Annotated in this window: 219 protein-coding genes, 21 tRNA genes, 1 pseudogene and 1 riboswitch (2 of these 242 cut by a window edge); of the genes and pseudogenes, 95 read left to right on the top strand and 146 right to left on the bottom strand. The window is 44.4% G+C overall.

Annotation, left to right across the window (positions count from 1 at the left end; genetic code table 11):
- Positions 1–226, bottom strand: the start of a protein-coding gene (locus tag MICH65_RS03585) for a hypothetical protein (RefSeq protein ID WP_161932042.1). The gene continues 422 nt to the left of window position 1, outside the view; the window shows 226 of its 648 coding nt (coding positions 1–226); the start codon lies at positions 224–226; its stop codon lies off the left edge, out of view.
- An 82-nt stretch (positions 227–308) separates the two neighbouring features.
- Between MICH65_RS03585 and MICH65_RS03580 the strand changes: the two genes are divergently transcribed.
- The 17 genes from MICH65_RS03580 (at position 309) to MICH65_RS03500 (ending at position 13,220) form a co-directional block, all read left to right on the top strand.
- The gene (locus tag MICH65_RS03580; protein ID WP_161932041.1) at positions 309–2,117 is read left to right on the top strand and encodes a GspE/PulE family protein; all 1,809 of its coding nucleotides are present in this window, start codon (positions 309–311) and stop codon (positions 2,115–2,117) included.
- 49 nt (positions 2,118–2,166) lie between these two features.
- On the top strand, positions 2,167–3,210 hold the full coding sequence (locus MICH65_RS03575; protein WP_276568128.1) for a type IV pilus twitching motility protein PilT: 1,044 nt from the start codon (positions 2,167–2,169) through the stop codon (positions 3,208–3,210).
- A gap of 6 nt (positions 3,211–3,216) precedes the next feature.
- Positions 3,217–4,425: a type II secretion system F family protein gene (locus MICH65_RS03570; RefSeq protein WP_161932039.1), complete on the top strand. Its 1,209-nt coding sequence runs from the start codon at positions 3,217–3,219 to the stop codon at positions 4,423–4,425.
- Between the two features lie 119 nt (positions 4,426–4,544).
- Complete coding sequence (locus MICH65_RS03565) at positions 4,545–5,102, top strand: type II secretion system protein (RefSeq protein ID WP_161932038.1); 558 nt, start codon at positions 4,545–4,547, stop codon at positions 5,100–5,102.
- A 130-nt stretch (positions 5,103–5,232) separates the two neighbouring features.
- Positions 5,233–6,039, top strand: a complete 807-nt coding sequence (locus tag MICH65_RS03560) for a prepilin peptidase (protein ID WP_161932037.1) — start codon at positions 5,233–5,235, stop codon at positions 6,037–6,039.
- A 57-nt stretch (positions 6,040–6,096) separates the two neighbouring features.
- Complete coding sequence (locus tag MICH65_RS03555) at positions 6,097–6,687, top strand: hypothetical protein (RefSeq protein WP_161932036.1); 591 nt, start codon at positions 6,097–6,099, stop codon at positions 6,685–6,687.
- Positions 6,688–6,700: 13 nt separating this feature from the next.
- Complete coding sequence (locus MICH65_RS03550) at positions 6,701–7,213, top strand: type II secretion system protein (RefSeq protein ID WP_161932035.1); 513 nt, start codon at positions 6,701–6,703, stop codon at positions 7,211–7,213.
- Positions 7,207–7,671, top strand: coding sequence for a type II secretion system protein (locus MICH65_RS03545; protein WP_161932034.1), 465 nt, complete (start codon positions 7,207–7,209; stop codon positions 7,669–7,671). Before MICH65_RS03550 ends, MICH65_RS03545 begins: the two co-directional genes overlap by 7 nt.
- A gap of 2 nt (positions 7,672–7,673) precedes the next feature.
- Positions 7,674–8,138, top strand: coding sequence for a type II secretion system protein (locus tag MICH65_RS03540; protein ID WP_161932033.1), 465 nt, complete (start codon positions 7,674–7,676; stop codon positions 8,136–8,138).
- The gene (locus tag MICH65_RS03535) at positions 8,135–8,518 is read left to right on the top strand and encodes a type II secretion system protein (protein WP_161932032.1); all 384 of its coding nucleotides are present in this window, start codon (positions 8,135–8,137) and stop codon (positions 8,516–8,518) included. Before MICH65_RS03540 ends, MICH65_RS03535 begins: the two co-directional genes overlap by 4 nt.
- Complete coding sequence (locus MICH65_RS03530) at positions 8,515–9,003, top strand: pilus assembly FimT family protein (RefSeq protein ID WP_161932031.1); 489 nt, start codon at positions 8,515–8,517, stop codon at positions 9,001–9,003. Before MICH65_RS03535 ends, MICH65_RS03530 begins: the two co-directional genes overlap by 4 nt.
- Before the next feature lies 1 nt (position 9,004).
- Positions 9,005–9,418, top strand: a complete 414-nt coding sequence (locus MICH65_RS03525) for a type II secretion system protein (protein WP_161932030.1) — start codon at positions 9,005–9,007, stop codon at positions 9,416–9,418.
- Positions 9,415–9,915 (top strand): PilW family protein, encoded by a 501-nt coding sequence (locus tag MICH65_RS03520; RefSeq protein ID WP_161932029.1) that lies wholly within the window; start codon positions 9,415–9,417, stop codon positions 9,913–9,915. Before MICH65_RS03525 ends, MICH65_RS03520 begins: the two co-directional genes overlap by 4 nt.
- Entirely contained in the window at positions 9,915–10,760 is an 846-nt protein-coding gene (locus MICH65_RS03515; protein ID WP_161932028.1) for a hypothetical protein, read from the top strand. Before MICH65_RS03520 ends, MICH65_RS03515 begins: the two co-directional genes overlap by 1 nt.
- 44 nt (positions 10,761–10,804) lie before the next feature.
- Complete coding sequence (gene pilM, locus MICH65_RS03510) at positions 10,805–11,809, top strand: type IV pilus assembly protein PilM (RefSeq protein WP_161932027.1); 1,005 nt, start codon at positions 10,805–10,807, stop codon at positions 11,807–11,809.
- 5 nt (positions 11,810–11,814) lie between these two features.
- Positions 11,815–12,363 carry a hypothetical protein gene (locus MICH65_RS03505; RefSeq protein WP_161932026.1) on the top strand — a complete coding sequence of 183 codons (549 nt, stop codon included), beginning with the start codon at positions 11,815–11,817 and terminating at the stop codon, positions 12,361–12,363.
- On the top strand, positions 12,360–13,220 hold the full coding sequence (locus MICH65_RS03500; RefSeq protein WP_161932025.1) for a hypothetical protein: 861 nt from the start codon (positions 12,360–12,362) through the stop codon (positions 13,218–13,220). Before MICH65_RS03505 ends, MICH65_RS03500 begins: the two co-directional genes overlap by 4 nt.
- Positions 13,221–13,294: 74 nt before the next feature.
- Here the strand turns inward: MICH65_RS03500 and MICH65_RS03495 are convergent, their stop codons facing one another.
- The 6 genes from MICH65_RS03495 to recG form a co-directional block, all read right to left on the bottom strand.
- Positions 13,295–13,681 (bottom strand): KH domain-containing protein, encoded by a 387-nt coding sequence (locus MICH65_RS03495; RefSeq protein WP_161932024.1) that lies wholly within the window; start codon positions 13,679–13,681, stop codon positions 13,295–13,297.
- The gene (rpsP, locus tag MICH65_RS03490; protein WP_161932023.1) at positions 13,678–13,911 is read right to left on the bottom strand and encodes a 30S ribosomal protein S16; all 234 of its coding nucleotides are present in this window, start codon (positions 13,909–13,911) and stop codon (positions 13,678–13,680) included. The genes MICH65_RS03495 and rpsP overlap by 4 nt, the downstream gene beginning before the upstream one ends.
- Before the next feature lie 73 nt (positions 13,912–13,984).
- Positions 13,985–14,707, bottom strand: coding sequence for a ribonuclease III (rnc, locus tag MICH65_RS03485; protein WP_161932022.1), 723 nt, complete (start codon positions 14,705–14,707; stop codon positions 13,985–13,987).
- Entirely contained in the window at positions 14,670–15,110 is a 441-nt protein-coding gene (nusB, locus tag MICH65_RS03480; RefSeq protein WP_161932021.1) for a transcription antitermination factor NusB, read from the bottom strand. The genes rnc and nusB overlap by 38 nt, the downstream gene beginning before the upstream one ends.
- A 15-nt stretch (positions 15,111–15,125) precedes the next feature.
- A complete protein-coding gene (locus MICH65_RS03475) occupies positions 15,126–15,275 on the bottom strand; it encodes a hypothetical protein (protein WP_161932020.1) in 150 nt (49 codons plus the stop codon).
- Positions 15,276–15,311: 36 nt separating this feature from the next.
- Positions 15,312–17,321 (bottom strand): ATP-dependent DNA helicase RecG, encoded by a 2,010-nt coding sequence (gene recG / locus MICH65_RS03470; protein WP_161932019.1) that lies wholly within the window; start codon positions 17,319–17,321, stop codon positions 15,312–15,314.
- 166 nt (positions 17,322–17,487) lie between these two features.
- Between recG and MICH65_RS03465 the strand changes: the two genes are divergently transcribed.
- A complete protein-coding gene (locus MICH65_RS03465; RefSeq protein WP_161932018.1) occupies positions 17,488–20,106 on the top strand; it encodes a penicillin-binding protein in 2,619 nt (872 codons plus the stop codon).
- A gap of 2 nt (positions 20,107–20,108) precedes the next feature.
- Here the strand turns inward: MICH65_RS03465 and pheT are convergent, their stop codons facing one another.
- Together pheT and pheS are read right to left on the bottom strand one after the other, a co-directional pair.
- A complete protein-coding gene (gene pheT / locus MICH65_RS03460) occupies positions 20,109–22,091 on the bottom strand; it encodes a phenylalanine--tRNA ligase subunit beta (protein WP_161932017.1) in 1,983 nt (660 codons plus the stop codon).
- Between the two features lie 7 nt (positions 22,092–22,098).
- On the bottom strand, positions 22,099–23,103 hold the full coding sequence (gene pheS, locus MICH65_RS03455; protein WP_161932016.1) for a phenylalanine--tRNA ligase subunit alpha: 1,005 nt from the start codon (positions 23,101–23,103) through the stop codon (positions 22,099–22,101).
- 520 nt (positions 23,104–23,623) lie between these two features.
- Here pheS and MICH65_RS03450 point away from each other — a divergent pair.
- Together MICH65_RS03450 and MICH65_RS03445 are read left to right on the top strand one after the other, a co-directional pair.
- Positions 23,624–24,976: an ABC-F family ATP-binding cassette domain-containing protein gene (locus tag MICH65_RS03450; RefSeq protein ID WP_161932015.1), complete on the top strand. Its 1,353-nt coding sequence runs from the start codon at positions 23,624–23,626 to the stop codon at positions 24,974–24,976.
- 73 nt (positions 24,977–25,049) lie between these two features.
- Entirely contained in the window at positions 25,050–25,667 is a 618-nt protein-coding gene (locus tag MICH65_RS03445; protein WP_161932014.1) for a hypothetical protein, read from the top strand.
- Positions 25,668–25,741: 74 nt separating this feature from the next.
- On the opposite strand, the gene MICH65_RS03440 is transcribed toward MICH65_RS03445, so the two are convergent.
- The 7 genes from MICH65_RS03440 to truB form a co-directional block, all read right to left on the bottom strand.
- Complete coding sequence (locus MICH65_RS03440) at positions 25,742–25,960, bottom strand: hypothetical protein (RefSeq protein WP_161932013.1); 219 nt, start codon at positions 25,958–25,960, stop codon at positions 25,742–25,744.
- A 76-nt stretch (positions 25,961–26,036) separates the two neighbouring features.
- Positions 26,037–26,387: a 50S ribosomal protein L20 gene (gene rplT, locus MICH65_RS03435; RefSeq protein WP_161932012.1), complete on the bottom strand. Its 351-nt coding sequence runs from the start codon at positions 26,385–26,387 to the stop codon at positions 26,037–26,039.
- Between the two features lies 1 nt (position 26,388).
- Positions 26,389–26,589, bottom strand: coding sequence for a 50S ribosomal protein L35 (gene rpmI, locus MICH65_RS03430; protein ID WP_161932011.1), 201 nt, complete (start codon positions 26,587–26,589; stop codon positions 26,389–26,391).
- Positions 26,570–27,091, bottom strand: a complete 522-nt coding sequence (gene infC / locus MICH65_RS03425; RefSeq protein ID WP_256375688.1) for a translation initiation factor IF-3 — start codon at positions 27,089–27,091, stop codon at positions 26,570–26,572. Before infC ends, rpmI begins: the two co-directional genes overlap by 20 nt.
- Before the next feature lie 57 nt (positions 27,092–27,148).
- The gene (gene thrS / locus MICH65_RS03420; protein ID WP_161932009.1) at positions 27,149–28,954 is read right to left on the bottom strand and encodes a threonine--tRNA ligase; all 1,806 of its coding nucleotides are present in this window, start codon (positions 28,952–28,954) and stop codon (positions 27,149–27,151) included.
- Between the two features lie 179 nt (positions 28,955–29,133).
- Positions 29,134–29,421: a DUF5665 domain-containing protein gene (locus MICH65_RS03415; protein WP_161932008.1), complete on the bottom strand. Its 288-nt coding sequence runs from the start codon at positions 29,419–29,421 to the stop codon at positions 29,134–29,136.
- A gap of 77 nt (positions 29,422–29,498) precedes the next feature.
- Positions 29,499–30,197 (bottom strand): tRNA pseudouridine(55) synthase TruB, encoded by a 699-nt coding sequence (truB, locus tag MICH65_RS03410; RefSeq protein ID WP_161932007.1) that lies wholly within the window; start codon positions 30,195–30,197, stop codon positions 29,499–29,501.
- A 40-nt stretch (positions 30,198–30,237) separates the two neighbouring features.
- Here truB and MICH65_RS03405 point away from each other — a divergent pair.
- Positions 30,238–30,311, top strand: a tRNA-Val gene (locus MICH65_RS03405).
- Between the two features lie 5 nt (positions 30,312–30,316).
- Here the strand turns inward: MICH65_RS03405 and MICH65_RS03400 are convergent.
- Entirely contained in the window at positions 30,317–30,853 is a 537-nt protein-coding gene (locus MICH65_RS03400; RefSeq protein ID WP_161932006.1) for a DUF5660 family protein, read from the bottom strand.
- 62 nt (positions 30,854–30,915) lie between these two features.
- On the bottom strand, positions 30,916–31,812 hold the full coding sequence (locus MICH65_RS03395) for a trigger factor (RefSeq protein WP_161932005.1): 897 nt from the start codon (positions 31,810–31,812) through the stop codon (positions 30,916–30,918).
- Between the two features lie 71 nt (positions 31,813–31,883).
- Here MICH65_RS03395 and MICH65_RS03390 point away from each other — a divergent pair, with 71 nt between their 5' ends.
- Positions 31,884–32,330, top strand: a complete 447-nt coding sequence (locus tag MICH65_RS03390; protein ID WP_161932004.1) for an RNHCP domain-containing protein — start codon at positions 31,884–31,886, stop codon at positions 32,328–32,330.
- On the opposite strand, the gene MICH65_RS03385 is transcribed toward MICH65_RS03390, so the two are convergent.
- The 3 genes from MICH65_RS03385 to MICH65_RS03375 form a co-directional block, all read right to left on the bottom strand.
- A tRNA-Thr gene (locus MICH65_RS03385) sits at positions 32,330–32,400 on the bottom strand. The two genes, MICH65_RS03390 and MICH65_RS03385, sit on opposite strands and share 1 nt — an antisense overlap.
- 56 nt (positions 32,401–32,456) lie before the next feature.
- Entirely contained in the window at positions 32,457–33,074 is a 618-nt protein-coding gene (locus MICH65_RS04395; protein ID WP_236870847.1) for a LysM peptidoglycan-binding domain-containing protein, read from the bottom strand.
- A gap of 103 nt (positions 33,075–33,177) precedes the next feature.
- Positions 33,178–33,429 carry a hypothetical protein gene (locus MICH65_RS03375; RefSeq protein ID WP_161932003.1) on the bottom strand — a complete coding sequence of 84 codons (252 nt, stop codon included), beginning with the start codon at positions 33,427–33,429 and terminating at the stop codon, positions 33,178–33,180.
- A gap of 142 nt (positions 33,430–33,571) precedes the next feature.
- Between MICH65_RS03375 and MICH65_RS03370 the strand changes: the two genes are divergently transcribed.
- The 13 genes from MICH65_RS03370 to MICH65_RS03310 all read left to right on the top strand — a co-directional run bounded on the left by MICH65_RS03370 (position 33,572) and on the right by MICH65_RS03310 (position 47,873).
- A tRNA-Asp gene (locus MICH65_RS03370) sits at positions 33,572–33,646 on the top strand.
- A gap of 52 nt (positions 33,647–33,698) precedes the next feature.
- Positions 33,699–35,465 (top strand): DNA polymerase/3'-5' exonuclease PolX, encoded by a 1,767-nt coding sequence (polX, locus tag MICH65_RS03365; protein WP_161932002.1) that lies wholly within the window; start codon positions 33,699–33,701, stop codon positions 35,463–35,465.
- A 45-nt stretch (positions 35,466–35,510) separates the two neighbouring features.
- Positions 35,511–36,098, top strand: a complete 588-nt coding sequence (locus tag MICH65_RS03360) for a LemA family protein (RefSeq protein ID WP_161932001.1) — start codon at positions 35,511–35,513, stop codon at positions 36,096–36,098.
- A 34-nt stretch (positions 36,099–36,132) separates the two neighbouring features.
- The gene (locus tag MICH65_RS03355; protein WP_161932000.1) at positions 36,133–37,038 is read left to right on the top strand and encodes a M48 family metallopeptidase; all 906 of its coding nucleotides are present in this window, start codon (positions 36,133–36,135) and stop codon (positions 37,036–37,038) included.
- Positions 37,035–37,610 (top strand): pentapeptide repeat-containing protein, encoded by a 576-nt coding sequence (locus MICH65_RS03350; protein WP_161931999.1) that lies wholly within the window; start codon positions 37,035–37,037, stop codon positions 37,608–37,610. Before MICH65_RS03355 ends, MICH65_RS03350 begins: the two co-directional genes overlap by 4 nt.
- 55 nt (positions 37,611–37,665) lie before the next feature.
- Positions 37,666–39,822, top strand: coding sequence for an ATP-dependent Clp protease ATP-binding subunit (locus MICH65_RS03345; protein ID WP_161931998.1), 2,157 nt, complete (start codon positions 37,666–37,668; stop codon positions 39,820–39,822).
- Positions 39,823–39,832: 10 nt separating this feature from the next.
- Complete coding sequence (gatC, locus tag MICH65_RS03340) at positions 39,833–40,141, top strand: Asp-tRNA(Asn)/Glu-tRNA(Gln) amidotransferase subunit GatC (protein WP_161931997.1); 309 nt, start codon at positions 39,833–39,835, stop codon at positions 40,139–40,141.
- A complete protein-coding gene (gene gatA, locus MICH65_RS03335; protein WP_161931996.1) occupies positions 40,134–41,504 on the top strand; it encodes an Asp-tRNA(Asn)/Glu-tRNA(Gln) amidotransferase subunit GatA in 1,371 nt (456 codons plus the stop codon). Before gatC ends, gatA begins: the two co-directional genes overlap by 8 nt.
- Entirely contained in the window at positions 41,501–42,814 is a 1,314-nt protein-coding gene (gatB, locus tag MICH65_RS03330; protein ID WP_161931995.1) for an Asp-tRNA(Asn)/Glu-tRNA(Gln) amidotransferase subunit GatB, read from the top strand. The genes gatA and gatB overlap by 4 nt, the downstream gene beginning before the upstream one ends.
- A gap of 47 nt (positions 42,815–42,861) precedes the next feature.
- A complete protein-coding gene (gene dnaE / locus MICH65_RS03325; protein ID WP_161931994.1) occupies positions 42,862–47,034 on the top strand; it encodes a DNA polymerase III subunit alpha in 4,173 nt (1,390 codons plus the stop codon).
- Between the two features lie 87 nt (positions 47,035–47,121).
- Positions 47,122–47,652, top strand: coding sequence for a 50S ribosomal protein L19 (gene rplS, locus MICH65_RS03320; RefSeq protein WP_161931993.1), 531 nt, complete (start codon positions 47,122–47,124; stop codon positions 47,650–47,652).
- Positions 47,653–47,710: 58 nt separating this feature from the next.
- Positions 47,711–47,785 (top strand) — tRNA-Lys (locus tag MICH65_RS03315).
- A 16-nt stretch (positions 47,786–47,801) separates the two neighbouring features.
- Positions 47,802–47,873, top strand: a tRNA-Glu gene (locus MICH65_RS03310).
- 60 nt (positions 47,874–47,933) lie between these two features.
- Here MICH65_RS03310 and MICH65_RS03305 read toward each other — a convergent pair.
- From MICH65_RS03305 to MICH65_RS03295, 3 genes are all read right to left on the bottom strand, one after another.
- Positions 47,934–49,142 (bottom strand): DEAD/DEAH box helicase, encoded by a 1,209-nt coding sequence (locus tag MICH65_RS03305; RefSeq protein WP_161931992.1) that lies wholly within the window; start codon positions 49,140–49,142, stop codon positions 47,934–47,936.
- Positions 49,143–49,314: 172 nt separating this feature from the next.
- Positions 49,315–49,701 (bottom strand): cupin domain-containing protein, encoded by a 387-nt coding sequence (locus tag MICH65_RS03300; protein WP_161931991.1) that lies wholly within the window; start codon positions 49,699–49,701, stop codon positions 49,315–49,317.
- A gap of 40 nt (positions 49,702–49,741) precedes the next feature.
- On the bottom strand, positions 49,742–50,521 hold the full coding sequence (locus MICH65_RS03295) for an alpha/beta fold hydrolase (RefSeq protein ID WP_161931990.1): 780 nt from the start codon (positions 50,519–50,521) through the stop codon (positions 49,742–49,744).
- Positions 50,522–50,606: 85 nt separating this feature from the next.
- Between MICH65_RS03295 and ruvC the strand changes: the two genes are divergently transcribed.
- The 13 genes from ruvC to MICH65_RS03230 all read left to right on the top strand — a co-directional run bounded on the left by ruvC (position 50,607) and on the right by MICH65_RS03230 (position 65,441).
- Entirely contained in the window at positions 50,607–51,089 is a 483-nt protein-coding gene (gene ruvC / locus MICH65_RS03290; RefSeq protein WP_161931989.1) for a crossover junction endodeoxyribonuclease RuvC, read from the top strand.
- 50 nt (positions 51,090–51,139) lie between these two features.
- Positions 51,140–51,706: a Holliday junction branch migration protein RuvA gene (gene ruvA / locus MICH65_RS03285; protein WP_161931988.1), complete on the top strand. Its 567-nt coding sequence runs from the start codon at positions 51,140–51,142 to the stop codon at positions 51,704–51,706.
- Complete coding sequence (gene ruvB, locus MICH65_RS03280; protein ID WP_161931987.1) at positions 51,693–52,691, top strand: Holliday junction branch migration DNA helicase RuvB; 999 nt, start codon at positions 51,693–51,695, stop codon at positions 52,689–52,691. The genes ruvA and ruvB overlap by 14 nt, the downstream gene beginning before the upstream one ends.
- Before the next feature lie 168 nt (positions 52,692–52,859).
- Positions 52,860–54,389, top strand: a complete 1,530-nt coding sequence (locus tag MICH65_RS03275; protein WP_161931986.1) for a DUF192 domain-containing protein — start codon at positions 52,860–52,862, stop codon at positions 54,387–54,389.
- A 9-nt stretch (positions 54,390–54,398) separates the two neighbouring features.
- Positions 54,399–54,776, top strand: coding sequence for a putative metallopeptidase (locus MICH65_RS03270; RefSeq protein WP_161931985.1), 378 nt, complete (start codon positions 54,399–54,401; stop codon positions 54,774–54,776).
- Complete coding sequence (locus MICH65_RS03265) at positions 54,773–55,450, top strand: hypothetical protein (RefSeq protein WP_161931984.1); 678 nt, start codon at positions 54,773–54,775, stop codon at positions 55,448–55,450. Before MICH65_RS03270 ends, MICH65_RS03265 begins: the two co-directional genes overlap by 4 nt.
- 14 nt (positions 55,451–55,464) lie before the next feature.
- Positions 55,465–56,853, top strand: a complete 1,389-nt coding sequence (locus tag MICH65_RS03260) for a phosphomannomutase/phosphoglucomutase (RefSeq protein WP_161931983.1) — start codon at positions 55,465–55,467, stop codon at positions 56,851–56,853.
- A complete protein-coding gene (locus tag MICH65_RS03255) occupies positions 56,846–57,916 on the top strand; it encodes an SIS domain-containing protein (RefSeq protein WP_161931982.1) in 1,071 nt (356 codons plus the stop codon). Before MICH65_RS03260 ends, MICH65_RS03255 begins: the two co-directional genes overlap by 8 nt.
- Positions 57,917–57,958: 42 nt before the next feature.
- Positions 57,959–60,229 (top strand): phosphoenolpyruvate synthase, encoded by a 2,271-nt coding sequence (gene ppsA, locus MICH65_RS03250; protein ID WP_161931981.1) that lies wholly within the window; start codon positions 57,959–57,961, stop codon positions 60,227–60,229.
- A gap of 23 nt (positions 60,230–60,252) precedes the next feature.
- On the top strand, positions 60,253–61,554 hold the full coding sequence (gene eno, locus MICH65_RS03245) for a phosphopyruvate hydratase (RefSeq protein ID WP_161931980.1): 1,302 nt from the start codon (positions 60,253–60,255) through the stop codon (positions 61,552–61,554).
- Positions 61,541–63,166 carry a 2,3-bisphosphoglycerate-independent phosphoglycerate mutase gene (gpmI, locus tag MICH65_RS03240; RefSeq protein WP_161931979.1) on the top strand — a complete coding sequence of 542 codons (1,626 nt, stop codon included), beginning with the start codon at positions 61,541–61,543 and terminating at the stop codon, positions 63,164–63,166. The genes eno and gpmI overlap by 14 nt, the downstream gene beginning before the upstream one ends.
- Positions 63,167–63,207: 41 nt before the next feature.
- Complete coding sequence (gene acsA, locus MICH65_RS03235) at positions 63,208–64,914, top strand: acetate--CoA ligase (protein ID WP_161931978.1); 1,707 nt, start codon at positions 63,208–63,210, stop codon at positions 64,912–64,914.
- A 2-nt stretch (positions 64,915–64,916) separates the two neighbouring features.
- The gene (locus MICH65_RS03230; RefSeq protein WP_161931977.1) at positions 64,917–65,441 is read left to right on the top strand and encodes an NUDIX domain-containing protein; all 525 of its coding nucleotides are present in this window, start codon (positions 64,917–64,919) and stop codon (positions 65,439–65,441) included.
- Here the strand turns inward: MICH65_RS03230 and rsmI are convergent.
- Positions 65,431–66,117, bottom strand: a complete 687-nt coding sequence (rsmI, locus tag MICH65_RS03225; protein WP_161931976.1) for a 16S rRNA (cytidine(1402)-2'-O)-methyltransferase — start codon at positions 66,115–66,117, stop codon at positions 65,431–65,433. The genes MICH65_RS03230 and rsmI overlap by 11 nt on opposite strands.
- Positions 66,118–66,223: 106 nt before the next feature.
- Here rsmI and MICH65_RS03220 point away from each other — a divergent pair, with 106 nt between their 5' ends.
- The 3 genes from MICH65_RS03220 (at position 66,224) to MICH65_RS03210 (ending at position 69,058) form a co-directional block, all read left to right on the top strand.
- A complete protein-coding gene (locus MICH65_RS03220; protein WP_161931975.1) occupies positions 66,224–66,394 on the top strand; it encodes a hypothetical protein in 171 nt (56 codons plus the stop codon).
- A gap of 136 nt (positions 66,395–66,530) precedes the next feature.
- Entirely contained in the window at positions 66,531–68,219 is a 1,689-nt protein-coding gene (locus tag MICH65_RS03215) for a 2-oxoacid:acceptor oxidoreductase subunit alpha (protein ID WP_161931974.1), read from the top strand.
- Positions 68,216–69,058, top strand: coding sequence for a thiamine pyrophosphate-dependent enzyme (locus MICH65_RS03210; protein WP_161931973.1), 843 nt, complete (start codon positions 68,216–68,218; stop codon positions 69,056–69,058). Before MICH65_RS03215 ends, MICH65_RS03210 begins: the two co-directional genes overlap by 4 nt.
- Here the strand turns inward: MICH65_RS03210 and MICH65_RS03205 are convergent.
- Both MICH65_RS03205 and lexA read right to left on the bottom strand, forming a co-directional pair.
- Entirely contained in the window at positions 69,038–69,307 is a 270-nt protein-coding gene (locus tag MICH65_RS03205; RefSeq protein WP_161931972.1) for a hypothetical protein, read from the bottom strand. The two genes, MICH65_RS03210 and MICH65_RS03205, sit on opposite strands and share 21 nt — an antisense overlap.
- Positions 69,308–69,312: 5 nt before the next feature.
- Entirely contained in the window at positions 69,313–69,927 is a 615-nt protein-coding gene (lexA, locus tag MICH65_RS03200; protein ID WP_161931971.1) for a transcriptional repressor LexA, read from the bottom strand.
- A gap of 76 nt (positions 69,928–70,003) precedes the next feature.
- Between lexA and uvrB the strand changes: the two genes are divergently transcribed.
- Positions 70,004–72,085, top strand: a complete 2,082-nt coding sequence (uvrB, locus tag MICH65_RS03195) for an excinuclease ABC subunit UvrB (RefSeq protein WP_174774489.1) — start codon at positions 70,004–70,006, stop codon at positions 72,083–72,085.
- A 4-nt stretch (positions 72,086–72,089) separates the two neighbouring features.
- Here the strand turns inward: uvrB and MICH65_RS03190 are convergent, their stop codons facing one another.
- Positions 72,090–72,722, bottom strand: coding sequence for a hypothetical protein (locus MICH65_RS03190; protein ID WP_161931969.1), 633 nt, complete (start codon positions 72,720–72,722; stop codon positions 72,090–72,092).
- A 75-nt stretch (positions 72,723–72,797) separates the two neighbouring features.
- Between MICH65_RS03190 and MICH65_RS03185 the strand changes: the two genes are divergently transcribed.
- From MICH65_RS03185 to MICH65_RS03150, 8 genes are all read left to right on the top strand, one after another.
- Positions 72,798–73,292 (top strand): hypothetical protein, encoded by a 495-nt coding sequence (locus MICH65_RS03185; RefSeq protein ID WP_161931968.1) that lies wholly within the window; start codon positions 72,798–72,800, stop codon positions 73,290–73,292.
- A 73-nt stretch (positions 73,293–73,365) separates the two neighbouring features.
- Positions 73,366–76,275, top strand: a complete 2,910-nt coding sequence (gene uvrA / locus MICH65_RS03180) for an excinuclease ABC subunit UvrA (protein ID WP_161932188.1) — start codon at positions 73,366–73,368, stop codon at positions 76,273–76,275.
- 39 nt (positions 76,276–76,314) lie between these two features.
- Entirely contained in the window at positions 76,315–78,138 is a 1,824-nt protein-coding gene (locus MICH65_RS03175; RefSeq protein WP_161931967.1) for a transglutaminase-like domain-containing protein, read from the top strand.
- Positions 78,092–79,318 (top strand): GIY-YIG nuclease family protein, encoded by a 1,227-nt coding sequence (locus MICH65_RS03170; RefSeq protein WP_161931966.1) that lies wholly within the window; start codon positions 78,092–78,094, stop codon positions 79,316–79,318. Before MICH65_RS03175 ends, MICH65_RS03170 begins: the two co-directional genes overlap by 47 nt.
- Positions 79,319–79,356: 38 nt before the next feature.
- On the top strand, positions 79,357–79,761 hold the full coding sequence (locus MICH65_RS03165; protein ID WP_161931965.1) for a phage holin family protein: 405 nt from the start codon (positions 79,357–79,359) through the stop codon (positions 79,759–79,761).
- A gap of 32 nt (positions 79,762–79,793) precedes the next feature.
- On the top strand, positions 79,794–80,006 hold the full coding sequence (gene secG / locus MICH65_RS03160; protein ID WP_161931964.1) for a preprotein translocase subunit SecG: 213 nt from the start codon (positions 79,794–79,796) through the stop codon (positions 80,004–80,006).
- On the top strand, positions 80,006–81,337 hold the full coding sequence (locus tag MICH65_RS03155) for an ABC transporter substrate-binding protein (protein ID WP_161931963.1): 1,332 nt from the start codon (positions 80,006–80,008) through the stop codon (positions 81,335–81,337). Before secG ends, MICH65_RS03155 begins: the two co-directional genes overlap by 1 nt.
- Positions 81,338–81,394: 57 nt before the next feature.
- Complete coding sequence (locus tag MICH65_RS03150) at positions 81,395–82,153, top strand: SDR family NAD(P)-dependent oxidoreductase (protein ID WP_161931962.1); 759 nt, start codon at positions 81,395–81,397, stop codon at positions 82,151–82,153.
- A 6-nt stretch (positions 82,154–82,159) separates the two neighbouring features.
- Here the strand turns inward: MICH65_RS03150 and MICH65_RS03145 are convergent, their stop codons facing one another.
- Positions 82,160–82,597 (bottom strand): hypothetical protein, encoded by a 438-nt coding sequence (locus tag MICH65_RS03145; protein ID WP_161931961.1) that lies wholly within the window; start codon positions 82,595–82,597, stop codon positions 82,160–82,162.
- A 50-nt stretch (positions 82,598–82,647) separates the two neighbouring features.
- Entirely contained in the window at positions 82,648–82,950 is a 303-nt protein-coding gene (locus MICH65_RS03140; RefSeq protein WP_236870846.1) for a hypothetical protein, read from the bottom strand.
- A 79-nt stretch (positions 82,951–83,029) separates the two neighbouring features.
- Here MICH65_RS03140 and MICH65_RS03135 point away from each other — a divergent pair, with 79 nt between their 5' ends.
- Positions 83,030–83,659: a hypothetical protein gene (locus tag MICH65_RS03135; protein ID WP_161931960.1), complete on the top strand. Its 630-nt coding sequence runs from the start codon at positions 83,030–83,032 to the stop codon at positions 83,657–83,659.
- A 73-nt stretch (positions 83,660–83,732) separates the two neighbouring features.
- Here the strand turns inward: MICH65_RS03135 and MICH65_RS03130 are convergent.
- From MICH65_RS03130 to MICH65_RS03100, 7 genes are all read right to left on the bottom strand, one after another.
- Positions 83,733–83,806, bottom strand: a tRNA-Gln gene (locus tag MICH65_RS03130).
- A gap of 30 nt (positions 83,807–83,836) precedes the next feature.
- Positions 83,837–84,709: a hypothetical protein gene (locus tag MICH65_RS03125; protein ID WP_161931959.1), complete on the bottom strand. Its 873-nt coding sequence runs from the start codon at positions 84,707–84,709 to the stop codon at positions 83,837–83,839.
- Between the two features lie 6 nt (positions 84,710–84,715).
- Positions 84,716–84,791, bottom strand: a tRNA-Gly gene (locus MICH65_RS03120).
- A gap of 511 nt (positions 84,792–85,302) precedes the next feature.
- Positions 85,303–85,375 (bottom strand) — tRNA-Phe (locus MICH65_RS03115).
- Between the two features lie 33 nt (positions 85,376–85,408).
- Positions 85,409–85,482: transfer RNA gene (locus tag MICH65_RS03110), tRNA-Val, on the bottom strand.
- 8 nt (positions 85,483–85,490) lie between these two features.
- A tRNA-Leu gene (locus MICH65_RS03105) sits at positions 85,491–85,576 on the bottom strand.
- 43 nt (positions 85,577–85,619) lie between these two features.
- Positions 85,620–85,703, bottom strand: a tRNA-Leu gene (locus MICH65_RS03100).
- A gap of 72 nt (positions 85,704–85,775) precedes the next feature.
- On the opposite strand from MICH65_RS03100, the gene MICH65_RS03095 reads away from it, so the two are divergent.
- The 7 genes from MICH65_RS03095 to MICH65_RS03065 all read left to right on the top strand — a co-directional run bounded on the left by MICH65_RS03095 (position 85,776) and on the right by MICH65_RS03065 (position 86,597).
- Positions 85,776–86,006: a hypothetical protein gene (locus tag MICH65_RS03095; RefSeq protein ID WP_161931958.1), complete on the top strand. Its 231-nt coding sequence runs from the start codon at positions 85,776–85,778 to the stop codon at positions 86,004–86,006.
- Between the two features lie 38 nt (positions 86,007–86,044).
- Positions 86,045–86,130, top strand: a tRNA-Leu gene (locus MICH65_RS03090).
- 11 nt (positions 86,131–86,141) lie between these two features.
- Positions 86,142–86,214 (top strand) — tRNA-Pro (locus MICH65_RS03085).
- A gap of 14 nt (positions 86,215–86,228) precedes the next feature.
- Positions 86,229–86,302 (top strand) — tRNA-Gly (locus MICH65_RS03080).
- 1 nt (position 86,303) lies between these two features.
- Positions 86,304–86,377 (top strand) — tRNA-Arg (locus tag MICH65_RS03075).
- A gap of 35 nt (positions 86,378–86,412) precedes the next feature.
- Positions 86,413–86,486 (top strand) — tRNA-His (locus tag MICH65_RS03070).
- 39 nt (positions 86,487–86,525) lie between these two features.
- A tRNA-Lys gene (locus MICH65_RS03065) sits at positions 86,526–86,597 on the top strand.
- Positions 86,598–86,643: 46 nt separating this feature from the next.
- Here MICH65_RS03065 and tnpA read toward each other — a convergent pair.
- Positions 86,644–87,105, bottom strand: a complete 462-nt coding sequence (tnpA, locus tag MICH65_RS03060) for an IS200/IS605 family transposase (RefSeq protein WP_161931957.1) — start codon at positions 87,103–87,105, stop codon at positions 86,644–86,646.
- A 475-nt stretch (positions 87,106–87,580) separates the two neighbouring features.
- On the opposite strand from tnpA, the gene MICH65_RS03055 reads away from it, so the two are divergent.
- The 3 genes from MICH65_RS03055 to MICH65_RS03045 all read left to right on the top strand — a co-directional run bounded on the left by MICH65_RS03055 (position 87,581) and on the right by MICH65_RS03045 (position 88,455).
- Positions 87,581–87,655, top strand: a tRNA-Arg gene (locus tag MICH65_RS03055).
- A 50-nt stretch (positions 87,656–87,705) separates the two neighbouring features.
- A complete protein-coding gene (locus MICH65_RS03050; protein WP_161931956.1) occupies positions 87,706–88,335 on the top strand; it encodes a hypothetical protein in 630 nt (209 codons plus the stop codon).
- A 37-nt stretch (positions 88,336–88,372) separates the two neighbouring features.
- Positions 88,373–88,455: transfer RNA gene (locus MICH65_RS03045), tRNA-Leu, on the top strand.
- Between the two features lie 13 nt (positions 88,456–88,468).
- On the opposite strand, the gene MICH65_RS03040 is transcribed toward MICH65_RS03045, so the two are convergent.
- From MICH65_RS03040 to MICH65_RS03030, 3 genes are read right to left on the bottom strand one after another with little or no spacing between them, the layout of a single operon-like run.
- Positions 88,469–89,437 (bottom strand): ABC transporter ATP-binding protein, encoded by a 969-nt coding sequence (locus MICH65_RS03040; protein WP_161931955.1) that lies wholly within the window; start codon positions 89,435–89,437, stop codon positions 88,469–88,471.
- A 1-nt stretch (position 89,438) separates the two neighbouring features.
- Complete coding sequence (locus MICH65_RS03035; RefSeq protein WP_161931954.1) at positions 89,439–90,266, bottom strand: ABC-2 family transporter protein; 828 nt, start codon at positions 90,264–90,266, stop codon at positions 89,439–89,441.
- On the bottom strand, positions 90,247–91,029 hold the full coding sequence (locus MICH65_RS03030) for an ABC transporter permease (protein ID WP_161931953.1): 783 nt from the start codon (positions 91,027–91,029) through the stop codon (positions 90,247–90,249). The genes MICH65_RS03035 and MICH65_RS03030 overlap by 20 nt, the downstream gene beginning before the upstream one ends.
- Before the next feature lie 158 nt (positions 91,030–91,187).
- Here MICH65_RS03030 and MICH65_RS03025 point away from each other — a divergent pair, with 158 nt between their 5' ends.
- Entirely contained in the window at positions 91,188–91,658 is a 471-nt protein-coding gene (locus tag MICH65_RS03025; protein WP_161931952.1) for an HIT family protein, read from the top strand.
- A gap of 39 nt (positions 91,659–91,697) precedes the next feature.
- Here the strand turns inward: MICH65_RS03025 and MICH65_RS03020 are convergent, their stop codons facing one another.
- The 4 genes from MICH65_RS03020 to MICH65_RS03005 are packed head-to-tail and all read right to left on the bottom strand — an operon-like array spanning position 91,698 to position 94,931.
- Entirely contained in the window at positions 91,698–92,408 is a 711-nt protein-coding gene (locus MICH65_RS03020) for a class I SAM-dependent methyltransferase (protein WP_161931951.1), read from the bottom strand.
- The gene (locus MICH65_RS03015) at positions 92,395–92,970 is read right to left on the bottom strand and encodes a DUF6580 family putative transport protein (protein WP_161931950.1); all 576 of its coding nucleotides are present in this window, start codon (positions 92,968–92,970) and stop codon (positions 92,395–92,397) included. The genes MICH65_RS03020 and MICH65_RS03015 overlap by 14 nt, the downstream gene beginning before the upstream one ends.
- The gene (locus tag MICH65_RS03010; RefSeq protein ID WP_161931949.1) at positions 92,967–94,277 is read right to left on the bottom strand and encodes a prenyltransferase/squalene oxidase repeat-containing protein; all 1,311 of its coding nucleotides are present in this window, start codon (positions 94,275–94,277) and stop codon (positions 92,967–92,969) included. The genes MICH65_RS03015 and MICH65_RS03010 overlap by 4 nt, the downstream gene beginning before the upstream one ends.
- 6 nt (positions 94,278–94,283) lie before the next feature.
- A complete protein-coding gene (locus MICH65_RS03005) occupies positions 94,284–94,931 on the bottom strand; it encodes a DUF4430 domain-containing protein (RefSeq protein ID WP_161931948.1) in 648 nt (215 codons plus the stop codon).
- Between the two features lie 127 nt (positions 94,932–95,058).
- Positions 95,059–95,132, bottom strand: a riboswitch (adenosylcobalamin-variant (AdoCbl-variant) riboswitch).
- Positions 95,133–95,261: 129 nt separating this feature from the next.
- Here MICH65_RS03005 and MICH65_RS03000 point away from each other — a divergent pair.
- Entirely contained in the window at positions 95,262–96,341 is a 1,080-nt protein-coding gene (locus MICH65_RS03000) for a hypothetical protein (RefSeq protein WP_161931947.1), read from the top strand.
- 417 nt (positions 96,342–96,758) lie between these two features.
- Here the strand turns inward: MICH65_RS03000 and MICH65_RS02995 are convergent.
- Positions 96,759–96,829, bottom strand: a tRNA-Gly gene (locus tag MICH65_RS02995).
- A 51-nt stretch (positions 96,830–96,880) separates the two neighbouring features.
- Here MICH65_RS02995 and MICH65_RS02990 point away from each other — a divergent pair.
- On the top strand, positions 96,881–97,597 hold the full coding sequence (locus MICH65_RS02990; RefSeq protein ID WP_161931946.1) for a hypothetical protein: 717 nt from the start codon (positions 96,881–96,883) through the stop codon (positions 97,595–97,597).
- Here the strand turns inward: MICH65_RS02990 and MICH65_RS02985 are convergent.
- Genes MICH65_RS02985 through MICH65_RS02975 form a run of 3 tightly spaced genes read right to left on the bottom strand, consistent with a single transcriptional unit; the run spans position 97,575 to position 99,819 of the window.
- Positions 97,575–98,705 carry an O-antigen ligase family protein gene (locus MICH65_RS02985; RefSeq protein ID WP_161931945.1) on the bottom strand — a complete coding sequence of 377 codons (1,131 nt, stop codon included), beginning with the start codon at positions 98,703–98,705 and terminating at the stop codon, positions 97,575–97,577. The genes MICH65_RS02990 and MICH65_RS02985 overlap by 23 nt on opposite strands.
- Positions 98,686–99,423: a glycosyltransferase family 2 protein gene (locus tag MICH65_RS02980; RefSeq protein WP_161931944.1), complete on the bottom strand. Its 738-nt coding sequence runs from the start codon at positions 99,421–99,423 to the stop codon at positions 98,686–98,688. The genes MICH65_RS02985 and MICH65_RS02980 overlap by 20 nt, the downstream gene beginning before the upstream one ends.
- A gap of 18 nt (positions 99,424–99,441) precedes the next feature.
- Positions 99,442–99,819: a hypothetical protein gene (locus MICH65_RS02975; protein WP_161931943.1), complete on the bottom strand. Its 378-nt coding sequence runs from the start codon at positions 99,817–99,819 to the stop codon at positions 99,442–99,444.
- Between the two features lie 32 nt (positions 99,820–99,851).
- Here MICH65_RS02975 and MICH65_RS02970 point away from each other — a divergent pair, with 32 nt between their 5' ends.
- On the top strand, positions 99,852–101,324 hold the full coding sequence (locus MICH65_RS02970; protein ID WP_161931942.1) for a DUF4012 domain-containing protein: 1,473 nt from the start codon (positions 99,852–99,854) through the stop codon (positions 101,322–101,324).
- Here the strand turns inward: MICH65_RS02970 and MICH65_RS02965 are convergent.
- Genes MICH65_RS02965 through MICH65_RS02945 form a run of 5 tightly spaced genes read right to left on the bottom strand, consistent with a single transcriptional unit; the run spans position 101,300 to position 106,231 of the window.
- A complete protein-coding gene (locus MICH65_RS02965; RefSeq protein WP_161931941.1) occupies positions 101,300–102,127 on the bottom strand; it encodes a glycosyltransferase in 828 nt (275 codons plus the stop codon). The two genes, MICH65_RS02970 and MICH65_RS02965, sit on opposite strands and share 25 nt — an antisense overlap.
- Positions 102,124–103,056: a glycosyltransferase gene (locus tag MICH65_RS02960; protein ID WP_161931940.1), complete on the bottom strand. Its 933-nt coding sequence runs from the start codon at positions 103,054–103,056 to the stop codon at positions 102,124–102,126. The genes MICH65_RS02965 and MICH65_RS02960 overlap by 4 nt, the downstream gene beginning before the upstream one ends.
- Complete coding sequence (locus MICH65_RS02955; RefSeq protein WP_161931939.1) at positions 103,049–103,762, bottom strand: sugar phosphate nucleotidyltransferase; 714 nt, start codon at positions 103,760–103,762, stop codon at positions 103,049–103,051. The genes MICH65_RS02960 and MICH65_RS02955 overlap by 8 nt, the downstream gene beginning before the upstream one ends.
- A complete protein-coding gene (locus MICH65_RS02950) occupies positions 103,759–105,099 on the bottom strand; it encodes an oligosaccharide flippase family protein (RefSeq protein WP_161931938.1) in 1,341 nt (446 codons plus the stop codon). Before MICH65_RS02950 ends, MICH65_RS02955 begins: the two co-directional genes overlap by 4 nt.
- Positions 105,089–106,231 carry a glycosyltransferase family 4 protein gene (locus MICH65_RS02945; RefSeq protein WP_161931937.1) on the bottom strand — a complete coding sequence of 381 codons (1,143 nt, stop codon included), beginning with the start codon at positions 106,229–106,231 and terminating at the stop codon, positions 105,089–105,091. The genes MICH65_RS02950 and MICH65_RS02945 overlap by 11 nt, the downstream gene beginning before the upstream one ends.
- 32 nt (positions 106,232–106,263) lie before the next feature.
- Here MICH65_RS02945 and MICH65_RS02940 point away from each other — a divergent pair, with 32 nt between their 5' ends.
- The 3 genes from MICH65_RS02940 to MICH65_RS02930 are packed head-to-tail and all read left to right on the top strand — an operon-like array spanning position 106,264 to position 110,316.
- Positions 106,264–108,684: a lipase family alpha/beta hydrolase gene (locus MICH65_RS02940; RefSeq protein ID WP_161931936.1), complete on the top strand. Its 2,421-nt coding sequence runs from the start codon at positions 106,264–106,266 to the stop codon at positions 108,682–108,684.
- Positions 108,685–108,743: 59 nt separating this feature from the next.
- Complete coding sequence (locus MICH65_RS02935) at positions 108,744–109,574, top strand: class I SAM-dependent methyltransferase (RefSeq protein ID WP_161931935.1); 831 nt, start codon at positions 108,744–108,746, stop codon at positions 109,572–109,574.
- Between the two features lie 25 nt (positions 109,575–109,599).
- Complete coding sequence (locus tag MICH65_RS02930) at positions 109,600–110,316, top strand: TIGR00341 family protein (RefSeq protein ID WP_161931934.1); 717 nt, start codon at positions 109,600–109,602, stop codon at positions 110,314–110,316.
- Between the two features lie 47 nt (positions 110,317–110,363).
- Here the strand turns inward: MICH65_RS02930 and MICH65_RS02925 are convergent, their stop codons facing one another.
- Together MICH65_RS02925 and MICH65_RS02920 are read right to left on the bottom strand one after the other, a co-directional pair.
- Entirely contained in the window at positions 110,364–110,750 is a 387-nt protein-coding gene (locus MICH65_RS02925; protein WP_161931933.1) for a hypothetical protein, read from the bottom strand.
- Positions 110,751–110,828: 78 nt separating this feature from the next.
- Positions 110,829–110,902: transfer RNA gene (locus MICH65_RS02920), tRNA-Val, on the bottom strand.
- A 61-nt stretch (positions 110,903–110,963) separates the two neighbouring features.
- Here MICH65_RS02920 and lepB point away from each other — a divergent pair.
- Positions 110,964–111,548 (top strand): signal peptidase I, encoded by a 585-nt coding sequence (gene lepB / locus MICH65_RS02915; RefSeq protein WP_161931932.1) that lies wholly within the window; start codon positions 110,964–110,966, stop codon positions 111,546–111,548.
- A gap of 2 nt (positions 111,549–111,550) precedes the next feature.
- Here the strand turns inward: lepB and MICH65_RS02910 are convergent, their stop codons facing one another.
- The 7 genes from MICH65_RS02910 to ileS form a co-directional block, all read right to left on the bottom strand.
- Entirely contained in the window at positions 111,551–112,417 is an 867-nt protein-coding gene (locus MICH65_RS02910; RefSeq protein WP_161931931.1) for a ParB/RepB/Spo0J family partition protein, read from the bottom strand.
- Complete coding sequence (locus MICH65_RS02905) at positions 112,417–112,665, bottom strand: 50S ribosomal protein L27 (RefSeq protein ID WP_161931930.1); 249 nt, start codon at positions 112,663–112,665, stop codon at positions 112,417–112,419. The genes MICH65_RS02910 and MICH65_RS02905 overlap by 1 nt, the downstream gene beginning before the upstream one ends.
- Positions 112,666–112,685: 20 nt before the next feature.
- Positions 112,686–113,804, bottom strand: coding sequence for a TRM11 family SAM-dependent methyltransferase (locus tag MICH65_RS02900; protein WP_161931929.1), 1,119 nt, complete (start codon positions 113,802–113,804; stop codon positions 112,686–112,688).
- A complete protein-coding gene (gene rplU, locus MICH65_RS02895) occupies positions 113,801–114,127 on the bottom strand; it encodes a 50S ribosomal protein L21 (protein WP_161931928.1) in 327 nt (108 codons plus the stop codon). Before rplU ends, MICH65_RS02900 begins: the two co-directional genes overlap by 4 nt.
- A gap of 58 nt (positions 114,128–114,185) precedes the next feature.
- The gene (locus MICH65_RS02890; RefSeq protein WP_161931927.1) at positions 114,186–114,638 is read right to left on the bottom strand and encodes a hypothetical protein; all 453 of its coding nucleotides are present in this window, start codon (positions 114,636–114,638) and stop codon (positions 114,186–114,188) included.
- A 609-nt stretch (positions 114,639–115,247) separates the two neighbouring features.
- Positions 115,248–116,282 carry an FtsW/RodA/SpoVE family cell cycle protein gene (locus MICH65_RS02885; RefSeq protein ID WP_161931926.1) on the bottom strand — a complete coding sequence of 345 codons (1,035 nt, stop codon included), beginning with the start codon at positions 116,280–116,282 and terminating at the stop codon, positions 115,248–115,250.
- The gene (gene ileS, locus MICH65_RS02880; RefSeq protein ID WP_161931925.1) at positions 116,282–119,206 is read right to left on the bottom strand and encodes an isoleucine--tRNA ligase; all 2,925 of its coding nucleotides are present in this window, start codon (positions 119,204–119,206) and stop codon (positions 116,282–116,284) included. The genes MICH65_RS02885 and ileS overlap by 1 nt, the downstream gene beginning before the upstream one ends.
- Positions 119,207–119,364: 158 nt before the next feature.
- Here ileS and MICH65_RS02875 point away from each other — a divergent pair, with 158 nt between their 5' ends.
- On the top strand, positions 119,365–119,730 hold the full coding sequence (locus MICH65_RS02875) for a hypothetical protein (RefSeq protein ID WP_161931924.1): 366 nt from the start codon (positions 119,365–119,367) through the stop codon (positions 119,728–119,730).
- A 59-nt stretch (positions 119,731–119,789) separates the two neighbouring features.
- Here MICH65_RS02875 and ftsZ read toward each other — a convergent pair whose 3' ends face one another.
- From ftsZ to MICH65_RS02680, 39 genes are all read right to left on the bottom strand, one after another.
- Positions 119,790–120,965: a cell division protein FtsZ gene (gene ftsZ / locus MICH65_RS02870; protein WP_161931923.1), complete on the bottom strand. Its 1,176-nt coding sequence runs from the start codon at positions 120,963–120,965 to the stop codon at positions 119,790–119,792.
- 83 nt (positions 120,966–121,048) lie between these two features.
- Positions 121,049–122,344, bottom strand: coding sequence for a cell division protein FtsA (gene ftsA / locus MICH65_RS02865; protein WP_161931922.1), 1,296 nt, complete (start codon positions 122,342–122,344; stop codon positions 121,049–121,051).
- Between the two features lie 24 nt (positions 122,345–122,368).
- A complete protein-coding gene (locus tag MICH65_RS02860) occupies positions 122,369–123,244 on the bottom strand; it encodes a hypothetical protein (protein ID WP_161931921.1) in 876 nt (291 codons plus the stop codon).
- Positions 123,213–124,316 carry a UDP-N-acetylglucosamine--N-acetylmuramyl-(pentapeptide) pyrophosphoryl-undecaprenol N-acetylglucosamine transferase gene (locus MICH65_RS02855; protein ID WP_161931920.1) on the bottom strand — a complete coding sequence of 368 codons (1,104 nt, stop codon included), beginning with the start codon at positions 124,314–124,316 and terminating at the stop codon, positions 123,213–123,215. The genes MICH65_RS02860 and MICH65_RS02855 overlap by 32 nt, the downstream gene beginning before the upstream one ends.
- A 17-nt stretch (positions 124,317–124,333) precedes the next feature.
- Positions 124,334–125,416 carry a putative lipid II flippase FtsW gene (gene ftsW, locus MICH65_RS02850; RefSeq protein WP_161931919.1) on the bottom strand — a complete coding sequence of 361 codons (1,083 nt, stop codon included), beginning with the start codon at positions 125,414–125,416 and terminating at the stop codon, positions 124,334–124,336.
- A 1-nt stretch (position 125,417) separates the two neighbouring features.
- Entirely contained in the window at positions 125,418–126,443 is a 1,026-nt protein-coding gene (locus tag MICH65_RS02845) for a hypothetical protein (RefSeq protein ID WP_161931918.1), read from the bottom strand.
- A 1-nt stretch (position 126,444) separates the two neighbouring features.
- Positions 126,445–126,792, bottom strand: coding sequence for a diacylglycerol kinase family protein (locus tag MICH65_RS02840; protein ID WP_161931917.1), 348 nt, complete (start codon positions 126,790–126,792; stop codon positions 126,445–126,447).
- A 26-nt stretch (positions 126,793–126,818) separates the two neighbouring features.
- Positions 126,819–128,552, bottom strand: a complete 1,734-nt coding sequence (locus MICH65_RS02835; RefSeq protein ID WP_161931916.1) for a peptidoglycan D,D-transpeptidase FtsI family protein — start codon at positions 128,550–128,552, stop codon at positions 126,819–126,821.
- A gap of 25 nt (positions 128,553–128,577) precedes the next feature.
- The gene (locus tag MICH65_RS02830; RefSeq protein ID WP_161931915.1) at positions 128,578–128,871 is read right to left on the bottom strand and encodes a hypothetical protein; all 294 of its coding nucleotides are present in this window, start codon (positions 128,869–128,871) and stop codon (positions 128,578–128,580) included.
- Positions 128,868–129,782 (bottom strand): 16S rRNA (cytosine(1402)-N(4))-methyltransferase RsmH, encoded by a 915-nt coding sequence (gene rsmH / locus MICH65_RS02825; RefSeq protein ID WP_161931914.1) that lies wholly within the window; start codon positions 129,780–129,782, stop codon positions 128,868–128,870. The genes MICH65_RS02830 and rsmH overlap by 4 nt, the downstream gene beginning before the upstream one ends.
- Positions 129,779–130,210: a division/cell wall cluster transcriptional repressor MraZ gene (gene mraZ, locus MICH65_RS02820; RefSeq protein ID WP_161931913.1), complete on the bottom strand. Its 432-nt coding sequence runs from the start codon at positions 130,208–130,210 to the stop codon at positions 129,779–129,781. Before mraZ ends, rsmH begins: the two co-directional genes overlap by 4 nt.
- Before the next feature lie 174 nt (positions 130,211–130,384).
- A complete protein-coding gene (locus MICH65_RS02815; RefSeq protein ID WP_161931912.1) occupies positions 130,385–131,224 on the bottom strand; it encodes a hypothetical protein in 840 nt (279 codons plus the stop codon).
- A gap of 17 nt (positions 131,225–131,241) precedes the next feature.
- On the bottom strand, positions 131,242–132,615 hold the full coding sequence (locus MICH65_RS02810) for a glycine--tRNA ligase (protein WP_161931911.1): 1,374 nt from the start codon (positions 132,613–132,615) through the stop codon (positions 131,242–131,244).
- Positions 132,616–132,645: 30 nt separating this feature from the next.
- Positions 132,646–133,248: a hypothetical protein gene (locus MICH65_RS02805; RefSeq protein WP_161931910.1), complete on the bottom strand. Its 603-nt coding sequence runs from the start codon at positions 133,246–133,248 to the stop codon at positions 132,646–132,648.
- A gap of 108 nt (positions 133,249–133,356) precedes the next feature.
- Positions 133,357–133,911 (bottom strand): DNA repair protein RecO, encoded by a 555-nt coding sequence (gene recO / locus MICH65_RS02800; RefSeq protein WP_161931909.1) that lies wholly within the window; start codon positions 133,909–133,911, stop codon positions 133,357–133,359.
- Entirely contained in the window at positions 133,908–135,911 is a 2,004-nt protein-coding gene (locus MICH65_RS02795) for a DUF4012 domain-containing protein (RefSeq protein WP_161931908.1), read from the bottom strand. The genes recO and MICH65_RS02795 overlap by 4 nt, the downstream gene beginning before the upstream one ends.
- Positions 135,912–135,946: 35 nt before the next feature.
- The gene (locus MICH65_RS02790) at positions 135,947–136,573 is read right to left on the bottom strand and encodes a sugar transferase (RefSeq protein ID WP_161931907.1); all 627 of its coding nucleotides are present in this window, start codon (positions 136,571–136,573) and stop codon (positions 135,947–135,949) included.
- 10 nt (positions 136,574–136,583) lie between these two features.
- Positions 136,584–137,684 (bottom strand): mannose-1-phosphate guanylyltransferase, encoded by a 1,101-nt coding sequence (locus tag MICH65_RS02785; RefSeq protein WP_161931906.1) that lies wholly within the window; start codon positions 137,682–137,684, stop codon positions 136,584–136,586.
- Entirely contained in the window at positions 137,654–138,802 is a 1,149-nt protein-coding gene (locus MICH65_RS02780) for a glycosyltransferase (RefSeq protein ID WP_161931905.1), read from the bottom strand. Before MICH65_RS02780 ends, MICH65_RS02785 begins: the two co-directional genes overlap by 31 nt.
- The gene (locus tag MICH65_RS02775; RefSeq protein WP_161931904.1) at positions 138,789–139,895 is read right to left on the bottom strand and encodes a glycosyltransferase family 4 protein; all 1,107 of its coding nucleotides are present in this window, start codon (positions 139,893–139,895) and stop codon (positions 138,789–138,791) included. The genes MICH65_RS02780 and MICH65_RS02775 overlap by 14 nt, the downstream gene beginning before the upstream one ends.
- Before the next feature lie 7 nt (positions 139,896–139,902).
- Positions 139,903–140,802 (bottom strand): glycosyltransferase family 2 protein, encoded by a 900-nt coding sequence (locus MICH65_RS02770; protein ID WP_161931903.1) that lies wholly within the window; start codon positions 140,800–140,802, stop codon positions 139,903–139,905.
- Entirely contained in the window at positions 140,799–142,010 is a 1,212-nt protein-coding gene (locus MICH65_RS02765) for a glycosyltransferase family 4 protein (RefSeq protein WP_161931902.1), read from the bottom strand. Before MICH65_RS02765 ends, MICH65_RS02770 begins: the two co-directional genes overlap by 4 nt.
- Positions 142,007–143,434, bottom strand: a complete 1,428-nt coding sequence (locus MICH65_RS02760) for an ArnT family glycosyltransferase (protein WP_161931901.1) — start codon at positions 143,432–143,434, stop codon at positions 142,007–142,009. Before MICH65_RS02760 ends, MICH65_RS02765 begins: the two co-directional genes overlap by 4 nt.
- Positions 143,431–144,843: an O-antigen ligase family protein gene (locus MICH65_RS02755; RefSeq protein ID WP_161931900.1), complete on the bottom strand. Its 1,413-nt coding sequence runs from the start codon at positions 144,841–144,843 to the stop codon at positions 143,431–143,433. Before MICH65_RS02755 ends, MICH65_RS02760 begins: the two co-directional genes overlap by 4 nt.
- On the bottom strand, positions 144,800–145,690 hold the full coding sequence (locus tag MICH65_RS02750; protein ID WP_161931899.1) for a glycosyltransferase family 2 protein: 891 nt from the start codon (positions 145,688–145,690) through the stop codon (positions 144,800–144,802). The genes MICH65_RS02755 and MICH65_RS02750 overlap by 44 nt, the downstream gene beginning before the upstream one ends.
- Positions 145,691–145,695: 5 nt before the next feature.
- Positions 145,696–146,271, bottom strand: coding sequence for a hypothetical protein (locus MICH65_RS02745; RefSeq protein WP_161931898.1), 576 nt, complete (start codon positions 146,269–146,271; stop codon positions 145,696–145,698).
- Between the two features lie 25 nt (positions 146,272–146,296).
- Entirely contained in the window at positions 146,297–146,530 is a 234-nt protein-coding gene (locus tag MICH65_RS04450; protein ID WP_425305012.1) for an acyltransferase, read from the bottom strand.
- A 422-nt stretch (positions 146,531–146,952) separates the two neighbouring features.
- Entirely contained in the window at positions 146,953–148,059 is a 1,107-nt protein-coding gene (locus MICH65_RS02735; protein ID WP_161931897.1) for a glycosyltransferase family 4 protein, read from the bottom strand.
- A gap of 10 nt (positions 148,060–148,069) precedes the next feature.
- On the bottom strand, positions 148,070–149,164 hold the full coding sequence (locus MICH65_RS02730; protein WP_161931896.1) for a glycosyltransferase family 4 protein: 1,095 nt from the start codon (positions 149,162–149,164) through the stop codon (positions 148,070–148,072).
- A gap of 12 nt (positions 149,165–149,176) precedes the next feature.
- Complete coding sequence (locus MICH65_RS02725; RefSeq protein ID WP_161931895.1) at positions 149,177–150,613, bottom strand: glycosyltransferase family 39 protein; 1,437 nt, start codon at positions 150,611–150,613, stop codon at positions 149,177–149,179.
- An 80-nt stretch (positions 150,614–150,693) separates the two neighbouring features.
- Positions 150,694–151,428, bottom strand: coding sequence for a glycosyltransferase family 2 protein (locus MICH65_RS02720; RefSeq protein WP_161931894.1), 735 nt, complete (start codon positions 151,426–151,428; stop codon positions 150,694–150,696).
- A 9-nt stretch (positions 151,429–151,437) separates the two neighbouring features.
- Positions 151,438–151,641, bottom strand: coding sequence for a hypothetical protein (locus MICH65_RS02715; protein WP_161931893.1), 204 nt, complete (start codon positions 151,639–151,641; stop codon positions 151,438–151,440).
- Positions 151,642–151,712: 71 nt separating this feature from the next.
- Positions 151,713–152,804, bottom strand: coding sequence for a glycosyltransferase family 4 protein (locus MICH65_RS02710; RefSeq protein ID WP_161931892.1), 1,092 nt, complete (start codon positions 152,802–152,804; stop codon positions 151,713–151,715).
- Positions 152,801–153,544 carry a class I SAM-dependent methyltransferase gene (locus MICH65_RS02705; protein ID WP_161931891.1) on the bottom strand — a complete coding sequence of 248 codons (744 nt, stop codon included), beginning with the start codon at positions 153,542–153,544 and terminating at the stop codon, positions 152,801–152,803. Before MICH65_RS02705 ends, MICH65_RS02710 begins: the two co-directional genes overlap by 4 nt.
- A gap of 8 nt (positions 153,545–153,552) precedes the next feature.
- Positions 153,553–154,320, bottom strand: coding sequence for a class I SAM-dependent methyltransferase (locus MICH65_RS02700; protein WP_161931890.1), 768 nt, complete (start codon positions 154,318–154,320; stop codon positions 153,553–153,555).
- Position 154,321: 1 nt separating this feature from the next.
- Complete coding sequence (locus tag MICH65_RS02695) at positions 154,322–155,170, bottom strand: glycosyltransferase (protein WP_161931889.1); 849 nt, start codon at positions 155,168–155,170, stop codon at positions 154,322–154,324.
- Complete coding sequence (locus tag MICH65_RS02690; RefSeq protein WP_161931888.1) at positions 155,145–155,465, bottom strand: hypothetical protein; 321 nt, start codon at positions 155,463–155,465, stop codon at positions 155,145–155,147. Before MICH65_RS02690 ends, MICH65_RS02695 begins: the two co-directional genes overlap by 26 nt.
- Positions 155,466–155,484: 19 nt before the next feature.
- Positions 155,485–156,726: an oligosaccharide flippase family protein gene (locus tag MICH65_RS02685; RefSeq protein WP_161931887.1), complete on the bottom strand. Its 1,242-nt coding sequence runs from the start codon at positions 156,724–156,726 to the stop codon at positions 155,485–155,487.
- A 24-nt stretch (positions 156,727–156,750) separates the two neighbouring features.
- Positions 156,751–157,776, bottom strand: coding sequence for a GDP-mannose 4,6-dehydratase (locus MICH65_RS02680; protein WP_161931886.1), 1,026 nt, complete (start codon positions 157,774–157,776; stop codon positions 156,751–156,753).
- 57 nt (positions 157,777–157,833) lie between these two features.
- On the opposite strand from MICH65_RS02680, the gene MICH65_RS02675 reads away from it, so the two are divergent.
- The 3 genes from MICH65_RS02675 to MICH65_RS02665 all read left to right on the top strand — a co-directional run bounded on the left by MICH65_RS02675 (position 157,834) and on the right by MICH65_RS02665 (position 161,019).
- The gene (locus tag MICH65_RS02675; protein WP_161931885.1) at positions 157,834–159,627 is read left to right on the top strand and encodes a hypothetical protein; all 1,794 of its coding nucleotides are present in this window, start codon (positions 157,834–157,836) and stop codon (positions 159,625–159,627) included.
- Between the two features lie 103 nt (positions 159,628–159,730).
- Positions 159,731–160,321 (top strand): type IV toxin-antitoxin system AbiEi family antitoxin domain-containing protein, encoded by a 591-nt coding sequence (locus tag MICH65_RS02670; protein ID WP_161931884.1) that lies wholly within the window; start codon positions 159,731–159,733, stop codon positions 160,319–160,321.
- Complete coding sequence (locus tag MICH65_RS02665) at positions 160,318–161,019, top strand: nucleotidyl transferase AbiEii/AbiGii toxin family protein (protein WP_161931883.1); 702 nt, start codon at positions 160,318–160,320, stop codon at positions 161,017–161,019. The genes MICH65_RS02670 and MICH65_RS02665 overlap by 4 nt, the downstream gene beginning before the upstream one ends.
- A 30-nt stretch (positions 161,020–161,049) precedes the next feature.
- Here MICH65_RS02665 and MICH65_RS02660 read toward each other — a convergent pair whose 3' ends face one another.
- From MICH65_RS02660 to MICH65_RS02630, 7 genes are all read right to left on the bottom strand, one after another.
- Positions 161,050–162,675, bottom strand: coding sequence for a hypothetical protein (locus MICH65_RS02660; protein WP_161931882.1), 1,626 nt, complete (start codon positions 162,673–162,675; stop codon positions 161,050–161,052).
- Positions 162,672–164,051 carry a hypothetical protein gene (locus tag MICH65_RS02655; RefSeq protein ID WP_161931881.1) on the bottom strand — a complete coding sequence of 460 codons (1,380 nt, stop codon included), beginning with the start codon at positions 164,049–164,051 and terminating at the stop codon, positions 162,672–162,674. Before MICH65_RS02655 ends, MICH65_RS02660 begins: the two co-directional genes overlap by 4 nt.
- The gene (locus MICH65_RS02650) at positions 164,048–165,127 is read right to left on the bottom strand and encodes an IPT/TIG domain-containing protein (protein WP_161931880.1); all 1,080 of its coding nucleotides are present in this window, start codon (positions 165,125–165,127) and stop codon (positions 164,048–164,050) included. The genes MICH65_RS02655 and MICH65_RS02650 overlap by 4 nt, the downstream gene beginning before the upstream one ends.
- Before the next feature lie 12 nt (positions 165,128–165,139).
- Complete coding sequence (locus MICH65_RS02645) at positions 165,140–168,382, bottom strand: YfhO family protein (RefSeq protein ID WP_161931879.1); 3,243 nt, start codon at positions 168,380–168,382, stop codon at positions 165,140–165,142.
- Between the two features lie 345 nt (positions 168,383–168,727).
- Positions 168,728–169,399: a class I SAM-dependent methyltransferase gene (locus MICH65_RS02640; RefSeq protein ID WP_161931878.1), complete on the bottom strand. Its 672-nt coding sequence runs from the start codon at positions 169,397–169,399 to the stop codon at positions 168,728–168,730.
- Positions 169,392–170,546 carry a glycosyltransferase gene (locus MICH65_RS02635; protein ID WP_161931877.1) on the bottom strand — a complete coding sequence of 385 codons (1,155 nt, stop codon included), beginning with the start codon at positions 170,544–170,546 and terminating at the stop codon, positions 169,392–169,394. The genes MICH65_RS02640 and MICH65_RS02635 overlap by 8 nt, the downstream gene beginning before the upstream one ends.
- Before the next feature lie 9 nt (positions 170,547–170,555).
- Positions 170,556–171,395 (bottom strand): glycosyltransferase, encoded by an 840-nt coding sequence (locus MICH65_RS02630; RefSeq protein ID WP_161931876.1) that lies wholly within the window; start codon positions 171,393–171,395, stop codon positions 170,556–170,558.
- A gap of 71 nt (positions 171,396–171,466) precedes the next feature.
- On the opposite strand from MICH65_RS02630, the gene MICH65_RS02625 reads away from it, so the two are divergent.
- The 3 genes from MICH65_RS02625 to MICH65_RS02615 all read left to right on the top strand — a co-directional run bounded on the left by MICH65_RS02625 (position 171,467) and on the right by MICH65_RS02615 (position 175,470).
- The gene (locus tag MICH65_RS02625; protein ID WP_161931875.1) at positions 171,467–172,135 is read left to right on the top strand and encodes an FAD-binding oxidoreductase; all 669 of its coding nucleotides are present in this window, start codon (positions 171,467–171,469) and stop codon (positions 172,133–172,135) included.
- A 4-nt stretch (positions 172,136–172,139) separates the two neighbouring features.
- On the top strand, positions 172,140–173,672 hold the full coding sequence (locus MICH65_RS02620; RefSeq protein WP_161931874.1) for a B12-binding domain-containing radical SAM protein: 1,533 nt from the start codon (positions 172,140–172,142) through the stop codon (positions 173,670–173,672).
- A 70-nt stretch (positions 173,673–173,742) separates the two neighbouring features.
- Positions 173,743–175,470 carry an ArnT family glycosyltransferase gene (locus tag MICH65_RS02615; RefSeq protein WP_161931873.1) on the top strand — a complete coding sequence of 576 codons (1,728 nt, stop codon included), beginning with the start codon at positions 173,743–173,745 and terminating at the stop codon, positions 175,468–175,470.
- A gap of 1 nt (position 175,471) precedes the next feature.
- Here MICH65_RS02615 and MICH65_RS02610 read toward each other — a convergent pair whose 3' ends face one another.
- From MICH65_RS02610 to MICH65_RS02600, 3 genes are read right to left on the bottom strand one after another with little or no spacing between them, the layout of a single operon-like run.
- On the bottom strand, positions 175,472–176,470 hold the full coding sequence (locus MICH65_RS02610) for a glycosyltransferase (RefSeq protein WP_161931872.1): 999 nt from the start codon (positions 176,468–176,470) through the stop codon (positions 175,472–175,474).
- Positions 176,467–177,267 carry a glycosyltransferase family 2 protein gene (locus MICH65_RS02605; protein ID WP_161931871.1) on the bottom strand — a complete coding sequence of 267 codons (801 nt, stop codon included), beginning with the start codon at positions 177,265–177,267 and terminating at the stop codon, positions 176,467–176,469. Before MICH65_RS02605 ends, MICH65_RS02610 begins: the two co-directional genes overlap by 4 nt.
- A complete protein-coding gene (locus MICH65_RS02600; RefSeq protein WP_161931870.1) occupies positions 177,264–178,502 on the bottom strand; it encodes a hypothetical protein in 1,239 nt (412 codons plus the stop codon). Before MICH65_RS02600 ends, MICH65_RS02605 begins: the two co-directional genes overlap by 4 nt.
- 87 nt (positions 178,503–178,589) lie before the next feature.
- Between MICH65_RS02600 and MICH65_RS02595 the strand changes: the two genes are divergently transcribed.
- A complete protein-coding gene (locus MICH65_RS02595; protein ID WP_161931869.1) occupies positions 178,590–180,035 on the top strand; it encodes an ArnT family glycosyltransferase in 1,446 nt (481 codons plus the stop codon).
- Between the two features lie 15 nt (positions 180,036–180,050).
- Here MICH65_RS02595 and MICH65_RS02590 read toward each other — a convergent pair whose 3' ends face one another.
- The 11 genes from MICH65_RS02590 to MICH65_RS02540 all read right to left on the bottom strand — a co-directional run bounded on the left by MICH65_RS02590 (position 180,051) and on the right by MICH65_RS02540 (position 193,203).
- The gene (locus MICH65_RS02590) at positions 180,051–181,109 is read right to left on the bottom strand and encodes a glycosyltransferase family 4 protein (protein ID WP_161931868.1); all 1,059 of its coding nucleotides are present in this window, start codon (positions 181,107–181,109) and stop codon (positions 180,051–180,053) included.
- Positions 181,109–181,963 carry a glycosyltransferase family 2 protein gene (locus MICH65_RS02585; RefSeq protein ID WP_161931867.1) on the bottom strand — a complete coding sequence of 285 codons (855 nt, stop codon included), beginning with the start codon at positions 181,961–181,963 and terminating at the stop codon, positions 181,109–181,111. Before MICH65_RS02585 ends, MICH65_RS02590 begins: the two co-directional genes overlap by 1 nt.
- A 4-nt stretch (positions 181,964–181,967) precedes the next feature.
- Positions 181,968–183,644: an ArnT family glycosyltransferase gene (locus MICH65_RS02580; protein WP_161931866.1), complete on the bottom strand. Its 1,677-nt coding sequence runs from the start codon at positions 183,642–183,644 to the stop codon at positions 181,968–181,970.
- 7 nt (positions 183,645–183,651) lie between these two features.
- On the bottom strand, positions 183,652–184,332 hold the full coding sequence (locus MICH65_RS02575) for a hypothetical protein (RefSeq protein ID WP_161931865.1): 681 nt from the start codon (positions 184,330–184,332) through the stop codon (positions 183,652–183,654).
- Positions 184,333–184,337: 5 nt separating this feature from the next.
- Entirely contained in the window at positions 184,338–186,011 is a 1,674-nt protein-coding gene (locus tag MICH65_RS02570) for a hypothetical protein (RefSeq protein ID WP_161931864.1), read from the bottom strand.
- Positions 186,012–186,796: 785 nt separating this feature from the next.
- The gene (locus MICH65_RS02565; protein ID WP_161931863.1) at positions 186,797–188,527 is read right to left on the bottom strand and encodes an ArnT family glycosyltransferase; all 1,731 of its coding nucleotides are present in this window, start codon (positions 188,525–188,527) and stop codon (positions 186,797–186,799) included.
- On the bottom strand, positions 188,517–189,743 hold the full coding sequence (locus MICH65_RS02560) for a hypothetical protein (protein ID WP_161931862.1): 1,227 nt from the start codon (positions 189,741–189,743) through the stop codon (positions 188,517–188,519). Before MICH65_RS02560 ends, MICH65_RS02565 begins: the two co-directional genes overlap by 11 nt.
- A 347-nt stretch (positions 189,744–190,090) precedes the next feature.
- Positions 190,091–190,903: a glycosyltransferase family 2 protein gene (locus MICH65_RS02555; RefSeq protein ID WP_161931861.1), complete on the bottom strand. Its 813-nt coding sequence runs from the start codon at positions 190,901–190,903 to the stop codon at positions 190,091–190,093.
- A gap of 36 nt (positions 190,904–190,939) precedes the next feature.
- Positions 190,940–191,620, bottom strand: a complete 681-nt coding sequence (locus MICH65_RS02550) for a thermonuclease family protein (protein ID WP_161931860.1) — start codon at positions 191,618–191,620, stop codon at positions 190,940–190,942.
- Entirely contained in the window at positions 191,604–192,257 is a 654-nt protein-coding gene (locus MICH65_RS02545) for an efflux RND transporter periplasmic adaptor subunit (protein WP_236870845.1), read from the bottom strand. The genes MICH65_RS02550 and MICH65_RS02545 overlap by 17 nt, the downstream gene beginning before the upstream one ends.
- Positions 192,258–192,309: 52 nt before the next feature.
- Positions 192,310–193,203, bottom strand: a complete 894-nt coding sequence (locus MICH65_RS02540) for a glycosyltransferase family 2 protein (protein WP_161931858.1) — start codon at positions 193,201–193,203, stop codon at positions 192,310–192,312.
- Between the two features lie 43 nt (positions 193,204–193,246).
- Between MICH65_RS02540 and MICH65_RS02535 the strand changes: the two genes are divergently transcribed.
- A complete protein-coding gene (locus MICH65_RS02535; RefSeq protein WP_161931857.1) occupies positions 193,247–194,920 on the top strand; it encodes a glycosyltransferase family 39 protein in 1,674 nt (557 codons plus the stop codon).
- The gene (locus MICH65_RS02530; protein ID WP_161931856.1) at positions 194,904–195,422 is read left to right on the top strand and encodes a transglutaminase-like domain-containing protein; all 519 of its coding nucleotides are present in this window, start codon (positions 194,904–194,906) and stop codon (positions 195,420–195,422) included. Before MICH65_RS02535 ends, MICH65_RS02530 begins: the two co-directional genes overlap by 17 nt.
- 3 nt (positions 195,423–195,425) lie before the next feature.
- On the opposite strand, the gene MICH65_RS02525 is transcribed toward MICH65_RS02530, so the two are convergent.
- Both MICH65_RS02525 and MICH65_RS02520 read right to left on the bottom strand, forming a co-directional pair.
- Positions 195,426–196,094, bottom strand: coding sequence for a hypothetical protein (locus MICH65_RS02525; protein ID WP_161931855.1), 669 nt, complete (start codon positions 196,092–196,094; stop codon positions 195,426–195,428).
- A gap of 16 nt (positions 196,095–196,110) precedes the next feature.
- On the bottom strand, positions 196,111–197,496 hold the full coding sequence (locus tag MICH65_RS02520) for a hypothetical protein (RefSeq protein ID WP_161931854.1): 1,386 nt from the start codon (positions 197,494–197,496) through the stop codon (positions 196,111–196,113).
- Positions 197,497–197,552: 56 nt separating this feature from the next.
- Here MICH65_RS02520 and MICH65_RS02515 point away from each other — a divergent pair, with 56 nt between their 5' ends.
- Positions 197,553–198,836 carry a YfhO family protein gene (locus MICH65_RS02515; RefSeq protein ID WP_161931853.1) on the top strand — a complete coding sequence of 428 codons (1,284 nt, stop codon included), beginning with the start codon at positions 197,553–197,555 and terminating at the stop codon, positions 198,834–198,836.
- A 111-nt stretch (positions 198,837–198,947) separates the two neighbouring features.
- Here the strand turns inward: MICH65_RS02515 and MICH65_RS02510 are convergent, their stop codons facing one another.
- Genes MICH65_RS02510 through MICH65_RS02485 form a run of 6 tightly spaced genes read right to left on the bottom strand, consistent with a single transcriptional unit; the run spans position 198,948 to position 207,240 of the window.
- Positions 198,948–200,030 (bottom strand): glycosyltransferase family 4 protein, encoded by a 1,083-nt coding sequence (locus MICH65_RS02510; RefSeq protein WP_161931852.1) that lies wholly within the window; start codon positions 200,028–200,030, stop codon positions 198,948–198,950.
- A gap of 9 nt (positions 200,031–200,039) precedes the next feature.
- Positions 200,040–200,843 carry a glycosyltransferase family 2 protein gene (locus MICH65_RS02505; RefSeq protein WP_161931851.1) on the bottom strand — a complete coding sequence of 268 codons (804 nt, stop codon included), beginning with the start codon at positions 200,841–200,843 and terminating at the stop codon, positions 200,040–200,042.
- A gap of 14 nt (positions 200,844–200,857) precedes the next feature.
- Positions 200,858–201,775, bottom strand: a complete 918-nt coding sequence (locus MICH65_RS02500; protein ID WP_161931850.1) for a glycosyltransferase family 2 protein — start codon at positions 201,773–201,775, stop codon at positions 200,858–200,860.
- Position 201,776: 1 nt separating this feature from the next.
- Positions 201,777–202,691, bottom strand: a complete 915-nt coding sequence (locus MICH65_RS02495) for a glycosyltransferase family 2 protein (protein ID WP_161931849.1) — start codon at positions 202,689–202,691, stop codon at positions 201,777–201,779.
- Positions 202,688–205,759, bottom strand: coding sequence for a hypothetical protein (locus tag MICH65_RS02490; protein ID WP_161931848.1), 3,072 nt, complete (start codon positions 205,757–205,759; stop codon positions 202,688–202,690). The genes MICH65_RS02495 and MICH65_RS02490 overlap by 4 nt, the downstream gene beginning before the upstream one ends.
- Positions 205,756–207,240 carry an oligosaccharide flippase family protein gene (locus tag MICH65_RS02485; protein WP_161931847.1) on the bottom strand — a complete coding sequence of 495 codons (1,485 nt, stop codon included), beginning with the start codon at positions 207,238–207,240 and terminating at the stop codon, positions 205,756–205,758. Before MICH65_RS02485 ends, MICH65_RS02490 begins: the two co-directional genes overlap by 4 nt.
- A gap of 62 nt (positions 207,241–207,302) precedes the next feature.
- On the opposite strand from MICH65_RS02485, the gene MICH65_RS02480 reads away from it, so the two are divergent.
- Both MICH65_RS02480 and MICH65_RS02475 read left to right on the top strand, forming a co-directional pair.
- Positions 207,303–207,863 (top strand): disulfide oxidoreductase, encoded by a 561-nt coding sequence (locus MICH65_RS02480; RefSeq protein WP_161931846.1) that lies wholly within the window; start codon positions 207,303–207,305, stop codon positions 207,861–207,863.
- A gap of 424 nt (positions 207,864–208,287) precedes the next feature.
- Positions 208,288–209,523, top strand: a complete 1,236-nt coding sequence (locus MICH65_RS02475; RefSeq protein ID WP_161931845.1) for a hypothetical protein — start codon at positions 208,288–208,290, stop codon at positions 209,521–209,523.
- Positions 209,524–209,537: 14 nt separating this feature from the next.
- Here the strand turns inward: MICH65_RS02475 and MICH65_RS02470 are convergent, their stop codons facing one another.
- The 10 genes and pseudogenes from MICH65_RS02470 to MICH65_RS02425 form a co-directional block, all read right to left on the bottom strand.
- A complete protein-coding gene (locus MICH65_RS02470; protein WP_161931844.1) occupies positions 209,538–211,238 on the bottom strand; it encodes a 6-pyruvoyl-tetrahydropterin synthase-related protein in 1,701 nt (566 codons plus the stop codon).
- Complete coding sequence (locus MICH65_RS02465; RefSeq protein ID WP_161931843.1) at positions 211,222–212,931, bottom strand: hypothetical protein; 1,710 nt, start codon at positions 212,929–212,931, stop codon at positions 211,222–211,224. Before MICH65_RS02465 ends, MICH65_RS02470 begins: the two co-directional genes overlap by 17 nt.
- Positions 212,906–214,591 carry a 6-pyruvoyl-tetrahydropterin synthase-related protein gene (locus tag MICH65_RS02460; RefSeq protein ID WP_161931842.1) on the bottom strand — a complete coding sequence of 562 codons (1,686 nt, stop codon included), beginning with the start codon at positions 214,589–214,591 and terminating at the stop codon, positions 212,906–212,908. The genes MICH65_RS02465 and MICH65_RS02460 overlap by 26 nt, the downstream gene beginning before the upstream one ends.
- Before the next feature lie 16 nt (positions 214,592–214,607).
- Positions 214,608–216,146 carry an ArnT family glycosyltransferase gene (locus MICH65_RS02455; RefSeq protein ID WP_161931841.1) on the bottom strand — a complete coding sequence of 513 codons (1,539 nt, stop codon included), beginning with the start codon at positions 216,144–216,146 and terminating at the stop codon, positions 214,608–214,610.
- A gap of 1 nt (position 216,147) precedes the next feature.
- A complete protein-coding gene (locus tag MICH65_RS02450; protein WP_161931840.1) occupies positions 216,148–216,906 on the bottom strand; it encodes a glycosyltransferase in 759 nt (252 codons plus the stop codon).
- Positions 216,907–216,909: 3 nt separating this feature from the next.
- Positions 216,910–217,920 (bottom strand): DHH family phosphoesterase, encoded by a 1,011-nt coding sequence (locus tag MICH65_RS02445; RefSeq protein WP_161931839.1) that lies wholly within the window; start codon positions 217,918–217,920, stop codon positions 216,910–216,912.
- Between the two features lie 97 nt (positions 217,921–218,017).
- On the bottom strand, positions 218,018–218,557 hold the full coding sequence (locus MICH65_RS02440; protein WP_161931838.1) for a DUF84 family protein: 540 nt from the start codon (positions 218,555–218,557) through the stop codon (positions 218,018–218,020).
- Positions 218,558–218,562: 5 nt separating this feature from the next.
- Positions 218,563–218,838 (bottom strand): annotated as a pseudogene (locus MICH65_RS02435) (bifunctional 3,4-dihydroxy-2-butanone-4-phosphate synthase/GTP cyclohydrolase II); the annotation flags it as partial.
- A 162-nt stretch (positions 218,839–219,000) separates the two neighbouring features.
- Complete coding sequence (locus tag MICH65_RS02430; protein ID WP_256375686.1) at positions 219,001–219,411, bottom strand: glycosyltransferase; 411 nt, start codon at positions 219,409–219,411, stop codon at positions 219,001–219,003.
- Positions 219,412–219,481: 70 nt separating this feature from the next.
- Positions 219,482–221,002: a hypothetical protein gene (locus MICH65_RS02425; protein ID WP_161931835.1), complete on the bottom strand. Its 1,521-nt coding sequence runs from the start codon at positions 221,000–221,002 to the stop codon at positions 219,482–219,484.
- A gap of 379 nt (positions 221,003–221,381) precedes the next feature.
- Between MICH65_RS02425 and MICH65_RS02420 the strand changes: the two genes are divergently transcribed.
- Both MICH65_RS02420 and MICH65_RS02415 read left to right on the top strand, forming a co-directional pair.
- Positions 221,382–221,627: a hypothetical protein gene (locus MICH65_RS02420; protein WP_161931834.1), complete on the top strand. Its 246-nt coding sequence runs from the start codon at positions 221,382–221,384 to the stop codon at positions 221,625–221,627.
- 262 nt (positions 221,628–221,889) lie between these two features.
- A complete protein-coding gene (locus tag MICH65_RS02415) occupies positions 221,890–223,020 on the top strand; it encodes an ATP-binding cassette domain-containing protein (protein ID WP_161931833.1) in 1,131 nt (376 codons plus the stop codon).
- A 1-nt stretch (position 223,021) separates the two neighbouring features.
- Here the strand turns inward: MICH65_RS02415 and MICH65_RS02410 are convergent, their stop codons facing one another.
- From MICH65_RS02410 to MICH65_RS02400, 3 genes are all read right to left on the bottom strand, one after another.
- Positions 223,022–223,303 (bottom strand): hypothetical protein, encoded by a 282-nt coding sequence (locus MICH65_RS02410; RefSeq protein ID WP_161931832.1) that lies wholly within the window; start codon positions 223,301–223,303, stop codon positions 223,022–223,024.
- Positions 223,304–223,478: 175 nt separating this feature from the next.
- On the bottom strand, positions 223,479–224,966 hold the full coding sequence (locus MICH65_RS02405) for an ArnT family glycosyltransferase (RefSeq protein ID WP_161931831.1): 1,488 nt from the start codon (positions 224,964–224,966) through the stop codon (positions 223,479–223,481).
- A 10-nt stretch (positions 224,967–224,976) separates the two neighbouring features.
- A complete protein-coding gene (locus tag MICH65_RS02400; RefSeq protein WP_161931830.1) occupies positions 224,977–225,687 on the bottom strand; it encodes a glycosyltransferase family 2 protein in 711 nt (236 codons plus the stop codon).
- Positions 225,688–225,725: 38 nt separating this feature from the next.
- Here MICH65_RS02400 and MICH65_RS02395 point away from each other — a divergent pair, with 38 nt between their 5' ends.
- Positions 225,726–226,877: a hypothetical protein gene (locus tag MICH65_RS02395; RefSeq protein ID WP_161931829.1), complete on the top strand. Its 1,152-nt coding sequence runs from the start codon at positions 225,726–225,728 to the stop codon at positions 226,875–226,877.
- Between the two features lie 14 nt (positions 226,878–226,891).
- Here the strand turns inward: MICH65_RS02395 and MICH65_RS02390 are convergent, their stop codons facing one another.
- Positions 226,892–227,323 (bottom strand): hypothetical protein, encoded by a 432-nt coding sequence (locus MICH65_RS02390; RefSeq protein ID WP_161931828.1) that lies wholly within the window; start codon positions 227,321–227,323, stop codon positions 226,892–226,894.
- A 443-nt stretch (positions 227,324–227,766) separates the two neighbouring features.
- A protein-coding gene (locus MICH65_RS02385) for a TspO/MBR family protein (RefSeq protein WP_161931827.1) crosses the window boundary here: on the bottom strand, positions 227,767–228,153 show its 3' portion. 81 nt of this gene lie beyond the right edge of the window; 387 of the gene's 468 nt are visible here — the last part of the coding sequence; its start codon lies off the right edge, out of view — the gene reads right to left on this strand; the stop codon is at positions 227,767–227,769.

The raw sequence follows: 228,153 nt of genomic DNA, 5'->3' as shown, positions 1-228,153 counted from the left end.
GTAAGGTGAGATTTTGAGCTTCCAAAATAAAATGGCGTTGAAGTTGATTTAATTCTGTCGATAAATTGATGTCTTTTTGGAACTGGCGAATGGTTTTGATGGTGATGGGCTGTTGGTGACCATCAATGACTTGTGGTGGTAAGGGTAAGTTTTGCTGAAAAGACTCAATCTTGTTTAATCTTTTTTTGTGATTACCGCCGGTGATTAAGGTACTAAGAGTACTCATGGAGTCATTATAACCAGATAACCAGAGATGGAGAGTGTCAAACTATACTTTGATTGGTAAGGTTGTTAAACTAAAGTAAATTATGAATATGCCTGCCCCGGGTACTAATAACACGTTGAGTGGTGCGCCAGTAACTGCTGGTTTGTCGAGTGTGGAGGAAATTTTACTGGCTAGAGGTGAGATTACTCAGGAACAGTTTGATAAGGTAAGGTTGGAGGTGGTCAACAAGGGTAAGAAGGCGGATCAGTTGATTTTGGAGCATAACTATGCGACTGAGAAGGCAGTGGTCAAGGCCCGTGCTGAGGTGATGGGTGTTGGTTTTGTGGATGTATCAAACTTAGGCGCTTCTCCTGAGGCGTTGGGGTTGATTCCAGAGTCGGTGGCAAAACGGTATCAGGTGTTGCCTTTTGCGCTTGATAAAGCAGAAGGAATATTGTCGGTGGCGATGGCTAATCCAGCTGATTTGACTGTAACTGATTTTGTGCAGGCTAAGTCTGGGATGAAGATACAGCCGTTTATGGCTGTGGCAGCGGATTTGAAGGCGGCGATTGAACAGCGATACACAGAGAGTTTGTCGGGAGAAGTGACCCAGGCTCTCGAAGAGGGTGGAGTGACACAGACTGGAGTAACGACGGTTGATGCTAAGAATTTAGGTGAGTTGATCAAGGAAGCACCGATCGCCAAGATTGTAAGTACAGTGTTGGAGTTTGCTATCAAAGCTAGAGCCAGCGACGTGCACATTGAACCACAGGTGAATCGGACGAGGATCAGATACAGAATTGATGGAATTTTACAAGAAAAGTTGGTGTTGCCGAAGTCAGTTCATGACGCGGTGATCTCAAGAATCAAGATCTTGGCGGGTATGAAGATTGATGAGAAAAGATTGCCCCAGGATGGTCGGTTTAATTATGTGATGGGTGAGGAAGAGGTGGACTTGCGTGTGTCTTCCTTGCCTACAGTAAATGGTGAAAAAATCGTGATGAGGTTGCTTAAAAAAACTGGTCAGGCTTTGACTTTGCCGGAACTGGGATTAAGAGGTAAGGCCCTGGCTAATTTGCAGGATGCGGTGCGGATGCCTCACGGTATTATCTTGATTACTGGTCCGACAGGTTCAGGTAAAACGACCACTTTGTATTCAATTTTGTCGATAGTAAGTACAACTAAAGTGAACGTGGTGACGCTTGAGGATCCGGTAGAGTATCAGATTGAAGGGGTCAATCAAGTTCAGGTGAATCCTGGGGCAGGTTTAACTTTTGCCTCTGGGCTGCGAAGCTTTTTGAGGCAAGATCCTAACATTATCATGGTGGGTGAGATTCGTGATGAGGAAACAGCAGATCTGGCTATTCAGGCTTCGTTGACGGGACATATGGTTTATGCGACCTTGCACACTAATGATGCAGCTGGTGCTTTGCCTAGGTTATTGGATATGAAAGCGGAGCCATATCTATTGGCTAGCTCAATTACGGCAGTGGTGGCTCAGAGGGTGGTAAGGCAGAACTGCAGTGCTTGTCGGGTGGATTATGTGCCAGAGCCTGAGGTGGTTGAGGATATCAAGAGAGTGTTGGGTCCTTTGTACGAAGCATGGCGGCAGTCGCACCCTGAGATGGTGGCGAAAGCGGCTGAGAAGAATGTTGAGTTGTTGTTAAGCCGTGGACAGGGTGATAGTTGTAAGGTTTGTGGCGGGAGTGGGTACAAAGGAAGAATTGGTATTTTTGAGGTAATGCCAATCACTACAAAGATTGGACAATTAATCATGCAGAGAGCAACCTCTTCGGATATCGAGAAACAAGCAGTGGTCGAAGGGATGATTTTAATGACTCAGGATGGTTATATGAAAGCATTGGATGGATCGACTACTATTGATGAAGTATTAAGGGTTTCAAGAACTTAAACATATGGAAAATAACAGCGCGACATATAAAACGATAATGCATAACTTGATGACGACCACATTTAAGATGGGGGCGTCTGATTTGCATTTGATTGTTGGATCTCCACCAACGATTAGGGTTCACGGGACCTTGAGGTCAATAGAGAACATGGAGGTATTGAATTCAAAACAGGTTGAACAGCTGGTTTTTTCAATTTTGAGTGAGGAGCAACAGCATAAATTGGTTAAGTTTCGCGAGCTTGATTTTTCGGTGGCTTTGGAGGGAGTGGGAAGGTTTCGAGCCAATGCTTATTGGCAGAAACAAAGTTTGGCTTTGGCGCTTCGAGCTATAGCTGAGAGGATACCTAGTATTGATGAACTGAAGTTGCCAGCTGTTTGTCACCAGTTTGCCAGATTGCGCCAGGGGTTTGTGTTGGTGACTGGTCCGACCGGCCATGGAAAAAGTACAACCTTGGCGGCTGTAATTGAGGAGATAAATCAAAACCGGACGGAACATATTGTGACAATTGAGGATCCGGTTGAGTATGTGTATAGCAATAGAGGTTCACTGATTTCTCAGAGAGAGATGGGTGATGATACTCTAACCTGGTCGGGGGCGTTGCGGAGTGTGTTGCGAGAAGACCCGGATGTGGTTTTGGTGGGAGAGATGCGTGACCCAGAGACGATTGCGGCGGCGATGACAGTGGCCGAGACGGGTCATTTGGTGTTTGCTACTTTGCATACTAACAGTGCGGCCCAAACGATAGATCGAATTGTAGACAGTTTCCCAGAGGATCAGCAGAACCAGGTAATGATGCAGCTGTCTAACTCACTTGAGGCTGTTTTTTCGCAGCGATTAGTACCAACGGCTGATGGTACGGGTCGGGTGCCAGCAGCTGAAGTGCTAGTAGCAACACCAGCAGTTAGAAACAATATTAGAGAGGGTAAGAGTCACCAGTTGGATAGTATTATCCAGACTTCCTCGGAACTCGGGATGATGACTTTGGAGAGTTCACTGGCTAACTGGGTAAATCAGGGTGTGGTCAGTTTTGAGAAAGCTAGAGAATTTAGTTTACGACCAGCTGATTTATCAAGACTGATTAGAGGAAGGTAGAGATATATGGCTAAGCAGTTTGGTTATAGAGTAAAGAATGAAGAAGGTAAGACATTGGATGGAGTACTTGAGGCGTCGAGTTTGGACCATGCTTCTAAACTGCTTAGGGGTAGAGGTTATTTAATTATCAAGGTAGAGGAAGAAAAAGAGAGTGAGATTAAGGAGATTATGCGTCGCTTTGAGCGGGTGAAGGTGGATGATGTGGTTAACTTTACTCGCCAGTTGTCGACGATGGTGTCGGCTGGTTTGCCGCTAACTGAGTCATTGTCTATCTTGCGAGTACAGAGTCCCCCAGCGATGAGTCGGGTGGTGTCAAAAGTTTTAGAGGAAGTAGAGGGCGGTAAAACTTTGGCAATAGCTATGGAGGAGTCTGGCGATGGAGTGTTTGATGATATATACATCGCTTTGGTAAAGGCAGGTGAGGCGGCTGGTGTTCTTGATGAAGTGTTGAAGCGATTGGCTGAGACAATGGAGAAGCAAAGAGATTTTAGAAGCAAGACTAAAGGGGCCATGGTTTATCCGATGATCATTATTATTGGTATGGTGATTGTGGCGGTAATTATGATGATCTTTGTGGTGCCGAGGATGACTGAGATGTATAAGGATTTTGGGGCAGAACTACCTCTACCTACTCAGATATTGATTGGGGCGAGTGATTTTGCGGTTAAGTTCTGGTATTTGTTGTTGTTAATTTTTGGTGCGATTGGGTATGTGTTTCTTAAGTGGTCGAGAACTGACGTGGGGAGTGTGATGATTGAGGAGACTTTAATGAAGATGCCGGTGGTAGGAGAGCTTAGATTGAAGATGGTAATGACAGAGTTTGCCAGAACAATGAGCTTGTTGATTAGTGCAGGTATTTCTATTTTGGATGCTTTGAGGATTACTTCAGCTGCAGTGGGAAGTAAGATAATTGGAGCGAAGATGATGATGGCGGCCTCAAAAGTCGAGAAAGGTCAGTCATTGGGTCTGGTTTTGGCAGAGCTGGGTGAGTTTCCGCCGATTGTCCCTCAAATGATTGCGGTGGGTGAGCAAACGGGAAAGATGGATGAGATTCTTGATAAGTTGGCAGATTATTTTGAGGGTGAGTCAGAACAGGCAGTGAAGAACTTAACTACAGCCATAGAACCGATGATTATGGCGGTGATGGGTGTGGGAGTAGGATTTTTGGTGATGGCAGTAATTATGCCAATTTATAATTTGACTAGTCAGTTTTAGCGTGTTAATTAGTAAATTAGTAATCACAGGCTTGAAACTATCAGGAAAAAGCTTGTGTTGCATTTGTTTTTAGGGATTGGTAGAGTGGTACTTGACAAGGGATAATTATTTATTTGAAAATGAAAATCATGATAAGACACAACCAACCCCAAGGTTTTACATTAATTGAGCTACTTATTGTTATCGGAGTTTTGGGAATCTTGGCAGCTGGTTTGTTGGCGGCAGTAGACCCATTTGAACAGCTTAAGAAAGGTCGAGACAGCAATACTCGTAACCAAGTAGTTGAGTTGCACAACGGATTTATCAGGTACTACGCTACTCATGGTGACTTGCCCTGGAATGATGATGCTTGTGTGGCTGATTTCTCTGGTGGGCCTCTGGCTTTGAGTGCTTTAAACACAGCTGGGTGTATTGATCCGCTGATTACTGATGGAGAGCTTAAGCCTGACTTTATGTCTGCAGTGGGAAGTGGCACGGCTGGTAACATATATATAAACTCGCCTTCCGCAGTGTCTCTGTCGATCTGTTTTGAGCCAACTAGCAAGTCCGTGTTTGCTGATGCAGGTACTCGATACAGTCAGGATGGTCAGACTGATTTATCTGCTACGACCTGCACCACTGAGAACAAGGCAACTATTGGTCCAGGAACTGCCGCTTGTTACTGGTGTGCTAAGTAATACCAAAAGTTTTTAAATTGAATTGGGAATACCCACCTTCCGGTGGGTATTTTAGTTAAAGGTATCCATTATTTGGTTGGTGTTTGATTAGGGGTTTAATGTTTGATGGAGAGATTGTATAGTTGAGGGCATGTTTTGGTACTGGGTGTTTTGGCTTTTTATATTTGGTTTGGTGATTGGAAGTTTTCTTAATGTGGTGGTATATCGAACTATCTATGGTGAGTCGCCTTTGAAGGGTAGATCAGTTTGCCCTCACTGTAAAAAGCAGATTTCGTGGAAGCACAACATTCCCCTACTCTCTTTTTTATTTCTTCGGGGTAAATGTGCGCATTGTAAGAAAAGAATATCTTGGCAGTATCCCGTGGTTGAGGGATTGACTGCGTTGTTGTTTGTTTGGTGGTATGTGATGGGTAAAGGATTTTTCCTACTCGTTAACACTCCACTAGAACTCGTCCAGCCATATTTTTGGCTAATGGTAGGAGTATTACTTCTGTTAGTTTTAGTCTTTGATCTATGGTATGGAGTGATTCCTAATGCGGTGAATATGTTGTTATTGGTCTTAGTTTTAGGTTATAGGGTGGCATTGGTAGTGATGGGTATTATGAGACCGCAGGATTTTTGGATGGCGGTGGTCGCAGGAATTGGCTTGGCGTTATTTTTCTATGGGTTATATTTATTGACGAAGAGAAAGGGGTTTGGTTTAGGTGATGTGAAGCTGGCACCAAGCTTGGGATTGTTATTGGGATTGAGGGGGACTATTGTGGCGACAATGTTGTCGTTTATGAGCGGAGCTGTAGTGGCTGTGGTGTTGCTGGCTTTGGGGAGAAAGAGATTTGGTCAAACTATACCTTTTGGCCCCTTCTTGGTATTAGGGACGGTGATGGCCTTGTTGTGGCATGAGTTAATCTGGGAGTGGTACTTTGGCTTGTTGCGATAAAGAAAAATGTCTTTGATCAGAGTCTGTTGATAGTAATGTTTGTGATACGCTTAAGGTATGAGGAAGGGAGTGAAGGGTTTAACGACGGTTGAGCTGTTGGTAGTAGTAGCATTGCTGGCAATGTTTGCCATTTTGTCATACGCGGCTTGGGACCATCAGTTAAAGAAATCTAGAGATGCTCAGAGGAAGGCAGATATGAATGAGTGGATGAGAGGTTTGTATGGTTATTACGATGATACGTTGTGTTTTCCTGAGGAGGATGTAATGCAGTGTGGCAGTGAGTCTTTAAGGCCATATCTTGACCGAGTACCCTGTGATCCTTTAGATAACAGTGTTCATTATTACGTTTACGAAAAATTGGGGTGTAATTTGATTTACATTTATGCGCGGCTTGAGGCGACAAATGATCCGATTATTCAGCGAGTCGGTTGCAGTGATGGTTGTGGTCCCGGGGGGGACATGAGTTTTAATTATTATGTAACCAATGGCGATGCCGAGGTAGTGATCGATACCGGAGCTGATCCGACTTGCGGAACATTGACTAAATATTGTTTCCCGATGCAGTGTAGTGCGTGTTGTCCGGGAGCCGGTTATCGATGTAATGCGGCTGGGGATAGATGTATAGTTGATCCAAGCTGTATAAACTAATATAGTTGAAGATATGAGGTTTAAGGATGTGAAGGGTTTTACGTTAATGGAGATTTTGGTAGCAATGGCGATTATGGGTATTTTGGCGAGTGTTGGTTATGCTGCCTATGCAGTTAGTCTTGAGAAATCAAGAGATGCCGGTAGAAAATCTGATTTGTCGCAGATTGCCAGGGCTTTGGAGGCGTATAACAATGATTATGGAGTGTATCCAAGAGCATGTACCGGTGGTGTGGTGGGGGGATGTAATGATGGCGATGATGCTTGTGCGTGGGGTGAAGCGTTTGAGACGACTGACAAGATATACATGAAGCAGTTGCCGGTAGATCCAAAGAATGATTGGACATATATATACTTGACCAGCACTGATCAGAGAAGCTATCAGTTGTATACTCGGCTTGAGAATGAGCGAGATCCAAACTGGGTTGAGTATACGCAAAGCTGTACCGCTATTGGTGAGGCGTGTACTTATGGTATGAGTAGTGCTAATGTTGATTTAGAACCACCATTAAGTACAGAGCCATGCTAAACAAGAATAACGAAAAAGGTTTTACGTTGATTGAGTTGTTGGTGGTGGTGGGGATAATCGGCATTTTAACGGCTTTGGTGACGGTAAACTTGCAAGGGGCCAGGGAGAGGGCAAGAGATGCTCAGAGAAAGGGTGATTTGGATCAAGTGCAGAAAGCCTTGGAGTTGTATAAGAATGATCAAAATCCTCAGACGTATCCATCAAGAATTGATTATCAAACTGTCATTGTAAGCGGAGGGTACATGAAGGAGTTTCCAATTGACCCAACACATAGACAGGTTGATGAGTGGCCAGATTATTGGTATTACGCCGACTTAGCAGTTGATCCATTGGAATATTTTTTGATTGCCTGTCTTGAAAACGCAGCTGATCCTGATGCTGACAAGAATAAGCCAGGTGGATCAAATAACTCTTCGGTGTGTACTAATGGATATAGTTATACTTTAACTGAGCCATAAATATGAAAGATAGAAAAGGTTTTACATTGCTTGAGCTGTTGGTTGTGATTGGTATTATTGGAATCTTGGTGGCTATTGGAACGGTTTCTTATAGTTCGGCACAGAATCGGAGTCGCGATTCGAGGCGAAGACAAGATCTGGAGGCGATTGCTAATGCTTTGGAAGCCTATTACGCAGACAATGCGGTAGCGAAGTATTCATACCCGAGCGCGGCGGATTGTACTGGTTATGAGGATTATTTATCAGCCGGGATACCAACTGATCCCAAGTGGGGTTTTGAGTACACTGATCCGACTGGTAACACGAGGAGTGGTGGATCAGGGGCATTCTGTGCGGCAACTGAGTACTGTATTTGTGTGGAGATGGAGGCAGCTGGGGGTGGTAATGCATATGGTCGATCAGGAACTGATTGTACCTGGACTGGAACGGGAGATAAGAATTATTTCTGTGTACAAAACAAACAATGAGAATAAAGGAAGCAGGTTTTACTTTTGTTGAGTTGTTGGTGGTTATTACGATTATTGCAGTTATCTCAGGCATTGCGATGGCTAGTTTCTCATCAACAAATGCAAATGCCAGAGACAGTAAACGTAAAGGTGACTTGGAACAGATAAGGGCAGCTTTGGAGATATGTCGAGCTGAAAGTGGGGCGTATCCAGCTTCTTTGGGTACCGCAATTGTTTGTGATGGACAAACTTATCTTGACCCGGTGCCAACTGATCCAAAGGATGGTCAGACGGGTTTTGGATATAGTTATACATACGTGTCCCCTACCCAGTACACCTTGTGTGCTACAACTATGGAGGGAAGTGGTGAGACCAGTCCATATTGCTTGAATAATCCATGATAGGTCGAAGAGTTGGTATAGCTGGTTTTACAATGGTGGAGTTGGTTGTGGCGGTGGGGATAATTGCTTTGTTGTCGGGTATGGGGATGGCGGTTTTTTTAGATTTTAGAGATAAGCGAGTGGGAATTGCGGATATGAAGGTAGTTGAGCAGACATTACGTGAGGCACAAAGAAAGGCGTTGGCGGGTGAGAGGCCGGTTGAGTGCGGTAGTTTTCCATTAAGTGGTTATCAGGTAGTTGTTGAGAGTGATGCGGTGGTGATGTCGGCTGTTTGTTTGGGGGCAGTTCCTCCAGAAACCAGGGTTGAGATGAATGATGTGACGTTAAGTAGTACTTTAGGGACGATTGTTTTTGGTTCGGTAAAAGGTGGAGCAACGGCGGCGACAATTACGGTATGTGTGCCTGAGATAAACTATCATTATCAAGTTGAGGTTGGGAGTGCTGGCTCGATTGAGGTGAGCGACGAGTTACCCGGAGGTTGTTGATATGAAAAGTATGATTAATCACAACAAGAAACAAGGGCAGTCATTGGTTGAGATTGTGGTAGCGATTGGAGTGATGGGTTTAGTGTTAACTAGTATGGTGATGGCAGTAACAATCGGAATCAAGACAACCAGAGTAGCCAAGGAAAGGGTGGAAGCAAGGCACTTGATTGAAAATAGGTTGGAAGAGGCAAGAAGAGAGCGCGACACTGATCCTGACGGTTTTTTTGGATTGGGAAACCGGACTGATCCGACCGAACAGGTCGGAACTAATCCGGTGTACAGCTTGACAACCTCGTATACCGAGATTGTTCCTGGGGAGCAGATTGAGATTGAGGTTGAGGTAACATGGGTAGATGGAGCAAATGATTATGCGGTGTCGGGGAGTACTTATTTAAGTAAGTGGGAGGTAAGATGATGAAAAGAAATGGTCATAAGATAAAAGGATTTACGTTAATGGAGTTAATGGTGACAGTAGGGATTTTGGGGATGATTATTGTGACGATTATGGGGATGTTTTTTAGGTCATTTAGGGGTGGAACTAAGGCGGATACGATTATGACTCTAGATCAGAATGCTCAGATGAGTTTGTCTATCTTAGAAAGATTTGTTAGGAATGCACAATCGGTTAGTGTTGGTGGTGGAGATTGTCCGGCTACAAGCGATAGTTTGACGGTGGAGAGTTGGGATGGCAGGTCCACTGTTTTTTCATTGGATAACGGCCAATTGGCATCTAATGGGGCGGTTATAAGTGGAGAGGCGGTGGTGATCTCTGACTTGGTTTTTGAGTGTGTCAGGTCGCAGGGAATTCCGGATCAGGTGACGGTTAGGTTTAATGCAGTAAGAACAGATGCCGGTGGAGGAGCTGAAACGGAGGCTAGTTATGAATCAGTGATTAATTTGAGGAACTATTGATGTTTGACTCTAAAAGAAGAATTGGTCAGAATGGGTTTATGAAGAATGGTGTGCGAGATCAGCAAGGTCAGGTGGCGTTGATAGTGGTATTGGTATTGGTGGTGATGGGGGTGATTGTGTTGTCAGTAGTAAGTCGATCAGTTTCTGATTTGAGATTGGCAGGAGTTGAACAGAGTTCATCTCAGGCCTTGAAGGCTGCAGAGGCGGGTATTGAGGAAGCATTGAGGAATATTAGTATCGGTGGATCTTTTGAGGGGACGGTGAATGAGGCAAGTTTTGAAACTGATGCCCAAAGTGAGGGAGCGGATGGTCAGGTGACAAATGTAGCAATCGAAACTGGAGAGGTGGTTGAGGTTAATGTGACAGGTTCGGCAAGTCCACCTACAAGTTTGGATATATATTGGGCAGACCGGGGTGAGTCGAATGAGTCCCCTACTGGAGCAGTGGAGGTAATTAAATATCAGCAGTTTTCTGATAGTGATTATCGAACAGTGCATTATGCTTTCGATCCAGATGCAACCAGGAGAGCTTCGAACAATTTTGATACAGCAACGGTGAATCCAGGAAGTTTTATGGGTGTTAGTTTTGGAGCTAGAGCTAATGTACCAATTGTGGCTGAGGATGTGATTGTTAGAGTGAGAATGTTGTATAACCGAGGAAAAATTGGAGTGTCTCCCTTGCCTGTTGGGTCGCTGTTACCTGATCAGGCATATAGGATTGTCTCTACGGGGTCAACGGCGGATGGTGTGGTTCGAAAAGTTGAGGCGATAAGAACGTTACCGGTGTTACCAGTTGTGTTTGATGCAGCCTTGTATTCGGGTGGTCAGTTAACTCAGACTGATTAAGATTTCTAGTGTGTTGTAGATGCTGATGATGTTATGATAAGGGTATGCCTGCTCGTTTGGGAATTGATCTAGGGAGTTCTAGTATTAAGTTAGCTAAGGTTAACGGGAAAAAAGTTGAGGTTCTGGGAATGATTAGCAACCCGGTGGGTAAGGTAATGGTGGAGACAGAGAAGGAGAGAGATGCTTTGGCTGAGGTAATTAAACGGATGGTGGTTGAGTATAAGATTAGTGAGAGGCGTTTTAGGATTGTAGTACCAGAAAGTGTGGTTTATTCGAGAGTAATAAATTTACCAGTGTTGTCGGACGCAGAGTTGTCGAGTGCGATCAGGTGGGAGGCAGAACAGTATATTCCAGTACCTCTTGATGAGGTTGAGCTGTCTTGGGAAGTGGTTGATCGGCCAGTTAAGAGGACGGGGGGAGAAAAAATGAGGGTTTATTTAGCGGCCGCAGATAAAAAGTTAGTCAATGGTTTAATGGAGGTGTTTGCAGAGATTGGTTTGGAGCCGGAGCGGATTGAACCGGAACTAGTGACGACCTCACGGGCGATAGCATTGGAGAGAAAGCTAACAGGGGCGACCATGGTAGCTATTATGGGAGCGACTGGAATGGGAATTGGAGTTTTTGAAAACGATCAACTTTTGTTTGTATATAAGTTTGGTTCGGGAGGAGTAGCTTTGACCAGGTCGATCACAGCAAGTTTGCAGTTAACACTGCAGCAGGCTGAGGAGTACAAGAGAACGTATGGAGTACAGAGTAATGTTTTGGAGGGTAAGTTACTCTTGGCGATGAAGCCAGTGCTTGATGGTGTAATTGGTGAGATGAAGCGAGCGGTAAGTTATTATACTCAGAGTTTTCCAGGTGGGCAGATGGCTAGGGTTATTATTGCTGGAGGTGTGGCATTGACTCCCGGATTGGTTCAGTGGATGACGGCCCAGTTGGGTGTTGAGGTAGCTATTGGTAACCCATTTGAGGGTTTAGAGGTAACAGGTGATCAATCAAAATTAGGGGCAGTATATGCGCCGGTAATTGGGGCAACGGCTCGAGGATAGTCAAGATGATTAGTGTTAACTTAGCATCAAAAGAGGTATTAAAGATTGCTAAGGCTAATCAGTTAATTGATCGGCTTAAGTTAGCGTCGGTATTAGCTGTAGTAGTTTTTGTGATCATTGTTGGAGCAGATTATGGATACTTCTTCCTAACTAATAGACAGGTGGCTTCGGTTAGTAGCGATATTGAGGTGGTAAGTGGGCAGATTACTCAAATGGCAGAGACTGAGTTGTGGTATAGGAGATTATTGTCTGTAGCGGAGGAGGCAGATCGATTAGTGGGTTTGCGTAAGGATTTTGCGGGGGTGCTGCTTGATGTTTATGATTTGTTACCTGATGAGGTGATGATTGAGGCGGTTAGATTTGAGGGAGATGTGGTGGTAGTTGAGGTAATGACAAATGGAGTGCAGGCGATGAGTAGGGCTTTGGCGGTATTGTCTACCGTAACGGTTCAAGATAGCGCTAGGTTTGATGAAGTGGCGTTAAGTTCGGTTAGGAGAAATGACCAGGGCTTGTATATATTAAGAATTGAGTTAGGTTTGAGGGAGGCAATATGAGAGAGTCAAAGGTAAGCAGTAAGGACGGGAAGCAGCAGTCAACGATTTTGGGGATGGAGCTGGGTATTGATGTTGATAAAAGGGTGCTTAAGTCGGTTATGGTATTGGTGTTGGAATTGGGGGTAATGGTGGCTATTGGGTTAATGTTCTTGGTTCCAAAGTGGAATGAAGTGGTTAAGATGAGAAATAATTTAAGTAAACAACAAGAGCAGCTTAGAGGTTTGCGTAATAAACTAGCAATTCTTGAACAGTTTGAGGTGGAACGAACTGGCTATGAGACAGTTTTAGGTATGGCTTTTCCACTTAATAAGGATGTGGGAACTGCTTTAAGATCGCTTAGAACATTGGCTAATGATGCGCGTATTGAGATAGTTGGATATAGGGTTGATCCAGTAATGATTGAAGAAGATGAAAATGACAAGCCTTCAAGTCAAGGTTTAACGGCAGCACCAACACCAGCAGTGGCATTACCTAGTAGTGGAATGCCAGCTAAAAGTGAAGCAAAGGCAGAAGGGTTTATGATGGAGGTGACGATTTCAGGAAGTGCTTTAGCAATTCAGGATTTCTTGGACAGAGTCGGGCGATCACTGCCGCTTAAGGTGGTGGAGAATGTGGTTATTGCACGAGGTGAGGAGGTTAAGCAAGAATCGGGAGAAATACTTGAGATGAGGCTGGAGATAAGAAACTATTATTTGCCGATGACGTCTAAGGCTAATCCTACTGGGATTTTAAGGGCATTAAAGGATGAGGAAATAGAAACAATTGAGACAATACGTGGTTATAGAGGGGTAGATACAGGAGTTTCCGGAGATGGAGAGACTGTGCCACTGGGTAACCAGAATTTATTTGGAGAATAGAACCTAAGGTACTTTTTAGCGAGATACCTTTTAACCTAAACCGCTGGTTGGTTTGAGCCTTAGGACTTCGTTGCTTATTCAGTTTGAAGGTCGATACCCTCTTCAGGAGTAGATTCTTGAGTAGATGTGGTTTCTTCTGGTTGAGTTTCAGGGATATCTGGGGTAGTAAACTCGTCTTCCTGATTTAAATCTGAAGCGGTTTCTTCTGAGGTGTTGACTGGTTTGTCACCACTATCGAGGACATCGATGTTGACTCTGACACCTTGCTTAATAGCAATGATTCGGGCAATCTGACGAATTGATTTGATGACTTTACCGCTTTTACCAATAACGCGTCCGACATCTTCTGGATGGGTCTGGATGGTGACATTGACGAGACCGTCTTGATTGGTCTCTTCGATTTTGACTTCTTCGGGATGATTAACAATATTTGGGATGATGTACTCAAGGAGTTGTTTCATTTTTGTTTGGCTACTAATTGACGGACAGTGTCGGTGGGTTTGGCACCTTTGGTGATCCAGTCGGCGTAGCGTTTTTTATCAATTGTTAATTTATTTTTAGGGTCATTGGGATCATAGTTACCAAGAAGGTCAATGTATTGACCAGTTAGCTTGGATCGTTTTTCGGCCACAACTACTCGGTAGTAAGGTTGATTGCGTTTGCCGGTACGGGAAAGTTTTATTTTTAGCACGGATAAAAGGATGAGTAGTGGTTTGTAAGTGTATTCAAGTGATTGGTGTTTAGTGGATTGAATTATATCAAATTTACGTTTTTGGAGCAAGACGTTGAGTATTGTTGAGAGCTTGACGGGCGGCGTCTTGTTGGGCGGCTTGCTTGTTTTTACCCTTGCCGGTAGCAAGAGGCTGATGGTTAACACTGACAGTGACAGTAAAGGTCTTATTATGATCTGGACCAGTTTCACTATCAGTGGTGTAGACTGGTGAGGTGAAGCCTAACTCCTGAACCTTTTCTTGAAGTAAGCTCTTGGGATCTTTGAGGTTATCGCTGTCAAGAATATTTTCAGCTAAAGGTAGAATGTGGCGGTGGATGAAGTCTTGGGCTGACTGTAATCCCCCATCAAGGTAGATAGAGCCGATGATGGCTTCGGTGGTATTGGCAAGTAAGGAGATGTTGTGGCGGCCACCAGACTTCTCTTCGCCTTTGCTCATAAAAAGATACTCACCTAAATTTAGTTGAGTGGCCACCTTGGCTAGAGATTCAGTACGAACGATGGCAGAGCGAGCAGCAGTAAGAGTGCCTTCCGGTTCGTCAGGTTTTTGAAGGTATAGGTACTCTGAGATAACAAGTTCTAGAACAGCGTCGCCGAGAAACTCTAGCCTTTCGTTAGAAACTGACTGGTTGGATTCGTTTAGGTACGAACGGTGACTAAGTGCGGTTTTAAGAAGTTGTATATCTTGGTAGTGATGACCAAGTGAGCTTTGGAGTTGGTTAAGATTGGGGTTCGTCATGGTCTTGAGTTGATTCATCGGATAATTTTTCCGAGTTGGAAGATTGATCGATATCTTGATCTCTGTTGGTGGCTTTAAGAGCACTGGCCAGAACTCCGTTGATAAAGCTGCCAGATGATTGACTGCCATAGCGTTTACCGATTTCAATGGCTTCGTCAATGATAACTTTGGGTGGAGTGTCTTTCTTGTTTAACATTTCGTAAATAGCGAGGCGAAGAACAGACAGGTCGATACGGTTGATTTGGGAAAGAGGCCATTCAGGGGCACACTGGGTGATGATTTGATCAATGTTGTCTTGTTGGGAAGCGACCTTTTGAGCAAGTTTGGATGAGGTTTCTTGTTCTGGGTGGAAGGTATAAGAGAATAAAGCCTTGACAGCTTTGATGCGGCGTAGGTGGCGAGGATCGTGAGCAGTCTTCAATTTAGTAAAGTGGAACTAATTTTCTTTTGAAGTGCTTAGGGAACGAAGGTGTTTGTTCTTGACCGGATTTAGATTTTTAAGTTTGGTGACGTGTTCTGCTTTGCGTACGGCGCGGCGAATGCCCTTGCGACGAGTTGAGTGTTTGCGTTTAGGTGTAGGAGCCATATTTTGGATATATAAGATTGATAGACTGGTTGTATTTTAGTTGGGTGAGGTTGTTTTTGCAAGATTCGGGTTTAGAGAGACAAGAAGTTGTTGAGGTTGTGGTTTGGGTAATAAAACTAGTTGCTGGGCAATTTGCTTAGCTTGCTTGTTAAGATCTGCGTTCCAAAACTGAGGGAATTGAGTGTCTAGGTGTCCGCTTTGGGCGGTACCAAAGATCTCCCCTGCCCCCCTTAATTGGAGGTCAAGTTTGGCTAGAGTTAGACCACGTTGGTACTTTTCCATAAGTTTTAGACGGTGAAGCGAGGTGGTTGATATTTCAGAGCTAAAGAGAAGGCAAAAAGATTGGTGCTCTCCCCTACCGACTCGACCTCTGAGTTGGTGGAGTTGAGATAATCCGAAGCGTTGAGCCCCTTCGATCACCATAATATTGGCGTTGGGTATGTCTATGCCAACCTCGATGACAGGGGTGCTGACTAGAATGTCGTACTTTTTAGATTTAAACTCTTTAAGGATCGTGTTTTTCTGTTCGGGCTTCATTTTTCCATGTAGAAGGGCAATTTTGAGATCGGGAAAGACCTGTTGGAGGCGTTGATACTCACTGGTGGCTGCCTTAACCGTTTTAAGACTTTCGCTGGATGAGTCCTCAATTAGGGGACAAATGAAGAAGGCTTGGGTTTTCCTGGTAGTAATTTGCTGCTTGATCCATTGATATGCTTGTGGCCGTTTGATCTCTGAGACAACCTTGGTTTTGATGGGTTTGCGATTCTTGGGAAGAGTGTTGATGTTGCTGATTGTAAGGTGGCCATATAGAGATAGAGCGATAGTTCGTGGAATTGGAGTAGCGCTCATGGTAAGAAGGTGGGGTGTCGAGACAGAGTTAAAGAAGGATGAGCGTTGAAGAACACCAAAGCGATGTTGTTCGTCGATGACAACTAGACCAAGTTTTTGATTTTGGATAAGCTCTGGTCGGTGTAATAAGGCGTGTGTGCCGATGACCAGGGGGGCGGTGGGTAACTTCTTTTTAGATTGTCCAGTGACAAGTAGTGGCTTGATAGAAAAGGGTTTAAGCAGTTGGGAGAAGGATTGGTAGTGTTGTTCTGCTAGGACTTGAGTGGGGGCAAGAACAAGGGTTTGAAAGCCTTGTTTCACTACTTGTAGAGCAGCCGAGACGGCGACAATGGTTTTGCCTGAGCCAACATCGCCTTGGAGAAGCCGGTTCATGGGGATGGTTTGTTTAAGGTCTGTGAATACATCGTTGATGGCTTGTTGTTGGTCTGGAGTTAGATCGAAATCTAGTTTTTTGAGTAGCTGGTTATGAAGTGATGGGGTGGTGGTTATGGGAGTGGCAGATCGTTGCTGCCAGTCTAGTTGAGTGAGAGCGGATTTAAGATAGATACCGATTAGATCATTAAGGCTTAGGCGTTTTTGAGCCGACTCAAGTTGCTTTTGAGTGTCTGGAAAGTGGACTTGATGGTAGGCGGAGTTAAGGTCGATGGGTAGCCTTGATTTAAGAGAAGAGGGAAAAATCTCTTTGATGGTGAGCGATGAGAGGACTAGACTGATTTTGTGACGGAGCCATTTATGGGAGATACCGGCGGTAAGTGGGTAGAGAGGAATGATGCGGTTGGTATGGAGTTGTTTCTTTTTAATTGGTTCGAAGTCTGGTGAGTTGAGGATTAGTTGATTTCTGAATTGATCAACTTGGCCGGTGAAATAGTATTGCTGTTTGGGAATAAGAGAGTTAGTAAGATATGGTTGGTTAAACCAGGTTAGTTGAAGCGATCCAGTTGAGTCAGTAACAGTGGCTTTTTGGAGTGTTTTTCGATTAGGAAGTCTAACAGAAGTTAGTGAGACAAGGGTGGCTTTAAGGCAGACTTCTTGGTCTGGTTCGAGTTTGTTGATGGGGGTGGTGTGTGAGTAATCAAGATAACGGGAAGGGAAGTGGTTGATGAGGTCAGAAATAGTGTTGATATTAAGTTTTTGGAGTCGTTTTTGATAAGCTGGACCGACTCCGGGCAGATTGGCAACAGAGTGATTAAGCCGCATGGTTAGTAGAGAAAGAGAGGTAAGAAGGAGGAGGCTAGTAGAGCTAGGCTAGAGATAACGATAATGAAGGAGAAGATACGTTTGCGTTTTTTGGTGAGTCGCATAAGGCTAATTATAGCGAGAAGTTAGAGAGATTCAAAAGCAAAAAGATGATAAAATTTTAGTTATGATGCGCAGGTATGGTCGTTATAGTAGTTGGTCGAGAAGAGGAAATAGGTTTGGTCGACAGATTGGTAACTTCAAGAAATGGTTAACGCCGGTGAGGTTGGCCAAACTTATGTTTGTGGGCTTGGTGGTGGGAACACTGGCTATGTTTGGATTGTTTGCTTGGTACTCGCGCGACTTGCCCAACCCAAATGAGATTCAACGGGATAGGGGTTTTTCTACTCAGATTTTAGACCGTGAGGGTAAAGTCGTTTTGTTTGATGTATACGAGGAAGAGAATCGAAAGTTTACGCCGATTGAGGAGATACCAGATGACTTAAAGAAGGCAACGGTGGCGATTGAGGATAAGGATTTTTATAAACACCAAGGATTTGATGTTTTAGGCATGGTTCGAGGTATGAGCCGGTTGTTTACCAGAGGAAGAGCTCAGGGAGGATCAACATTGACTCAGCAGCTGGTTAAAAATGTTTTGTTGACTAGTGATAGGAGTATTAGCCGTAAGTTGAAGGAATTGGTGTTGGCAGTACAGATAGAGAGGAAGTTTAGCAAGGATGAGATTCTGCAGATGTATTTGAATGAGGCTCCTTATGGAGGAACAGCCTGGGGAATCTCGGCAGCGGCTCAGCAGTATTTTGCTAAGGAGCCTAAAGACCTTGATTTGACTGAGTCGATAATTCTGGCCGGAATGCCTCAGGCGCCTAGTCGGTATTCCCCTTATGGCAAGGATCCGTTGGCTTATGTTGCCAGAGCAACGGCGGTAGCAAGAAGAATGAGGGAGGAAGGGTTTATCAGTGAGGAGCAGGAGAAGGAGGTGGTGGATAAGCTTCCTGGGGTAAGTTTCTTGTCTGAAAAAAGCTCGATTAAGGCGCCACATTTCGTGATGTATGTTAAGGATCAGTTGGAGGAGATGTATGGAGAGGAGATGGTAACGGGGGGAGGATTGAAGGTAACCACTAGTTTGAATTGGGAGTTGCAGGAAGCGGCACAAAATATAGTGGCAGAGGAGATTGAGAAAGTAGTTGATACGCTGGCGATCAGTAACGGGGCGAGTGTAGCCGTTGATGCTAATAGTGGTGAGATCTTGTCGATGGTGGGCTCAAAAGATTTTTTTGCGGAAGATATCGACGGACAAGTAAACGTGACCTTGTCCTTGAGACAACCGGGATCAGCGATCAAGCCAGTCACTTACGCAACCGCTTTTGCTGAAGGGTATTGGCCTGGAAAAACCTTGGTTGATGTGGTGACTGAGTTTCCGGGGGGAAATGGAGAGAAATATGAGCCGAAGAACTATGATGGAGAAGAACACGGCCCGGTTCATTTACGAGAAGCATTAGGATCATCACTTAATATTCCGGCGGTGAAGTTGTTGGCCTTGGTTGGAGTTAAAGATAACCTGGAGATGGCTTACAAGATGGGTTTTAGTACCCTGGAACCTAGTAAGGAGAACTTAAGTCGGTTAGGACTGTCCATGACTTTAGGTGGTGGTGAGGTTAGGTTAATTGAAATGGCCTCTGCTTATGCCAGTTTTGCTAATGGAGGTAATCGGGTTGAGCCGGTGAGTATCTTAAAAGTAGAGGATAGAAATGGAAAGGTATTGTTTGAACACAAAGCTCCTGGTAAAAAACAGGTAATGGATGAGAAGGTAGCATTCTTAATTAACAATGTTTTGAGTGATAATAATGCTCGCTTGATCACTTTTGGAGCAAACAGCTTGATTAATATTAGAGGGGCAAACGTAGCGGTTAAGACGGGAACAACCAATGACATGAGGGATAACTGGGCAGTGGGATGGACCAAAAAGGTAGTGGTAGGTGTGTGGGTGGGAAATAATGATAACTCGCCGATGAAGGCGGTGGCTTCTGGCGTGTCTGGAGCCTCACCAATCTGGAGGAGACAGATGCTTGAGGTGATTGACCTTTACGGTGATCCTCCTTTTGACCCCCCAAGCGGTGTGGAGCAGGTTAGTTTGGATAGGATTTCTGGCTATCCGGCGCATGATAACTTTGATAGCTATACAGACTGGGCAATTAAGGGAACGCTGCCGACAACGGAGGACCCGATTCATGTAATGTTGCCGGTATGTCCGGGGCAGCCTGATAAGTTGGCGACGGAGGTGATGGTGGGGCAGAATAACTTTGATCGCAAGGAGTTTATTATCCTTAAAGAAAGCGATCCGTTAACTGGAGATAACCTGTGGCAGAAGGCCATTGATCGATGGGTGGCAGCACAGGGTGATACTAGATATCATCCGCCAACCGAGTACTGTGGTCAGGTCGAGGGTTTGCATGTGACGATTAGTGAGCCTGGAAATGAGAGTAAATATGACAGTAATGAGGTGACGATTAAGGCGAAAGTGTTTTCAAATGAGCGAATCGAGTGGGTAGATCTGTATTTAAACGGAAATAAAGAATGGCGGTGGGAAGAGGGTCCGTATGAAAAAACTTTTACCCTTGAGCAAGGGGTATATGATTTGAGAATTCACGCTAGGAACTCGGCCGGAATCCAGAATGAGGCCAATGTTGTGTTTGGAGTTAAGGTAGATCCTAAAGAGGAGAATGAAGAAGCAGAACCGACGCCAAGCTTGACAGTGGTTCCATCACTACCGGTAGAGGTGGAGTAAGCTTAAGATTTAAGATTGTTTTTGATTTGGGTGACTTTAGCTTGGGTGAGATTACCCTGAGGATCATTGAATTCAAGGCGGAAGGTGTGGTTGTGTTGATGTGAGGTAAGATACTCAACTGAGACAATAAGGGGGTGGGCATTTTCCAGCTGAGTGATAAGATCGGCTACAGGCTTAGTTGATGTAAGGGTTATGTCTTCATAGATGGATGGATATTGCGGGATAGGTTTGAAGTTTAGAATAGGGTTGATTTGGAGGCTTAACTTGGCGAAGTTAAGATCAGCACAAACGACTGTTTGGTTTAGATTAAACCTGGAAGTAACTTCGGGCGAGATGATGCCAAGGGTACCAAGATGGTGGTTATGGTAATAGACTGAGGCTGAGTGTTTAGTTATAAAGGGTGGAGTCTTTTTGGCCAGGGGTTTGAATTTTAGGTTAAGGTGGAGGTGTTTGGCTAATGCTTCAAGATAGCCTTTGGTGGTAAAGAAATCTAAACCATAGGTGATAAAACTTAAGGTGCTGGTTTCATCTGGTAGGGTGGATTTGGTTGAGTGGTAGGTGTGGGCTAGTTCAAATAGGCGTAGGGGTGGAGCGACTTTACCTCGATTTGCATCCAGATTGGAGAGAAGTGAGGGGATAAGAGATGTGCGTAGGTACTCAAACTCTCCGGATAGTGGATTGGAAAGCTTTAGTTTTGGTTCAAGTTTATGGTTGGTTTGACGGAAAAGGTCTTGGCTGACTAGAGAGAGGTTGTAGATTTCAGTGAAGCCTAGGTTGCTTAAGTAGCTACGAGCTTGATACTCATGTTTAAGAAGTGGGTCGGTTTGAGTGTGGGGGATGGTGGTGGAAGGTAAATTAGATGGTAGGCGGAAATAGCCGTGGATGCGGATAATCTCTTCGGCTAAGTCTTGGGTGAGATTAATATCATGGTGGCGCCAGCTGGGAACTGTAACGCGAAGTACTTGAGAAGTGATTGATTTGGAGGTGAAACCAAGTTTTTTTAGAATACTGCTGACTTGAGTTGGTTTTAGATTGATGCCAGCAAATTGGTTAAGCCAGTTTAGGTCAAGATTGATGGTTTTGGTTTTAGTTGGATTGGGGTATAGGTCGATGAGATTGCTACTAATAGTGGCGTTGGCTCGTTGTTCTAGAAGTTTAACACCGGCGATAAGAGTGGGAAGAACTAGTTCGGGGTCAGGTTTTTTTTCAAAAATCTGGGCAGCTAGAGTTCTCTCTTGTGTGTAGAGAGAGGTTTTTCTGATGTGTTTGGGTTCGTAAGTTTGGACAAAGAGAAGAACATTTTTAGTATTTGAGTCAATGGCGGAGAGTTGGCCACCCATGATGCCACAAAGGTCAATTAGGCGACCGGAGCCGTCTTGGATGACGATGTCACCACCTTGTAGATGGTGAACTCGACCATCCAGAGTCGTGATAGACTCCCCTTTCTTACTCTCTCGCAATATAAGTTGTTGGTTGGCTATTTTGTCTAAATCAAAAGCGTGGACAGGCTGACCGTACTTAAGGGTTAGTTCATTGGTGATGTCGATAACATTGTTTAAGGGGCGTAGTCCTGAAAGATTGAGCCAATCTTGAACCGGTTTGGGTGAGGGTTTGACTTGAGTATTGGTAAGAGTAATAGCCGTAAAGCGGGGTATGAGAGAGTTGTCTAGAATTTGTAGATTAAGTGGTGAGTTTTTGGGTAGATCACCTAGTTGTTTTAGATTTAGTTGGTATGGATCATTTTTAATCTTGGCCTTGTATTTGAATTGAGGTAGGATGGTGGCTGCTTCTCTGGCTATGCCAAAGGCTGAGGCTGAGTCAATGCGATTGGTAATGACCTCGATATGGTAAAGGTAATCGTTCTTGTAAGAAGTGATTCGATCAACGGTGGGACCACATAAAGAGAGAGACTTGGCTATTTGTTCAGGTTTAGCTGAGGTATCTAGGAATTCTTTAAGTAGTGAATGGGGTAACTTAATATCCATAGAGTGATTATGACTGATTGAGAAAGCGAAGATCGCTGGTATAGAGATCTCGTAGGTTGTTGGTAACGTTATGTTTCATCATGATGAGACGTTCTATCCCCCAACCGAAAGCGAAGCCAGTAAATCGATCGGGATTGATACCACCGTTTTTTAAGACCTGAGGGTGGACCATGCCGGCGCCGCCAAGCTCTAGCCAACCAGCTTTACAGACGGGGCAGCTTTTTCCATTTAACTCTCCCCTACCCTTGCAAAGGTGGCAGTTGATGTCGACTTCGAAGCTGGGCTCGGTGAACTGAAAGTGGTGAGGACGAAGTCTGACTTGACGGTCAGAGCCAAAGTATGACTGAACAAAGAAGTTGCTGACACCGATAAGGTGAGTGATGTTTATATCTTTGTCTACGACTAAACCCTCGAACTGGTGGAACATGGGACTATGGGTATTACTGGCCTGACGTCTATAGGTCTTACTAATGTTAATCATTTTGATGGGAGGTTTTTTTAATAACTCCATCTCTCGTAACTGGCCATTGCTGGTATGGGCGGTTAGAACAACTTCTGGATTGATATAGAAGGTTTCTTGGTCATCTCGGGCGGGGTGGTCTTTGGGGATGTTTAGGCCTTCGGCGTAGTACCAGTCAGTCTCTACTTCTGGGTAACGACGCCTGACAAAGCCTAGTTTGGTGAAGATATCCTCGATTTCTTTAATGGTTTGGGTAATTAAGTGAAGGTGGCCGATGGGTGGAAGAATGCCTGGTATGGTGACATCGATCTCTTGTTGGACCTGCTGAAGAGATTTTTGGCGTTTGGCAATAAGCTGGTCAATGTATTGTTTGGTTTGGTTGATGAGACGACCCTGGCTTTTTAGGGCTTCTTTAGGAAGCGAGCTTAAGTATTGATTGACTAAACCTTTGCGGCCAAGATATTGAGTTTGAAGTTTGTCTAAGGCTTCAAGATCCTTGGCAGACTGGATTTGCTGAGTAGCTTGTTTTTTGATGATTTCGAGATCGTCCATGGATGAATTCTAGCTTAAGAGAATAAAAAAATCCTCCCTTGTGGGGAGGTTTGGGTCTAAAAACGCCAAAAGCAACCTCCCTAGTGCCGATTAAAAAAGATAGGATCGGTTGAGTGGTTGCTTCTCGCGTGTGACATTTTGATTGTCATGTAGGGAGAGATTATATGACGACAAACTGAAATGTCAAGAGTTTTTGGGTGGTGTATTAGGGAAATGTTTGACTAGACTTGAGGGAAGTCCGTATCTACCGTGTTGGTCACCTGTAATCTTGATTGTACCCGGGTTTCTTAGAGATACTATGTGTTTTGAGCGAACAAGTTTTTTATACCAGTTGCTAATTTGTTTTAAGTTAACATGGTATTTTTTGGCTATTTGCCCAGTGGTATAAATCTTCATTTTCATTTTATATACGGGGGCGTCTGGACTTGCACCAGCCACTTTAAGAAATGCTCTTTTTCACCCCCATTTCTTGTCATTATAAATTGTCAAGTGCGGTTGGGGTATAATCCAAAAGGCATGTATGATCAATCTAAAATGCGAAAGTATCAGCAAACATTACAACCAACCGTTGTTAGACGAAATAAGTTTTTCGTTTCGGGGTGTTGGGGTGGTGGGATTGATTGGTGATAACGGATCAGGTAAATCAACCTTTTTAAAGATTTTGGCTGGAGTCGAGGATCAGTATGAGGGTAAGTTTGATTGGAATGTTGGAGTAAGAGTGGGATACATGCCCCAGGAGATAGTGGGCAGGGATAGATTGTCAGGAGGACAGAAAAAGATTGAAAAACTAGCAGAGTTGATTTATGGAGGTGGATATGACGTTTTACTACTCGATGAGCCAGATAACCATCTTGATTTCGAGGGAAAGGATTGGCTGATTGAGGCATTAAGTCATTTTTCTGGTTTGGTGATTATGATCTCACACGATCGGGATTTTTTAGCCAAAACCACTAAGTATGTATGGATGATTGAGGATAGGAAAGTTAGAACCTTTCCCTTTGGTTATGCTCAATATGAGAAGGTATATGAAAATGAGCAGGTAAGTCTGGAGAGGCTGTATGCACTACAGCTAGCTGAGGAAAAAAGATTAATTCAGTTGGTCAAGGACTTTAGATTAAGGTTGGCTCAGGGTAAGGTGAAGCCTTCTGGTTTGCGAGCAATGATGAGCCGACTGGAGAGGCATAGAGCTGGTATGATTAAAAATCCGGCGGAGCGGAGGGAGACGATTACTATTAAGTCAAGGATTGAGGGTAAACGAATTAAGGGTAAAACAGCGGTATTGGTGAAGGATATGAGTTTTAGTTATGGTAACGACCTGGTATTTAAAGGGGCTAACCTTCACATGTTTGTGGATGAGAAAGTGTTAATGGTGGCTCCAAATGGATCGGGTAAGACAACATTGATTAGATTGTTACTGGGAGATATGTTACCTGATGAGGGAGTAGCTAAGGTGGGAGTGGGCCTTAAGGTCGGCTATTACGCCCAGGAACACTTTGAGGCTTTAGATGAACAGAAATCAGCTTTGCAGCTGTTTATGGATAGCTATCCCATGTATGAGTATGAGGTGGAGGCAGTGTTGCGTCAGTTTTTGTTTAGCAAGCAAACAATGAAAACGCGTGTTGGTTTGTTATCAGGTGGACAGAAAGCAAGACTGCAACTGGCTTTGTTTTTGTACAGAAAGCCTGATTTGTTGATTCTGGATGAGCCGACTAACCACTTGGATATTAAATCAATTGTGGCATTAGAAAATTTTTTGAAAGAGTTTGAGGGTTCGGTTTTGCTGATTACTCATGATCGGGAGTTAATTGAGGCAGTGGGTGGCAGAGTGGTTGGGATTACAGATAAGAAGATTAAGCCAGTCTGGAAGAGCTAGTTTTTTTGTTTAAGCTTGATATGGCAGTAAACTTGAGCTTGACGAGTGTTTGTTTTGTTTATAGGATCAAGTTATGAAAAATAAAAACATGACTGCGGTGATTGGGTTATTGGGTATAGTGATTTTGGCAATCCTGGGTTACCAGGTGCTGGGAGGAAGGGCTGATAACATAGAGGTGAGTCAGGATGGAGCTGGAGAAGAATCGATGCCTAAGACACTGCTTGGGCTAATGGCTTTGGGAGATGAGATGAAGTGTACCTATTCTTACGAGGATGAGACAGGAGCGACTGAAGGTCAGGTGTATATTGCGGGAGGCAAGAGTAGAAGTGATTACACGGTGAGGACGGCTGAGGGTGAAGATTTTAGCGGGAGTGTGATTACCGGAGACGAGTATAGCTATGTGTGGGGTTCGATGATGGAGGGGGGTTTGAAAATGAAGCGAGTTGATGAGGTTGATCAGGAAACTGAAGGAGCACCAGTAACAAGTGATTATGCAAAATTGGACGAAGAGATGAACTATCAGTGTGAGCCATGGGTAGCTGATCAGTCTAAGTTCACTCCTCCTAGTAATGTTGAGTTTAGAGATCTGGGGGCAATGATGGATGATGTCAAGATCCAGCAGTGTGCTATGTGTGGATCGCTAGACGGTGAAGCAAAAACTGCTTGTGAACAGCAGTTTGGATGTAATTAGATAAAGTAGAAAAAAGACGGGACGTCTTGTTTAAGGACGTCCCTGGGTTGAGAGACTCGGCGGTGTGGTGATGCCTATTCGAGATGGAGAGTTGTGGTGATGATGAGCACCTCATCCTTGTAGGGCATCCCGGACCCGGTCATGGTCACGACTTCGACCTGCTGAGTGGTTGAGAATGACACAATCTTGTGACCTTCCGTTGCCTCAGCAAGCTTGCTGTTGTGCGAGGACATATCTGGCTTGGCAGGGTCAGTTTTGCTGGTTATTACAATTACAAAACCTTTACGAGCCACAGGTAAGTCTCCTTACTCAAATGAACGAGTGTTGAGTATTATAGGTTATTCAATAAGGGGAATCAAGAGAAAGGGGTTATTTCGTCTGTTTGACGATCTGGGAGAAAACTGATGGTTGCTTGACAGCTAGTAGAGCTAAGATCTTGCGATTTAGCTTGATGTTTTTCTTGGAGAGGTTGCCGATAAACTGGCTGTAGCTGGGGGCATCTTCAATGCTTGCTAGTCCGCCATTGATACGCTTGATCCAGAGGGTGCGGAACTGGCGCTTTTTTTGCTTGCGGCCAGCATAGGCATACTCACCAGCATGAAGAAGGGCTTCTTTAGCTCTTTTGATAAGGCGGTTGTATGACATGCGGAAGCCCTTGGTGGCTTTGAGCACTTTTTTATGTTTACGACGGCGGTAGGGTCCAGTTGAGACGCGTGGCATATTAGATTCCTAACATTCTTTTAATTTTTTTAGCAAAGACGCCTTTTACCTCGACATAGTTGCGGTAGCGACGAATTTGTTTGGCACTCTTACGACGACGTAAGTGACGCATGTTGGGAGTGCGTCGTAGAACTTTGCCGGTAGCAGTAATTTTGAACCGTTTGGCGACAATTTGTCTGGTCTTAGTTTTGGTCTTGTTCATCTTTCTTAATTTGTTTAGTTGGTTTAATTTGACCGACGTATAGTTTGCCGAGCCATTTGGGATCTTGTTCTAGTTTGGCGATATCGGATAGGCTTTGGACAGCCTTGTCCATCTGCGAGATACCAAACTCTTTACGGGTGATCTGACGCCCGGTGAATTTTACCACGAGTTTGACTTTGTGACCATCGGCTAGAAATTCCCTGGCTCGTTCAAGACGGGTGTTGAAGTCGTTTTCGGCCATGAAAGGGGTGAAACGGACTTCTTTGACATTGGTGGCTTTGGTTTTGGTGGTACCAGACTTGGTTTTTTTTGATTGCTGGTACTTGAACTTGCTAAAGTCGATGATTTTGGCAACTGGTGGATTGGCTTTTTCGGCAACTAGGATTAAATCCAGTCCTTGTTCCCTGGCGAGAGCTAGGGCCTTGTCTCTGGACATGACACCTAGTTGTTCTCCCCCATCTTTGATAACGCGCAATTGCTCGGCTCTAATGTACTGGTTTATGGAGTAATGTTTATTAATGGTTTTGACGGTGATTGGTAACTTGAGGCTTTAATTTTATCAATTTAAAGCTTTAGATTCAATTTTTTCCTTCAAGAGGGACAAAAAATGAGTCAGATCCATACTACCCAGGTCTTGTTCACCTCTTTGGCGAACAGAGATAGTGCTATCTTTGGCTTCTTTTTCACCGACTATAACCATGTAGGGGTATTTTTGATCCTCAGCATTTCTGATTTTTTTGCCCAATGATTGGTCGGATTGGTCAAACTCGACCCTTATACCGTTGTTCTTAAGCTCATAGAAGACTTCTTGGGCATAGTCATTGGACTTGTCAGAAACGGGTAGGACAGCTACCTGAACTGGTGAGAGCCAGACTGGGAAAGCGCCTGAGAAGTGCTCGATTAGAATCATAAGGAAGCGCTCGAAGGAGCCAATGATGGCTCTATGAACCATGATTGGGGTTTGATCACTACCGTCAGCGGCGGTGTATTTAAGACCAAAACGCTGTGGTTGAACATAGTCAATCTGAACGGTGGAAAGTTGCCACTCTCGACCTAAGGCATCGGTAGCCATTAAGTCCATTTTAGGAGCATAAAAGGCGGCCTCCCCTACTCCATCGTAGTATTCGATGTGGTTTCTTTCCATGATTTTGACGGCCCATTTTTCTACTTTGTCCCAGATTTTGGGATCACCTAAGTATTTTTCTGGGGTGTTTGGGTCTCTGGTGGAAAGACGGTAGCGATATTTAAGTCCGAAGGTGCGCATGACCTCTTTAGTCATGGAAAGCATGACATCTACTTCGTCATCGACCTGTTCTTCGCTGCAAAAAACATGGCAGTCGTCTTGGGAGAAAGCTCTAACTCGGGCTAGCCCTGAGAGCTCTCCTGGTTTTTCGTCACGATAGAGCATGGCGAAGTCGGTGTAACGAATGGGTAGGTCACGATAGCTTCTGGGTTTGCTAGCAAAGATTTGGGTGTGTTGAGGACAGTTCATTGGTTTTAAGAACAGCTCATCGTCGCTGTAGTGAGAGTGAATGGTAAACATGTCGTCTTTGTATTTGTCGTAGTGTCCAGAGGTTTCGAACAGCTCGGCTTTGGCTACCTGGGGAGTCCAGACTTGTTGGTAGTCTTGTTGAGTTTGGAGTTGTTCAACATATCCATTAATGAGTTGACGAAGTAGGCAGCCCTTGGGGGTGTACAGGGGAAAACCTGGGCCGATAAGATCGGAGAAGGTGAAGAGATCAAATTTAAGCCCTAACTTTCGATGGTCTCGTTTTTCAGCTTCCTGACGTTTTTCGATGAACTGTTCTAGTTCTTCTTGAGATGAAAAGGCGGTGCCATAAACACGGGTTAGCATTTTGTTATTGGAATCACCATGCCAGTAGGCGCCAGCTAGCGAAAGTAGTTTGAAAGCTCCAATCTGTCCAGTACTATCGGCATGGGGGCCGGAACAAAGATCAACAAACTCATTTTCGCTGTCCTTACCAGTGTAGTAGAGGGTAATGGGTAGCTGGTTGCTTTCGGCTTGAGTAATCCAGTCTTGCTTGTAGGGGTTTTTTTTAAACAGGTCTCTGGCTTGATCAGCCGAGACGGTAATTGATTCAAGCTTAAGGTCAAGATCGATAAGGCGTTGCATTTCCTTTTCAATGACGGGGAAATCTGACTCAGATAGTTTAAAGTCTTGAGGTGAGTCAAAATCGAAGTAGAAACCGTCTTCTGTAGCTGGACCCATGGCCATAATGATCTTGTCTGGTCCATAGAGATTAATCATGGCTTGAGTTAAGACATGTTCGGCGGTGTGACGGATTTGATATAGATGTTGATCTTCTGGTGAGAGCTGATTGAATTTTGAGTTATTGTTTGACATGGTCTGTTTGTATATTACTTTATATTGCTGCTTGGTTGTAGGTATAAAAAAACCTCCCTATCGGGAGGTTAGTTAAGCAGTCTAACCAACCCGATTAAAGCGGGAGGATGGTAGTAGTGGTGCGGGTAGTGGTAGACATAGGCTGATTTTAGATCTGCTTAATAATTTTGTCAAAGTGATTATAGGCTAGGTCTGCTTTCAATAGCGGTAAGGGTGTGGTTGATGATGGTGGCGAAGAAGTTGCCGATTAAGGGTAGACCGCCAAGGTAAGAGAAGACAAGCGAGATGAGAGAAACTAAAAGGGCAAAGCCGACGGTCATACCTAATGCCCAGCCGATACCACCGACTAGATTCAAGAAAAAAGCTCTGTTGTAAGAAAGCCGTTGTTGTTCGTCGTTAACACGCACGTTATTTGGACTTTTGGCTTGTAACCGTAAAGCCTTTGGAGAAGTAGCTGATTTGGTCATTGATTACCCAGGGAATGGGTAGGATAAACATGAAACCAAAAAACCAAAGGATGCCTCGACCAAGAAGCTCTAGGCTGTCATTGTTGTATTTGATTTTGTGGGTCATATTTGGTAATTAAATGTTGATGCCAGTTTTTATTATAAAGAGTATCTAGATTAATTGCATCTTTAAGCTGGTAAGGACCGATATGGGTTCGGGTTAGTGATGATAAGAAGCTGTCTAGTTTTAACTGGGTAAAGAGATCACAGCTAAGTTGACGGATATAGGTGCCTGAGGAGACACTGGTGTTAAAGGTAACCAAAGGTGAACGATAGGTTATTAAATCAAGTTGATGAATAGTAACGGGTTTGGTTTTGCTGGTAATAGCATTACCTTTTCGAGCATGGCGATAGAGTGGTTGACCTTGATGTTTGGCGGCTGAGTAAGCCGGGACTGATTGATGGTACTGACGAGGAAAGTTGTTAAACAATATTTCTATTTTTTCCCTACCAACTGATGGCGGATTGGTTTGGGGAGTAAGATCGCCTTCAATGTCCAGGGTAGGAGATGAGTAACCCAGTCGCGCAGTGGCAAGGTAGGTTTTGGGTAGTGTCTGGAAAAGACTAAAGTTTTTCGTAGCTGAGCCAAGTAGAAGGATGCTTAGACCGTTGGCAAATACATCCAATGTACCGGCATGCCCCACCTTGAAGTCAGGCTTGATTGCTTTTTTAAATACTCTAATTAAGTCAAAGGTAGAGAGACCGGTTGGTTTGTTGAGGAGAAGAATACCGTTCATGTGGTGATATCGGAGGCTATTTGGTAGAATTATATATGCTGGACTCGTAGCTCAGTCGGTTAGAGCGCTGCATTGACATTGCAGAGGTCCCTGGTTCGATTCCAGGCGGGTCCACAAAGTTATCCAATACTAGTAGAGATTGAGCGTTCCTCAGAGAGGGTAAATTTGGTGCCTTTTGATTTGGCCATAGACCAGTAGAAACTTTGTTGCTGGCGACGAGAGTTGAATAAGTGGAGCCAGGATGAGGCTGACTCAACATCTTCTCTTAGGAGTTTTAGAGTTTTTTTGAGGTGTTCTAGGAAAGAGAATTGGTATTGACTGGCCTCGATGGGTGTTTGTTGAACGGCTACATCAACTTCTTTTTTTAGATTTTTGATGGACTTGGCAAGTGAGTGAAGTTCGACAATGATCTGATTGATGCGCTCTTGTTCCTGACGTTTGTTGAGCGAGTAGACTTCTTTGAACTCGCGACTACGAGAGCGAAAGAACTCTTGTTTGCGAAGTTGTTCGAGTCTTTGTTTTTCTTGATAGTTCTCGTAAGCCGGGAAGCGAGGCTTGTTTGTTTCAGTACTGGACTTGGGAGTTTGGGATCGCTGACGGAGAGACTCAAGAAAGCTTTGGATCTTGGGATTGATGGGTTTGTTGGTGGGTTGCATATCTTAAGTAAGATAACAGACAGGCCTTTGTTATATAGGGTTATAGGGCTGGCTGTATGTTACTAAAGATTGAGAAGAGCGTCAATGGTTTTTCGTTTCTTGATAATACCCTTGACGTAGGCTCTTTGTTCGGGATGATTGAGTTGGTCTTTGGCCTGTTGATCACCGGAGGCATTGATCATGTCAGTGATTTCGTCGTCATTTACTGCAATATCAAGATCGGTGGCAATGCGGTCTAGGATAAACTCGATTTTTAGATTTTCGGTTGCGGCTTGGTGATAGTCTTGTTTGATCTGCTCGGCAGTTTTACCAAGTGATTTTAGGTACTGGTCGACGGTGATTCCCAGAGCCTGAGTGTGGTCATAAAGACGAACCAAGGACTGGTTAACTTCTTGGGTTATAAGAGACTCGGGAACGGTTAGCTCGATTTCCTTAAGTAGGGTATCGAGTAAGGCGGTGAGTTTTTCTGATTGAGGATCTTTTGGAGTTTGAGTTTTGTCATCGGATTTAGTTTTAGAGTTGGCATCCTTTTTAGTTTTGGCTTCAAGGTCTTTGAAGGCTTTTTTAAGTTTGTCCTGGTATCCTTTGATTTCAAACTCTGGAAGAAGAGGAAAAGAAAGAGTAACGGTCCAGGGGGCTTGGTCTGGAGTGGTCACGGCGGTTAAGGTGGGGTTGCCAATGATTTTTAGTTGATGCTGTTTGAAAACCTCCTTGATAATTTCTGGAAAAATGTGTTCAAGGGTGTGGTTGGTGACCTTTTGAGGATCGAGGTGTTCTTTTAGGACGTTTAAAGGAGCTTTGCCACGACGAAAACCCTTGATGGTAAGATCGTGACCTAAGTGAAGCATGGAGTCATTTTGGTGTTTGGCAACTAGATTGGCATCAATCGTTGCAGTAATAACGATAGTGCTGTCTTGGTGGGATTCGGTTTTAAGCGCAATGGCCGTCTTTTCAGTCATGGCCAGGATTATACACTAATTTTGATAATTTGATGGCTTGTTTGTATAAATGGGTATAATAAAAGTTGGATATGAACGAACAAAACTTTGTGTGTGAGCAGTGTGGCAAAGAGATTAAGGGAGAGAGTCTGGGAACAGCCCACCGAAATCATTGCCCGTTTTGTCTATGGTCAAAGCACTTGGATGGTCAGACACCAGGAGATAGAGCCGCTTCGTGTGGTGGAATGATGAAACCGGTTGGATTGACCTTTAAACAGGAACAGGATAAGACTGGCGAGTTGATGATCATACATAAATGTATGGTTTGCGGTGAGGTAAAGAAGAACCGGGTTGCGGGAGATGATGATGTAAAAGCGATTGAGTGTTTGTATAGGGAGTGTATGAAGTTAAGCGCTGAAGAGATAGTGGAGTTAAAGGATCGGGGTATCAGGGTTTTGGATGAGACGGACGAGATGGAGGTGTTAAGCCAGTTGTATGGTAAGTCAGAGGCAGAGAGAAGAATGCAAAGTGTGGTTTGAGCCCCCTGTCAGAATCGAACTGACGTCCGCGGTTTACGATACCGCTGCTTTGCCACTAAGCTAAGGAGGCAGCAAGACAAACGTCTTAATATATGGATATTTTACCTGGTGGGGAAGAAAAAGGGGTTAGCGAGGAATAGTGAGATTCATGTCGACCTCGATTAGACCGGGATTAGGGCCGATGAGGTCTTGGTTGGCTTGATAGATGTCAGTCCAGCGGAAACCATCACCGTAAGCGCGTAGGGCAATGTCCCAGAGGTGATCACCCTTAACAACGGTGTAGGTGTTCCCTTCAATGGTATTGTTGGTCGTTTGCTCTTGAGAAACGGTGGCGACCTTGACGGCTACTTTGGGGATAGTAAGCTGCTGACCAACCTCAATCTGGCCGGGGTTGTCTAGATGGTTAACAGAAGCGATATCAGTCCAGTTGTAACCGGAGTTGTAAAAGCTTTCGGCAATGCTCCAGAGGTGGTCACCTTGTTTGACGGTGTAGGTGGTGGGAAGACCTTCGGGAACCATCTGTCCATCTTCTTCTTCGACTAACTTGACTTGGCCTGGAGTAGCAGTTTGACCATCGTCTTCCAGAGCTGCTTGGTCAGTGATTTGTCCTTGAGGATTAAGGGAACGGAAATAGTTGAAAACAAGAAGGCCGATAACGACTACTACAATGGCGCCGAGTAAGGTGCTGATGGTGTCTTCGTTTAATTTAAGTGTCTTGAGAGTGTTTTTTAGTCGGCTGTCCATAGATAAAGCTAATTGATATCTTGTTTAGATTATTTACAAGTCATCCTATACAGAAAATTATTGCTAGTCAAGTAAGGATTTTGGTAAAAAAAAGGCGACTCTTTTAGAGTATAATTGGGTCGCCAATTGGCTTGGCTGTCTGAATAAAGCAGGACTTCGACACGAGGCCGACAAACAGAACGAGCAGGCCGAGGACTCCGAGAGCGATGGAGATGAGAGTCACAAGGATTGCGTTAAAGGTTCCTTGGACAACGCCATTTTTGGAAAGGCGCTGTATCGCCCAGTCAGTCACGGTCAAACGGTAGATGGCGAGAGCAATAATGAAAAGCATTGCCCCCGTGATGGTGATTGCCATTCTGTTTTTCCTTTCGGAATATATGCAACGAGCAATGTATGTGCTATAGGATAGAATAGTGTAAATTTCAAGTTTTGATTAATAATATGGCTTGAAAAAGATATCTCTTTTGGGAATAAATCTGGTAAAATATGGCTAGTCTGGGGCTGTAGCTCAGTTTGGTCAGAGTGTCTCCCTGTCACGGAGAAGGTCGCGGGTTCGAGCCCCGTCAGCCCCGCAGAGATTTCTAGTTTGGTTGGTTTGTTTGGTGATGTTGGTATGATCAGTATATGTTGGGGATGAAGAAAGGGATGAGTAACAAGGAGGTGGCTGATTTGTTGGAGATGGTGGCGGCAGCCTTTGAGATCAAGGATGAGGATTTTTTCAGAGTAAGAGCATATAAGAATGCAGCGGCAAGTATTGAACATTTGAGCAGTCAATTAAAGGATGTTTGGGACGCAGACAAATTGGAGGAGATTCCAGGTGTGGGACCAAGTTTGGCACAACATCTGGATGAATTGATTAGAACCGGTAGGGTTAAACATTTTGAGCAAGAGGTAAAGGGCTTGCCTCTGGGTATGTTTGAGTTGATGAAACTTGAGGGAGTAGGAGCTAAGACAGCATATAAACTGGCGAGTGAGTTTGATCTTAAAGATGAAAAGACGGCTATAGATAGGTTGAGGAGACAGATATTGGCAGGAAAAATTAAGGAACTTCAAGGGTTTGGAGAAAAGACTGAGGATGAACTACTTAAAGCGATTGGCTCGGTACAGAGTGGATCAGATAGGTTGTTGCTACCTGAGGCTGAAGCAATTGCTGAGGAGGTGGTTGAGTATTTAAGATCGAGCGGACTGTGTGAAAAGATTGAGGTGTTGGGAAGTTTGCGAAGGAGGGCTGCGACTGTTGGAGATATTGACTTGGCAGTGATGACAGATAAGCCAACTGAGTTAATGGAGTACTTACTTAAGTTTAAAGGTATTAAGAAGGTACTCTCGACTGGTTCAAAAACGACCATGTTTATCCATTCCTCTGGTCGGCAGGTGGATGTAAAGACTCAGAGTAAGGATCGCTGGGGGTCGATGTTGCAGCACTACACGGGTAGTAAGTTACACAACATCCATTTGCGTAAACTGGCGCTTGAGAAAAAAATGTCTTTGTCTGAGCATGGAATCAAAAAGGGTGGCAAGTTATTTAAGTATGCTGGTGAGAACGAGTTCTACGAGGCCTTGGGCTTAAAATATATTCCCCCTGAGTTAAGAGAAGACAGTGGTGAGATTGAGGCTTCGATTAAGGGTGGGTTACCTGATTTAGTTGAATTAAAAGATATCAAAGGTGACCTTCATATGCATACTAATATTGAGATCGAAACTAGCCATGATATGGGTATGAGCAGTGTTAGTGAACTTCTTAACATGGCTGAAAGTTTGGGTTATGAGTATATTGGTTTGAGTGACCATAACCCAAAAATGAAGGGATTAAGCGAATCTGCTCGAGTTAAGGTAGTTAAGAAAAGAAATGAGGCTATTGATAAAGAAATAGCTTCAAGTGAAAGTAGTGTGAAAATATTTAAAGGAATGGAGGTAGATATCCGGCCTGATGGACGACTGGCAGTGAGTGATGAGGTTTTGGGTTTACTTGATTATGCAGTGGTCTCGATTCATGCCAGTTTTAGACAAAGCAAAGAGGAGGCGACGGAAAGAGTGCTTAGAGCCTTTGATCATCCTAGGGTTAAAATTTTTGGTCATCCGACGGGAAGGATGCTTAATAAGCGTGAGGGTTTGGATTATGACTGGGAGAGAGTCTTCGAGGAGTGTAGAAGAAAAAGGATTGCGGTTGAGATAAACTCGAGCCCTGAGAGACTGGATTTACCGGATATGTTGGTACGTCAGGCAGTAAAGACGGGGGTTTTGCTAGTGATTAACACAGATGCTCATGAAGCAAGCTCTATGAAGGGTATGAGGTACGGTGTGGGTGTGGCAAGACGTGGTTGGGCTGAGGCTAGTAACATCATCAATACCTGGCCATATAAGAGAGTAGAAAAATGGATTGAGTCTTGAGGTTGGTGGTATGATGTTTATGGTTAGTAATTGATTTATGTAAACATGCCTGTGCTATACATTTTGCTTGGTGGTGGATTATTACTTGGTTTGTATTTGATTTCGACATATAACCGGTTTGTGGGTATGAGAACCCAGATTGAGGCTAGTATCCAGGAAATTGGTAACCAGCTAAAGAGACAAGCTGAGATGATCCCCAACCTGGAGGCATCAGCTAAGGGATATTTAAAGCATGAGACTAAGATTTTTGAGCAGCTAACGGATGCTAGAAAAGCGGTGGATGAAGCAGTGAAGTCTAACTCCGCTAAAGCGATTGAGTCAGCTCAGAGTAAGTTGAGCCAGGTTTTGCCCAAATTACAGGTGTTGGTTGAGAGTAACCCTGAGATTAAGGGAGCTGAGGTGGTAACCAAGCTCATGAACGAACTTCGAGATACGGCTGACAAAGTGATGTACTCAAGAAGAACTCTTATTGACCTGGTTCAGGACTTTAATCAGATGGTGGTAAGTTTCCCATCAAATATGGTAGCCAAGCTGTTTGGCATGGCTAAACAGGCTGGTTTAACCACACCTGATAAGGGAGCTCACTTGTCTGTGAGTGAGGCTGAGACTAAGGGGCCAAAGATTAGCTTGTAATTTTTGTTTTTAAACCTAGTCTGGTTTTAGGTAAATGATTAACGTCTACGAAAGAGTTGAGGTAAATAAGCGGAAGAGTGCTCTGGTTGTGCTCGGGTTTATTGTTTTTGTGGCGGCAGTGGCGTATGTGTTTAGCCAGGCATTAGGTTATGGTCTGGATATGGTTGGGATAGCCTTGATTCTGTCTGGAGTGATGAGTTTTGCTTCGTATTACTGGTCTGACAAGATTATCTTGTCTTTATCTGGAGCAAGAGAGGCTGACCGGGACAGGGACTTTGAGTTCTATACCGTGGCTGAGAACTTGGCTATGGCGGCTAGATTACCCAAGCCAAGGCTATATGTGATCGAGGATACGGCTATGAACGCCTTTGCCACGGGAAGAGACCCTGACCATGCGGTGGTAGTAGCCACAACAGGTTTGCTTGACCGGCTTGATAGATCAGAACTGGAGGGGGTGGTAGCTCATGAGTTGGCACATGTTAAGAACTATGACATTAGATTGATGGGAGTGGTGGCTATTTTAGTAGGTTTGGTAGCCTTATTAGCTGATTGGTTTTTACGAATTAGTGCTTGGGGTGGGGGCAGAAAGAGAGATAATGAGGGGAATAATCAGCTGCAGGCGATATTAATGATTGTGGGTATTTTGCTGGCACTACTGGCTCCCTTGGTTGCTAACTTGATCAAGTTAGCTATCTCACGAAGAAGAGAGTTTTTGGCTGATGCTGAGGCGGCTAAGCTAACTAGATATCCTGAGGGCTTAGCTAGAGCATTGGAGAAAATATCTAAAGACAGTGAACCGTTGGAAGCAGCTAATAAGGCAACGGCTCATTTGTATATTAGTGATCCATTAAAGAACCGTCATGATGCTATAGGTTGGTTTGCAGGTTTGTTTAACACTCACCCACCAGTGGAGGAGCGAATTGCAGCATTACGGGCGTGATCTGGAAGTCTAAACATATAGGAGAGAAACAGCTTGTTGGGGTCAGGTTGGTGAATGATTCATTCTTGAATTTGCGGTTTGCTGGGGTTGAGTTGAAGCTAAGTAGTTTTGAGAAATGTTTGTTTAAAGAGTGTGATTTTAGCGGTGTGATAATTCAGGACAGTGGCTTTATTGATGTTGATTTTCAGGGTAGTCGGATTAGTAACCTTGATTTGTCGGTGGGATATTTTAAGGGTGTTAAGTTTGACGAGGTGGTGGCTGAGGGTACGGTATTTAGGCAACTTAGAAAAAGTGATGAGAAACTTGAGTGGATGGATATGCGCAAAACAAGCTTTGTGAAGGCTGATCTGTCTTCGGCAATATTTATGAAGTGCAGGCTTAACGAAGCTGATTTTAGAGGAGCTAAGTTGGAGAGGTGTGTGTTTGAGGGTTGTGATTTAAGTGAGGCCAATTTTAGCGAAGCGCAACTTGCAGGAGTTAATTTTGAAGGAAGTAGGATTGATAAGACGGTTCTTGATATGAGCGGGTTTGTGAGTCTTGGTCAGGCTAAGGGTTTTGTACTTAGTGACTAGCTGAATGGTTAGCAGACGGTTGACATGATTGCTAACTAGAGGTTAAATATTGGTTATGGATAACAATAACTTGCCTGATTTTTTAAAGCCAGTTGATCCTGAAAAGGCACTGGAGAAGTTCACCATTAACTTGACTGAGAAAGCGAGAGAGTCAAGGCTTGACCCGGTGATTGGAAGAGATAAGGAGATTAGGCGGATGATGCAGGTTTTAAGTAGAAGAACGAAGAATAATCCGGTATTGGTGGGTGATCCTGGTGTGGGTAAGACGGCTTTGGTAGAGGGATTGGCTATAAGAATTGCGGCCGGTGATGTGCCTGAGAGCCTGAAGAATAAGGATCTTTTGATGCTTGATATCGCATCGGTGTTGGCAGGAGCTAAGTTCAGAGGCGAGTTTGAGGAGAGATTGAAGGCTATTGTTAAGAAGGTTGAGGATGCGGCTGGTCAGTATGTGTTATTTATCGATGAGCTGCACACCTTGGTGGGGGCAGGTTCGGCTGAAGGTTCGGTTGATGCAGCCAATATATTAAAGCCGGCGTTGGCAAGAGGAGCTCTTCATATGATTGGAGCAACGACCATTAATGAGTATCGGAAATATATTGAGAAGGATGCGGCTTTGGAGAGAAGATTCCAGCCAGTGATGGTGGATGAGCCGAGTTTGGAGGATACGATCGCAATTCTGCGAGGTTTAAAGGAGAAGTATGAGGTTCATCATGGACTTAGAATTTCAGATGATGCTTTGATTGCGGCTGGTAGATTGTCGGTTAGGTATATTGCAGACCGGTTTTTGCCGGATAAAGCTATTGATTTGATTGATGAGGCGGCTTCTGGTCTTAAAATCGAGATTGAGTCGATGCCAGCTGAGCTTGATTTGCTTAAACGCAAGATCACTCAGATGGAGATTGAGTTGCAGGCTTTAAAAAAGGAAAAATCGGAGTCGGCTAAGCAGCGAGCTGAGCAGTTGCAAAAGGATATTGAGGAGAAAAAGAAAGAAGAAAAGGAGATGGAAGCAAAGTGGCAGGAACAGAAGACCTTGGTTGAGAAGGTAAGTGAGTTGCAGGGTAAGATTGATGAGGCTAGGGCGAGGCTAGAAAAGGCAGAACGGGAGGTTAATTTGGATAAGGCGGCTGAGATTAAGTATGGCGAGTTACCTAGACTGGAGAAGGAGTTGAAGGAAAGCCAAGATGAGTGGTTAAAGATCCCGGTTGAGGATCGAGTCTTGCGACTTGAGGTAAGCGAGGAGGATGTAGCCTTGGTGGTGTCACGCTGGACTGGTATTCCGGTTACTCGATTGATTAAGAGTGAACAAGAAAGATTGATTGATTTGGAAAATGAGATGTCAAAACGGGTGGTGGGTCAGGATGAGGCGGTATCGGCGGTAGCTAGAGCGGTGCGCAGATCTAGGGCTGGAATTGCAGATGAAAACAGACCAATTGCTAGCTTTTTGTTTTTGGGCCCAACGGGTGTGGGTAAGACCGAGACGGCTAAGGCTTTGGCTGCTGCTTTGTTTAATGATGAGTCAGCTATGGTAAGGATTGATATGAGTGAGTATATGGAGCAGCATTCGGTGGCTCGGTTGATTGGCGCCCCTCCCGGTTATATTGGCTATGACGAGGGTGGACAGCTGACTGAGGCAGTACGAAGAAGGCCATATAGTGTGGTGTTGTTTGATGAGATTGAGAAAGCCCATGATCAGGTATATAACGTGTTGTTGCAGGTATTTGATGAGGGTAGACTGACTGATGGTAAGGGAAGAACAGTTGATTTTCGCAATACAGTGTTGGTAATGACCAGCAATTTGGCTAGTGAGGAGATTGCGAGGATGAATGAAGATTATGACAAGGAGATGGAGGAGAAGGTTTGGGCTAAGGTACAAAGTCATTTCCGACCTGAGTTTATCAACAGATTGGATCAGATGATTATATTTGAGCCTTTAAGTGAGAAGGACATGGAGAAGGTGGTCACAATCCAGCTTAAGCGGTTGGAGGGGCGGCTTGAGCAGCAAGAGATTGAGATTGAGTACGGTGAGTCTCTAGTAGCTTTTTTGGCTCGTAAAGGCTATGACCGAAACTTTGGAGCCAGACCTTTAAAGAGATTGATTCAGAGTCAAATTGAGGATGAGTTGGCTATGAATTTACTGGAGGATAAGATAATGCCGGGGAGTAAGGTGAGAATAGAGGTTGTGGGTGATGGAGTGGAGATAAAAGTAGGGTAAAATAACTGCTGTGAAGCAGAAGAAATTATCGGAAAAGGAACTAGCGCATTTGTTTGAGTTGAGCAAGCTTGAATTGGCTGAAGGTGAGGCAGATGAATACGCAACCCAGTTAGGCGAGATTCTTAATTACGTGGGCCAGCTTTCTAGCTTAGAGCTTGATGAGGTTGAGGAAACTAATCAGGTAACTGGTTTGGTGAATGTATTTGATGAAGATAATACAAGAGAAGGTCTTGATCATAGTGAGGCGATGAGTCAGGTACCCGTAAAAAAAGATGGTTATGTAATGGTAAAAGCAGTGTTGGGAGGTGGCGATGAGTAAGACAATTGTAGAAACTCGAAAGGAGTTGGTGGATGGTACAAAGTCAGTGACCGAGGTGGTGAGCGAGAGCTTGAAGATAATCAAGGACAAAGAAAAACTTAATGCCTTTATTACTCTAGTTGAGGATGAGGCATTAAAGAGAGCCGCGTGGCTTGAGAAAAATGGAGATCGGAGTCTGCCGCTTTTTGGAGTGCCTGTGGCGTTAAAGGATATGTATCTGACAAAAGGGATTAGAACAACAGCAGGAGCCAAGTTGCTTGAGGAGTATGTTCCCCCCTACTCTTCCAGTGTGGTTGAGAAATTAGAGGAAGCTGGAGCAGTGATAGTGGGTAAAACAAACCAGGACGCCTGGGCTCATGGAGCTAGTGGTGAAAACTCTGATTTTGGGCCGAGTCTTAATCCTAGTAACGAGGAGTATGTGCCGGGGGGTAGTTCTTCAGGTTCAGCGGTGGCAGTAGCGGCAGGAATGGTGCCCCTGGCTATGGGAACGGATACTGGAGGATCGATTAGGCAACCGGCAAACTTTGTGGGTGTGGTTGGTTTTAAGCCAAGCTATGGGAGAGTGAGTCGTTATGGGGTGATTGCCATGGCTAGTTCGCTTGATAGTATGGGACATTTTACTAACTCGGTTGAGGATGCGGCTTTGGTTCTGGGGGTAACTGCAGGAGCTGATGAAAGGGATGCGACCACTCGGGCAGCTAGGAAATATGAGTTTGAGGGTTTTTCAAAAAAAGGTCTTGAGGGAGTGAGAGTTGGTATAGCTAAGGAGTATGTTGAGGCAATTGCAGACGAGGAGATAAAGGAGAATTTTGAAAAGGTTAAATCAAAGCTGGAACGATTAGGAGCGACCTTGGTTGATGTTGCCCTACCTCACACTAAGGATGCGATTGCGGTTTACTACATTCTGCAGCCGGCTGAGGTGAGTTCCAACTTAGCTAGATTTGATGGGGTCAGATACGGGAAAGGGAGAGATAGTTTTGGCAAGGAAGCCAAAAGAAGAATCGTGGTTGGCAGCTATACTCTGTCTTCAGGCTACTATGACGCGTACTATCGCCAGGCTTTAAGAGTGCGAACCTTGGTTAAGCAAGATTTTGAGAGAGCTTTTGAGAAAGTCGATGTTTTAGTAACACCAGTCTCCCCTACCACTGCATTTAAGTTAGGTGAGAAGACTAGTGATCCGCTGGCAATGTATATGGCTGATGCTTTGACAGTACCGGTAAACTTGGCTGGATTACCAGCGATTGCCATTCCTTCGGGTAAGACTAAAGGAGGTCTGCCAATGGGAGTCCAGGTAATTGGACGATATATGGACGAAGAAAGAATGCTACCGATTAGTTATGAATTGGAGAGTGAACTGATATGAGTGATAAATATCGGGCAATAATTGGGATGGAGGTGCATGTTGAGTTAGCGAGTAAGGCGAAGATGTTTTGCAGATGTGATGCTAGCCACTTCCAGGTTGAACCAAATACTCACGTGTGTCCTGTGTGTATGGGTTTGCCAGGTGCTCTACCAGTTCCCAATGAGGATGGGATTAAGGGAGTGGTAAAGATAGGGACGGCTTTGGGATGCAAGATTAACAGAGTGAGCAAGTTTGACCGAAAGCACTACTTCTATCCCGATTTGCCTAAGGGTTATCAGATCAGCCAGTATGACCAGCCTCTGTGTTATTCAGGCGAGGTGGTATTAGCCAGTGGTAAACGAGTAAGAATTGAGAGGGTTCATCTGGAGGAGGATACAGGTAAGCTAGTTCATCGAGAGGTGGATGGTAAGAAGGTGTCATTGGTGGACTATAACCGGAGTGGTGTGCCATTGGTTGAGATTGTGACAAAGCCGGATCTTGAAAGTGCCCAGGAGGCTAAAGAGTACTTGAAACTGATTCATGCCACAGTTAGATACTTGGGAGTGTCGGATGCTGATATGGAGAAGGGGTCGATGCGACTTGAGGCAAATATTAGTGTGAGTAAGGATGGTAGTCTGCCACCTTACAAGGTGGAGGTGAAGAATGTTAACTCGTTTAGATATATTGCGGCGGCGATTGAGTATGAGATCAAGCGGCAGATTAAGCTACTTGAGCGGGGTGAGACTCCCAAGCAAGAGACTCGAGGCTGGTCATTGGAAGGAAGAAAAACAGTGTCGCAGAGAAGCAAGGAGGAGGCAAAAGACTATCGCTATTTCCCAGAGCCAGATATCCCACCTTTGAATTTAAGTGAGGACATGATTAAGGATTGGAGTAGCGAGATTGGATCAACGCCGATGCAGATGAGGGACAAGCTGGTGAAACTGGGAGTGAGGTCTGATTATGTGGAGACGGTGATATATGACAAAAAGACGGCCGTTGATGTATTAGAGTTGGTAGAGGTAGCGATTAAAGAAGGGTTGGAGGTAAATAAGGTGGTGGGCAGAGTGGTAAATAAAGGAGAGACTGGTTTTGATAGGGGTGAGGTGATTAGAGATGTAAAAGAGGAGGAAGAGAGAAGTTTTGCTGATGAAGGAACGGTAGAAGAGTGGATAAAACAGGCTATAAGTGAGAATGAGGCGGCTGTGGCAGACTATCGAAAGGGCAGGGAAACGGCAGTTAAGTTCTTGATGGGTCAGGTAATGAGATTATCTAAAGGTGAGGCTAATCCAGCTGATCTCGAGAATAAAATCAAGGCGAAGCTTGATAAGTAGAAGTGGTGCTTGAGCTATTAGTTTAAAGCTTTTAAGATGTTAGAGACATGGCAAAATTTGTCCATCTTCATGTCCACAGTGAGTACTCATTGTTGGATGGGTTGAGTAAGATCAAGGGTTTGATAAAGAAAACTAAGGAGCATGGTTCTCCGGCTTTGGCATTGACGGATCATGGAGTGATGTATGGAGCAATTGATTTTTACAAAAAAGCGACTGAGGAAGGGATTAAGCCAATTATTGGCTGTGAGATCTATATGTCAGCTGAGGATCATAGAGAGAAAAAGAGGCATGATGCGTTCCATCTGACGGTTTGGGCGAAGGATCTTGAGGGTTATCAGAACCTGATGAAACTGGTATCAATAGCACAGATTGATGGCTTTTATTACCGTCCCAGGATAGATATGCAGCTGCTTGCCAAACACGCTAAGGGATTGATGGCGAGTACTGGCTGTCCGGCGGGGTTGGTGGGAAGGCGACTGATTAACGAGTCGTATGAATCAGCTTTAAATACTGCCAAGGAGTTTAGTCAGGTTTTTGGTACGGGTAATTTTTATGTTGAGCTGCAAAGACACCCTTGGCAGAAATTTGCAGAGGCGCAGGGAGTGCCGGCTAAGGTGAGAGAGGAGCTTAAGGAGAGGGCTAAGGAATCGGTGAAGCTGGAAGAAGGGTTGATTAAGATAAGCAGGGATTTGGGACTGCCGATCATTGCCACTAATGACGTCCATTACATTGAGAAAGAGGATGCAGTGGCTCAGGATGCGATTGTATGTATTCAGACCGGTAAGGTAATCGCTGACACCGAGCGGATGCGGTATGTGGATACACCCGATTATTACTTAAAGACTCCAGAGGAGATGGTGGAGAGTTTTCTTGATTTGCCAGAGGCAATCGAGAACACGGTTAAGCTAGCTGATAAGGTTGATTTGGAGATTAAGCTGGGTGAGTGGTATTTCCCTGAGTTTGAGCTACCTAAAGATAAAACGGCGGGTGAGGTGCTAAGAGAGATGGCTTACTCAGGAGCAAAAGAAAAATTTGGTGAGGTTACAAAGGAGATATCAGAGAGATTGGATTATGAACTCAAGATCATTGATGATCGAGGATATAGTCCTTACTTCTTAATCTATGCGGATATGACAGAGTATGCGGCTAAGGCGGGTATTTATGTTAATACCAGAGGTTCGGCTGCAGGATCCTTAGTGAGTTTTTGTTGTGGTATTACAGTGGTAGATCCATTGCGATATCACTTGCCTTTTGAGAGGTTTTTGAACCCATTTAGACCCTCACCACCTGATATTGATTTGGATATTTCTGATGACCGCAGAGAGGACATGATCCAGTACTTGAAGGACAAATATGGTGAGGAAAAGGTAGCCCAGATCTGTACTTTTGGAACAATGCAGGCAAGAGCGGCGGTGAGAGATGTGGGAAGGGTGCTGGGTATGCCCTACTCTCAACCAGACCGGATCGCCAAACTAATCCCCCAGGGGTCACAGGGTTTTCCGATGTTTTTGGATAGAGCCTTGAAGGAATCAAAGGAACTAAAGGAGGTTTATGACAGTGAGGAGGAGACCAGGCGATTGATTGATTTGGCTAAAAAGATTGAAGGGAATGCTAGACACGTGTCGGTACACGCAGCAGCAGTGGTGGTGGCACCAGATGATCTAACTAAGTTTTCGCCATTACAAAGAGAGCCTGGGGGTGGAGATAAGATAATCACCCAGTATGAGATGCATGCCTGTGAGGATGTGGGATTGATTAAGCTTGATATCTTGGGAATCAGGAATCTGTCGATCATGGCTAATGCGATCAGGATTATTAAGAAACTAAGAGGTGAGGTGATCGATATTCACAAGATCCCCATGGATGATGAGAAGACTTTTAAGATGCTGGCTGAAGGTAAGACGTTTGGAGTATTCCAGATGGCTAGCAGTGGAATGACTAAACACTTAGTTGAGTTACGACCAGAGCGGGTGGAGGATTTGATGCAGATGGTGGCCTTGTATAGGCCTGGACCAATGGCCTTCATTCCTGAGTATATTAAGCGCAAACACAATCCGAAACTAGTTAAGTACGACGATCCGCGAATGGAGGAGTTTTTGAAGAGCTCTTATGGCATTATCGTCTATCAGGATGATGTCATCTTTATGGCGTTGAAGCTTGCCGGTTATGACTGGGGTGAGGCGGATAAGTTTAGGAAAGCGATCGGTAAGAAAATCCCTGAGGAGATGGCCAAGCAGAAGGATAAGTTCATTGATGGTTGTGTGGCGGGTGGAATGAGCCTGAAACTAGCTAAGGAGTTGTTTGCCAAGATCGAAACGTTTGCTGCCTATGGTTTTAACAAGTGTGTAACTGGAGACACATATATTTACCATGGGTCTAATGGAGAGAGAGTAAGGGTTAAGGATTTGTATAGCAAGAAAATAAAGGAGACTGGTGTGGTTTGGGGGCTGGATGGTGATGATAGGTTGTGCGGACAGGAGGTTAAGTCTGTGCATGAAAATGGAGTCAAGCAGATATGGGAGATTAAATTAAGATCAGGGAGGAGATTAAGGGTGACAGGTAACCACCCCGTGAGGACGTTTGATGGATGGCAAGAGGCGGCTAAATTGGCTATCGGAGAGAGGGTGGCTGTGGCAAAGAAGATGGGTTTGGGTAAGGCAAGTGGGGTATTGAGTCATCCCCCGATTCTTCACCAGAAGCAGGAAAACAAACTTAAGGTGTCTACTTTAGATACCATACCGATTGGAGTGCTTAGGTTAATTCGAGAGGAGATGAAAGAAAAGGGTTTTGGTGTAGAGGAGATGGTTTCTCAAACTGGATTGTCAAAGAGATTGTTTTCTGATGATAGGAGAAAACGCGGATATACCAGGGAGGTTTTAACCAAAATTAATGAGGTGTTGGAATCCGAAACCTTAAGAAGGCTAATAGAGGCGGATGTTTTCTGGGATGAGGTGGTGGGGGTAGAGAAACAGGGAAAGGAAATGACTTACGACCTAACCTTAACAGGTGAGCATAACTTTTTGGCCAATGATGTGGTGGTACACAACTCTCACGCTGCTTCGTATGGAATGGTTAGTTACTGGACGGCTTACTTGAAAGCTAACTATCCAGTTGAGTACATGACTGCCTTGTTAACGGCAGAGGCTGGTAATACAGATAAGCTGGTGGAGGCAATAGCTGAGTGTGATCGGATGGGCATCACTATTCTGGCTCCTGATATTAACGAATCCTTAACCGGATTTACGATTGTGGAACAGGATGGCGAGCAGGTGATCAGATTTGGGTTGGGAGCGATTAAGAATGTGGGTGAAGCAGCTGTGGGAGCGATTCTTGAGGAGAGAGATAAGCTTAAGTTCACTAGTTTGGCTGATTTCTGCAGCCGGGTGGACGCCAGGAAAGTAAATAAAAAAGTGATTGAGAGTTTGATTAAAGCGGGTGCTTTTGATGCGTTTGGTAACCGAGCAGCTTTGATTGCCGGTGTAGATGAGATCCGCAACAAAGCAGCTAGTATGCAGAAGAAGAAAAGTGAGGGGCAGGACAGTTTGTTTGGGCAAATTGAGACAGAGAGTGATCCAATGAGGTTGGCAGACAGCTTACCTGAGGTAGCCGAGTGGCCACTGCGAGATAAGCTTAAGTTTGAGAAGGAACTATTGGGTTTTTACTTGAGTGATAACCCGGTAAAGAGCATCATGGCTAGAGTGGCTCAGAGAGTGACTCATCGGATTAATCAGCTTGATCCAGAACATCACATTGGTCAGACAGTCACCTTGGGTGGCATGGTTATAAAAGTAAGACAGGTGGTGACTAAAAAGAACAATGACTTAATGGCCTTTGTCAGGTTGGAGGATGACACCTCGGTGGTTGATGGGGTGGTGTTTCCTAAGCTTTATGCAGAGACTAAGGAACTGTGGGAGGAAGATAAGTCGGTGCTGGTGACTGGTAAGGTGGATTACCGTGAGGAGACAATCAATCTAGTGATCAATGAGGTTGAGTATGTGGATGTAAGCAAGGAAGAAAAGGAGGTCAAGGAAATAGAGATTCCCAGGGGAACTGATAAGGAGGTGTTAATGATGATCAGTAAGCTGTTAAAGGAGAACCCAGGGGATGATCACGTCAGAGTGGTGGTACCAAACGGAGGAGGCCCTAAGATCATTGATCTGCCTTATGGAGTTGATTTTAGTGATGAGGTAAGGGAACAAGTGGCCAAACTACTCTCATAAAAAAAGAGGGATAAAGCAAGACTCTTGTACCTTGAGGCATAACCTGATAAAATTTGAGTCTAGTTTTAACCGATTAAAGACATAAAAATGGCAAACATATTAAATTGGAGAGATCAAGTTAAATTTGGTTCAGGCGATACTATCAGAGTTCACCAGACCGTTAGAGAAGGTAACAAGACCAGAATTCAGATTTTTGAAGGGTTGGTAGTTCGCATCAAGGGTCATGGTGGCTTAAAGTCATTTACAGTGAGAAAGATCGCAGCAGGTGGTATTGGGGTTGAGAGAATTTTTCCTGAGGAGTCCCCTACCGTAACCAAGGTAGAGGTAACCAAGAGAGGTCAGGTCAGACGAGCTCACTTGGGATACTTGAGAGGTAGAGAAGGTAAGAGAGCAACCAAAGTTAAAGATAGCTTTGTTAAGGGTGTATCACAGAATATAGAGGAACAGGTAGTGGTTAAGGAAGAGATGACCAGCGAAGAGGAACTAATTGCTAGAAGAGCAGCTAAGGCGGCTAAGGAACAAAGACTAGCCAAGAAGGCTGATCAGGCTGGTAAAGAGAAGAAAAAAGCTGACAAGAAGAAGAAAATTCAACGCAAGGAGAAGGTTTTCGTCAGGTAAGAGGCATGAAAATGGTAAAATAACGAACAGATCGTAATGGTCTGGTCGTGAAGGTAATGGGTCCATAGCTCAGCCTGGTTAGAGCACCTGCCTTTTAAGCAGGGTGTCCTGGGTTCGAATCCCAGTGGACCCACTCTTTTTACTTCCGAGGCCCCATCGTCTAACGGCTAGGACGCCAGGTTTTCATCCTGGTAATCGGGGTTCGATTCCCCGTGGGGTCACACAGATTGAATATGATGGATTGAAGATATAAGTATCAAGTTTATGATACTTATTTGTTTTTACTCAACAAAAGTTAGTGCTTGTCCAGTCTTTCCCGCTCTTCCAGTTCTGCCAATACGATGGATATAGTCTGCGTAGGTATCAGGTTGGTCGTAGTTGATGACATGGGTGATGTCTTTAACATCAATACCTCTGGCTGCAACATCGGTGGCAACTAGAATGTTGATTCGATCGGTTTTGAAGTCGGTGAGAACCCTTTGGCGTTGAGACTGCCTTTTGTTACCGTGAATAGCTCCAACTGAAAAGCCGTTTTGAGATAGAGTGACACTTAACTTCTCTACTCCGTATTTGGTACGGCCAAAGATCAAGACTTTCTGGAATCGCTGTTGTTTAAGCAATTCCTTTAGGACACTTATCTTGTCTGAACCAGAGAGATGAACAACATCCTGATCTACATTCTGAGCTGTAGCACCAGTTTTGACCGAGATTTTTAGCGGATTGTTCATGAAAGTATGAGCTATACCCTCTACTCGATCATCTATGGTGGTGGAGAAGAGCAAGGTCTGGCGCTCTTTGGGTAAGAAACTTAACAACTTGGTTATGTCTTTGACAAATCCCATATCCAGCATGCGGTCCATCTCATCTAGTACGATTGTATGAGTGTTGTTTAGATTGAGTGAACCACGTTCATGCAGGTCTTTGAGTCTGCCTGGGGTGCCGATGAAGATGTGAGGATTGCGCTTAAGCTCTTGGATCTGACGATAGATGCCAGTACCACCAATTAACAGGACAGTTTTGATGGGAAGACCATTACTAAGCGCTTTAATATCATCTTTGATCTGGACAGCTAGCTCTCTAGTGGGAGCAATGATTAGAGCATTTTGAGCAGGGTCTTTTATTAATTTAGCCAGAATGGGGAGAACAAAAGCTATAGTTTTGCCAGTACCGGTATCAGCTAAACCAATTAGATCATGGCCATTAAGGATGGGGGTTAAGGCTTGATCCTGGATGGGTGTTGGAGTGTCAAAACCCATACTGGATAGATTGGTGACTAGCTGTTTGGGTAGCTTGAAGTCACTAAAGGTACTGGTGACGGGGGCCACTTCACTTTGAACAGCATCAGCTGGTTTTATGAAGAGACGAGGATCTAACTGCTTTGGCTGAAAGCGGCCACGGCCAGATCGATTATGCCCAAAAGAACGATTCGAGTTAGATCGATTATGACGGCCACGAGAGCCAGAACGAAAACTATTTCGCTGTTGATACATTTTTGTAAGGGGGAAACTCCCCGATTGCCCTAGTAGAAGTTCAAGGTAGACAATCGGTCTTATGCCAAAGAGGCGGACGGGTCTAACAGGATTGAGGCTAATGGCCTAATTCTTAGAACAATATAGGACATTATACAGCCTTCTTACTAGAAAAGATAGGGGGTGGCTTTTATTAGTGACCCTCGGCTTCCTCGGCAGCAATGGCATCTGCCTTAGTGGGGTGAATGGTGCCATCGGGGTGATGAGGAGGTGAGTAGAGGGTGTAGAGCTTGAGATATGCTTCCTGTGAAGTATTGATGATGTTGTGTTCTGCTCCTGCTGGGATAATGATGGCATCACCATCTTGGAGGATAAACTCCTGGTCATTGATGATGGCTTTACCTTCTCCTTGGTCAACTCTGAAGAACTGATCATTGTCAGGATGGATCTCCATGCCAATGTCCTGACCTGGTTCTAGGCTCATGACGACTAGCTGAGTATTATTCGCGGTGAAAAGAACTTTTCTAAAGTTTTGATTGTTGACGGTCTCGTCTTCGAGATGGGTGTGAAAACCTGGCATATTTAGCGTGTTACAAATGTTAATAGCTTGATTATACCGATTATATGCCAGTCTGTTTTATTGACTGACCCACTTTGCGTAGCAGCTTGGCGATTGTCTGCGGCTGATTGATAACGATAATATGATTGGCTTGGGGAACCAAGATTAGGCTTGATTTAGGTATCTTTTGAGCTAGTTCTTTGGCTAGTGTATAAGGGATGACACTGTCCCCTACCCCATGGATGACGTGAGTAGGACAACTGATGTTTGCCAGATATTTGGTGGCATTAAAACTTAAGGCCCCTAGGACTGAAAGAGAATAGCCTAAGGGTGTAGTTTTGATAATCTCACGAAACAGCCTGATTAAATCCCAGTCTCGTATGTATGATTGATGCCTTGATGGAACTAAGTTTTTAAGAAGTGAGAGGATAACCATTTTGATGAATCTTGAATTAAGTGAGTGTTTAGGAGTGAAGAGTTTGTAGGTGGTGCTGATTAAAACCAACCTTTTTACGTCTTTGGGATAGAGATGAGCGTAGGTCAGGGCGGAGAAGCCACCATAACAGTGCCCTACTAGGATGGGGTTGGTTAGCTTGTATTTGGCAACAACCTGGTGAACTTGATGGACAATGCTTGTTTGGGTGTAGTCGGAAAGTGAGAAAGTATTTGGAGAATCGCCATGTCCTGGAAGATCAAAGCTTAGAGTGGTATATCCCAGTTGATTTAACTCACTGACTATGGGATTCCACGCCTTGAGATTGCCACCTAACCCGTGAAGGAATATGAAACTAGCAGGTGAGTCCTTAATGATATTTAGTTGGTGGTTGAGCTTGATAGCCATGGTATGAGAATACAGGATGAGTGATTAATATTAAACGCCATACTGACTATGGGATATTATGTTTTTTCTTTGTTAGAATGAGGTGATGAGGATACTAGGAATTGATCCGGGAACAGGTAGAACTGGTTGGGGGGTGCTGGATAAGAATGGTGGGAAGGAGAGGATGGTGGCTTATGGCTGTTTTGAGACTAAGGCTAACAGTGAGTTGGTGGAGAGACTGGAATTGATATATAAACGAATCGGTGAGCTGATTGATGAGTACAAGCCGGATGAAGTGGCGGTCGAGGATTTATTCTTTGCTACCAATGCCAAGACGGCTATGAGTGTGGGTCAGGCTAGAGGTGTAGTGTTGTTGGCTGGCAGGCACAAGAAATTGCCTATTTATAGTTACACTCCCCTACAGGTGAAGTCAGCGGTAACTGGATATGGTAAGGCTGACAAAAAACAGGTTGAGTTAATGGTAGTTAGAATCTTGGGCCTTAAGGAGACACCCAAACCTGATGACGCAGCTGATGCCTTAGCAGTGGCTTTGACACACGGATCGGTAAATAGCAGATTAAAGGCATAGGGAGGCTTGACTTAAGCTGTGATGAGTAAATTGGGTTACAATAGGTGGCGATGATTGGATTGTTAAAAGGTAAGGTAATCAGGAAAGAGACAGGTAAGATAATCGTTGAGGTGAATGGGGTGGGTTATGAGGTTAATGTAAATGCAAGATTAAACAACAAACTGGTCTTGGATGAGCAAGTTGTTTTAGATATTTACACTCATGTAAGAGAAGAGGTCTTGGCCCTGTACGGTTTTGCCGACCAAGAGGAGAAACAACTCTTTGAGAAACTCATCTCGGTAAGTGGGATCGGCCCTAAAATGGCTATGACAGTGATGGAGTCTGGGAGTAAAAGTGAGATCGTTGAGGCTATCAGAAACGGTAATGTTAGTTTTTTTACAGCTGTACCCGGCATTGGAACTAAGGGAGCACAAAGGCTGATTGTTGATCTTAAGAGTAAGTTGGGCGGGGATGAGAAACTTGATTTAGCGGATTATCCAAATCAAGCTGACGCTTTGAAAGGTCTGGTGGCCTTGGGGTTAACTAAGGCGGAAGCAGTTGAGAGTTTGAAGAAAATAGACGGCCGGTTATCGGCTGAGGAACAAATTAGATTGGCTTTGCGAGATGGTAGAAGATAAAGTGGTGGTGGCAGCTGAGGAGGTAGAGAAAGGTAATAATCTGCGAGCCGAGTCGTGGGATGAGTTTGTGGGTCAGGAAAAACTAAGACAGTCTTTAGATATCGCTATTAAGGCAGCTAAAAACCGCAAGGAACCATTGGAACACATTTTATTTTATGGCCCCCCTGGTTTAGGTAAGACAACACTGGCTCATTTGGTAGCTAAGTCGATGGGAGTGAGTATTAGAGTAACCTCAGGTCCGGCGATTGAACGAGCGGCAGATCTGGCATCAATTTTGTCTAACTTGCAGGAGGGTGATGTGTTGTTTATTGATGAGATTCATAGATTAAACAAGACGGTGGAGGAAACACTGTATCCGGCGATGGAGGACTATGTGCTGGATGTAATTTTGGGTAAGGGTCCAACGGCAAGGTCGTTGCGTTTGGAACTGGCTAAGTTCACTTTGATAGGAGCCACTACCAGAGTGGGGTTGTTGGCGGCTCCACTACGAGATCGGTTTGGAGTGATTCATCGGTTAAGTTTTTATGATGATGAAGAGCTTAAAAATATAGTTGCCAATGCGGCTAACAAGTTGGAGTTTAAATTGGATGATCAAGGATGCCTTGAGGTGGCCAAAAGGTCAAGAAGGACGGCTAGAGTGGCTCTAAAGCTACTTAGAAGAGTAAGAGACTACGTTGAGGTACATGGTGTAAAACAGGCAGATCGGGAGATGGTTTTGAAGGCCTTGAAACTACTTGAGGTAGATGAGTTGGGGTTGGATGAGATTGACCGAAAATTGCTTAAGGCAGTAATTGAGAAACATGGTGGTGGACCAGTTGGTGTGGAGACCTTGGCAGCGTTGATAAACGAGGATGTGATGACGATTAAGGATGTGTATGAGCCTTTTTTGATGCAGATTGGCTTGTTGAAGCGAACTAGCCGGGGAAGGATGGTTACCGAGGAAAGCTATCGGCATTTAGGAATGAAGATAAAAAGGGTAAAATAGGGTTTAGATTAATGGACTGATGAGAGGGTTAAACCAACAGTCTGATATAGATACCCCTACGGGTATGTGGCCATCCCCTTACGGGTATACACCTAGCTCTTATGTGGGAATAATTAGCAGTTAGGCCTTTTGATTGCTTACGAGGCTAACTGATGTTAATATACAGATATGAAGCGCTTTTTTGTAGTTTTAGTTACATTTTTTGCTCTGATTGCCGGTGGGGGTGGAAGGGTAATTGCGGTTGAGGACCCAAACCTGACAGCTAACAACAAAATCGGCATTCATGTACTGGATCCTAATGAGGTAATGGAGGCGGCCAAGCTAGTTAATGGTGATACTGGCGCATGGGGATATGTGACGGTACCGATTCAGGCAACTGATAGAAACAGAGAGAAGTGGATAAGGTTTATGAGACAGGCGGCTGAGAATAGGGTGATACCAATTGTAAGGGTAGCTACGGTGGTGTCGGGCTTGCATTGGGATGAGCCTAATAACTATGATCTGGTTGATTTTGCTAACTTTTTGAACGACTTGCCGTGGCCGACTAAGAACCGATACGTGGTGATCTTTAATGAAGTGAATCGGGCTGATGAGTATGGCGGATACGTTTCCCCTGAGAAATATGCCGATACTCTAATGAACGCAATGACCATATTTAAGGAGAGGTCTGCTGACTTCTTCATTCTGCCAGCGGGTATGGATAACGCGGCGGCGTCAAACGGGGAGAGTCTACATTGGCGAAGCTACTGGGAGAGAATGGTTGCTCGTCAGCCTGAGATTCTGGAGAAAATAGATGGTTGGACTAGTCATGCATATCCTAATCCTGGCTTTAGGGGTAGGCCGACTGACCGAACTGACCGATCGATAGCAAGTTTCCGCTTTGAGCTTGATTTTGTGTCAAGAAGGACAGATCGAGATTTGCCCGTGTTTATTACCGAGACTGGATGGGATATGAGTGTTGTGGATGAACGAGTTGCTGCTTCATACTTGAAGACGGCGCATGACCAGGTGTGGAATGACCCACGGATCGTGGCGATTACTCCATTTTTACTGAGAGCTGGTGCCGGTCCGTTTGTAGGTTTTTCTTTCCTTGATATGAATGGCCAGCCCAGAGAGGTGTATCAGGTGTGGAGGAGCTTGGCGGTTAAGGGTGAACCTGTGCTTAATCAAGAAGTGTTAGAGGAAATAAAACAGGGAGGAGTGGTGAGTGAGACTAAGGATAGTAGTGAGTCAATTTTTGAGAGATTTGAGTTAGTTGATTGGGAGGGTGTCTGGTTGTGGTTGGCAAGGATATTGGGACTTAACAGAGATAGAGTGGCTCACGAAGAGATGGTGGAGATTGGGGGAAGAAAGTACTGGGTTGAGGTGGCTGACACTAATGATGAAAGGATTAGAGGACTGTCTGGGCGAAGCAGACTGAAGGATAATGAGGGGATGCTGTTTGTGTTTGAGAACAAGGATAGATATGCCTTCTGGATGAAGGAGATGAGATTTGACATATATATAGTGTGGATCTCGTCCGGGAAGGTAGTGGGGATAGATAACGCAAGTTATGCAACGCCGTATAAACGAATCTGGCCGAATGAGGAGGTGGATATGGTGCTTGAGGTAGTTGATGTTGAGGGAATCAAGATTGGTGATGAGATAAAACGATTTGAGGTCAGGGATGAGGTTGATTTGGAGGCAAAAATTGATTAGGGTTAGGTGATGAAGTTAGAAAGAGCGCGTGATCTTGATGAGAGGATAAGGGAGGTGGTGGAAAGGCTTAATATGGAGCATATTAAGCCAGATCAGGTAGTGGCTTTTAGATCTACAGGCGCAACAGCTAGAGCTAGAGCAAGGATTTACGCCATGCCTCGAATTTGGCAGGAAGCTTTGGAGGTTAAGCCACATTACTGTATTGAGTTTTTAAGCCAGCATTTTGACCACTTAAGTGAGGATGATCAATGGCGGGTGATTATTCACGAGTTGATGCATATCCCCAAGACATTTTCAGGAGCCTTGGTACCCCATATTGGTAAGGGCAGACGCCATCAGGTAACCCATCAGACCGTAGAAATGATGTTTAAAAGACTAAAGAGATGAAGATAATACATGGAGATAACCAGATTGAGTCAAGAGAGTACTTAAATAAGTATAAGGAGCAGGCAAGATTAAAGGGGGTGGAGGTGGTGACCTTGTTGGCAAAAAAGGCAGATCTTAGTGAGGTAATCCAGGCGGTTGAGTCGGGTGGATTGTTTGGTGATCTGCGATTGGTAGTGATTGAGGAGCTGTTTAGTGGTCTGACAAGCTCGTCAAAAAAAGCAGTGATTGAGTATCTTAAAAAGGAAAGTCCGGAGATGGTAGTTATCTGGGAACCAAAACCGGTGGATGGAAGAAAACTTAAGGGAGTAAAGGCTGAGATAAAAGAGTTTAAGGTAAACAGTAAGATTTTTAAATTCTTAGAAAGCGTAGTACCAGGAGGTCAGCGAGCTTTTATGCCTTTATGGGAAGAGCTATCGAGTAATGAGCCAGCAGAACTAATTTTCTTTATGTTACTTCGACAAACAAGACAGCTGATCAGCATTTTAAGTGACCCGACTAGTTTTAGGGGCCCGTCGTGGTTGACTGGAAAACTTAAAAAACAGGCAGATGTCTTTGGTATGGAGGGTTTGTTAAGGTTTCATACGGAGATATATCGATTGGAGGAGGAAACCAAGCTTGGTAAAAGCAACTTACCCTTGGCAACAAGAATGGAGTTACTGTTACTATCAATATGAGGTGATGAACTAATATGCCAGTAGAAAGAGAGATATTTAGGGACAATGATATAAGGGGGATATATCCTGAGCAGCTTGATGAAGGAGTGATGTACAGGTTGGCGCTGGTTTTAAGTGAGATGTATCATCCAAAATTGGTATCTGTGGGGAGAGATATGAGATTGTCTGGACCGTGGTTGAGTAGGGCTTTGATAGATGGTTTTGTGAGGGCTGGAGTTAAGGTGTTTGATCTGGGGATGATCACCACACCAATGAACTATTTTGCTGCTAAGGAACTAAAAGTAGATTTGGCTTGTATTGTGTCTTCATCTCACAATCCAAAAGAGTACAACGGGTTAATCATTGCTAAAGACAAGGGAAGAGCTACCGAGAAGAGTGATTTGGAGCAATTGGCTAAGGGGATGATGGGTGAGATACACCTTAAGGAGAAGGTTAAGGGCAAGGTGGTGAGTAAACAGATTATGAATAGGTGGATGGATCATGTTTTTTCATTGGTTAACCCAAGAGCGATAAGACCAATGAAGGTGGTGTTTGATGCTGGTAACAGTGTTGCGGGGATAGAGTTGGTGGAGGCATTAAATCGTTTGCCACAGATTAAAGCGGTGAAGATGTTTTTTGAGCCCGATGGCAGTTTCCCCAATCACTTACCCAACCCTTTGTTATCAGCCACGCTGAAGGGATTGTCAAAACGGGTGAGAGAGGAGAAGGCTGACTGCGGTTTTTCTTATGATGGGGATGCAGACAGAGTGATTATGGTAGATGAGAAAGGGAGAGTCGTTGAGGGATCTTTGATGACCGCCTACTTAGCTAAGTATTTATTGGAACATAGAAAATATACAACTAGACCTAAGATGTTGTATACCAGCGTGATGAGCCAGATTGTGCCTAAAAAGATATCAGAGTATGGAGGAACTCCTTTACTGGCACCAGTAGGCCACTCGTTGATTAAGGCAATGATGAGAAAGAATCGAGCTATATTTGCCGGGGAACACTCAGGACATTTTTACTTTAAGGAGAATAACTATAACGACTCGGCATTGGTTGGCACATTGATATTGCTGATGGCTATTTCCAGTGATGATCGACCAGTAAGTAAGCAGGTGGAGGAGTTTCGTATTTATGAAAAGGCAGAGGAGATGTCAGTAAAAGTGGATGATAGGGACAGATTTATAGAGATGGTGCTTCAGGTGATAACTTCCGATCAATCAAGCTTGGGTAAACCAAAGCAGATAAGAAGAACGGATGGAATTACAGTAGAGTATGGAGATTTTTGGTTTAACCTGCGTCCTTCTGGAACCGAACCAGTGGTAAGATTTAACATAGAAGCATACGAAGTTGGTAAACTGGAGAGACGAAGAGGACAGGTACTTTCAATGTTAAAAAAATTAGGCGGCCATGTTTAAACATAAACTAGATCAAGAAAGCAGTTACAAACTGGATAGCAGTCGGGTGTATGACTCGGTGTTGACACTGCCTCAGCAAATTGGTGGGTTGTGGGAGGGCTTAACGGAGTTAAAAATAGGCAAGGCGTGTAGGCTGGTTGATAACTTGGTAGTTGTGGGTATGGGCGGATCAGCTTTGGGAGCTAGAGTGGTTAAGAGTATGTGCAATGATAAGCTGATGTTGCCACTTGAGATTGTAAATAACTACCATTTGCCTGCTTATGTAGATGAAAGAAGTTTGGTGATCTTATCAAGCTATTCTGGTGGTACGGAGGAGGTACTTCATGCAGCCAAGGAAGCTGAGGCCAGAAAGTCCTGTGTGGTAGTGATTGCTGGAGGGGGTAGTTTGGTGGAGGTGGCAGAGAAAAATAACTGGCCGGTTTTGAAACTGAATGAGGAATATAACCCGAGTAAACAGCCAAGGATGGCCATTGGGATGAACGTGATGGCGGTGTTAATGGTGTTGTCTCGTTGTGGTCACGTTGAGATTGAGTCTGAGTTGGTAACTCAGGTATTGGCCAACTTGCGCAGCCAGCAACAGATCTTGGGTAAGGATAGGCCGTTTAAAGAAAATCCAGCTAAACGGTTAGCCGAGATAGTAGAGGAAAAGGCGGTGATTATGATTGGAGCCGAGCACTTGACCGGTGCGATTCATGTATTTAAAAACCAATTAAATGAGAATGCGAAGACCTTTGCGGCTAGGTTTGATTTACCAGAGTTAAACCATCATTTACTTGAAGGTTTAAGTTTCCCTAAGGAGTTAAGAAAAGTATTTCATTTCGTGATATTTGATAGTGAGCTGTATGACCCGGTAATCAGTAAGCGTCTGCTTTTAACTGAGGAGGTAATCACTAAACAAGGATATGGGGTGACTAGGATTAAGGCCGAGACAAGTGGGGCGCTGGCTCAGGTGTGGGAGACGATAGCTTTTGGTGGATTTGTCTCCTTTTATTTAGCTTTACTTCATAAGATTGATCCAGCGCCGATTCCCTGGGTAGATTATTTCAAGAGTAAATTAAAGTAAGAGCAACTTCCCTTTTTGATGTAAGTTGCCTATGATGAAGGTATGTCTGTTTTTGTTTTAAAATTTAATGAGATTGATCGTGAGGATATTGGTTTGGTAGGAGGTAAGGGGGCAAATTTGGGTGAGATGACCCGAGCTGGTTTTCCGGTTCCGAATGGATTTTGTGTGACGGCACAAGCGTATCGAGAGATGGTGAAGTTTAATGGTTTTGATAGCAAGATTCGAGAAATGCTTGATGGGGTTGAGGTGAAGGACTCGGATAAGCTGCAAAGGGCGGCAGACCGGATCATGAAGATGGTTTCAAAAGCGGATATTCCTGATGAGATGGCGGAGTCGATTATCAGACATTACAGATCACTTAGCAGTAAAACTAAGAATCCCTTAGTAGCGGTTAGGTCTTCGGCAACAGCAGAGGATTTACCCGAGGCTAGCTTTGCCGGACAACAATCTACTTTTTTGGATATTAAAGGAGAGGCGGCAGTTATTCAGGCAGTCAGAGATGCTTGGGCATCTTTGTTTACGGCCAGAGCTATTTTTTACAGAGAGACCAATGGCTTTGATCATTTCCAGGTGGCTTTGGCAGTACCGGTGCAGCTGATGGTGGCATCTGAGGTAAGTGGAAATATGTTTACTATTAATCCGGTAAATAATGATAAGCGGATTATTGTAATCGAGGCTATTTGGGGTTTGGGCGAGATGATTGTTCAGGGTACCTACACACCAGATCACTATGAGGTAAGACGAGATGACATGACCATTTATGCCAGGGAGATTAATGAGCAGAAGAAAGAGCTAACCAGAAAAAATGGGGTAAACAAAGAGTATCCCTTGCCTAAGTGGAAGGTAGGCAGGCAGAAGCTAGAGGATGACCTGATTGTAAAGCTGGCTGAGATTGGTGAGAAACTACACAGCCATTACCGATTCCCACAGGATATAGAGTGGGCCATGGAAGGTGGTAAGTTGTATGTAGTTCAGACCAGACCGATTACAACCATGGAGGCGGTAGAGAGACAGTCTGAGATGAGCTTAAAGGAAGAATCTAGTTTGAGGTTATTGGTTAAAGGAGATGCGGCTTCGCCTGGAGTGGCTTGGGGCAGGCCGGTGGTATTAAAGTCGGCCAAGGAAATAAGCAAGATCAAGGAAGGAGATGTGTTGGTAGCGGAGATGACTACTCCTGATTTTGTGCCGGCGATGAAGAGAGCGGTAGCGATTGTGACTAACTCAGGAGGACAAACCTCGCACGCGGCGATCGTATCAAGGGAACTGGGGGTGCCAGCGGTGGTGGGCAGTAAAGATGGAACCAAAGTTCTTAAGAAAGAGAAGTTAATTACAGTTAACGGTACAACTGGTGAGGTATTTGCTGGTAAACCTAAAGAACAAGACCTGAAGTACACTAAGCGAGATATTGGTGCAGGTTTGGTAGAGACGGCCACTAAAGTATATGTTAATTTGGGTGAGCCAGAACTGGCTTCGAGTGTGGCCCAGAAGAATGTGGATGGAGTGGGGTTGCTGCGAGCTGAGTTTATGATGGCGCAGATAGGTAAGCACCCCAAGAAGATGCTTAGAGATGGCAAGCGAAAAGAGTATGTGAGGTCGTTGGCAGTGGGACTGGCTCAGTTTGCCTCGTCTTTTGGCAGCAGGCCGGTAGTGTATCGCGCGAGTGATTTTAAGACCAATGAGTACCAGAACTTAATCGGGGGTAAGGATTTTGAAAGACCGGAACCTAATCCGATGTTGGGCTATCGAGGGGCACTGCGATACATTACTGATGAGCAGGTATTTGAGATGGAGCTTGAGGCGATTAAGATGGTGAGAGATAAGCTGGGATATAAGAATTTGTGGTTAATGATTCCATTTGTTCATGAACCAAATGAGTTGCTTAAGGTTAAACGAATTGTGGCGGCTAATGGCTTAAGCCGATCTAGTTCATTTAAGTTGTGGATGATGGTGGAGATCCCTAGTAACGTGATTTTGCTCGAGGAGTTTGCCAAGGCAGGGATTGATGGAATCAGCATTGGGTCAAATGACTTAACCATGTTAACTCTAGGAGTAGATCGAGACAATGAGGACGTGGCGGGGGCTTATGATGAAAGAAATCCAGCGGTTTTGTGGATGTTGGAGACGGCCATTAAAAAGGCGGTTAAGCTTGGTTTAACAGCTAGTTTATGTGGTCAGGCAGCCAGTCAGTATCCTGATTTAGTAGAGAAATTGGTGAGATGGGGAATCACCTCGGTGTCGGTATCTCCTGACGCGGTGGAGAGGACTAGAGAGATTGTGGCACAGGCTGAAAAAAGGGTGATTGGTGGAAAATAGGCTTGTGTTAAACTGATCCTGATATGGCCAAGATACAAGCAATAAAGGCGAGAGAGATTTTAGATTCACGAGGAACACCGACAATTGAGACAACCATTTGGTCTGATACAGGACAAGCAGCAGTAGCAGCTATTCCTTCTGGTGCATCTACAGGTAAGTTTGAAGCGGTAGAGCTGCGGGATGGCGACCCAAGTCGCTTTAAGGGAATGGGGGTGATAAAGGCAGTTGATAATGTAAATAAGATAATCGCACCTAAGGTGGTGGGGATGGATCCTTTGTACCAGTCCAAAGTAGACAAGGTTTTAATAGATCTTGATGGTACGGATAACAAGTCAAAACTAGGAGCTAACGCAATTTTGTCAGTGTCCCAAGCGGTGTGTGAACTGGGAGCGTTGATTAGCGGTAGGGCAATTTTCCAGTACTTGGCTGAGAAGTATGCTTTGGTAAGTCTTAATTGGTCATCCTTACCGGTACCGATTTTTAATCTGATTAATGGTGGTAAACATGGAGCAGGTAATAACTTGGATTTCCAGGAGTTTCATATTTACGCCTCTTCACGTCAGTCTTTTGGCGAGTCTTTGAGGATGGGTGAGACGGTTTATCAGACTCTTAAAGAGTCGTTAATCAAGCGAAATGCGGCTTATTCGGTTGGTGATGAGGGAGGTTTTGCGCCAAACCTTTATACCAACACCGATGCCTTAGAACTGCTGGTGGAGGCGATAAATTTAAGCAACTTTACATTGGGTAAGGATATATTCTTAGGGCTTGATACAGCTAGTAACTCGTTTTTTAAGAATGGGAAGTATGTGGTTAAGGATAAATCTCAGCCTTTAACAACTGAGGAGATGATTGAGTTTTATGTTCAGTTGAACAAAGATTACAATCTGTTTGCCCTGGAAGACGGTTTGAAGGAGGATGATTTTGATGGTTGGGCGAAATTAACCAGTGAGATAGGGGCAAATACTTTGATTGTGGCTGATGACTTGGTGGTGACTAATAAGAAGAGACTTAAACAGGCGATTGAAAAAAAGGCCTGCAATGCTGTTTTGATCAAACCAAACCAGATTGGCACCATATCAGAGACAGTTGATGTAATTAAATTGGCTAAGGATAGCAAGTTGGCGGTAGTGGTGTCACATCGATCGGGCGAGACAAACGATGATTTTATCGCTGATTTTGCAGTCGGGATGGGGGCAAACTATGTTAAGTTTGGGGCGCCAGCTAGAGGTGAGAGGGTAATTAAATATAACCGAATGGGCATGATTGAGAGCTTGCTTAAGCCAGCTCAGACGGAGACAAGTAAACCTGATAATGACAGAGCTTAAGACAAAACCAGTAGTATTGTTGATTCTTGATGGTTGGGGTATTGCTCCTGAGGGTAAGGGGAATGCAATTGAGCTGGCCAGTAAACCTAATTATGACATGTTGTTAAATGAGTACCCCAACACTCAGCTTGAGGCGTCAGGTGAGGCGGTGGGCTTGCCTAAGGGTGAGGATGGTAACTCAGAGGTGGGACATCTTAACATTGGTTCGGGTCGGATAGTGATGGAGTCTTTACCAAGAATTAATCTATCAATTGTTGACGGATCTTTTTTTGAGAACGAAGCTTTGCTTAAGGCAATCAATCAGGCTAAGAACAACAACTCACGTTTACATCTGATGGGATTGATTGGTAGCGGAGGGGTCCATGCGTATAACGACCACTTGTATGCATTACTGCAACTGGCTAAAAAGCACCAGATAGAGAATCTGTTTTTACATATCATTACCGATGGACGTGACTCCCCACCAACTGAGGGCAAGATGCACATAAAAAAGTTAATGGATGAGTTAGAGCAATTAAAGATTGGAAAAATCGCGACATTGATGGGCAGATACTATGCGATGGATCGTGATTTACGCTGGGAAAGAACTAAACTGGCTTATGAGGGTTTAACCGAGATGATTGATAATAAGGCTAAAGACCCACTTTCTGCTTTGGAGCAAAGTTATCAGCAAGAAATCACTGATGAGTTTATTAAACCAATCCAGATTGGTGAAAATACCAAGGAGTCTAGAATCCAGGACGGTGATGGAGTGATCTTTTATAACTTTAGAATTGATCGACCCAGGCAACTGACTAAAGCATTTGTTATGGACGATTTTGAAAAGACAGCCATGGTGATTAAAGGCTTTGATGCTTATGATGTAAGCGGAAAGAAAAAGGAGGTAGTGGCTACGCCAGAGAATACTCCGTTTAAGCGCAAAATTGTACTAAAGAATATTGTGATGACGACAATGACTGAATATGAACCAGGCTTGGCAACTGAGGTGGCATTCCCCCCTCAAGTGCTTGAAAACACTTTGGGCGAGGTGGTGGCAAAAGCTGGAATAAAACAGTTAAGGGTAGCTGAGACAGAGAAAGAAAGATTTGTGACATATTACTTTAACGGAGGAATAAACAAAGTGTTTGAGGGTGAGGATAGATTGATAGTCCCCTCTCCTGATGTGGAGACCTATGACCTTGAGCCTGAGATGTCAACGCCTGAGATAGTTTATGAAACTCAAGTTAAGTTGGAGTCTCAAGATTACGGCTTGGTGGTGATTAATTTTGCCTGTCCTGATATGGTAGCTCATACTGGTGATATTAAGGCGGCAGTAAAGGCAGTTGAGGCGGCAGATGAGGGATTGGGTAAGCTAGCGAATTTGGTCAAAGAAAAGGAGGGGGTGTTGATTGTTACAGCTGATCATGGCAATGTGGAGGAATTGCTGAGTCCGGATGGAAAGCAGGTTGATACAGAGCACTCGACTAACCCAGTGCCGCTGATTGTTGTCTGGGATAAGCGACCAGAGGGTTTAAGTTTGCGGCAAGGGGTTTTGGCTGATATAGCGCCAACAATACTAAAGATTATGGGATTGGAGCAGCCGGAAGAGATGAACGGAAAACCTTTGTTTTAAGGCTTTGCGAGTAAGTTTAAGAGTTGATATAGTGAGGAGATATGAAAGTAGATGTAATAAAGGTAGGGAACAAAAAGTTAGCCAAGACTCCAAACTTGGAGAACTATGAGAAGGGGTATAAGAATTTTAGTTGGGATGAGGTTAAAAAAGATCTGGAGTTTTTTAAGGGAGGCAAGTTTAATGCTGTTCACAATGCGATAAGCAGACATGCTCGGGATGAGCTGAAAAATAAGGTAGCTCTTTATTGGATCGGCGAGGATTGGACAGAGAGAAAATTTACCTTCGCTGAGATGGAGCGATTAAGCGGCCAGTTTGCCAGTTATCTTAAGGACTTGGGGGTTGATCGTGGTGATCGAGTCTTTTTCTTTTTACCAAGAGTGCCGGAGATGTACTATGGCTTTTTAGGCACTTTGAAACGAGGGGCGGTGGCTGGAACTTTGTTTAGTGCTTTCCAGGAACAGGCTTTGGTAGATCGGATTGGAAGTAGTAATGCTAAGGTTCTGGTAACTAACAAAGAGTTACTACCTCGAGTTCAAAAGGTCAAGAAAGACTTACCTAACCTTGAAAAAATTATTTTGAGTGACGATTTAGAAAAGGTATTGGAGCAGTATGATGACGAGGGTGAGGTACGAGAGATGGAGCTAGATGATCCGGCCTTTATGCTTTACACCTCGGGATCAACTGGCAAGCCTAAGGGGGTGGTGCACAAGCACGAGGCTTTGTTACAAGAGGAGATGACGGCTAAGTACGTGCTGGATCTGCAGCCTGATGATGTGTACTGGTGTACGGCTGATCCAGGCTGGGTAACTGGGGTAGCTTATGGGATTTTGGGCTCATGGAGTTTGGGTGCCTCGGCAGTGGTGTATAACGGCAGATTTGATGCAGAGAGTTGGTATAAGATTTTGCAGGATTGGGGGGTGAGTGTGTGGTATACAGCGCCAACAGCAATTAGATTGTTGCAAGCGGCTGGTGACGAGTTGCCTGATAAATATGACTTGTCTAAAGTGAGACATGCCTGCAGTGTAGGCGAGCCACTCAATCCCGATCCAATTAGATGGGGTAGGAGGGTATTAAAGATTTTGTTTCATGACACCTGGTTTCAAACAGAAACGGGAGCCATCTCGATTGCCAACTTCCCAGCAATGGATATAAAGGTTGGATCTATGGGTAAACCAGTACCGGGAAATGTGGCAGCTATTGTGGATGATAAGGGAAAAGAGTTGGGGCCAATGACTGAGGGTAGTTTGGCATTGAAGCGAGGATGGCCCTCGATGATGAAGACTATATGGAGGCGACCTAAGAAGTTTGATAGTTATTTTGAGGGCAAGTGGTTCATCAGCGGTGATAGAGCATATATGGATGAGGATGGATACTTTTGGTTTGTGGGTAGGGACGATGATGTGATTAAGACATCAGGAGAGCGGGTTGGTCCTTTTGAGGTTGAGTCGGCATTAATTGAGCATGAGGCAGTAATTGAAGCAGGAGTAATTGGCAAGCCGGACGAAGTCAGAGGTCAGATAATCAAGGCGTTTGTTGTGTTAAAGCCTGGAGTGACTCCAAGTGAGAAATTAAAAGAAGAGCTGTCGGTGTATGTTAAAAAGCACTTGGCTGGCCATGCTTACCCCAGAGAGATTGAGTTTATTGATAAGCTACCAAAAACAAGATCGGGCAAAATTGTGAGAAGAATGCTTCGAGCTAAGGAGTTGGGACTGGAGGTAGGTGACACCAGCACTTTGGCCGATGAGTAAAAATGAGGGAACCAAGTTTAGCTGAGCTAGATAAAATAAGACGAGAGGGTTATAGGCCTGGGGTGGTTGTATGTTTGATTAATCAAGAAAAGTTACTGATGGCGTACAGTGTCGAGCATGGTTTGTGGCAGATACCTCAGGGGGGAATTATGGGTGGTGAGAGTTTGATGACAGCATTGGTTAGAACTGTCGAGGAGGAGCTGGGTGAGGAGGTAACCAGTGGAGTAAATCTTAGCTTAGAAATAGTTGGAGTAGACCGAGTCGAGTTTCCACCAAATAAAACTGAGGGAAAAAGTATTATGACAGAGACGGGTGAGGAGCTATCTATGAAAGGTAAACACTATTTTCTGGCTAAAAGCGAGTGTCTGGTGACTGAGTTTGATATGAGCAAGTGTGTTTATGGGGTGGTGAGGTGGGTGGGATATAAGGAGGCCTTAGAACTTGCGAGTCAGATATATCAGCGAGGAAAAAGGCGGATGACAGAGACAGCGATTGAGAGACTTAAAGAGGCTAAGGCTATAACCTAAGTAAAAGGGTGATCTCCCCTTTTGGTTTGAGGTTGGATAGGTTGGCGAGTGAGTCGCGGATAATTTCTTGGTGGGGCTTGGTAAGCTCGCGTACAACTACGGCTGGTGTGCTGGGTGGAAAATACTCAAGCAGCTGTTTGATAGTTTGGGACAGGCGGTAAGGTGATTGATAGAGAATTAGGGTGATCCCCTGACCGATTAGCGGGGTGAGAAGTGAAAGAGTTTTGTGCTTTTTGGAGGTCTTTTTTGGTAAAAAACCTAAAAACATAACCTTGTCAGCAGAAAAACCTGAGATAGCTAGAGCTGTCATGGCGGCAGTAGGTCCGGGGATAATATCAAGCTCGCCTTGTTTGTCTATAACAGCATTAATCAAGACGAATCCGGGGTCAGAGATGGTGGGTAAGCCGGCGTCTGAGACAAGAATCCCCTCTCCTAGTTGTTCAAGACGGATTAGGGCGTGGTTGACTGTAGTTTTTTCGTTAAAGTCATTAATAACTAAATACTCACCGGTGAAAGGTGCGTCAAGGAAGCCCTCGTGTTGAAGTTTCGAGTAAAGCCTATTAAAGACTCTGGTATCTTCGCAGATGACTAGTTTGGCGTTCTTGATGACTTCAATTGCCCGAAGAGAGATATCAAGATGATTGCCTAAGGGTAGGCCTAATATGGTTAGTTTCATGAGCATATTGTATCAGTCATGGTAGAATGGGTGGTCGCCATTTTAGTTTAAAAAGGAGGTCAACATGCCTGGAACAATACAGGCTGCGGCCACTAAAGTGCGAAGAATGCGTTCTGGGTCAGAATTTATCTTGGTTGTTAAGACCAAGGTAGAGGATCCTGGAGCACAAGTAGAGGCTCTGGCCAGTGGGTCAGGGAAGCAGTTGGCATTGCTGGGAAGTGATGTGGTCAATAAAGACGGGAAACTGGTCACCTTGATTAAGATCAGGGTGAATTGACGCAGTGACTTCCTGGAAATGCCTACTACAGGCCGGTACTGAACCTTAGTACCGGTTTTTTGTATCCGCAGTGGTTTTAGTTTTTAAATTTATGTGTGATAGACGGAGGGTGGGTGCATTGCTATACTCATTAGTAATGCCCTGGGGAGATAAGACAATCAACTGGAAAATTGCTGGAGCTGCAGGACTGGGAATAAAGTCGACTGGTGAGGTTATGGCTAAAGCTTTGTCACGTTCAGGTTTGTATATTAACGGTTACACCGAGTATCCATCGTTGATCAGAGGTGGACATAACACGTATCAAGTACTGGCGAGTGAAAAACAGGTAAGTAATCCCAGATGGAATCTAGACATTTTAGTGGCCTTAAACGAGGAGGGAGTAGTTTTACATGAGGATGAGATTGATGAGCGAACAAAGATTGTGGTTGATGAGAGTGTAAAGATTGAGGGTAATAGGGGCAGACTTATCCAAGTACCTTTGCTTGAAAAAGCGAAGGAGTTGGGTAACCCAATTGTGCAAAATGTTATTGCCCTGGGGGTGAGTGCAGCCTTGATAGGTGTAGAGATAAGTATATTTGAGGAGTTGATCGAGGAAGAGTTTGGCAAGAAGAAAGAATTGTTGGAAATTAACAAGAAAGCGCTTAGGGTTGGTTGGGAGTTGGCTGGTGAGGAGAGACAGGTGGAGTTAAGGAAAAGGGCAGATAAGCCGCGAATGGTGATGAGCGGTAGTGAGGCGGTGGCAATGGGGGCAATGGCAGCGGGAATGCAACTGTATTGTGCATATCCAATGACACCAGCAACGCCAGTGATGCACTTTTTGGCTAAGTACCAGGATAAATATGACTTGGTTGTCAGACAAACGGAGGATGAGATTGCGGCAGTTAATATGGCGATTGGAGCTAGTTTTGCGGGTGTTAAGGCAATGACGGGAACAAGTGGTGGTGGGTTTGCTTTGATGCAAGAAGGTATCTCACTGGCTGGAATGTTGGAGTTGCCTTTGGTGGTGATGTTGGCAATGAGACCCGGACCGGCAACTGGTTTACCAACCTGGTCAAGTCAGACTGATTTGCGATTTGCAATTCACGCTGGACATGGTGAGTTTGCTAAGATAGTACTGGCCCCTGGAGATCCAGTTGAAGCATATGAGTTGAGTTACAAGGCATTTGAGTTGGCTCAAAAATATCAAACGGTGGTGATCTTGCTGACTGATAAGTTACTGGCCGAGTCGCATTACTCGGTTGAGTTGCTGGAGGAAAAACCGGTAGTTGAGGTAAGTAATGTAACTGACAAACCAAAGAAGCCTGAGGAGGAGATGTTCCATCGCTACCAACCGAGTGCTAATGGTGTGTCGGAGCGGACTCTACCAGGGTTGGTTAATGGGTACTATGTGGCTAACTCAGATGAACACGGGCCAGAGGGTTTAGTTGATGAGTCGGCTGAGATGCGGGAGGTAATGGTGAGGAGAAGATTGCTTAAGTTGAAGTCTATTGAGAGTGATATGGCTTTGCCGGTTATCTACGGATCAAAGGAAACTAAATTAAGTTTGGTTGGATTTGGAAGTGTTAAAGGAGTAGCTTTGGAGGTGATTAAAGAGTTTAATGACGTTAACTATATCCATTTTAACCACGTTTGGCCGATGCCTAGCAAAGCAAGAGAGGTGTTGGAGGGGAGAAAGTTGGTGTTCTTGGAAAATAACATGACTGGACAGTTGGAGGGTTTGGTGCGTGAGTATCTGGGACTGGGGGGGATAAGTAATATTCGCAAGGATGATGGTAGGCCATTTTATGTAGATGAGGTTGTTAATTTGGTGAAAAGAATCATATGAAATCCGAAGAACTAAATACCAGTGTCTTCCCGACTTGGTGTCCAGGGTGTGGTGATTATGGAATCTGGGCAGCTTTGAAAAAAGCACTAAGTAAACTTGATACCCCGATTGAGAATGTGGTCATAGTTTATGGCATTGGTTGTTCGGGGAATATGGCTAGTTTTGTTAAGGTGTATGGTGTGCATGGACTGCATGGCAGAGCGATTCCGGTGGCTGAGGGGATAAAGTTGGCAAATAAGAAACTGAAGGTAATTGTGGTGGGCGGAGATGGAGATTTACTGGGTGAAGGGGTGGCTCATTTGGTGGCAGCATCACGATCAAACCCTGATATAACAGTGATTTTGCATAACAATCAAATATATGGTTTAACGACCGGACAGTCATCCCCTATTTCTTTGAAAGGGAGTAAAAGTAAGACGTACCCGATGGGTACACCTGATGAACCATTAAATCCAGTGCAGTTGGCTTTAACACTGGGGGCAAGTCAGGTAATGCGGGGATTTGCTGGTGATATTGAGCACTTAACAACTCTAATTAGTGACGCAATTAATCACGAAGGTTTTAGCTTGGTGGAGGTGCTACAACCGTGTGTGACTTTTAACAAAATAAATACTTATGCCTGGTTTAGAGAAAGAATCAAAAAGCTAGAGCAACCGGAAAGATCAAGACTGGAGGCGTTAAAAAAGGGAGTCTGGACTAACCAGCAGATAATGATCGGCGAGTTTTTCAGAGAAAGTAAACCGGTTTTGGGATACAGCTATGGAGTACTGGAGAGAAAGAACTTACTTGAGCTTAAGAGAAAAAGAGAGATGAACAAACTATTCGAGAGTTTCAGGTAAGGGAGAGTTGTTTTCGTCCATATAGTCAGGGTTGGGGGCTATGAACTCGACACGAGTGATGGGTTCATCTTCGATACCGGTGGTATGAGTGATGACTGCCTGATCGGGAAGAAGGTCAAAGAGTTCTAGGTCTTGTGCAGAGATATGTCCATGGTAGTGGAGAATCATGGTGCCAGTGGGTGAGCCTTCATCGTACTCAAAGAAAGCTCCAGGGAAGGCTTCTGGAGGAGTGTTTGGTCTTTCTACCATATCAACTAAAAGCGCCTGATAACACCAACTACTTTGCCTTGGATACGAACTCTGGTGGCGTAGATGGGGCTCATTGAAGCATTAGCTGGTTCTAGTCGAATTCGGGTTTTTTCTCTAAAGAATCTTTTAAGAGTGGCTAAGCCGTTTTCCAAAAGAGCTACCACTATATCACCGTTATCAGCCTGATTGGTTTCTTCGCAGACTACAAAATCGCCATCAAAGATACCATCATCACGCATGCTCTCACCATTAACACGTAGAACAAAAGCTTTGCGTTTGCCAGTGATCATCTCTGGAGAGACTTTTAAGGTAGCGTCTGGTTCATCATAGGGTTCGATTGGTTTACCGGCGACTATGTAGCCTAGAATGGGAAGTTCGACGGTACTTAAGGCCTGGCCAATCTTTTTGTCAACCAGTTCGATACCTCGGACAGCGCCTTCATATTTGCGGATGATTTTTTTCTTGATTAGGGCTTGAAGATGTTCGTGTACGGTAGCTAGTGAGGAGACACCTAAGGCATCGGCAATTTCTTGAAGAGTGGGTGAGTAACCATGAACTTGAATGTATTGGGAGATAAAATCAACGATTTGTCGTTGTCGCTTGTAAAGGGTGACTGCCATGATTAGAATTTATGACAAATAAAACCCGAAGTCAAGTAGAAGATTTCGGGTATTTTTCTGGTAAAATGTTAGATTGATGGATTTTAAATTGAAATCACCATTTGAACCAGGAGGAGACCAACCAGAAGCTATAAAAAAATTGGTGGAAGGAATCAGACAGAATGAGAGCGGTCAGGTGTTGCTAGGAGTGACGGGTTCGGGCAAGACATTTAGTCTGGCCAAGGTGATTGAGGAAGTGAAACTACCTACCTTGATCATTTCCCACAATAAAACATTAGCGGCTCAACTGTACCAGGAATTTAGAGATTTTTTTCCAGAAAATGCTGTGTCATACTTTGTGTCGTATTATGACTACTATCAGCCAGAGGCGTATATCCCCCAGTCTGATACCTATATTGAAAAGGAGACGAGTGTTAATGATGAGATAGATAAATTGAGACTGGCGGCAACCACCAACTTGCTGACAAGACCGGATGTTATTGTGGTGGCTTCGGTGTCATGTATATATAATTTGGGTTCGCCAAAGGATTATGCTCTGAATATGTTGGAGCTGATTAGTGGTGAGCTGATTGGACGTGAAGAGGTAATGAAACGGTTAGTTGACATGCAGTATGAGCGGACTAGAGGTCAATTGCTTAGGGGAAATTTTAGGGTAAGGGGTGAGTATGTTGAGGTGTGGCCAGCTGATAAAGATGAGGTGTTAAGAATTGTGTTTGGTGAGAAGGAGATAAAGGATTTAATCTGGGTTGATTCAGTTGATCTGACTCCCCTACTGCTTACAGGTGAGAGTGAAGGAAGAGAGAAACGGGCAGTGATATCTCCGGCTAAACATTTCTTGGCAGATGTGTACAGTCAGGATAAAGCGGTGGAGGAGATAAAGAAAGATTTGGCCAAGCGAAGTAAAGAGCTTAAGAATCAAGGCAAGATACTAGAGGCTCATAGACTGGAACAGAAAGTAAACTACGATCTGGAGATGTTAATGACTATGGGGTATGTGAATGGTATTGAAAATTATTCTCGGTATTTCGATGGCCGACAGCCTGGTGAGGCACCTTTCACTTTGATTGAGTACATGCAGCATAATGCTGAGATTTTTGGTAAGAAAAAATTTTTGACCGTAATTGATGAGAGTCACATTACTCTGCCACAGATTAAAGGTATGTATCGAGGAGATGAGGCTAGAAAAGAAACATTAATAGAGTATGGTTTTAGATTGCCATCAGCTAGAGATAATAGGCCTCTTAAGTATGAGGAGTTTGCCAGAAAGATTAAACAGGCTATTTATGTAAGTGCAACTCCGGCTGAGTGGGAGATTAATTTGGCAGGGGGCAAGGTCGTCGAGCAACTGATTAGGCCAACCGGTTTGCTTGAACCGGTGATCGAGGTGAGACCAATTGAGGGCCAAGTGAGTGATTTGATAAGAGAGATAGTCAAACGAAAAGAAAAGTGTGAGCGGGTGCTAGCAACCACATTGACGAAGAAAATGGCTGAGGAGTTGGCTGATTATATAAAAGACAGTGAACGGGTAGAGGAAAAAATCGGATACAAACTAAAAAGTCCAATTAAGGTTCATTATCTTCATGCAGATGTGGAGACATTAGATAGGATTGATGTATTGGATGATTTGCGTAGTGGTGAGGTGGATGTTGTGGTGGGAATCAACTTACTTAGAGAGGGTCTGGATCTTCCGGAAGTGTCATTGGTGGCGATTTTGGATGCTGATAAGGAGGGATTTTTACGCTCAGAAACCTCACTTATCCAGACAATGGGTAGAGCAGCTAGACATGTTGAGGGTAAGGCGATTCTTTATGCTGACAAGATTACCGATTCAATGAGACGAGCTATGGATGAGGTGACCAGAAGAAGAAAAATTCAGGAAAGGTATAACTTGAAACATGAAATCGTACCTAAAGGAATCATTAAGCCAATGAGAGATAAGCTTTTAAAGAGGATTAAGGTAGATAACAAGAAAAAAAAGATGGATGTACTGGATGATTATGGCTGGAGTAGTCCTGATGATGTAGATGTTGAGGCAATGACACCAAGTGACAAGCTTAAACTGAGTAAGAAACTAAGGAGATTAATGAACGAGGCGGCTAAGAACTGGGAGTTTGAGCGGGCAGCTTCCCTGCGTGATTTGATTGAAAAAATTGAATAGAAAACTAATCGCGCTCAAGAACCATACGAAGTGACCGACCTTGTGTGACAATACTACTATTTGGTCTGACATCAGCTGGAAGGATAGGGTCTTCGGCGGAGTACTCATTGCCAAGGATACGAGAAATATTTTTTCTGGTTTGCGCAACGGTGTAACCAGTAACTTGACGATCACCACTATCAGCATCAGAGGAAATATAAACATATGGAGGTGCAAGTCTCTTGATGCCTTCAAGGATTTCGTTCTCGATATCTATATCGGGAATAAGGCCAACAACCACAGCTAGGTCAACCTGACCTCTAAGTTGTCTGCCTATATCGGCATCAAAACGATCGCGGACTATAAAAGCATGGGACGAGGGTGGTGCATCAGGAATCCTGTCCGTTGGTTGATTGAGCGGATCTACGTGGATAACCAGTATGGGGTCGCCTTTAACATCAGGCTGGCTACTTTGAAGTATGACGCCATCATTATTATTACTACGCGAGCCGATTTCGATGACAACTGGTGCGTCTGGATTATCCTTGCGCCATTGTTCTATTTTTTGTCGTAGCTCTGGGGTTGAGACAAACTCAGCGTTGGTTGGTGGCGAGTAATCTCGTTCTTCTTCAACAGGAGCAAATGGGCGTTCTGACATAGTGACAATATATCACAATATGAGCTTGGACGGCTGTGGTATACTTTTTCAAAATTATAGGAAAAGGACAGATTTATGGCACAAACTGAAGGCTTGCGCTTCTTAACTAGGGAAATGGGTTTTACGCCTGAGTCAGTGAGGATGAGTGAGGTGGTACTTGGAGTATTGGGTGAACGGATTCTTACAGTTGAACCAATGATGATGCAACAGAAAGAAGGCTTGCGACAGTATAGAATGGCGATGGATAAGGTGATAAGTAGTAACAAACTGTCAGCTCAAGAGAAGGCGTTACTTGAATACACACCTTGGGCTCTACTTGGAAGATTGTTGGCCGTGACTCGAGGAGCAGGTAAACTTGAACCTGGATGGATTCAAGATAGGGATGAGATGGTAACTGCTTTAGGTTGGGGCGATGATTTGGCTCAAGTTGAGGATAGACTAAATCAAGGAATAGATCGAGTTTTTGAACGGCTTGAGGCTGATGAGAGTGTTGATGTAGCTAAATTGGTTCAGCACGTGATGGGGATTAATACGGCACTGTTTGCTAGTACTGCTGAGTCTAGTGACTAGCTAAACTTTCGGGATTTTTCTGGTAAAATTAAGGGTTGTGAAAGAGAGGAATACATCACCAGCAACGCATCTGATGGTGCGAGGAGCTAGACAACATAATCTTAAAGGGGTTGATCTTGATCTGCCCAAAAACAAATTGATTGTGTTTACTGGACTATCTGGTTCGGGTAAATCGAGTATGGCTTATGACACCATATATGCCGAAGGTCAGAGGCGATATGTCGAGTCACTATCCTCCTACGCCAGACAGTTTTTGGGAGTGATGGATAAGCCGGAGGTGGACAGAATCGATGGACTATCCCCTGCTATCTCGATTGACCAGAAATCAGGGTCGAATAATCCAAGATCAATTGTGGGTACAGTGACAGAGATCTATGACTATCTAAGACTGTTGTTTGCCAGAGTAGGTCACCCCCACTGTCCTAACTGTGGTGAGGAGATTACCAGTTTGGACGCTGAACAGATTACCCGGTTAATGCTAAGGATGGCTTGGAAACATGAACTGATGGCTGCGAAGAAAGGGGTTAAGCTACTTATTTTAGCTCCAGTGGTGAGGCATCAAAAGGGACAGTTTAAGGAGCTGTTTAAGACATTGGCTAAGAAAGGTTACTCTCAAATCCGAGTTGATGGAAAAATCTTGAAGCTTGATGACAGGGTTGAGTTAATCAGAACCAATTTTCATAACATTGAGGCAGTAGTTGACAGGATCGTAATCGAGCCTGAGTCTGTTTTTGAAAAGAATGAGGAGATGGGTAAACAAACCAAAAATAGATTGTTTGAGGCAATTGAACAAGCTCTAGAGATATCAGCTGGATTGGTGGTGATGTCGGTGGTTGGCGATAACGGATTGTCTTTCCCAGAGTCGCCAGTGGAGATGGAGGATCACTTGTTTAGCGAGAAGTTTGCTTGTGCGAAGTGTAATGTGAGTATGCCTGAAATTGAGCCGAGGATGTTCTCCTTTAATGCACCCGAGGGTGCGTGTCCGGTTTGTAGTGGTTTGGGTAGTAAACTGGTAGTCAAGACAGAGTTGTTATTGGCTGAAAGTTTAACTTTAGATGAGGGAGGAATTATTCCACTGGCTGCCCAGTTTGAGACAAATACTTGGATGGCTAAGTTGATTCGTCAGGTTGCTTTAGAAAATGGGTTTGATAGCAAAACGGCAATCAAAGATCTAAAAGATGAGCAGAGGGAGATACTGCTTTACGGTACGGGTAAACGAGAGTACGCGGTTAAGGGGATTAACTCTAAAGGAAGAGAGACTACTTGGCATACTAGTTTTGCCGGCATTATTCCCGAGCTGGAGAGAAGATATACGGAGAGTAGCTCTGAGTATGTCAAGACAGAGCTTGAGAAATACATGGTTAAAGAGATTTGTCCTGAGTGTCATGGATATCGATTAAAACCGGAGGCTTTGGCGGTGACGATATTGAGTGCCTCGATTTCTGAGGTAACTGCTTTATCGATTGAGAATGCACGCGAGTGGATGGAGACGGTTATGAGCAGTTTAAGTGAGAAAGAGAAAACGATTGCCGGGCCAATTGTGGAGGAGATTATGTCCCGGTTAAAGTTTTTGGAAGCGGTTGGCTTGGACTATCTGACTCTGGCTCGTGAAGCGGGTACACTTGCTGGTGGAGAGTTACAGCGAATTAGATTGGCTTCCCAGATTGGCTCTAGATTGACCGGGATATTGTATATATTAGATGAGCCAACCATTGGTCTTCATGAGAGAGATAACAAGAGATTGATCGGGACACTGCGGGAGCTGCAGAAATTGGGTAATACATTAATTGTGGTAGAGCATGATCGGGAAATGATGATGTCAGCAGATGAGATTGTTGAGTTTGGTCCAGGAGCTGGGAGTCAGGGAGGAGAGATAACCTATCAGGGTGATGTTAATAACATGATGAAGGATACAAAGAGTCTGACAGGAATGTATCTGGCAAACAAAAAGAAAATTGAGGTGAGTAATGAGAGTAAAGTGATGGATCCGGAGAAGATTCGTTTAATGGGAGCGAGTGAACACAACTTGAAGCAAGTTGATGTAGAACTACCGCTGAATCGAATGGTGTGTGTAACAGGAGTCTCTGGCTCAGGTAAGTCTACTTTAATTGTTAAAACTCTGTATGAGGCTCTGTCTAGAGAGTTAAACAAGCGACATAAGCGAGAGCAGGTGAATTATGAATCGATTATGATTCCTGACAGGGTAAAGAGGGTTAGTTTAATTGACCAAAGTCCGATTGGTAGGACACCAAGAAGTAATCCGGCTACATATACCAAGACTTTTGATTACATTAGATCATTGTTTGCAATGACATCTGAGGCAAAGATGCGAGGATACAATCAGGGCAGGTTCTCGTTTAATGTCAAAGGGGGTAGATGTGAGGCCTGTCAAGGTGAGGGACAAACCAAGATTGAGATGCAGTTTATGGCAGACATATATGTTAAGTGTGAGGTGTGTCAGGGGAGTAGGTATAACTCGCCGACTCTAGAGGTTGATTACCGGGGCAAGAATATTGCTGAGGTACTGGAGATGACGGTTGATGATGCGGTGGAGTTCTTTAAGGGAGTACCGGCAATTAGTAAACGGCTTAAGACGTTGCAGGATGTGGGTCTGGGATATATTAAATTGGGTCAACCAGCACCAACCTTGAGCGGAGGTGAGGCGCAAAGGATTAAGTTGGCGGCGGAACTGGCAAAAACTGGGTCGGGTCATACTGTTTATGTCTTGGATGAACCAACCACAGGACTGCATTTTGAGGATTTGAGAAAATTGTTAATCGTTTTACACCGCCTAGTGAAGCAGGATAATACAGTGGTGGTGATTGAACACAACTTAGATATGATTAAAAACGCAGACTGGATAATTGATATGGGTCCTGAGGGTGGAGACAAAGGAGGAGAGATATTGGTTGCTGGTAATTTAAATAAAATCATTGAGTGTGAGCGATCGTATACGGGTCAGGAGTTAAAACAGATCATTTAGCGGCTTGTAGTGAGGCATGGCGGCTGGTTAAATATCAGTGTGAAGAAGTTACTGTTGGTGGTGTTAATGTTGGGCTGGTGGTTGGTGTCTGCCCCGAGGTTGATGGCCGCCTCTGAGTTTGAGACTAGTTATAGCAGTATTTATCAGGTGGGTCTTAATGGGGTGACTCAGGTAGTGCTTGATATATCCTTGGAAAACAAGATAAGTAACGTATATGCTGATCGATTCTCACTGTCGGTAGGGTTTACTGATATTAGAAATGTAAGAGTTAAGGATGCCGTTGGCTTGATCGAACCAGAGATTGTGGTGACTGATAATCAAACAATTATCAGGTTTATGTTTGTTGATAAGGTAGTGGGCAAGGGTAAGGTAAATCGTTTTTCGGTAAGCTATGAAACTCAGGATATTGCGATTAAGAACGGCTCAATCTGGGAAGTGAACATTCCTCAGCTTGAGGCAGATAAAGAGATATCCAGTCAGAAAGTGACCTTAATTGTCCCATCTGTTTTTGGTGAGCCGGCTTTTATTACTCCAAAACCTGATACAGCAACGAACAATCCGCCAGCGGCAAATACGAGTAATAGTTATGGCTTTGAAGCATTGACTTTGGGTAACAGGGCGATTTCGGCGGTGTTTGGAACTGAGCAGTATATGCGCTTTAACCTGATCTACCATTTGGAAAATAACAGCCCGGTAAAACAAGGAGCAGAGATTGCCATACCACCTGACACGAATTACCAAAAAATGGTTTATGAGTCGATCAGGCCGGAGCCTGAAAATGTATTGATTGATAAGGATGGTAACTGGCTGGCCCAGTACACGTTGTTACCCGGTCAGAAACTTGATGTAAGTACAACGGGAGTAGTGAAGATAAGCTTTAATCCTGATGGCTCTATTCTCAATCAGGATATGTGGGAGACGTATTTGTCGAGTAGTGGCTACTGGCAGGTGGACAATGCTCAGGTACAAGCCTTGGCTGATAAATTGGGATCAGCTAAGTCTGTTTATGACTACGTGACTGATTATTTAAGTTATGACTACAACAAGGTGTTAACGGGAGGTGGCCGAGTGGGAGCTTTGGCTGCTTTAAATGCCCCTGAGACGGCTATTTGTACTGAGTTCACGGATTTGTTTGTGACATTGGCTAGAGCGGCGGGGATTCCAGCAAGAGAACTGGAAGGTTATGCTTTCACTAGTAATGACAAACTTCGACCTTTGAGTCTGACCCAGGATATTTTGCATGCTTGGCCTGAGTATTATGATTTGCAGACAAGGCGGTGGGTACAGATTGATCCAACCTGGGGGGATACGACCGGAGGAGTCGATTATTTTAATAAACTGGACTTGAACCACTTTGTATTTGTAATCCACGGTAGTGATCCAGTGAATCCTTTGCCTGCTGGAGCATATAAGACGGAGGTGACTAGCAATAAAGATGTTAAGGTGATTGCCAGTGACCCGGTGGTAATGCCAAGTGAGGACTTGATGTTTGAGGCTGTATACAAACGAAATTGGTGGAAAGGAGTGATTGAATTAACGGTGAAGAATCAGGGCATGGTGGCCGGAGGAGGTAGCCTGGTGATAAAATCAGAGCCTGAGGGTGTGGTGGACGAGGTGCGTGAGGAGGTTATCCCACCTTACGGAGAAAGGGTAATGCTTGTTAACACGGCGCGAGGTAAGGGATTAATCGCGCCAAGTAATTTATTGATTAAGAATGGACAACGAGAAATCATGGTTAGAGTCGAACAAGACGAAGCTTGGGGGACGTCGGTTAAAGTGGCGGCCGGAGCAGTTGGAGCCACGATTCTGGCAGCGGGTGCCTACACAGCCGTCCGTTTATTGCTTCGAAGACGAGACCGGTAAACCGCTGTATATAGGTAAATCGGTTCATCCTAAGTCCAGACTTAAACAACATCTTCAACAAGCTAAGGAGGCAAGAAGTAAACAAAAGGAGTTTGTTAATTTGGCCAAATGGATTAGGTTTTATCAGGTTGAGTCGGAAATCGAGAGTTTGCTACTTGAAGCAAAGTTGATCCGTCTGCATCAACCTTTTTACAACTCGATGTCGAAGGATGACAAGAGTAGTACCTACATCATGGTAGGTAATGAAGATTTTCCAGTGGTTAGTTTGATCAGAGGTGGTGAGATAGAGAATTTTAGGTCAGTGTATGGTCCATTTAGAACCCGCTATGAAGCTGAGATGGTACTTAAAGTGGCTAGAAATATTTTTAAGTTTTGCCAAAATCCACCTAACAATGGCGTTAAAAGAGCATGTTTCTATTACCATATTGGCAAGTGTGATGGCGCCTGCACGGGATTGGTTAGTAAGACAAAGTACCGAAGTAAGATCGGATACTTAAAGAGATTCTTAAATGGGAGTTCGAGTGGTTTGTTGGTTAGCTTAGAAAAGAAGATACGAAGATTGGCTAAGAATGAAAAATATGAGGAGGCTGAGGAGGTTAGGAAGATGTACGAGGCAGTCAAATGGGCCACCAAGACTCGGCACGGATTGGCTGAGTTTCTAAAGGATAATCAAACTCCTGAGCGAGCCATCCGCGAACTAAAGGTTATGTTGAGTAGCTACGGGATAGAGTCTAGTTTAGAGCGGATTGAGGGTTATGATGTGGCCACTACTCTACAAATGGATACGGTGGGAGCGATGGTGGTCTTTTTCTTGGGGACTGCAGATAAAAGTAGCTATCGAAAATTTAAGCTTGATGGTAGTAATAGCGATACTGAGGCAATGAAGCAGATGCTTGTTCGAAGAACTAGGCGAACTGATTGGCCACGACCTGACTTAATTTTGGTTGATGGAGGCAGGCCACAACTATCAACAGCCTTGAAGTTGATAAAGGACGTACCAGTGATTGGTTTGGCTAAAAAGGAAGAGCTGATTGTGATTTTCTATGAGGGTAAGTTTATTGAGATAGAGATGCCAAGAAGATCTAAAGGCTTGCAGTTACTGCAGCAAATCAGAGACGAGGCTCATAGATTTGGAACGGGATATCATAAACAAGTAAGAGACAGGCGGAGTTTATCATAAAAGTTGACGTAGACAGTCAAGACTGAAAAAATGAAGTTATGAAAGGCTTAATTAGAGGATTTTTCTTAAGCGGCTTGGTGCTGTATCTATCGGTACTGATATATCCGGGCATTATTTATGATGGACGGCTTGAAACCCTGATAATAGCTGCTATTGCTCTAATGCTGCTTAACCGGATCGTCAAACCCTTAATCAAGCTGTTTTTGCTACCAATTAACTTGATCACATTAGGACTGTTTCGTTGGGTGGCTCATGTTTTGACTCTATTTTTGTTAACCAGAATAGTGAGTGGTTTTGGAATAGTTGGTTTTGTGTTTCCAGGTTGGGAAAGTAATGGTTTTGTGATACCAGTATTTGAGGTAAGTACTTTGATGTCGTATGTGCTGGGCTCGATCACCATCGGAGTGATCGCCTCGAGTATTAGCTGGGTTCTTGAGGATTAAGAATAAATTTCAGGTTTTGATAGAATAGGGGTATGGATTGGTTATTGTTACTACAGATATTTGTGTCGGTGGCCTTGATTGCCTTGGTGATGCTACAAAGCCAGGGAACAGGATTGGGGAGTAGTTTTGGCGGAAGTGGTGTTAGCTACCACTCTCGCAAGGGTTTGGAGCGATACGTGTTTGCGGCCACCATTGGATTGATAGTGCTGTTTACCGGTCTGGCGGTTATGAGCATTATGCTGTAATGGCTATCTCAATACGGAAGACATATTGGTTTGTGGCAGGTTTTGTCGGTAAGTATAGGCGGGTGATGGCTGGGAGTTTGATTGGGAGCTTGTTGGTGATTGGTTTCTTGGTTTTAATCTGGCCACACATACCCAAACCAAAGCCCAATCGTTATGTGGGAATTATTGGCAGATATGAACTGTCCCAGATACCTGAGCGAATTGAACAGGAGCTCGGGATGGGCTTGACTAGCTTGGGCGATGATTACTTACCGGAGCCTGGTTTGGCAAGGAAGTGGGAGGTGACAGAGGATGGCAAAACTTACCGGTTCTACTTAAGGGATGATATGTACTGGTCAGATGGTAAAAAAGTAGTAGTCGAGGATTTTAACTTTAGTATTCCTGATGTAGCGTTTAACAAGCTGGATAATGGTGTATTGGAGTTTGTATTACCTGAACCATTCTCTCCATTTCCAGTGGTGCTAAGCACACCAGTGCTGCGAGAAGGTAGATACACAACCGGTAAATATATGGTTGGGGATATACAGGCAGACGGTCCTTTTTTACGTTTGCTGCAACTGGAGAATGAAGAAGAGATTCTGGTATTCAAGTTTTATGACACATCCAGCACGGCGCTGACAGCGTTTAAGCTGGGAGAAATTGATGAGCTGGTTGGCCTGTTTGATGCGGGTGAGATATCTGAATGGAGTAACGCAACAATTGAGAGAGTAACTAAGTACGACTATTACACGGCAGTGTTTTATGATAATAAAGATCCGTTGTTGGGTGATAAGCGAGTCAGGCAGGCATTATCGTATGCGATTGAAGATAAGGACTATGGCTATCAGAGAGCGACAGGACCGATTAGTCCTAAGTCTTGGGCATACAACTCGGTGGTAAAGGAGTATGAGTATGATGTTAACCGGGCTAGGGAGTTGCTGGAAGAGGCGGTACCAGCTGAAAGTGAGCAGGAGTTAAGGATTGAGTTATCAAGTACGGCAGATCTATTGCAGGTGGCGGAAGTAATTAAAGAGGATTGGGAAGAGCTTGGTATAAAGGTGGATATTAAGGTGGTAGCTTCGATTCCAAGTAGTTTCCAAGCACTGGTGGCAACTCAAGAAATCCCAGCTGACCCAGATCAGTACTACAACTGGCACTCAACCCAGGCGAGTAACTTTACTAAGTTCTTAAGTCCAAAGGTAGATAAATTGTTGGAAGATGGTAGGCAGACTTTGGATCAGATTGAGAGAAGACAGATGTATTTTGATTTCCAGAGATTTGTTGCCGAGGACGCACCAGCAACATTTCTGTATCATCCCGAGGCAGTGGTGATCAAACGAGGTAGAAGTTAGACCCTGGGTATTTGTGTTAGGATTTTAAGCAGTTAGTAAGTTTTTTATATAAATACTATGTTTAGCTTAGCTGGTAAAAAAGCGCTGGTGACGGGTGGATCAAGAGGTATTGGTAGAGGAGTTGTCTTGGCCTTGGCCGAGCAAGGAGCTGATGTGGTGATTAACTTTACCTCCAATAAAAACAAGGCGGAGGCTGTAGCTCAGGAAGTTGAGGCAAAGGGAAGAAAAGCTTTGATAATTCAAGCAGACGTATCAAAAAGAAGTGAAGTAGTATCCATGTTTGAACAGATCAAACAAGAGTGGGGAGGTCTGGATATTTTGGTTAACAATGCAGGGGTATTGCGAGGAGGAGAGTTTAGTGAGTTTAGTGAGGAGATGCTTGATGAGGTACTGGGCGTAAACCTAAAGGGTCAGTTTTTTTGTGCTCAGGAGGCAGTTAAGATGATGAAAAATGGTGGACGAATTATTAACATAGCCTCGATTTCTTCAGGTGGAATGGGGGTAGGTTTTGCTCAGATTGAGGCATACACAGCTTCAAAGGGTGGAGTGATTGGCCTAACTGAGAACTTAGCCCTTGATCTTGGACCTAAGGGAATTAATGTTAATGCCATTGCTCCCGGGGCTATAGATACCGATATGAGCAGGGGAACGAGTGATGATAAGGAGATGGGAGAAGCAGTATTGAGAAGAACACCTAAAGGTAGAGTTGGTAAACCGGAAGATATTGGAGCTGCGGCTGCATTCCTGGCTTCTGATGAGGCTGATTACATTACCGGAGTGACACTCTATGTTGATGGAGGCTGGTTGGCTGGATAAGAAGAGTTAGGGTCGGTATTTAGGGTTTTTCTTGACTACTTTGGCGACGTAGACGATTTCTCTGACTTGGCCTTCGTCATCCTCGAACTGGGTATTACCAGATAGTTGAGCGTAGTTTTGTAGATGGAGGGAGAGGGCAGCGCGCATTTCTTTAAGCTGTTTGGTGCCGTCTTGAAGCTTGTCGTGAATTTTGGCGATTTCGGGTTGAGAGATGACAGCTTTTTTGGCTGATGATTTTTGTTGAGCTGCTTGTTTGGCTTGCTTGGCCGCCTCGACATAGTCAGGATCATTCTCTAAGGCATCATTAACCATCTCTCGTAGATTTTTTAGGATGTCTTGATGGGACTCTATTTTGTTTAGATAGCTCTTAATTAGGTTTTCTAGAGAAATGAGGCTAGTGGCTTGATCTGTTGATTCCGTTGGGGCTGAGGTATTGTCGTCCATAGAGATTTAAATATATCGGGAAAGTGATTATGAAAGCAAGGGTGTAATGTTTAGTTACCAGCAAATGGAGTACCAAAGAGACCAACTGCAAGCTCAGCCCAGATAAGAGTAAGAATGGTTATTAGAACCAGGGCGATAATGCGCCGATGCTTTATCCCAAGTAGTTTGGTGGTGAGAAGGTAGACAGAGCCAATACCTAGCAAAAGAAGGCCTGCGACTAGAAAATCAAAAAAATCCCAGTTGACTTGATTGATGAAAAGCGTTGCAAACAAATGGAATACAAGAATAGCCGTTGTGACGATGATGATAAACAGGGCATCTTTGTCTAAGATATTGAGCTTGTTGATTTTCATTTATGGTAATTGTAGAGAATATTTGCCGATTGATCTGTATATATCGACAAAGCATGCGAATAAGTTTAGCATGGTAGGCATGATAGAAAAAATTGTAATTGCGTCGGCGATTTCATTATTGATTGTCTCTACTCCAGTAGTCGTTATGGCTCAAGGCCAGGGACAGGGCCAATTGAATGGCGTTCAACAAAGAGTTCAGGATCCAACAACTCACGATGGTGAGACTATAGTCCCTCAGGGTGATCAGTTAGACCAAGTGGAACAGTCTGGGGCAGGTAATCAAGTTGGCTCTGAGGCTATGGGTCAGGGTATTGGCAAGGCCACGCAAAGTCTTAACCGAGTTGCCGAGAGAACAAATAACCCGGAAATTGGTGAGCAGGTTCGAACAATGGTTCAAAGTCATCAGCAGATTCAGACAAAGGTTCAGACTGCGGTACAGGCAATGAGTAAAAGGAATGGAGTAGTGAAATTTTTACTCGGACCAGATTACAAAAATGCAGGTCAGGTAAGAAGCAACATCGTTGATTTAAGAAATGATATTGATAAATTGGAAAGAACGAAAGCTGACGCAACAGCAAGCGATGTTGAGGACATTCAAACGGCTATTGATGAGCTTCAGGCAGAAGCAGATACTCTAGACTCACAACTGGAGGAAGAGTTGTCTGGTTTTAGCTTGTTTGGATGGCTAGCGAGAAGATTTGCAAACTAGATTTGAGAAGATTTAAGTAACATAGCCAAATTGGGAGGTTTTTGTTTTGGTTTTATTGAGTGTGTACGGTGATTGGTTGCCGGACTAGGGTTCGAACCTAGATAACCACCTTCAAAGGGTGGTGTCCTACCATTAGACGATCCGGCAAGATTGGGATATTTTAACATTTTGAGGCTCTTAGAGGCGAGCGAGCAGTATTTCTTCGTTTAAGCGTGATAGAGCCCAGGTGATGGGTTCTGTTTGAGGTTGGTTGATATAGGATGAATGTCCGCTGGCTATCTCAACTACACCTGATCGTATAGAGGTATCCAGCGGATGGTGCTTAAGAAGTTGGTCTAGCGGAGTAAGTTTAAGTCCATCAAGCTTGGGACTACTAAAACTATCAGTAAGCTCCCAGGGGATCTGAAGGTGATATGCAGCCACATCAACGTCAGCGACGGCTACGTGCATGAAGGGTTGTAGCTCATCGGGTATAAGCCAGTCTGGAAAGTCTTTGCTTAAAACAAGATTGGAAAAAACCTCTTGCTGAAGAACTCGTTTAATTGAGAGTTGGGGCGGCTCACCGGTATTGGAATAGGTCATGGGTAGAGATAATGAGCCGAAGGTTTTACCTACTTGAGGATTGGGGGTGGTAATGTCATGACCAACTAAGATATGCTCTGGAGCGTCTTGAGGAGTGATAATGAGGGCAGTAGCGGAAAGCCTGGTGGTAAGCCGGCGAATGTGATCAACAACTCGATGGAGACTAGGTGTGGAGAGAACTTCTCGAATACGATGAGGCGTGTATTCGCGGTACCAACGTTCTAGAGGAATATCTTTGGCGGCTACCCATTGAGACAGGAAGTATAGGACAGAACCTAATGGATTGGGTTTGCGACCCTGGAGTTTAACTATGTCGTAGGCATCAAGCCAGTTGTGGGCAGTTTGTTCAGGCACCTCAGGAAACTGAGGGAGAATAGCATTTACTGACCCTTCCTTGAGATAGGCTAACACCAGACTGTTTTGAATGCGTTGGTGAGTATAGTCGTACTGGTCAAAAAGTTCCGTCATAATGTGTGGAGCGGCGGACCGGATTCGAACCGGCGACCTTCTCCTTGGCAAGGAGACGTTCTACCAACTGAACTACCACCGCAGGTTCTATTATTATATCAATAAACTTTGTTTATGGTGCGTATTTTGTGTTTGTAGGTTCTTATGCGATGGCAATTAGCGCAGACGATGTCACATTTGTTGATTTCTGCAAGTAGTTTTGTTTTTGAGTAGTAGTTTTGGCTGACTAAGTGGGCGATATTTCCGATCTTGGTTGTCTCATCGCGATGGTCGAAGTCCATAACGTAGTGAGGAAATCTTTGGCCACAATCTTTACACGGCTTGTTTTTGAGACTATATACTAGCTTCTTTTTGAGAATTACGTATTTTTTTCTTCTTTGGTTTGATAGGAAGAGCTGCCTCTCTCTGTTTTTCCTGTAATAAGATTTTCCCCTCTCTCTGAGACACGTTTTACAGTGGTTGTAATATTGCCCTGCTTTCCTGCCGGTTTTGCGTAAATAGAATTCGGATAAATCCTTACTAAGGTGACATCTGGAGCATGTCTTCATTACAATTATGTTATCCCTTGGGTTGCGACTAGTTCAAGTATTTTGTGCCAAGCTGAGGAGTCGAACCTCAATCTCGTGTTTTTCAGACACGCGCCGTGACCACCTTGGCTAGCTTGGCAAGTGTAATTATTTTATCATCTTTATCTTCCGGTGGACGGTGAGGGATTCGAACCCCCGGCCTTCTCTGTGTAAAAGAGACGCGCTAACCAACTGCGCCAACCGTCCTTGGTTGTTGGTGCCGAGGAGAGGACTTGAACCTCCACGGGTTTACACCCACTGGATCCTAAATCCAGCGCGTCTGCCATTCCGCCACCTCGGCAGGTGTTTTTACAAAGAGGCCGCGTGATGACGCGGCTTTTGTGTGGGCAGGAGAGGACTTGAACCTCCACGGGCATAAGCCCACAGCCTCCTCAAGGCTGCGCGTCTGCCAGTTCCGCCACCTGCCCTAACAGCTGATATTATACCAAGACCGAGGGTGATGAGCTAGGCTTGGGTTTTTGAGATGTTAAAATGGCGTTATGGATCAGATAATGATGTTGTGGCAGGATTTTATATCCCTTTTTCCGATGGAGTTACAAGGTTTGATCGCCTTGCTTATTTTCGTGGGAATTGTATTGATGTTAGTAGATTTGATTAAGCGTAATTTTATCTGGATTTTACTATTGATTATCTTTGTTCCAGCCTCAGTACCCATCTTTAGAACGATAGTGGATGGAATCTTCTATTTTTTGAGAAACGTATTGCCTTAAGGTCAAATCGGGTGATAAGTGGTAAAATTAAGCCTGGCGCCGAGGTGGCGGAATAGGCAGACGCGAGGGACTTAAAATCCCTTGAGGTTCAACCCTCGTGCGGGTTCGATTCCCGCCCTCGGCACTAATTGACAACGGGGTGTAGCTCAGATGGTAGAGTGCTGCGTTTGGGACGCAGAGGTCCCCGGTTCGAGACCGGGCACCCCGACTGGAACATATTATGCGGGAGTAGCTCAATGGTAGAGCATCTGCCTTCCAAGCAGAAGACGGGGGTTCGATCCCCCTCTCCCGCTCCATGCGCCCATAGCTCAGCCGGATAGAGCAACTGCCTTCTAAGCAGTAGGTCGCAGGTTCGAATCCTGCTGGGCGCGCTCAACCAAACTCAAGTAAAATGGTTGAAAACGTGGTGGCTGTAGCTCAGTCGGTTAGAGCGCCGCTCTGTGGAAGCGGAGGTCGCGGGTTCAATTCTCGTCAGCCACCCCCTACTTTTATATATAGGGTTGATATAATATGGGTTATGCGCCCATAGCTCAATGGCAGAGCAGTTGCCTCTTAAGCAATTGGTTGGAGGTTCGAGTCCTCCTGGGCGCACACGAATGCGTTATCTGAGTTTAGTTTCTATACTTCGAAATCATATTTAATTTTCGAAGTGTACATTGATATAATTAAAACAGTTGTGTTTAAGACATGTCCGCGCTGTCAGAAAAGAAAAAATGTATCCGAGTTTAACTGGAAGGTAAGTCTCGTTTAAACCCACTGTTGATGAGAAATATCCCACACTCCAGATACCAGAGTCCAGATATATCTTCCTGATGAACTTAAATTTTTTCTTTAATCGAAAGCTGGTATATGTCTTAATCCTTTGAACCACCCTGGCTACTGATATATCTGGTGAAATCTCAATTTGTAGATGAATGTGATCACTACCCGTGTTGACAGCGTAAAGATACAGTGTGGGATATTTCTTGATCAGTTGGTGTAACTCTAACAGCAACTCTTCCTTGACATACGACTTGATGTATTTCCGTCTGTATTTTGTTCCCCAGACTAGATGGTACTGGTGTTGATAGGCACAGTGATTAAGGCTTCTCTTTCTCATGCAGTCAGCATATCAGGTCAGCCTGATATGCTCATTCATCCCCGCATTCCATACGCTAACTACTCTCGTGTGACGCTATTCCATGCGGGGTTTCCTGTAAGGAAGAAATAAAACTCGTGCAACATATTGCACCGCGTGTTCAAGAGAGTATGTAAGGCAGCATTACGTTGAGAATCGAAAATATTATCTTGAAAAAGCACGAAGAAGAAACGTAGTTGTAAGAGAAGAGGCGCGTCAGTATGTTGGTACATATTTATCAACGCATCCTTGTGTTGATTGTGGTGAGAAGGATATAACTGTTTTAGAGTTTGATCATAAAGATAGAAAGCACAAGCGTTGCACGCTTAGTGATATGGTAAAGGGAGGCTTGTCTTTAAAAACAATTTCGACTGAGATTGGAAAGTGTGAGGTCCGGTGTGCGAATTGCCATAGAAGAAAGACAGCTCATGAGAATAACAGTTGGAAATTAAAATATGCGCCTGTGGCCTAATGGATAAGGCACCTGTCTTCGGAACAGGGTTTTATGGGGGTTCGAGTCCCTCCAGGCGCGCAAGTTGACAATGAGCTTAAATCTTGCGAGTATGGGTAGAGACGTACGATATGTTTAAGAAATTGTGGTTGCTACCTGTGTGGAGCGGTGTCTCGGGAGCTTTGTTAATGGCTTCTGTTTTTATGTATGTAAAAATGGATAAGCCGGTACCCTTAGCTTCGCCTTTAGTGAGCGAGATTCAACCGACTGGAGTGCCTGAGTTAATGTACGCAGCTATTCCAGCACCTGAAAACAAGTTTATTACCTCAATCGGAACCGCTGATGCCAGAGCAGAGATTTTGCGGCAGTATCTTGCAAAACACGAATCCCCGCTTGAACCACACGCTGATTTGATCGTAAAGGTATCAGATGAAAATGGTTTTGATTTTAGATGGCTGGTAGCTATTGCTCAGCAAGAGTCGAATTTGTGTAAGCGGATTCCTGATGATTCATATAACTGCTGGGGTTGGGGCATATGGTGTTTGGATTATGATAGTGAGGCAAATGAGTGTCGGGAAATGAAGATAACCCGGTTTGAGTCATATGAGCAAGCGATAGAGAGGATTGCCCCCCAGTTTAAGGAGAAGTTCTTAAGCAAGGGATCCAGAACCGAGGCTGAGGAAGTAATGGGGACATATACTCCCCCATCTGATGGATCCTGGGCTTTTGGAGTGAACCAGTTTATGAGTGAGTTGGAGTAAATCAATATAGTTTTTTGAGTGGTAAAATATGCCTGATGCCGAGGTGGTGGAATGGCAGACACGCAGCGTTCAGGACGCTGTGAGCGCAAGCTCGTGGAGGTTCAAGTCCTCTCCTCGGCACTACAGTTTCAATTTATTTTGTTTGTGTAAACAGGTCTTCAATTATCTCGTCTAGCGGAACCCCTTGAATGTCTATATCATCTACGGGGAACTTTTCAGCTAGTTTAGCGATGACTGTGCTTTGAGTTGATTTAGAGATTTCTAAAGTATGGGAGAGTTCTCTGCTGGAGATAACATTGCCCAGTTGTTGAAGTTTTTCTTCTTTAACTGGTTTCTTGAAAGTGACGGTTAGATATTTCTTGTCTTGATAATAGTGAGAAAGTTTTTCTAATGTATCGTCAAAAACGATTTGACCGTGGTTGATGATGATGGTACGATCGCAGACACTTTCAATGTCGGCCATCTCGTGACTCGTGAGGAGTATGGTGGTTTGTTCTTCTTTATGGAGATAGCGAAGAAAACCTCTTATTTTTCGTTTCGAGACGACGTCTAATCCAATAGTGGGTTCATCCAGAAAGAGTAGTTTTGGTCGATGAAGAATAGCACCAACTAACTCCATTTTAAGACGTTGACCTAGGGAAAGTTTACGAATGGGTGTGTCTAATTGGTCTTTGATGTCGAGCAGTTCTGTCATTTCGTCAAGACGGTTCTTGAGGATGTTTTCTGGAATTTGATAAATGGTTTTGAAGAGATTGAAACTTTGCATGGCAGAAAGATCCCAAGAGAGACCACTTTTGTTACCCATCACCAAGGCGATTTGACGAAGGAACTCTCTTTTTCTGTCGGTGGGAGTGAACCCTAAGACTTCTATCTCTCCGGAGGTTGGATACAAAAGGCCAGTAAGCATTTTTAGAGTAGTCGTTTTGCCTGCCCCATTTGGTCCAAGCAGGGCGACTGACTCGCCTTGTTTGACTTTAAAATCAATTTTATCTACGGCAATTAACTCTCGGTTATTAGAGAAAAAGATACTTTTAAGTACCCCTTGTTTAATTGGGATTTGATAGGTTTTTGTTAGTTTGTTAGCGCTGATTATGTCTTTCATATTAGGACGAGGCTGAAGCGTAATGTTTTAGGGCAAAATTCCAGGCCTTGATTTTAATAAATAGAAATATGGTTGTGGAGGCTAGGGCGAGGATGAGATAAAAGGGACTGGTGGTTCTTCCAAGTATATATGAAGTAGTGAGGGCGGTGTGGGTAAGAAATGGAATCGCGGTTATACCGAGGAAGATAACTGATTTGGGAAAGGCTTCGAGCGGAATGGCGTCGCTACCAAAAAAAGCAATTTGGTATGAAATTCCGGTCAAGCCTTTTGATTCGCCTGTCCAAAAAGTCAAAAGCGTGAAAAGAAATTGGAAGCAGTGAGTGGCGATTTGACCAAGAAATAGAGTCAGGGCACCGTAAAAAAGTCCGAGTGGAGTGACTGAAAAATCAAGATGTTTGAATAGAAGATAAAGCAAGGGAAGAGTCGCTGGCCACATTTCTACTATTAGGGTAAATAAATTAATTTTTTGAAAGGTGACGTACCAAAGTGAAGGAAGTGGCTTGCTTAAAATTAGGTCAAGTTTTCCGGTCTTGATGTCATAACCTAGTTTTTCTAGGTTAGTCATGCTCCAGACCCAGATGAGATAGAAATTTAGCTGAACCATTAAAGTGAAAAGAAGGGCTTCCGAGTAACGATACCCACCGATTGTTTCAACCCGTCCGTATAGCGCTGAGAGAAAAACAAGATAGGTCAACATATAGGTGATGGTTGATGCCAAACCTCCCCAGTTGTTTAGGCTGTAGGCGAGTGATTCTTTAAGTGAGAAGAGAGTGTTGGCTTTGAGAATCTCGAGCCTTATTTTGATTGGTTCAAATACCGACTGCTTCATAGCGTTTCAAACCTGATCGCCAGACAAAAAAACTAAATGGTAATAGGATTCCGATCCAAAAAATAGTACTTAAAAACGAGGTTAGAATATCTTTATTGAGACTGTGTGTTTGCATGATGATCGAGGGAAGATAAGCGATGGCAGGAAGCGGAGTGAGTAATAGAATTTGTTTAATCTTATCGGAGAAGAAAGTGATGGGAATAAGAACTCCACCAAAGACACGAATAAAGTGAGAGGCTACGTTTTGAAGGTGATTGGCCTCTGGACTCCAAAAAGTTAAACTGCCTACCAAAAGGTTGAAAATAAAACTGATTATGAAAGCGAGAAAAACACTGATTAAAAAAAGGATAAATTGAATAATCGAGAATGATGGAAGGAACAAAAAGCCTGTAACGGCTAAGAGGATAGCCATTAAAATTATCACGCCACGAGTTCCAAGAAATGAGGTGTATAAGAAAATGACTGGATTGATTGGACGAAGTAAATGAGCACTTAAGGTTCCAGTCTTAATTTCCTCATTTAAAGTTCTGGTAAATCGAAGCGATTCCGCGTCAACAAGGCCTTGGACGCCATTGGCGATTAAAAAATATGAAACAAGCGAATTGACACCCACTGAGGCGGACTTGCCTATTAATGACCAGAGAAAAATAATGCCCCCTAAATATATGGCTTTGTTTAAAACCATAAGCCAAACTTCGCTGCGATAGTTTGTTACCTGAGTTAGTCCAAAAATCAAACTGTCTTTATATGTTGAGATTCTCATCTAGGATGATTATAGCCGTTCTGAGCAGTTGACCATATCAATGGATGAATGTGACTTAAGGTATTGATTGACGTAGAGGTTAAGGGTTTCTTTTAGTACACATGAGGAAGTAAGACAAGCAAATTCTGGGGTATCAATTTGTGTTATTCTTAGATGTCGTGATCAAGGTTCATAATCCGTATAGACAAAAATATCACCACAGCTATAACAGTGATGTTTGCCCATTTTGCAATCAAGAGATTATTGAGAAACAAAATATAAAGCTACTTGAAGGGAGTTATTGGATGGTTTTTGTTAATCAGTACCCGATTCTTGATGGTAATTTGATGTTGGTGACTAAACGACACGTCGAGGATACTTCAGATTTATATGAAAATGAGTGGAAAGAATTGAAAGAAAAGGTTGAGGAGACAAAGGCAATTCTATCTAAAGTCTTTGAGACTAAGTCGTTTAATGTTGGTTTTAATGTTGGGCCTGATTCAGGTTCTTCTGTAAGACATCTTCACTGGCAGGTAATACCAAGAATTGATCGTCAAGTAATGAACGGCTTCTCTGGTTTTATTGCAGGTATTCACACGGTTCGTATTTCACCAAAGGAATTAAAGTCAAAGATTGAAAAAGCGCTATAGCTATTGTTTGTTTTTTGTTTAGATATGCACGAGTACTGATTAAGCTTGAAGACGTTGGAAGATATCTTTGAGAACAGTCTTTATGGACCTGGGCATGGGAATGGTGGCTATCAGATTTCGTAGTAAGCGGAGAATATAGGCGGATAAGTTTTTAAGTCTGTCAATAATAGTGAGAGACAAGGTTTTTTGAGCGTAGGTAATGGAGCCAACTAGACGGATATTTTTAAAGTGATTGCCAAAATACAACTGTTGAGTAACAAGTTTGCGAGGCCCGGGCCAGCTGATGGTGTCATGAAAGGCGATGGTGCCACCCAGTTGAAGCTTGGGGTAGTAATCTTTAAAGTCTTGGCTAACTGCTTGGTAAGAGTGATCGCCGTCGATGAAGAGCAGACTGATAGGCTTGTTGATCTTCTTGGCAGCTTCTTTGGAGGTGAGACGTAAAGGCTTAACCTTTTTGGTCAGGTTATGGCTTTCGATGTTGTTTAAAAAGTCCTTGTAGGTATCAACAGATTTACCTTTTTGATGGTGTTCAGGAGAGCCGGTATGAGGATCGATGGCGTAGACTGGAACCTTGGCAGATAGAGCAAGAGCGATGGTTGATTTACCCTTCCAGGAACCAATCTCGACAATGATGGTGACAGGAGTGGCTTGAGCAGCTAGTTGGTTGAGTAATATAGCCTCATCGTCACGAAGCCAGCCCTCAACTGATTCAAGCTGGGTGAGTAATTTAGTGGAACTAGTTTTGGACACGAGCTTTTAGAGTAGCTGGACTAACCTTGGTGCTTGTTCTAGTAGCAAAGGCGTGAATAGAGAAGAAAACTGAACTGTAGAAAAGATCACCTAACATAGTCCAACGCAGGAAAGGTAGACCCATGGCGTAACTGGTTACAAGACCATCAATTCCTCGACTATATGCTCCGGCAGCCCAGACACCGAAGTTGGTAATCAGAAAGAACTGAAGGGAGGTAATCAGAGAGGCTAAAACCAAGTTACTGGCTTTAAAGTGGCGACGTAACCACAGACCAATTAAGCCTGAAAGTAAGAAGCTACCCCAGACATAAAGGGTGGTGGCATGAAACATGGCTGAAATGGGTTTGATGCCAGACAAGTCAAGGATGGGAATTGCGAAAGGATTAACGTAAAGGAGAAGATAGTCAGAGACGACGGCTATGACTAAAGGCAAGATAAAAGCGTAACGGCGAGGTAGCTTGGTACCGGCAAACAGTGCAGTAGCGCTGATGGAGGAGAAATTGGGTAGGTGTGGAACAAGTCTTAAAATAATTCCGCCTAGGATAATGGTGGTGTTAATCATGTTTTTTTGCGTTCGTAAATTTTAATGACAGCGAATAGAGTAATGATGCCTAATATAACAGCTAGGGTGGGGATATATGAAATAGAGGTAGATACTGATGGAGATTTTAGCCCGTTAGTATCATTAGTGACAAGGGGTTGATTGGATGTATCTTCTGGCTGTTGATCGGGTGATGGAGTGGGTAGAGGGGCTCTAGAGTCTTTTGAGCCTAGAAGCAGGGGTTGTGGAGTAGTTGTGGGTGAGGGTGTTAATGTAGGTGTTTGAGTAGGAGTAGGCGTAGGAGTAGCTGTAGGCTCTGGGGTAGTGGTAGAGGTGGGAGTAGGAGTTGGTGTTGGTGTCAAAGTAGGAGTAGGTGTTTGAGAAGGATCGGGAGACTGCTTGGTCCACCAGGCCGAGTTTAGAGCAATCAGGGCATGACTGGTTGTAGTGGGGTCGCTGCCATACTCAGCTGACCAGGGGAAACTACCGTCGGCTTGTTGTTGTGAGAGTAACCAATCTGTAGCCTTTAAAGCCTGAGAAGAGTCAGAGAGACCAAGCATATTTAATGCCATGAGAGCCCAGGAGGTAGAGGCACCATCGGGAGTAGGCGTATTGGGGTCGTAGGCAAAACCGCCAGATTCTGTTTGTGACTCTAGTAAATATGTTTGGGCTTGAGAGAGACTGTCTTCAAGTTGGGGATGGGTAAAACCTGATGTTTTGGCCAGATGGAGGGCTTGGATAGCGGCTGCGGTGTCATTGCTGTCAGGAGAACACCGGTCGCAGGTGTTAGTGGTCCAACTAAAACCACCACTGGGGTCTTGGTGAGTAATGAGGAAATCAAGAACCGACTCAATCAACTCATTGTTGGTCGATGAGGCAGAGAGAAGAGCAAGTAACCCAAAAATGTCATCGTTTAGAAGAGTCTCATCACCTAGTTGCCCATTTAGAGCAAGCGACTCAAGGGAGCTTAGGTAGTTGTGTCCAGCAAAATCGGTGGGGTCTTGGTTAAGAGAGACAATGGTAATGATTTTGCGTTCCCAGACGGTGGCAGCTGAGTCAGATGCAGGTAGGTCTGAGAGAAGGAAGTCATATAAAGAGGTGTCACCTGATTTGACAGAAGAGGCAGGAAGGCCGTTTTGAGAAAAGGCGATAGCGGCCCAGTCAGACTCCCCTCCCCTACCGTTGATCTGACCAGTGCTTGCTTGTTGGCTTTGAAGATATGTTAGAGCCTCGGAGATGGCAGTAGTGTTGGCGAACACGGATGAGCCTACCCTAAGGGAGATAAATAGGGTGATTGAGATAATAATGAATGATTTGAGATGTTTCATATAAGTTTAACGGGGACCGGCGTAGGTCCAGTGAATAACATCGCCTTGATTGACCATGACTTGGCTACAACCATAGGGTGGTTGTTGACCGTTAACTGAGTAGGTCCACCAGACTTGGTTGGTGTCTCCTAGACCGTTGATTTGATAAACAGCGTAGGAGGAGAGGGAGGGGAAAAACTTAAGGTTAAGAGAGCTTAATTTACCTTGAGCTAAAGCGGCTTCTAAAACCTGGCAGTGATTTTTGGGTGAATCGAGTTCAAGATTGAAGGGTGGATCGTTATCAATCTGGAGGGTGAGCTTAAGTCGGGGGGTCGGAGCTGGAGTAGTGGTGGGTGGGGTAGTAGGAGTAGGTGTGGGAGGGTTTGTTGGGATGGGTGTTGATGCTGGAGTGATTTGAGAAGTGGGCTTGGTATCGTTAGCAGAGAGAGTGGTAGGAGTAGGTGTAGGAGTAATGGTGATTGAGTCAGGATCAAGTTTGGAGTCTTGGGGAGCTGGTGTAGGTGTTGGATCGGTTTCGGTTAACGATATAGATTTAACAGGGTTTGATTCAAGTGGAGGTAAGACAAGAGACAGTCCGTAGGTAAAGGCGCCAGTGAGAGTAAGTCCGGTAAGGACTATAAGTAAGGGTAGAATTTTTTTTAGTTGAGTCTGCATAGTGGGTAACGCAGACTAAGACGGGAGATATACAAAAAAAAGTCCCTCTAAGCGGGACTTGTTAAAAAACAATTACTGTTTTCAGCAACTGGTTAGCTTTCCGCGAGCTTAGCTACGTATACAAAAATCCTTAGATAGGGCTCGGACTATTACCGTTGCGCGACAGTGAGGGAATTGCACCCTGCTTCACCTAGATAAGGTTTGATTTGCAAGTACGCCAATACGTTAGCATGGAGTTTATGATCATTGCAAGGTTTAGTTTTCTTGGCGTATTTGACGGGGTATTTGGGTATAGGCTATGCTGAGCCAGCAACTAATTGAGAAGTAAAGATGAATAAAGATAAGGGAGGGATAAGGGTTTTGACGCTGTCGAGTGTAGCGACGGCGATGATTATTGTCTGGCTGGTTTACGTGTTCGTGTCTGGTGAGATGTATCGTTTCTACGCCAGTTTATTGTTCTCGTACTATTCTCTAACCGGCAAGATGTGGGTGAGTGTGATTTTACTGGGTGTGACACAGACTTTTTTGCTAATTCCTTTGAGAGTTTTTCGGGTGATCAGGTCGGATAATATAAAAGAGTTTCAGAAAAACATTGGTAAACTTAATACCTCGGGCCAGCAACGGATTCAGGTAAAGAAAGAGTTTCATGAGGGAAACAGATTTTTCTTGTTTTATTTAACAGATTTCTTAATTCAGTTAACGACATTCTTGACGATCGGACGATTGTTCTTAACTGATTTTTACAATACAAGAATTGCCCCTTCTCGGCTTTATGACTTTGTCCCCTACCCCGATTATCCAATCGAGGGAGTGAACTTCTTGATCCCCTACCCGGCCATTAGCAAAACTATTGATATGGGTTGGTATGGAGTATTGGTGGTGTGGATGAGTTTGGCTTTAATTCAGGCAACGGTAATGGCTTTCAAGTACTTCCAGCAGAAACGTGGTGCAGAGGTTAAAAAACAACCAACCCGCTATTCTTTGGCTTACCTGGTTCTTTTTTTGGTTCTGGCCTGGTTGATAGGGAGGCATTTCCCAGTAGCATTTGATTTAAGAATCTTTACTGGGAGTGTAGCTATACCCAACCGAACACTTAACACAATCACGGCTCTAGCCACTTTTGGAACCTTGCTTTGGTTTGGAACGCAGAAGATTTTTAGACAAAGTAATGAAGCTGAAAAAATGGGGATTGATGAAGAAATAATCGAGACAACTCAGAAGAAGATGTTCTCAAGAGCAGTGTTTGACTCGACAGTAGTGGGTCTGGGAGCATTTTTTATAACCAACAATATTCCCTCTGCCTTTGAGTTATCTATCTTCACTCTGGAAATAATCTCGTTACTGTCTCCCCTGACACTGGACAAACTAATCTTGACAGCAAGCAGACCAATGAGAAAGACAGGTTCGTAAATGAGGTATTAGAGCGGGTAACGATACACTGCTCGAACCTATTTAGCCTGGATGACTATATCAAACCAGATCTGGTTCTGCAATTACAGGCTCTTAAAGAACATCTAAATATTTCAAGCTTTCTCAAAATATAATATTCGCTTTATCAAGCCCATCAATAAAAGTAAAAGGCCACAGTAAAGTATTTGAAAACAACCAAGGATCAGTCAGATATTGACTCAAACTCCAACATGAATACATAGGATGTTGACATCTTAACTGCAAGCCTACAAAACCTAAAATTAGTCCCACTATAAAATATACAATAATAGCTATCAGTATTCTTTTAGCATAGAGAGTAAATTTTGTATTGTTCATGATGTTTGATCTATATTGTATCAGTTAATGTAAATTAGTGTTTATTTCTGTCACTTTATGAGCGGGATACGGGAATTGAACCCGTGTTTTTTGCTTGGGAAGCAAATGTTCTACCGTTGAACTAATCCCGCTGATGGGGATATTTTACTACAGGAAGTTGATGAAGATGTTAGAATTCGCTTATGAGTCGTAGACTGTCACGCCTGGAGAGACATAGAAGAAAACAATCAAACCGCCAGGCAGTGCTGTATATCTTTCTCTCAATCGTATTTGTAGCTGGTTTGATTAAGTGGGGTATACCGGCTTTGATAAGTATTGCCTCTGTATGGAGTGGTGATGAGGAGATGACACAAGAAGCCCAAACAACCTTAAAACCCCAAGCTCCTGTGCTTGATCCCCTACCTGAGGCAACCTACAGTGCTTCAATTAAAGTGTCTGGATATAGTTTGGGAGATATGAGGGTGAGGTTACAACTAAATGGAATGGACTTGGATGAAAAACGAACTGATAATGATGGCAGATTTGAGTTCTCCAATGTTTCCTTAAGTAACGATGAAAATAGAATAGAGCTTAAGACTGTTGATGACCAGGATAATGAGAGTGATACCACCGTAGCGACTGTGGTGCTGGACACAAGCAAACCAGTGGTAGAGATAACGTCACCGGATGAGGAGCACCAGTTCTACGGATTGGATCAGAAGAACCTGGAGATACAGGGAAAGGTTGACGAGCCGGAGGATCGAGTCACGGTAAATGATAACTTTGCCCAGGTGGATAGTGAAGGTAACTTTGTGTATCGAACAGTGATGAGTGAGGGCGCCAATGACTATGTGATCAAAGTAGTAGACAATGCGGGCAACGTAACTGAGAGATTGTTTAGAGTTTTCTATACCCCTTAGGCAGACTGGCTAGAGCAAAGAGGAGAGTAAGAATGAAGATGTAGAAGAGGCTGTGGTTAAAGAAGGAGTGAATCAGTATGCTAATGAATGAAGCTGTCAGGGCTGGTGAGGGTTTTAAGAGAGTATAGAGAGAACAGAGTAGGTAAAGGTAGGCGACAAATCCAACTAAACCAGTGGTAACCAGTACAAAAACATAACTGTTACTAAAACCACCTTGGGCTCGTGAGGGAATGGGCGGATCGCCTGATTTAATACTCTTTAAGGTATTAAAGCCGTGACCGAGTATGGGTTTTTGACCAAACAAATTCAGGCCTTGTCTGGAATCTTCAAGACGGGAGGAGATGGAGAAGGTGCGAAGCAGGTTAACTCCCTCTCCGTAGGGCTTGGGGGAAAAAACTAAACTAAGGGATATAAGGGCGAATATAACGAGGTAGACTGGCTTAAAACGACGAAGACCTAGGTAAACTAGGGCAACAAAGAGAGCTAGATAGGAGGCTCTGGAGTAGGTCAGGGCCAGAGCAATGGCAGACAAGACTACCAAGTATTTTTGAGGAGTTGGTTGATGAAGCAGAAGAAGGGTAAAGACAACCAAGACCAAGCCAGTAAAGTTGGGATCAAACAAGGTGCCGACTAAACGATAAAAATGGTCATCAAAACCTAAATAGAACAGCGAGCGAACATCAGGAAAGAAGAAATACTGGAGAAACCCCAAAAATGTGAAGGCTAAAAGAGAGAGAAGAAGATAGTGACGAGTGAGATTGGGCTTGGAGTAAATCCTTAAGGCAAAGTAGATACCAGGATAGACGAGCCAGCGGACAAGATAGGCGGCTGATATGAGCAGATCTGTTGGGGTGAGACTAAAAGAGGCAAGCAGTAAACTAAAAGCAGCAACTGAGGTGAAGATGAGGTAGGGCTTGGTTAATGGGTCCTTATTAATTACCTGCCAGTTTTTCTTGTTTAGGACGACCAGAAGAAGAAGAGATAAAGAAATAAGGTCTAGAAGATAGATATGAATCTGGGGATGAGAAAGAGGGACTTCAAACAGCTGACCAAAAGGCCAGATAAAGGCAAGGCAGATGAGGAGTAGTTTAGGCAGATGCATGCTCATAGAGTTTGATTCTAACAATGAGAGAGTGAAGACTCATGGAAAAAGCCATGATGAAACCTGGGAAGCCATCCAAGAAACCCAATAAAACAAAGTAGTTGTAAACAAACTTCCCCAGTGGTTTTAGTAAGAGATCAAAGTAGGAGAAGGGTTTGTTTTCAGCTAGTAAGGCTTTAGCATCAAGATCGGTGTAGTGATTGAGCCTGTCGATAAACTGGGAAAAGCTTAGGTTTCGCTGATGAAGTAAGGGGTGGGTGAGAGTAGAGGTCTGTCCCTTGATATGCCAGAATTCATGAACCGGTCGCTGCCAGGTACCTGCTGATTTCTTGGCAAGTCTTAGTAAGCGGACTTGACTGGTTTCGCCATGACGTAGAGTTTTGTTTAAGAAAATATCTTGGCGCTTAAGGTAGTAACCATTTATGTTGGTTGATTTAATTGCTTTGAGAATCTGTTTGGCTAGAGTGGGTGGAACTGATTCATCAGAGTCGACAAAAAGAACCCAGTTACAGGTAGCTTGTTTTAAGGCAAAATTGCGTTGAGCGGCAAAGTCTGTAAGAGGATGGGGTATAACCTTGGCGTGATGACGTTTGGCGATAGTTGGCGTGTTGTCAGTTGATAGATCATCAATGACTAGTAGCTCGTTTGCGAATTCAAGTGATGAGAGACAGGTATCAAGAGTGTCTTGGCTGTTGTGGGTTAAGACTATGGCGGAGAGTGTCATTTAGGATGATTGTAACCTCTAGCGGGCAGATATGGCACCAAGGACGGCGTCAAAGTAGAGATCATAGGGATCGTGCCCGTTTTCTCCATGATCGGCAAAAACTTCCTGAGCATGAGAATCAGCTCCTCTGTAGGCAGGATATCTTTCACGATCAAACTGATGAACAGTGCCGGCAAATTTAACGAGGATGACTTCTCTGGGAGTGCGCCGCCTGCGTCCCCTACCAGCTGAAAGACTAGTAAAACAAACTACCTCTACCCCTGCCTGAGCTAGATGGTCACCTGCTTCAAGCTCTGAGGCGATCTCGGCTAAGACTTGGGCTTGATAGGCACGGAGCTCATCCTCTGAGTACTGTTCCGGATCGTAAATGGTAGCAGTTTCGGGTGATAATGACATGGAGTATATTTTTATCACATATACTGGAGTTAATGAAATGGGTTAAAGGTATCTTACTAGGACTGTTTGTTTTGTTACTAATACTAACTTGGTCGGTAGTCGGATTGGCAAGAGAAACTGCGGCCTGTCGAGGAGGAGATGTTGAGAGCTGTATTAACATCGCTCCTGAGGTTATTAGCAAACTAGAGACCCTGAGTAGAGTTGTTCCGCTTAAGCAGGTAAGAGAACCAGTAGCTATATTTAAAAAAATTGAACCATTGCTCGAGGATAGTGAGTATTGGTTAGGGAAAAACGAAGAGACGGTGTACACGGTGTTACTGCTTAATGACAGAGAGCTGAGAACCTTTGGCGGATTTATGGGCTCTTATGCAGTGGTAAGTGTAAAAAGCGGAGGGTATGAAGTCAGGTTTGAGGATATTTATGTTCCGGATGGGCAGATAGAGGGGTATATTGCCCCACCAGAGCCGTTACAGCGTGCTTTTAAGACTGGGAGTCATCGATTGCCTAATGCTGACTGGAGTCCTGATTTTCCTAAAAGTGCAACGGCAATTAGATGGTTTTTTGATAAAGGGAAGGAGGTAGTACCTGATGTGCTAATCACGCTTAATATCTCGACGATGGAGAAAATTATGGGCGTGATTGGTGAGATAGAGATAGCTGAGTATGGTGAGACTTTAAACCAAGACAACTTCTACAAGTGGTTGGAGGATAACACTGAAGTGAACTTTTTCCCCGGATCAACCCAAAAAAGAGACGCTCTAACGGCGACAGGAAAGAAGTTAATGCAAAAACTTGAGAATTTAAGCTTCATGGACAAGTTTAAGGTAGCTAAAATAATCTTTGAGGATCTGGAGAACAAGAATATTGTTGTTAACTCTACAGATGAATCGGCGCAGAACACCATCCATGAACTGGGCTGGTCTGGTGAGTATGCCCCGTTGGTAGTGAGTGATGAAATACATCAGACTATTAACGTGGGAGTGATTGAGATGAATTTGGGAGTAAATAAGGCTAATTGTTGTGTGAGCAGAGTAATGAAGCAAAGACTGGTAGCAGCGAATGGAAGATTGGTTCATTTAATTGAAGTAGAGATATCTAATCAGGCGCCTCAGGAGTTTGCAGTGAAGCCAAAGTTTTATGGAGGTAATTACTTAAGCTATTTGCGTTTCTACATTCCTGAGAAGGCAGAAAACATTCAGGTATCGGCACTGCCGACGATAACTGGAGATCTGGGTCTGTGGCCACAACCATACAGCGGGAAAAGCGAGGAGCTAGATATCCAACAGGTATATGGATTTAGCGAGATTGGTTTGTTTAACACCACTAGAGCAGGAACAAACAGTTGGGTAAGAGTGGTGTATGAGCTAGAGGATGAGGGTAAGGATATTAGGCTAGGGATTCTTAAGCAACCGGGGATACGAGAGGTAGAAACTACTCTTGAACTATTAGGCAAGACGAGGACGATTAACCTGGTTGATGATTATGTTGTAGAGATACGGCGATAGCGCCAGTGGTGATAGGTCCAGAGAAGATATAGGTATGGGTAGTGAATGGATTGATAGACAAGAGCAGTAAGTTTGTTTATTCCGTGTAGATTGTTGATGATGAAACGAAAATGACTAGGTACGAGATGCTTTAATTTTCCTAGCGAGGACGAGAAACTTGATGAGGTTTGGTGAGATATAAGAACAGAACGGTCAGCGGCAATTTTGTATCCCCCACTCCTGAGATTAAGGCAGTATTCAACATCTTCGAAATACATGAAATACTGATCGTTAAGTAAGCCAATCTTTTTTACAACATCTGCTTTTAGGAGAACGCATGCAAATGAAACGTAATCATGAAAGGTTAATGTTGATTTGTTTCTTATACGTTTAATGGTCTGATGTTTGGCCATACCGGTGAAACGATTTAGAAAACCACCAAGGGTGATTTGATTATTGTGGAGATGTCCTGGGGCGATAAGGGCGATTTTGGGATCTTTATTGAGATGATTAAGGAGAGGTTTGAAGAATACTTTAGGTATTGAAGCATCTGGATTGAGAATAAGTAGGTGGCTAGCGCCGTCCTTAATGGCCATTTTGATACCAATGTTGTTACCTTTAGCAAAACCATAGTTACGCCTGTTTTTAATTATTTTGATGTGGGGATGTTGTTTTTGAAGGAGGCGTTGTCTAGCCGGGTCATTTGAGTTATCAACAACATAAATCGTGGATCTTAGCGGTAGGTCTGATTTATTAACTGAAGCAATGCAATCAGCTGTAGCCTGATAGTCTTTGTAATTAAGAATAATGATGGCGGTTTTCATGATTTCAGGAGATGCGAGATTGTGGTTGAGGAGATCTTGCTCAAACTAAGATGTTGATTGAGAAGTGAGTAAAATCTGGCTGCTTGAGTGATGTTACCTTGAATGAACAAGTCTTTAATGCTTTTGACTATGTCCAAAGTTCGTTTGTTTTTGACTAATGTTTCGTCTTTATCTGTTAATCCATATGTCTTTTTTAGCTTGGGGTTGTGATAATATTTTTCAATTAATTTGAATATCTCACTTATGTATTTACCGTTATATTGGGATTGGGTCGTCCCTGAGTCGGGATGGGTACGAAATGAACAAAGTGCTTGATTAAGGTAATACAAGTCACCGATAGCAAGTAGTCGAATCCAGAACTCGAAATCTGCAAATTGTGAAAATTGTGGATCGAATAAACCTGCTTTGATTGCATCTGTGCGCCGAAATAAAGTGCTGGTTGGTTCTCCGATTTTGTTTTGGCGGATATTTTTTAGGATCCAACGAGCATGAGTCATCCCGTCAACTTTTCTGTTTTGATTGGAGTATTGCAGAGTTGAAATTGTCTTACCTGTTTCGTCTATTAACCTTCTTTTGCAAGTAACAATAGAGATAGATGAATCTTTGTGTATTGGCTTTACCAACTGGCTGACCGCATTAGGATCAATTAGGTCATCTGAAGCGATAAATTTTATATACTCTCCCCTAGCCTTCTTTATGCAAGCATTCCAATTGGGAACCATGCCAATATTTTTCTTTTGAACAATTAAATGAATTCGCTTGTCTTTGAAGCTTTTAACCAGATTAACTGTGTTGTCATCTGAGGCATTATCACTAACAATGATTTCGATATTTGAGTATGTTTGCTTAAGAGCTGATTCAATTGTGTGTTTAAGATACTTCTCTCTGTTGTAGGTTGGTATGCAGATACTGACCAAAGGATTACTCATGATGTTTTTTTATGAACTGGGTAGCATTCTGGTAGTCTTCTTTGCGACCTATATCAAGATATGAACTGTTTGGGAATTTGATGGCGTAACATGTTTCTTCCTGACAATACTGGTTGGCAGCAATACCAAAAATTGGTTCTAGCTGATCTTGTTTTTGTAAATATGAGTCAATGAACTTAATAGCCGACTTGTTAATAGCACCAATCCCCCAAGTCCATTTTGTTTTTGGATTTGGAATCTTGACGTCAATCTGTTTAATCTGATTATTTGAATTAGTTACTACTGAGTCAAATTTTTCAGGTGACCCAGAATCGAATAAGCCAAGAGTAAGATTGCCCCGAATGTTGTCAATCAATATCTTGTAGCAGTTTTTTGGATACCAGATGGTATCTGGGAGACCAAACACTAGATGATCATTTGATTTAATAAACTTGGCGGGGGCAAATACGCTTTCTGGAAGTGAATGGCTATCTTTGACTATGTATGAAATGTATTGTCCGTATTTAGTTTTGTCTGAAAGATATCTTGGGATATCGAGTTTGTCAGAGTTTATGGTGATGAAAATTCTGGTAACTCCAGCGAGCACTAGTCTCTCGAGTGTGTATTCGATAACCGTTTTCTCACCAATTAATGCCAGCTCCTTAGAAAATGCTAGCGGCTGAAGCCTAGTACCCTTGCCAGCCGCAGGGATAGATGCGTATATCATAACTTGGTATTGTACTGTGTCTTTGTAGATTGAATAGTCTTTTCGTATCCCGATAACGATTTAGCAAGAGCGATTAATAGGGCTGGGACAAGAATCAGTGACGATATTAAATTTGCGTATGCAGGCATAAGAGACGGGTCGACTTGGTTGTAACGGCTAGTAAGCATATAGATTAAGCCAATAGTAAAAATAGTATTTAAACTAGCTGTGATGGCCGGTATCTGAGGTTTGTTTAAGCTTTCAAAAACAGCTGTGGGGATGGGAGTAAGAATGGTGAGTAAGAAGAACCAGCTTAGTATCTTTAAAACTGGATATGCTTGGATCACCACTTCTGGGTTGTTAAGCCAGAGAGTCAAGATTTGATATCCGTATTGATAGACAACGAAGACCTGAATGATACCCAGTAAGAAAATGATTAGCTGAAGTTGGATAATGAGTCGCTTTAATTTTGGAAAGCGCTCAGGTGAAGTCAGTGAAGTACTTAGGGGAAAGAAAGCTAGTGTAACTTGAGAGATGGCTCCGGCAGCTTTGATAATGAGATTTTGAGGGATGCTGAAGGCGGTGACCGCGACAGGCCCAATGAGTCCGCCTAAAATGAAGTTGGAGAACTGGACTCGAATCTGGTTGGCTATATTAGTAACGAAATTCTTACCTCCAAATCCGAGAAGTTCTTTGGAAAGTTGTTTGTGTAGCTTGGGAATGAGTGGGTTAGCTCCTAGCTGATGATGGGAATAGCTAAGGAGGGTAATAAAGGCAGATAGGTGGAAGATAAATTGGAGTCCTAATAAAACTGCAATGTTGTCCGTTTTGGTTGACAGCCAGGCAGTTATGAGGGTGTTGGCGGTGCCAACAATGATGGTACGGGTGTTGTAGATATCAAAACGTTGATGAGCTTGAGGAATGGTTAAGAAAGCTATGTTGAGGTGATTGATAAGAACGATGCCACTGGCGATGACAGTAGCTAGTAAATATTGATCAGGATTAATTGGCGTGAATGCAGGGAGATCAATGAGGAAGAAACGTAGAAGAATGAAGGTGATGAAGGATAGTAAAGCAGCGAGGATGTAAAAGAAGAAAAGAGATGTTTTCCAGGTGTTAACTCTAGTGGCTTGATTGATCTTTGGAAGAGACAACCATCTAATAGTTGCCTGGCTTAAACCAAGATCAAAGGTGGCAGCAACTAAGACGATTCCGTTAAAGAGAATATATGAGCCATATAGCTCCCCACCTAAACTGTTGAGGATGATAGGGATGCTTATCAGGCTAGCAACAGCTAAGTAGGCATAGCTGATTAGATTATATGAGCTGTTCTTGATTAGAGTCTTCTTAATCGACATATTTTTGAAGAAATTTTTTAAAGTTGCGTTCTTGTGTTTTGGTACTAAAGCGTCTTACGTTAATCTGTGCTTGCCTACCTAGTGTAGTGTAATTGTTGAGAGCTTTTTTGGTTTTGCTCAGAAATTGCACAGGATCTCTGTTGGATAAATAACCTGTTTTGTTATCAATTATTGTTTCGGGCACTCCTCCTTCTCTTACTGCAACTACTGGAGTACCTGTCGACTGTGCCTCAATGGAAGTTAACCCAAAGGGTTCGCGGTGTGCTCCTATGCAGACAACTTTAGCCCTTCTATACAAATTTACTAGTTTTACATCACTACCATTTTCAATAATCTCTATATATTTACTTGTATTTTCTTTGGTTATTTTTTTAATCCTTGTTTTCTCTTCAACGCTTCCTCCGCCAAAAATTATTAGCCTGTATATACCAAGTATGGGGAGTAACGACGTGATAACAAAGTCTTGTCCCTTGACCTTTGATATTGTCCCAACAACAATTATTAGATTTTCCTTTTTAATTGACCTGTCCGGCTTGAAAATGTTTTTGTCAACAGCTGGGTACAGGAGTATAGCGTCTTTTTTATATATTTTTTTGATTATTTGTCTTGAATATGTTGAATTACAAATAACATAGTCTGCATTCTTTGTATTGTTTTCGTCTACAATTTTTATTGGATATCGGAGCATGTTTGCGATTCTTCTTTTGAGATCGGGTGCGTGTATACCGGCTGGTTCATAAAACTCTCGCTGAGGCTCGTGTAACACGTACACTCTTTTATGTTTGATGAATTTTATGATATATGGTGATTTTGTAAGGTAGTCATGGTTAATAAGAACGAACCTGTATGCTTTTTTGTTTATCTTTTTTGCGATTTCTCTATGAATATTGGGAAGAACACAAAGTATCCAAATCAACCTTACAATTAAGTTTCTAGGAATAGACAGCTTGTATTCATAAGTACGTAAAACGTTGTTTAATGATCTTTTTAGAGACTGTCCTTTTTCAGTAGTGTAATACACGTCTACTTCATAACCAAAACCGACAAGGTGATCTATGAGCTGTTGCATAACTCGATAGCTACCTCCGCCAGGTAGGTTATGGAATACAGCGACTTTTTTTTTGCTTGACATGGGCGTGCTTAATTTAGTAGTTTAATTTTATAGTGTTTAAGAGGTTTTTTGTTGGTTTAGTTTTTGCATTCTGCTCCGGTTTGTTTTTTTGCTCTTCTGCTCATGCTTTTAATGAAAACTTCACTGGAAGCTTTGAAGAGCCTTGGGTTGTGTCAACCAATTCTGGTCAGATACAGCATTTACCTAATTCTGTCGTTCTTAGCGGTGCAAACTTTGGATATCCTCAGACCTTTCCATACATAAGGACAGGTGAGAGTTTTGATTTAGATATTGATACTGATTTTCAAATTGAATTTGCCTTTAGATACACGATGCCTGGTAGATGGGGAACAGGACTGTCTGTTTCACAAAATATTCCAGAAAATGGTAACGGGCTACCTTTATCTGAATTGCCAGACATAATGATTTTCCAAGTTTGGCAGGATATTGATGGTTTTAAAATATATACGACATTGTGCCCGTCAGATAATCCTGATTGCGTGCGGCAACTACAAAGTATCTCTTTCGATGGATCTGGTGATTTGGACACTTCATGGCACGAAGTAAGAATAGAGTACCTACATAAGGATAATCATTATGAGGTATATCTTGATGATAACTATGTGCCAATTTTTATTTCGGCACCTAGCGATATCTTACCTGTTGGTTTGTGGGCTGGAAATCCTTCTATACAGGGCTCGGGATGGGAGTGGAGCTCGATCGAAATAGACTACATCCGAGTCGAACCAATCGAAATTGAAGAGGGGCGAGACAAAATTATTCTCATCCCTGGCATGTTTGCCAGCTGGAACTACCCAGCCATACTAAACGGACAACCTGGTGAATCATGGAAAGTTCCTGAATGGATTAAGACATACAATAACGTGATTGCTTCGCTTGAGAATGAAGGATATATCCTTAATGAAGATCTGTTTGTCTTTCCGTACGACTGGAGAAAGAAACTGTTTGATTTAAGTGATGACTTAAATGACTACATGAACGACCTAAAGACTCAAGGTAAACTTGAGGACGGTGAGCAGGTTGACTTAGTTGGCCATAGCTTCGGAGGTCTTGTAGCGAGAGCGTACGAGAGTGAGTATGGTGATAGTTTAATTGACCAAATTGTAGCGATTGGATCTCCTAATCTAGGAGTAACTCAGGCATATGGAGCTTGGGAAGGACTGGAAACCTGGAATGCTTCTTGGTGGCAAAGCCAGATGATCCAGTTGTTGGTCAGATTTAACCAGGATCTTGGTGAGTTACCGATCGAGACACTACGGAGAATGTCACCCTCCATTCAGGATGTACTGCCAACTTACAACTTTTTAAACAAAAATGGCACAAATGTCCCGATTAATGAAATGAATCAACAAAATACAAATTTGCCTGATATTAACGAGGGGGATTATGAGGTAGAGGTGATAGCCGGAAAAGGTGAAGAGACAATCGACCAGTTAAATATTAAGCAAAGATCAAAAATCGAGGAGCTATTAGGTCTGTGGGAAGATGGCAAGCCAATTGAAAAACTGATGAGTGATGGAGACGGAACAGTGCTACTTAGTAGTGCAAAGGCAGATTTTGATAATAATTTTGAGATTGAGGCTAACCATGGTGAGATTGTTTTTGGAGAGGAAGGAATTACAACGTTGTTTGGACGATTGGGACTGGATGAAACCTCAGTCGTAGTTAATGAAACTGCTGATGAGCATGATTCCGCTTTGGTGGCGGTGTTGCGTTCTCCTGGAGTAATTAAGCTACTTGATTCGTCTGGAAATGAAATTGATTCGATAATTGATGACAATGGAAAGATATTGTGGTTGCCAGGAGTAGCAGATGGCAGATACAAGATGAAGGTGATTGCTGATGGTGAAACGGGTGACTATGAACTGCATTTTGGATATATCCAACAGGAAAAAGCAGACTGGGAAGTGTTTTTTGGAAGATTGAGCAAAACAGGCGAGGTAGATGAAATCGCCTTTGACATACACAGGGATCAGATAAAGCTTGTCAGTAGAAATGAGAGGCCTGGAGGAAGTAATGCAGTTAAGTATTCGATTGATGGATTGATAGGGAGATTAAGTAAGACAGAAAAGGCCAAGGATCAGTTAAGGATATTAAGACAGATTAAGTTCTGGAGCCATCGACTTTACGGTCAACATACAAGGGAGGGTAATCAGGAAGATGTTGATATGGTAATGGGGTTACTTGATGAATATGACCTGTGGAGTGAGGAGATAATCAAGGAATCAGGTTATGAGATCAAGAAACAACAGGTTATTGGTCGAAGAAGGCTGGTCATTAATTTGGAGAAGACAATAAGCAGGTGGAAGTGGTATACAAGAGACTTGTCTAAAGCCAGAGAGAAACTGCAGATTGCTGAGGACTACTATATGGACAAGAAGTATGCTTTGGCAGATGAGTATTACTACTCGGCTTGGTTGCATTTGAGTCGGGTTTTTAAATTGCCTTGGTGATATTATTGTCTTAGAGTGCCGATGGATGCCTCAGAGTTGGAGTGTTGTTTGAGAATATTATGTTTATACTGAAAAAGTTTAATACGGTAAAAAGGTTTCTAAAAATTATTTTTTTGGAAATACACGATTTGTATGATTGCGTCTCTGGAAAGAGAAAGAGTCACATCCCTCCAACTAGATTAATGTTCGATGGTCCGGCAAGTCTAGACGACTTTCTTAAAAGTGGTGATGTTTTTATGAGCAGTTTTGTGCAAATATTACATCCAGAGCCATCAATAAGGGTTTTGGATATTGGTAGTGGAATAGGTAGGCACACGTTACCACTGACCAAATTGATTGATAGTCATGGAAGGTATGATGGAATCGAAATAGTTATAGCTGGTGTCAAATGGTGCAGAAAACATATTTCTAATCGTTTTCCAAATTTTAGATTCCAACACGTAGATATATATAACGGTGCATATAACCCGCGTGGAAAAATCTTGCCTGAGGAGTTTGTTTTTCCTTTTGAAGATAATAGTTTTGATATAGTTATGGCCTTGTCGGTCTTTACGCACATGACACCTGATAGTGTTCAAAACTATTTAAAAGAGTCATATCGGGTACTAAAACCCGGAGGTAAGGCATATTTTACATATTTCTTAATTAACGATGATTCAAAAAAGAGGTTAGGGGACCAGAACAATACTCAACCGTTCGAACAGACCCCAGATGGTTATTGGACAACAAATCATCAGATTCCTGAAGCTGCAATTGCATATGATGAGGACGTGGTCAGGCGTTTTTATTCTGATTCCAACTTAAAGATTAGTAAGATATATTATGGATCTTGGTGTGGCAGAAAGAAGTTCACTGATTATCAGGATATAGTTCTGGCATCTAAAAAGTAGTCTCTGATTGGTTTAGAATGTGAGTATGTCTATCGTATTAACATTGTTTAACTCAACTACGGGAGGAGATAAGTCGAGGGCGGCAAAGAAGCTAATTGAGCAAAGCTCACCCAGACAAGATTTCTTTTTAATGGTTAGTCTGGCGGTGCTGATGGCTACATTTGGCTTAATTCTTGATAGTATGGCGGTGATTATTGGCTCGATGCTGATCGCTCCCCTACTCTACCCAGTAATGAGCTTGGCTTTGGGAATCGTGATTACTGATGCAAAGTTGGCTGGTAGATCTTTGTTTACGTTGTTTAAGGCAAGTGTTTTAGGCATTGTAGTGTCGGCTGTGGCGACTGTCGTATTTGATGGTGATGTACTGGCTATTACCCCCATGTCATGGTTTGGATCAAAGACTGAACTAATCTCAGTGGCAGTAGCAGTAACAGCTGGAACAGCTGCTTCGTTTGCCCTGATTAAACCTAAGTTAAGCGAGACCTTGCCGGGTATTGCCATCTCGGTGGCAATGATCCCACCTTTGGCAACTGTGGGGTTGGCAATGGCTTGGTTGTCGTGGGACTTGGTAATGAGAGCGCTACTTATTTACCTGATGAACATATTAGGTCTGGTACTAGCAAGCGTAGTAGTGTTTTCTTTGATGGGACTGTATGGCCAGAGAAATGTAATCAAAAAGGAGATGGGGAAAGATGAGAAAGATATGAAGAGAGAGGCGAAACTAGCAAAGAGAGGGAGATAAAGAAAATCGCCAGACGGTGCGACTGGCGATTGTATACAGCTTCCCCATCAGATGGTGAGCATCATGTAACGGTGGAGCATGGTAGTGTTTGATGCCACCAGGATGCCCATGAAGACCCCCATCGGATCAATGCCAATTTGCTGGCTGATGAATGCGGCCAACAAGGCGGCGCCAACTCCTCCGGGAACGGCTGAAAAGATGATGGAAACAACCCCATCTTCTTTTTTGGTCCTGGCCTTGATCTCGTTCTGATGAAGAACGAACATCAGAGTCTCGAAGATTGCTGCGATGAAGAGTAGAATGCCAATTTGGAACGAGACCTCTTGATCGAAGGTGTTTGTTAGATACAGGATTGCGGTGATGGTGGTGGCGTAGACCGAAGCCAACGCCAGAGACAGGACTACCCTTGGGAAATCCAGATATTTCCAGTTCATCGACCTTCTCCCTTCTTGTGGAATATTTAGAGTACCTCAATATTATAAGATATTTTAGGGCGAGATACTAGATATAGGTGCTCGCGCCTGGGATCGAACCAGGGACCTCACGAATGTGAATCGTGCGCTCTAACCAGCTGAGCTACGCGAGCTTGAGGTGTATTTTAGCAAATAAGGGTTGTGCAAGCCTTAATTTAGGATTAAGCTAATAACATGTTTTTGAGACTGTTACAGCGAGTGGGCTCTTTTTTTATGGATATCATCGAGGTGTTTGTGATCTCGATGTCCATATTCATCGTAGTCTACTTGTTTTTGATGCAACCCCATCAGGTGAAGGGCAACTCAATGTTTCCGACTTATCATGATGGTGAGTATTTGATGACAGATAAGGTGACATATAAGTTTAGAGAGCCTAAGCGGGGTGATATTGTGGTGTTTAAGGCGCCAGTAAATGAGGATTTTGATTTCATTAAAAGAGTGATTGCAGTGCCTGGTGACAAAATTTTGATTAAAGATGGTGAGGTATATGTTAACGGTGAGATGTTAAACGAGGTTTACTTACCTGATGAGTATGACACCAGAGGAGGTAGGTTCTTGCGAGAAGGAGTTGAGGCTGATGTGCCAGAGGGAACATATATTTGTATTGGAGATAACCGGGGACACTCGAGTGATAGTCGTGAGTGGGGACCAGTGCCAATGGAGAATATTGTAGGCAGGGTGTTTTTCCGTTACTGGCCATTTAACCGATTTGGTTTGGTGGGTAATGATGGCTGGGAGGTATTTACAGCTTTAGATTAGGGTTACTCCAAATCCTCGGGGTTTTGTGTATCAACTGGCGGATGAAAGTCTTGGCCAGTGATGGATTTGTAGATACGGCTGATCTGTGACTCGGTGGTGAGAGGATCACCTTTTAAGGCAATATGGATGGCGGTCTCGATTCTGGAACGGCGGATTTTGACGGTGGCGTTGTTGCCAAGAGAGGTAGTCAATCGCTGAGACATGAGGTCAATTTCATCGTCTTTAATATCAGGCTGAGGGATAGCTTTGCTGGCCTTTTCGTAGGTTAGTTTGTTCTTGTAGCGACGAGCTAGGGCCTCGGCACGCCGGACAGAGCCGTTTTCACGCAAGATAATCTTGTAGGCCTCGATCATGGTGGCGGTGTCTGGAATAGCTGAGAGAGCCCTGGCGTGACCCTCAGAGATGACACCGGATATGAGGCCGTCTTTTAGGGCATCAGGAAGCTGAAGTAAACGAAGTGAGTTGCTGATATATGCAGGGCTCTTGCCAATGCGGTTGGCCACTTCTTGGTTGCTTAAATTAAACTCGGTCATGAGCCGGTCGAATGACTTGGCTCGATCAACTGGATTTAGATCAGTACGCTGAACGTTTTCAATGATGGCCATCTCAAGCATACCTTGAGGGGTGGTCTCTTTGATTAAAACAGGAACCGAGGAAAGTCCGGCGATACGAGCGGCACGCCAACGACGTTCGCCAGCAATGATCTGATAACCGGCTGGAGTGTGAGCAACGACTAAAGGCTCGATAATGCCATGGATTTTGATGGAATCAACTAGATCGGCAAGAGAGTCAGGGGTAATGACACCACGGGGCTGAAGCGGATTAGGCTGAAGTTGATCGATGGGAAGGGTAGTAGCCTGGTCGGCCATTATTTAGTGATAGTGATGTACTTTCGGGAGTGTTTGGTGATGAAAGAAACAACACCGTCTCTTAAAGCGAAAATAGTAAAGTCTCTGCCTAGACCAGTACCGTCACCTGGGTGAAACTTGGTACCACGCTGACGAACTAGAATCTGTCCAGCTTTAACAGGTTGTCCTCCAAAAAGTTTGACTCCCAGTCTTTTACCAGGACGCTGTGCATGTTGTCGGGCTTTACCACCGGATTTAACTTTTGACATATTTTCTTAATAATTGACGATTATTGCTTTTCCAAGACGACGATTTGGCGTTCAATCTGCGCCCCTGGCCGTGTGAAAATTAGATCGTTACGGAGAGTATTGTAGCCCAAGTTTTCACGAGCGTCAATGAAATCGGCGGTGGTATAGGAACGATCCTGGCCGTGGAAAATGGGGAGAGCGATGACGACACGGGCTTGAGGCTTTAAAAACAAAGCCCAGTGTTTAAGAGCTCCTAGATATAGCTTTTGTAGACCATGCGCAATGTCTGACAACTTGTCTTGGGAAGGTGAGGCGGGGCCTAAGGTTGGCTCGGTGACTATAAGGTCGATTTGATCAACGAGCTGATCCTTTAAATTGGTAGCATTGGCCTGAAAAACAGTAGCTGGTTTTAGGGGAGCACAAGCCTGATTCTCATCTAGCCAGTCAAGGTTGGTTTTAGTGCCGGCAACCTTGTCGGCTGAGAGGTCTGAGCCTATTACCTTGATACCCTGGAGAGCGGCTTCCATAAGGATGGTGCCGGTACCACAGAAAGGATCAAGTAGAGTAAGTCCCCCCGGGTCTTTGTCCCCTACTGCCAGATTGACCATGATGCGCGCCAGTTTGGGAGGGAGCATGCCGGATTTGGGAGTAACGAAAGGTTTGCGACGATCGCGATTGATCCAGGATTTAAAGGAGTGAACCCAGGTAGTTTGGTAAATGTTGAAATCGGAGTCGATGGTTAACTCAACGGCTTTTTGTTTGGTGATAATGACGGGAGAGATGCCGGTTGAGGTAGGGGCTATAAAACGAGTGCGGAGCTGGTTGTCGACTAAGCGTTGTTTAACCTCGTTTGATAACTCATATGACTCCTGATTGGTGGCGTCAAGCAGGTTGAGTGAAAAGTTCTTGGCTTGCTGATCAAGCAAAAGTTTGACTAAATCATCTTGAAGTTGTTTGGCAGAGGAGGTTTGTTTTAGAACGGCAATTTTGACCGTGCCACCTAATCTACAACCAAGAGAGGGAAGATCTAGGGAGGTGGGAGAATCAAGCTTAACAATACTCTGATGAGGCGTAGTTAATTTAGCCTCGGGTATAAGACTAGTAAGCTCTGCCTGCGAGAGGAGGCTGTTTTGACCTAAAAAGAAGAGATAGGAGTTCACTTGAGTGAGATCTTGGTGACTGTAAGTTTGGTTTGGGGTTGACGATGACCCTTGCGGCGGCGGTAGCGGGATTTGGCTTTAAAGCGGGAGATGTCGATTTTTTTACCCTTACCAAGTTCTTCTACCTTTAGAGTGACGCTGGCTCCTTTAACTAAAGGAGTGCCGACAGTGGCTTTGTCATCTTCAATGACTAAAAGAACCTGATCGGTGGTGAAGGTCTTACCGACTTCTAGATCAAGATGTTGGTCAACTGAGAAAGTATCGTCCTTAGAGACGAGATGTTGGTGACCTGATAGTTCAATAACGGCTTGAGTATTTGCCATGAGGGGTATTTTACCTAAACTTTGGAGAAAAGGCTAGACAGACAGTCAGCGTGGAGGGTTACTCGTGTCTATAGTCATCCAGGTACTTCTGGATGTTTGTGGGCGAGTAGCTTTCCAGGGCTTCGTCGGTCAACTCCATTTGGCAGAGGTTGTTTATTTCGCTTTCGATTGCGATTGCTCGTTGCCAGTCGGTGTTGCCCCCTCCGAAGTTTGTTATTTGATTTTGGTTCTTGGCCATTTCGAGATATCCCTTGGCTATGTCTTCACACCCCATTGGTTCGCTACCAAGTATAAGCCTGAAGGTTTCTATTGTACCTAGATCATCCCGACACTTATCATAAAAATCAAACCATTGTTGGCTTGGTGCGCCTCTTTCTTCAGGGAATTGCTGTCGTGTTTGGCTAACACAGTAACTGTCTTTTGCAGAGTCGTAGGCATAAACTTTGAATATCGTCCCTACGACGAGGAGGAGAAGAGCGATTACTATTGTGATTGTTGTTTTGTTCTTCATATTTCTTCTTTCTTTAATTTTACTTTAATCTGGTTTCTTTATAAAAAAGAAAATGGTAATACCTTTTCGGGAAGTTTCTACGGCTGTAGTCTGCCCAGTCAGGTGTGAATAGGTGTTACCAAGTTGTTAACTACTCAAGGCGTAATTCTCACGGCTTTCGTGAGCTAAGCCCTAATTGGCTATGACCATCTGCAGAGTTGGTACACTCCGGGTGAGAACGGAATTGGTACTCCGTCGATCCAGGGGAATCCAGCTTCTGCGTATCCATTGCCGTCCGGGTATGCCCAGAGATTTGCGTTTGGCACATACCAAGGTTCGGTTACCTCCCAGTTGTTGGCGGACATGTTGACGACAAACCACACATAATGGTGGCCGTCCCTCCAGCCGAAGCCTTGGCCCGAAAAACAGGTTGCGGCCTGGGCGGGTTGTACTGCGACTGCAAGCGACAGGGTTGCAAGCAGGATTACAACGAGCATTAGGTTGAGAGTCTTACGACTCCGGGAAAGTGTACGCACAGTTTCACCTCCATGCGTCTTGATGGTACTCGGATGTTAAAGCGCCTGACCACGATATAAAATAAACGGTTCTTGAGATAAGTCAACCCATCGGTCAGCCGGTCTTTTTGGAGGTAGCAATAACCAGACCAAATGTGATGGCAAATGAAAGAAGCGAGCTACCACCATAGGAGAAGAGAGGCAGGGTGATACCAGTGACGGGCATGAGACCCAGGTTCATACCAACATTGACAATGGTCTGAGAGAAAAACTGCCAAAAGGCACCAGCGGCAATTAAACTTGCGAAAAGGTCGGGGTTATCAATCTGTTTAGTTAACCAAAGTAAGATCAAAGTCAGGCAGGCAAGTAATATGGTGGTGCCAACTAATCCAAATTCCTCGGCGAAAGAGGCAAAGGCAAAGTCGGTGTGGCGTTCGGGTAAGAAACGTAAGTGTGATTGAGTTCCCTGGCGGACGCCTTTGCCGATAATGCGACCGGAGCCAATGGCGATCTGAGACTGAATGACGTTGTAACCACTACCAGAGGGGTCCGCATATGGGTTTACAAATGAGGTAAGACGGCGTTGTTGGTAGGGCTCAAGTAGTTGGTAACCTAGAGGTAGAGCGATAAGGCCGGTGAGTAAAAGAGCTAGAAGATAGCGGCGAGGCAGGCTGGAAACAAGCATCATGCCAAACCAGATAAAGGAGATGATAATGGTAGAGCCTAGGTCAGGTTGAAGCAAAACCAGTAGAGCAATGGGGAGAAGTAAAAGAATACGGGTAAATAGCCAGCGCCAAGGACGCAGGATAGGTTGGGTTAAGAAGTAGGCAAAAGAGAGAATTATGAGCGACTTGGCGGTTTCAGAAGTTTGTAGGTGAAAAGGGCCGATCTCAATCCAGCGGACAGAACCACGAGTGACCTGACCAAGGATATAGGTGAAGATGAGAGAAAGGATGGCGATAACGTAAGCAGGGAGAGCCAGAGAGCGAAGGGTTGAAATTGAGGTCTGGGAAATAATGATGGTGACTAAAAGAGAGAAGAGGATGAAGGTTAACTGAGTAAGAGCCAGAGACGGGGTGGTACTCCAGATAACGGAGAGGCTAAAAACTAAAACGACGAAGGCAGCTAAGATGGGTGGTGTGGCACGCATTAGACCTTGGTAACGGTCAGTTCTGGCCCTTTAGTCAAATGGCGAACCAGAGCTTTGGACTTAATTAAATCCTGTTGAGACTCGGGCCAGTCGGGCAGGGTGACATCGACTTGGTCGGTGAAGGCGCAGTTGGCTTCTTTACGGGCTTGTTGGATATCGCGGATAAGCTTTCTGGCCTCACCCTCCTGCTGCAACTCAGGAGTGAGAGTAAGATCTAGTTCAGCTTTAAGTTCCTCACCTTTGTCTAAAACAATCTCTTTGATGTTAAGTTCTGATTTGATGATCTCAATCAATGCCAGATCAAGATTGGTGGTAGGAGCTTTGACTTTAAGCGAGGACAACGGCTGACGAACCGGAATATTAGCGGACTTGCGTTGGGAGTGACCCAGCTCACAGATCTGGCGAACTAGTTTCATTTGATCTAACAAGGCCTGATTGACCTTTGATTCGGTCTGGGGCCAGTTGGCTAGATGAACCGTCTCCTCTCCGGTTAGATTGGTATATATCTGATCGGCTAAGAAGGGGGTGAAGGGCATAAGTAAGCGGCTTAAGGTTTCAAAACAGGTATAGAGGGTGTGGTAGCAGGTGTTTTTGTCATCAGAGTCTGGAGTGTTGGGGCCGATGCGATCCCTAGAACGGCGAATATACCAGGTAGAGAGGTCCTGAACAAAGTCCTCGATGGCCTGGGTGGCAGAAAAGGCATTGTATTTCTCAAGATTGCTAGTAACGGTGTTAACAGTTTGGGTTAGACGAGACAGAATCCAGTCGTCGAGTAAGGTAGGGGTGAGTGACTGGTTAGAATCGAGCGTCCAACCCTCCATAGAGGCGTAGTTGACGAAGAAACGGTAAGAGTTCCAGAGGATCATGTGGAAACGGCGTTTAACGTCATTGGTGAGGTTGTAGCCAAACAAAAGATTGCGTTCTGGATTGTGACGGGCAAAGGTCCAACGCATGACATCAACGCCAATCTGGTCGGCGGCTTCATTGAACTCAATGGAGTTGCCCCAGGACTTGTGCATGGCCCGACCGTCTTCGCCGAGCATGGTGTTAAAACCTAAAACATTGTTAAAGGGAGCGGTGTCCTCAAGAACGGTGCTCATAGCAATCATGGAGTAGAACCAGTTTTTGAACTGGCCGGGGAAGGATTCGGTGATAAAGTCAGCCGGGAACCACTTGTCAAAATAGCGCCGGTCATCGGTGTAACTTAACTTGTTGGTTTTGGGATCAATGAGAGTGGAGAAAGGAACAATGCCAGCATCAAGCCAGGGATTGCCGACCGGTTCGATGCGGGAGGCGACTCCCCCACATTGGTCACATTTAATCTTGACGGCATCAATTTGAGGTTTATGGGGGGATTTGCCAGCAAACTGATCCCAACCAGAAACAGCTTTTTGTTCAAGTTCTTCCCGGCTGCCAATAACCTGGAAATGACCACATTCAGAACACTCCCAGATGGGCAGAGAAAGACCCCAGTAACGGTTTTTCTTACTGATGAGCCAGTCGTGCATGTTGTCCAACCAGTCCAGTTCACGATCTAGACCAAACTCAGGAATCCAGTTGATTTGGCGGGCTACCTTCTTCATACGCTCTCTTAAGGTAGGTTTGCCTTTGTCCATGGCGATGTACCATTCATCGGTGACCTTCCAGACAAGTTCGGTTTTGCAGCGCCAGCAGGCGGGATATCGGTGGGTGTAGTTTTCAAGCTTGAAAACCCAGTCGATACCTTCTTTTTGATCTTCGCTGGTTAGATAGTCGAGGATGAGCTCTGGGTGTTTCTTGGCATTTTGTCCAGACAAGAAACCTAAGCCCTCAAGATATGAGGCGTCGTCGTTGATAACGGGAATCATGGGAAGGCCAAGTTTTTGACCTAGCTTAAAGTCTTCTGATCCGGCACTGACGGCAGTGTGAACCAAACCCGTTCCTTCTGTGGTAGTGATGGGGAGAATCTGTTCGTCGGTGGCGATAACAGTATGGAAAAGCGGATGACCGGAGATGTCTTTGACAGCCGGCAGGTGATCAAATGGGCCTAAATACTTAAGACCAACCAAGTCTTTACCTTTGAGAGTTTTGACGACACCTTGATGATCCTGACCAAAAACCCGATCAAGGGTATCCTTGGCGATATAGAAGAGATTGCCGTCGTTGCCTTTGACTAAAACATAATCTAGTTTGGGATCAACGGTGACAGCAATATTGGCGGGGATAGTCCAGGGAGTGGTGGTCCAGATGATAAGAAACTCACCAGGCTTGTCTACCAGGGGTAACTCAAGATAGATGGCTTTGTGAGTCACTTCTTTGTAGTCCTCGGTGAGCATCTCATGTTGGGAGATGGCGGTCTGACAACGGGGGCACCAGGGAACTGAGTCATGACCTTTGTAGATCCAGCCGTTTTGATGACAAACCTTGAGGAAGTGCCAGATCATGTAGTTGTTCTGATCGGACATAGTGAAATATGAGTTGTCCCAGTCCATGAAGTAGCCTAAGCGTTTGCTTTGGTCGGTCTGAATACCAGAGTATTTTAAGACTCTGTCTTTACACTGTTGGACAAATTTGTCGATGCCATAGTTCTCGATTTCTTTTTTGGTCTTGAAACCTAGCTCTTTTTCAACCTCTACCTCAACCCAGAGACCCTGACAGTCAAAACCATTCTGGAAACGCTGGGCGAAGCCTCTCATGTTATAGAAACGCTGCCAGAGGTCTTTGTAGGTACGACCCCAAGCATGATGGACACCCATGGGATTGTTAGCGGTGATGGGGCCATCCTGGAAGAAGAACTTTTGCGGAGCTTCGTCATTTTTGTGAAGATAACGATCGACAATACCAGATTCATACCAGGACTTGAGTAATTCCTTCTCCTGAGCTATGAAATCAGGTTGGGCGTCGACTGGTTTGATGGTGTGTTTGGATGACTTGGCGCGAGGCATGGATTTATTGTATACAGCTTTAGGAATGATGACCAGCTAGGTGAAATTGATTGATGAGTAGCGTGATTATATGTTGGGGGGAATATAATTGCAACTTGCTCTGTTATGGGATAATATTGCATTACCGTATCCTTTTAAAACGAAAGGGTTTTCGCACCATGACAGCTTCAGATGGCAGATTCGTCGTTGACAGTGTCGCAATAATGGTATGCCTGGGCGGCAATGGTTCCGCTCCCAGCGTGAACATAAAAGTGGACAACGAGAGAGTGGCAATTCAGCCGCCTGGCCGTTACGAGTTTTCTTTCAGGAGACCCGCCGCCGTCTTCATTGAGTGCTTCCTGCCTTGCGGTAAAACGCAAGAGAGAACCAAGCACACGCTCCAGGAGATGGTGGTGGTGTTGACCGACGATGGCATGCTGGGCATCCTCACAGACAAGGGTGAGATGACCATCTGTTCAGGAATGCCAGGCGTACTGGTCGAATCAGAAGAACCAGAGACCGAAGCGGAAGTTGTTGAGGCGTAAGCTTCAAGGGGTGTCTGCACTAATGCAGGAGCAGACACCCTTTTTTACGGGGTGAAAGACTAACTTTTACGTCTTAAGAAAGCGGGAATATCCAGTTCGTTATCAATATCGACTTCGGAGTGTTGGAATTTGTCATCAAGCTTGGGTGAGGATGGTGGTGGATCGTCTGAGTCATCCTGAGTGGAGGTGTTACGGGTAGAGAAATCAGTAGATTGAGTTTCTGAAGGGCTAACAAAGGGTGAGACAGAACGGTTAACAAAACTTTGGAGGCGGCGGCGTGACTCATCAAATCCAGTGGCTATAACCGAGATTTTGATCTCGTCTTTCATATCATCCTTGATGGTGGCACCAAAGATTATGTTGGCGTCAGCGTCAGCGGCTTCAATAATGACCTGAGCGGCTTCGTTAACCTCGGACATGGTCATGTCTCGTCCACCAGTGATATTGAATAGGATACCCCTAGCTCCATCGATAGAGGTCTCAAGTAGAGGTGAGGTAACGGCAGTGCGAGCAGCGTGTTGGGCTCGTTTTTCTCCAGAACCAGTTCCGGTACCCATAAGGGCTGATCCGGCATCAAGCATAATGGAGCGGACATCAGCGAAGTCAACGTTAACAAGCCCTGGGATGGTGATTAGATCAGAGATGCCTTGGACACCTTGGGCTAGAACTGAGTCAACAATGGAGAAGGCATCAACGAGGGAAACTTTTTGATCGACAATTTCTAGGATTTTTTGGTTGGGGATGACAATCAAGGTATCGACCTTGTCTTTCATGCTTTCAATCCCCTCTTCACCTTGAACCATGCGGCGAGTGCCTTCAAAGAGGAAAGGCTTGGTGACAACAGCAACTGTTAGAGCACCTACTTCTTTAGCTATTTCGGCAACTACGGGGGCTGCGCCAGTACCAGTGCCACCACCCATGCCGGCAGTAATGAAGACCATGTCGGTATCAGCTAAGATATCTCTGATTTTTTCTCTTGATTCCTCGGCAGCTTGGGCACCGACACTGGGATCAGCACCAGAACCTAGACCTTTGGTTAGTTTTTCACCAATCTGAATTTTGGTGGGAGCGTTGTTGGCTAATAAGGCCTGAAGATCGGTGTTGACAGCGATGAACTCGACACCCTGGATCTGGGCCTGATTGATCATGGTGTTTAGGGTATTACCACCACCACCACCGATTCCGAGAACTTTGATTTTGGCGAAGGAGTTGATTTCTGGTTTAACTAGACCCATACAATTTAAATAAGGATTTTATGTGTTTGGTTGGGCAAATAGTAACAGTTTCTCTAGTTTTCCACAAGCTAAGCAAATCAGATTTAGGGTAAAAGTTGTTTGATCCAAGAAGCGCCCTTGTTAACAATTCCTTTACCGGGCAGGCTCTTGAAGATGTCGGTGAAACCACCGGAGAATTTAGCTTCGGAATCGGGGTGAGAAACGGCATAGAGAATTAAGCCGGTGGCAGCGGCGTAAGCTGGAGAACTGATCTCATCTATAAGACCATTTAGACCAGTAGGTTGACCAATGCGAGCGGGTAGTTGAAGGGTTCTTTTGCAACTGTCTAGCACAGCAACAGTCTCGGCTCCCCCACCAGTGATAACGATACCAGCCGGAGTGGAACCAGCAAAACCAGCGCGTTTGATTTCCTCACCAACAAGGCCAAAAATCTCATTGAGGCGAGGGCGGATAATACCGTCAACTAAGGTTTTGCGAGAGGTGGTGCGGATCTCCTCCTTTAGACCTAAGCGGGCTAGATTGATATCATCATCTTTGCGTTTGTTGTCGGTTGTGTCCTGAGTTGTCGTGGGCTGGGGTTGGCGCTCAAGTGCGGTTAGATGTTGCTTGATTTTTTCAGCAGATTGAAGCGAGATGCGTAGGCCAATAGCTAAGTCATTAGTGATATTTTTGGCACCAACCGGTAAGACGGCGGAGTGAGACAAAGCTCCGTCTACAAAAATAGTTAGGGAAGTAGTACCACCACCAATATCAACCAAGACGACTCCAAGTTCTTTCTCGGTTTCGGAGAGAACGGCTTGAGCAGAAGCTAAACCGGTAAAGACAACGTCCTCGATGTTGGTGCCTAGATCGGCAACACACTTGGTTAAGTTCTTCATGACAGCAGTGGAGCCGGTGACTAGATGGGCCTCGGCTTCAAGACGGACACCAGTCATACCCAAAGGGTCTCTGACACCTGATTGAGAATCGACTATAAACTCGCGGGGAATGACGTGAATGATTTCTCTGGATGAGGGAAGGGAAACAGCCCGGGCGGCTTCGATGACACGATAGATATCATCCTGGGTGATCTCTCCTTCTGGATTGCCAACGGCAACTACTCCTTTAGAGTTCTGGGATTGAATATGTTCACCGCTAACGGAAACGAAAGCAGAGTTAATGGAGTAACCGGCCATGCGTTCGGCGGCTTCGACCGACTCGGTGATGGAGGCAATGGCTTCGTCAATATCGACTACCTGGCTTTTTTTGATACCGCGACTGGGAGCAGAACTGACACCAACGACATTAAGACGCTGTTCATCCTGGGAAGGATTAACAATGATAGTAGTGATTTTGCTTGAACCGATATCGATTCCGGTAATTAAGTGAGGCCTGGCCATGAAGCTGATTGTGTGTATATAAACTTAGTAACTTGAGACGACCGGCTTGTTAAAGCGCAGGTCTATTATAGCGCGGTCAGATTTGATTGTATCCGCTGCGCGAATTTGTTGTAAAGTGCTGATTGCGGTTAAGGGGTCGGCATCAAGGGGGAAAACAACATAAAGTGAGGGTTTTAAGTGGACAATCAGATTGCCTTGGTAAAACCAACCCTTGGTAAATGGAATTGCTGAGAGATTAAGTTCCTGGTGGTAGAGATAAATTTGGGCAAGAGTGGTAGATGAGAGCTGGTCAGGTGGAGAGGTTAAGAAGAATACCGGAGATGGGGCAGACTCGCGATTGGAGATAAGCTGGCCTTTTGAGGTAATGGTAACAGTGTCGGTGTATGAATCTGATAGAGCAAAAATTACGGTTTGGATGGGACTGACAACTAACTGGTTGGCTGATTGACTGGAGGGGGTGGCCTCGGGGGTGATAGTGGGGAAAGGTGAGGGTGAGACTGACTCAACTAGACCTAGAACCAGAGGGTCTGATTGTGAGACAAGGGTGGCATTGAGGGTGTGAGGAAAAGATAAGCTTAATTTAGCATCGGAGAGCGAGGGGTCGATCTCAAGAAGCCGCTGGCCAATTCTAGATGGTTTTAGGAAGAGAGAGACCTTGCCTTGGTATGAGTTAAGTAGATCAAGATGAAGAGGGAGACATTGTTTGTCATCATAGGAGCATTTGATGTCTTTGACTCGGATCAGGTCTGATTTAAATAGATAAAGAAAAAGGAAGAAAATAAGAACTAAGATAACCAGTTGAGGTAACAACTTAAGCCAGTTGGAGGAGCCTGAATATATGCGGGAACGGCGGTTTGGTGTAAGTGGCTTAGCGCGACGACGGCGACGATAACGAATCATTAAGATAGGGGGCTAGATGGGAAATAATTTGGTCGGTGGCATCGGTGCGAATGGTAGATACAGGTTTTTTTAATTTCAACTTTAATGCCTGGTTAATGGCCACCTCAAGATTGTCGGGGGAGAGATCTTTTTCCTGAAGAACGATGCCAGTGCCAAGGCGTTTAAGCAACTGGGCATTCTTGTCCTGCTCGTGATGGGAGACCCAGGGAATGGGAATAAGTAAGCTTCGCTTGTTAAGGAGGAGTAATTCATAAGTAGTGTGGGCACCGGCTCTGGCAATAACGAGGTGGGCAGTTTTAAGATAGCGGACGGCATCTTGAGCAAAGAAGTAAGGCTGGTGTTTGTAGCGAGTACGAAGATTTTTTGGCAGTGAGGCCTTGACCCGACGGGCTTTGTCTTGGTCTGAGGTGATGGTGTGAGCACCGGTTTGATGAACGACTTTGTATTTTTCAACCAGCTTGGGAATAAGGGGGAAGAGGGCCTTGTTGATAACAGTACTACCCTGCTTACCACAGGTGATGTAAATGAGGGGTGGCTTGGGACGTTTGTAGGTGGTCTGTTCAAGTAAGCTGGGTCTGATAGGTAGACCAGTGACAAAGGATTTGTGCTGAGGATAGTTTTTAAGTGAGCTTTGGTGGGTGAGGAAGATTTTTTTGACAAAGGGAGTGATGGCACGATTGGCCCAGCCAGCGGTGACGGTTTGCTCATGAGTGACGGCAGGGATACGAAGCAACCAACCGGCGATGACAACGGGGACGGACAAGTAACCGCCAAAGGAGACAATTAAGTCAGGTTTGGTGGAGAGAAGATAGGCAAAAGACTGGATGAAGCCTAGGATAATTTTTAAAAACTCAAGCGGATTGGTGACACGATAAAACTTGCCGGTTTTAAGCTCGTAGAAAGGAATGCCTGAGCCGGTCACCTCCTGGTATTCGGCGCTAATCTGTTTGTCACCACGCATGGTGAACTTGTGACCAACCCAGATAATTTTGTGGCCCTGAGTACGAAGCTTTTGGGCAACTACTAAAGCTGAGTTGTGATGACCGCCGGTGAAGATAATGGTTTTGGACATAGTGAATGTTTGTTTTTTTAAGTCTTGAGGGTCTTGGCGATGCTGGTTAAGACCCCTACGGCAACCAGAGTACTGATTAGTGATGATCCTCCATATGATATCAAAGGTAGAGGAATACCGGTTAAGGGAACCAAGGCCACCATGGCTGAGAGATTGAGCAAAAATTGAACCGAGATCCAACCGGCGATACCAGTGGCTAAGAGTTGATTAAAGCGATTGGTTGATTGGGCAGCAATCTTGAAAGCGAGGATGATAAGGCCTAGTAGAAGTAGGATGAGGATTAAGGAACCAATAAAACCTAGCTCCTCGGCGATGACGGCAAAGATAGAGTCGGTGGTAGCTTCAGGTAAATACTGATATTTTTGCCGACTTCTACCCAGTCCCACACCGGTTAAGCCGCCTGATCCTAAAGCAATCAAGACTTGGTTGATGTGATAGGAGGCACCTAGTGGATCTTGGGTGGGATCAAGAAAAGTGGTTAGACGAGCACGGCGATACGGTGAGGAGAGGATGAGGAAAATAATACCTAAGACACCAGTTGAGGCGAGACCGACTAGCTGGATGATGGGAGCACCGGAGACGTAGTAGATTAGAAAACCCGTAGTAGCCAAAACAATAGCGGTACCTAAGTCAGGTTGAAGCATAGTTAGGCCTAAAACTAAGGCTAGAACTGCTAAGAAATTAACCAGTTTGCGAGGGGTCTCAAGCCAGGCAGAGAGGTAGATGATCAGGGAGAGCTTGAGTAACTCAGATGGCTGGAGACTAAATCCGGGTAGAGCGATCCAACGCCTTGCACCTTGAACCTTGTTACCAATACCAGGGATGAGGACGGCGATCATTAGAAGCAAGCAGAGTAGGAAAAATGGCAGGGCGATCTTCTTGTAAAACTGGGGCGGAAGGAGAGAGGTTACAAAAAAAATAATTAAGCCCAACCCGGTCCATTTAAGTTGCTGAAAGACAAAGTGATACTTGTTACCAAAGTCTCGGTAGGCCTCTACAACACTAGCGTTGTAGACAGCCAGGAGCCCTAGTAAGAGCAAGGAAAGGGTGAGGACAAAAAGAGAGACAGCCAGAGGGTGTCGGGGATGGGGACGTTTCATGTTAGATGACGGCTAACCAGACGCCAAAGATGACCACCATAATGCCAGCTAACCAAGCGCGAGAGACAATCTTGGATTCATGCCAACCGGCTTTAAGCAGCCAGTAATGGAGAGGAGCGACTGGAAAAATGCGTTTACCACGAAGTTTGACCGAGAGGATTTGAAAGAAGCTGCTTAGGCCAATGATAATAAATGGAGCACCCATAACGATGAGGGCGATGATCTTGCCCAGCAGCAAACCAACAACAGCCAGGGTGGCACCAAAAGAAAGGGCGCCGACGTCGCCCATGAAAATACGTGCGGGGTAGACATTGAAATATAAGAAGGCAATCAGACCGCCTAGCCAGAGGGCAATAAAGATGGAGAGGGAGGTGTCAAGAATGGAAGCAGAGAGAAGCCAGAAACCAAAGAGGGTAATAAGCAGTAGTCCTCCGGCTAAACCATCAAGGCCGTCGGTGATGTTAACGGCGTTGGCAAAACCAATGACTAAAATGGCAGCTAGAGGGATATAGAAGATGCCCAGATCAAAGACACCAACAAAGGGGATGTTAAGGATGGAGATGCCTAGGTTGTAGTAAAGAAGAGCGCCAATAATTAAACCTAGAGCAACCTGAATCAAGAGCTTGTGCTTAAACTTCAGGCCGGCAAAGCCTAGGTCGCGGTCAAGCTCAAAGAAGCCAACAATATCGTCATAAAGACCTAAGATACCAAAGGAGAGGAAGGTGAAGAAAATGACATTGATCTCGCTGGCGATGGGATAAACGGAGGTGACATAGACACCAAAGAGACGAATAAGCGGAAAGATAACGGCAAAGGTAAGACCAACGGTTAAGAGTATAAGCAGTCCCCCGCCTTCCGGAGTCTTGGCCTTACTTTTGATGTGTTCTGAGGCAGCGTTTTTGTCTTTGGAGAGAATGGCTGATTTGGATTTGTAGAAGCGTAAACGGTAAAGCAGATTAATGAAGGGAATAATGGCAATGCTGGTGATAACAAAGGAGAAGATGAGTAAACCTAGAAGTAGGGCCATATTAGAGAAGATGAGGAATAAATATTACTGCACCGACAATGATAGAGGCAAAAGCAGACATAAGAACCATACCAGCTGAGGTGTCCTTGGCGATCTTGGCAGACTGGTGGTATTCATGGGTAAGTAGGTCAATTACTGACTCGATGGCGGTATTAAGCATCTCGGAGATGATGACTAAGGAAAAGGTAAAGACTAAGATCAACCATTCCCAGGCAGCTAGTGAAAAATAAAAGCCTAGAAGAGTAACCAGGGTGGCAGCGATTAAGTGAATACGAAAATTGGGCTGAGTCTTGAAGTTGTAGACAATGCCATCCCAAGCAAATTTAAAGTGAATATGATGAGTTTTCACAGGGTTAGTTTAGCAAAATTTCGGAATCAAAGGGCGAGGAGAAGCAAGTTGGCGATGTCAAACCAGAGGGGCGCGGCTGTTTCTGAGCCCCAGGGGGATGAGGTAGGCTCTCGTAGAGTAACTAACATGGTGAACTTCGGGTTTTCTGCCGGTGCAAAACCAATGAAGCTGGCAATGGTCTTGTCTTCGTCGTAATGGCCTGAGACAGGAATTTGGGCAGTACCGGTTTTACCAGCGACTTTAATGCCTTCTGGCCGATTCCATCTAACAGTACTCTCATCAACCGCTTCGACCATCATCTGAGTAACTAGAGTGGCTGTTTCTGGTGAGATGACTTGTTGGGTTTTGGGAGTAGGGAGAGAAATAAGCTTGTCGCCGTCCTTAATTTGCTGAACGATATGCGGCTGAACCCAGATACCTTGATTGGCGATAACATTGGCGGCGGCCAACATTTGAATCCGGGTGATAGCAATACCCTGACCAAATGAAGAGGTAGCCAGATCGATATCTTTAAAGTCATTAATTTGCTTTTGCTTGGGAGTGATCTCTTCCTGAAGATCGATGCCGGTCGCTTGACTGAAACCAAAGCGATTTATGTAATCAAGAAAGCTGTCCTTACCTAGCCGACGAGCGGCAAAGATCATGCCGGTGTTGTCCGAGTTGATAATCACCTCGGTCATGGTGGTACCGGGATGGTACTGGTCATTCCAGGTCTTGATGGTGTATTGGTTGATGCTGACAGCCTGATCACAGGTGGAGTCACACTTAGTTTCGGGTGAGACTACGCCAGCATCGATAGCAGCGGCCATGACAATGGGCTTGAAGATCGAGCCTGGCTCAAAAAGATCGGCTATGGCAGGATTTTTGTGGAGATTGGGATCAAATTTGTAGAAGATGCGCGGATCATACTGGGGGGCGTTGGCTAAAGCAATAACGGCACCGGTAGTAGGCTCCATAACAATGGCTGAAGCCTGAACGGCACCATATTTAAGCAAGGCTTGATGAAGCAGTTTTTCAATCTGATACTGGAGACTGCGATTGATGGAGGTAAGTAGGGTGCGCCCATCAAGTGATGAGTAACTGGTGTAGTCCCCTACCAAGATGGGGTTGCCAAAAGCATCGGTTTCCTGTTGGAGGCGTCCACCACGACCCTGGAGCTGACGGTCATAGTAACCCTCCAAACCAAAGTAGCCCTGCGGTTCACCTTGCTGATTCTGGCCGACAAAACCAAGTAAGTGAGCACTCATGGAGGCCTCAGGGTAGAAGCGAACGATCTGCTCATCAAACCCTAGTCCCTTGATATCAAGATCCTCAATGGCTTGTCGCTGCTCACGGGTAAGGTGGTGTTTTAGAGCAATCCAGGAACGGTCACTGTTAAGCTTTTGTTCAAGCAACTCTTTAGCGGCTGCTAGCTTTTCTTCCGGGGTGGGTAGGATTTCGGCTGAGCTGGTGGCCAAGTCTGGAGTACTAGCGATAATGGGAGCAACTTTTTGCACTATCTCTTGAGAACTTGCCTCCAGTTGAGGACGGTAGGCATAGAGAAGAAAGCGAGTCTCGACACCAGCCAGAATCGATTCGTCTGAGGAAAGAATCTGGCCTCTTCTGGCTGTAAGAGTAACGACTGAGTTGTGCTGGGAGGCAGCCCTAGCACTTAGGTCATCACCTCTGATGACCTGCCAGTAAAATAGGCGGGTGACAACGATAAAAGTAATTAAGGGAATAATGACCTGAAGGACCCTGATCCGGTAGGTGGTTGTCATTTAGAGAAGGGTTAAAAATATAAAACTAGCGAGAAAGGTAGGCGACAGGGGCGGGGGTGGTGAGAGCAAGTGGCTTGTCAACCTTGACGAAACCTCGAGAGTCGGCCCAGGTTTCGAGGGCGAGAAGTGAGGATTCCTTGGCAATGTCGTTGGCAAGGGCGACGTTTTCTTTACGGATTTGATTTGTTTGAGCATAGATCTGATTTAGCTGTTGGCCTTGAGTGGCAAGCAGGTTGGTACCAACCAGGTTAAGGATAGCAAGAGTGATGACGATTATGAAATTGAGCTTAAGGATGGTGTTGAGTGATGGCTTGGTCATTGTTTGGCGGCGGCTCTTAGCTTGGCGCTGCGAGCTTTGTGATTTTGGTTAATTTCTAAAACGGTTGGTTTAACCGGTTTTGAAGTTAGAATTTCAAGATTGTTTGATTCGGCTTGCTCTTTAAGGAAGTGTTTGACTAACCTGTCCTCACCAGAGTGGAAGCTGATAATGACGAGTCGGCCTTGTTTTTTAAGCAACCTAAGGGCCTGCGGAAGAGCTTGAGTGAGACTGTAGCGCTCTTGATTGACAGCCATTCTTAAGGCTTGAAAGGTTTTGGTGGCCGGGTGGATCTTGCCATGAGGCTTGATACGGGCGACTAGGTCAGCCAGTTGAGTGGTGGTAACAATGGGGGTGCGTTGACGAACCTTAACGATCCTGCGGGCAATTTTGGCGGCAAAGGTTTCATCTCCTAACTCAAGAAGTAAGCGGGTAAGCTCTTTTTGAGAGAGGGCCATAAGCAGATCGGCAGCAGTAACGCCTAGATCTGGATCCATGCGCATATCAAGAGGGCCTTCTGACTGGAAGGTGAAGCCTCGCTGTGGCATGAGAATCTGGAGGGTGGAGACACCTAGGTCAAAGAGAATGCCGTCGATGGGTAGATTGATAAGCTGGTCGAGATTGGCAAAGTTGCTACGGATAAGGAGACAGGTTTTGGCCTCAACTTGGGTTACAGGTAGCTTGACATCAAGTTTGATGTTGATGTCTGGACAGGCAGACTGTAACCGAGCTGAAGCACGCTCAAGGGCTTGGGGGTCCTGATCGATGGCAATGACCGAAGCACCTTTTTCAAGTATGGCTTGAGTGTGGCCACCATCTCCCAGAGTGGCATCAAGATAAATTCTGCCAGGTTTGACCTGAAGATACTCTAAAGCTTCTTTAAGTAAAACTGGTTGATGTTGATACTCGGTCATATATTTAGCTCACTAATGGCAGTCTCGATTTGGCTTGAATCTTGTTCTAACTTCTCAAGGTGCGAATGATAGCGGCTTTGGTCCCAGATCTCAATGCGAGTCAGAGCTCCGGCTACGACTATCTTTTTGGTTAAGTTGGCCTGTGATCGAAGATGGTCTGGGATCAAGGTGCGTCCCTGTGAATCCAATTCGAGTGGTGTTGCTTGTTGGACTAGCAATCGAGTGAAGTTCCTGGCTGCTGGATTGGTTAAGGGAAGGGAGGCCAGCTTGGCGGAGAGCTTCTTCCAGGATGAAGCGGGGAAAAGAAAAAGGCACCCATCCAGACCTCTGGTGATGACGCCACCAGATTTTAGTTGGGAACGAAAGCTCTTGGGAATGGCGAGACGGCCTTTGTTTTCGAGATTGTGGTAGTAACGGCCAATAAACATATTGCATAGTCGCAGGCAAGGTGACTTAACTTCTAATGATATCGGATGTTTCACCACTTGTCACCACTAATAGTTAACTATGTCAAAAGGTATCGTGTCAAGAGGGAAATACAGCAAAAAAACCACGTCTTAGAGGACGTGATCAATCAAGAAAAATGCGGGGGGGTTGGGATATTACTTAAGAGGGAGGAAAGGGCCGACTAGATAGAGGGTAACGTCTTGAGTTTCGCCTTTAAGATCATCCCGGACAATGGTGACTTGTCTACTCCAAGGCTTAATATCTAAATCAACAGTAAGCTGTCCATCAACAGCCTCAACCTCTTCTAGAACTTGGTAGTCCTGGCCATCGAAGTAAGCAAGACTAGTGGCGTCACTGATGAGAGTAAGAGTGCCAGTGACATCGTCGGGCGAGGCGGAGGTGATGACGAAGGGCTCGGAGACTACCTCACCAGAGTAGGTACCGATATATCCATGGGTGTAACTTAAGATGGCAGTTTCTGTGTATTTTATAGGAGTGAATTTGAGTTTTTGGTCGGTAGTAGCGGAGGGACCATCGATGAAGACATAGTTGCTTTTGAGAATATTGATCTCGGTGTCATTCTCGAGCTTGGTCTTAATGGTACCGGTGCTGATGTCCTGGTCAAAGCTACATTTACCACCTGAGGAACAGCTACCCAGTAAGAAGGCTTGAGTGAAGGGAAGTTCAACTGGCAGAGAGATAGAGGTACGACCTCCTTTAAGAGAGTTGCCGGAGAGATACTCGATATCGACAGTAAGCTCGGGGGTGTTACCCGGTTTGTCCATGTAGAGGGTAATGAGTTTGTTGGTCTGGTGTGGGAAAAGGGTGATGAAAGGACGGTCAGGAATGGGAAGGGCGTTGATGATTTGTCGCTTGGCGGGAGGAGGAGGAACTTCCTCTGTTGAGGAGGAGGAGATTAGGCGATAGGCGACGAATCCAACCAGGCTTAGGATAAGCAGAGCGGGAACTAGAAGAACGAGTTTAGACTTGGGCATACTTTTGGGATAACAGATTAATTTAACTTCTCGTCAAGGTATTTGGCAAGCTTACCAATGGAGACGGTCTCCTGGAGAGCGGTGTCCCGGTCTCTTACCGTAACGGTCTCTTTCTCGAGAGTGTCAAAGTCAACAGTGATACAGAAAGGAGTGCCGATTTCATCTTGGGAGTAGTAGCGCTTACCGATGTTGCCTCGATCATCCCAGTCAACCACAAAGCGATCGTAGAGAAGAGTCTGGACTTGTCTGGCTTTGTTGACCAGGTCTTCTTTGTTAGATAGGAGAGGAAAAACGGCGGCCTGGTAAGGGGCTAGCTTGTAGGGAAGCTTGAGCATAACTCGATTTTTTTGTTTGTCTTCGTAGTAGGAGTTAATAAGAATGGTGGTGAGAGAGCGAGTGATACCAAAAGTGGGCTCGATGACGTGGGGAATGAATTTGCGGTTGGTCTTGGGGTCGGTGTATGAGAGATCAACACCAGATTTTTCTGAGTGGTTTTTGAGATCAAAGTTAGTCCTGTAAGCAACAGCAAACCATTCTTTGTAACCAAAGGGGTACTTGTACTCAAGATCCTCGGTGCGTTTGCTGTAGTGGCTTAGTTCGTCGGAGGTGTGAGGACGCCAACGGAGTTTGTCATCGGTAACACCAAGCATGTGAGCGAAACGAGTAACCTCTTCTTTCCAGAACTCAAACCATTGCTCCCAGTCTTTTTCCTCAACAAAGTACTCAAACTCAGCTAGGTCAAACTCTAGGACTCTAAAGGTGAACTTGCCCATGGTGATCTCGTTTCGGAAAACTTTACCAGCTTGGGCCAAACCAAAAGGCAGACGGGGATGGATGGAGTCAATAACCTGTTTGAAGTCAACAAACATACCTTGAGCGGTCTCCCCTCTTAGGTAAGCGGTGTTTTTCTCCCCGGTGATGATACCGACTTGGGTCTCGAAGAGCTGGTTGAAGAGACGAGGAGAAGTCCAGTCAAACTGACCACACTTAGGACAGAGGATGTGCTTGTCTTGAATAATGGCTTCAAGCTCCTCAAGTGACTTACCCTCAACTTTGGTATCAGGGTATTTGTCTTCGATGAGGTGATCAGCTCGGGTGCGATAGTGGCAGTTTTTACAGTCGATGAGAGAGTCGGAGAAAGAAGCTGTGTGGCCGCTGGCTTCCCAGACTTTGGGACTCATGAGGATGGCGGTATCAAGACCGTAAACCTCGGGACGCTTGTGGACGAACTCTTTCCACCAGAGATTGATTAGATTGCGATTTAACTCAACACCCCTGGGACCTAGGTCATAGGTGTTGGCCAAACCACCGTAAAGATCGGATCCGGGGAAGATAAAACCACGACGCTTGGAGAGCGCTACTACTTTCTCTAGAAGTTTGTCATCAGCCATGGAGATATTGTAGCATCCGTAACTTTATAGCTATTTACCCAGAGCCATGTCGGGTTCTGGTCGGGGGGTGGACTGATCTGCTAATTTGCTATCAGTCGAGGTGCTAGAGCCGGCAGAGGAATCAATTGGTTGTAGCTCTCCGTCTTTAATGACATGAACGACGTGAACTGGTTTGGGGCGAAAACCTTTTGGTTCTACCACTGTAACTGCACGGCCGTCTCTGCGAGTGCAAAGTGCCTGACAGCCAGGATAGTATTTTTCAATAGCAGCGGTGGAGTGCCAGCCTTGAAGATAGACGGGGTAATCATCTGTTCGCTTGCCGTCTAGTGGAGGGGGTCCTTGGTGTCCATTAAGGTAATAGGCTGTCTCGACCTGATTGCTAAAGGGAGAAAGGTCAGAAAAGACGGTTGGCTCTAGCTCTCCAGACGGATCTGATAGCTGAGAAGAAATACCAGGTTTTACGTCTTCGGGAACCCACTGGGAAAAGACAATGTCACCCTGGGCAATGGCTTGCTTTATGGCTTCCTGCGAGTGAACACCGTCGAAGTAAATAATGTCGGGAGTCTCGCCAGGACGGGCGCTGCGGTCCTGAACTGAAGCTCCGGTAACTTTTAGGGATTCATTTCTTGGCATAGTAGCTTTTTTAACAAGCTAATTATTAATATAGGGGGGTTTTGAGCCGACCATTTAATACTACCCGTTAATGTCAAGATTGAGAATGTTTGTGGCTAGATTTGGTTTTTAAGAAAGGTGTTTGCTGGCGGTCAAGCGGCGGTCAATGATGTGCTCAATGTAATCTAGTAAGGACTTGGCGTCTTGATGTCTGGGCATGCCGAAACCTAAGTCACTTAAAAGATCTTTGTGAAACTGAGTGAGGGCGAGTTCCTGATCGGTCTGGGTGATAAGGTTGGATTGGTCAAGCAGGGTTAGTAGTTTTAGAAGTTGGTGAAAGGCTTCTGGCTGGGCTTGCTGTTCGACAAAGATTTTGTCGATAACCTCGATGGCGTGAAAGGCCAACCTGGTAGTTTGAAGATTGTTCCTGATGTGGTCAAAGCTGTTGATGGTCTCGGCTTGAGTAATGATGGGCATGCCTCTGGTGGTGGCAAAGTAGAGACTGGAGTACGAAAACGGCTCGATATGAGGCGCTTTTCTGGAAGTGGATTTTCTCACCCCCTTGGCGACGGCGACTAACTTACCATGTTTGAGGGTAAACAGGGTAACAATGCGATCGGCCTCACCGAAGTTATGTCTTTTGATGACAACAGCTTGATCAGAGAAGTTTTTTAACTCGCTCATGGAAGGGTAATCTCCAGATCACCCTGAACGGTGTACTCAACAGGCTGGCCGTTGAAGATAATGGAGTGGGTGATATTGGGTTTGCCAGGTTGTTTTTGGATGAGCATGGGGAAAGGAGTGGAGTAAGTGTCGGGCAGCTGGTAGGTAAAGACTAATTTGCTGGATGACTGGGGCCTTAGAGTAAAGAAGGCTTCAAAAACGGTTTTACCTAAGTCCTCGTTAGTGACGGCAGCTACTTCAGAACCAACCACCTCGGTTAGGGTAGATCCTTTAGGAACATAAAGTCTGACCCAGTCTCGGTAAACTCCGTTAAGACAGAGGCCGGCTGTCTCGAGGTCACAGTTGCTGGGCGGATGAGGGTTGTCGTAAGTAATAGTGACGGTCTTGGTGACAGAACCATTGGCGTCTAGGGTGATGTCTTGCTCAACAGTCTGGGTGATGAACATATTGGACTTGGCACCGGCAAAGTTGGTGTCGTTGATGTGGAGATAATCACCCTCAAAGGAACGAATACGGCCGGCAGCATTAAAGCCCTCGGCTGAGGTTTGAGAAGACTCCTGCGGGAAGTAAAGCAAAAGATGCTTTTCCTTTAAGGCATTGAGGCCAACATTAAGTAGCTGAGGCCAGGTGGATTTGGGCGAACCCATGGCATTGGCAATAATGGAATGCATTAAAGGACCTAAAACAGCCTTTCTGTCTTCACGGATATAGTTGGTGGGTCTGGTGGCGATATTTTCCAGGGCATATACAACCTGCGGACAATCACAACGGGGATCATTTTCAGCACTGAACTCTCCCCAGCCGCCAACGCCGATGGGGCCTAGAACTTTGAGTAATTCTACTGGAACCTGGGTATCAAGGGCGATGATACCATCGATCTGTCTGACCCCGGGAATTTCTTGGTAATGTTTTAGAAAGGTTTCCATACTAACCTTGAAGTCGGGACTCAGATTCATATCACGAAGATTCCAGTTGTTGACCAGAGGCAGGTATTTTTTGATGGGATCGGGGGCGGGTAGGATTTTGTTCCAGCGAGCATCCAGATCGTAGATATCGTAAGAATCAAGCGGGGTCAATTTGCCTCGATCAACCTTGACATAAGCGTAGGCAGTCATAAAGCCTCCGGTGGGGCGAAGCTCAGCATCGTTTTGGAAAAGAAGCATATATACTTTTTCGCCGTTTTGGCCAAGCAGGTCAGGCAAGAGAGCAATCAAGGGCTTGGCTTCGGTTAGAGCCAGATGGGCTGCAGAGAGGGTTTCCTGAAGTTTTTTGACATTGGCGCGAATTGGTTTGTTGGCAACGGTAACCGGATAGCGGTTGGGATCAATTTGGTTGATCTGGTCACGAGCCAGGTCAAGATCCTTGGCTACCTGTTCTAGTTGCGGAGAGATGGCTTCCAGAGTCTGGGCCAAGAAAACAATGCGCTCCTCGGCTGAGGTAGCATCCGGTTGAGCCGACTCAGTACTGACTTTAAAGCCAAGTAGGTCGGCATAGGGCTCGATGGCAACGGCCAGGGATTGACCAGCTTCGATGGCGTGATAGGCACCTTGTAGGCCTCGTTCACCATCAAGGTAGTAGTTGCGAATGATGGGGACATACTTGGTCCAGGAGAGATAGCGATACTGTTGTTGAGTTTTGACTAGGTGATCCTTGGCAGCAACTAACTCTGATTGGGTGGCAGCCAGGTCCTGACTTTGAAGAGCGGCGGCGGCATTTTGAGCAGAGCTTAAGGTAAGCTTGGCGGGAGTCATCATGAGATAGGCAGGAATAGCTAGGGCGGCCGTGGTTATAAGAAGAAGCAGGAGTATAACTGAGAGAATAATTAAGGGTTTTTTAAGGCTACGACGAGTCTTGAGTGTTTTGGGATCAGTTGGTTCAGATTTTGATGTGTCAGGAGCAGGTTTGACCGGATCAGTTGATGATACGTCTGGATCTGATACAGGTTTAACATCCTCGGCAGCAGAAACACCTTCACTTAGATCAAGCTTCTTGAGTTGCATATCGATTTAGTTTACCAAAATATAGAAATGGAAGACTACCATTTGCTGATCATGGCCAGAGGGGTCTTGAGAATGATGCGCAGGTCATCTAAAAGATTGCGACGACTAGCATATTGGGCGTCAATTTTTAGACGCTTGTCCCAGGGAATGTCGTTGCGACCAGAGACTTGCCAGGGGCCGGAGATACCTGGTTTGACGGTTAGACTTGTATCAATCTGCTCTTTAATCTTCTTACCATACCGCCTGATAGCGTCTTTGGCTTCGATATCACGGATGGGACGGGGACCGATTAAACTCATACTACCAAGTAGAACGTTGAAGACCTGGGGAAACTCGTCTATCGAGGTTTGGCGAAGAACCCGGCCTAACTTGGTAACACGAGGATCTTCATCTAGGGTAAGCTTCCAGCTTTGTTTCTTGAACTTCTGGTAGAGTTTGGGGTGATTCTTCCAGTATTCCTCGGCGTCGGTACGCATGGTGCGAAATTTGATGATCTTAAAGACCCGGCCATTTTTACCAAGACGCTTCTGAAGAAAGAAGATGGGACCTGCTGAGTCAAACTTGATTAAGAGTGGCACAATGATCCAAACGGGGACGAAGAGGACAATGAGAGTGAGGGCGGCGAGTAGATCAAGTAAGCGTTTGGCTAGATCGTAGAACATGAGTGTTTTTTTAAATTAATTTGTCTAGTTTTAATGATTTTAGAATTTCGACTAAAGCTTTAACATTCTGGGCATTAACCATGGGGCAGGCCAGAAGAGCGTCACCAGTATCAACTATAACCATGCCCTCCATGTCGGTGATAGCGATGAGGCGATCACTGGCGAAGATGAGATTGTGGAAGGAGTTTCGGGTGACGACATTCTTGGGATTGCCTAGGATAACATTGCGCTGAGCATCTTTGGGAAAGATCTCATAAACCTGCGCCCAGCTGCCAACATCATTCCAGGTATCCTCCAGAGTAATCATCTTGGTGGATTTAACTTTCTCTAGAAAGGTTGTCTCGATGGGGTCCTTGGTGATCTGTTTGTATAGCTTAAGGAAAGCGGGCCGGTTAAGGCTCTTACCAGAAGCAACGTGCTGGTTAATCTTGGTGACAATCGAGTTGATCTGAGGACTGGCCGAAAGGGTATCAAGAATGAGCTGAACTGGGGCAGCAAAACCAGAACCATGCCAGTAGTAATTACTGGAGCTAACGTAACGACGAGCTCTTCTTTCGTCGGGTTTCTCAACAAATTTTAGGGCTTTGAAAACCTGAATATCCCCATGAGTAGAGAGCTTTTTACCGGTTTTGATATAGCCAAAGCCGGTGTGAGGTGAACGGGGCTTGACGCCGAAAACTATGACCGAGTCATCAGCGGCTTGCTGGGCAGCTAGACTAGACATGCGATGGAAACGGGGAATGTCTTGAAGATAGTCGTCGGCAACTAGGAGGTGAACGATAGCATTGGGGTCACGATGGTAGATAACCGAGGCACTTAACAAGTTGGCGGCAGTAGTACCTTGTTTAACCGGCTCTAAAAGCCGGTTTTGTTTAGGGATCTGGGGTAAATTCTTTTGAATCTGAGATCGGTAATGGGCAGGAGCAACTACGTAAATGTGATCATCGGGTATAAAGCCTTTTAGCCTTTGGTAGGTTAATTGACTTAAGGATAAATCGCCATCAAGGTGGAAGAATTGCTTGGGCAGAGCCTTCCTTGATTTGGGCCAGAGACGGGTGCCAACACCGCCGGCGATGATAACTACATATAGGTTTGCTGGTGCTTTTGCCATAGTATTTTTAATGTAGCAGATAATTGATGTTGAAAGACAAGGGGCGAGAAACGAGCGGCGTTTTTGCGGCAGAGAACGGAGGATATGGTGGTTTGCTTTTCGAATTTAGTGATGGCATTGATGATAGCTTTGATTGTCTGAGAGGTAAAGAAGAGGCCTGTTTTGCCCTCAATGACAGTTTCTTGGGCACCGCCCTGGTTGTAGGCAAGAACCGGCGTGCCGCAGGCCTGAGCCTCAAGGGGGACAAGTCCAAAGTCCTCATGGGAAGGAAAAATCAAGGCTTTGGCGGAAGCATAAAGACGCCTTAATTGTTGGTCAGAGACAGAGGAGAGGAACTTGACGTTGTGAGTAGCTTGGCGTTTAAGTGATGAGCTTTGAGAACCTGAGCCAACCACGATTAAGTTGGATGATTGAAGGCTGGGATGGGCAAAAGCGTTGATGACCAAATCGGCTTTTTTGTAAGGAACTAAGCGACTGACGAAGAGATAGTGAGTCCGTTTTAATCTAGGTGCTCTGGAGAAATAGTCGTAGTTAATGGGTGGATAGATAACGGATGAGGGTCGGTGATAGTAGCGTCTTATCCTTGATTGAACCTCTTGGGAGATGGCGATGTAGTGATCAGGTCGATGAGAAAGGTAAAGATCGTTTTTTTGATATTTTTTTATGTTCTTGTGCAAATATCTTTTCACTAGAGGAGATAAGATACCCAAACCGGGGTGTGTTAAATACTCTTGCCGTCCCGACCAGAGATAGCGGGTGGGAGTAAGGCAGTAACAGACATGCAGAGTATTAGGCTTGGTGATAACGGCTTTGGCTGATTCGCTGGTGATGGAGATGACCAAATTATAATCATTAAAGTTAAAGGTCTCAAAAGCTAGGGGGGCAAGAGGGGCTAAGAGTTCATGATGGGAACGCAGGAATGGAAGATTAAGGAAACTGGGACGAACATCCATACCGGAGGCCCAGGTAGCCTTTGCTGGGTCGTAAACAAGGGTATAGAGAGGAGCTTTGGGAAAGAGTTGATGGAGTTGTTGAATGACTCGCTCGGCCCCGCCAAACTTGTTAACTCGATCGTATACTAAGGCAATTTTTAAGTCGTTTAGATTACTTGAACGCATATTTGTAGGCCTTGAGAGTCTGACGAGCAGTCTTGGTCCAGCTGAACTGAGTGACATGGGACAGTCCCCTATCAACCAAGCGCTGTCTTAAGTCATGTTCCTTAACAATCCAGGAAATTTTTTCTTCCAGATCCTGCTGGTCGTATGGGTCAAAGTAGAGGGCGGCCTGGCCATAAACCTCGGGTAAACAGGTGGCGTTGCTACTGACAACTGGGGTTTTTAATTTCATGGCTTCAAGACCAGTTAAACCAAAGCCCTCGATTAACGATGGCTGAACTAAGGCAAGGGCTTGTGCATATATGTGGGGTAAGTCCTGGTCGGGTACGTAGCCTAGAGGGACAATGGCATCGCTTTTAGTAACCCGTTTGTGAAAAGCAGAACGGCCGGCAATGATACCGAGTTTAAGGTTAAGAGAGTGATTGGCGTTAAAAGAATTGACGGCGTTAATGAGGAGATTGACGTTTTTGTGGGGGTAGAGATTGCCGGTGTAGATGATATAGGGCTTTTTGAGGGAGTATTTTTTAAGCAAGGTTTTGTCTGGAGTATCGACTGGTTTGAGACCAGCGTTAACCGCTTCGTAGGTGACAAAGATTTTGGCTGAGGGCACCTTTAATTGAGTGATGAGATAGTTTTTCCAGTAGTGAGAAGGAGTGATGATAGCGGTAGAGGTTTTAAGATTGCGACTGATAAGGAAGCGATAGGCTAGGTGCTTGATGCGATACTGCCAGGAAGGCAAGGTGGTAGTGTCGGGGCCAGTGGAGAGATGTTTGATTAGGTCGTGGATGGTGATGATAGTTTTTTTGAAGTACAACAAGGGAGCGTTAAAGTGGGGAACGTGGAGCAGATCAAGATGATGGGAGTAGAAAATGAAGGGATTGATGAGTTGCTCGGCAAGCGAGTAGATAGGGGTCTTGAGAGGAACGATGGTGACGTTGGAGAAGGACTCTAGATCAGAGAGGAGTTTGGGATCACCGAAAATAATAAACTGGTCTTTGGGAGAGAGAGGGATGAGCTGACTAACCAGCTCCTGGACATAACGGCCGATGCCGGTGTGTTTGGGGCCATAGAGGCGGGCGTCGATACCGATTTTCATAAACTACTTAAGTTAGTTGGTGCTTGATAACTCTAAGCCAGCCAAGCAGGGTGATGGCTAGAAGGATGGGGTAGGTGATGAAGAAGGGGTACTGGTTTTGATAGAACTTGCGATAGAAAATTTTCATGGCCTGGGTCGAGGCCTTGGCCACCTTGATGCGAGTGGCCTTGGGCGGACGAGCTTTGTTGGCTGATTCTTTTCTTAAGCCAGAGCTGGCACCTTTGTAATGGATGGTAGTGACTTTGGGATAGTAGATGATTTTTTTGCCAGTTTGGCGAATGCGGTAGCAGAGGTCGATATCTTCTCCGTAAAAGAAGTAGCTCTCGTCCCAACCGCCAATTTTGTCGAAAAGTTTTTTGGAGAGCATGATGTAGGAACCAGCGGCCACATCGATGGAGTGAATACGGTCGTAGCCTTTGTAGCTTTGGTAGTAGTTGTTAAAGAGACGACTATTGGGAAAGAGGGTATTTAGTCTTAACATCTTGGTAAGAGCAGTCCAGGGAGTGGGGAAACCTCGGTGATTATCAAGATCGATCTGGCCAGTGGGTAAAAGTAGCTTGACGGTGATGGCACCAACATCCTGGTGAGTGCGGAGATATTTTAAAGGTTTGACTAAGGCGTGAGGAGTAAGCTTGGTGTCTGAGTTTAGAAAGAGCAAGTATTTGCCTTGGGCGATGGCGGCAGCCTGATTGTTGGCAGCAGCAAAACCTTTGTTGTCTTGATTGGCAATTAATTTAACTTGGGGAAAATCCGCCTCGACCATTTGGACTGAGTCATCAGGCGAGTTATTATCAACAACTATAACCTCGAGACCATCTTTGGGACTCTGAGATTTATAGACTGATTTGAGGCAGTCTGATAGCAGCTGCTTGGTGTTGTAGGAGACGATGATGATAGACAGGCTCATGGTGTCTGGCTGGATACTTGCTGATAGATGCGACTTAGTTTATCAGCAATGACCTGATAACTAAAGTTTTGCTCGACATAACGGCGAGAAGCGAGAGTGAGTGACTCGGCTTTTTTGGGGTTGTTTACTAGATCAATGATGGCAGTAGCCATGGATTTGGGTGAGTCGGTAATAATGGCATGTTCGCCTGGATTAATACCTAAGCCAGCCATACCAACAGATGAACTGACAATGGGAAGACGACTGGCCATAGCAGCTAGATTTTTCAATCTGGTGCCACCTGGGCCTTTAATGGGAGTACAAAAAATATCAGCCTCTTTGTAGGCTTTGACAATACTGTCGGCATCATCTTCGGCAATATCTGAGATTAAGACAGAGTCGGAGGCCAAGGCTTTTAGCGAATCGGGTTGGTGCTGACCAACAATCCAGACACGAGCTTGGGGGAGTTTTTTCTTAACTAAAGGCAGGATCTTGGTGATTAAAGTCTGGGCTGCTTCAATATTTTGAAGCCAATGGAAATTACCGACAAAGAGGATGGTCGGTTTGCTGGTTTTCCAGGATGTTTTTTGTTTGAAGAAATCAAGATTGACTCCATTGGGAACAATATCAACGCGAAGATTTGGTTCTAGTCTTAAGATTTCTTCCTTGTCTTTGTCGGACACAGCAATAACCCGATTGGCCCGACGCCAGTAGAAGCGTTCCCAGTGCTTTAATTTTAGAACATCAATGTTTAGAAGAGGTCGTAGAGGTAGCGGGGCAACTTCCTTAACATAGTGCTGGTAGACCTTGAACTCAATGGTCTGATCAACCAATACGACTGGAACTTTTGTTCCGGAGGGAATGTGAGGCATGGCGTAAAAAGTCTCGACATGGATGAGGTCGTAATGATTGTTGGCTAGCTCGTAGGCAATGGCTTGCTGGGCTTGCTTGGAAAAATTGCGAACAACTAAGAATGGCTGAAGCGAAAAACCGGTTTTGATGATGTTTTTTAGCGTAAAAGGCTTACGGGAACGCAGACAGACCTTAACTTTTTTGCAAAAGTTTTTTTCTAAAATTGGGATATATTGTGTTTCGGTCGGGTCTTTAATTAAAGAAACTAGGGTGATGTCATGTTTTTTCTTGAGGTGTTTCAGTAAATTCTGAGTGCGGATCTGTCCACCAGAAGAGTCTGGATATGGAAGATATGGGGTGAGCATTAAGATTTTCATTTGTTTTGGTTTAATTCAACAATTACATAACGGTCAGTTTGTTCAAGAATGGTGTTGTTGGGATCACTGATGACCTGGTTGGTTTGGTCATCAAAGTTGACCGAGACGTAGTGGGTAGCACCTCGCTCAAGCAGGTATGGAATACCCCAGAAGGAGATGGGCCAGCCAGAACGTCTGGTTTGATATAAGAAAGCAGTGTCGCCATTGTAGGGAGCAATGACCTTGGCATCGGCAGGGAGAAGTTTGTCAGCTCTGATACCAGCCTCAACAATACTCCAGTTGTTGACTTGGTAGTAACCTTTGATTTGATACCAGGAAAAAGCAAGGGAGAGAGCGATACAGGCTGAAACAAGCAGAGGTGTAAAGGGCCAGATTAAAGATGGGTTAGGTTTAACTAGAAAAAGGGTGCCTTTAGCTAAGAAGACGGCCAGAACGGGAATGGTGATGGCTTGGTAGTAGTCGTGAGTGACATTGCCACCAGCGAATATAACTAGGTAGGCAAAGATGCCAACCAACCAAAGATGGAAGAAATAGTGTTCTTTGGGTTTGAGTTTGGTGACTAGACCAGTGAGGAAAGGCAGTAAGCCAAAAGCGCCGAGAATCAAGAGAGAGAGCCGTTCGTAAAAGAGCCAGCGCCACCAGGCGGGACGAAGGCGGATGTTCATGTAGTTGTAGAGCCAGAGATTGCTTGGGATGCCTTCAGGGAACTGTTGAATCCAGAGACGCCAGAGAATTAAGGGAGCAAAAACAATGATAAGGAAGATGTAGGTGGAGGGTTTAAGCAAAAGCTTGAAACCCCAGGTAATAAGACCTAACCAGACTAAAGGGAGAAAGTAAAAGACGGCATAGGGCTTGACCAGTAAGGCAAAGGCAAGCAGGGTGCTTGATAGGAAGAAATGGGCGAGGTTGGGCTGACGGGTAGCTTTAACAAAGTAATATGAACCAGCCAGAGTAAGGGTAATCATTAAGGGATCGGGTAGAACAACCCTCGAGTAGTAAATACTGAAAGGGAGAACGGCCATAAAGAAGGCTGATAACAGACCGGTGTAACGATCAGTTAGGAGTGAGACTAGGGCGTAGAGAAAGATGATGGAGATAAGGGAGTAGACAATGGAGAGGACTCTGCCCCATTGATCAAGATCAAAGGTAGTAAAGTTGCCGGCTATAAAAGCGTGGATGGCATTGTAGAGGGGAAACTCGGCCATGCGATAGCCTTGTGGGTTATCAATATCAGAAGGGAAGGAGGAAAGATCGTGGAAGCGAGGGTGAAGCAAATCAATACCGTTTTTTAGGTATTCCTGAGAAACAGAGGCAGTATCGGCCTGACGCCAGGAGTGCCAGTCAGCTAAAGGATTATCGATTTTGTACCAACGTAAGATAAGGGCAAGTAGAAGGATAAGGATGAGTAAGATTTTGTGTTTCATGAGTGTTTGAGAGCAATACCAGAGGCTAGGCCAGTATACATCCAAAAGAGGGTGGCTACTTTGCTAGCTTCAAAGACGTCGATAAAGGTGGCGATAATTAGAAAGCCAATGACTAGGCCTAAAGTACCTAGGCTATAAAAACGTTCGAGAGAAGACAGTTTTTTCTTTAGATTAGAGAGGAGATCAGTAATGATATTGATGATGATGGTGATGAGGGCAATGAAGCCAAGGAGTCCGGTTTCGCCTAAAGCTCTTAGGTAATCATTGTCGGTAGCGAGTGAGATGGAGGCATAACCAGTACCAAAGAAGGGATTTTTCTTGAGAGCTCTTAAGGCTCTGGGCCACTCAACATCAAGACGAATCGAGGTGGAGCGGTCTTCTTGGATGGCTCGTTTGTTTTCGATGGGGGTGGGCTTGGGAGTGGATGAAGGGCTGGCGTCAGCTGCATAGAGAGGAGGGATGAGTAGCTGGGTACGAGAGTCCATCAAGCCTTTGACCTGATCCTGGAAGCGGGAGAATTTAAAAACATCAAAGAGATTGCCGAAGCGATCAGAGATGCTGGGAGTGTTAACCAAACCAACAAAAGCAACTAGAAAAACAGGGATAATCCAGAGAGGCTTCTTACCAAGTAGGAAAACTAGACTCAATGATAGAACGGTAGCACCGAAAGCAATGCGAGAGCCGGTGCGTAGTTGCAACCAGAAGAGAATGAGTAAGAAGGTAACACCAAGCAATCGAGGTAAATGGCGACGGAAGAGAAGAAGTAGACCAGCAGATAGACTTAGGGTCATGGTGAGGTAGGTAGCTAAATCGTAGTGACCGGCAAAGGTGGAGGAGAGGTTAACACCTGGCTGAAGGGTTAAGGCGATACCAGTGGAGTACTCGGCACTCTGGGTGGAGATAACGGGTGCATTTAAGTAGATCTGAGCTAGGCCATAAACAAAGACGGCCAGAGCGATTAAGGGAATTAGCTTAACAAAGAAAAGTAGGTTGTCTTTGTTTCTGGCAAGTAGTAAACCGGCAAAGAAAGGAATGGTGTACTCGACTCGCCTGGCCCAGTGAAGCAGACCCAGAGATAGAGGGGTGGTTTTGGTTAAGAAAACACCGCTTAGAGTGGCAAAAAAAGCAACTAACCAAAAAACCAGGATAGCTTTGGCGGTGGGGCTTTTGGTAAAAAACTTGAAGTAAGGGCGGAGTAATAGGAGGAGGAGGAGGAGAAGAGCCAGTAGGGCAATGATGAAATCCTCGGCTCTGACGGCAACATAGGTGCCAGGAACATTAAACAAGGGAAACTTGGGGTAGAGCGGAATAAAAATAAGGAGGGCCGCGAAGGTGTATTTAAGCAGAGACTCTAGCAAGGAGTTGTTAGAGTTTGAGCGCTTGGTGGTAGGCTTGTTTTTTGGCGTCATCGCCTAGTATTATCCCAAAGAGTAATAGCCGCAGCAATGAGCCGAGCTTGAAAATGATATTGACTAACGGCAGCTGCCAGGAAGGTTTGTGTTTTTTGTAAAAATACTTGATACCAGTAATCTCTGAGATGAGAGCAAACTGAGATGAGGAGGCCTTGGATTGCAGGTGGGTGATGGAAGGAGAGCTGGAGTAGATAACCTTGTACCCAAGCTGTTTAAGTCGGTAGCAGAGCTCTAGATCCTCACCATACATAAAGATGTGTTCATCAAAACCGCTTACCTTGTTAAAGACTGGGGATGGTATAAGCATGAAGGCGCCAGTGATCCAGTCAGGCTCAAAGGAGTGGGTATAAAAGGAAGCGGGGGGATGAATGGGGCCAATCAAGTGCTTTAGTACCGGCAGCTCATCAAGAGCGGTGTGCCAAGCAAACAGGCGGAGCAATGTGGGAAAGTAACCACCAGTAGGCTGGATGGTGCCATCAGCAAAAAGGAGGCGGATAGTTAAGGCTCCTAACTTGGAAGTCTGGTCTGCTAACTTGACACTTTCCTTTATTGAATCGGGGGTGATGAGAGTATCTGGATTTAAGAAAAGCAGATATTTACCTTTGGCTTGTTTGGCGCCTAAGTTATTGGCTCTACCAAAGCCTAGGTTTTGCTCACTTTTAATCAACTTTACTTTGGGAAAGTGCTTAGCAAGCATTTGTTGAGAACCGTCGGTGGAGTGGTTGTCGACGACGATGACCTCGAATTTAACTCCCTTGGTGTTGGAATATAAGGAGTTAAGACAATCACGCAGATATTTTTTGGTGTTGTAGGAAACGATGATGATGGAAAGGTCTAGTTTCATAGAGATTACCTTAAGCTAAGTAGGCGTTTGAGTGAGAGACGGAAATGATTGAAGACAAGATAGGTGAGGGGGAAGATACTAGTCCAGATAAAGAAACGGGTATAGGGAGAGGAGTAGTAAGGTTTTAGAGTGACTTTTGATTGGTACTCAACACCATCGATGACCATGGCCCAGCGGTCGTACTGTGAGTCAAAGAGATAGTTGGAGATGGGGCTTAACCTAGGATTCCAGCCCGCAACAAAAAGGCTTTCTCTTAAGGGGTGATTGATTTCCTCAAGGTAATAGGTAAGTAGGTGATCACGGACGTAGACACGACTGTCCTCAGGGGGGTAATTGAGGCGATATGAGGGCAGGGTTAGTCCAAAAAGATTAAGCGAGAAGGTGTCTTGATAGAACTCTAGAACTTCGCTTCTACCAAGGTTAGTGTAATAGGCAGATTGATCTGGGTTTTGCCAGGTGTCGCCTGGCTCAGTGGAGCGAAGAGCATTGGGTAAAGCTACCACCTCGGGTTGGGGAAGGGCGAGATAGACTAAACCTGAAAGATAGAGAAAAAGGATGAGAAGTCGAGTGAGGAGCTTCATTTAGGTAGATAATAGCATTTTAAGGCTATTGGAAGAGTCGGGGGCGGCCAAGATGATAGTTGAACTTCCTGAGACGACGTTCACCGATGACCTTGGCAGGAACTCCGCCAACTATAGACCCTGGTGGAACGTCTTTGGTGACGACCGCCCCACCGGCAATAACCGCACCTTTGCCAACAGTGACGCCGGGCATGATGATGACTCGGGGACCGATAAAAACGTAATCCTCGATTTTTACTGGTTCCTCAATGGCTTTCATATCAGTGGAGTGAACGTCGTGTTCTGAGTTGTAGATCATGACTTCAGAGGCAATATCGACATGAGAACCAATGGTTAAGGGGGCACGGCCATCAAGAAAAGCACGGTAACCAATGATGGTATCCTCTCCGATTTTGATACGGCGGGGGTTGAAGAAACGGGCGCCAGTGTGGATAGTGGAGGAAGGATGGAGTTGTAGGCCAGAAAGACGGTAGATAGAATGGCGGAGGAAATGAATGGGTATGTGACCGACGTAGTTTAAAAGCATTAACTCGAAATCGAGAAAATAGCTAAAGAAACGGTTAATAATCTTGCCGATGGCCACATTGAGCGAAAGAGATTTGCCCTGTTTGTCAACAAACTGGAAGCCTTGGGAGGTGATTTTAAGATTGGCGATTTTCATATCTGGTATTCTAACAGTAATTAAAGACTGGTAAGGATTTTAAGCGTTTTTTGGGCGGCTTTGTCCCAAGAGAAACGAGTGGCGTTTTGCTTGCCTTGCTTAATCCGCTGTGCCCGCTTAAGACGGGGTAGGGATAAGGCTTCCCTTAAGCTCTCGGCAATCTGATCAACAGAATGGGGGTTGTTAATATAGATGGCGGCGTCTCCGGCTACCTCAGGTAAACTGCTGACACGAGAAACAACGGTAAGAGCTCCACAAGCTTGAGCTTCGATAACGGGGATGCCAAAGCCTTCATAAAGTGAGGGGAGAACGTATGCGACAGAGGACTTGTAGAGAGCAGGCAGATCGCTACTTTCGACAAAACCGGTGAAGATAACTTTCTTCTCCAACTTGTAGCGCTTGACGACCTTGAAGATCTCCTCGAACAACCAGCCCTTTTTACCGACTATGACTAGTTTAGTGCCACCACCCAGACGAGAAAAGGCCTTGATGAGATTGGCGATGTTTTTTCTAGGCTGGAGAGTACCAACGTAGACAAAATACTTGCCGGTGATGCCATATTTTTGGCGAACTTGTTGTTGTTTGGTTAAGGGAATGCGGGGATGGAATAGCTCCTGGTCGTAGCCTGGATAGACAACATCAATCTTGTCAGGTGAGGTATTGTAAATCTCAACAATGTCTTTCTTGGTGTACTCGCTGATGGTGATGATTCTTTTGGCTTTTTTGGCGGATTGAGCGGTCCAGCGGCGAAGTTGATTTAGATCGTATTGGGTAAAGTACTCTGCCCCAAATTTTTCGTAAGAAAGGTCCATAATGGCAAAGACTCGCTTAACCGGAGAGACTAGGGGGATATAGTGGCTGGGAGTAAAGAGCACGTCAGGACGAGGGGAGCGAAGCAGACGCATGGTAAGACCAGTTAAGACCCAGGCTTTGGTGGGACCAAAGACCTCGTAGGTAAAGTTGTTGGAGGTAGGAGGCAGATCAGGCAGGGGGCGATTTTTTAAGAAAACAACAAATTTGTGCTTGGTTTTTAGTTTGGCTAGATGGTGGAGTAGCTCAAAAGCAACCTGATTGACACCGACTCGTTGGGAGATGTTGGCTTCGTTTCCGTCGATGGCAATTAACATATATATATGGTTATTGGTGATTCTGGGCCACTTCTTGGTAGAGCTTGAGAGTCATTCGGGCGGTTTTTTGCCAGCTAAATTTCTTAAGTTGCTGGTGGCCTTTTCTGATTAATTCAGATCGGTTCTCAAGACCTTCGATTATACCATCGGCAATACTTTCTTCTGATAAGGGATTAACCAAAACGGCGGCTGGACCAGCCACTTCCGGCAGGCTGCTGGTGTCACTGGTAACGACTGGAACTGAAGCGGCGAACGCATCTAAAACGGGTAGACCAAAACCTTCGTAGAGAGAAGGAAAGAGAACAACCTGGGCCTGAGAGGTGAGTAGGCCCATATCAAGATCGGAGACAAAGCCGGTAAAGATAACTGAGGGAGAAGCCAGCTTGGCTTCGTCTTCACTGGGGCGGCCGACAATGACGAGGAGGAGGTCTAACTTGGCACGCTTAAAGGCAGCTACAGCTTTATGAATGTTTTTGCGGGGATGGCCGGAACCGGGGACTAAGATATAGGGCTTGGTGATGCCGAGACGGCGGAACTGATTGGTGACGATTTCCTGAGTGTTTAGGGTAGGAGGGGGCAAGGTGGGTGCTTCAGGGATAACATCGATACGCTCTGGATCTACCTCAAGGTAGCGAATGATGTCGTTCTTGGTGGCCTGGGAGACAGCGATGATGCGAGCTGATTCTTTAATAACCCAGAAAAGCCGCTTACGGTGAACCCGACCAACTTCCGGATGAACGTATTGAGGATCCTTGAACATAGCCAGATCGTGGATGGTAGTGACTTTGGGTGCTCTGGCTGGTGGCTCGGCCCAGTCGGAAGTGTGGATGACGTCAACTAGACCAGTAATGCGCTCGACTGGATAAAGATGAAGAGTGTTCCAGAGGAAATGAGCCATCTTGGGCGAGAGACGATGGGTCTTACCTATAGCTCCTGATTGATGGCGAATCCAGTGGTCAAGTTCGGCCTTGCGACGAAGCGATCCGCCAAAAAGAATCAGAGAGTCTTTGGTTTTAAGTTTTAGCAACTCGGAAACAAGGTGGCGGGTGTACTGGGAAACTCCGGTGCCGTAGATGGCTTGGGTAACGTCAATGGCTATTTTCATAAGGTAAAAAAGTTACTTAGCGGTGTAATAATCAACAAAACCGACTCCTGAAAAGTCGTAGGTGGTGAGTAAGTGATAGCCGGCGTTATCAAGCCAGGTCGGGATGTTGCGACCGGGATCAGTCATCTGGGCTAGGTAATGAAAGTAAAGAATATCTGAGTTGCCAGCAGTACCATCAGAAAGACGCTGGTCTAGTAGAATAGGGTCATTGTTTAGATCTTTTAGGGGAGCAGTGTAGACAAGATCAGGAGCGTACCAGAGAACCGGAGCAAAGGCGTCGGCAAAAACAAAGATGGGCTGGGCGCCTTGGGTTTGTTGTTGATCCAAAGCAAACTGGGAAGCGGAGCGCCAGTCTTCTCTGTGGAATGAGGGAGTGATATAGAAGATGAGGTTGGCCAGTAGAGAAGTGGAAATAATGACAAAGAGATTAAAAATGGCTAGCCGGGGAGGAAGAGCCAGTAAACCTAAGGCCATGAGGGTGGTAAAGGCGGGAACCAGATAGATGAAGCGCCAGTAACCAAGCATGGGAGAGAAGAGAGAAAGAACGGCGGCTGTAACAATGGGTAGAACCAGCCAGAGAAGAAAGAGGCGACTAACTGGACGCTTGAGACTTAAGATAACCAGGGAAACATAGTAGAGAGTGACGATGGCTCCCGAGAGAAGGAAGCTGTTGGAGGCGGAGAAGTTGATGCGACCAAAAGAAAACTTGGCGGGAATCATCAGCAGAGACTTAAGATCTAACTGACCTGAGATCTCTACCCAACCAGGCAGACTCTTTAAGAAGGCACTACCCTGAAACTGAAGTAAGAGAGTGGGTAACCAGGGAAGGAAGAGAAGGAGGGTGACCAGAAGAGAACTCAAGAAGCGAACCAAGAGACGGCGATGGGAGATGAAGATAAAGACAAGCTGAGCAAAGAGGTTAAAAAAGCCTCCATAGAAGGTGTAGATGCTTAAGGTAGAAACAAGGGTGAACACACCTAAATGAAGATGGCGTTTGGTTTTGATAAAGAGTGCAAGTAGGTACCAGGAGAGGACAACGAGTAAGGCAGAGAGGGAGTACATGCGTAGTTCCTGAGAGTAGTAGATGTGAAGCGGATTAAGGCTTAAGAATAGGGCAGCTATGAGTGAGTGAGGAATCTTGCGAGAGAAGATTTTTAGAGTGGCTTTGTGATTAAGAAGCTCGAGGAGAAGATAGAGGAAATAGATGGTCAAGACGCCAAAGATGACATTGGGGAGACGTAGTAAAGCTTCGGAGCGGAAACCTAGCTCTAAAGTAAGGTGGGTGATTAGATAATGGAGAGGGGGATGGAAATCGGTGGAGAGATAGGAAAAGATGTCAGTGAAGGGACGGTTGCTGATAACTAGTGAAGCACCCTCATCAAGCCAGAAGCTTTGATTGATTAAGATAAGGCGGAAGATAAAACCAAGGAGGAGGATAAAGTAGATCATAGGTCTTGTATGTAGTAATAGGGCAGGTATTTGATTAGCTCAAGTATAGCGAATGGGGTCAAAGTAAGTGTCAAATAGACTCAAGTCGAGGCTGACTTGAGCTTGATGTTGACAGTAAGATAGTAGATGGCTTGAAGCAGGCTTAAAAAGAAGCCGTGGAGGCCATCCAGGAAACCTAGTTTGTAGAAGTAGCGCTTGATGAAGTCTTTGGTGGGCTCTAGAAATAAATTGAGGTAGGAAAAGGACTGGTGACGAGCGAGTCTTTTTTTAACTTCCAGATCAGAGTAGGTGTTGATCTTGTCGATAAACTCGGAGACATGGTTGTAGTTGTAGTGAAGCAGATGATGACGGAGATGATGGGGGCGAGAGTTAGTCGCAAATAGCTCATGAACCTGGCCACCCCAGGAGCCAAGGGAGCGATGGTATAGACGGATATGGTTGTCGTCTTTAGGTCCCCAGTCGGTGTGAAGAATGGGCTTACCAAAGATAATGTTGACCCGGCCAATACGATAGGCAGCTGGGGTATCAGGTAGAGAAGCAATTTCCTGGGCTAACTGTTTGGGAACGACCACGTCAGCCTCGATGGAAAGGATGAAGTCGTTTTTGGCTTGGCTGTCGGCAAAGTTTCTGGTGTCGGCGAAGTTCTTAAATGAATGATGGAGAACTCTGGCTCCGGCTTTTTTAGCAAGACTAACAGTCTGGTCGGTGGAACCTGAGTCGATGACCAAGACTTCATCGGCAAACTTTAGCGAGTCAAGGGTGCGGGGTAAGTCCTGCTGCTCATTAAGAGCGGGAATAACAACGGTTAGTTTCATGAGTGAATCTTAGCGCGAGGAGGAGAAGAGTTCCAGAACGGCTTGTTTTAAGCTGCTGGGACGATCGCTACTAGCGCCTAACACTGTCTGGGGTGGGGTGGGTTTAACATCGGTAATGGTGGAAGAGTAGAGAACAATGGCCAGAGAGATAAAGGCGGCAAGGGCAGCTAGGAGGAGGTAGGTAGTAGAGTTTAGCTGACGTCTACTTTTCATAAACTTAGACTACTTTACTTGTCATTTGTTTGTCAATAACGATTTTATTGATAAGAGAATATAAATATGAATTATGAGGACACAAGTTGATTAAAGAGCTTAAGGTACTGGTCGGTTATTTTGTCCCAGGAGAATTTTTGGGCTTGCCTTCTGGGTTGACTGCCCCATTTTTTAGCAAGAGCTTGTTTTAAAACTGAAGCGTACTCATCAACATCTTGCGGATTGGTGACATAGAGGCCGGCTTTGCCAATGATTTCTTTTCTAATAGGGTCGTTGGTGGCAACCACAGGCAGATTGGAAGCAAGGGCTTCAAGATATACCAAACCAAAGGCTTCCCGATCATAAGGACAGAAGGTAAATAGATCGGCGGAGCGGTAGTAATCAGGTATCTGTTGATGAGGAACTAGGGTGTGTAAAAAGCGGGATTTACCAAGCAGCTTATAGCCTAAATTATTGATTCTTTCGTCTAAGGGTCCCTGGCCTAGATGGATAAAAGAGCCTCGTTTTAGCCTGGCGACGGCACGTATCCCCTGCTCTACCCTTTTCTCCTTGGTGGAGGCAGCAACATTTATTATTATAGGTCTTTGTAATTTAAGGTTTCGGATTGGTCCCCAGGGCGAGAAAATGCGGGTATCGACAGCGTGAGGAAGATAAACTAAGCGCTGATTGGGCCAGGGTGAGGCTTTTTTTGCCCAGGCTAGTTGGGCAGAGGTGAAGCAAATAAAGAGGTCGGGACGGAAGAGAAGATTCCAACGGTCGTCCCAACCCGGACCAGAGTGTCCAGCAAGAACCAGTTTGTCTTGGGTAATTATGGTGAGAAGGCGAAGAATGGGAATGGGCCAACCGGAGTTTAGGGGATAGATAATATCGTAGTTGTTCTTAAGCAGATAGGGTAAGACTTTTAAAAAGAAAATAAACTCTTGTCTTTTGGAGTGGTCGATAAATAAACGCTTGGTGAGGTGAGTAGCTGGTAGATCATTAGATGAGCTAGATATCTTAACGGGGATGACATGGGTGGTGAATGCTCTGCTATTTACCTTTGGTCCTGATTGATAGACGGTGACCTGGTGATGAGGACTCAATCGAGTGGCAAGTTGATCAAGATAGGTTTCGACACCGCGGTTAAGATGGCCAGAGTAGAAACTTAAGAAAGCGATTTTCATTGTCGGAAACCAACTCCCCGCTTTAGGAGGAGTTTTAAATAAGCTTTGGCGACGGTAATGGGATCGTCAATAAAGATATTGGTGGTGGCTTTGCGCAGATGGTTTTGGTTTTGTGAGATAAAGCGGCGGTAGTTTTTGATAAGTAAATGAATATCGATGTCTAGTTTGGGATCGTATTTGATGTTAATTTGTTTTTGCCAGGAATACTGACACTCGTCCGGCCCGGACCAGTCAACATATTGAAACTCGGACGAGTAAAGCAATGGATAGTTTTTGGGAGTAAGATGGAGCACTCCTTTTTTGTTCTCAAAAAACCATTTGTGATGGGCTAGTCCAGGAACACGACGGGCGCCAGTTAGCCAGTTGGTGATATCAAAGTCTGTAAAGACCATATCAATCCCTCTTGAAGGGGTGGCAATGTAGCCTTTTTTACCAACACGAGACATTTCTTTAATGATGTGAAGGGGTGAGTGAAGATCCTCAAGGGTGTGAGTACAGAGAACAAAGTCAAATTGATTGTCAGGAAAGGGGAGTGGATCAGTTTCTATGTTTAGTTGAACGAAGTGGCGAGCTTTTAGCTTAGAAGCGTAGGTGTAGGGAGCCTTTTCTGGTGGAAGAATATCTACTAAGGTATGAATGTTGATCTGATCATGCTGCTTACTACCACCGCCAATATCAAGAATGCGATCAGAGGGTTTTAGTTTAAATTTGCTGATAAGATCCTGGTCAGTTAGGGGCATGGCTTTGATTATATATCTGCTGGCTTGGTAGCGATGATAAAAACTTGCGGTCCCCAAAAGTTGAAGGGAAAAAGACTACGTTCTCCTAGAAACTTAAAAAGTAGTTTGCGAGGATTCTTGGTCGTCAATTCCTGAGACCAGAGACTGGAGCTGGTATCAACAAGCATTCTTTGATTAGTTAAGTATCTCTTTAAAGAAAGTAGATATGGCTCGACGGTGGTGTCATCGTCTGGTTGATCGTAAGTATCTTTAGGATTAACAAAGGTCCAGGGCAGGTGTTCTGGTGATGGAGGAAGGAAATCGTGAATCAAGCCGGTGATTAACTTGGTGATAGGGTTTTTTACAGAGTTGGGTGAACGCCTGTTGGGGGCGCCGAAATTGGGACATAAGATAACCAACTTGCCATTGGGCTTGGTAACTCGAATCATTTCTTTAATAACCACTTCTGGATCGGTGGTGTGCTCTAGCACAAAGGCTGAGTAAACTAGATCAAAGGTGTTGTCCTGGTAGGGCAGCCGTTGACCGGAGTAGCGTTTGAAGTGGTGGCGAGGATATTGTTTTTTGGCTGAAGAAATGGCAAAACGATTGATATCAACTCCGTGACCCTGTTGGTTATCACCCAATAAAGTGTTAAGCCGAGTACCTTCCCCACAACCGAAATCAAGAATGTTTTTACTGCGACGAGCTATTTGTTGGAGTTGTTTTAATCCAGGATGAGAACCGATTTCTAGACTAGCTTGACGGGCTAGTTGATAGTATTTTTGATCACGAGACATACTAGTAACCAGATGGTGGGGTAATTAGGGCGCGGCGAAGCCTTTTGATGGGAGTGAGAATGAGGGCTTTTAGGAAAAAGGTATATGTCATTGGGGTGGTGACATCAGGAACTAAAGAAGGATGATCCTGGAAGAAGACTTGAGGTAAGTCTTTTGGATCAAGTTGGTTGCCCAACTCGTATTTAAACTTAAATGATCTTTTGAGGGTTTTTTGATCAAGGCTTGATCTGACGAGATGGGTGGTGTGGATATATGCAACGTCAAGGAAGTGGAGTTGTGAGGGGGAAAGTTGCTGAAGAGGGATGCCCTTGGTGGTGTAGGTCTGACGACCATGAGGATGATTAATAGTAAGCCCTGGAAGTTTTAGATTGATGAATCTGATATTAAAGTTACCTTTGCGACCAGCTATGACATACTGGCCGGCGGATTCTGGTAAAGCGTGGTAGATGTCCCCTACTACATTGGTGGTTTTAACAACAAGAGCGCCAACATCTTGATGGGATGATAGGTATTTAAGAACTTTTTTAATTGATTTTTCAGGCCAGACCTCATCACCATCTAAGATCATAAGCCAGTCATACTTACCTTTTGGTGTAGCTTGCAGCATCTGTTGGCGAAGTTTGGTATGAGTAGTAGCTGAGACAGATTTAAAGGTCTTAAGTGAGATCTTGGAAGACTTAATGGAACGGATAATATCAAGGGTCTTGTCGGTTGAGCCAGTGTCACAAACCATGATGTGGTCAACATAAGGAAGGGTCGACTGAAGGGCATACCAGATGAAACGCTCTTCGTTTTTGACTAAACAGTGGACGATGATTTTGCTCTTAGGCAAGGCTTTGGGTTTGTTCAAGGCGAGTGATTCTTTTTTCGTGATCCTGATAAACTTTGTTGTGCATGAAGATTTGTTCCTCTCTAATTTTTTTTAATTCACCCATAACTTTGTCAAGACCGGTGAGAACATCATCCTTAAACTGACGAAATTCGTCAACCGTGAGATACTTTTCTAGATCTTCCTTGGTAGCGTAGGGAGCAAGCGCTTTTCGAAGATCTTCCTTGGTAGCGTAGGGAGCAAGAGCTTTCCGAAGATCTTCCTTAGTGGCAAATATTTTAGAAAGCTTAGTGATATCTGTTTGAGTCAGGGCCATATATATTATTAAATCATTTTCATTTAAGAAGTCTAATCAACTTCCAGCCAGTAAGAAGAAGAACGACCGAGTTGGAAACAGCTAGAGAAATAGCGGGAGCGATAGCACCGAAACTGGGAATGAGGGCAAGATCTAGGGCGACGATTATAAAGATCTGGATGACGGTGGTAAAGGCTATAAAATTGGGTTTGTTGAAATAGAAGATGAGTGGGTTGGTGGTGACGGTAGCGTAAAGGAAGGGAATCATGGCGTAGGTGAGGTAGCGGAAGATGGGAACGGTAGAAAGATATGCCTCACCATAAACGATACGAATGATTAAGGGAGCGAACTCAAGTAAGGCAATCATACCCAGAGCAAAGAAGGTAGTGAGGAGGAGAAGCTTGAGGATATAATCCTTGACCTGTTGTTTGGTGGTAAAAGCAGAAAAGCGAGGAGCAACCACACTGCCAAGGCTTGAGACTAACATGGCATATAGAAGGGTGATGCGACTGGAAGCGGCGTAAATACCAGCTTGAAAGCTACTACCAATGGCATTAAGGAGAATGATGTCGATACGAGAGATACCAACTGAAAAGACTCGAACCAAGGCAATCCATTTGGCAAAGTGGACAATGCGGGAAACCTGAGCCTTGGGGAAAATGGGGCGAACGTATTTTAACTCCTTGGAGATGGCAAAGGCAGTAGCTAGAGAAGAAGCAGCAATGGAGGCAAGCAGGACTGAGGAGATATCAAGAAGGTTGAAGCGCAGGAGTAAGTAGGTAAGAATCAGTTTCATCCAGGAGTCTAGGGTCATGATGAGGGAGACAAAGAAGAAGCGTTTCTCGGCCTTTAAGATAGCGAGGGCAAAGCTTTCAAAGACTAGGGGAATGATGAGGATGGAGAGATAGATAATGTGAAGTGACTGAGCACCTGGCAGCGTGTCCTGACGAATGGGGAGGAAGCCAAGGGACAGAGAGCTAAGAAGAAGGGCAATTCCTAACTGCATCCAAAAAGTGACAGAGATGATGGTGGAGCGACCACCTTTAACCTTGGGAAGGAAGTTTATAAGCGCTGAGGAGATACCTAAGTCAGCAAGGGAACTAAACAAGGTAGCTAAAGCAAAGATGGCGGAAAAGATGCCAAAGTTAATCGGAGAGAGACTCCTGGCAACGACAATGGTAAATAGGGTGCCACCTAAAGCAACAGCTAGGTTGCCACCCATAATGACAGCAGTATCCCGGGAGGTGTCAGAAAAAAGTAAAGTCTTTATCTTGCCGATCACAGTTTGATTCTAGCAGGTGGGGAACTATTTTTGCTGTTTGAGCAACTCAAGGTCGTGTTTGACCATCATAGAGATTAGCTGTTCAAAAGAGGTTTCGGCCTGCCAACCCAAGGTCTTTTTGATCTTGCTAGCGTCACCGACTAAGGGGCCGGTCTCGGTAGGACGAACCCATTTGGGATTGATGACAACGTGATCTTTCCAGTTTAGGCCAACTTGCTTGAAGGCTGTGCGGGCCAGGTCCTTAACTGTGTGAACCTTACCAGTGGCAACGACAAAGTCATCAGGAGTATCGTGTTGAAGCATCATCCACATGGCCTTAACGTAATCGCCGGCAAAACCCCAGTCACGCTTGGCATCAAGGCTACCTAACTCTAGTTTGCCGTCTTTGTTGATGATGGGGTCACCACCCTGACCTAAGGGGATGTTTTTCTTTAACCCTAATTTGATTGTGGCAGCGGCAAGAGTAACTTTGCGGGTAACAAAGTCAGGACTGCGCCTGGGACTCTCGTGATTGAAGAGAATGCCAGTGGAGATGAAGAGACCAAAAGAGCGACGGTAAATCTGAGCGTCAAAGTGAGCTAACGCCTTGGCTGCAGCATAGGGGTTGGCAGGATGAATAGAGGTGTTTTCGTCTTGGGGGGTAATGGTGGTTTCGCCATATAGTTCGCTAGTGCTGGCTTGATAGACCTTGGCTTTGGGGTGAAGATTGCGGACGGCTTCGAAGATGCGGAGAGCTCCCATGCCGGTTTGATCAGCAGTAGCTAGAGGCTGATGCCAGGACTCGTGAACATGGGACTGGGCGCCCAGATTGTAGATCTCATCGGGCTTGATCTTGGAGATATACATATTAAGACACGACTGGTCAGAGAGATCTCCATAAGCTAGGTCGATGTGATGAAGTAAGTGGGCGGCGTTGCCTAGGTCGGGTTTGCTTTTACGACGAAGCAGACCGTAGACATGATAATTTTTGTTCAAGAGAAACTCGGCGAGATATGAGCCGTCTTGTCCGGTGACACCGGTAATGAATGCTATTTTCTTTTTTTGGGGCATGGGTTGGATTATATCCTAACAAGAAAAATTAGTGTTATTAAAAGGTATGATATGGTCATGAACAAGAGAAGTGGTGTGACGGCTTTGTTACTGGGATTAATGCTACTGCTGACTACTGAGGCAAGAGCGGCCGAGTTGAACATGGTGACACCAGTATTTCCTGTTAGAGATTGTAGTTACTGGAGGGAGGGGTGTGATACTAAACATTTTGATGATTTAAGGAATGTGGTGATTGAAAGCGAGTTGCCAGCAACCTGGCTGATTCACTATGATGTGTTAGTCGACAACTACCTGATGAAGGAGCTGACTAACCTACCAGATAACCAGGAAATCGGGCTGTTTTTAGAGGTGACCAGAAGATGGGCAGAGGAAGCAAGGGTTAAATTTGACTGGGAGGAAGAACACTGGAGTGCGGCAGATAAGTTGTTTAGTTCTGGATACACCTTAGAGGAAAGAAGGAAGCTAGTTGATGAGGCGTTTAATAAATTTAGGGAAAAATTTGGTGAGTACCCTAAAGCCTATGGCTGCTGGTATGTGGATGGATACACGATGGAGTACATCAGAGAGAAATATGGGGCTGAGGTGGTCCTGGGGCTAGCTGATCAGTACTCAACCGATGGCTACCAAACCTGGGGACAATATATTAACCAACCATATTACGTAAGCAAGAAGTCAGCGATTGAGCCAGCTAAACACGAGGAAGATAACAGCGGGGTAGTAAAGATATTGTGGGCACCAAGAGAACCAACTTTAAGCTTTGGAGATAGTGTGGAGTTTAGTAACTTCAGTTTGCAGGTAAACGACTATAACCGAGGCAAGGGGTTGCCCCACGACTACTTTGTAAGGCTGCTTAATGACTTAACCATTAATGTAAAAGGGAGTGTGTCTCAGGTAGTGATTGGCCTGGAGGTGGGCGAGGTAAATGAGGTCTTTTTGGCAGAACTATCCCGACAACTGGAAACTCTAAAAGAAATGGAGGGAGAAGACTTTAAAGTGGTGACAATGAGTGATTTTAACCGTTTTTACCGAGAAAAAACGAGTGAGTCCGCTACTCTACTTGTTTCAAGCCAACCTAGCAAAACTTACGAATCATACTGGTACATGTCTCCTGATTACCGGTTGGGTTTGTTTGTGGAGGACAATCAGGTGATCTTAAAGGACTATCGCTACTATCACCAGAACTTGTGGCGTGATAACGACCAGGTAAGAAGGGATGGACGGCATAACTTAAGTCGTCTAGTCCCTGCATTAGTAGATGAGGTGGCTTTGGGAAATCAAATAGTCTTGGGTAAGAGTGATGGCTTTGAGATACAAGAGATTGAGGATGGTTATGTAATTAGATTCGAAGACAAGACAATTAAGCTTAAAAAGGAAGAGCCTGTTTTTGAAGGATTCAAGCCAGGAGAGATCCCTGAGAAAATTACTGATGAAACTAATCCAGAGGAACGAGGTTGTTTTGGATTGGCTGGCGGATACAAGGAGCCGTATAGCTGTGTTAAGGAGTGGATAGTTAGAGCGACTCAACTAATACCCGATATCCGCTACTCAAGTATTGAGGGTGAAAAATTTCTTGGATTAAAAGTAGATGAAGAGCACTTGGTTGGAGTCAGATGGCCGAACATTAAGACTGGTAAGTTTTACTTTGAGTTCCCGATCTTAGAAAACTTTCTGTCGATCAAGAAGAAACTAACTCCTGACTTTGAGTGGTTTGGTAAACAGGAATATGAGGTGAGTAAATACAAAGGAGAAGTAATCGACAAACAGGCTGAGTACGGGCAGGATAACTTGAGGAGGATAGACAGGGAAGATAAGGTGTTTGAGAACGGATACTACATAGTGGTTGAGCAGTAGTATTTAGACAAGTGTGTGAGCTTAACATTCGCTTGACAGAATTGTTTTATTTAGTCTATATTTGAACCATAAGTTGTATTAAACCTAACATTTAGTTTAAATAATGAATAAAGGTGAGTATCTGGATAGTATCTTAAGATCTGAAAAAACAGTGTTCACACTTAAGGACGTGGCGCTTTTGTGGCAAGAGGGTGATGACGATTCGATCAGGGCGAGGTTAAACTATTACGTAAGGAGTGGTAGTCTGCATAGGGTTCGCAGAGGGGTGTATGTCAAAGATAAAAACTATGACAAGTTGGAGCTGGCGGTGAGAGTGTTTACACCTGCGTATGTAAGCTTTGAAACGGTATTGGCTAGGGAGGGCTTGATTTTTCAGTATCAGGACTCAATTACAGTAGCGTCATACCTAACTAGGGAGATTGTGATGGACGGCCAGAAATATGAATATCGAAAGATAAAGGATTCGGTCTTGACTAATACAGATGGGGTTATGCAACAAGAAAATCTGTGGATAGCCAGCCGAGAACGAGCTTTTTTAGACGTGTTGTATAGCAAGACAGATTATCACTTTGATAACTTAAGGTCGGTTAACTGGGATACAGTCGAGTCTTTACTGCCAATCTATGACAATAAAAGATTGACTAAGAAGGTAAGGCAAATACGCAAGGAGACTAAAGATCAAGGTGTACAATGACATTAGATAAGACCTTACACAAGACGATATTGTTTCAAATCTTGAAAGATATCTATTCGGATACTAATGTCTCCCCTTACTTGGGTTTTAAAGGAGGAACGGCGGCAATGATGTACCACGGGTTGGACCGTTTTTCGGTTGATTTGGATTTTGATCTACTTGATGACAGTAACGAGAAAGAGGTTTTTGAAAAAGTGGTGGAAATAGTACAGAGACACGGCAAGTTGAAGGATTCGCATATGAAGCGGCATAATCTTTTTTGCCTACTCTCCTACGAAGACAGGGCACATAATATTAAGATTGAGATTAACAAGATACAGTTTGGGTCGAGATATGAGGTAAAAACGTACTTGGGAGTGTCGATGTTGGTAATGGTTCCTGAGGACATGTTTGCCCATAAACTGATGGCGATGTATGAAAGGATCGGCAAAACAAGTAGAGATATTTATGATGTTTGGTTTTTCCTTGAGAACAGGTTTCCGATTAATCAAGATATCGTCGAACAAAGAGCGGGGATGCCCTTTGATAAAGTGATAGACGAGTGTGTTAACAAGTTGGAAAAGCTGAGTGCACGGAAGATTTTGGACGGGGTGGGAGAGTTATTAAGCGAAGGAAGAAAAGATTGGGCAAGAGCGAAATTGCGAGAAGAAACCATTTCACTGTTACTTTTAAGAAAAACGGGGCGTAAGGGTAACTAGAAAGTCCTTGATGGTATTGCCTCTTTCTGTCTAGAGAGAGTAGATAGAGAAGGCAACCTCACCAGTGGGATAGAGAATCTGCTTGACCGGCTGCTCATCCTCTGGGACTAGATCTGTTGGATATTTAACGAAGTAACGATCTGGTAGAACCAGATAATTAGGTTGGTGCATATCAATAAACTCAAGTACATCACTGGTGGTGTAGGGATTAACAAAGTAGAGATTGGGGGCGGGGTGATAGAAGTGGGACTCCCCCACTACAATATCTTCAAACACTAACTCTCGGTAATCTGACTCTGGTAACTTTTGCCAGAAATAGAAGTGGTACTGAGGATAGTGACCATCCCAAACAATCAGAAGAGAAGCTCCGTCATTCTCTACTTGAAAGTCAGAAAGGGCTTTAAAGCCATACTCATAACTTCTGGCGGTCTCAAGCTGATATGGATAGACGTGGAAATATGAGAAGAAAAAGGCATAAGCGGAATAGATGCCAACTAGAGAAAGACCTAAGACATACAAAAGTCTTAACCATTTCGTTTTAAACCAAGATAGGGAGTCGGTGATACCAAGAGCAGCAAAGTAAGTAAGGAAAGGAAGTAGAGTGATGACACGAAGCAGGTAGCCAGAGCCATCCTTAGTGATGGCGGCAGGTAGCGGGGAGGCAAGAATCCAAACTAAGAAAAGGTGACGAGCTTTGGGTGGGGCAGTCAAGAAGAAGCGATATGCACCATAGAGAATGAGGGGTAAGAGAAAGGGATAGAAGACGCCAAACTGGCCGGTGGAGTGACGCAGGATCGGATCACCTTTTAAGAAAAGGAAGTCGGGAGAAAAGAAAGAGAGATAGTTGCGAGTAAAAATGGAGAGGTTGGCAGTCAAGCGGTTGTAAACTAAAGGAGCGGCTAATGTTTCAGTAGGTAACCAAAAACTAAACAAGCTTGGCTTGGATACCCAAGAAAGGGCGCGATACTTATCACTAAAGTGAGTAGTATTAGGATCACGCCAGATGGCCAGATCAAGACCTCGGCCTGATAAAGAGAGTCCTTGAAAACGAGTAACGAACAAGACACCAACAACCAAAAAGGAAATAGCAACGGCCAAAAGACCAAGGCGGCGTTGTTTAGGTTTAAGGGAGCGATACAGGTAATAACCAGTAAGCAGAAAGACAAAGGGGGCAATAACAAGGGCTGATTGGTAAAGGTAAGCAGAGACTAGGAGGAACAAAAGAGAAAGGAGGTAACTTGATTTTGACTTGCTTAGGAAAAAGTAAGCAGAGAGGGTGCTGGTGATGACCAATAAGGGAATGTGGCTGTGACCAATACGGCCAATGAGAAAGGTCCAGGGTAGAAATACACTTATGATCGCGGCAACAAAGGGAACCGCTTGATTTTTTGAAAGACGGCTAGCAAGCAAAAAGATGGCCAGAGAGATGAGTGAGCTATAAAATGCTGCAGCCGCTCTGACTCCTAAAGGATTAAGACCTAGGAACCATGTAAATGAAAAAATACGATGGTAGAGAGATGGCTGGTGAAGAAGGATATAGTGTCCTGTTTCATCGGCATAAATCTCTGGCAGGTTTTGATCTAAACGATAAAAACGAAGAAAGAAGGAGACGACAAGAATGACAAGTAAAATAAGGTGAGTTTTTTTAAGTTTCATCGGGTAAAGAAGTCTTGAGCTTTGATCTTAATAACTGGCTGGTCTTCTGGCGGCTGGTTGACCCCATCATAGTAAACAACCAGATTAGGATCATTGTAGATGACCTGGAACATATCAGCCCTAGAGGTAGCAAGAGAGAGCTGCTTGGCGTAATCTTCAAATCGGCCAGCATTTTCCGGATCGGTGAAATAAAGGGGATTGGATGGATACTGAGGATATTGGGTGGTGAGATAGTCATAGAGTCGATGAGATAAGCGAGAGCGATTGACCGAGTAGTGACGGGTATAGGTGAGATAGTTCATGGAGAGATTAAGAATTAAAAACAAGCCAAGTAGGAGAGTCCCCCATTTACCCTTAGCTGAATCAGCAACTAAAGCAAAAAGAAGAGAAAAACCAACTAAAGGCAGACCTAACTCAAGGGTAAACTTGTGGTGAGGAAGAAAGAGAACGGGAAGGAGAGGGACAACAAAGAACAGGCCAGTAAAAAGATATTGACGCAGGTTTTTCTTTAGAGAGCGGAATATAAGAAAGGTGAAAGACCCAAGAAGAATTAACAAAAAGAAAAGAATGAAGTAAGAGAAGAAAGGATAGTCGGTGTAGAAACGAGGAATGGGTCTTAGTCCCCCACCTATGTAATCAACTAAAAGCTCAGGTGCACCAAAAGACCAAAGGGTATACCACATTAGGGTATTAAGAGCCATTTTGGGTGAAAAGTCCCAGATGTACGTATCCCCTTCTGCCAAGCCAAAATGGAAAAGACGAAGATATAGATAGACAGTAGTAAGTAAGAAGATGGGTAGGTATTTGCTTAACTTTAATTTGCCCTGATAGAGATCTATAAGGAGGATGAGACCGGGTATGACTACGGCAGTCTCTTTACTTAACAAGGCGAGAATGAAGAACAATAAGGTTTTCTTTCCTTGAGAGCGAAGGTGAGCGTTAAGAGCCAGCAGGGCGAAAAGAACCATGAAGAGTTCTTGATAGGCGGAGAGGAAATAAAGCCTGGTGAAGTTAGTAACTGAGAAACCATAAACAACAAGAGCTGTGATTGGAGAAATTTTGGGAAACAATGATGAAACGAGGTTTTTTAACTGGAAGAGTATAAGGACAAAGAGAAGAAGCCCGAAGAGATAGTAAAAGAAGGTATTAAAACCAAAGAGAGAATGGAAAATAAAGAAGAAGACCTGGGTGGAAAGAGGACGATAGAAAGAAGCAGACTGAGCAGTGGCAGAGAATGAAAAGAAGCTGAGAAACTCAGTAATACTACTAATCTGTGCTAAACGCAGATGAAACCAGTCATCGGCAGAGAAAAAATTAAATAGAGTAGGAGCAAAAAGAATCAGGATGAGGGGGAGGATGACTTTGTTTATCTTCATTCAATTAATTCTTTGGTTTCAAAGTCATAATACTCTATTGGGAGAGTGTTTACACTCTCTTTGCCATAATAATCGATAACCTTAATTTCTCCGCTGCTGGTCTTGGTGGGGTCGGCTTGAATAACGATCTGCTTATCGGTCCAGGAGGTAATCGCGTGTTCAACGCCATCAATATAGACTTTGCCCTTAAAGGGTAGGTCACGGAAATTGCGACCAGATAGTTTAATTTCATCCCAAAGCGTGGCTTTTTTCGGGCTAACTGACCAAAGACGGATATCGTACTGAAACTGGGTGGTGTGGACGTAAACATAATTGGTTATCAAAAACAGAGAGAACAATAAGGCGGGGGTGACGATGAAAGCTAGGGTCCGGCGATTTTTGATAACAAAAAATAGGCCAAGACCGATTACTATACCAATTAATAAAGATATGGCTGCATATTGTCCGGTTTGTTGGATAAAGTAGTTTAATGAGTTTGAAGGGTAAAAACTTTGATATACCTCTATGGTGCTTAGGGTATTGGATACTAGAGAATAAACTAGATATAAGCTAAGGAAAACAGAGCATGTCTTGGTGAGGTTAAGAATTGCCGGAACAAGATTGGTAATTTTAACTTCTTCGAGAGTGAAGGTGATGACAGGAATGGTAAGGTGGGCTAATTTAACGGCGGAAAGTTTGAGTTTAATAATGGGAGAATATGAACGAAGGATTTCTTGAATTAGTTGTTTGGAATCCAAGTATTTTTTGCCTGGTTTTAGCCGATAGGTGACTGTTAAATGTAAAGCACCAACAGTGAAAAAGATATACCACCATATGGCTAGTCTTTCCGAGATACGGTTATATTCTAGGATCGCAAATATTGAGCAAAGGATTGCTAGCCAGACGGAGTGTTTGATTAAAACCATTCCGTCAATATTCCACATAATGACGGATCCAACAAGCAAAGCTATTATGATCAGGAGCGATAAATCTGATACTGGCAGGGGAAGGACTACGTCATAGATAAAACCTAAGATAAACAGCACTAATATCAATTTCTTGAGTTGTTGAGGAAATACTGATTTGAGTTTAGCCATGATTTGAATTGTTTATTTTTTGATTAGTTTCTGAAAAGCGATGTAGATTATGAAAATCAATATGAATATTACAGATATAAAGATACCGATGTAGAGTAGTCTTTGGGGGATAAATTCAATGATTAGCTCATATTCGGTGTCTCCTCCAACCATGTCAGGTGATATGTACCATGAATTGGCATAGCTGTTGGCTAGGTAATGTTGGTCTGTTGCAATGGGTTTTTTATCCCATGTCTCAAAAGTGTCTGGTTCAAGAAATGTGGTCCTGTGCTTATATTCATTGATATCACCATCGAAGTAACTTGTAACTACTTCTTTTACTGGATGACGGTGAAGGAAGACGCTAACTAAATCACCAACAACTTTAGAAAATGATATTGAGGTATTGTTGCCGTCGTCTTTCTTGAAAACGTTCCATCCTCTGTTATAGTTTTCACTAAATACTAGAAGATAGGGTTCGGTGGCGTTTCTTACTTCAACTCGATATTTTGTTGGGTTAATTCTCTGGAAGGCGATGACCGGTTTTGACTTGTTAGGCTTTTCGTTCATCCGACTCCTAATTATGAATTTGGGTTCGTAAATTGGAGTTACTGATAAATCATTTATTGTCGCCGAGGCATTGAGGTCGACTTCTATAGATAAACCCCCTGATATTGGATCATTTCCCGATTTGACGTAATACTTGAACGTGCCTTGTCCAGGAGGGATGCCGACCTTTTTCGTTATTTGACTTGTGGACTCATTGTCTCTCTCTTTGTCGATGTCGCTCTTTAAGACTTCTTCTTCAATCGCAAGCTCGACTCCGCCATTATTGAGTTCGTAGTTGCCCGACACTTGGTACCACTGGTTTGGTAACCAATCCGTAATGGTTTGGTAATTAAACCTATTTTTGTTGCCAAGATTGATAGGCTGCCTTTCTGCGGGCAACAGGTTAATTTCATTATTGAATTTGAGGGTGATTGTATGTTCACCTGAATCAAGATACTCCTCTCCAAGATGTTGGTAATCCTGATCAGGGCTGTCAACAAGATTGATGTCGATTTTTGTATCATCAATCAAGATCTCTTTTATGAAAGAGGCGTATGGTTTGTCTTTCAATGTTTCAAGATATATAGAGTACTCTCCGGATATGGGGGTATTAAGTCGATATGACTTCTGATCGACTGCGGTTTCTGGTAGATACACACTTAGTTGTCTATCAAAATCTGACTTGATTGACGCTGTGGACAATTCTGAGAGGCCAAGTTCTGCCAGCTTCTTGAGATTATCAGAGTAATTTTCTTTGATTAATTTTGCTAACGTTGCTTTTCTACCCTTATCTTCATCCTGAATGACTAGATCTATTGATTGTTGGACTTGTGATTGCCATAAATCAAGTAGGTTCTCCAGTTCTTTAAGGCCAAATACGCGGAATAACGGCCGTGATTTTTCAACAGAAATATTGCCCCATTTTTGAATCTCACTTATGCGTTTGTTTGCAAAAAAAAGTTTCTTTTCTAATTTGCTATTAACGTCTTTTATATTGCTCAGTTCATATCTTTCTTTTATGAAGCCGACGTGCCATCTAGGACTTGATGGCTTATTTTTTACATGTGGGTAGAATATTTCTGTTTTGGCGATTTCCTCGACATCGATTGCATCCTTGGCGGGTTCGAGTAATACCCCCTCTATGACTACAGAATCAGTTTTGTCTGGCGATATAACCTTATTATCTGTGCTTTCGTTTGATTTAAAGAAAAAGGCTGTTCGCGTTTGGTAGTCATTAAGTCGTTGAATTTCTGATATTGATGCTAGTTCACTGGTGGAATAAACCGTTTCAACCGGAATGTAAAAGTGCGGTAAATACTCGTCCTCGGCAATCTGATATAGATTTATGTATTCTGCCTCTCGTACCTTAGTAAATAATTTGTCGACGTTTTTGAGCATCTGCTCGTTAGGACAAAAACCAAGAGGTTCGTTTAGTTGATCTTTTTGAAAAATGATGTACTTGATGTTTAGAAGTGACAGAAATATATTTTCGTTATTTTGTTGCGCACATATAGAATTAAGAGCTGCAGTGTGTAGTGGTATTAATCCCGTATTATTTAATTCGTCAAAGATAATGGGATTGCTAGTTATGGTATAAAGCGGGTTGTATATTTGTGAGCCTTTTTCCTCGTCATCCATCCAGGTAAACTTAGAGGTCCATCTTGGCATTGGTAAGGCCAGCAGCTTCGCATCCAATTCTTCTTTGTTAATTAAGATGTTTGTCGAAAGATATTCATCCGGCAATTCAAGGGTTTGAAAATCGCCGCCCAAATTACCGGTGATCATCGGAAACGATGTAATGGCAATTAAAAACAAAAGGCCAACATGGACGATATTTCGTTTACGTTTCTCTCTGGTTTTAATGAGGTAGGTAATAAATATGCCGTATATAAACACAATAAAGATTCCAAATTTTGATACATCTCTAAACATGTAAAACATTGGTATGTTCTTAAATGCCCATACAAATAGTGATCCAAAGGGTTGGTGGGCGCCTGCGCTAAAAAAAATTACGACTAATAATGCAACTCCCAGGGTAAGACTGATCTTTCTTGTTTTTTTTGTCTTGATTGCTTTGAGATAGCCGATGGTAAATGCCAGAAAATACGATGTCCTGATTATTAGATTAACTTTGCTGGTAGTGTGTTGCTGTACTGTTGTTGTTCCGTGGACCGAGTTAAGAAAAATGACATCTTGGAACGAGACCATGTTCTTTATATTGTTCAGGTCTGTGATTGGATCGTATCGATAATTGACGATTTCACTGAAAACAAAATTGCCGATGAGCGGAAGAACCCACCAGAGATTGATGAAAATTGCGGTAAATGACCAATGACCTAGAGTCTTAATTTTGGTGTATTTTGGGTGTTTGTCGAGGATGACTAAATACAAGAAGAAGCAGATGTTAGCAAAGATAAACAAGTGCATAAGTTGTGCAGAGAATATTGATAGTATTCCGGCGACAAACAGGTATTTTTTTTCTAGACTTTTAGAAAAACTGATCAGACTATCCAGCAACATTATTGTTGCAGCTGCAGGTAAAAAATATATTTGTTGCCAACCAAAGGAAAGGAAGTTGACAGTGGGAGACGAGTAGGCTGTAAACATAACGATTAAAAGAACATCCCTTCGGTTGAAACCAAATTTTTTAAAATGTTTGTTGATGAAATAAAAAACTGACAGATTGAATAGTATGAAGGGAGTAACCAACCATACTCTGTTAATCATTTCTGTATTTAGTCCTATTGCTTTCAATGCCGCAGATATGATGACCAAAGACGACCAATTGATGATATAGATTGAGTTGAATATTCCAGACAAGTAATCCTTCCAAACGTATGGGTATAGATCCAGAAAATTGGTGTTTAATAAAAAAAATTGGGTGAAGTCAACATTGGCTATCAAACCATCCAGGTTTAACAATTTGAAAAAAGGAAATATTGAAAAGAAAATTATTAAAGGTTGGACCATATGGTTATTTGCTTATTTTGATAAATAGCAAGTCTAGCTTGATCGAGTTCTTAATTAACCAGAGTACGGACATGTTTATTTCGCTATTCTGACGATAAATATTTATAATTTCTTAAGAATAAAAATATTGACAGGAGCCAGGGACGGAAAGTGTTTGAATATTTTCCCTAACCGATACTCATAACCTATCATGCTTAATATTTTAAATTTGTGAAAATGCACCATATCTTTCATCGCATTGTGTGTAATCCCTCTTATGTGATGTATTGGATTGTCGTCGGGATTATTAATTCTTCCAAAAATACCGGTACCAAGATTGGCTTTTTCATTGCTTATCTCAAGAATATGGGGTTGGTAACCGAGTAATAATTCTATACGTGAATACAAAGAGGCGAGATTAGGAAAGGAAAAAATAAGTAGACCATTATTTTTAAGGTTTCGATAGCAGTTCCTTAAGAGAACATCAGTATTATCTATGTGTTCGATCAGTTCAAAAAAAGTAACAACATCGTACTTTTTGTTTAGGGAAAATGGTTTTTCTACATCTTTAGTAACGAATCGATTGACATATGATGGTTTATTTGTCGAGACAATGTCTATTGATGTGATTTGAACATCTTTTTCTTTTGAAATTATTTTTTCAAAATTGAACTGGCTTCCACAACCTAAGTTTAATATGCTATCTCCGTCTTTGATCCAGTGACTTGTCAGCTTGTACAAATCATCAGGTAAGTTGTTATCTCCGCCTTGCAAATTTCTTATTGTTTTACTCATGTGTGTATACGGGCTGATTTATTCTTTGCCAAATATTTTGATAAATAGTGTTTAAGTTAAATTCGTTACGAAACTTGCTAATATTCTCCTGAGTTTCTTTGTATTCCTTTTCTGACATTTTCCTAACTTTCTCCAGGATTGTTTTAATTTCATCTTCATTTGTATATCTAAATCCTAATTTTTCTCTAGCAATGGTTTCACTAACTTCAGGTCTTGAGGAAATGATAACTGGTACGTAGCAAGCAAGATATTCTTTAATTTTAACTGGATCGCAATAGTAAGTCCATTCACTACTGTTGTTGTATGGAGCTAATCCAAAGCCCCCAAATTTTTTCAATATATTGATAACTTGCTGATGCTTAAGATTTCCCAAAAACGTGACTGAGTCGTCGAGGTTTAATTTTTTTACCAGATTTTTAAGTTTCCGCTCGTATTCTCCGCTACCTATAACGATAAGCTTCAGATCTAGTTTGGGTAATTCTTTTATTACCGTCTGAAGTCCATGCTCTTTTGAAAGGTAGCCGACATATATGAGCGATTTACTGTATTTTGTTTTTGGCTTGATTTTTCCGATTTTGTCAAAATCGACGCCATTCGGCGTTAAAAGTAGTTTGTTTTTATTTATTCCTTCATCAATCCTGGCGTCGATGGTCCTGTTTGTATTACAACAAACCAGATCTGCTTTCTGGGCGCAATATTTATCAATGGATACATATATTGAATTAATTAGTTTGTTATTAAATCTGTTTCTGGCGAAGTCGGTGTTAAAAAATACGATTTTGTTTATCTTGTGGCGAAAAATCACCAAGGGAAGCGTATCAAAGCTATTCATACCGAATCCGACATCTATTTTCTTGGGTAGTTTAAATAGCCAGTATGAGGTGATAATAAAATCTAGGAAGTAGCGGAATATGGAATATGTGTTTATCCTAACTTCACTAATTTTTTTGCCGTTTCGTAAAAAAACAGACTCTGGAGAGGCATTGTTGTTAAGTGGATGAATTATTTGATAAAAATCAAAGCGCTTTTTTTCTGATATGAATTTTGCTAGTGATTGAACTGGTCCATAAACCTTTGTAACATGAGCGGTCTGCAAAACTGTTGTTTTGCTTGGTGAAGATATATTCGGCGTTGTTTGTTTTCTCATATTTGGAAATTATTTCGAAATAACCTGATGCTTAACATAGGAGAATCCTACTCCAATCCTTAATAAGGCCATACCCAACACTAGTCTTGGTTGGTGTAGTAGTTTTTGCCATTTTCCTCTTTCTAAAAACACCACTACTAACCTGTATATGGGGCTGAACTGTTTCTTAACATCAGGGTCATCTTTTCCCCACTTTTTAATATATATGTCAAGACCTTTCGAATAGTAACTTTTTTTAGCCAGATACTTCTTTAGGTTAAACTCAGCTTCATTGTGATAGATAGGCTGTTTTATTAAATCAACTTTCCCAAGTTGACGGATTTTTTTGTCCAGATCCCAATCTTCACCGCCGGTTATTTGTTTATCAAAACCTTTTACTTTTACAAAAGCAGACTTTTTAATAAACCTAACGCAGTCTATAACCGTACCCTCATAGAAACTGCGTTCAAAACGCCTGACCTTACTCCAGTAGCTGTCCCCAGTAACTATCTCTCGAATATACAAACCAATGATGTCAGGATTTTTAGTAACTTTGGAAACACATGAAGATATAACTTTTTTACTTAACTCCATATCAGCGTCTACGTACATGACGTACTGACCGTGACTCTTGGTGATCATGCCATAGTTTCTCTGAGCTGACCTCTCTGGACCTTTGGTGAAAATGTTCTTGGTGTATTGCTTGGCTAGTTTGACAGTGTCATCAGTAGAGTGGTTGTCAACAACGATTATCTCAATTTTCTCCCGAGGATAGTCCTGATTCTTGATGGACTTAAGACAAGAGACAATGTGTTTTTCCTCGTTCTTGGTGGTAATAACCACGGAGACTAATGGGAGAGCGGATTTCATAAGGATCATTTTAGCTCAAAAATGGTACAAGAACGAGACCAATTGAGACGAGGGTGATAGAATGCATGTGTATGCAAACAATAGAGTACGGCAGACAACAAGGAACTCATAAGGTATTGGGTATAAGACATTTGACTGATTCAGCTTTTGTACTCCAGATTGAGAAGAAAAACTTTAAATTCATCCCCGGTCAATGTGTCAACATTGGTTTGGTAAATGAAGCGATTAACCGCGAGTACTCCAGCTACTCATCCCCCAATGATGACAAGCTAGAGTTCTTGATTAAGACAGTCGAGGGTGGCGCAGTAACTCCTAGGCTCTCTAAACTCAAACCAGGAAATAAGGTGTCTCTTGATGGAGCTTATGGCCTATTTACCTTAGACGAGAAGAAGTTAAATCAAAAACATATCCTGATTGCTACTGGAACAGGAATAGCTCCATTCCATTCCTTTGTTAAGACATACCCTAAACTTGATTACCAGATCATCCATGGAATCAGATATGCAAACGAGCAGTATGACCGCAAGGACTATGCCAAAAACCGATATGTAGCCTGTGTGTCAAGAGAAAAGGGTGGAGACTTTAGCGGTAGAGTAACGGAGTATTTAAGGTCAAACAAAATCGACAAGAGAGCCCGATACTACTTGTGCGGTAACAGTGAGATGATCAACGACGTCTATGATATCTTAAGTGAGGCTGGGATAAATGGAAGTAATATAGTAACGGAGGTATTTTTCTAAAAATATGGCTAGAAAAAAGAAACTAAAAATCGCCATCTCGTATCCCCCAATTGTTAACAAGCTGGGGCAGAAGGCAATGGTGTCTCAGAACCGCAATGTGCAGTATTTCAAGACTCCGACTTACCTACTACCAGTTGTCCAGGCTCAGGCAGCAACCTGGCTTAAGCAGATGGGATATAACGTGAGGTGGGATGATGGCAATGCCCAGTTAAAGACCTATGAGAAATGGTTTAGTGACTTGGTCAGATGGCAACCAGATGTAGTGGTGTTTGAGAGTACGACTCCGGTAATGAAGTTTTACTGGAAGACGATAAACGAACTTAACAAAAAGCTACCCAAAACCATCTTTATCATGTCAGGCTACCACTCGATGAGAAAGCCTGAGGAGACGCTTGATCACAGCAAGACGGATATTGTGCTTAAAAGCAACCATATTGATTTTGTGTTGCATCGGCTGATCCCCTACTTGGAGAGTAATAAGGACTGGAGAAGATCCTGCAAGATCGAAGGGTTAACCATTAGAGTAAGAGGGAGTAAGTATCGGGATACGGGCAACTTCCGTCAGGTAGAGCCATTAAATAAGTCGCCTTTGATTGACCGTGACTTAGTGAATTGGAAAAACTACGCGTACGAGAACGGTAACTTCCTGCAAACTCCTGGAACATATGCCACCAGCGTGATTCGAGACTGCATGTTTGGCAAGTGTACTTTTTGTAGATACAACGGGCCGGAGATGACCTTCTCGAAGATGTCGGTGGAGAGATCTCTGGATGAGTATGAAAGACTTATTAACGAGTATGGAGTAAAAGAGATTTTTGATGACTCGGGGGTGTGGTATAGGGGCGAGGATGCCAGAAAGTTTGCCCAGGGGATCATTGATCGAGGACTTCACAAAAAAGGGTGTTATTTTGGTTTGAATACTCGCTTTGAGTATCTTGATAAGGAAACGATAGAGCTGATGGCTAAGGCTAACTTCCGCTTTGTATTAATCGGCCTTGAATCAGGGAGTGATGAGACATTAAAAAGATTAAACAAAGGATATCAGAAGAAATACATTGAGAGAGCTTTGAAGTGGATGACGGAGGCTGGACTACACCCTCACCTGACTATCATGGTGGGCTATTACTGGGAGACTGAGAAAATGCTCTCTGAAACCATTGATTATGTGAAGTACCTGATGTTCTCAGGACTGGCTCGGACTCTGCAGGTAACTTTGTGTACACCACTTGATTACACCCCTTACCACCAGGAGTGTATTAACAAAGGAGTACTACTGACTGACGATTATGATGACTTTGATATGAGTAAGCTAATCGTCAAGACTCCCCTACCTCACGAGCGATATTACCAAGCCATCAGGGAGATGTACTCCATTGCTTTCCATCCTAAATTCTTGTGGAGACAGATCACTTACTTAAAGACATTCAAGAAAAAAGACTGGCAGTTCCTGTTTACCTATGGCTGGAGGGCGGTACGAAGAGTAAGACAACACATCTTTAACTTGACTGAGGCAAACAGAGTAGACGGAAAGAAGTAAGAGGAGGAGTGATACGGGTAATATAAAGATTGTTGTATTTAAACGAGGTGGAAAGTAAGATGGGTTGAGAATGAAGGTATTAACGAAATGGTGGTGGCTGTTACTGGTTGTCTTGGTGGCAGGTTTGGTTCGATTTTACCAGCTGGAGGAGGTGCCGGCTGGTCTTTATTATGACGAAGTAGATCTGGCTTACCAAGCTAGAAGTTTGCTGGAGACAGGCCGAGACTATCGAGGCACCTTTAGTCCTTTTTACGCCTGGTCGATGCATGATCTTAAGACTCCATTACCGATATATCTATCAATCCCAGCAGCGATGATATTTAGCCCTGGAGTCTTGCAGGCAAGAGTGACAACGGCTTTGGCTGGTATGGCGGTGGTGGTATTGGCGGCTTTGCTAACCCTAAAGTGGAGTAAGGATAAGAGAGCGGCTTTCTTAGTTGGAGCAGTGATGGCCTTAAATCCCTGGCTGATTCAGTTTAGCCGGATTGCTTTTGAGGCCATGTTTGCCTTGATGATGTATCTTGGCTTTTTACTTACCTTTTTTAACTGGCTTAAGAGTAAAAATGTAAAAACCTTTTATCTCTCAGTAGTCCTGTTGTCGTTGGGGGTATATAGCTATCGGATCATGAGTTTCTACGTGCCATTAACTTTTCTAATGGTTGGGCTGGTTTACTGGAGAGAGATACTGGGGATGGGTATAAAGAGAGTGGTGATCGGAGGGATGGTGGCGGCGGCAATCATCTTACCCTTCCTGTACTACACAGCGGTGGAGACACCCGACCAAACCCGATTTGAACAGCTATCGATCTTCTCTGATCCATTGGCTCCAATTTATGTAATCAGGGGTAGGGAGGTAGACTCGGGTGATTATCTTCAAGAGACGGTTGGCAACCGACCGGTGTGGTACTCATACTTGTTTCATAATAAGGGGGTGGAGTATTTGTCTTCTTTGAAGAACAACTATCTTAAAAGCATCTCCACCACCTTCCTGTTTGCAACGGGAGATAGTAACCTGCGGCAAGGGATGGGTAAAACTGGGGCTTTGTTATGGATTGATATTATCGGTTTGGCAGCAGGACTGTTTTGGCTAACCAAAAACATTAAGCGCAAAGAAAACCAACTACTGGGCCTGTGGCTGTTAAGTTCCCCATTACCTGCCGATCTGACTGTGGATGGAGCTAATCACGCTTCGAGACTGATCATGATGGCCGGACCGCTACTTATCATTGTAGGCTTGGGCTGGTGGCAGATTACCAAGATGCTAGCAAAGCAAAAATGGGGAGGGCTTATCAATATAGCTTTGGTTGGTGTCTACCTACTGGTGTTTATAAACGTGGCTCACAAATACTTTGTCCACTTTCCTCTGGAAGCGGCCAGGTGGCATGGTTATGGATACCAACAGGCGATGTTGAAGATTAAAGAGATAGAGAAGGACTATGACAAAGTAATGCTGACTAACTCCAATGATCCGGCCATGCTGTATTACCTGTTTTGGGCCCAAATCCCACCGAAAGATGTGCAGGAGTATGGAGTTGAGTTTGGACCTGAGGTAATTAAGGGTATGGGGTTGGACAAGGTGAAGATGATGAGCTGGAGTAAGGTAACTGAGGGTAAACAGATGCCTCATGAGATGGGTGAAGCACTCGAGGAAGGCGTTCTTTATCTAATCACTCAGCAAGACGCTAAGGGAGATATTAGGCCTGAGAAAGGAAGTCTGCCAAGTAGGGTAAAAGTCATCGAGAGTATACCCTACCCTGATAATAGTGAGGTGGCGTATTTCCTGGTGACCAAGGAATAGATCAGCGACTCAACTTGCGGGTAAAGAGAAAACCCTGAAGAAATCTTAGGCCATACCAGAAATGAGTGAGGAATATAACAGGGAGGGAGAGGAAAGCTTGCAAAGGCTGGCGAGAACGGTTAAGAATCCAAAGAGCATTAAGGCAAAGGGCAGCAATATAGAAGCCAAGGAGAGTGTGACCTATTTGAGTTACAAGAGCTAGCAAGGGGTGAGTATATAAAGGAGAGAAGAGAAGAAAGATCAGACCTAAGGCCATAAGAGAGGGCAGAAAATAAAGAGGTCTAAGGGAGGTCTTGGGTAAGACTCTGGCAAAGAAACCTCGGTGCAATCCGTAGTTACCATTCTGTTTAAGATGAGGGATGAGGAGAGAGCGCCGATGGTGGTAAACCAGGGCTTTGGGCTCGTAGACAATCACTTTGCCTAGTTTGTGAGTTAAATCTAGACAAAGCTTGGTGTCCTCACCTGGATAGTAATGAGAGTCAAAACCCTTAACCTTATTAAAATCTGATTTTCTGACAGACAAATTCATGGAAGGATAGTCGTCAACTAGTCGCTTCTTGCCAGGCAAGAAACGATAGGTGTAGGATCCTGAGCCCAAAGGTGAGGCAGAGGCCCAACCAGAAGCCTGTTTGTCCCAAGATGAATCAGGGGGGGTAACACCAGGTCCGCCAACGGCAGCCACCTTAGGGTCAGCGAAGTTGTCGACTATAGCCTGAAGCCAACCAGGAGAAGGATAGGCGTCATCATCCAGGAAACTCAAGATACTACCCCGAGCCAGCTTGGCTCCAGCATCCCTTTTTTGAGCCGGACCGACATAATGACCATAAGATTTTTTCTTTAACTTGGGATGGGTTAAATTAACGGGATAGTCGGTGACTAAAATGATCTCGAAATGAGTATATGTTTGCTGATCGATTGCCTTTAGACTTTCTTTTAGATAAGGATTGTTTCGTTTGTAATCAACGATGATGATGGAAACCAAAGGTCGAGAGGAACTCATGAGTGGTAGCGGAGAGCTAATTTGGGATCATGTTCCCAGATATCCTGATGGCGATCGTCGTAGTAGCGAAGGATATAGGTGCGGTAGATGATGGCTAGGAAATCGACGGCAGAGTGATAGAGAGCTGAACCGTTAATAGTGCTTGAAAAGTTGTAGTTTAGCTCGATGGGAGACTCGTAGATACGATTGAAGCCTAAACGGTGAGCCACGATTAGGATCTCTAAATCAAAAGCAAAACGCTTGATGACTAGACGAGGAAGGACTTGTTCTAAAACTTGCCTACGGAAAAGCTTTAAGCCTGTTTGGGTATCAGAGACGCGGACACCAAAGAAGAGACGGATGGCCCATTGAGCCAGGGTACTGATGACTCTGCGCTTAAAGGGATAGGTGACCTTGCTGGCTTTGTGGCGTTTGCTACCGATGATGATATCGGCTTCGTACCACTTAAGATGCTCTAGGGCCATACCAATACCGGAGGCGTGAAGATCGGATCCTGCATCTATGAAGGCAATCAGACCACCCTTGGCTCTGGCCATACCGTAACGGACGGCATAACCCTTACCTCTGTTTTGAGGATATGAGTAGACGGAGACCTTGGTGCTCCTGGCTTTCCTGGCTTTTTGAAGAGTGGTGTCACGAGCATGAGCTTTGCCATCAACAATGCAGAGAACCTCGTAAGGACGATTGAGCTGATCAAGATATCGGGTGATGCTTTTTAAGTCTCTTACTATAGTTGGACACTTGTAGGTAGGGACAATGACACTTAAGAGATTGGGGTCGGCTGGTTGGGGTTTCATACTTTCTTAAGGGTATTGTATATAACGAGGGTGATAAAGAGACAAAGCTGGAGAGTCAGGTTTAAGGTAATGACCTGATAGAGAGAGGAATGAATAAAGATGATTAATAAAGGCTGAAGTAAGGCGAAAAAGAAGAGTAAGTAAGTACCTTTTTCTTTACCAACGGCGAGTAGATACGAGAGGGTGAGCTGGTTAAGACTTAAGAAGAACATGGTCAGGGAGATGAAGGGAATTAATGAAGTGATGGCTAGATACTCGCTACCTGAAAGCAAGCGAACAACTAAGTCAGGGAAGAGAGAGAAGAGAGAAACAGCGCCAATACCTAAAAAGCCAGCTGAAATGATGAGTTTTAAGTAAACTGAGTTGGTGGGTTGTTTGCTGGCGTAACGGCTGGCGGCAATGGGGAGGATTAAGCTACCGATGGGAGTAAGACCAAAGAAAATCATGCGACCGATGACGGAAAGAGCTGAGTAAAGGCCAGAGTCATGAGAAGAAAAGAAGTAACGGACGAGTAAAACATCGGTGGACATGAGGGAGAGGGTGCCGGCGGAAAAGATGAGGGAGTAGAGAAAGATATGGTTGATCTTGAAAGTGGTCACCTTTTTAGGCTTGGGTAGAAGATATGAACGAAGCAGGTAGCCAGAGAGAAGGATGGCAATGACACCAGAGAGAAACATGGCCAGAACACCGCTTAGAGCACCTAATTTAAAAATGAGGAAGATATAAGCCGAGGCGATAAGGATAAGGAGCTCGATGAAGCCAATAAGAACTTGAGTAGTGAAGCGCTGAAGAGCAGGCAGGTATGAGCGAAGAACGGCACCAAGGATAGAGGTGACGGTCATCAGACTCAAGACTATGAAGGCCGCAGGGTCGGCAGTAAGAAGATGAGCTAATGGATTGGCAAAGAAAATGACCAGAACAGATATGAGGAGAGCAGGAACCAGGGCTAGCGGTGAGAGAAAGTAAAAGAAATGCTTGATGGAGCGAAAGTCTTGCTTACCAAAAAAGAGAGAGACGTCTCGACTGACTAGGGTCTGAATAACGCCGGAGGGAATGGTAAGAAGATAAAGAAGGGAAACGTAAGAGAGAAACTCACCATAGGAAGAGGGAGAGAGGAAGCGGAGGAGAAGTAAGTGAAAGAGATAGCGGCCAAAGTTGATAAACAAGCTGCCGAAATAGAAGAGGGAGGAGTTTTTGGCAGTAGAGGTGGTTAGGTGTTTGGTTATTTGCTTCACTGGGGTGATTTTACTATTTATCTTCCCAATTGAGGAAAGATAAAGAGATCCTTGACTGATGAGTTTAATTTAAAGAGAATAAGGGGGATGATTAAGTGGTTTAAAGGCGGATGGTTCTGGCTTTTGGTGATAACTTTCTTGTTTTTGGCGGTAATAAGGCTGCATGATTATGACCGGGTGCCGGGTGCGAGTCATGCTGAGGAGCTACTTTATGGTTGGTCTGGGATACATTTGATTGAGACTGGAGAACCGGTGTCTTGGTCAACCCTTGATTACCCGGATGAAAATCTGGTGTTTGATGGGATTGTAGGAGATAAAAACGGAGTGTATTTGCCGGCCAAACTATACAAGCCGTGGGTGGATGAGCCACCGCTTTACTCACTGCTAGCTGGGGGAGCGGCTCATCTGTATGGAGATGATAGGGAGATGGTGCTGCCAACTTCCCACACGAGAATACCTAGCGTGTTGGCTAGTTTGATAACGCTTGGACTGGTGTTCTGGGTGGGTTATCACTTCTTTGGATTTTGGGCTGGATATATGGCAATGTTGGTTTATGGAGTGTCGCCAATCATGGTGTTTGGCTCCCGTTTGTCGGTACCGGAAAACATAATTGCCTTAATGACATTGATGTCTTTGGCAATGATGCCTAAATATGACAAGAAACCAAGTAAGTGGATGGCGGGAGTGTGGGGAGTGATGGCGGTGATTGGCGGATTGATGAAGCCAACTGGTTTTTTTATTGCTCCTTTAATGATGTTTGTGTCGGCTAGAAAAAAGCGCTGGGCTGATGTTCTTATTATCTTGCTTTTAACCTTGGCTGGAGTTGGCTTGTTCGTAGCTTATGGCTACTGGCTTGACTGGGAATTGTTTAAAACAATCGTGGAGATCCAGGGGGTAAGATTTGCCGGCTGGACTGGACTTGCTTACATCTTTAGCTCGCCTGGATATGATATCTGGCCGATGTTTGACGGCTGGTATATTTTTGCTTTGCTTAGCACTCTCTTTTTTGCCTTTAAGAGCAAGAAGAGTAAGGAGCTTGGGTGGGTCGTACTGTTCTGGATTTACTGGCTGATGGTGGCGGTGTTCTCGGGAACCGAGCAGGATATGCTGCCGTGGTACCGCTACCCAATGTTTCCTTTAATGGCGATTATGGGAGGATTGGGGTTAATTAAATTCCTGAAAGACGTAAGGTTTGTGAATATGGCTTTGGCGGTAGGCTTGTTACTGTCCGGCAGATACTTCTTACATAACGCTTTTCGACCAACAACGGATCCGAACGTATTTAGAGTTGTTTACCTACTACTGGTCTCCCCTTCTTTAATCAACATGATCTGGCCAAGGGAAATGCTTAAAAACATATCAAGAGTATTGCTTGTTGGAGTCATCCTAGCGGGAGCGTATTTTAACGCTAAATACATCTATTCCGCTTTCTCGATTGATTGTGAGAGTATTACCTGCCCGATGGGACCATCAACCTGGTTGTCGGAGATACGGATCCCCTTCTTCTGGCGTTGGCTGACGGTGGTGAGATAGGGAGTTTGAGTTTTTTTATGTATTTTTGGCAAGTGAGTAGACAGTGGCAGTGAGTCTGGCGGTGGCGTCCCAGGAGAAATCTTTAGATCTTTCTAGTCCAAGCTTGATGAGAGTTTCTCTGTCCTTGGGTTTGAGACCAATAACTTTTTTTAAAGCATTAAGCATTGACTGAGTGCTTTTTGGGTCAAAGGTAATGGCTTGGGGGGGATAGATCTCTGGCAAACTGCTCTGGTTGCTACCAACGATCAAACAACCGGCAGACATGGCTTCCAGGACTGGCAGACCAAAGCCTTCATACAGTGAGGGCTGACAGTAGGCTAGAGCCAGACGATATATGGCTGAGAGATCTTGGTTGGAAACAAAGCCTAGGGCGTGAAGTAAGGGATTGGTTTCAAGTGAGTGTTTAATGAATCGTAAATCCTTTAACTCGGGATGAACTGATTGGAGGCCTAGCTTGGCTTTAAGAGAAGAAATGGGAGGAGTGGGCCGAGTAAACTCTGAGCCAACTAGAACTAAAGGCAGATTGAGCTTGGTAACGGCTGTTATAAGGCGGGGTAGATTTTTGTTGGGATTGACTCCACCAACATAAAGAAGAAATACATCAGGAAGAGAGTACTTGGCCTTAACCTCGCTGATAGCCTTACTACTGACTGGTTTGGCATAGAAGGGGTCAACAGCTAAAGGGGTGACATGAATCTTGTTTTCAGGAACCCTGAGGTGCTTGATGATATCCTGCCTGGAGTTGTTTGAGTCGGTAATGACGGCAGTGACGCGTTTAAGGGCCTGTTTTTGTTTAAACAAATTAAACCTACCCTTGATGCCTTTGGGGTAGAAACGAGACAGAACTAAAGGGGTAACGTCATGGATGGTGACTATAGAGGGAATGTTTTCAGTAGGATTGAGGGTTGGATAGAAGAGATCAAAGTAGGGATAGTGAATAAGGTCAGGTTGAGTATCAACAAGCTTGATGTCCTTAATCTTTTTTAGAGCATCAATCAGATTAGCGGTGTAAAAACCAATACCACGACCGGTGGAGCGGGAGTCGGTAGGGATATGGACACGAAGAGGTGACATTAGCTCCAATCAGTTTGCAAATTAAGATTCCGCTTGCCGCTTTTTAGCTCCCAGAGTTTGATATAGCTTAAGGCATGGTGAAGGCCTGAAAAAAGAGCAAAAACAAAACCGGAGAAGCCGTCTTGAAAACCCTTGTGGCGAAGATAGATAGCAAGGAAGGTGGAGAGAGGTTTTATGAAGATAAAGTTAATAAACGAGAAGGGATTGATGGTAACTCCCCCATCCTTCAGCTCTTGAGCTGTAAGTGAGGAATATCTGTTTTCGCGTTGAATGTATCGTGAAAATGTTGGGGTAGCAAAGTGATCAAGATCTGATTTTAACCAGGCAAGTGGGCCATTTACCTTCATCTGTTCATGTACACTTTTGGCTGGTAAAGTGGCAAAACCACGCCTGAAGAGACGAATGACTGGATCAGGATACTGGCCTGATTTGGTGAAGTAATGACCTAAAAAGTAATTGCGACGCTTAAGCCAGTAAGCAACCGGTGGAGTGTCTGCCTGATATTTTTGACTTGAACGCCAGTCGGTGTAGCCAAAATATGATCCTGACAGTACCTGGGCAATCTCTTCCTTTAATTCTGGGGTGAGACGCTCATCAGCATCAAGCTGGAGAATCCAATCACCTTTACATTTCTTGATAGCTAGGTTCTTGTTGATATGGAAGATGGGTTTGTTGGTGGTTTTGTAGACTTTAGCTTTGTGTTTTTTAGCCAGCTGCCTGGTTTGGTCGGTGGAGGAACCGTCAACCACAATCACCTCCGTGGCAATGCCTTTAAGCGACTTTAAACAATCAACAATATTGTCCTGTTCATTGTAGGTTGCCAGAGCGATTGAGAGAGTGGCTGATTTAGGCATACCTTTATTCTACCAATTTAGAGGTCTGATAGATGGTGAAGACAGGTTGCTGGTTGGGATAGTAGAGGGTGTGGATGGGAGTAAGGCCATCTGGAACCGGTTCATCGGCAACCACAATCAAGGTGTTGGGTAAATCAAAGTCCTGGTCGGTGATGCGGTGGAACTTGTAATTGCCAAAGCTTCTGCCGGTAGAAAAACCAAAGTTATCACGATCAGAAAAGACTAGCTCTTGCTGCAATCTGTTGGGATCGTATTTAAGGAAGAAGGCAAGCAGGATATATGGCTGATCATAGCGGTCAGAGATGACGATGGTGTCGTAGTCAGACTGAATGGGGCTTAAATACTCTGCCAGTTGGTCAAAACCATACTGCCAGGCAAAGGGATAGACTTTGGGGTAGTGGAAATAGTAGCTGTTTATGTAAGAGATGAAGTGTTTGGCGGTAAGAAGGCCTAAGAGGACAAAGATAATAAGGACGCTCTTGGGTTTAAAGCCCTTAAGCCAGGAAAAAAAGGTGAGGATGCCAATACCAAGAGTGAGACTAAAAGGGATAACCATGTTTTGACTTCTTAAGGCATGGGGAGACTGAAAGGTAAGGGCGGCAGCTAAGGGGGCTAGTAACAACCAGGCAAAAAGAAAGCGATGAGCCGAAGTGCGCTTAAAGAACAAAACAACGAGGCCAAGGTAGAAGAAGGGGGCGAATATAACAAAGCTTTGGCCAAAACCTGGAACCTTGCTTCTGGCTATCTCATCACCGGAGATAAAGAGGAAGTCGGGTTGATAGTGAGACAGATAGTTTTCTACAAATCGCTTGGAGTAACTCAAGTAACGGTTGTAGCGAAGTCTGGTTAAGAGCGAGTCAGGATCGGGACTTAGACGGCGTTTCTCTAAAGCTTCCCAGAGAGGACCGGAGTCGGCAAAAATGGAGACACCAGAGAAACGGGACTGACCTTCCTGGGAGAGCATTTGAGAAGCTAGAGGAAGGGTTAAGAACAGACCGAGGACAAAGGCGACCAACAGGAAACCTCTAGAGGCAGAGTTTTTAAGCTGAGTGAGTAGTTGTTTGTGGTGAAGAATGACCAAAACTAACAAAAGCAGGGGCGCGATGATGCGAATGGAGTGGTAGGTATATAGGGAGGCGACAAAGGAAAGGGCGGAGAGGATATAGAAGCGAGGAGAGTTTAAAGCTTTAAAGAAGGTGTAAAGGCCAAGCGTGAGGAAAAAGAGGGCGACATTGACTTCCCAAGCACCGCGAGAAAAGTGGAGATGCCAGGGGCTGATGGCAAGTAAGAAAGTTGCCAGTAAACTTAAACTTAACTTTTTCTTGTTTAAGACAATCTCTTTTTTGGGAAAAAGCTGATGAGTCAGGAGATAGGTGAGATAGACGGTGGCAATACCTAGCAAAGCAGAAGGGAGACGAACAACAAAAGGCGTTAAGCCAAAAAGGTAGACAAAGGGAAGAACAATATATACATAGAGAGGCGGTTTGTAGTCATCAAAGGAGCGGAAAACCAGGGGCCAGGAGACACCGTGTTCATCAGCACCAGTTTGAATGAGGGAGTAGGCATTGTAGCCAAGAGCTGCTTCATCAGCGTTAAGTCCAGCAGGATATTGGCCTAAGAAAGGAAGACGAAGCAAGGCGGCTAGAAGAAGGACTATGATTAAGTCTTTAGATAACTTCATACCCATATTATGACAAATGCCAGCGGGAATGGATAAAGAGAGAGATCAGGGCAGTGGTTGAGGCAAGCAGGCTAAAGAAAATGCCGACAAAGCCATAGAAATCGAGATAGAAGATGTTGATTAACTCTATGAGTGATTCGCCCAGGAGAATGTATAAATCGAGAAGTAGGTTGCGACCAGTGGTAATCATAATCAACCACTCGATAAACAAGAGGAAAGCAACTAGATAGAGAGAGGGTTTAAGCAGATGGGCATAAGAAACATAACCTTTGACAAATATTTTCTTCCAGAAATAACTTAAGACAAGACTGGTATAGAGGGTAAAGATAAGACCAAAAACAAGCAGGCGAGTGGCATTAGCTTGATTGACTAAGATGAAGGAGTAATCAAGATTCAAGTACGAGACAAGAATCAGAAGCAGAGCAGAGAGAATAATAAAGTAAGATGGCTTTTTAATAACTAAAATGAGTTTAGAGAAGACATAGATAACAAGCAGAGGAATGAGGGTAACGCCAAAAAGAAAACTTAACTCGAGAAACCAATGAGAAGAAATAGACAAGGAGGGAAGAAAGGAGAGAACTAAAGGTAGATGAAGTAAAGGAGGAAGAAGCATGATGACAGCCGTAAAGAAGAGAAGGTAGATGATATGGGCAGATAAGTTTGGTTTATTTTTCTTGACTGGTTTCATGGTGTTTATTTTGGTCCTTCGATAATATGCAAGGCAGGAACCCCGTCGGGGAAATAAACGGTGTGCAAGATGGGCCCTTGGTAGATGGTAAAACTCCAGGGTGAGGCAACAAACAGATTGTTTTTGCCCAGATCCTGGGACTGCCAATCTATGTCACCAAAGATGAATTGATCAAAGTTGGCATCGTGCTGCTTCCTTCGGGGATCTTGCTGAAATACGAGGGGATCGTATTGTGAGTAAAAAAGAAAGTAGAGGTACGGGACTGAGTAAGTTGTTCTACCCGTGTGGCCATAACGTTGATCGACGTAAATTTGATGGTAGTTGTCTTTTATAGGTTCCAAATATTGATAAATCTGCTTCCAGCCATAGTGACGTCCTTCTGCCAGATCGTATGGGTAGTGAATGAGGTAATGATCAGCAAATCTAACATAATCAAAGACAAATAATGTAGTTAGAAATACAGCAATGACTATGAGATGAAAACGATTTCTTAAAGATTGAAATAAATGCAATAAACCTAGAGCTGCAATAAATAGAATTGCTGGCAAGGCGGCTAGGGCACGGAGAGGTTGTTGAATATTGTTTGCCAGAGAAGCAGGCAGAAAGCCAATAAAGAGCCAACCTAAAAGAATCGTGCGGATAGGCTGCCTAATAAGCAACTTACCTTTATTAAAAAGGAGTGCATATAGACCAGTAACGAAAAGACTGAATACAGCAAAACCAGTAACGCCTGACCCTATGTGTCCGGGTTGGGTTAATTCTAACCCTGAATATAGGTAGAAATTGGGTGAGAAATAGTCAAGATAGCGTTTAAACCAAAAGAGGGGGAAAAAGAGATATTGATAATGGTGAAAATCATATTTAAGCAGTTTATCAATCAGAGCGACTTTGTATTCATAATCTGAAGATATGAAAACCATTGAAGCTCTGGTTGCCCCGGGCCCGGTAAGGTATTGAGTAATCAAAAACCAGCTGAGGAAGATGAGTAGGCCAAGGACAGCCAAATAAGAGCAATGAAGTCTGGAGGTGCCAAAAACATGCTTAAAATGTTCTAGTAATGTCTGACGATAAACGAAGATGACCAGCAAATTCATCAGAGGGGTAAAGACTTTGTAGGAGTGATAAGTGAAGACAGAAAGGAAAGCAAAAGTGATGGCTAAAGCAAGCAGAATAGGTCTTTTTTCCTTAATAAACTGTAAAAGAAGGAGAATGTTAATAAGAAAGAAGAGGAGGGCGACAACGGCTTCGTATCCGGATCGGGAGAATATGATGTGCCACGGGGATGTGGCGAACAAAAATAATACGAATAGGTGAAACCAGAGTGGTTGTTTGGCAAATAAAAATTTCTTACTAAGGAGAAGGGTAAAAAGGAGGGAAAAGAGTGAAGCAAGAGCTACAGGGAAACGAACAGAAAATTCGTTTAGACCGAAAAGAGCAATAGATGGAACAGTTAGGTAAATCAGTATTGGAGGTTTGTAATCACCGACCGAACGAAATGAAAAAGGAAGAAAATTTCCCCATTCGTCGTGACCTGTTTTAAGAAGCGAGTAAGCTGTGTAGCCGTTATTTACTTCATCCATGGTTAAGTTGTTGGGAATAGTGTCTATATAAAGAAAACGGAGTAGAACTGCGAGGACAAATATAATGGCGGCTAGAAGATATAAGCGGTTTAGTTTCATAGACTAAGGACGAAAACCAATGTTCCAAAATAGGTTAATGGTTGGGTTAATCCATAACAAAGTTAATGCATAAACCGAGAGAGTGGTAAGTGAGTATTTGCGTGGCAGTCCGGCTATAAAGTGTGAAATGCATAGTGCCATGAAAAGAACCAGTGAGGATAAGAAGAAAAGAGAGATCTGCCCTTCAAATATAGCTATTCCCAGAAGAACCAAAGAAAGGAAAAAATATAAGATGGGTGACTTTGGATGACCAAGTCGTGATTTGAGAAATGCATATAGAAAAATTAAATCTGAAGCAAAAAAATAACCTAATGGTAGATATGGAGACAAATTTGGGTACCAACCATAGACAAACAGACGTGAAGGTGAAAGTTTACTAATAAGTATGTCTAGGTATTGGAAAACTAAGTAAAATTTGTTGTGCAGTAAGCGAGGGATTGAGCTGTATTGCCAATCGGGATGAGCACCTCTTTGGTGATCAATAATGTTGCTGGTGGGAATATATAGATGACTGTTTTGATGGAGGAGAAAAAAAGCAATAAAAAGTACGAGTGAAGATAGAATAAAGTTTTTCTTGTTTGGCTTATTAAACAATTCAAAAAGAAGAATTCCGAAAATTATAGAAATTACTAAAGTTACCGGTTGGAGCGGAAAATAAAAGAAGAAAGGAACGGAAATAAGATATAAAAAAACGATGTAGGATTTATGGGTAATAACAATATATCCTAGGAGACTAAGAAGTAGTATTGAGAATTGAGTTGGAATAATTGTCGGATTCACTCTGTTTACTTAAATCTGGCAACTACAAAGGCGATGTTACCAGATAAGTCCTCGATTAACTCAACAATCTCTGTGTTTGATGGCAAGTGCTCAACTGAGGTGATAAGCAAGGCATTGGAGGTGGGTATAAGATCACCTGACTCAAGCGGAATGGCAGGGGCGGGAGAGAAGTAGGGAATGTCCCAGTCGTTGACGAAATAGACTTTGCCAATACGATCAGTCCAGTACCAATCTGATTGCTTAAAGCGCAAACTGTCACCACCGGGCTGAAGCAGATGAGGGTTAAGCTTCATAAAGAAAGCATAAAAGATGTGGGGCTCACCGTGATACTTGGTGATGAAAATGCGGTCGTACTGATCCTGATTTTTCCCAAGATACTCGAAAAGCTGTTGATGACCATATTGCCAGGAGGTGGAGTACTCAAATCGATATGAGTTCCAGTAGGTAGAGAGATAGCTAAAGGATGAGGACATGAAACTGACAAGCAGAATAAAGGCAACGGCTGACTTGGCCCAGTTGCGAGAGGAAAAAAGATTGACTACTACAAAGAATCCAAGAGCGGCTAACAAGGTCAGGGGAATGATTAATGGAGTAGGACGCAGGGCCTGCGGCGGACTGGCAGTAATGGCAGCGGCGGCCGGACTTAAGGCGAGTAGAAGTAAAACCAGACGATGGGAAGAGTTCTTAATATGTTTAATTACGACAAAGAAACCCAATACAGCCAAGATGGTTAGATTAAGGGTAAGCAGATTCTTGTAAGGAATAGCGAACTGGGTCTGGGCTCCGTTGGATTGATAGAGGAACTGGGGAGTGAAGTAGTTAAGATAGTTGTGGGCAAACTGCTCTACAAAGAAAAGAGGACGGTTGTGACGAAGTCGAGCCAACACTGGCGGCAGAGAGCTGTTTTGACGAGCCTCCCCTATCTGGAAAACTGTCTGGTCATTGAGGATAGCTAGTTTCTGGTAACGGGCAGTGCCAGTGCCACTAAGAGTCTGGGAAATAACTAGAGAGAAGGAAAGAAAAAATACGGCTAGTGACAACCAAAGCAGGCGAGGTTGTTGTTTATTTAAGAAACGCTTGATAGATGAGGGTTTAACTTTAGGTAGGAAGTAGAGAAAGAGAAAGAGAGGGGTCAAGACTCGGTAGGTGTTGTAGGTGTGAAGAGTGAGAGAGAAAAAGATGGAGGAGATGAGTAAATGCTTGGGATTGTCTTTGAATTTAAGCAGGAAGTAAACGGCAAAGAGGAAAAGAGTCAGGCCTAGATTGGCTTCAAGAGCAGGGCGGGATATAAAGAGGTGCCAAGGAAGTAAGCTTAAAAAGAAAGCTGCAAGAAAAGGTAATGACAAAGAAACAGATCGCTTTTTGAATTTAAAATTTAAAGCTACCTTGGGAAAAAGCTGACGGGTAAGCAAGTAGATGCCGGGAATAGCCAGGGTGCCAGCTAGGACCGAGACTAACCTTACTGAAATGGCGTTAAGGCCAAAGAGGGCGACTGGAATAACAGTGAGGTAGATGTATAAAGGGAGTTTGTAATCACCAAAGGCACGGAAAATTAAGGGGAAGGCAACACCCCACTCATCCTTACCGGTTTTTAGGATAGAGAAGGCGTTGTAGCCATGACTGACCTCATCCCAGTTAAGAGCAGGAGGGTTTTGGTCAAGATTGGTAAAGCGGAGAATAAACCCGAGAAGGGTAAGGATAAGCAGGGCAAGGAGAGATTTGTTTTTAAGTTTCATGAGCTGGCTTTTGTAGAGTGAAATGGAGCAGAAGGGCAGCAATCCAGGCCCGGGACAGGGAAATTAAATGAGGAGTGAAGGAAGCAAGCGAGGAGGAAAGAGCAATGGGATTTAGATTAAGACCGAAGAAAAGATGATAGGTTAGGCTTGGTTCAAAAGAGAAAAGAATAACCAACCACGAAAAAAGGGTAACCAAAGGAGTTAGCCAATCCCTAGTGGTAACTAGGTATATAACGAGCCAAGGAGTGAGCCAGATTAACCACTGAGGGTGGAAATGGGTAAAGGAGAGACTGGCTAACAAAGCGGCACCAAGAGCGTAGAAAGGTGAGATACGGCGATTAAGCAAGAGAACCAGGATGGCAGCATAGGTGATGAAAAACCAGGGAATGAGGGTGCCGGGTGAGATGGCAATACCGGCAAAGAGGGTCTTGTTTATGTGTTCAGCAAAGAGAGTGTACTGGCGATAAGCTAAAGAGGGTAGGAAGGGGGCGATGACCAGAAGATAGGTGAGGAGTCCTGAGGAAACTAGTTTGACGACATCCAGCAATCGGCGATGAAGCGAGTAGTGGTAAAGGGCAACGGCAGGAAGAAGAACCAAACCAATGGGTTTGACTAAGGCGGAAAGAGTAAAGAAGAAAATGGAGAGGTAGAGGCGATCTTTCTTGAAAGCAAGGAGTCCGGCAACCAGGAAGGAGGTAAGGATGGCGTCAACCTGGCCGACCATGGAAGAGACGTAAATAGCGAGGGGATTAAGCGACCAGAGGATGAGGGAGAGATGTTGATCTTTCTTCTTGGTAAAGAATTTAGGCAACAGGAAGAGAGTGCCTAGGTCAGCGAGAATAAGGGGGAGCTTGTATATAAGGAGAGGGAAGAAGAGAGATTTGCCTGCCAGTAAATAGGGATTGATGTGAAGCAAACCATCGACTAAGCCTTTTAAGACACCGGCAAAGGGAAGGTAGATAAGACCGGGGATGAAGTAGGCTAAGGGTTGGTAGATGAAGGTCATCTGGTGGTCGGGGAGCTTGAGCTCACCCTGAGTGCCAATGGTGAAAACCGATTCGTAGAAGTTGATGAACTGGTGTTTAACCGCCAGAGAGTCACCGGCTAGAACCAAGGCAGCCAGATCACCGTGATAGGTGGTGAGAGCAAAAATGAGACGGAGCAGAATACCAATAACGATGGAAAAGATGACTAAGCGAGGAAGTTTTAATTTCACAAGGATATTGTAGCGTGTCGGAGAAAAAAGAGGAAAGGAAGATAAAAAGGGGCCCCGTCGTCGGCGGTGTGTGTGCCAGGCGGCGGGGCGTGATGCGGGTACTGCTGTTGTATTACTTGGAGGCAAGGATGCGGCAGATCGACGCGGCTATCCTTCCTCGCGGCCCAGGATGGTGATGTTCGATGGCGCCAGCGTGAGGTTCTCGGAAACGTTGATCGGACTTCCACGAATGCGAGCGCGACCGGTGAACATAGAACACCTCCTTACAACAAATGTACGTTGATGCACGGGTGTGCATTAAGGCGTGCTTTATATAACGAAAGTAAAAAGGTCAAGAGGGAAAATATTTAGCCAAGTTTAGGAAGGGGGTGACGGATGAACTTTTGCCATTTCTGACCAAGCAAGAGAGTGAGATTAAGCAGGGTAGAGTAAACTCGACCATGGTAGATTTGGGCTGATTTAAGTAAGGGGCTGTCTAGATGAGAGCGGAAGTGGCCTGATGCTCCGTGGGCATGTTTAACTTTAGCCTGGGGAAGGTAATAGAGCGGCAGACGGTGTTTTTTGAGTCGTCTGCAAAACTCAATATCTTCATAGTAAAGGAAGAATCTCTCGTCAAGAACACCAACGGTATCTATAGTAGAACGGGGTATGAGCATGGCAGCCATAACGGCAACATCTACTTTGGTGGTTTTGTTGGGTGGCAGGTATTTGCCAAAGCAGTTTTGGCAATTAAAGAAGTAGTGACGGATGGCATTGATAATAGTGGGAAAGCGAAAAACGGAAGGCTGGGGGCGGCCATTAAGACCAAGCAGACGTGGAGAGACAGCGCCTAGGGGCGAGGTTTTTGAAGCAAAGTCGTGAAGATATGTTAAACAGTTGCCCACTAAGCGCGTGTCAGGGTTGAGCAGGAGGAGATGTTGACCTGATGAAGCTTTGATTGCCTGATTGACGGCCTTGGAGAAGCCCTGATTGATCTTGGAGCGAATGACTTTGGGTTTTAATGGATGTTTTGAGGCTAGATCAGCAGAGTCATCTCGCGAGGCGTTGTCAACAACAATGATTTCTTTCTTGAGACGATCGGGTGATTTTTTAATTGAGTTAAGCAAAGGAGTGATGTGTTGTCTTGAGTTGTAAGTGATGATGATGATGGAGAGATCCATGAGTAGATTCTAACTCATGTGCAACAGTGAGTAAGATTATGGCCAGGAACGGGAGAAACAGGTTAGAGCTTTTCTGAAGCCTGATTGCCGAGCCTCAATCTCGCTACAAAACCAACTCTCGCCTAGATCCTTGTCAACAATGGTGCGGTTGTAGGAGATACAGCCGGGAAAATAGTAGATCTTTTCACCGGTCTTGGTGTTGATGTTGCCTTTAATAAGACAGTTGGGGTCATCTGGCGTGGTGGTAATGCAGGAACCATATATACCCAAGTTCTGCTGCTGGGCGTGTTGACGGGCGGCAACGAGGTGGGGTTTTAGGCCTCTGTCATATCGGGCCCAACCGCTTTTGATCATTAACTCGTTGACTTCCCCATCAGGGGTGAAGACATCGGCGTAGAGGCGATAGGAGTCGTGATAGCGGACAATAAGGTATACAGGTTTGTTTAAGATGAGGCGGGAGAGCTCGTCTTTGGCTTGTTGGTAACCGCAGTGGCCCTGATCAGGAGCCTGGGCATCACGAAGTCTGACGTGTTGATTGTCGGTAGTAATGAAGGTATCACCGTCTATAACTTGTTTGACTTGATATGAAGGAAGGGGTTGAACTGGTTTGTTGTTGTTAACAATCCAGAAGGCAGAACCAACCAAGGTGGCAGCAAGAGTAGAACTGATGACAAGCTTTTTTAAGTTGGCAGATGGCGGGCTATTTTTCTTGGCCATGGGTGAGAGTGGCTTTGCCGGTTAGACCAAGACGAAGATGGTCCTTGTCACCATCAATGGAGACAGCAACTGGATAACTGCTTTTGTGGGGTAAGAAACCTACTCTGGTAACTTGACCGGTTAAAACCAAATCCGGGTAAGCAGTAAGTGCAATGGTGGCAGGCTGACTAACCTCTATGGAGGAGAGGTCTTTTTGGTCAATATACCCTTGAAAATATATGGAGTTGGGATCAAGCAAGGTAATGGTAAAGGCGGCTGGGGTGATATTCATGCCGACGGCACCAGAGTCGGCGGCGACAACAAGTCCAGTGATGGGAGAGTAGAGATTGGTGGCTTCAAGATCGATCTTGGCCAGCTCAACATTTTTGACTGAGATGTCTAGTTCTGATTGTAGCTTGGTGCGTTCGTATTCGGTTAGATCTGTCTTGGTTTTGGCATCAAACTCAGCTCTGGTTTTTTCATATTGCTTAAGTGCCCGGTCAAGATATGTCTGACGATCTGATTGATTAAGCCTGGCTAGTAGCTGGCCCTTACTGACTCGATTACCGATGGAAAAATTAAGGTGACTTAACTGACCGCTTGTAGGAAAGCGGAGTTGTAAGAGTTGGTCGGTGACTAAAGAGCCGGATATGACCATGAAAGTAGGGATCACCCTTAAGATGATGATAGCAAAGAAAGCAAGGGGGAAACTACGAACGCGAGTAGGGAGTGTTAACTGTTTTTAGGATATGACGATCAGTTACCTTGGCTTGCCTGCTTAGCTTGATATAGTTTTTGGTTACCTGAGGAGTAAGTAGAAGAGCTGCCAATATGACCTTTATGTAACCCGGATGGGCGAGAGTGTGGGTGAGTAAGAACTTAAGGTGAGAGAAAACCAGATTGGAGTCGGTGATGGTCTGCCAGTGATACAAAAGCTCGTTTCTTTGTTTTAGGAGATTGAGTTTGTTTTGAGGCAGAGTCTTGAAGGTAGACTCATGCTGATGGATGACGTGGGAGTCAGGATCCCAGACAATGCGGAAACCCAGTTTCCAAGCCCGCCAACCTAGATCAATATCTTCCCAGTAACCGGGTGAGTAAAGAGGATTAAATCCACCAAGCTTGTTCCAGAGAGAGCGTTTGATGATGGAGCTGCCACCACTGGCCCAGGCAGAGTAGCGGGCCTTGTTTTTGTCTTGGCCTCTGGTAAAAGTGATCTTGCCATTCTGCCAGACAACTTTTGGCCAGGAGGATTGCTGTTCATTAAAGGTAACGGCAAAGACTTTGGGATCATCTAAAATCTTAAGAGCAGAGGTGAGATATCCTTTTTGAGGTGAGACGTCGTTGTTCATTAATACAACATAGTCAGCTTTAGAGGCAGCTACTCCCCGATTGATGGTTTTGGGGAAACCTAGATTCTTTGAATTTTGCAGGTATTTAATTTTGGGAAAATGCTTGTTTAGGTACTCTACAGTCCCATCATCGGGACCATCATTGATGACAATGATGCCGCAATCAGGAGAGTGTTTGAGTACATCAGGTAAGTGCCTTTGAAGTAACTTCTTGCCTTTGAAGCTAGGGATGATGATGTCGATGGTTGGTTTCATAATGATAGACTGGTGTTGGTTGTCTATGTTAATTCTAACTTAAATGAAGACTAAGGATATACGAATAGAGGTGGGAATAGCAGTAGGCTTGCTGCTACTGGTGTTGATTGTGTTTAAGGCATTACTGCAACCTGGGTTTTATGAGTCTCATGATGGGCTGTTTCACTTAATCAGAGTGGAGGCGATGGCTCATGAACTTTCTTTAGGTCAGTTTCCGGTGCGAATGGCTGATGAGCTGGCTTATGGTCGAGGCTATCCAGTATTTAATTACGCATATCCTTTATTCCACTACTTTACTGCCGGCTTGGTGTTACTGGGGTTAACAGCTCAAGATGCAATCAAGGTGGTGGTGTTGCTGTGTAGCTGGCTGTCGGTGTGGGCAGGATATAAGTGGATGAGATGCTTTTTTGAGAAAAAAGCGGCGTTAACCGGAGCAGTACTGCTACTACTTGTCCCCTATCGATTTTTGATTACTTTAGTGATTGGATCTTTTGGAACTATTTTGGCTTGGGCAATGGCGATGGTGGTACTGTGGGCAATGAGTGAGGTGATGGTTAAACAAAAAGAAAAGTATCTGGGTTTGGTAAGTCTTGGGGTAGCTGGCTTGATCCCAGCACATAATGTAACTGCCTTGATCTTTGCTCCAGTAATCGCGATTTATGGTTTGGCACTAGCCAGATGGTACAAAAAAGGTTGGTTTAAACTAATCATCTTTGGATTGCTGGGGGTGGTGATGGCAGCCTGGTTTTGGCTGCCGGCAATTGCGGAGATGGACTGGGTAGCGTTGTCTAACCACAATGCAGTTGATTATCAACAACACTGGCCGACCTTAAGACAAGTAATATATTCCAGATGGGGGTATGGATACTCGGAGAGTGGAGACGATGATGGCATGTCCTTCATGCTGGGGATCACCCAGTGGGTAGTGTTCGGACTGTCGGTAATAGCTTTACTGGTGACATTCTTTAGAAAAGAACAAAACAAAGAGAAAACAAAAACAAAGATGGCACTAGTATCTGGCGGAGTGGTACTGCTTGGCTTGTACCTGATGCTACCAGTATCCGAATGGTTGTGGCAAAAAGTTAGTATCCTAGCGCAGATTCAATTTCCCTGGCGATGGTTGATTGTGAGTGCGGTTGGAGTGAGCTTTTTGGCTGCTTGGTTGGTGGAGAAAAGCGGCTGGTGGATGATGGTGTTGCTACTGCTACTGGCAGGAGTGAGCAATCGAAACATCACTAGAACACTGACCGGGGGAATGCAACCTCTAAGTAAGTGGGAACAAGAAGCCAGGTTACAACCAGGATCAACTGATATTGCCTGGGAGGCTCTACCTAAAACAGCATCTCAACAAAACTGGCAGGTTGATTGGCAGATACGGGGTGAGGGTATTGCCAAACTGGAAACTAAAGAAGTACGACATGGAGAGAGAGGTAGGTGGAGTGTGGAGATGGAGAATGAGGGAAAGGTTGAGATATCAAAGTATTATCTACCCCTCTGGCAGGTAGAGGTAAACGGAGAGGTGGTTGAGAGCAAGCCAAGTGAGGATGGTGGGTATATTGAGATTGAGTTACCCAGTGGTGTAAATGAGGTGGTACTAACCATTAGACAAACAAATATTGAAAAGGGGGCTAATATAATGAGTGTTATCGGTGGTGCTGTGATAATATTCTGGTTATTAATGAATTCATTTAAATTCAAAAATGATGGAAAGCGGTGAACAGACGAAGATAACTGGGGAGATAGAAAGAGTAGTGGAGGAAAATAAGTTTGGGAATGACGTGGAATCAGTTTTGGAAATTTTGGAATGGATTAAGGGCAACATACGATCAGAGAGGAAGCCTGAGGTATTTAGGCGCAGAACGGCGGCAGAGATTGTAGGCAATGGCTGGGCAACAGGTTGTACGGATTTTACACTGGTGTTTTTAGTATTGGCGAGAGCGGCGGGGATAAAAGCCTGGTATGTGGAGATGTTAAGTCGGGAATGGCTGGAAAAAGGTGGTGATCCAATTGTTGGACATGTGATTGCCGAGATTGAGATAAAGGGGAAAAGATACTATGTTGATGCAGCCAACCTAAACATTGGTTTGAGACACACTTCGGGCATGGTTATTGTTGACAAAGGACTGGATTCCTGGGATATCGGAATACGAAACAGACAAGACATGAGAAAAAAGTTTGATGGATTTCGAGATGGAATAGGGAGGGATGTCACAAGATAGTAGTTATTTCAAGAGTTTTTCCCATTGATCTCCGACGAATCGTAGTGTGGGGTTTTTAACTATTGACTGAGTAAAGCTAACCACAATAATTCTCGAAAGATATTTACCAAGAATTGAATTAATTGTTCCGTATCGCTCTGTTGCAGGATCATTAATGAATGATAGGAAATAATTAAGAAGTTGATAATTTTTTGAATTGTCAGAAAAGATATCATCAATTATTACCAAGTCAGCCCTTTGATCATTAAATGCTGGCATCAGTTTGTTTTTTAGAAAATTATTCATGACGTATTCCACATTTTGAAGAGCACTGTTAGATCTGCTCATGATTGGTTCAAAGGACTTTACTTCGCATAGAGTTTTGTTGTTCAGTTCTAAGTCGACTTTTTTATTTCCGCTTTTCTTTTCAAATGCAGAAACGTTAATGTTTTTGCTCTGTAAGAAATAGGCAGATCTGATTGATGAAAAATGATTTATCCAACGTAAAGCGGCCGTATCATTTAGACTTTGTGAAATTGACCTTAAAACACTAATGTAGCCAGGAATGTTTGAAAAGATGTTGGATGATGTTATCAAAAATTTGACAATCTCTTTGGAAGACTGAGGATTATCTCTTGACCAGTTGTTTTGCTGTAGCTTTTTATTAATATCTTGGATGTGTTTATTGGGCATATAACTATAGTCTTTTCTATCTCTCTTCTGTCGAGGAAAGCGAAACGGTGTAAACGCCGAAACTAACTTGGTCGGTGGAAGTAGGAAGAGCAGGAGGAGGAGAGGAAGTAAAAAAGACGTCGAATTGAGTATTTGAGTACTGATCAGTTAAGTCATACTGGGTGGAGAGATAGTCTCTGATGGGGGTAAAACCTAAGCCCTGACCGGGAGGGAAGTGGTAACGGATATTGGGTTGAAGAGGTGAGGAGGTGTCAAGAATATACTTAATGACAGCCTGGCGAGAGTCGTAACCGTCTGAGTTGGTATATGTGTGGAGATATTGAAGAGAGGTGACCAGAGCAATGAGAACAAAAACGAAGTAAAGAGACTTGATGAGATGAGGAGATGAAGCAATCAAATATGAAACAAGAACAATGAAGGAGAGAACGGCAAGGAGGTGATAGTACTCGGGCCAGGTGGGGGGTGAGTAAAGAGAAAGAGCAAAGAGAGAGATTACTGGGAAAAGAGCCAAGGGAAGAAGAGATCTTTTCTTCCTTAAAACCACAATTAAGGAACCAATGTAAGCTAAAGGGAGGAAGAGATAGTCGAGATTAAGCGGGAGGGGGGTATAGAGAGAGGTTTCGCGGATAATGTTGCGGGCAGAGAAACGAAGTAACTGTAAGTAAGGCAAATTTGAAGAGGTGGTCAGAGCAGAACCAAAGAAGTTTAAGAAAGAGCGGGAGTTAATGAAATCATGACGTAGATCAAAGGCGATTAGGGGCAAGAGAGGAATGAGAAGGGCAATAAAATAAAGGGCAAGGTTTTTGGACCTAAGCGAGGGAAGTTTGGAACGATTAAGCAACAAGTATATGCCTAAGAAAGGAGCGAGTAAAACAAACTGAAAGTGAAAGTGAATACCTAGGCTGACCAAAAACAAAAGCAAAGAGAAGCTCTTGGGGGTCTGGCGGGAACGAAGGAGTAGATTAAGAAAAAGAATAAAGAGGAGGGGAATGAACATAACATTCCAAGCCGTGCGATGAAGAGTGGAAGCATAAAGTAAGCTTGAGGCAAGAGCAATAAGATCATGCTTGGTATGCTTTTTGAGAAATAGAAAAAGAGCAAGAGTGGTAAGCAGATGAACCAGACCAGTTAAGTAAGCGGCAAAAAGAGGATGGCCGCTGAACAGAACAAAGAAAGGAACAAGCAGGTAATAGTACCAGGGGGCAAGATAGAATCCAGCAGTGGAGACAGCTTGAGGACCAATGAGAGTAAAGTCTCCTGAAAGGATCCGCTGAACGACTTGATAATCACGTTCTTGGTCGTAGTTGAGTTGATAGAAGTTATCGAGTTTGTAAAAGGAAAAAATCAGAGTAAAGACAAACAAGATCAGCAGAGGTAAACGAGAAGCTTTAATGCGTAACATGGCTTGATGATCCTATTTACAATAAGAATTATCAAGTAATAGAGTATGATAGGGCAATGGTAAAAGCCGCCTTAAGAAAATGGTGGGTGTTTGGTTTGTTTGCAGTTTTGCTATCGGTTTTTTTCTATAAAGTTTGGCTTAAAGATTTGGTGCCATTTCCGGGAGATTTGCTGGTGGGAGCATATTACCCTTGGCTTGAGTACAAATGGGGTTATGAGGTCGGAGTACCAATAAAAAACCAGCTGATTAGTGATGTTTTTTCCCAGGTATATATCTGGAAGGATCTGGCCTTTGAGTCCTTTAAGAACGGTCAATGGCCATTGTGGAATCCGTATGTATATTCTGGCTATCCGTTGCTGGCGAGTTTTTCCGGAGGTGTTCTATACCCACTTAATATGTTGTTACTTCTTGGGGTTGACGGCTGGAGCATGATGGTGATTATGCAGGTGTTGGGATCACTGGCGGGAATGTACTGGTTTTTGCGACTAAGAAAGTTGGAGAGGATATCGGCAGTAATAGGGGCAGTAGCTTATGCATTCTCAGCTGCAATGATAATAAGACTGGAATGGAACACGGCCGGACAGGTAATGTGGTGGTTGGCTGTTAACATGGCTTTGATCGAGTATTACTTTGAAAAATCAAAGAGAGCTGCAGTATTGATACCACCTGTCATCTTTATGCTGATAACAGCCGGGCATTTTCAAACTATGTTTTATGGTCTGGTACTGATACTTGGTTACACAATCTTTAAATGGATCGGTAAAGAGAGAAAGTCGGGAGTGGCTTTAATTGTTGCTATGGGTTTGGGTTTGTTGATTAGCTCGTTACAGATATTACCAACAATGGTAATGATGAGTAAATCGGTCAGAATGGCTGAGTCAGCAATCGCCAGAGACAATTATGGATTATTACCTTGGGGAAATCTAATCACCCTGTGGGCGCCTGATTTCTTTGGTAATCCGACAACCATTAACTACTGGGGTGTAATAAATTACAACGAAACCATTTTTTATCCAAGCCTAATAGGGTTAGTAGCTCTATTATGGGGACTGTTTAATTGGAGGAAGATAAGGAAAGAAAATAGATTTTTTCTGATAGTTGCTTGTGTAGCCGTGTTTATGGCTTTTGATAATCCGTTGGGTAGATTGGTTTATGATCTTAAAGTTCCTTTTTTGTCGACTGGATATGCAGCTAGAGTACTGGTGATACTTGTCTTTGCATGTTCTGTGTTGATTGGAGCTTGGTTGGAAAAATTAAAAGATATGAAGCGGAAAGAGGTGTATTTACCTCTAGTTTTATTCGGCCTGATGGCGCTAGTCTCTATTGGAGTAACCAGTTGAACCCGAAGAACTGTCCTAATTCTTCCATCACCTCGTTATAAAACTGTTCAAGTTGTTTGTCTTGTTTACTCTGCAGGGTAAAAATCATGTCAGTAGATTCTTGTTATTAACCTAAACCAAACTCATCAAAGTAGTCTGGAATCGATCTGTATTAAAATCTAAAGCTCGTCTCTGGGCATTTTGAGATAACTCAAGTATTTTCTCAGGCTCCCCTATTAACCGCCTAGTCTGTGTAACCAACTCATCAATGGTATTCCATAAGAAACCGGTTTCTGGAGTAACAATCTCGGGTTGTCCCCCTTTGTTGATAACCACAGGGACACAACCGGCAGCCATGGCCTCTACGGTAGACATGCCAAAATGCTCGACGGCTTCCGGATTTAAGACCTCATCCACTTCAAAACCAGCGGAGTGCCAGAAGATGCTGGAGTGAGCATAAAGCCGACGTAAATGATCAAACTCAGGATTAACCTCAAACTCAATGGGGTAACCTTTGGCCTGAGTCATAAAAGCTTTAAGCTGAGTGTCCGAGCCGGTTTGGCCACCAGCTAGAATCAGTTTCCAATCAGATAGACCCCCATCAACCAACTGCTTGAAGGCTGAAATTAAGACATCCTGACGCTTGGAGTGAGAGGGAGAAGTAAAGCGACCAACGTTTAAGATGATGGGTTGTTTTTTGCCTGGAGTAAAGGAAGAGGTGTCAATGGGAGGATAAAGGACGATGCTCTTGGTAGTGTGTAGGGTGCGGTCAATGACTGACTTGGTAAAGGTAGAGTTAACGACAATATGGTTGATACTTAATAGTTTGAGACGGTTAAGCCAGACAGATCGGTTGATGGAGGTGAAGGGAACCTGGTAATGAAGGAGGGTCTTTTTACCAAAAAGAATGGGAACGCTGCCGTCGCTGACAATGAAAACCAGATCAATGTCCTTGAGGGCACGATGACGAGACAGAAGCGATTTTTTCTGAGAAAAGAGATTGTAGTACTCGGCGCTTAACTCTAGCCCTTCAAGAGGCAGACCGAAACGAGTGGTGGCTTGTTTTAGGGTGGCCTGATCACGCCAGGCTAGGATGACTTGATAGCCTTGGTTTAGTAATGTCTGGGCAACAGTGAGAGTGTAACGCTCTCCCCCACCTAGGGTATCAAGGTAGGGATCAAAGATGACGGCGGTTTTGGGTTGAGAATCTAGCATATATATCAGCTATTGCCTCCATTCATCGAGTATTTTTTGATCAATATTTTTGTAGCTTTTCTCTAACGAGGGTTGACGCTGTAACTCCCAGAGTCGGGCGTAGGTTATAAATCGGGAAAACATCTGATAGAGAACTTCTAGGTTACCCTCGACTCCGTCTTTGCGCAAACCTTGTTTGAAAAAGCGTTGGTAGAACTCGGTTAAGAGAATGCGCCAGAAACGCCAGCCTTTCATGGGAGGATGGTTGGAGCTATATAACATCTGAGCCTCAAGACGAGACCACTCTAGGGTCTTGTTAATGTTTTCATCAAGATTTTTGTGGGTTAGGTGCAGCATGAAATTTTTTAAGTCACCGACGGTACCGATAAGCTCGGGTTGTTCGTGGAGTTTGCCACGCCAACGTTTAAGAGAGGCTTTTTTGATTAGCCGCAAAACTCGGGGATGGGGCCAGTGCTTAAGATGTTTGCCTAATAAAATTTCGTGACGGGGAATGGTGTAGGCATCATGGATCGGCTCTTTGATGGTGGCTAGGATCTCACCAGCTAGTGCTTTGGGAACTCGTTCATCGGTATCAAGATATAAAAGCCAGTCACCATGGGCATACTTGGCACCTAGGTTGCGCCAGGCGGAAAAGTCAGTACCAGAGGTCTTGACTAGCTTGGTGTAGTAAGGCTTGGCTAGTTTGACGGTGTTGTCAGTAGCCCCAGTATCAACCAGGATAATCTCGTCGGCAAATTTCTTGGCAATCTTTAAGGTAGGCAGAATCTCGTGGGCTTTGCTACCGGTGATGATGATGACTGATAGTGTGGGCATAGATTGATTGTAAGTTATGTTTGACGGCCAAGGAAGCTACCCCTGCCTAATTTAAAGGTAAAGAAATCAGCAACGGCGGTTTTTTGAGCCGGACGGCCAAAGATAAGGAAACGGATAGCCTCTCTTAGTAAAGCCAGCTTGGTGCGAAGCGGGGCATAGCGAAGACCGAAGAGGAGACGGTTTCTAGTAATGAAGTAATCATTTAAGGATGAACCAATACCAGAGGACTGAGAAACCTTGTGCCAGAGCTTGATACTGGGGTCAAAAACAATACGCCAACCGGCCCGCTTGGCTCGTTGAGAAAACTCTAAGTCTTCAAGATAGAGGAAGTAGTTTTGGTTGAGCAGTCCGATTTGATCGATGACCTGGCGGCGGATAAGCATGCAGGCACCAGTGGCAAAGTCGGTATCCTCGATTTTTTCGAACTGTCCTTGGTCAACCTCGTCGACATGAGCATTGGTGCCATAGACATTAGCCCAATCGATCCGGCCACCAGCCGACCAGACAACCCTGCCTAACTCGTTCTTGGCATATTTTTGGTGAAACTCGTAACCTTTGGCGAAGTATATAAGGGGAGTAACAATACCCACCTTGGGATTGGTAATGGCTGAGTTGAGGATGCTGACAAAGAAATTCTGGTCAATCAGGGTGTCGGGATTAAGAAGAAGAATATGGGTGGGATTTTCTTCCAGGGCGGCTTTGATGCCAACATTGTTGCCACCAGCAAAACCTTGATTGGTGATGTTTTCGATTAAGCGAACCTCGGGGAATTTTGATTTGATCAGGTCAACCGAGTCGTCGGTGGAGGCATTGTCGACTAGAGTGGTCTCGACATATAAGCCTTTAGGAATCTTGGCTTGTTTTAAGGTTTTAAGACAGGCGATGGTGTCACCTGGGGTGTTGTAGTTGAGGATGACGACAGCAAGACGCATATTAGTTAACAAAAAGTAATTTGCGCCTGATTTTTAGGAGAAGGCGCTTGAACCAGCCTTGAGTACGCTCCAGGTGAGTGGTGATCATCCAGAAGGAAAACTCTTTGCGCTTAGCGTTGGTTAGGGACTCAAATTGATCCATGAACTGCTGGCCGGCGTGGGTCTTGAAACCCTGAACTTGCCAGACCTTAAGGTAAACGATGAACTCGGAGAACGCCTGAAGAGTGGCAAGAGCCAGCCCGTGAAGACCATCCAGGTAACCTTGGCCAGCGAAGAAACGGGAGAGAAACTCAGCGATGGGCTTGGTAACCAGATCGGGCCAGTCTAGTTTGTAGCCTTGTTCGATCAAGGCTTTGGACTGGATATCGGTGTAGCGGTGAAGACGAGTTAGATATTGATCAATGCTGGTGTAGTGGAAGTGGGTGATACTTAATTCTTTCTTGGGATCTAAAGTAAGGCCCTCACCGTGGGTGACGGGAATGGAGTGAATCTCGTTTTGCCACTCGACCCGGTTTCGCTTAAAGAAGCGGATATTGTGGTCAGGCCACCAGCGGGAGTGTTCGATCCATTTGTTAAAAATGATGTTCTGACGGGGAATGCGGACAAAGTTGGTCTGGTTGGCTTCGGCAATCTCGATTAGCTTGGCTGCTAATGGATGGGGTACTCGCTCATCAGCATCAAGAACCAGAATCCAGTCACCAGTAGTCTTGCTTAAGGCAAAGTTGCGGGCTGGCTCGACGTAACCGACTCGTTTGTGGTTGTAAACATGTTTGGTGTAGCGATAGGCAATGTCCTTGGTCTTGTCGTCTGATTCCATATCAACAACGACGATTTCATCGACCCAGTTTAGAGACTCTAGACAATCGGCAATGTTTGATTCTTCGTTGAGGGTGTTGACTACGGCAGAGATTTTCATTTAATTTTGGGGGTTAAAAGTGAGTAATTACCAGAGGTAAAGATAGTGTCAAAGTGGGTAGAGAGGTCTTTTGTATTCATATGATCCTGTGACGTCTGGTAGATATATTCTATCTGGTTTTGTCTAACAAAGTCGGTGGGGAAGATATAGTCGGTGGTGTTGTAGAAACGGAGATTGTTTTGACGGATTTTTTGATATGAGTAATCCATAATCTCCAGATTGACCTCATCAGCAAAAAGAGCCTGGTGGCCAGTGAGGGCAGGAACGTAGGCGGTGCTGTCGGAGGCATGAACCGGTATGGGAGTAGAGTATGGATGACGGCGAGTGCGAGAGTGAACCGGGGTGATGACTCTAGAATGAGGCTGACGAGAGAGGTAATCTAAAACCCTTAACTCCTGATGGGTGATCGAGGTGGAGGGCTTAAGCGAAGCATACTCTTTAAGCGTACCGATGGTGGTAGGCAGAGTCAGAAAGGTAATAAGAAGAAGTAGACTTAAAAACTTGGGTAAGGTGTGGGAGCGAGAAAGAAAGGAGGCAACAGGGGGGCCTAAGAGCAAACTTAAGAAGAAGAGGGAGTAGTAGGAGAACTGGATTGAGTTCCAGGAGTTGCCGGACTGGATGAAGACAAAGGGTACAGCCAGACCAGCTAGAATGATCCAGGCAACTAGAGGCTGTGAGGCAGACTTAAAAAAGGACTGCCACCAAGCGGGTAGAGCTAGAACACGGATACCCAAGTTACCGAGGAGATAGACAAGAGTAAGGGTGATGTGAACTAGGAGAAGTTTTGGATATTGATCGGTAGCTTGGTAGACCTGCCAGGCGCTGGCAAAAGACTCTAGGTTGAGGCGATCCTGAGCTGAGACTAGGGAGCGGATGAACCAGAGAGGAGCAAACTGGAAAAGAGAGCCGCTGGAGGCATAGGTGGGCAGAAAGAGAAGAACAGAGAAGACAAGCAGGAAGGCGGGGAGTAACAACTTGGAGAAGCTAATGCGTCTGGTGGTAACGACAGAGAGAGATAGATGGGCAAAGAGGGCAAAGATTAGTAGCACAGAAGCGTAAGCCTTGGCCTGGATGAGCAGAGCACCGATCAGAGAGAGGATGAGGAGGCGTTTTAATGAGAGCGAATCATGCCAGGAGTGGTAGAGATTTAGGAAAACCAGGAGGAGAAGTAAGGACAGAGCGAAGGGAGGGTTGATCAAGGTGGAGATGTTTTGCTGCATCCAGAAGATGGATTCTCCACCCCAAAGAGTACCTTTCTGGAAGAAGTGGGGTATGAAACCCAATGAACCGGTGAGGTAGACGAAGACTAGAGAGAGACGGGCTTGGGAGGGAGAGTAGCGCCAGCGACGCAACAAAGTAAAACTGGTAAGACCAATGAAGAAGGCAAGCAAGGGAGGAATGAGGCGGAAGTAGAGATCAAGAGATGGGATGTTAAGCAGGAGGGAGAGGAGGGCTAGAAGATAGTCATAAAGGAGGTGGTAGTTGTGAATGGTAGTGTCTATAAGATTGGGATTGATGAGAGGATAGAGAGATTGTTTGAAGGACTCGATTAGGGAGAGATGGAAGAGAGCATCGTGGCTGTGAGGACCCCAGAAGCTTAAGCCGTATGGAGTGAGAGAGCCGCTTCTTGATATAGTAAGTGACCAGATAAAGGTGCCAAAGAGGAGAATGATAAAGGTGGTGAAATGGCGGGAGATGAGTTTGAATAAACGCTTGGGTGGGTATTTAAACAAGTAAGCGAGGAATAAAAACAAGGCAATAAGTTTGGTGATATTTAAGATCGAGGTGAATAAGGGAGTGTAATATGGACGCCAGGAAGTAGCCGAGAAAGTTTGATTGGCCCCTGAGGTAATAAGGTTAACCTGAGGATGAGAGGGAAGATTAAGGTTTAAGTTGGTAGTGAAACTTTTTGGCTTTAAGTTAATGAAGTAATCGGTAAAAGAAAGAGTGTAGGAAAAGGAAGAGTCTTGGGTAAGGGTGTAATCAAGAAGAGGAGTGGAGAGAGAGATGGGTTGATCTGGAGTGACAAGCGGGTAGGTATTTAGATTAAGAAAAGCGTTGGGGTTGCGATCAAAAAGAAAGGCTTCAGTTTCGTGATGATTGTAGAAAACCAGCGAGGTGAGCTGACTCTTTTGGCGATCAAGGGTGAGGAAATAGTGGGGACTGGCGTAGATAGTGAACTGATTACCTGAGGAAAGGTATGTGGGAGTGGTTAAGGGATTGTATGTAATAAAGTGGTCAGCGAAATCACCAACAGTGGTGAGAGAGTCAAGCGAAGATAGGGAAGTGAAAAGATCTGGTAAAACCTCAAGCTGTTGGTCAGCGGTTAAACTTTCCTCAAGGCCAAAGGAAATGAGGGAGGATTGATGGCGAGGATTACTAAGTAGTGAAACAAAATCAGAGTTACTGGGAAGACCCTGCCAGAAAGAAACCATGATATTAATGGCTTGATCTCGATCAGGGGAGGGAACGAGAGTGTTGTGTTTTGAGGGGAAGTAAGGATAGGGGAAGTAGTGATCAAGGGTAAGGTTTCCTGATGAGGGAAGATTAAGCAGAGCCGCCTTAACGCCATAGTGATCAGCTAGGTAACTTAATGAAAGAGCGTCAAGATATGGAGCGGCAACGACTCTAGGGTTGTGACCGAAAAGCTGTTTGAAGAGAGAAAAATACTGGTCAATGATCTGATAGCGAACCTCGGGGTGATAGCTGTTGATCAAGTGAGCAGTGGATGGATTGATGGCTCGAGGTAACCCGACATTCTCAAGAAAGACGGGAGTAATTTCAAGCAAAACTCCAAGCTCTTGCTCTGGGGATAAATTTAAATCAGTGAAGTAGGCAGAGGCAGTGGCGGAGGTTAAGGTATCGTAGTTAAGCAACCAGGTGACAGGAGTTGCTGATGGAGTGGCCAGTTGGTTGATGCGTTGAGGAAGACCTAAATACTCGAGCTGTTTGGTAGCTGGAACTCTGACTGGAAAGGTGAAGGAGAGACTAGACTCGGCCTGAACTGGAGAAGCAATGAAAAGAATTGAGAGTATGGTAAGAATGGAGAGAGCGAGCTTTTTGATCATCGGTTGGGTTTAATAAGATTCTTGAGATCAAGAAAGAGTTGCTTACCCTGAAGAAGGTAGAGGGAGACGAAGTAAATGAAGGCTCCAGCAAAGATAGTGACAATGATGCGAGGCAGGGAGGTGAGGTATGGAGTGATCACAAGCAGGGCTGAGCCCATGAAGAAACTAGCCAAGGTGGGAGCAAGCAAGGATTGGATAAAGTTGACTTTGACCAAGCGATAGATGACATACATGACGATGATGGAGCTAGTGGCGATAATGGCGGCAGCCAGAGAGACACCAACGAAACCTAACTTAACAGCTAGGTAAGGCATGAGGGCCCAGGTGAGAACTGTCCACATGATCATTAATTTAAAGGTGATTTTGATTTTGCCAATGGCATTAAGGGCATTGGTTAAAGGGGTGGAGATAGTAGCCCAGGCGGCATTAAAGAGATAGAGATAGAGAGGGATTAAGGCAGGTAGCCATTTTTGATAGCGGGGAATGGTGTTGACTAAAGGAAGAGCTAAAACGGCCATGCCAACAAAGGCAGGGAAGGAAACCAGGGCGAGATAGAAGATAGTTTTCTCTATACCTTTTTTAAGCACCTGGGGGTCATGTTGAACCCTGGCATAAGCGGGGAAAGCGACCTTGGTGATGTTGTCCATGAAGAAGCGTAGGGGCATGTTGGCCCAGCGAGAGGCCCAGCCGATGTAACCCAAACCAGTTTGACCAATCAGTTTGCCTAAGAAAAGTGTCATACCATCATCCTTGATGACTGCCAGGAAAGTGTTGGCTTGGTAGGGAAGGCCGAAGTTGAGTAGTTTTTTAAGAGAGTGACGATTTAGACCTAAGCCCGGTTTCCAGGGAGAGATAATGTAAATGGCGATAAGGCCAGTAAATCCACGAGCTAGAACGGCAAAAGTGAAGGTGTTGATCCCCCAGCCTTTCCAGGCGAAATAAACGGCGGAGAGATTAAAAACAAGGTTCTCTAAAATCTGAGGTATAACCAGTTTGTTAAATTGAAGATCGCGTTCTAGGAGAATGGAGGGGATGGTTTTAAGGGAGGAGAGAAAGAGAGACAGGCCTAAGGCCCACATGAGATAAATAGCGGCTGAGGAGAGCTGGTATTGAGATCTAATAAACCCGGTGTTGGCAAAAAGAAGAAAGAGAAGTAAGAGAACCAAGAACTGCTGGATGGTGAAGGTGGTGGTTAAATCTTGACGAGTGAGTTTGTCCTTTTTTTGAATTAAGGCAGCAGCCAGACCAATGTCAGAGAAGTAGGTAAGAAAGTTGACAACAGCGGAGACTAGGAAAAAAGTGCCGTAGTCTTGGGGCGAGAGAAAGACTGTAAGAAAGAAAGTGGCTATAAAAGAAATGACCTGAACTAAGAAAGTTCTGGAGGTGAGAGCGAGAACACCGGAGATAGAACGGGTCTTGACCTGATGGAGATCGATTTCGGGTGTGCCGGGGTCAAGCTCCACTGGTTGGCTTTCGGACATGGTTTGATTCTATCAGTTTCTTGACCAAATGAGGATAAAAGTGATGAGGTAAAATATGAAGGATGTTGATTGAAGAAGTAACCGAAACGCTAACTCAAGGAACAATTTTGGTGGACGTATTGTTAATAGTGGGTTGGTTGGGTTGGTTACTTAGAAGAAAAGGGGTCAAGATTGGTGGGGCAGAACTAGTGTATCGGTGGATCGAAGAAAATGGATTGATACTGGCTTGGTTGATGGCAGTAATAGCGACGACGGGAAGTCTGTTTTTCTCAGAGGTGGCGAAATATGATCCATGCGTCTTGTGCTGGTATCAGCGAATATTAATGTACCCATTGGTTTTGATTTTGGGTCTAGCAATCCTTAAAAAAGATAAGAACATCTTGCCCTACATGCTGGTAATGAGTCTGATGGGTTTGATCATTGCTTTGTACCACTACTATGTTCAGGTGTCCGGAGTGGAGATAGTGCCGTGTTCTGTTTCGGGCTACTCGGCTTCGTGTACACAACAGTTTGTATTACGCTACGGATATGTAACCATTGTGAGTATGTCAGCAACTGCCTTTGCTCTAATCAGTAGTATCGGAATGGTGATGGTGGGGAAGAGGCAAAACGAGAGAATTTGACGAATTTTGGTGGAGATAGACATAATTTTTTGAATAAAGTTGATTCTTTTGAACCTATAATCTATATTATAGATGTTCAGTTTGGCACACTAGAAAAGGGAGGCGTAACATGCCCGACGAGAAGCGTGACCCCAAAACAGGGATGACGTACGTAGAAATCGGAGGTACGAAGTATTACGTCGATAACAGCGGAGGATTGCACAAGTCCCCAGCAGACGTAATCAGCGAAAATCAGCGGACGGAGGGTGATTACAGCCGGGGGTCGAGTGGGGGCTGCCCACAAGACTCAAATTTGGTGCCACCTCCACCGCCCGATCCGCCAGCACCGAAGAAGTGATCAAGTAAAACAAACAAGGCCAGACTGAACATACAAAGGGGAGGCAGACAGCCGTTTGTCTCCCTTTACACTTTTAAGTTGTAGGATATGAATATGGATGCAAGTAATGAGATATATCAGGAGTTTTTGAGAAAGTTTAGGCTGTGGGACAGATCGTTTGATGAGGACGAGTTAAAGGCAATGATCACTCAATCGGCTAAAGACGCACGACAGAGATACTTTGGCTTTGAGGAAGAACCTGTTATGAAAAAAGAAGTGTACATGACGGGTTGGATACGAGAGGAATTAGAAAAGAACTTAAATCAATACAGCCTTGATTACATAAACAAACAGGGTAAATATAGGAAGCTGCACCAAGAGGTCGCAAAATCTGTGGCTAGCTATTTTTCGATTAAGGGTTTGGGTGATTTAATTTTGGATCCTCAAAAGTATGATCAGTTGTTTTCAGGTAAATATGAGGATAGGGAAAAAAGATGGGAAAAGTTGAACTTACCGGTTACTGAAATGAAGGAGAACTTTGTAAATTTGATAGATGCACGGGTTCGATTGGTTAAAATAGTAAATAGATTAAGTTATGTTGATTTTCGATTAACGAGTATTGGGGCGACAAAGGATGACTATCACTACTTTATGGAAAACATTGAGAAGATAATTAAGGGGTACAGTGATAGGTTGCCGACAATCAATAATTTACCCGATTGGTTTTATGGCAACTTTAATCATCCCTGCTTGATCTGCAGATTAAATGATTTTCCTCTTGACTCTCTAGAACAGACAGTGGATTACTTTGCTGATAAATATGAAGAGATTGAACAAAATAGAAACAGAGTTGAGATTAAATTTAACAGTGGTGATGGTGCTTGGATGAGATATGTTAAGGAGAGAGATCAATTTGAGATTAGTCTCGATGGAAAGAGGAATATAAGGCACCAGATTGTGTCACTGATTCATGAGTTGAGCCATGTAGTATCACTGCTAAAACGGTTTAGTGGTGGAGTTGATTGGATGAAAGGAGGTAAGTTTGAGGCAGAAAAAGAAGCTCTAGTTATCGAAAAAGAAGTGCTAATGTCTCTATCAAAAGATTTGTATGGAGCAAGTCTAATGGATAAATTGATGGTATTGCGACAAACCATATTTGAACTTGAGATATATGAAAGTCCGAATCAGGATCTAGCAAAACTGTACGCTGAAACTTTTAATCGATGTTTTAGAGAGGGGCGACAGGAAAGAAACGACCTGTATTTGATTAATCGCAGTGTGATCATGGAGCCACTAAAAAGCTTACCTCACTGTTTGGCAATGACAGTGACGGTTACTGAGTAAGTGGTAATAGGGGCTTAAGACTTAGTTCTTGATTTTGTTTGTTTCTTGGACACAGGTAGAAAGAGGAGAAGAAAGGAGACAGACAGACCAACAAGGGTAACTAGATCAGATAACTGCTGAAGAGGAGTTTTTTCAAACTTGAGAGTGACAAAGTGAGAACCAGAAGGAACATCAAAAGTGATGAGACCAAGGTCGTCTACATTGTACTTAACTGATTGGTCATCTAGATATACGTGCCAGTTGGGATAGGCGAAACGATGAAGGGTTAAGGTATCTTGATTGGAGGGATAGACCTGGAAGCGGGTGTGGAAAGGATTGTCATCAAGGATGTTAATGCGAGTATCTGGATCCTTGGCGGTTAAGAGCTGATCAGGTAGACTGGTCGGTCTGGTGGCGGTAAGAGGCAGGGAGACGTAATCCTCGGTATGTTCAAGGTATGCCGAGGAGACCTCATACTCATCTCCTTGGGCTTGGTTGGGAAGATAGCGGTGGAGATAGTAGTTGTCATCCCGATCATAGATCTCTCCGGGTTGGAAAAAGCGAATGGTGGAGAGAGGAGAGGCTACTAGCAAGAATAGGCCTAGAGGTAGGAATAGTTTTTTGGGAATTAAAGGAGTCGTCAAAAGAAAGATGACTGGGACCAAGAAGGTGGTAATCATTAACAAACGCCAAGGGAACTGAACTAACTGAGTGAAGGGAAAGACATCCCAGAAAAAAGAGGTGCGGATGTTCATTAAGGCAATAGTGGCAGGGAAGGCTAAAAGCAGATAGAGGAAAATATTGCGATTGAGTTTGTCTTGGTATCGCCTAATTTTTAACATGGTGAGGATATATACAAAGACAAGGATGAGGAGAGGAACTAAACCAAGCTGGAATGAAAGACCATCATCAATGCCCCAAACCGAGGCACGGTAGCCCCAGGGAGAGTAGATGAGCTGCTTTAGAAATGGAAAGTGATCATAGAAGTTAAAGGGACTGGATGGTTTGATAAGAGAACGATCAACCAGCAGGGGGAGGAGATAAAAGGCAGAGGTGGAGAGAGCAATCAGATTGGTGGTGATAAGTGGGAAGAAGAGGCGACGGTTGGAGATCAAGAGAAACAAACTTAAACCAAGTAGGAGAGGAATGAAGAAGACGGTAGCCAGCTGATGAGTCAGAATCAAGGCAGACCAAGAGAGACCGGCTAGGACAGCTCGTTTTAAGTTGGGTTTTTGGAAAAGTCTTAAAGTAAACAAAAAGACCCAGGGGAAGAGAGCTAGGGCAAACGACTCCCCTAGTGAACCTCTGACAAAACTGGCGACTGCCCGGTAGGGGGTATATGTATAGATGACGGCGGCGACCAGGCTTAAGAAAGGAGTGGTGAGCTGGAGACCCAAGAAATAGACACCCAAGGCAGCAACAAAGAAGCCGAGGATTAAAAGTATCTTGAAGGTAGCAACCAAAGAGAAACCAGCCAGATGGAAGGGGTAGCCTAAGAAATATGGGAGCTGGTAGTAAAAAGCGGGAAAGGGTGAGCCGTAGTTGAAGTGGAAATCTAAACCCCAACGAGGCGGAAACTGACCTAAATCTAAAGTCTTGAAAAACTGGTGCATGTTAACGATCTGTGTCTCGTCGTGAAAGGTGAAAAAGGGGTGATAGAGAAGAGAAAAGACGGCAGGCAGAGTAAAGAGAATAGTGAGGAGAAGAAACAGCAGCCAGTTATTTTTTGTTTTCATGCTTCTTGGCGGTGTGAATGGTGAAGATAAGGAGGATGGCAAAGCTTGAGAGAGTGATTAAATTGGCAGCCGATCTTAAAGGCGTGTTGGTGAAGCGACCAACGGCGGTGTACTGACCAGGAGGAATGGTGAACTCAATGACTCCCCCAGGATTATTAGAATGAAACTCAATGGGCTGTTGATCAAGTAAGACGATCCAGTGAGGAAAATCAAAGACGGGGACTCTGACAACAGCTGGTTGATTGCTGGAGTTGTTGACGGTAAAACGCCAGAAGTTGGAACGTTTGCGGAACTGGCTAATGTCTGCCTCGCCCTCAACTACCCAAGGTAGGGCAGGAGCTAGGGTGTTTGGATGCTCTTTGACCTGGGTGGGGATGTAGTCAAGGATGGTGGCGAGTGACTGGATGCGATACTCCTCACCTGAGAGTTTGAGTTGATCGGTCATATTGGGGAAGTGCTTTTCGGGGGTAAAGTAGCTAAAGTTTAAAGCGACTATGACGACGGAGAGAAGCAGAGAGATAGGCCAACGGAGACGAGAGGGTATAAGGGCAAAGAGAAGGGCGAAAAGAAGGGCTCCGGCAAACATAGCAATACCTAAAAAGCGCCAGGGGAACTGGACGAAGGAAAGTAAGGGAACTAGTTCCCAGAGGTAGACTGATTTGGCGTGGGTCATAAAGACAGAAGCCATGTACAGCAGGGAGGCAAAGAGAGCTAATCTGGTTAGGACTGAGGAACGCTTTTTAATAAACAAAATAAGTGAGGCAAAAAGACCGGCAACAGAGAGCCACCAGTGCGGCCAACCTAGCTGGAAGGAGAGTTGGTCTTCAGGGCCAGGACGGGAAGGACCGTAACCCCAGCTGCGATCAAGAAAGAGCTGGCGGAGAGAGGCAAAGTGGTGGCGGAAGTTGTAGTAATCAGTAGTCAGAGTATCGATCTTGACTAAAGGGCGTTCAAAGAAAGCGGGAAGCAGGAAAAAGGCAGAGAGACCAACGGCTAGAGCAAAAGTGGATATAAGACGAAGCAGGTGTTTTAAGTTACCGTTGGAAATAAACCAGTAAAGACCCCAGATAAGGGCAATGGGGGTGAAAAGTAGAGTCATGATGTTGTGAGCCAGGAAAAGACCGGTAAGGCTTAAGGTAGAGAGGATAAAGTAGAGAGGTTTTTTAGGTTTTTGGGATAAACGATAGAGGGAGAGGAAGATGGCCGGGAAAAAGACGATACCCCAGGACTCGGTCATGGCACCACGGACATAGACATCAAGAGAGTGGTAAGGAGCAAAGGTGAAGAAGGCAGCTGCTGAAAGAGCCGCTGGGACACCTAAGAAGGCGTTAACGAGAAGGTAGATGAAAATGGCGGGAAGCAGAAAGGTTAATAGGAAGAGGATTTTGGAGATGGCTATAAAAGAAAAACCGAAGATGCGAAAGAAAGTACCAAGGTAATAGGCAAAAACGGGGTGGTAATTGTAGAGGGGGTGGCCGTAGTTGCCGCCCATGTCAGGCACCCAGCGACAGGGGATTTGGCCATCCTGGAAACAGCGTTCCATCTGGTAAAGGCGCATGACCTGAACATCATCGTGCATGGTGAAGTAGCCAGACTTAAAGAGAGGCAGACTGGCTAATAAGGCAATTAGAATAGTGAGAAGTAACCCAAGCCGGAAGGGAGTGATTTTAATTCTTTTTTTGATTGTAAACACGGATTGAGAAAATAATTAAACAAGCTAGAGACGCTAGAGTAAGGATATCAGAGAATCGGCGTATCGGGGTGGATTCAAGCTTGACATGGAAGGAGTGGTTGCCTTGAGGAGTGGTAAAGGTAATAAGACCCAATGGATTGTCGTAGGTTAAGGGGTGAGTTTTGTTGTCAAGAGTGAGAGTAAAACCTGGGTAATAGAAGAGGGGTAGGCGGATGGTGGCCTGGTTGGAGATAACCTCAAGATTGCCTGATTGCCAGTGACTCCCCTTTTGGTAGTCGGTAACTGTGGCAGCACCTTCAAGCAACTCTGGCTGATTGGGAGCAGGTTGAGAAGGAGGCATGTTAGCGAAGATGGGTAGGTAGTCAAAAATGCTGATGGTCATTTGTTTGTCCCAGGAGGGGCCGGAGAACTTTTCCTGGTCAGTGATGTTAATCCAGGACTGGGGCTTAAAGAAATTAAAGTTAAGCAATATAACAAAGAAAGAAAGAGTGATAAGTAACCATTTGCGAGTGGGTAGATGAGAGGTGAAAGCAAGCAGACTACCGCCGGCTGCAGAGGAGGCAAAAGTGGCGATGACCAGGAAGCGCCAGGGAAACTGGAAGTATTTTAAGAAGGGCAGATTGTTCCAGATAAAGACGGAACGCTGGTGAGTCATGAAGACAGAGGATATAAAGAAAAGTCCAAGCAGTAAAACCGGTAGAGCGTATTGGCGCTGACGGCGAAAACGAAGCAGGGCAAAGATGAGGGCAATACCAAGCAAGAACCAGTGAAGAGTACCAATAGCAAAGCCAAGATCATCGTAGGGACCTAATTCGGATGAACCAAAGCCCCAGAAAGAGGAGAAGAAAAGCTGACCTAGGGAAACAAAGTGAGCTAGATAGTTAAAGTAGCCAACGGTCATGGTCTCTAAATGAACAAAGGGTTTTTCAAAGAAAGCAGGAAGGATAAAAAAGGCGGATAGGCCAACTCCTAAAAGAGCGGAGAAGATAAGGTGGGGAAGCAGGCGAAAACGACGGTAATGGTAGAGATAGAAAAGACCCCAGATGGCGGCCAAGGGAGTAAAGGCTAACGTGGTTAGGTTATGGCTTAAGAGCAAGCCGGAATAGGAAAGGGAGAGGATGATTAAGTTTTTGGTTTGTTTGGTTTTGATAAATTCCCTGATGGCGTAAAAAATTAGTGGTAGGAAAACCATGGCAGTAAACTCAGCCACCGCTCCACGAGAGTAAAGATCGGAGGCACGATATGGCGCGTAGAGATAGAGGATGGCTGAGAGAAGTCCGCCTGCTCTACCCCAGAGTGAGGAGCCAAGCAGGTACATGGTCATACCAGCTAGTAAAAAGCCTAGGCTCATGACAATCTTGACTGAGTCGAGCAAAGAAAATCCAAGCAGGTGAAAGGCCTCCATGGAGTAGTAAGGCAGGGGTGAGTAGAAAATAAACTGGGGGTAGCCGTAACCATAGCCCATGTCCGGGACCCAACGACAAGGTAGCTGACCATCATTAACGCAGCGATCAAGCTGGAGGACGCGCATGGCCTGCATATCATCATGCATGGGGAAGTAGCCAGGTCTGGCCATTTTGATAAAAGTAGGGATGGAGATAACGAAAAGAAGGATGAGGATAGCAAGACGGGAGGATTTAAGGCGTTTGAGTAGGGACATTTAAATTTTTTACCAATTAACGAACCGGCTGAGGGTGGAGTCGGAAAAATTCAAGATACTCGGCCTCACCTGAGAGAGGAGGTAGGCGAGGATAGGTGGCGATGGGTTCTAGCTTGGTTAACTCAATCGGAGTTAGCAGATTACGGGTGTTGTTAACCAGCAGGTAAACCTCGTGTTCTTCAAGAGAGTTCAGGAGGGATTCGGGTAACTTGGTGACTGGCTGGCCAACGCCAATAACGGTGATGTTGGGCTTGCCCTCGGTGTAGATCTGAAGACCATCGGGCAGAGTGCCAAAGTAGCCTTCAGTGCCAACAACCAGGGTGGCGGACTGAGAGCGTTGTTCAAGATATGCGGCGATTTCTTTAAGGCCGTAGCCGGCAGTCCACTCGCGGAAGTAACCGGAGCGCATTCGTTCAGGCAGTCTGGCTTGGGTGGGATTAGTTAACAGAGTGAATGAGGAAAACCCGAGAAAGGCGAAGACCACGACTAATAGAATAGAAAATAGACGAGGCTTAAGACGTTTGCTTAGGTCTGAGAGTGAGATGGTGGTAACGACTAAGAGGAGAGGGATGATGTACAGCAGATAACGAGGGGTGTAGACCTTGGCAACAAAGGCTTGGGCCAGGAGGGGGAGCAAGCTCCAGAAGATAAGGGCAAAGATATATGGAGATTTTTTGGCATTGGCAAAGGGACTTAGTAAAAGAAGAATGAAGACAGGCCAGGTAAGAAGCAGGGTAAACCAGGAGAAGGTGGCCTTAAGATTGCCGGTTAAGGGATTAAGCGGGTGGGTGATAGCTTCAGAGACAGGAAAGATATAGTCTAGGTTTCTGGAGGATATAAGGTGGAAATTGGGACCTAGGCGAAGAATGTTGTAGATGGCGAATCCAAGCAGGAAGGCGATAAACCAACCACTTAGAATTTTTAGGAAATGGGTTTTGCGGCGGGTGGTAACGATGAGTAACAATGTGGGCTGAAGAAGGATAAAGAAGAGACCGGGTGACTTGGTGATAAAGGCTCCTCCCAAAACAAAACCTAGTAATAAACTTAAGTCCAACCGAGGGTGGTTGATAAGCAAGATACCAAAGAAAGCCGACCAGACAGAGAACATGGCAAGCAGGCTATCAGCTAGAGCCATGCGATCAAAAAAGAGGGTATAAGGAGTGAGGATATAGAGGAGGGCGGCTAAGACAGCAGAAAACCTGGAACGGGTGATGTACCAAACTAAGGCGAGTAAGCCAACTAGAGTACCAAAACCGGCGGCAACTGAGGTAAGACGGCCGGCGATGACTGGATCTGAGACAAACTTAAGAAAGGGAATGATTAGCCACATAAAGAGAGGCTGTTTGCCGTCAGAGAGAGGCAAGAAACGCAGGGTTGGCTCGTTCTTCATGATTTGGGCCCAGCGGATATAGATGGCTTCGTCGGCAAAAACAGGGATGGCATCGAGGTTAATCAGCCGAGTGAGAAAGTAGAGAGCGAAGAGAAAGATAAGAAGAAGAAAGGTTTTTGGCACAAGAAGTTGGCGGAGTTGGGTTTTAATGGAAGAAGTGGCCATATTAGTTGTAGACGCCTTTTAGGTCGTTTAACTTGACGCGCAGGATTTGCTTTAACATATCGGTTGATTCTTTGAAGAAGTTTTTGGATTTGTTGGTGGCGACGTCCTCATCACGCCAAGTAACATCGACCTCTTTGAGCTTGTAACCAAATTTTTCAGCAAGAAAAAGAAGCTCAACATCAAAGGCAGAGACGACCCAGCCTTTGGTGGTACCAGCCTTATTGATGATCTCTAACTTGGGGAAAATTTGCTGGGCTACTTTGGTCTTGAAGGACTTGAAGCCGCATTGAGTGTCGGTGACGTCACGAAGCAAGAAGATCTGACGGACAAAACGAAAGCCCCAGGAGGTGAGCTGGCGGTACCAAGGGAAATTTTTTCTAGCCTTACCTCTAGAACCAAAAACAACCTGGTAACCGCGATCATACCAAGGAAGCAACTTTTCGATTTCTTTTAGAGGAGTGCTTTGATCCATGTCGGTAAAGAGAACAACATCACCCTTAGCTGCTTTGATACCTGCATAGACAGCGGCGGCTTTGCCACCGTGAGGGTTTTTTAGAACTCTAAAGTGGGGGTGCTTACGAGCAAAGGCAAGGGCTAAATCTAGACTCGAATCACTGCTGCCATCATCGGAGATGATGACTTCGTAGGTAAACTTGGCTTTGGAGAGATAGCTGGCAACTTGATCTAAAACACCACGCTTGATGTTTTGTTCTTCGTTGTAGTTGGGGATGACGATAGAGACCTGAGGTTTGCTGGCCATACTCTAGATTTTACCCTGTTTTTGTAAATATTCGACTGCATTGAGGAAATCCTGCTTGGCTTCCTTTAAGGGCTTGAGCAAGCGAAAACCAGCGGCCCCGGGGTGGCCACCACCGGAAAGAAGGCGGGCAATGAGGGTGACGTCCGTATCGGGATGACGGCTGCGTAGCGCTCCTTTGGTGATACCTGACTGTTTTTCAGCTAGAACCGCGCCAAACTTGGTGCCGTTGATCTTGCCGATAATGGCATTGGCAAAAAGACCGATTTGGGGTGATTTTTCTAGAGAAGCTATCTCCTCTGGTGAGAGGGTAGAGTAAACAAAACTGCCGTCAGAGGAGAGGGTTAGATTCTCTAAAAGGGGCTGCCATGCTTTGAGCTCAAGAAACTCCTGGGAGCGAGTCAGTTCAATCAGACATTGGATATAGTCGCCGCCCTTGTCCTTAAGGATGGCAGCGATTCGCAGAGAGTTGCTGTCGGTATTAAGATTCTGGAAAGCACCAGTGTCGCCCAGGATTCCAAAAAGTAAACAGGTGGCAATTTGGGGAGTGATATCGATTTCCAACTCATTAAGGAGATGGAAGACCATCTCGGCGGTGGAGCTGTACTGGCTATCAACCCAGGCTAATGGAGTATCCAGGTGATTGTCGGAGTGATGATCGATGTTAACCAAAGGCAGGTGAAGCTCAGGGACCGGGGTGTGGTGGGTTATAAGCCCCCATTTGGCTGAGTCGAGGGAGAGGTAGATATCAGCGTCATAGATTTTGAGAGCATCTTCAAGAGTGGAGACAGCAAACTGGTCAATATGAGGTAGGAAGGAGGCAAATTCAGGAATGGTGTCTTCGCAGTAAATATGGACAACCTTGCCGACTGATTCAAGGCCTAGTTTAAGTGCCAAAGTCGATCCGATGGAGTCGGCATCAGGGCCTAGGTGAGCATGAGCTAGAAAGCTGTCGTTTTCGATAATGGACTTAAGAACTGGGGTGGGAACACTCATAAATATGTTGATGGCTAACAAGGCTATTGTACAGGTTTGTGAGGTCTAGACCTAATCACATATTGAGTGAATAACTCAAAACATATAAGAGAATTAGCCAAAAACTATCTTGTAGATATTAAGAGGCTGATGAGAATTGACTAAAATGGTGTTTATTTTTATATGCCAAATATGCGTTTTGGATGGCTTGCTTAAAAGCTTTCTCTCTGGATATGAGTGCTTGGATAAGCAGAAGTGCTTGAGGATCGGTTTGATGTTTTTGTTCATATTCGCGGATTACTACTCCAAATTGCTCTCCCGCTTTGACTCTGGATGAAACTTCAACGGGGAGTTGAAGTTTACCTCCGATGCCGAGTGAGAGATGGTTCGTTTTGTCATAGATGGCGGCGGCACAGATCAGGAAGTAGCCCATGTTTACCACATCATGTAAACCTCCCTCAAGTCCAACCGCAAAATCATAACCTTGTGTTTTACTAAGCGCATTTTTGGCACGATTGATAGCTCCTTGTATTGTGGTCGTCTCATCTAGTGGTTGGTCAGCAACCCCCGACGCTACCTCAACTCCAGATATCTCAAGATTTTGCCTTGACATGGGCTGCAGAGTATCTTTGAGTATTTGAATTTTACTATCGCTAGTGGAACCTAAAACAACTTTCATATGTGTCATATTATTACACCTTTTGTAACCGATGATTCATTTTGCTTTTTTGTTTTTAAATACCGCTGATTGTATATTCCAGGTTTTGTCTCCAGCGGTGAGTAGTCGTTAATCACGATTCCTAAATCTGTTAGCTTACGTATTTTGTCAGGGTTGTTGGTCATCAGGGTGATGGTTTTGACTTGTAGATCCACCAGAATATCGCGAACCGGTAAGTATTCCCTAAGTTCCGCTGGAAACCCCAGACGTTCGTTTGCTTCGACTGTATCCAACCCTTTGTTCTGTAAGTGATACGTTTAATTAGTGTTGGTATAACAGCTCTGCTAAGGGATCACTCCTGAATTGTTTTCAAATAGATATTTACTGTTTGCTTAGCCATCTTTCTCCAAGAAAATTTTTTTATTAGTTTCTGTCCCTTCTTAACCAGATTAATCCTCTTTTTGTTATTTTCGAGTAGCAGTAAAATTTTTTTTGTAAAGATCATTTGAATCAAGTGGTTCAAAAAACAAGGCTGCGTTTTGGTAAACCTCTGGTAGACAAGAAGCATTGGCCGCAATCACTGGAGTTTTTACGGCCATCGCTTCTAATCCCGTCAAGCCGAATCCTTCAATAAGCGAAGGTTGGACTAAAGCCTCTGATTGGGAATATAAGCTAATCAATTCTTTATCAGGGACATAGCCGAGAAACTTAACGTATCTAGATACTTTTTCTCTTTGGATATATTTTTCTGCTCTTTCTGTAAAAACTGATCTTGCACATACAATCGCAAGATTCACTTTTCCATTCAATAATTTGATTGCTTTAAATAGGGTGGGGAGGTTTTTGTGCGGATACAAATTACCCGTATAAACAATATATGGCTTTGCTAATGATACCCTTTTGTTCCGTCACGCCGCAAGATTTTCGCTTACCCGCCTCAAGACCTTATGCGTTTCTGTTCGCGTAATTAAACATTCCGGGCATCCAAGTTAAAGCTCTCCACAATATCATGCCATCTAAATTAACATTGCCCCCGCTAGCCCTGGATCTTTGAATAAAATCACCTGTGTCTGTAATGCTATACTGCGTGTCATAAGATTCAACTGCTCGGACAGCCATCTCGTCAGTTCTTCCTCTTAAAGCGTTTACCTGTTCTTCAATTCCCCACTCATACTCCAACATCACTGGAATGCCAGGATTCTGCTGCAAATATTCTACTACTTGCAAAGTTGGGAAGCTTACAAGTCTCTGGCTAATAGCCACACCCGGACTCCCGCCATACTCCTCGCTCCATCCTGTTAGATCGGATACCCCAACAATACTTTGCTCCTCTCCGATAATGACAGTTACCCTCTGACCTTGAACTTGTAACTCACCATACCAAATATCACTATCATTCTCTATGTTGCCGCCTCGATAAACCCGCTCAAATCTACCTACCAAGTATGTTAAGCCGTTTGGGTCATTGTAAACTCCGGCTGGTACCTCTCCATTGGGTATACCCATTCTCGCCCCGTTATTCACTATCTCAACCTCGTCCCACTTTCTTGGCATTGTCTCCATGATCTCTCCGGTAGGATCAACTTGGTACTCAACAGCTGGTTCCGCTATCAACACCACCTCACCCATTACCGGCGCCAAAGTCGGTATTGGTGTCGCTGGTGCTTCTTGGTTTGCTCCAAAGCTAATAACCACGGCCATTGGTTCTCCAGCTTGATTGGTTACAGCCAGGGATACGGGAATGACACTGTCTCCTCGATCGATTACTGTCATTGCCACCCAGTCACCCACGGATGGGGATCTCAATCCAAGGTCTTGAAAATACCTTCTTAAATCACTGGTCACTGGGGTTAACAAAGGTCTGGTCAAGCCATACCCTTGTACCTCCACTGGTTCCATGTAGCCATACTCAATCTCGCCGTAAGCATCAACTTGTCTTGGGAAAACGATACTACCTTCTCTTAAGACCCAATCTCCCGCTCTTGTCTGGTCACTCTTAATCTCCATATATGGTAGTGCTGTTCCTCTGGCTCTTGCCAAAGCTGCCGGTGCACTATCACCAACCAGGGATACGTTTAAAGCGGCTCTCTCAGTTCCTCCACTATTTGCCTCGTTTACTCTTTCTTGTAGTCCGATTGCCAACCTACTTAATGGTGAGTTGGCTTCCATCTCAATCACACCATCTGTGTCATTGGCCGAAGCTAACTCAGCCTCACTCATGTCTACATCCGGCAATCTGGTTACGATGTAACCTTCTCCCTCTTGGGCCTCAACTCGAACCAACCCTATTCTCTCTGCAGCCGCCAATGCTGCCGCAGCTGCACCCAGTTTCAGAAAAGTCCTTCTAGACACACCCTGTCCTCTCATCTCTACATTAGATTGATCTTCCTTTAAGCCAGTACTTTGTTCCCGAACCTCATTGGTGTCTATTTGCCTGCCTCTTTCTACCATTTTATTTTCATCCATAAATTAATATTACAAAAAACCCGCATAGTTGCGGGCAAAAATCCTAACCTCTTATGAGGCTAACCACCAAGCTTTTTTCTTGGTTAACCATAATTTAATTCTATATCCTCAAGGCAAACCTGTCAAGTTATAGGGTTGTGCTGTACTGCTTCACTTTATTTATGTATTAATAAAATATCAGTAGAAGCCAAACTTAACAGCTATGCCTGGTACGATTACAGATACAAAAGACCGCACAGTTCTCTTAGCTACCTGAGTTTGATCCGGTTCATTAACAGCCAAATTCCGAAGAGCGTGTGAGCTATACACGAGTTTGATTAAGTCCTATAACTGAGATATTATATAGGGCATTGCTCTTTCTATAGAGATTGGAGTAGAAATGAAAGCGTGGACAATGTTCTTGGCCGTTGTGCTGATGGTAGCGGTATTTCTGCTATCTATCGGCGAGTCTGCTGGCTTGTGGATCATCTCGATGATTTTTCTGGCCGAAGGAGTTGTTGATCTGATGGCAAGTAAGCGCTTACCTGAGGATCCAGGAAAAGGGGTCGAGGCTTTGGGCTGGTTGCTGATCGTGGTCAGCCTACTCTATCCGGCAACCCAAGTGTTGGCGATCTTGATCTTGTGAAGTTTTTAAAGCCCTGGTGGAAGACCTTACCCATCAGGGTTTTTGTTGACCAGGAACGAGTTTGTAGAGTTTTGAGTATTTTTTAGAATTCACTATTATTTTGTCCTTGAGTATTATTATCGCCATGAGAGTATACAATTAGTTGCATTGATTGAACGAAGTGATTCAGACAGGCATAAATTGATTGAAGATTATAAAATAGTTTTTGATTCTTTACCTCATATTAGACGAACCTACAAATCACCTAGACTTGCATGCAAATTTGTGGCTGAGAGAATTTATCTCTGAATGGCAAGGAGGGCTTTTGGTCGTATCTCATGACCGTGATTTCTTAAACGAAGTTACAACAAGTACATGGGAACTTGCTGATGGTTTTATACAGCCGTATGGTGGTAATTATGAGTTTTACAAAGAACAAAAAGGTTTACAAGAGGCTGCTAGAGAAAGGGAGGTCGTTCGTTTGAGTGGTGAGGTCAGAAAAGCCAAGAAGCAAATAGAAAAAGAAAAACAAAGAGTGGCTCATAGCGCAAGAAAGGACTTAACAAGAAAGCCTGATGATCTAGATAAGGTTCGTGCACATTATTTCAAAGAAAGGGCTACAAAAACCGCTGGGAGGAAAAAGCGTGTTTCTGAGGGTAAAAGAAACGAGATCCTTGAACAGCTAGAGGCAGTTAAAAGAAAAACGCCCGCCAAGATTAGACCTAATTTAGTAGAGTCTGATGCTCACAGAGGCAAGCGGCTAATTTCAGCTCGTGATGTTTCCTGTTCTTATGGCGATATGGTTGTGATTGAAGACGGAAGTATGGATATTAGTTTTGGAGATCGAATAGCCTTATTTGGGAACAACGGGTCTGGAAAAACAACTTGGATTAAAGGAATTCTAGGTCTGGATTATGTAGTAACAACTGGCGATATTCAACTAGCACAAGATATTAATGTCCAACTTCTTGATCAACGGTATGCGATAGTTGATCGCGGTCAATCTGTCTTGGAAAATGCTCAAAGGGTTGCGCCTTTTATTCCACCAGGTGAATTACGACAATATTTGGCACGATTCCTTTTTAGAGAAACTCCGGAAGTAAACAAAAGGGCATCGGTGTTGAGTGGTGGTGAAACAGCAAGATTAGCACTCGCCATGATGGTCGTTCAGCCTGTGGATTTATTGGTTTTGGATGAGCCAACAAATAATTTGGATATTGAATCGATTGAACAGATAGAGATAGTTTTACAGGAATTCCAAGGAGCAGTTTTAGTTGTATCACATGATATTAGCTTCTTGAGAAATATTGGTGTAGGTAAATCTTATGTAATTTCCAAAAAAAGACTTTCAAAATTGATGGGAACTCCTTCAGAAGGAGAACATTTCAAGGAGGAACTCCTTGGTGCACTCTAGTTTATAAATCTGGAACTACTTGTTTTAGTAGATTAGCAAGTTCATTGTCAATCTCTGATAATCTCTCTAAGAAGAATGTTTTTGTCTTGGAGTCTTTTAATTTTTTATTGTCCAATAGTTTCGCTATAACACCGATTGTTTCTAAATAAGTACCAATCTTACCTGTCGGTTTTTCTTTTCTTCTCCAATGAAGTTCGCTGACCTGCTCTTTGTGGATACGATAATCACACAACACTTTATCTATAAAATAAATCGGATACTTTAGTCCCACCTTGATCCACATATTGAAATCGAAAGTGTTAGCTCCATAAGGTGCCTCTTCTTATAAGTTGATAGTAAAACAAGCGAGAATGAGGTAAAAAATATATTAATTAGTTTTCACCGGAATCCCTAGCTTGTGACAAAATGTGACCAAAACGTCCAGAATAGCTCGGAAAGAAAAAAGCTGTCCGGGTTTTTTATTGACTGGGAATGAGTTTGTAGAGTTTTAGGTGGTCTAATTGCCAAGACTCAACTACATGAGCGGGGCCAAAGATGGCAACCTGGTACTGAGGATTACCTTCCGGCTGACAGGCATCACCATCTTCGCAGATGACAAAAAGCTGGTCGGTGAGCCGATCCTCTCCCCTAACCAAGGGTGCTTGTTTTAGCTCAAAGAAATAACGGTAGGACTCGTCGTAGTTTCGCTTGGCGATGAGGGCAAAGTTGAATTCTTGGCCACCACTGGCAGAGATGATCTGGTCAACAGCCGCCTGTGTTCTTGACAGCTGATTGTTGGGTGGAGAGTGTAAGGGTGAGTGTTGAAGATATATATAGGAGAGGGATAAGAGAAGGGCAACAGCTAGGAAACGGGCTGGTAGAGAGGAGGAAATAAGGCGGGAGAGAAGAACACCTAACAAGAGATAGTAGGCAGGGAAAAGAAATCCAAAGTAGTGGGCATAGACGTGTTGCTTGTAGACAACCAGTCCCAGGTACCCTGTAACAACCCAGAGGAGGAGTGTGAGGAAGTTTTTTTTGTCTTTGGAGGTACGGATAAGGTAGAAGAGGGAGAGGGTAATAAGAGTGACACTGGCCAGAGTCAGATATGAGTGAGAGGTGGCCATAACCAGGTCATCGGTGAGTTTGTTTAGGACCAAGAGGAAACGGTCTGAGTTAAGCGGATTTAAGTTGATGGTAGTCTGACGATTGGTGAAAAAGGCGGTAAAGGCCTGATAATTGGGAAAGTCGTGCTTGATATCAAAAAGAAGCAGAGGACTCATGAGCAGAAGAAAAGAAAGGAAACCCAAGAGACTAAGCTTAACAAATGAGTAACGATCCTTGGTGTTCCAGTAACGTTTTAGGGCAACCAACCAAAGAAGACCAAGAGGGGGGAAGAGGAGTAAACCAAGGTAGTGCATTTGAAGGGCGAAGGCGACACTAATACCTAAGACTAGAAGGTAGAGGAAACGGCGATTCTGCCAGGCTTGGTAGAGAGACCAGAAAGCAAGAAGAGCAAAGAAGGGCATGGGATTGGGGTTCCAAGAAGACTTGCTGTAGATGATGGCAACTGGCGAGATGCTAAACAAAAAGGCGGCGATTAAACCGGCTAAGGGAGAAAACCAAGTACGACCAACCCACCAGGTAAAGGCAACGGTCAGGGTACCAAGCAGGGCAACCATGATAGCCGGACCGACGGGATTGAAGTTCCATAACAATAAAAAAGGAGCCATCATGTAGTAGTAGAGAGGGCCTAGATACATATTGCCGATACTGGTCTGAGGACCGATAAAGGCGGGATCGCCTTGAAGAATATTGCGAACCACTCTGACATCGCGGCCTTCATCACCTAGGAAAGTGAGGTAATCATCGATGCGGTAGAGGCGAAGGCTTAAGGCAAGGAGAAGGATGAGGGAGATGAAGAAAAGTTCTTGACGGGGAATGGAACGAAGAAAACGGGGTGGTTTCATGTCGTATAAACTAGCTTAAGTTCATGTGGTACCAGAGGCGCAGAGACTGAGCAAAGGCTTTGAGAATGACTTTGGGGTTGGCGCCGGTTTGCTCACCAGCGGTACGGGGATAGTGGTGGACACCAACCTCGGCTAACTTGTAACCAGCTTGGCGAACCCGAATGAGAAACTCGGCTGAGGTGAGGGCTGACTCAGTGGTTAAGGTAATACTGTCGATGACCGGCTTCTTGATGACCTTGAAGGCGCAGTCAATGTCCTTGACCCAGAGACCAAAGAGCAACCACATCCAAAGCTTCCAGAGATTGGCGTTAAGAACTCTAAAGAAGTTATCCTGGCGTTTGATACGGTAACCAATGACTAGGTCGTTGTCCTTAAGGAGGGGTATAAACTTGGTTACTTCCGAGTAGTCAAACTGACCATCGGAGTCTATGAAGGAAACTAACTGGTAGCGGGCGCCGTAAAGACCTGATTTAAAAGCACCGCCATAGCCTCGGTTAGGTTTGTGGGTAATGAGACGAACGTTTTTATTCTTCTTGATTAAGGATTTAACAATGGCACCGGTGTTGTCTTTGGAGCCGTCGTCTATAACGAGGATCTCGTATTTGCGGGCAACTTTTTTTAGAACCTTGTCGGCATCAAGAACGGTTTTCTTGATGTTATCGGCCTCGTTATATGCAGGAAGAAAGAGAGATAGCTCGGGAACTTTGTTTACAGCTGGCATTGGTTGTTAGTATAGCAAATGAGGTAAGATTAGAAATAATGAGGTCAATAGTTAAAGGATACTCGAGCAGATGGATGGTGGTAGTACTTACCATCGTATCAACTTTGCTGTTGTGGTTGCCATTTTGGTTAAGGATTGAGAGTTTGCCTGGTTGGGGTTTTGATTTTTCTTCTGGTATGGAGACGGTGTTTGCCAATTTTGACGGAACTAACTACCTAATTATTGCCAGGAGTTGGTATGACGGGGAGTATATTAGAAATAATTTTTCCAATCCTTTACCGCTTGAGTATTATCCAGCTCACTTGCCGCTGTATCCTGCCATCGTGTCGGTGTTTGATTTGGTAATGCCAGGAACCTGGGCAATGCTGGTGGCAACCTTGCTTGGAAGTGTTCTGGCTACTCTGGCTTTCTTTAAGTTAATGAAGTCGGTAGGGATTAAAAACATGGGTTGGTTGGGTGTAGTGTTCTTGCTACTGCCGGCCAGATGGGTAGTGGTGAAAGCGGTGGGTAGTCCTGAACCCTGGTTTATCGCTTTTATCCTAATGTCTTTGGTTTACTTTAGGGAGAAGAAGTATTGGTTGGCAGGTTTGTTTGGAGCCTTGGCTCAGTTGACTAAGTCGCCAGGGATATTGCTGTTTGTAGGTTATGGTTTGTATTTCCTAATTGAGATGTGGACAAGAAAAAAGGTGGAGATGAGGAAAATTTTGAGTGCCTATCCCCTACTGCTAATGCCTCTAGCAGCGCTGGGACTGTTTTACTTTTACTATCTACAAACCGGTGACTTCTGGGCTTACTTTAATAGCGGTGATAATTTCCATTTGTTCCTGCCTCCATTTAGCATCTTTGCCCCCAAGGGACAGGTGTGGACGGGTGAGTTCTGGCTGGAGGAAATCATCTTTATCTGGCTAATCTATGGACTGGGAGTAATGAAGCTGTGGAAGAAAAACTTGAAAGAACTGGCTGTTTTTAGTGGCGTCTTTTTTGTCTCAACCTTGTTGGTGGCTCACCGGGATATTGCCCGGTATATTCTGCCCATCTTTCCTCTAGTTTTGATTGGCTGGGAGGAGGAGATGCGGAAAAAAGAGTTTAAGGTAATACTGCTACTACTGGTAATTCCGATACTGCTATACAGCTGGAACTTTATGCTTAACAACACAATGGCGATAGATAACTGGGGGCAGTATCTTTAGTGATATAAAGTGGGTTACAAGACTTGTTGCAATACATTGATTGAGATTTTTTTAGGTTTAATATCTTCTAGTTTATTTAAGTATATTTCGAGGAATAATAGAGATTTGGCCTGATTATCTAATTCGATTTGTCCTGATATGTTGCCGTGTTTGCTTAGGAAGACCTCAATGGCTCGAACTAAGCATTCTTCTGTAATGATTTCCCTGGGGTAGTTATTTTGCACATCTTTGGGAATCTGGCTGTAGATTTGGTCGTCAATCTGATTATTAAAACTTTGGTTGTGAAGATATGTATGAATGTATTCGTGGATTAAGTTGCTGATATTGGGTTTGTCTGATGGTCCAGTAATAATAACAGTCTTGTCTTTGGTTTGAATAGAGAAACCTCTTAAAAATGACTCGAGTAAATTCACAGAAAACCACATTGTTTTGGCTTCTTTGTCCATATCAAAACAATCATCAACTTTTTTGATGGTTTCCTTTATTAATGGCCTGTATTGATCCAGCACTTCATTGGTCTCACTTTCAACTCGTGGCCAGATTTCGTCAAAGCCAGATTCTTGAGCGAACTTGTTTAGATAGTCAATTGCTGGCAGAAAATTTTTGTTAGTTGACTGAGTAGGAACTAGGTTATCGGTTGTTAAGACTGCTTTAGTGTACTGATATGGATGTCACTCAAAATTAAACCTGTCTGTTTTTTTCAAACTTAATTCTTTTCTAACCCAGACACGAAGTGGGTGCATACCCTTTGGGTTGTTTTCTTTGTCATATCCGTTGTAATTTAGTGCGGAATATAGGATGGAAAGCGAGCGAATTGGCTCAATATTTATCATCATAAACTTCGATTGTGTGATCAGTGCAAACGCGTCGAGGTAACAATAGTCTCGATTTAATTAAGCAAAACAACCTGAAAGGTAAGATAGGTGGCGAAGCTAACCCAGAGGATATAGGGGATGAGAAGGTAGGCGGCTAGCTTGTTGATGGCTTTAAACTTAATGATGGTTAGTAAAATGGCTAACCAAAGAATGATGATCTCAACTAAAGCCAGAGGGGGAAGACGAAGAGCAAAGAAGAGATAGGACCAGATTAAATTTAGGAAAAGTTGGATGAAGAAAAGAACGTATGCATGGGTTTTGTTAAGCTTGGTTTTTTGAGTCCAGATGAGGTAGAAGGCATAGCCCATGAGTAGATAGAGAGCGGTCCAGACAGGAGCAAAGACCCAACTGGGCGGATTAAGGGCTGGTTTGGTCAAGGTTGCGTACCAGGTGGGGATATT

The sequence above is a fragment of the Candidatus Chazhemtobacterium aquaticus genome (assembly GCF_009936135.1).
GTDB classification, from domain to species: domain Bacteria; phylum Patescibacteriota; class Microgenomatia; order UBA1400; family Chazhemtobacteraceae; genus Chazhemtobacterium; species Chazhemtobacterium aquaticus.
Note: the sequence above shows the minus strand (reverse complement) of the source record. Positions and strands in the feature narration are given on the sequence as shown.

Bases quoted from the DNA above. Each gene is read 5' to 3' on its own strand.
- MICH65_RS03580 (WP_161932041.1), top strand. From the start codon at position 309: ATGAATATGCCTGCCCCGGGTACTAATAACACGTTGAGTGGTGCGCCA.
- MICH65_RS03575 (WP_276568128.1), top strand. From the start codon at position 2,167: ATGACGACCACATTTAAGATGGGGGCGTCTGATTTGCATTTGATTGTT.
- MICH65_RS03570 (WP_161932039.1), top strand. From the start codon at position 3,217: ATGGCTAAGCAGTTTGGTTATAGAGTAAAGAATGAAGAAGGTAAGACA.
- MICH65_RS03565 (WP_161932038.1), top strand. From the start codon at position 4,545: ATGAAAATCATGATAAGACACAACCAACCCCAAGGTTTTACATTAATT.
- MICH65_RS03560 (WP_161932037.1), top strand. From the start codon at position 5,233: ATGTTTTGGTACTGGGTGTTTTGGCTTTTTATATTTGGTTTGGTGATT.
- MICH65_RS03555 (WP_161932036.1), top strand. From the start codon at position 6,097: ATGAGGAAGGGAGTGAAGGGTTTAACGACGGTTGAGCTGTTGGTAGTA.
- MICH65_RS03550 (WP_161932035.1), top strand. From the start codon at position 6,701: ATGAGGTTTAAGGATGTGAAGGGTTTTACGTTAATGGAGATTTTGGTA.
- MICH65_RS03545 (WP_161932034.1), top strand. From the start codon at position 7,207: ATGCTAAACAAGAATAACGAAAAAGGTTTTACGTTGATTGAGTTGTTG.
- MICH65_RS03540 (WP_161932033.1), top strand. From the start codon at position 7,674: ATGAAAGATAGAAAAGGTTTTACATTGCTTGAGCTGTTGGTTGTGATT.
- MICH65_RS03535 (WP_161932032.1), top strand. From the start codon at position 8,135: ATGAGAATAAAGGAAGCAGGTTTTACTTTTGTTGAGTTGTTGGTGGTT.
- MICH65_RS03530 (WP_161932031.1), top strand. From the start codon at position 8,515: ATGATAGGTCGAAGAGTTGGTATAGCTGGTTTTACAATGGTGGAGTTG.
- MICH65_RS03525 (WP_161932030.1), top strand. From the start codon at position 9,005: ATGAAAAGTATGATTAATCACAACAAGAAACAAGGGCAGTCATTGGTT.
- MICH65_RS03520 (WP_161932029.1), top strand. From the start codon at position 9,415: ATGATGAAAAGAAATGGTCATAAGATAAAAGGATTTACGTTAATGGAG.
- MICH65_RS03515 (WP_161932028.1), top strand. From the start codon at position 9,915: ATGTTTGACTCTAAAAGAAGAATTGGTCAGAATGGGTTTATGAAGAAT.
- pilM (WP_161932027.1), top strand. From the start codon at position 10,805: ATGCCTGCTCGTTTGGGAATTGATCTAGGGAGTTCTAGTATTAAGTTA.
- MICH65_RS03505 (WP_161932026.1), top strand. From the start codon at position 11,815: ATGATTAGTGTTAACTTAGCATCAAAAGAGGTATTAAAGATTGCTAAG.
- MICH65_RS03500 (WP_161932025.1), top strand. From the start codon at position 12,360: ATGAGAGAGTCAAAGGTAAGCAGTAAGGACGGGAAGCAGCAGTCAACG.
- MICH65_RS03495 (WP_161932024.1), bottom strand. From the start codon at position 13,681: ATGAAACAACTCCTTGAGTACATCATCCCAAATATTGTTAATCATCCC.
- rnc (WP_161932022.1), bottom strand. From the start codon at position 14,707: ATGAATCAACTCAAGACCATGACGAACCCCAATCTTAACCAACTCCAA.
- MICH65_RS03475 (WP_161932020.1), bottom strand. From the start codon at position 15,275: ATGGCTCCTACACCTAAACGCAAACACTCAACTCGTCGCAAGGGCATT.
- recG (WP_161932019.1), bottom strand. From the start codon at position 17,321: ATGCGGCTTAATCACTCTGTTGCCAATCTGCCCGGAGTCGGTCCAGCT.
- MICH65_RS03465 (WP_161932018.1), top strand. From the start codon at position 17,488: ATGATGCGCAGGTATGGTCGTTATAGTAGTTGGTCGAGAAGAGGAAAT.
- pheT (WP_161932017.1), bottom strand. From the start codon at position 22,091: ATGGATATTAAGTTACCCCATTCACTACTTAAAGAATTCCTAGATACC.
- pheS (WP_161932016.1), bottom strand. From the start codon at position 23,103: ATGGACGATCTCGAAATCATCAAAAAACAAGCTACTCAGCAAATCCAG.
- MICH65_RS03450 (WP_161932015.1), top strand. From the start codon at position 23,624: ATGATCAATCTAAAATGCGAAAGTATCAGCAAACATTACAACCAACCG.
- MICH65_RS03445 (WP_161932014.1), top strand. From the start codon at position 25,050: ATGAAAAATAAAAACATGACTGCGGTGATTGGGTTATTGGGTATAGTG.
- rplT (WP_161932012.1), bottom strand. From the start codon at position 26,387: ATGCCACGCGTCTCAACTGGACCCTACCGCCGTCGTAAACATAAAAAA.
- rpmI (WP_161932011.1), bottom strand. From the start codon at position 26,589: ATGAACAAGACCAAAACTAAGACCAGACAAATTGTCGCCAAACGGTTC.
- thrS (WP_161932009.1), bottom strand. From the start codon at position 28,954: ATGTCAAACAATAACTCAAAATTCAATCAGCTCTCACCAGAAGATCAA.
- MICH65_RS03415 (WP_161932008.1), bottom strand. From the start codon at position 29,421: ATGACCAAATCAGCTACTTCTCCAAAGGCTTTACGGTTACAAGCCAAA.
- truB (WP_161932007.1), bottom strand. From the start codon at position 30,197: ATGAACGGTATTCTTCTCCTCAACAAACCAACCGGTCTCTCTACCTTT.
- MICH65_RS03400 (WP_161932006.1), bottom strand. From the start codon at position 30,853: ATGCAACCCACCAACAAACCCATCAATCCCAAGATCCAAAGCTTTCTT.
- MICH65_RS03395 (WP_161932005.1), bottom strand. From the start codon at position 31,812: ATGACTGAAAAGACGGCCATTGCGCTTAAAACCGAATCCCACCAAGAC.
- MICH65_RS03390 (WP_161932004.1), top strand. From the start codon at position 31,884: ATGAACGAACAAAACTTTGTGTGTGAGCAGTGTGGCAAAGAGATTAAG.
- MICH65_RS04395 (WP_236870847.1), bottom strand. From the start codon at position 33,074: ATGGACAGCCGACTAAAAAACACTCTCAAGACACTTAAATTAAACGAA.
- MICH65_RS03375 (WP_161932003.1), bottom strand. From the start codon at position 33,429: ATGGCAATCACCATCACGGGGGCAATGCTTTTCATTATTGCTCTCGCC.
- polX (WP_161932002.1), top strand. From the start codon at position 33,699: ATGTTGGGGATGAAGAAAGGGATGAGTAACAAGGAGGTGGCTGATTTG.
- MICH65_RS03360 (WP_161932001.1), top strand. From the start codon at position 35,511: ATGCCTGTGCTATACATTTTGCTTGGTGGTGGATTATTACTTGGTTTG.
- MICH65_RS03355 (WP_161932000.1), top strand. From the start codon at position 36,133: ATGATTAACGTCTACGAAAGAGTTGAGGTAAATAAGCGGAAGAGTGCT.
- MICH65_RS03345 (WP_161931998.1), top strand. From the start codon at position 37,666: ATGGATAACAATAACTTGCCTGATTTTTTAAAGCCAGTTGATCCTGAA.
- gatA (WP_161931996.1), top strand. From the start codon at position 40,134: ATGAGTAAGACAATTGTAGAAACTCGAAAGGAGTTGGTGGATGGTACA.
- gatB (WP_161931995.1), top strand. From the start codon at position 41,501: ATGAGTGATAAATATCGGGCAATAATTGGGATGGAGGTGCATGTTGAG.
- dnaE (WP_161931994.1), top strand. From the start codon at position 42,862: ATGGCAAAATTTGTCCATCTTCATGTCCACAGTGAGTACTCATTGTTG.
- rplS (WP_161931993.1), top strand. From the start codon at position 47,122: ATGGCAAACATATTAAATTGGAGAGATCAAGTTAAATTTGGTTCAGGC.
- MICH65_RS03305 (WP_161931992.1), bottom strand. From the start codon at position 49,142: ATGTATCAACAGCGAAATAGTTTTCGTTCTGGCTCTCGTGGCCGTCAT.
- MICH65_RS03300 (WP_161931991.1), bottom strand. From the start codon at position 49,701: ATGCCAGGTTTTCACACCCATCTCGAAGACGAGACCGTCAACAATCAA.
- MICH65_RS03295 (WP_161931990.1), bottom strand. From the start codon at position 50,521: ATGGCTATCAAGCTCAACCACCAACTAAATATCATTAAGGACTCACCT.
- ruvC (WP_161931989.1), top strand. From the start codon at position 50,607: ATGAGGATACTAGGAATTGATCCGGGAACAGGTAGAACTGGTTGGGGG.
- ruvA (WP_161931988.1), top strand. From the start codon at position 51,140: ATGATTGGATTGTTAAAAGGTAAGGTAATCAGGAAAGAGACAGGTAAG.
- ruvB (WP_161931987.1), top strand. From the start codon at position 51,693: ATGGTAGAAGATAAAGTGGTGGTGGCAGCTGAGGAGGTAGAGAAAGGT.
- MICH65_RS03275 (WP_161931986.1), top strand. From the start codon at position 52,860: ATGAAGCGCTTTTTTGTAGTTTTAGTTACATTTTTTGCTCTGATTGCC.
- MICH65_RS03270 (WP_161931985.1), top strand. From the start codon at position 54,399: ATGAAGTTAGAAAGAGCGCGTGATCTTGATGAGAGGATAAGGGAGGTG.
- MICH65_RS03265 (WP_161931984.1), top strand. From the start codon at position 54,773: ATGAAGATAATACATGGAGATAACCAGATTGAGTCAAGAGAGTACTTA.
- MICH65_RS03260 (WP_161931983.1), top strand. From the start codon at position 55,465: ATGCCAGTAGAAAGAGAGATATTTAGGGACAATGATATAAGGGGGATA.
- MICH65_RS03255 (WP_161931982.1), top strand. From the start codon at position 56,846: ATGTTTAAACATAAACTAGATCAAGAAAGCAGTTACAAACTGGATAGC.
- ppsA (WP_161931981.1), top strand. From the start codon at position 57,959: ATGTCTGTTTTTGTTTTAAAATTTAATGAGATTGATCGTGAGGATATT.
- eno (WP_161931980.1), top strand. From the start codon at position 60,253: ATGGCCAAGATACAAGCAATAAAGGCGAGAGAGATTTTAGATTCACGA.
- gpmI (WP_161931979.1), top strand. From the start codon at position 61,541: ATGACAGAGCTTAAGACAAAACCAGTAGTATTGTTGATTCTTGATGGT.
- acsA (WP_161931978.1), top strand. From the start codon at position 63,208: ATGAAAGTAGATGTAATAAAGGTAGGGAACAAAAAGTTAGCCAAGACT.
- MICH65_RS03230 (WP_161931977.1), top strand. From the start codon at position 64,917: ATGAGGGAACCAAGTTTAGCTGAGCTAGATAAAATAAGACGAGAGGGT.
- rsmI (WP_161931976.1), bottom strand. From the start codon at position 66,117: ATGAAACTAACCATATTAGGCCTACCCTTAGGCAATCATCTTGATATC.
- MICH65_RS03220 (WP_161931975.1), top strand. From the start codon at position 66,224: ATGCGTTCTGGGTCAGAATTTATCTTGGTTGTTAAGACCAAGGTAGAG.
- MICH65_RS03215 (WP_161931974.1), top strand. From the start codon at position 66,531: ATGCCCTGGGGAGATAAGACAATCAACTGGAAAATTGCTGGAGCTGCA.
- MICH65_RS03210 (WP_161931973.1), top strand. From the start codon at position 68,216: ATGAAATCCGAAGAACTAAATACCAGTGTCTTCCCGACTTGGTGTCCA.
- MICH65_RS03205 (WP_161931972.1), bottom strand. From the start codon at position 69,307: ATGGTAGAAAGACCAAACACTCCTCCAGAAGCCTTCCCTGGAGCTTTC.
- lexA (WP_161931971.1), bottom strand. From the start codon at position 69,927: ATGGCAGTCACCCTTTACAAGCGACAACGACAAATCGTTGATTTTATC.
- uvrB (WP_174774489.1), top strand. From the start codon at position 70,004: ATGGATTTTAAATTGAAATCACCATTTGAACCAGGAGGAGACCAACCA.
- MICH65_RS03190 (WP_161931969.1), bottom strand. From the start codon at position 72,722: ATGTCAGAACGCCCATTTGCTCCTGTTGAAGAAGAACGAGATTACTCG.
- MICH65_RS03185 (WP_161931968.1), top strand. From the start codon at position 72,798: ATGGCACAAACTGAAGGCTTGCGCTTCTTAACTAGGGAAATGGGTTTT.
- uvrA (WP_161932188.1), top strand. From the start codon at position 73,366: ATGGTGCGAGGAGCTAGACAACATAATCTTAAAGGGGTTGATCTTGAT.
- MICH65_RS03165 (WP_161931965.1), top strand. From the start codon at position 79,357: ATGAAAGGCTTAATTAGAGGATTTTTCTTAAGCGGCTTGGTGCTGTAT.
- secG (WP_161931964.1), top strand. From the start codon at position 79,794: ATGGATTGGTTATTGTTACTACAGATATTTGTGTCGGTGGCCTTGATT.
- MICH65_RS03155 (WP_161931963.1), top strand. From the start codon at position 80,006: ATGGCTATCTCAATACGGAAGACATATTGGTTTGTGGCAGGTTTTGTC.
- MICH65_RS03150 (WP_161931962.1), top strand. From the start codon at position 81,395: ATGTTTAGCTTAGCTGGTAAAAAAGCGCTGGTGACGGGTGGATCAAGA.
- MICH65_RS03145 (WP_161931961.1), bottom strand. From the start codon at position 82,597: ATGGACGACAATACCTCAGCCCCAACGGAATCAACAGATCAAGCCACT.
- MICH65_RS03140 (WP_236870846.1), bottom strand. From the start codon at position 82,950: ATGAAAATCAACAAGCTCAATATCTTAGACAAAGATGCCCTGTTTATC.
- MICH65_RS03135 (WP_161931960.1), top strand. From the start codon at position 83,030: ATGATAGAAAAAATTGTAATTGCGTCGGCGATTTCATTATTGATTGTC.
- MICH65_RS03125 (WP_161931959.1), bottom strand. From the start codon at position 84,709: ATGACGGAACTTTTTGACCAGTACGACTATACTCACCAACGCATTCAA.
- MICH65_RS03095 (WP_161931958.1), top strand. From the start codon at position 85,776: ATGGATCAGATAATGATGTTGTGGCAGGATTTTATATCCCTTTTTCCG.
- tnpA (WP_161931957.1), bottom strand. From the start codon at position 87,105: ATGAGAAAGAGAAGCCTTAATCACTGTGCCTATCAACACCAGTACCAT.
- MICH65_RS03050 (WP_161931956.1), top strand. From the start codon at position 87,706: ATGTTTAAGAAATTGTGGTTGCTACCTGTGTGGAGCGGTGTCTCGGGA.
- MICH65_RS03040 (WP_161931955.1), bottom strand. From the start codon at position 89,437: ATGAAAGACATAATCAGCGCTAACAAACTAACAAAAACCTATCAAATC.
- MICH65_RS03035 (WP_161931954.1), bottom strand. From the start codon at position 90,266: ATGAAGCAGTCGGTATTTGAACCAATCAAAATAAGGCTCGAGATTCTC.
- MICH65_RS03030 (WP_161931953.1), bottom strand. From the start codon at position 91,029: ATGAGAATCTCAACATATAAAGACAGTTTGATTTTTGGACTAACTCAG.
- MICH65_RS03015 (WP_161931950.1), bottom strand. From the start codon at position 92,970: ATGATTAACACCACCATTATCCTAGGCGGAATTATTTTAAGACTTGTT.
- MICH65_RS03010 (WP_161931949.1), bottom strand. From the start codon at position 94,277: ATGAAACATCTCAAATCATTCATTATTATCTCAATCACCCTATTTATC.
- MICH65_RS03005 (WP_161931948.1), bottom strand. From the start codon at position 94,931: ATGCAGACTCAACTAAAAAAAATTCTACCCTTACTTATAGTCCTTACC.
- MICH65_RS03000 (WP_161931947.1), top strand. From the start codon at position 95,262: ATGAATAAAGATAAGGGAGGGATAAGGGTTTTGACGCTGTCGAGTGTA.
- MICH65_RS02990 (WP_161931946.1), top strand. From the start codon at position 96,881: ATGAGTCGTAGACTGTCACGCCTGGAGAGACATAGAAGAAAACAATCA.
- MICH65_RS02985 (WP_161931945.1), bottom strand. From the start codon at position 98,705: ATGAGCATGCATCTGCCTAAACTACTCCTCATCTGCCTTGCCTTTATC.
- MICH65_RS02980 (WP_161931944.1), bottom strand. From the start codon at position 99,423: ATGACACTCTCCGCCATAGTCTTAACCCACAACAGCCAAGACACTCTT.
- MICH65_RS02975 (WP_161931943.1), bottom strand. From the start codon at position 99,819: ATGTCATTATCACCCGAAACTGCTACCATTTACGATCCGGAACAGTAC.
- MICH65_RS02970 (WP_161931942.1), top strand. From the start codon at position 99,852: ATGAAATGGGTTAAAGGTATCTTACTAGGACTGTTTGTTTTGTTACTA.
- MICH65_RS02965 (WP_161931941.1), bottom strand. From the start codon at position 102,127: ATGAAAACCGCCATCATTATTCTTAATTACAAAGACTATCAGGCTACA.
- MICH65_RS02960 (WP_161931940.1), bottom strand. From the start codon at position 103,056: ATGAGTAATCCTTTGGTCAGTATCTGCATACCAACCTACAACAGAGAG.
- MICH65_RS02955 (WP_161931939.1), bottom strand. From the start codon at position 103,762: ATGATATACGCATCTATCCCTGCGGCTGGCAAGGGTACTAGGCTTCAG.
- MICH65_RS02950 (WP_161931938.1), bottom strand. From the start codon at position 105,099: ATGTCGATTAAGAAGACTCTAATCAAGAACAGCTCATATAATCTAATC.
- MICH65_RS02945 (WP_161931937.1), bottom strand. From the start codon at position 106,231: ATGTCAAGCAAAAAAAAAGTCGCTGTATTCCATAACCTACCTGGCGGA.
- MICH65_RS02935 (WP_161931935.1), top strand. From the start codon at position 108,744: ATGTTTATACTGAAAAAGTTTAATACGGTAAAAAGGTTTCTAAAAATT.
- MICH65_RS02930 (WP_161931934.1), top strand. From the start codon at position 109,600: ATGTCTATCGTATTAACATTGTTTAACTCAACTACGGGAGGAGATAAG.
- MICH65_RS02925 (WP_161931933.1), bottom strand. From the start codon at position 110,750: ATGAACTGGAAATATCTGGATTTCCCAAGGGTAGTCCTGTCTCTGGCG.
- lepB (WP_161931932.1), top strand. From the start codon at position 110,964: ATGTTTTTGAGACTGTTACAGCGAGTGGGCTCTTTTTTTATGGATATC.
- MICH65_RS02910 (WP_161931931.1), bottom strand. From the start codon at position 112,417: ATGGCCGACCAGGCTACTACCCTTCCCATCGATCAACTTCAGCCTAAT.
- MICH65_RS02905 (WP_161931930.1), bottom strand. From the start codon at position 112,665: ATGTCAAAAGTTAAATCCGGTGGTAAAGCCCGACAACATGCACAGCGT.
- rplU (WP_161931928.1), bottom strand. From the start codon at position 114,127: ATGGCAAATACTCAAGCCGTTATTGAACTATCAGGTCACCAACATCTC.
- MICH65_RS02890 (WP_161931927.1), bottom strand. From the start codon at position 114,638: ATGAAGAACAAAACAACAATCACAATAGTAATCGCTCTTCTCCTCCTC.
- MICH65_RS02885 (WP_161931926.1), bottom strand. From the start codon at position 116,282: ATGCGTGCCACACCACCCATCTTAGCTGCCTTCGTCGTTTTAGTTTTT.
- ileS (WP_161931925.1), bottom strand. From the start codon at position 119,206: ATGCCTCGCGCCAAGTCATCCAAACACACCATCAAACCAGTCGACGCC.
- MICH65_RS02875 (WP_161931924.1), top strand. From the start codon at position 119,365: ATGACAGCTTCAGATGGCAGATTCGTCGTTGACAGTGTCGCAATAATG.
- ftsZ (WP_161931923.1), bottom strand. From the start codon at position 120,965: ATGGGTCTAGTTAAACCAGAAATCAACTCCTTCGCCAAAATCAAAGTT.
- ftsA (WP_161931922.1), bottom strand. From the start codon at position 122,344: ATGGCCAGGCCTCACTTAATTACCGGAATCGATATCGGTTCAAGCAAA.
- MICH65_RS02860 (WP_161931921.1), bottom strand. From the start codon at position 123,244: ATGATTCGTTATCGTCGCCGTCGTCGCGCTAAGCCACTTACACCAAAC.
- MICH65_RS02855 (WP_161931920.1), bottom strand. From the start codon at position 124,316: ATGTCCAAAACCATTATCTTCACCGGCGGTCATCACAACTCAGCTTTA.
- ftsW (WP_161931919.1), bottom strand. From the start codon at position 125,416: ATGAAACGTCCCCATCCCCGACACCCTCTGGCTGTCTCTCTTTTTGTC.
- MICH65_RS02845 (WP_161931918.1), bottom strand. From the start codon at position 126,443: ATGGCCCTACTTCTAGGTTTACTCATCTTCTCCTTTGTTATCACCAGC.
- MICH65_RS02835 (WP_161931916.1), bottom strand. From the start codon at position 128,552: ATGACAACCACCTACCGGATCAGGGTCCTTCAGGTCATTATTCCCTTA.
- MICH65_RS02830 (WP_161931915.1), bottom strand. From the start codon at position 128,871: ATGACCAAGCCATCACTCAACACCATCCTTAAGCTCAATTTCATAATC.
- rsmH (WP_161931914.1), bottom strand. From the start codon at position 129,782: ATGACCGAGTATCAACATCAACCAGTTTTACTTAAAGAAGCTTTAGAG.
- mraZ (WP_161931913.1), bottom strand. From the start codon at position 130,210: ATGTTTATTGGCCGTTACTACCACAATCTCGAAAACAAAGGCCGTCTC.
- MICH65_RS02815 (WP_161931912.1), bottom strand. From the start codon at position 131,224: ATGCCCAAGTCTAAACTCGTTCTTCTAGTTCCCGCTCTGCTTATCCTA.
- MICH65_RS02810 (WP_161931911.1), bottom strand. From the start codon at position 132,615: ATGGCTGATGACAAACTTCTAGAGAAAGTAGTAGCGCTCTCCAAGCGT.
- MICH65_RS02805 (WP_161931910.1), bottom strand. From the start codon at position 133,248: ATGCCAAGAAATGAATCCCTAAAAGTTACCGGAGCTTCAGTTCAGGAC.
- recO (WP_161931909.1), bottom strand. From the start codon at position 133,911: ATGAGCGAGTTAAAAAACTTCTCTGATCAAGCTGTTGTCATCAAAAGA.
- MICH65_RS02795 (WP_161931908.1), bottom strand. From the start codon at position 135,911: ATGCAACTCAAGAAGCTTGATCTAAGTGAAGGTGTTTCTGCTGCCGAG.
- MICH65_RS02790 (WP_161931907.1), bottom strand. From the start codon at position 136,573: ATGTTCTACGATCTAGCCAAACGCTTACTTGATCTACTCGCCGCCCTC.
- MICH65_RS02785 (WP_161931906.1), bottom strand. From the start codon at position 137,684: ATGGCAAAAGCACCAGCAAACCTATATGTAGTTATCATCGCCGGCGGT.
- MICH65_RS02780 (WP_161931905.1), bottom strand. From the start codon at position 138,802: ATGCGTTCAAGTAATCTAAACGACTTAAAAATTGCCTTAGTATACGAT.
- MICH65_RS02775 (WP_161931904.1), bottom strand. From the start codon at position 139,895: ATGAAAATCGGTATCGACGCCCGCCTCTATGGCCCCAAACACACCGGC.
- MICH65_RS02770 (WP_161931903.1), bottom strand. From the start codon at position 140,802: ATGAGCCTGTCTATCATCATCGTCTCCTACAACACCAAGCAGCTGCTA.
- MICH65_RS02765 (WP_161931902.1), bottom strand. From the start codon at position 142,010: ATGAAAATCTTAATGCTCACCCCATATCTTCCATATCCAGACTCTTCT.
- MICH65_RS02760 (WP_161931901.1), bottom strand. From the start codon at position 143,434: ATGAAACACAAAATCTTACTCATCCTTATCCTTCTACTTGCCCTTATC.
- MICH65_RS02755 (WP_161931900.1), bottom strand. From the start codon at position 144,843: ATGACGCCAAAAAACAAGCCTACCACCAAGCGCTCAAACTCTAACAAC.
- MICH65_RS02750 (WP_161931899.1), bottom strand. From the start codon at position 145,690: ATGAAACTAGACCTTTCCATCATCATCGTTTCCTACAACACCAAAAAA.
- MICH65_RS02745 (WP_161931898.1), bottom strand. From the start codon at position 146,271: ATGAAGCTCCTCACTCGACTTCTCATCCTTTTTCTCTATCTTTCAGGT.
- MICH65_RS04450 (WP_425305012.1), bottom strand. From the start codon at position 146,530: ATGAAAGCCATTGAGGAACCAGTAAAAATCGAGGATTACGTTTTTATC.
- MICH65_RS02735 (WP_161931897.1), bottom strand. From the start codon at position 148,059: ATGTTAATTGCCATCGACGGAAACGAAGCCAACATCTCCCAACGAGTC.
- MICH65_RS02730 (WP_161931896.1), bottom strand. From the start codon at position 149,164: ATGAAAATAGCCATTGACGTTACCCAAGCCATCTACGGCACCGGAGTT.
- MICH65_RS02725 (WP_161931895.1), bottom strand. From the start codon at position 150,613: ATGATCTACTTTATCCTCCTCCTTGGTTTTATCTTCCGCCTTATCTTA.
- MICH65_RS02720 (WP_161931894.1), bottom strand. From the start codon at position 151,428: ATGAAACTAACCGTTGTTATTCCCGCTCTTAATGAGCAGCAGGACTTA.
- MICH65_RS02715 (WP_161931893.1), bottom strand. From the start codon at position 151,641: ATGAAAAGTAGACGTCAGCTAAACTCTACTACCTACCTCCTCCTAGCT.
- MICH65_RS02710 (WP_161931892.1), bottom strand. From the start codon at position 152,804: ATGAAAATCGCTTTCTTAAGTTTCTACTCTGGCCATCTTAACCGCGGT.
- MICH65_RS02705 (WP_161931891.1), bottom strand. From the start codon at position 153,544: ATGCCCCTAACTGACCAGGATCTTATCAGCAAATTTAAACTAAAACCC.
- MICH65_RS02700 (WP_161931890.1), bottom strand. From the start codon at position 154,320: ATGTCTCGTGATCAAAAATACTATCAACTAGCCCGTCAAGCTAGTCTA.
- MICH65_RS02690 (WP_161931888.1), bottom strand. From the start codon at position 155,465: ATGGCCCTGACTCAAACAGATATCACTAAGCTTTCTAAAATATTTGCC.
- MICH65_RS02680 (WP_161931886.1), bottom strand. From the start codon at position 157,776: ATGCCCCAAAAAAAGAAAATAGCATTCATTACCGGTGTCACCGGACAA.
- MICH65_RS02675 (WP_161931885.1), top strand. From the start codon at position 157,834: ATGAACAAGAGAAGTGGTGTGACGGCTTTGTTACTGGGATTAATGCTA.
- MICH65_RS02670 (WP_161931884.1), top strand. From the start codon at position 159,731: ATGAATAAAGGTGAGTATCTGGATAGTATCTTAAGATCTGAAAAAACA.
- MICH65_RS02665 (WP_161931883.1), top strand. From the start codon at position 160,318: ATGACATTAGATAAGACCTTACACAAGACGATATTGTTTCAAATCTTG.
- MICH65_RS02660 (WP_161931882.1), bottom strand. From the start codon at position 162,675: ATGAAACTTAAAAAAACTCACCTTATTTTACTTGTCATTCTTGTCGTC.
- MICH65_RS02655 (WP_161931881.1), bottom strand. From the start codon at position 164,051: ATGAAGATAAACAAAGTCATCCTCCCCCTCATCCTGATTCTTTTTGCT.
- MICH65_RS02650 (WP_161931880.1), bottom strand. From the start codon at position 165,127: ATGGCTAAACTCAAATCAGTATTTCCTCAACAACTCAAGAAATTGATA.
- MICH65_RS02645 (WP_161931879.1), bottom strand. From the start codon at position 168,382: ATGATTAACAGAGTATGGTTGGTTACTCCCTTCATACTATTCAATCTG.
- MICH65_RS02640 (WP_161931878.1), bottom strand. From the start codon at position 169,399: ATGAGTAAAACAATAAGAAATTTGCAAGGCGGAGATAACAACTTACCT.
- MICH65_RS02635 (WP_161931877.1), bottom strand. From the start codon at position 170,546: ATGAGAAAACAAACAACGCCGAATATATCTTCACCAAGCAAAACAACA.
- MICH65_RS02630 (WP_161931876.1), bottom strand. From the start codon at position 171,395: ATGAAATCCGCTCTCCCATTAGTCTCCGTGGTTATTACCACCAAGAAC.
- MICH65_RS02625 (WP_161931875.1), top strand. From the start codon at position 171,467: ATGCAAACAATAGAGTACGGCAGACAACAAGGAACTCATAAGGTATTG.
- MICH65_RS02620 (WP_161931874.1), top strand. From the start codon at position 172,140: ATGGCTAGAAAAAAGAAACTAAAAATCGCCATCTCGTATCCCCCAATT.
- MICH65_RS02615 (WP_161931873.1), top strand. From the start codon at position 173,743: ATGAAGGTATTAACGAAATGGTGGTGGCTGTTACTGGTTGTCTTGGTG.
- MICH65_RS02610 (WP_161931872.1), bottom strand. From the start codon at position 176,470: ATGAGTTCCTCTCGACCTTTGGTTTCCATCATCATCGTTGATTACAAA.
- MICH65_RS02605 (WP_161931871.1), bottom strand. From the start codon at position 177,267: ATGAAACCCCAACCAGCCGACCCCAATCTCTTAAGTGTCATTGTCCCT.
- MICH65_RS02595 (WP_161931869.1), top strand. From the start codon at position 178,590: ATGATTAAGTGGTTTAAAGGCGGATGGTTCTGGCTTTTGGTGATAACT.
- MICH65_RS02590 (WP_161931868.1), bottom strand. From the start codon at position 181,109: ATGTCACCTCTTCGTGTCCATATCCCTACCGACTCCCGCTCCACCGGT.
- MICH65_RS02585 (WP_161931867.1), bottom strand. From the start codon at position 181,963: ATGCCTAAATCAGCCACTCTCTCAATCGCTCTGGCAACCTACAATGAA.
- MICH65_RS02580 (WP_161931866.1), bottom strand. From the start codon at position 183,644: ATGAAGTTATCTAAAGACTTAATCATAGTCCTTCTTCTAGCCGCCTTG.
- MICH65_RS02575 (WP_161931865.1), bottom strand. From the start codon at position 184,332: ATGAAACCAGTCAAGAAAAATAAACCAAACTTATCTGCCCATATCATC.
- MICH65_RS02570 (WP_161931864.1), bottom strand. From the start codon at position 186,011: ATGAAACTAAACCGCTTATATCTTCTAGCCGCCATTATATTTGTCCTC.
- MICH65_RS02565 (WP_161931863.1), bottom strand. From the start codon at position 188,527: ATGAAACTTAAAAACAAATCTCTCCTTGCCCTGCTTATCCTTACCCTT.
- MICH65_RS02555 (WP_161931861.1), bottom strand. From the start codon at position 190,903: ATGGATCTCTCCATCATCATCATCACTTACAACTCAAGACAACACATC.
- MICH65_RS02550 (WP_161931860.1), bottom strand. From the start codon at position 191,620: ATGGCCAAGAAAAATAGCCCGCCATCTGCCAACTTAAAAAAGCTTGTC.
- MICH65_RS02545 (WP_236870845.1), bottom strand. From the start codon at position 192,257: ATGGTCATATCCGGCTCTTTAGTCACCGACCAACTCTTACAACTCCGC.
- MICH65_RS02540 (WP_161931858.1), bottom strand. From the start codon at position 193,203: ATGAAACCAACCATCGACATCATCATCCCTAGCTTCAAAGGCAAGAAG.
- MICH65_RS02535 (WP_161931857.1), top strand. From the start codon at position 193,247: ATGAAGACTAAGGATATACGAATAGAGGTGGGAATAGCAGTAGGCTTG.
- MICH65_RS02530 (WP_161931856.1), top strand. From the start codon at position 194,904: ATGATGGAAAGCGGTGAACAGACGAAGATAACTGGGGAGATAGAAAGA.
- MICH65_RS02525 (WP_161931855.1), bottom strand. From the start codon at position 196,094: ATGCCCAATAAACACATCCAAGATATTAATAAAAAGCTACAGCAAAAC.
- MICH65_RS02520 (WP_161931854.1), bottom strand. From the start codon at position 197,496: ATGTTACGCATTAAAGCTTCTCGTTTACCTCTGCTGATCTTGTTTGTC.
- MICH65_RS02515 (WP_161931853.1), top strand. From the start codon at position 197,553: ATGGTAAAAGCCGCCTTAAGAAAATGGTGGGTGTTTGGTTTGTTTGCA.
- MICH65_RS02510 (WP_161931852.1), bottom strand. From the start codon at position 200,030: ATGCTAGATTCTCAACCCAAAACCGCCGTCATCTTTGATCCCTACCTT.
- MICH65_RS02505 (WP_161931851.1), bottom strand. From the start codon at position 200,843: ATGCCCACACTATCAGTCATCATCATCACCGGTAGCAAAGCCCACGAG.
- MICH65_RS02500 (WP_161931850.1), bottom strand. From the start codon at position 201,775: ATGCGTCTTGCTGTCGTCATCCTCAACTACAACACCCCAGGTGACACC.
- MICH65_RS02495 (WP_161931849.1), bottom strand. From the start codon at position 202,691: ATGAAAATCTCTGCCGTAGTCAACACCCTCAACGAAGAATCAAACATT.
- MICH65_RS02490 (WP_161931848.1), bottom strand. From the start codon at position 205,759: ATGATCAAAAAGCTCGCTCTCTCCATTCTTACCATACTCTCAATTCTT.
- MICH65_RS02485 (WP_161931847.1), bottom strand. From the start codon at position 207,240: ATGTCCGAAAGCCAACCAGTGGAGCTTGACCCCGGCACACCCGAAATC.
- MICH65_RS02480 (WP_161931846.1), top strand. From the start codon at position 207,303: ATGTTGATTGAAGAAGTAACCGAAACGCTAACTCAAGGAACAATTTTG.
- MICH65_RS02475 (WP_161931845.1), top strand. From the start codon at position 208,288: ATGAATATGGATGCAAGTAATGAGATATATCAGGAGTTTTTGAGAAAG.
- MICH65_RS02470 (WP_161931844.1), bottom strand. From the start codon at position 211,238: ATGAAAACAAAAAATAACTGGCTGCTGTTTCTTCTCCTCACTATTCTC.
- MICH65_RS02460 (WP_161931842.1), bottom strand. From the start codon at position 214,591: ATGTCCCTACTCAAACGCCTTAAATCCTCCCGTCTTGCTATCCTCATC.
- MICH65_RS02455 (WP_161931841.1), bottom strand. From the start codon at position 216,146: ATGGCCACTTCTTCCATTAAAACCCAACTCCGCCAACTTCTTGTGCCA.
- MICH65_RS02450 (WP_161931840.1), bottom strand. From the start codon at position 216,906: ATGGCCAGCAAACCTCAGGTCTCTATCGTCATCCCCAACTACAACGAA.
- MICH65_RS02440 (WP_161931838.1), bottom strand. From the start codon at position 218,557: ATGAAAGTTGTTTTAGGTTCCACTAGCGATAGTAAAATTCAAATACTC.
- MICH65_RS02425 (WP_161931835.1), bottom strand. From the start codon at position 221,002: ATGGATGAAAATAAAATGGTAGAAAGAGGCAGGCAAATAGACACCAAT.
- MICH65_RS02420 (WP_161931834.1), top strand. From the start codon at position 221,382: ATGAAAGCGTGGACAATGTTCTTGGCCGTTGTGCTGATGGTAGCGGTA.
- MICH65_RS02410 (WP_161931832.1), bottom strand. From the start codon at position 223,303: ATGTGGATCAAGGTGGGACTAAAGTATCCGATTTATTTTATAGATAAA.
- MICH65_RS02405 (WP_161931831.1), bottom strand. From the start codon at position 224,966: ATGAAACCACCCCGTTTTCTTCGTTCCATTCCCCGTCAAGAACTTTTC.
- MICH65_RS02400 (WP_161931830.1), bottom strand. From the start codon at position 225,687: ATGCCAGCTGTAAACAAAGTTCCCGAGCTATCTCTCTTTCTTCCTGCA.
- MICH65_RS02395 (WP_161931829.1), top strand. From the start codon at position 225,726: ATGAGGTCAATAGTTAAAGGATACTCGAGCAGATGGATGGTGGTAGTA.
- MICH65_RS02390 (WP_161931828.1), bottom strand. From the start codon at position 227,323: ATGGACAAAGAAGCCAAAACAATGTGGTTTTCTGTGAATTTACTCGAG.